Source organism: Nitrospira sp. BLG_1, from assembly GCF_047338595.1.
Lineage (GTDB): Bacteria > Nitrospirota > Nitrospiria > Nitrospirales > Nitrospiraceae > Nitrospira_D.
The window spans coordinates 171,248-383,076 of the sequence record NZ_JBLFBO010000002.1; the positions used below are offsets into that span (position 1 = coordinate 171,248).

General features: G+C 54.8%; 192 protein-coding genes, 1 tRNA gene and 4 pseudogenes (1 of these 197 cut by a window edge). 87 read left to right on the top strand and 110 right to left on the bottom strand.

Annotation, left to right across the window (positions count from 1 at the left end):
• From ftsA to rsmH, 14 genes are all read right to left on the bottom strand, one after another.
• Nucleotides 1-1,121, bottom strand: partial view of a cell division protein FtsA gene (ftsA, locus tag ACMTNU_RS03010; RefSeq protein WP_413933903.1) — the 5' portion only. The gene continues 121 nt to the left of window position 1, outside the view; only the first 1,121 of its 1,242 coding nucleotides appear in the window; it begins with the start codon at nt 1,119-1,121; its stop codon lies off the left edge, out of view.
• Nucleotides 1,121-1,978 (bottom strand): cell division protein FtsQ/DivIB, encoded by an 858-nt coding sequence (locus tag ACMTNU_RS03015; RefSeq protein WP_413933713.1) that lies wholly within the window; start codon nt 1,976-1,978, stop codon nt 1,121-1,123. The genes ftsA and ACMTNU_RS03015 overlap by 1 nt, the downstream gene beginning before the upstream one ends.
• The gene (locus ACMTNU_RS03020) at nt 1,975-2,961 is read right to left on the bottom strand and encodes a D-alanine--D-alanine ligase (protein ID WP_413933714.1); all 987 of its coding nucleotides are present in this window, start codon (nt 2,959-2,961) and stop codon (nt 1,975-1,977) included. The genes ACMTNU_RS03015 and ACMTNU_RS03020 overlap by 4 nt, the downstream gene beginning before the upstream one ends.
• Before the next feature lie 21 nt (nt 2,962-2,982).
• Complete coding sequence (murB, locus tag ACMTNU_RS03025; protein ID WP_413933715.1) at nt 2,983-3,927, bottom strand: UDP-N-acetylmuramate dehydrogenase; 945 nt, start codon at nt 3,925-3,927, stop codon at nt 2,983-2,985.
• A gap of 6 nt (nt 3,928-3,933) precedes the next feature.
• A complete protein-coding gene (murC, locus tag ACMTNU_RS03030) occupies nt 3,934-5,319 on the bottom strand; it encodes a UDP-N-acetylmuramate--L-alanine ligase (protein WP_413933904.1) in 1,386 nt (461 codons plus the stop codon).
• Between the two features lie 67 nt (nt 5,320-5,386).
• Nucleotides 5,387-6,511, bottom strand: a complete 1,125-nt coding sequence (murG, locus tag ACMTNU_RS03035) for an undecaprenyldiphospho-muramoylpentapeptide beta-N-acetylglucosaminyltransferase (protein WP_413933716.1) — start codon at nt 6,509-6,511, stop codon at nt 5,387-5,389.
• Nucleotides 6,508-7,713: a putative lipid II flippase FtsW gene (gene ftsW, locus ACMTNU_RS03040; RefSeq protein ID WP_413933717.1), complete on the bottom strand. Its 1,206-nt coding sequence runs from the start codon at nt 7,711-7,713 to the stop codon at nt 6,508-6,510. The genes murG and ftsW overlap by 4 nt, the downstream gene beginning before the upstream one ends.
• A 35-nt stretch (nt 7,714-7,748) precedes the next feature.
• Nucleotides 7,749-9,158, bottom strand: coding sequence for a UDP-N-acetylmuramoyl-L-alanine--D-glutamate ligase (gene murD, locus ACMTNU_RS03045; protein WP_413933718.1), 1,410 nt, complete (start codon nt 9,156-9,158; stop codon nt 7,749-7,751).
• Nucleotides 9,159-9,164: 6 nt separating this feature from the next.
• Nucleotides 9,165-10,241 (bottom strand): phospho-N-acetylmuramoyl-pentapeptide-transferase, encoded by a 1,077-nt coding sequence (gene mraY, locus ACMTNU_RS03050; RefSeq protein ID WP_413933719.1) that lies wholly within the window; start codon nt 10,239-10,241, stop codon nt 9,165-9,167.
• 14 nt (nt 10,242-10,255) lie between these two features.
• On the bottom strand, nt 10,256-11,704 hold the full coding sequence (locus ACMTNU_RS03055; RefSeq protein ID WP_413933720.1) for a UDP-N-acetylmuramoyl-tripeptide--D-alanyl-D-alanine ligase: 1,449 nt from the start codon (nt 11,702-11,704) through the stop codon (nt 10,256-10,258).
• Nucleotides 11,705-11,745: 41 nt separating this feature from the next.
• Entirely contained in the window at nt 11,746-13,248 is a 1,503-nt protein-coding gene (locus tag ACMTNU_RS03060) for a UDP-N-acetylmuramoyl-L-alanyl-D-glutamate--2,6-diaminopimelate ligase (RefSeq protein ID WP_413933721.1), read from the bottom strand.
• A 27-nt stretch (nt 13,249-13,275) separates the two neighbouring features.
• A complete protein-coding gene (locus tag ACMTNU_RS03065; protein WP_413933722.1) occupies nt 13,276-14,985 on the bottom strand; it encodes a peptidoglycan D,D-transpeptidase FtsI family protein in 1,710 nt (569 codons plus the stop codon).
• Nucleotides 14,985-15,326: a cell division protein FtsL gene (gene ftsL / locus ACMTNU_RS03070; protein ID WP_413933723.1), complete on the bottom strand. Its 342-nt coding sequence runs from the start codon at nt 15,324-15,326 to the stop codon at nt 14,985-14,987. Before ftsL ends, ACMTNU_RS03065 begins: the two co-directional genes overlap by 1 nt.
• The gene (gene rsmH / locus ACMTNU_RS03075; RefSeq protein ID WP_413933905.1) at nt 15,323-16,243 is read right to left on the bottom strand and encodes a 16S rRNA (cytosine(1402)-N(4))-methyltransferase RsmH; all 921 of its coding nucleotides are present in this window, start codon (nt 16,241-16,243) and stop codon (nt 15,323-15,325) included. The genes ftsL and rsmH overlap by 4 nt, the downstream gene beginning before the upstream one ends.
• A gap of 267 nt (nt 16,244-16,510) precedes the next feature.
• Here rsmH and ACMTNU_RS03080 point away from each other — a divergent pair, with 267 nt between their 5' ends.
• Nucleotides 16,511-17,614, top strand: coding sequence for a hypothetical protein (locus ACMTNU_RS03080; protein WP_413933724.1), 1,104 nt, complete (start codon nt 16,511-16,513; stop codon nt 17,612-17,614).
• 11 nt (nt 17,615-17,625) lie between these two features.
• Here the strand turns inward: ACMTNU_RS03080 and ACMTNU_RS03085 are convergent, their stop codons facing one another.
• The 3 genes from ACMTNU_RS03085 to ACMTNU_RS03095 all read right to left on the bottom strand — a co-directional run bounded on the left by ACMTNU_RS03085 (nt 17,626) and on the right by ACMTNU_RS03095 (nt 21,316).
• Entirely contained in the window at nt 17,626-18,636 is a 1,011-nt protein-coding gene (locus tag ACMTNU_RS03085; RefSeq protein ID WP_413933725.1) for a WD40/YVTN/BNR-like repeat-containing protein, read from the bottom strand.
• Between the two features lie 25 nt (nt 18,637-18,661).
• Nucleotides 18,662-19,159: a YajQ family cyclic di-GMP-binding protein gene (locus ACMTNU_RS03090; protein ID WP_413933726.1), complete on the bottom strand. Its 498-nt coding sequence runs from the start codon at nt 19,157-19,159 to the stop codon at nt 18,662-18,664.
• Nucleotides 19,160-19,303: 144 nt separating this feature from the next.
• Entirely contained in the window at nt 19,304-21,316 is a 2,013-nt protein-coding gene (locus ACMTNU_RS03095) for a carbon starvation protein A (RefSeq protein ID WP_413933727.1), read from the bottom strand.
• 482 nt (nt 21,317-21,798) lie between these two features.
• On the opposite strand from ACMTNU_RS03095, the gene ACMTNU_RS03100 reads away from it, so the two are divergent.
• A complete protein-coding gene (locus tag ACMTNU_RS03100; RefSeq protein ID WP_413933728.1) occupies nt 21,799-22,197 on the top strand; it encodes a flagellar brake protein in 399 nt (132 codons plus the stop codon).
• A gap of 114 nt (nt 22,198-22,311) precedes the next feature.
• Complete coding sequence (locus ACMTNU_RS03105) at nt 22,312-22,683, top strand: PilZ domain-containing protein (RefSeq protein ID WP_413933729.1); 372 nt, start codon at nt 22,312-22,314, stop codon at nt 22,681-22,683.
• Here the strand turns inward: ACMTNU_RS03105 and ACMTNU_RS03110 are convergent.
• The 6 genes from ACMTNU_RS03110 to ACMTNU_RS03135 are packed head-to-tail and all read right to left on the bottom strand — an operon-like array spanning nt 22,659 to nt 28,111.
• The gene (locus ACMTNU_RS03110; RefSeq protein WP_413933730.1) at nt 22,659-23,666 is read right to left on the bottom strand and encodes a lysylphosphatidylglycerol synthase transmembrane domain-containing protein; all 1,008 of its coding nucleotides are present in this window, start codon (nt 23,664-23,666) and stop codon (nt 22,659-22,661) included. The two genes, ACMTNU_RS03105 and ACMTNU_RS03110, sit on opposite strands and share 25 nt — an antisense overlap.
• 25 nt (nt 23,667-23,691) lie before the next feature.
• A complete protein-coding gene (locus tag ACMTNU_RS03115) occupies nt 23,692-25,128 on the bottom strand; it encodes a CDP-alcohol phosphatidyltransferase family protein (protein WP_413933731.1) in 1,437 nt (478 codons plus the stop codon).
• Nucleotides 25,129-25,178: 50 nt separating this feature from the next.
• On the bottom strand, nt 25,179-25,898 hold the full coding sequence (locus ACMTNU_RS03120) for an NTP transferase domain-containing protein (protein ID WP_413933732.1): 720 nt from the start codon (nt 25,896-25,898) through the stop codon (nt 25,179-25,181).
• Entirely contained in the window at nt 25,895-26,977 is a 1,083-nt protein-coding gene (locus tag ACMTNU_RS03125; RefSeq protein ID WP_413933733.1) for a pyridoxal-phosphate-dependent aminotransferase family protein, read from the bottom strand. The genes ACMTNU_RS03120 and ACMTNU_RS03125 overlap by 4 nt, the downstream gene beginning before the upstream one ends.
• Before the next feature lie 58 nt (nt 26,978-27,035).
• Nucleotides 27,036-27,617 (bottom strand): thiamine pyrophosphate-dependent enzyme, encoded by a 582-nt coding sequence (locus ACMTNU_RS03130; RefSeq protein WP_413933734.1) that lies wholly within the window; start codon nt 27,615-27,617, stop codon nt 27,036-27,038.
• Nucleotides 27,614-28,111, bottom strand: a complete 498-nt coding sequence (locus ACMTNU_RS03135; RefSeq protein WP_413933735.1) for a thiamine pyrophosphate-binding protein — start codon at nt 28,109-28,111, stop codon at nt 27,614-27,616. The genes ACMTNU_RS03130 and ACMTNU_RS03135 overlap by 4 nt, the downstream gene beginning before the upstream one ends.
• Nucleotides 28,112-28,246: 135 nt before the next feature.
• Here ACMTNU_RS03135 and ACMTNU_RS03140 point away from each other — a divergent pair, with 135 nt between their 5' ends.
• From ACMTNU_RS03140 to ACMTNU_RS03175, 8 genes are all read left to right on the top strand, one after another.
• On the top strand, nt 28,247-28,801 hold the full coding sequence (locus ACMTNU_RS03140) for a hypothetical protein (protein ID WP_413933736.1): 555 nt from the start codon (nt 28,247-28,249) through the stop codon (nt 28,799-28,801).
• Between the two features lie 3 nt (nt 28,802-28,804).
• Nucleotides 28,805-29,338: a hypothetical protein gene (locus ACMTNU_RS03145; RefSeq protein ID WP_413933737.1), complete on the top strand. Its 534-nt coding sequence runs from the start codon at nt 28,805-28,807 to the stop codon at nt 29,336-29,338.
• Between the two features lie 245 nt (nt 29,339-29,583).
• On the top strand, nt 29,584-29,973 hold the full coding sequence (locus ACMTNU_RS03150; RefSeq protein WP_413933738.1) for a PilZ domain-containing protein: 390 nt from the start codon (nt 29,584-29,586) through the stop codon (nt 29,971-29,973).
• Between the two features lie 514 nt (nt 29,974-30,487).
• Nucleotides 30,488-30,772: a PilZ domain-containing protein gene (locus ACMTNU_RS03155; protein ID WP_413933906.1), complete on the top strand. Its 285-nt coding sequence runs from the start codon at nt 30,488-30,490 to the stop codon at nt 30,770-30,772.
• A 472-nt stretch (nt 30,773-31,244) separates the two neighbouring features.
• Complete coding sequence (locus tag ACMTNU_RS03160; RefSeq protein WP_413933739.1) at nt 31,245-31,613, top strand: TetR/AcrR family transcriptional regulator; 369 nt, start codon at nt 31,245-31,247, stop codon at nt 31,611-31,613.
• Nucleotides 31,538-31,873, top strand: a complete 336-nt coding sequence (locus tag ACMTNU_RS03165) for a TetR/AcrR family transcriptional regulator C-terminal domain-containing protein (protein ID WP_413933740.1) — start codon at nt 31,538-31,540, stop codon at nt 31,871-31,873. Before ACMTNU_RS03160 ends, ACMTNU_RS03165 begins: the two co-directional genes overlap by 76 nt.
• A gap of 27 nt (nt 31,874-31,900) precedes the next feature.
• Nucleotides 31,901-33,088 carry an efflux RND transporter periplasmic adaptor subunit gene (locus ACMTNU_RS03170; RefSeq protein WP_413933741.1) on the top strand — a complete coding sequence of 396 codons (1,188 nt, stop codon included), beginning with the start codon at nt 31,901-31,903 and terminating at the stop codon, nt 33,086-33,088.
• Nucleotides 33,089-33,192: 104 nt separating this feature from the next.
• Nucleotides 33,193-36,378, top strand: a complete 3,186-nt coding sequence (locus ACMTNU_RS03175) for an efflux RND transporter permease subunit (protein WP_413933742.1) — start codon at nt 33,193-33,195, stop codon at nt 36,376-36,378.
• Between the two features lie 5 nt (nt 36,379-36,383).
• Here ACMTNU_RS03175 and ACMTNU_RS03180 read toward each other — a convergent pair whose 3' ends face one another.
• The 11 genes from ACMTNU_RS03180 to ACMTNU_RS03230 form a co-directional block, all read right to left on the bottom strand.
• Nucleotides 36,384-36,722: an SCP2 sterol-binding domain-containing protein gene (locus ACMTNU_RS03180; protein ID WP_413933743.1), complete on the bottom strand. Its 339-nt coding sequence runs from the start codon at nt 36,720-36,722 to the stop codon at nt 36,384-36,386.
• A 93-nt stretch (nt 36,723-36,815) separates the two neighbouring features.
• Nucleotides 36,816-37,178 (bottom strand): S-adenosylmethionine decarboxylase, encoded by a 363-nt coding sequence (gene speD / locus ACMTNU_RS03185; RefSeq protein ID WP_413933907.1) that lies wholly within the window; start codon nt 37,176-37,178, stop codon nt 36,816-36,818.
• A gap of 1,053 nt (nt 37,179-38,231) precedes the next feature.
• Nucleotides 38,232-38,594 (bottom strand): DUF1499 domain-containing protein, encoded by a 363-nt coding sequence (locus tag ACMTNU_RS03190; RefSeq protein WP_413933744.1) that lies wholly within the window; start codon nt 38,592-38,594, stop codon nt 38,232-38,234.
• Nucleotides 38,591-38,998 (bottom strand): FKBP-type peptidyl-prolyl cis-trans isomerase, encoded by a 408-nt coding sequence (locus tag ACMTNU_RS03195; protein WP_413933745.1) that lies wholly within the window; start codon nt 38,996-38,998, stop codon nt 38,591-38,593. The genes ACMTNU_RS03190 and ACMTNU_RS03195 overlap by 4 nt, the downstream gene beginning before the upstream one ends.
• Before the next feature lie 9 nt (nt 38,999-39,007).
• A complete protein-coding gene (locus tag ACMTNU_RS03200; RefSeq protein ID WP_413933746.1) occupies nt 39,008-40,117 on the bottom strand; it encodes a DUF2914 domain-containing protein in 1,110 nt (369 codons plus the stop codon).
• 336 nt (nt 40,118-40,453) lie between these two features.
• Complete coding sequence (locus ACMTNU_RS03205) at nt 40,454-41,515, bottom strand: hypothetical protein (protein WP_413933747.1); 1,062 nt, start codon at nt 41,513-41,515, stop codon at nt 40,454-40,456.
• 98 nt (nt 41,516-41,613) lie between these two features.
• Complete coding sequence (locus ACMTNU_RS03210; RefSeq protein WP_413933748.1) at nt 41,614-42,261, bottom strand: YajG family lipoprotein; 648 nt, start codon at nt 42,259-42,261, stop codon at nt 41,614-41,616.
• Nucleotides 42,262-42,344: 83 nt separating this feature from the next.
• The gene (locus tag ACMTNU_RS03215) at nt 42,345-42,965 is read right to left on the bottom strand and encodes a hypothetical protein (protein ID WP_413933749.1); all 621 of its coding nucleotides are present in this window, start codon (nt 42,963-42,965) and stop codon (nt 42,345-42,347) included.
• A gap of 54 nt (nt 42,966-43,019) precedes the next feature.
• Nucleotides 43,020-43,391 carry a hypothetical protein gene (locus tag ACMTNU_RS03220; protein WP_413933750.1) on the bottom strand — a complete coding sequence of 124 codons (372 nt, stop codon included), beginning with the start codon at nt 43,389-43,391 and terminating at the stop codon, nt 43,020-43,022.
• A 99-nt stretch (nt 43,392-43,490) separates the two neighbouring features.
• Complete coding sequence (locus tag ACMTNU_RS03225; RefSeq protein WP_413933751.1) at nt 43,491-43,745, bottom strand: hypothetical protein; 255 nt, start codon at nt 43,743-43,745, stop codon at nt 43,491-43,493.
• A 167-nt stretch (nt 43,746-43,912) separates the two neighbouring features.
• Complete coding sequence (locus ACMTNU_RS03230) at nt 43,913-45,517, bottom strand: hypothetical protein (protein WP_413933752.1); 1,605 nt, start codon at nt 45,515-45,517, stop codon at nt 43,913-43,915.
• Nucleotides 45,518-46,062: 545 nt separating this feature from the next.
• On the opposite strand from ACMTNU_RS03230, the gene ACMTNU_RS03235 reads away from it, so the two are divergent.
• From ACMTNU_RS03235 to ACMTNU_RS03255, 5 genes are all read left to right on the top strand, one after another.
• The gene (locus tag ACMTNU_RS03235; RefSeq protein ID WP_413933753.1) at nt 46,063-46,953 is read left to right on the top strand and encodes a polyprenyl synthetase family protein; all 891 of its coding nucleotides are present in this window, start codon (nt 46,063-46,065) and stop codon (nt 46,951-46,953) included.
• A gap of 105 nt (nt 46,954-47,058) precedes the next feature.
• Nucleotides 47,059-48,042 carry a hopanoid-associated sugar epimerase gene (gene hpnA, locus ACMTNU_RS03240; protein ID WP_413933754.1) on the top strand — a complete coding sequence of 328 codons (984 nt, stop codon included), beginning with the start codon at nt 47,059-47,061 and terminating at the stop codon, nt 48,040-48,042.
• Nucleotides 48,043-48,065: 23 nt separating this feature from the next.
• Nucleotides 48,066-48,857 carry a carotenoid biosynthesis protein gene (locus tag ACMTNU_RS03245; protein WP_413933755.1) on the top strand — a complete coding sequence of 264 codons (792 nt, stop codon included), beginning with the start codon at nt 48,066-48,068 and terminating at the stop codon, nt 48,855-48,857.
• A gap of 86 nt (nt 48,858-48,943) precedes the next feature.
• Nucleotides 48,944-49,366, top strand: coding sequence for a hypothetical protein (locus tag ACMTNU_RS03250; protein WP_413933756.1), 423 nt, complete (start codon nt 48,944-48,946; stop codon nt 49,364-49,366).
• 3 nt (nt 49,367-49,369) lie between these two features.
• Nucleotides 49,370-49,828 (top strand): phage holin family protein, encoded by a 459-nt coding sequence (locus ACMTNU_RS03255; RefSeq protein ID WP_413933757.1) that lies wholly within the window; start codon nt 49,370-49,372, stop codon nt 49,826-49,828.
• A gap of 284 nt (nt 49,829-50,112) precedes the next feature.
• On the opposite strand, the gene ACMTNU_RS03260 is transcribed toward ACMTNU_RS03255, so the two are convergent.
• On the bottom strand, nt 50,113-50,259 hold the full coding sequence (locus ACMTNU_RS03260; RefSeq protein WP_413933758.1) for a hypothetical protein: 147 nt from the start codon (nt 50,257-50,259) through the stop codon (nt 50,113-50,115).
• Between the two features lie 945 nt (nt 50,260-51,204).
• Here ACMTNU_RS03260 and ACMTNU_RS03265 point away from each other — a divergent pair.
• The 4 genes from ACMTNU_RS03265 to ACMTNU_RS03280 all read left to right on the top strand — a co-directional run bounded on the left by ACMTNU_RS03265 (nt 51,205) and on the right by ACMTNU_RS03280 (nt 55,920).
• On the top strand, nt 51,205-52,776 hold the full coding sequence (locus ACMTNU_RS03265) for a zinc-dependent metalloprotease (protein ID WP_413933759.1): 1,572 nt from the start codon (nt 51,205-51,207) through the stop codon (nt 52,774-52,776).
• 87 nt (nt 52,777-52,863) lie between these two features.
• On the top strand, nt 52,864-53,379 hold the full coding sequence (locus ACMTNU_RS03270) for a hypothetical protein (RefSeq protein WP_413933760.1): 516 nt from the start codon (nt 52,864-52,866) through the stop codon (nt 53,377-53,379).
• Between the two features lie 181 nt (nt 53,380-53,560).
• Nucleotides 53,561-55,387, top strand: a complete 1,827-nt coding sequence (locus tag ACMTNU_RS03275; protein WP_413933761.1) for an ATP-binding protein — start codon at nt 53,561-53,563, stop codon at nt 55,385-55,387.
• Nucleotides 55,388-55,554: 167 nt separating this feature from the next.
• Nucleotides 55,555-55,920 (top strand): hypothetical protein, encoded by a 366-nt coding sequence (locus ACMTNU_RS03280; RefSeq protein ID WP_413933762.1) that lies wholly within the window; start codon nt 55,555-55,557, stop codon nt 55,918-55,920.
• A gap of 38 nt (nt 55,921-55,958) precedes the next feature.
• Here ACMTNU_RS03280 and ACMTNU_RS03285 read toward each other — a convergent pair whose 3' ends face one another.
• From ACMTNU_RS03285 to ACMTNU_RS03305, 5 genes are all read right to left on the bottom strand, one after another.
• Nucleotides 55,959-56,546, bottom strand: a complete 588-nt coding sequence (locus ACMTNU_RS03285) for a DNA-3-methyladenine glycosylase (RefSeq protein ID WP_413933763.1) — start codon at nt 56,544-56,546, stop codon at nt 55,959-55,961.
• A gap of 106 nt (nt 56,547-56,652) precedes the next feature.
• Nucleotides 56,653-58,719: a TonB-dependent receptor gene (locus ACMTNU_RS03290; protein ID WP_413933764.1), complete on the bottom strand. Its 2,067-nt coding sequence runs from the start codon at nt 58,717-58,719 to the stop codon at nt 56,653-56,655.
• 11 nt (nt 58,720-58,730) lie between these two features.
• Nucleotides 58,731-59,147 (bottom strand): nickel-responsive transcriptional regulator NikR, encoded by a 417-nt coding sequence (gene nikR / locus ACMTNU_RS03295; RefSeq protein WP_413933765.1) that lies wholly within the window; start codon nt 59,145-59,147, stop codon nt 58,731-58,733.
• A gap of 152 nt (nt 59,148-59,299) precedes the next feature.
• A complete protein-coding gene (locus ACMTNU_RS03300) occupies nt 59,300-60,187 on the bottom strand; it encodes a cupin domain-containing protein (RefSeq protein ID WP_413933766.1) in 888 nt (295 codons plus the stop codon).
• Nucleotides 60,184-60,786 carry a sigma-70 family RNA polymerase sigma factor gene (locus tag ACMTNU_RS03305; RefSeq protein ID WP_413933767.1) on the bottom strand — a complete coding sequence of 201 codons (603 nt, stop codon included), beginning with the start codon at nt 60,784-60,786 and terminating at the stop codon, nt 60,184-60,186. Before ACMTNU_RS03305 ends, ACMTNU_RS03300 begins: the two co-directional genes overlap by 4 nt.
• A 235-nt stretch (nt 60,787-61,021) precedes the next feature.
• Between ACMTNU_RS03305 and ACMTNU_RS03310 the strand changes: the two genes are divergently transcribed.
• The 7 genes from ACMTNU_RS03310 to ACMTNU_RS03340 all read left to right on the top strand — a co-directional run bounded on the left by ACMTNU_RS03310 (nt 61,022) and on the right by ACMTNU_RS03340 (nt 67,516).
• Complete coding sequence (locus tag ACMTNU_RS03310; RefSeq protein ID WP_413933768.1) at nt 61,022-61,243, top strand: hypothetical protein; 222 nt, start codon at nt 61,022-61,024, stop codon at nt 61,241-61,243.
• 42 nt (nt 61,244-61,285) lie between these two features.
• Complete coding sequence (locus tag ACMTNU_RS03315; protein WP_413933769.1) at nt 61,286-62,776, top strand: DUF4331 domain-containing protein; 1,491 nt, start codon at nt 61,286-61,288, stop codon at nt 62,774-62,776.
• Nucleotides 62,777-62,837: 61 nt separating this feature from the next.
• Nucleotides 62,838-63,728, top strand: coding sequence for a TonB family protein (locus ACMTNU_RS03320; RefSeq protein ID WP_413933770.1), 891 nt, complete (start codon nt 62,838-62,840; stop codon nt 63,726-63,728).
• A 4-nt stretch (nt 63,729-63,732) separates the two neighbouring features.
• A complete protein-coding gene (locus ACMTNU_RS03325) occupies nt 63,733-64,926 on the top strand; it encodes a tetratricopeptide repeat protein (protein WP_413933771.1) in 1,194 nt (397 codons plus the stop codon).
• A complete protein-coding gene (locus ACMTNU_RS03330) occupies nt 64,920-66,047 on the top strand; it encodes a HupE/UreJ family protein (RefSeq protein ID WP_413933772.1) in 1,128 nt (375 codons plus the stop codon). Before ACMTNU_RS03325 ends, ACMTNU_RS03330 begins: the two co-directional genes overlap by 7 nt.
• Nucleotides 66,048-66,227: 180 nt before the next feature.
• Nucleotides 66,228-66,815, top strand: a complete 588-nt coding sequence (locus ACMTNU_RS03335) for a sigma-70 family RNA polymerase sigma factor (RefSeq protein ID WP_413933773.1) — start codon at nt 66,228-66,230, stop codon at nt 66,813-66,815.
• Nucleotides 66,812-67,516 (top strand): cupin domain-containing protein, encoded by a 705-nt coding sequence (locus ACMTNU_RS03340; protein ID WP_413933774.1) that lies wholly within the window; start codon nt 66,812-66,814, stop codon nt 67,514-67,516. The genes ACMTNU_RS03335 and ACMTNU_RS03340 overlap by 4 nt, the downstream gene beginning before the upstream one ends.
• Before the next feature lie 111 nt (nt 67,517-67,627).
• Here ACMTNU_RS03340 and ACMTNU_RS03345 read toward each other — a convergent pair whose 3' ends face one another.
• The 8 genes from ACMTNU_RS03345 to ACMTNU_RS03380 form a co-directional block, all read right to left on the bottom strand.
• Nucleotides 67,628-68,245, bottom strand: a complete 618-nt coding sequence (locus ACMTNU_RS03345) for a mobile mystery protein B (protein WP_413933775.1) — start codon at nt 68,243-68,245, stop codon at nt 67,628-67,630.
• On the bottom strand, nt 68,238-68,705 hold the full coding sequence (locus tag ACMTNU_RS03350; protein ID WP_413933776.1) for a helix-turn-helix domain-containing protein: 468 nt from the start codon (nt 68,703-68,705) through the stop codon (nt 68,238-68,240). The genes ACMTNU_RS03345 and ACMTNU_RS03350 overlap by 8 nt, the downstream gene beginning before the upstream one ends.
• Nucleotides 68,706-69,547: 842 nt before the next feature.
• The gene (locus ACMTNU_RS03355; RefSeq protein ID WP_413933777.1) at nt 69,548-69,946 is read right to left on the bottom strand and encodes a hypothetical protein; all 399 of its coding nucleotides are present in this window, start codon (nt 69,944-69,946) and stop codon (nt 69,548-69,550) included.
• Nucleotides 69,916-70,275, bottom strand: a complete 360-nt coding sequence (locus ACMTNU_RS03360) for an AbiV family abortive infection protein (RefSeq protein ID WP_413933778.1) — start codon at nt 70,273-70,275, stop codon at nt 69,916-69,918. The genes ACMTNU_RS03355 and ACMTNU_RS03360 overlap by 31 nt, the downstream gene beginning before the upstream one ends.
• Before the next feature lie 240 nt (nt 70,276-70,515).
• On the bottom strand, nt 70,516-71,907 hold the full coding sequence (locus ACMTNU_RS03365; RefSeq protein WP_413933779.1) for a Do family serine endopeptidase: 1,392 nt from the start codon (nt 71,905-71,907) through the stop codon (nt 70,516-70,518).
• 158 nt (nt 71,908-72,065) lie between these two features.
• The gene (locus ACMTNU_RS03370) at nt 72,066-75,176 is read right to left on the bottom strand and encodes an efflux RND transporter permease subunit (protein ID WP_413933780.1); all 3,111 of its coding nucleotides are present in this window, start codon (nt 75,174-75,176) and stop codon (nt 72,066-72,068) included.
• Nucleotides 75,173-76,390: an efflux RND transporter periplasmic adaptor subunit gene (locus ACMTNU_RS03375; protein WP_413933781.1), complete on the bottom strand. Its 1,218-nt coding sequence runs from the start codon at nt 76,388-76,390 to the stop codon at nt 75,173-75,175. The genes ACMTNU_RS03370 and ACMTNU_RS03375 overlap by 4 nt, the downstream gene beginning before the upstream one ends.
• A gap of 81 nt (nt 76,391-76,471) precedes the next feature.
• A complete protein-coding gene (locus tag ACMTNU_RS03380; protein ID WP_413933782.1) occupies nt 76,472-76,915 on the bottom strand; it encodes a hypothetical protein in 444 nt (147 codons plus the stop codon).
• A 124-nt stretch (nt 76,916-77,039) separates the two neighbouring features.
• Here ACMTNU_RS03380 and ACMTNU_RS03385 point away from each other — a divergent pair, with 124 nt between their 5' ends.
• Nucleotides 77,040-78,251, top strand: a complete 1,212-nt coding sequence (locus ACMTNU_RS03385) for an MFS transporter (RefSeq protein WP_413933783.1) — start codon at nt 77,040-77,042, stop codon at nt 78,249-78,251.
• 33 nt (nt 78,252-78,284) lie between these two features.
• On the opposite strand, the gene ACMTNU_RS03390 is transcribed toward ACMTNU_RS03385, so the two are convergent.
• The 5 genes from ACMTNU_RS03390 to ACMTNU_RS03410 all read right to left on the bottom strand — a co-directional run bounded on the left by ACMTNU_RS03390 (nt 78,285) and on the right by ACMTNU_RS03410 (nt 85,066).
• Nucleotides 78,285-79,148, bottom strand: a complete 864-nt coding sequence (locus ACMTNU_RS03390) for a copper resistance protein B (protein WP_413933784.1) — start codon at nt 79,146-79,148, stop codon at nt 78,285-78,287.
• A 19-nt stretch (nt 79,149-79,167) separates the two neighbouring features.
• Nucleotides 79,168-81,003, bottom strand: a complete 1,836-nt coding sequence (locus ACMTNU_RS03395; protein ID WP_413933785.1) for a copper resistance system multicopper oxidase — start codon at nt 81,001-81,003, stop codon at nt 79,168-79,170.
• Nucleotides 81,004-81,027: 24 nt separating this feature from the next.
• A complete protein-coding gene (locus ACMTNU_RS03400; protein ID WP_413933786.1) occupies nt 81,028-83,598 on the bottom strand; it encodes a heavy metal translocating P-type ATPase in 2,571 nt (856 codons plus the stop codon).
• A gap of 237 nt (nt 83,599-83,835) precedes the next feature.
• Nucleotides 83,836-84,393 carry a sigma-70 family RNA polymerase sigma factor gene (locus ACMTNU_RS03405; RefSeq protein ID WP_413933787.1) on the bottom strand — a complete coding sequence of 186 codons (558 nt, stop codon included), beginning with the start codon at nt 84,391-84,393 and terminating at the stop codon, nt 83,836-83,838.
• 16 nt (nt 84,394-84,409) lie between these two features.
• Nucleotides 84,410-85,066, bottom strand: a complete 657-nt coding sequence (locus ACMTNU_RS03410) for a DsbA family protein (RefSeq protein WP_413933788.1) — start codon at nt 85,064-85,066, stop codon at nt 84,410-84,412.
• Nucleotides 85,067-85,125: 59 nt separating this feature from the next.
• Between ACMTNU_RS03410 and ACMTNU_RS03415 the strand changes: the two genes are divergently transcribed.
• The gene (locus ACMTNU_RS03415; RefSeq protein WP_413933789.1) at nt 85,126-85,692 is read left to right on the top strand and encodes a Slp family lipoprotein; all 567 of its coding nucleotides are present in this window, start codon (nt 85,126-85,128) and stop codon (nt 85,690-85,692) included.
• A gap of 104 nt (nt 85,693-85,796) precedes the next feature.
• Nucleotides 85,797-86,516: a GntR family transcriptional regulator gene (locus tag ACMTNU_RS03420; protein ID WP_413933790.1), complete on the top strand. Its 720-nt coding sequence runs from the start codon at nt 85,797-85,799 to the stop codon at nt 86,514-86,516.
• Between the two features lie 284 nt (nt 86,517-86,800).
• Here ACMTNU_RS03420 and ACMTNU_RS03425 read toward each other — a convergent pair whose 3' ends face one another.
• The 9 genes from ACMTNU_RS03425 to ACMTNU_RS03465 all read right to left on the bottom strand — a co-directional run bounded on the left by ACMTNU_RS03425 (nt 86,801) and on the right by ACMTNU_RS03465 (nt 94,528).
• Entirely contained in the window at nt 86,801-86,995 is a 195-nt protein-coding gene (locus ACMTNU_RS03425) for a hypothetical protein (RefSeq protein ID WP_413933791.1), read from the bottom strand.
• 529 nt (nt 86,996-87,524) lie between these two features.
• Nucleotides 87,525-87,776, bottom strand: coding sequence for a helix-turn-helix domain-containing protein (locus ACMTNU_RS03430; RefSeq protein ID WP_413933792.1), 252 nt, complete (start codon nt 87,774-87,776; stop codon nt 87,525-87,527).
• 163 nt (nt 87,777-87,939) lie between these two features.
• Nucleotides 87,940-88,248: a hypothetical protein gene (locus tag ACMTNU_RS03435; protein ID WP_413933793.1), complete on the bottom strand. Its 309-nt coding sequence runs from the start codon at nt 88,246-88,248 to the stop codon at nt 87,940-87,942.
• A 97-nt stretch (nt 88,249-88,345) separates the two neighbouring features.
• A complete protein-coding gene (locus tag ACMTNU_RS03440; protein ID WP_413933794.1) occupies nt 88,346-89,218 on the bottom strand; it encodes an energy transducer TonB in 873 nt (290 codons plus the stop codon).
• A 223-nt stretch (nt 89,219-89,441) separates the two neighbouring features.
• Nucleotides 89,442-90,908, bottom strand: coding sequence for a YncE family protein (locus tag ACMTNU_RS03445; RefSeq protein WP_413933795.1), 1,467 nt, complete (start codon nt 90,906-90,908; stop codon nt 89,442-89,444).
• A gap of 459 nt (nt 90,909-91,367) precedes the next feature.
• A complete protein-coding gene (locus ACMTNU_RS03450) occupies nt 91,368-92,438 on the bottom strand; it encodes a transporter (protein WP_413933796.1) in 1,071 nt (356 codons plus the stop codon).
• Nucleotides 92,439-92,536: 98 nt separating this feature from the next.
• A complete protein-coding gene (locus tag ACMTNU_RS03455; protein WP_413933797.1) occupies nt 92,537-92,845 on the bottom strand; it encodes a hypothetical protein in 309 nt (102 codons plus the stop codon).
• Between the two features lie 10 nt (nt 92,846-92,855).
• Nucleotides 92,856-93,413, bottom strand: coding sequence for a peroxiredoxin family protein (locus tag ACMTNU_RS03460; protein ID WP_413933798.1), 558 nt, complete (start codon nt 93,411-93,413; stop codon nt 92,856-92,858).
• Between the two features lie 29 nt (nt 93,414-93,442).
• Nucleotides 93,443-94,528 (bottom strand): transporter, encoded by a 1,086-nt coding sequence (locus ACMTNU_RS03465; protein ID WP_413933799.1) that lies wholly within the window; start codon nt 94,526-94,528, stop codon nt 93,443-93,445.
• 675 nt (nt 94,529-95,203) lie between these two features.
• On the opposite strand from ACMTNU_RS03465, the gene secA reads away from it, so the two are divergent.
• The 16 genes from secA to ACMTNU_RS03545 all read left to right on the top strand — a co-directional run bounded on the left by secA (nt 95,204) and on the right by ACMTNU_RS03545 (nt 115,692).
• Complete coding sequence (gene secA, locus ACMTNU_RS03470; protein WP_413933800.1) at nt 95,204-97,927, top strand: preprotein translocase subunit SecA; 2,724 nt, start codon at nt 95,204-95,206, stop codon at nt 97,925-97,927.
• 290 nt (nt 97,928-98,217) lie between these two features.
• Entirely contained in the window at nt 98,218-99,393 is a 1,176-nt protein-coding gene (locus ACMTNU_RS03475; protein ID WP_413933801.1) for a class I SAM-dependent methyltransferase, read from the top strand.
• A 10-nt stretch (nt 99,394-99,403) separates the two neighbouring features.
• Nucleotides 99,404-99,826 (top strand): NADH-quinone oxidoreductase subunit A, encoded by a 423-nt coding sequence (locus ACMTNU_RS03480; protein WP_413933802.1) that lies wholly within the window; start codon nt 99,404-99,406, stop codon nt 99,824-99,826.
• Nucleotides 99,827-99,923: 97 nt separating this feature from the next.
• Entirely contained in the window at nt 99,924-100,403 is a 480-nt protein-coding gene (locus ACMTNU_RS03485; RefSeq protein ID WP_090746045.1) for an NADH-quinone oxidoreductase subunit B, read from the top strand.
• A gap of 67 nt (nt 100,404-100,470) precedes the next feature.
• Nucleotides 100,471-102,225, top strand: coding sequence for an NADH dehydrogenase (quinone) subunit D (nuoD, locus tag ACMTNU_RS03490; protein ID WP_413933803.1), 1,755 nt, complete (start codon nt 100,471-100,473; stop codon nt 102,223-102,225).
• A 120-nt stretch (nt 102,226-102,345) separates the two neighbouring features.
• A complete protein-coding gene (locus ACMTNU_RS03495) occupies nt 102,346-102,888 on the top strand; it encodes a complex I 24 kDa subunit family protein (protein WP_413933804.1) in 543 nt (180 codons plus the stop codon).
• 81 nt (nt 102,889-102,969) lie between these two features.
• A complete protein-coding gene (gene nuoF / locus ACMTNU_RS03500; protein ID WP_413933805.1) occupies nt 102,970-104,274 on the top strand; it encodes an NADH-quinone oxidoreductase subunit NuoF in 1,305 nt (434 codons plus the stop codon).
• 117 nt (nt 104,275-104,391) lie between these two features.
• The gene (gene nuoG / locus ACMTNU_RS03505; protein ID WP_413933806.1) at nt 104,392-107,037 is read left to right on the top strand and encodes an NADH-quinone oxidoreductase subunit NuoG; all 2,646 of its coding nucleotides are present in this window, start codon (nt 104,392-104,394) and stop codon (nt 107,035-107,037) included.
• A 41-nt stretch (nt 107,038-107,078) separates the two neighbouring features.
• A complete protein-coding gene (gene nuoH, locus ACMTNU_RS03510) occupies nt 107,079-108,155 on the top strand; it encodes an NADH-quinone oxidoreductase subunit NuoH (protein WP_413933807.1) in 1,077 nt (358 codons plus the stop codon).
• A gap of 17 nt (nt 108,156-108,172) precedes the next feature.
• A complete protein-coding gene (gene nuoI, locus ACMTNU_RS03515; protein WP_413933808.1) occupies nt 108,173-108,739 on the top strand; it encodes an NADH-quinone oxidoreductase subunit NuoI in 567 nt (188 codons plus the stop codon).
• Nucleotides 108,740-108,826: 87 nt separating this feature from the next.
• A complete protein-coding gene (locus ACMTNU_RS03520) occupies nt 108,827-109,342 on the top strand; it encodes an NADH-quinone oxidoreductase subunit J (protein ID WP_413933809.1) in 516 nt (171 codons plus the stop codon).
• Between the two features lie 38 nt (nt 109,343-109,380).
• Complete coding sequence (gene nuoK, locus ACMTNU_RS03525; protein ID WP_413933810.1) at nt 109,381-109,686, top strand: NADH-quinone oxidoreductase subunit NuoK; 306 nt, start codon at nt 109,381-109,383, stop codon at nt 109,684-109,686.
• An 18-nt stretch (nt 109,687-109,704) separates the two neighbouring features.
• Complete coding sequence (gene nuoL, locus ACMTNU_RS03530) at nt 109,705-111,675, top strand: NADH-quinone oxidoreductase subunit L (protein WP_413933811.1); 1,971 nt, start codon at nt 109,705-109,707, stop codon at nt 111,673-111,675.
• Between the two features lie 63 nt (nt 111,676-111,738).
• Complete coding sequence (locus tag ACMTNU_RS03535; protein ID WP_413933812.1) at nt 111,739-113,352, top strand: NADH-quinone oxidoreductase subunit M; 1,614 nt, start codon at nt 111,739-111,741, stop codon at nt 113,350-113,352.
• Nucleotides 113,349-114,815 carry an NADH-quinone oxidoreductase subunit N gene (locus tag ACMTNU_RS03540; protein WP_413933813.1) on the top strand — a complete coding sequence of 489 codons (1,467 nt, stop codon included), beginning with the start codon at nt 113,349-113,351 and terminating at the stop codon, nt 114,813-114,815. Before ACMTNU_RS03535 ends, ACMTNU_RS03540 begins: the two co-directional genes overlap by 4 nt.
• Nucleotides 114,816-114,852: 37 nt before the next feature.
• The gene (locus ACMTNU_RS03545) at nt 114,853-115,692 is read left to right on the top strand and encodes a YihY/virulence factor BrkB family protein (RefSeq protein WP_413933814.1); all 840 of its coding nucleotides are present in this window, start codon (nt 114,853-114,855) and stop codon (nt 115,690-115,692) included.
• 52 nt (nt 115,693-115,744) lie between these two features.
• On the opposite strand, the gene ACMTNU_RS03550 is transcribed toward ACMTNU_RS03545, so the two are convergent.
• On the bottom strand, nt 115,745-116,905 hold the full coding sequence (locus tag ACMTNU_RS03550; RefSeq protein WP_413933815.1) for a site-2 protease family protein: 1,161 nt from the start codon (nt 116,903-116,905) through the stop codon (nt 115,745-115,747).
• Nucleotides 116,906-116,974: 69 nt separating this feature from the next.
• On the opposite strand from ACMTNU_RS03550, the gene ACMTNU_RS03555 reads away from it, so the two are divergent.
• The 6 genes from ACMTNU_RS03555 (at nt 116,975) to uvrC (ending at nt 122,065) form a co-directional block, all read left to right on the top strand.
• Nucleotides 116,975-117,691 (top strand): polysaccharide deacetylase family protein, encoded by a 717-nt coding sequence (locus ACMTNU_RS03555; protein WP_413933816.1) that lies wholly within the window; start codon nt 116,975-116,977, stop codon nt 117,689-117,691.
• Nucleotides 117,688-118,161, top strand: coding sequence for an N-acetyltransferase family protein (locus ACMTNU_RS03560; protein ID WP_413933817.1), 474 nt, complete (start codon nt 117,688-117,690; stop codon nt 118,159-118,161). Before ACMTNU_RS03555 ends, ACMTNU_RS03560 begins: the two co-directional genes overlap by 4 nt.
• Nucleotides 118,162-118,248: 87 nt before the next feature.
• Nucleotides 118,249-118,647 (top strand): VOC family protein, encoded by a 399-nt coding sequence (locus ACMTNU_RS03565; protein WP_413933818.1) that lies wholly within the window; start codon nt 118,249-118,251, stop codon nt 118,645-118,647.
• Nucleotides 118,648-118,819: 172 nt separating this feature from the next.
• Nucleotides 118,820-119,689 (top strand): diaminopimelate epimerase, encoded by an 870-nt coding sequence (dapF, locus tag ACMTNU_RS03570; RefSeq protein WP_413933819.1) that lies wholly within the window; start codon nt 118,820-118,822, stop codon nt 119,687-119,689.
• A 47-nt stretch (nt 119,690-119,736) separates the two neighbouring features.
• The gene (locus ACMTNU_RS03575) at nt 119,737-120,123 is read left to right on the top strand and encodes a four helix bundle protein (RefSeq protein WP_413933820.1); all 387 of its coding nucleotides are present in this window, start codon (nt 119,737-119,739) and stop codon (nt 120,121-120,123) included.
• Between the two features lie 115 nt (nt 120,124-120,238).
• A complete protein-coding gene (uvrC, locus tag ACMTNU_RS03580) occupies nt 120,239-122,065 on the top strand; it encodes an excinuclease ABC subunit UvrC (protein ID WP_413933821.1) in 1,827 nt (608 codons plus the stop codon).
• Between the two features lie 23 nt (nt 122,066-122,088).
• Here uvrC and ACMTNU_RS03585 read toward each other — a convergent pair whose 3' ends face one another.
• Nucleotides 122,089-123,438 carry an OmpP1/FadL family transporter gene (locus tag ACMTNU_RS03585; RefSeq protein ID WP_413933822.1) on the bottom strand — a complete coding sequence of 450 codons (1,350 nt, stop codon included), beginning with the start codon at nt 123,436-123,438 and terminating at the stop codon, nt 122,089-122,091.
• Nucleotides 123,439-123,691: 253 nt separating this feature from the next.
• Here ACMTNU_RS03585 and ACMTNU_RS03590 point away from each other — a divergent pair, with 253 nt between their 5' ends.
• Nucleotides 123,692-124,510, top strand: coding sequence for a LuxR C-terminal-related transcriptional regulator (locus ACMTNU_RS03590; protein WP_413933823.1), 819 nt, complete (start codon nt 123,692-123,694; stop codon nt 124,508-124,510).
• 64 nt (nt 124,511-124,574) lie between these two features.
• On the opposite strand, the gene ACMTNU_RS03595 is transcribed toward ACMTNU_RS03590, so the two are convergent.
• Nucleotides 124,575-125,321 carry an acyl-homoserine-lactone synthase gene (locus ACMTNU_RS03595; RefSeq protein WP_413933824.1) on the bottom strand — a complete coding sequence of 249 codons (747 nt, stop codon included), beginning with the start codon at nt 125,319-125,321 and terminating at the stop codon, nt 124,575-124,577.
• A gap of 214 nt (nt 125,322-125,535) precedes the next feature.
• Here ACMTNU_RS03595 and ACMTNU_RS03600 point away from each other — a divergent pair, with 214 nt between their 5' ends.
• The 6 genes from ACMTNU_RS03600 (at nt 125,536) to ACMTNU_RS03625 (ending at nt 133,591) form a co-directional block, all read left to right on the top strand.
• Nucleotides 125,536-126,339, top strand: a complete 804-nt coding sequence (locus ACMTNU_RS03600) for a sensor histidine kinase (RefSeq protein WP_413933825.1) — start codon at nt 125,536-125,538, stop codon at nt 126,337-126,339.
• Nucleotides 126,336-127,016 (top strand): response regulator, encoded by a 681-nt coding sequence (locus ACMTNU_RS03605; protein ID WP_413933826.1) that lies wholly within the window; start codon nt 126,336-126,338, stop codon nt 127,014-127,016. Before ACMTNU_RS03600 ends, ACMTNU_RS03605 begins: the two co-directional genes overlap by 4 nt.
• Nucleotides 127,017-127,193: 177 nt before the next feature.
• On the top strand, nt 127,194-131,387 hold the full coding sequence (locus ACMTNU_RS03610; RefSeq protein WP_413933827.1) for a PAS domain S-box protein: 4,194 nt from the start codon (nt 127,194-127,196) through the stop codon (nt 131,385-131,387).
• A complete protein-coding gene (locus ACMTNU_RS03615) occupies nt 131,380-132,063 on the top strand; it encodes a response regulator (RefSeq protein ID WP_413933828.1) in 684 nt (227 codons plus the stop codon). The genes ACMTNU_RS03610 and ACMTNU_RS03615 overlap by 8 nt, the downstream gene beginning before the upstream one ends.
• A gap of 153 nt (nt 132,064-132,216) precedes the next feature.
• A complete protein-coding gene (locus ACMTNU_RS03620) occupies nt 132,217-132,867 on the top strand; it encodes a hypothetical protein (RefSeq protein WP_413933829.1) in 651 nt (216 codons plus the stop codon).
• A 148-nt stretch (nt 132,868-133,015) separates the two neighbouring features.
• On the top strand, nt 133,016-133,591 hold the full coding sequence (locus tag ACMTNU_RS03625) for a TIGR00645 family protein (protein WP_413933830.1): 576 nt from the start codon (nt 133,016-133,018) through the stop codon (nt 133,589-133,591).
• A gap of 105 nt (nt 133,592-133,696) precedes the next feature.
• Here the strand turns inward: ACMTNU_RS03625 and ACMTNU_RS03630 are convergent, their stop codons facing one another.
• The 10 genes from ACMTNU_RS03630 to uvrA form a co-directional block, all read right to left on the bottom strand.
• Complete coding sequence (locus tag ACMTNU_RS03630) at nt 133,697-135,256, bottom strand: response regulator (RefSeq protein WP_413933831.1); 1,560 nt, start codon at nt 135,254-135,256, stop codon at nt 133,697-133,699.
• On the bottom strand, nt 135,253-138,549 hold the full coding sequence (locus ACMTNU_RS03635; protein WP_413933832.1) for an ATP-binding protein: 3,297 nt from the start codon (nt 138,547-138,549) through the stop codon (nt 135,253-135,255). Before ACMTNU_RS03635 ends, ACMTNU_RS03630 begins: the two co-directional genes overlap by 4 nt.
• 6 nt (nt 138,550-138,555) lie before the next feature.
• Nucleotides 138,556-139,698, bottom strand: a complete 1,143-nt coding sequence (locus ACMTNU_RS03640; protein WP_413933833.1) for an FIST signal transduction protein — start codon at nt 139,696-139,698, stop codon at nt 138,556-138,558.
• A gap of 26 nt (nt 139,699-139,724) precedes the next feature.
• Entirely contained in the window at nt 139,725-141,092 is a 1,368-nt protein-coding gene (locus tag ACMTNU_RS03645) for an ATP-binding protein (RefSeq protein WP_413933834.1), read from the bottom strand.
• Nucleotides 141,093-141,305: 213 nt separating this feature from the next.
• Nucleotides 141,306-143,840, bottom strand: coding sequence for an ATP-binding protein (locus ACMTNU_RS03650; RefSeq protein WP_413933835.1), 2,535 nt, complete (start codon nt 143,838-143,840; stop codon nt 141,306-141,308).
• 174 nt (nt 143,841-144,014) lie between these two features.
• Nucleotides 144,015-144,344, bottom strand: a complete 330-nt coding sequence (locus ACMTNU_RS03655) for a DMT family protein (RefSeq protein WP_413933836.1) — start codon at nt 144,342-144,344, stop codon at nt 144,015-144,017.
• Between the two features lie 286 nt (nt 144,345-144,630).
• Nucleotides 144,631-145,479, bottom strand: a complete 849-nt coding sequence (locus ACMTNU_RS03660; protein WP_413933837.1) for an AbiJ-NTD4 domain-containing protein — start codon at nt 145,477-145,479, stop codon at nt 144,631-144,633.
• A gap of 150 nt (nt 145,480-145,629) precedes the next feature.
• On the bottom strand, nt 145,630-146,013 hold the full coding sequence (locus tag ACMTNU_RS03665; RefSeq protein WP_413933838.1) for a HEPN domain-containing protein: 384 nt from the start codon (nt 146,011-146,013) through the stop codon (nt 145,630-145,632).
• A complete protein-coding gene (locus ACMTNU_RS03670; RefSeq protein WP_413933839.1) occupies nt 146,000-146,317 on the bottom strand; it encodes a nucleotidyltransferase domain-containing protein in 318 nt (105 codons plus the stop codon). The genes ACMTNU_RS03665 and ACMTNU_RS03670 overlap by 14 nt, the downstream gene beginning before the upstream one ends.
• 232 nt (nt 146,318-146,549) lie before the next feature.
• Nucleotides 146,550-149,057, bottom strand: coding sequence for an excinuclease ABC subunit UvrA (gene uvrA, locus ACMTNU_RS03675; protein ID WP_413933840.1), 2,508 nt, complete (start codon nt 149,055-149,057; stop codon nt 146,550-146,552).
• 42 nt (nt 149,058-149,099) lie between these two features.
• Between uvrA and ACMTNU_RS03680 the strand changes: the two genes are divergently transcribed.
• The 8 genes from ACMTNU_RS03680 to ACMTNU_RS03715 all read left to right on the top strand — a co-directional run bounded on the left by ACMTNU_RS03680 (nt 149,100) and on the right by ACMTNU_RS03715 (nt 158,682).
• The gene (locus ACMTNU_RS03680) at nt 149,100-149,993 is read left to right on the top strand and encodes a hypothetical protein (RefSeq protein WP_413933841.1); all 894 of its coding nucleotides are present in this window, start codon (nt 149,100-149,102) and stop codon (nt 149,991-149,993) included.
• Complete coding sequence (locus ACMTNU_RS03685; protein WP_413933842.1) at nt 149,983-150,762, top strand: MBL fold metallo-hydrolase; 780 nt, start codon at nt 149,983-149,985, stop codon at nt 150,760-150,762. The genes ACMTNU_RS03680 and ACMTNU_RS03685 overlap by 11 nt, the downstream gene beginning before the upstream one ends.
• A 168-nt stretch (nt 150,763-150,930) precedes the next feature.
• Nucleotides 150,931-151,683 (top strand): class I SAM-dependent methyltransferase, encoded by a 753-nt coding sequence (locus tag ACMTNU_RS03690; protein WP_413933843.1) that lies wholly within the window; start codon nt 150,931-150,933, stop codon nt 151,681-151,683.
• Between the two features lie 91 nt (nt 151,684-151,774).
• Entirely contained in the window at nt 151,775-153,400 is a 1,626-nt protein-coding gene (locus ACMTNU_RS03695; protein WP_413933844.1) for a B12-binding domain-containing radical SAM protein, read from the top strand.
• Nucleotides 153,401-153,626: 226 nt separating this feature from the next.
• Entirely contained in the window at nt 153,627-155,693 is a 2,067-nt protein-coding gene (locus ACMTNU_RS03700) for a universal stress protein (protein WP_413933845.1), read from the top strand.
• Nucleotides 155,694-155,784: 91 nt separating this feature from the next.
• Nucleotides 155,785-157,182 (top strand): radical SAM protein, encoded by a 1,398-nt coding sequence (locus tag ACMTNU_RS03705; protein ID WP_413933846.1) that lies wholly within the window; start codon nt 155,785-155,787, stop codon nt 157,180-157,182.
• A gap of 89 nt (nt 157,183-157,271) precedes the next feature.
• The gene (locus tag ACMTNU_RS03710; protein WP_413933847.1) at nt 157,272-157,781 is read left to right on the top strand and encodes a DUF4149 domain-containing protein; all 510 of its coding nucleotides are present in this window, start codon (nt 157,272-157,274) and stop codon (nt 157,779-157,781) included.
• A 247-nt stretch (nt 157,782-158,028) separates the two neighbouring features.
• Entirely contained in the window at nt 158,029-158,682 is a 654-nt protein-coding gene (locus ACMTNU_RS03715) for a response regulator (protein WP_413933848.1), read from the top strand.
• A gap of 39 nt (nt 158,683-158,721) precedes the next feature.
• Here the strand turns inward: ACMTNU_RS03715 and ACMTNU_RS03720 are convergent, their stop codons facing one another.
• The 5 genes from ACMTNU_RS03720 to ACMTNU_RS03740 all read right to left on the bottom strand — a co-directional run bounded on the left by ACMTNU_RS03720 (nt 158,722) and on the right by ACMTNU_RS03740 (nt 163,596).
• Nucleotides 158,722-159,480, bottom strand: coding sequence for a 2OG-Fe(II) oxygenase (locus tag ACMTNU_RS03720; RefSeq protein WP_413933849.1), 759 nt, complete (start codon nt 159,478-159,480; stop codon nt 158,722-158,724).
• 94 nt (nt 159,481-159,574) lie between these two features.
• Nucleotides 159,575-160,282 carry a LolA family protein gene (locus ACMTNU_RS03725; RefSeq protein ID WP_413933850.1) on the bottom strand — a complete coding sequence of 236 codons (708 nt, stop codon included), beginning with the start codon at nt 160,280-160,282 and terminating at the stop codon, nt 159,575-159,577.
• The gene (locus tag ACMTNU_RS03730) at nt 160,279-162,699 is read right to left on the bottom strand and encodes a DNA translocase FtsK 4TM domain-containing protein (RefSeq protein WP_413933851.1); all 2,421 of its coding nucleotides are present in this window, start codon (nt 162,697-162,699) and stop codon (nt 160,279-160,281) included. The genes ACMTNU_RS03725 and ACMTNU_RS03730 overlap by 4 nt, the downstream gene beginning before the upstream one ends.
• Nucleotides 162,700-162,885: 186 nt before the next feature.
• Complete coding sequence (locus ACMTNU_RS03735; RefSeq protein WP_413933852.1) at nt 162,886-163,080, bottom strand: hypothetical protein; 195 nt, start codon at nt 163,078-163,080, stop codon at nt 162,886-162,888.
• A gap of 18 nt (nt 163,081-163,098) precedes the next feature.
• Complete coding sequence (locus ACMTNU_RS03740) at nt 163,099-163,596, bottom strand: phosphate-starvation-inducible PsiE family protein (RefSeq protein ID WP_413933853.1); 498 nt, start codon at nt 163,594-163,596, stop codon at nt 163,099-163,101.
• Nucleotides 163,597-163,742: 146 nt separating this feature from the next.
• On the opposite strand from ACMTNU_RS03740, the gene ACMTNU_RS03745 reads away from it, so the two are divergent.
• Entirely contained in the window at nt 163,743-164,273 is a 531-nt protein-coding gene (locus ACMTNU_RS03745) for a SixA phosphatase family protein (RefSeq protein WP_413933854.1), read from the top strand.
• Nucleotides 164,274-164,351: 78 nt separating this feature from the next.
• On the opposite strand, the gene ACMTNU_RS03750 is transcribed toward ACMTNU_RS03745, so the two are convergent.
• Both ACMTNU_RS03750 and ACMTNU_RS03755 read right to left on the bottom strand, forming a co-directional pair.
• Nucleotides 164,352-165,836 (bottom strand): CHAD domain-containing protein, encoded by a 1,485-nt coding sequence (locus tag ACMTNU_RS03750; RefSeq protein ID WP_413933855.1) that lies wholly within the window; start codon nt 165,834-165,836, stop codon nt 164,352-164,354.
• Nucleotides 165,837-166,193: 357 nt separating this feature from the next.
• On the bottom strand, nt 166,194-166,586 hold the full coding sequence (locus ACMTNU_RS03755; protein ID WP_413933856.1) for a cyclic nucleotide-binding/CBS domain-containing protein: 393 nt from the start codon (nt 166,584-166,586) through the stop codon (nt 166,194-166,196).
• A 1,532-nt stretch (nt 166,587-168,118) separates the two neighbouring features.
• Here ACMTNU_RS03755 and ppk1 point away from each other — a divergent pair.
• From ppk1 to ACMTNU_RS03790, 7 genes and pseudogenes are all read left to right on the top strand, one after another.
• On the top strand, nt 168,119-170,257 hold the full coding sequence (gene ppk1 / locus ACMTNU_RS03760; RefSeq protein ID WP_413933857.1) for a polyphosphate kinase 1: 2,139 nt from the start codon (nt 168,119-168,121) through the stop codon (nt 170,255-170,257).
• 428 nt (nt 170,258-170,685) lie between these two features.
• Nucleotides 170,686-172,701: a PhoX family protein gene (locus ACMTNU_RS03765; RefSeq protein WP_413933858.1), complete on the top strand. Its 2,016-nt coding sequence runs from the start codon at nt 170,686-170,688 to the stop codon at nt 172,699-172,701.
• Nucleotides 172,702-172,772: 71 nt separating this feature from the next.
• Complete coding sequence (locus ACMTNU_RS03770; protein ID WP_413933859.1) at nt 172,773-173,135, top strand: hypothetical protein; 363 nt, start codon at nt 172,773-172,775, stop codon at nt 173,133-173,135.
• A gap of 163 nt (nt 173,136-173,298) precedes the next feature.
• Nucleotides 173,299-173,676 (top strand): ArsR/SmtB family transcription factor, encoded by a 378-nt coding sequence (locus ACMTNU_RS03775; RefSeq protein ID WP_413933860.1) that lies wholly within the window; start codon nt 173,299-173,301, stop codon nt 173,674-173,676.
• Nucleotides 173,673-174,146 (top strand): ArsI/CadI family heavy metal resistance metalloenzyme, encoded by a 474-nt coding sequence (locus ACMTNU_RS03780; protein ID WP_413933861.1) that lies wholly within the window; start codon nt 173,673-173,675, stop codon nt 174,144-174,146. The genes ACMTNU_RS03775 and ACMTNU_RS03780 overlap by 4 nt, the downstream gene beginning before the upstream one ends.
• Before the next feature lie 15 nt (nt 174,147-174,161).
• Nucleotides 174,162-175,241: an ACR3 family arsenite efflux transporter gene (arsB, locus tag ACMTNU_RS03785; protein ID WP_413933862.1), complete on the top strand. Its 1,080-nt coding sequence runs from the start codon at nt 174,162-174,164 to the stop codon at nt 175,239-175,241.
• Nucleotides 175,238-175,698 (top strand): annotated as a pseudogene (locus tag ACMTNU_RS03790) (arsenate reductase ArsC). Before arsB ends, ACMTNU_RS03790 begins: the two are co-directional and overlap by 4 nt.
• A 74-nt stretch (nt 175,699-175,772) precedes the next feature.
• Here the strand turns inward: ACMTNU_RS03790 and ACMTNU_RS03795 are convergent.
• The 7 genes from ACMTNU_RS03795 to ACMTNU_RS03825 form a co-directional block, all read right to left on the bottom strand.
• Nucleotides 175,773-176,483 carry a response regulator transcription factor gene (locus ACMTNU_RS03795; protein ID WP_413933863.1) on the bottom strand — a complete coding sequence of 237 codons (711 nt, stop codon included), beginning with the start codon at nt 176,481-176,483 and terminating at the stop codon, nt 175,773-175,775.
• A 144-nt stretch (nt 176,484-176,627) separates the two neighbouring features.
• Entirely contained in the window at nt 176,628-177,305 is a 678-nt protein-coding gene (gene phoU / locus ACMTNU_RS03800; RefSeq protein ID WP_413933864.1) for a phosphate signaling complex protein PhoU, read from the bottom strand.
• Nucleotides 177,306-177,309: 4 nt separating this feature from the next.
• Nucleotides 177,310-178,110, bottom strand: coding sequence for a phosphate ABC transporter ATP-binding protein PstB (pstB, locus tag ACMTNU_RS03805; RefSeq protein ID WP_413933908.1), 801 nt, complete (start codon nt 178,108-178,110; stop codon nt 177,310-177,312).
• A 58-nt stretch (nt 178,111-178,168) separates the two neighbouring features.
• The gene (gene pstA, locus ACMTNU_RS03810) at nt 178,169-179,584 is read right to left on the bottom strand and encodes a phosphate ABC transporter permease PstA (RefSeq protein ID WP_413933865.1); all 1,416 of its coding nucleotides are present in this window, start codon (nt 179,582-179,584) and stop codon (nt 178,169-178,171) included.
• Between the two features lie 93 nt (nt 179,585-179,677).
• Entirely contained in the window at nt 179,678-181,999 is a 2,322-nt protein-coding gene (locus ACMTNU_RS03815) for an ABC transporter permease subunit (protein WP_413933866.1), read from the bottom strand.
• 76 nt (nt 182,000-182,075) lie between these two features.
• A complete protein-coding gene (locus tag ACMTNU_RS03820; RefSeq protein WP_413933867.1) occupies nt 182,076-183,068 on the bottom strand; it encodes a PstS family phosphate ABC transporter substrate-binding protein in 993 nt (330 codons plus the stop codon).
• A gap of 157 nt (nt 183,069-183,225) precedes the next feature.
• Nucleotides 183,226-184,572, bottom strand: a complete 1,347-nt coding sequence (locus tag ACMTNU_RS03825) for a porin (protein WP_413933868.1) — start codon at nt 184,570-184,572, stop codon at nt 183,226-183,228.
• A 117-nt stretch (nt 184,573-184,689) separates the two neighbouring features.
• On the opposite strand from ACMTNU_RS03825, the gene ACMTNU_RS03830 reads away from it, so the two are divergent.
• Nucleotides 184,690-185,127, top strand: coding sequence for a hypothetical protein (locus ACMTNU_RS03830; RefSeq protein ID WP_413933869.1), 438 nt, complete (start codon nt 184,690-184,692; stop codon nt 185,125-185,127).
• Nucleotides 185,128-185,145: 18 nt separating this feature from the next.
• On the opposite strand, the gene msrA is transcribed toward ACMTNU_RS03830, so the two are convergent.
• The 9 genes and pseudogenes from msrA to ACMTNU_RS03875 form a co-directional block, all read right to left on the bottom strand.
• The gene (gene msrA / locus ACMTNU_RS03835) at nt 185,146-185,709 is read right to left on the bottom strand and encodes a peptide-methionine (S)-S-oxide reductase MsrA (RefSeq protein WP_413933870.1); all 564 of its coding nucleotides are present in this window, start codon (nt 185,707-185,709) and stop codon (nt 185,146-185,148) included.
• A 52-nt stretch (nt 185,710-185,761) separates the two neighbouring features.
• Nucleotides 185,762-185,923 carry a hypothetical protein gene (locus ACMTNU_RS03840; protein WP_413933871.1) on the bottom strand — a complete coding sequence of 54 codons (162 nt, stop codon included), beginning with the start codon at nt 185,921-185,923 and terminating at the stop codon, nt 185,762-185,764.
• Nucleotides 185,924-186,092: 169 nt separating this feature from the next.
• Entirely contained in the window at nt 186,093-186,473 is a 381-nt protein-coding gene (locus ACMTNU_RS03845; protein WP_413933872.1) for a PilZ domain-containing protein, read from the bottom strand.
• 77 nt (nt 186,474-186,550) lie between these two features.
• The gene (locus ACMTNU_RS03850) at nt 186,551-187,192 is read right to left on the bottom strand and encodes an OmpA family protein (RefSeq protein ID WP_413933873.1); all 642 of its coding nucleotides are present in this window, start codon (nt 187,190-187,192) and stop codon (nt 186,551-186,553) included.
• Between the two features lie 343 nt (nt 187,193-187,535).
• A complete protein-coding gene (locus tag ACMTNU_RS03855; protein ID WP_413933874.1) occupies nt 187,536-187,676 on the bottom strand; it encodes a hypothetical protein in 141 nt (46 codons plus the stop codon).
• 612 nt (nt 187,677-188,288) lie between these two features.
• Nucleotides 188,289-188,651, bottom strand: a complete 363-nt coding sequence (locus ACMTNU_RS03860) for a response regulator (RefSeq protein WP_413933875.1) — start codon at nt 188,649-188,651, stop codon at nt 188,289-188,291.
• Nucleotides 188,652-188,701: 50 nt separating this feature from the next.
• A complete protein-coding gene (locus ACMTNU_RS03865) occupies nt 188,702-188,938 on the bottom strand; it encodes a hypothetical protein (RefSeq protein ID WP_413933876.1) in 237 nt (78 codons plus the stop codon).
• Nucleotides 188,939-189,406: 468 nt separating this feature from the next.
• Nucleotides 189,407-189,571 (bottom strand): hypothetical protein, encoded by a 165-nt coding sequence (locus ACMTNU_RS03870; RefSeq protein ID WP_413933877.1) that lies wholly within the window; start codon nt 189,569-189,571, stop codon nt 189,407-189,409.
• Nucleotides 189,572-189,809: 238 nt separating this feature from the next.
• A pseudogene (locus tag ACMTNU_RS03875) lies at nt 189,810-190,640 on the bottom strand (IS5 family transposase).
• A gap of 282 nt (nt 190,641-190,922) precedes the next feature.
• On the opposite strand from ACMTNU_RS03875, the gene ACMTNU_RS03880 reads away from it, so the two are divergent.
• Nucleotides 190,923-191,318, top strand: coding sequence for a hypothetical protein (locus ACMTNU_RS03880; RefSeq protein ID WP_413933878.1), 396 nt, complete (start codon nt 190,923-190,925; stop codon nt 191,316-191,318).
• Between the two features lie 485 nt (nt 191,319-191,803).
• Nucleotides 191,804-192,160 (top strand): PilZ domain-containing protein, encoded by a 357-nt coding sequence (locus ACMTNU_RS03885; protein WP_413933879.1) that lies wholly within the window; start codon nt 191,804-191,806, stop codon nt 192,158-192,160.
• Between the two features lie 1,165 nt (nt 192,161-193,325).
• On the opposite strand, the gene ACMTNU_RS03890 is transcribed toward ACMTNU_RS03885, so the two are convergent.
• The 5 genes and pseudogenes from ACMTNU_RS03890 to ACMTNU_RS03910 all read right to left on the bottom strand — a co-directional run bounded on the left by ACMTNU_RS03890 (nt 193,326) and on the right by ACMTNU_RS03910 (nt 196,815).
• Nucleotides 193,326-193,544, bottom strand: coding sequence for a hypothetical protein (locus ACMTNU_RS03890; protein ID WP_413933880.1), 219 nt, complete (start codon nt 193,542-193,544; stop codon nt 193,326-193,328).
• Nucleotides 193,545-194,002: 458 nt separating this feature from the next.
• A pseudogene (locus ACMTNU_RS03895) lies at nt 194,003-195,013 on the bottom strand (IS30 family transposase).
• 736 nt (nt 195,014-195,749) lie between these two features.
• Nucleotides 195,750-196,061 carry a hypothetical protein gene (locus ACMTNU_RS03900; protein WP_413933881.1) on the bottom strand — a complete coding sequence of 104 codons (312 nt, stop codon included), beginning with the start codon at nt 196,059-196,061 and terminating at the stop codon, nt 195,750-195,752.
• Nucleotides 196,054-196,515 (bottom strand): response regulator, encoded by a 462-nt coding sequence (locus ACMTNU_RS03905; RefSeq protein ID WP_413933882.1) that lies wholly within the window; start codon nt 196,513-196,515, stop codon nt 196,054-196,056. Before ACMTNU_RS03905 ends, ACMTNU_RS03900 begins: the two co-directional genes overlap by 8 nt.
• 51 nt (nt 196,516-196,566) lie before the next feature.
• Nucleotides 196,567-196,815 carry a hypothetical protein gene (locus ACMTNU_RS03910; RefSeq protein ID WP_413933883.1) on the bottom strand — a complete coding sequence of 83 codons (249 nt, stop codon included), beginning with the start codon at nt 196,813-196,815 and terminating at the stop codon, nt 196,567-196,569.
• A gap of 1,280 nt (nt 196,816-198,095) precedes the next feature.
• Between ACMTNU_RS03910 and ACMTNU_RS03915 the strand changes: the two are divergent.
• Nucleotides 198,096-198,437, top strand: a pseudogene (locus ACMTNU_RS03915) (tyrosine-type recombinase/integrase); the annotation flags it as partial.
• Between the two features lie 150 nt (nt 198,438-198,587).
• Here the strand turns inward: ACMTNU_RS03915 and ACMTNU_RS03920 are convergent.
• The 5 genes from ACMTNU_RS03920 to ACMTNU_RS03940 form a co-directional block, all read right to left on the bottom strand.
• Nucleotides 198,588-198,664: transfer RNA gene (locus tag ACMTNU_RS03920), tRNA-Arg, on the bottom strand.
• A 65-nt stretch (nt 198,665-198,729) separates the two neighbouring features.
• Nucleotides 198,730-199,230: a shikimate kinase gene (locus ACMTNU_RS03925; RefSeq protein ID WP_413933884.1), complete on the bottom strand. Its 501-nt coding sequence runs from the start codon at nt 199,228-199,230 to the stop codon at nt 198,730-198,732.
• Nucleotides 199,227-200,081: a shikimate dehydrogenase gene (locus tag ACMTNU_RS03930; protein WP_413933885.1), complete on the bottom strand. Its 855-nt coding sequence runs from the start codon at nt 200,079-200,081 to the stop codon at nt 199,227-199,229. The genes ACMTNU_RS03925 and ACMTNU_RS03930 overlap by 4 nt, the downstream gene beginning before the upstream one ends.
• A 23-nt stretch (nt 200,082-200,104) precedes the next feature.
• The gene (locus tag ACMTNU_RS03935; protein WP_413933886.1) at nt 200,105-200,866 is read right to left on the bottom strand and encodes an SDR family NAD(P)-dependent oxidoreductase; all 762 of its coding nucleotides are present in this window, start codon (nt 200,864-200,866) and stop codon (nt 200,105-200,107) included.
• Nucleotides 200,863-201,747, bottom strand: coding sequence for a tRNA (adenine-N1)-methyltransferase (locus ACMTNU_RS03940; protein WP_413933887.1), 885 nt, complete (start codon nt 201,745-201,747; stop codon nt 200,863-200,865). The genes ACMTNU_RS03935 and ACMTNU_RS03940 overlap by 4 nt, the downstream gene beginning before the upstream one ends.
• A 98-nt stretch (nt 201,748-201,845) precedes the next feature.
• Here ACMTNU_RS03940 and ACMTNU_RS03945 point away from each other — a divergent pair, with 98 nt between their 5' ends.
• The 8 genes from ACMTNU_RS03945 (at nt 201,846) to ACMTNU_RS03980 (ending at nt 208,812) form a co-directional block, all read left to right on the top strand.
• Entirely contained in the window at nt 201,846-202,244 is a 399-nt protein-coding gene (locus ACMTNU_RS03945; protein ID WP_413933888.1) for a hypothetical protein, read from the top strand.
• Nucleotides 202,228-203,175 (top strand): NfeD family protein, encoded by a 948-nt coding sequence (locus tag ACMTNU_RS03950; protein WP_413933889.1) that lies wholly within the window; start codon nt 202,228-202,230, stop codon nt 203,173-203,175. Before ACMTNU_RS03945 ends, ACMTNU_RS03950 begins: the two co-directional genes overlap by 17 nt.
• 24 nt (nt 203,176-203,199) lie before the next feature.
• Complete coding sequence (locus ACMTNU_RS03955; RefSeq protein ID WP_413933890.1) at nt 203,200-203,946, top strand: slipin family protein; 747 nt, start codon at nt 203,200-203,202, stop codon at nt 203,944-203,946.
• Nucleotides 203,947-204,213: 267 nt separating this feature from the next.
• Nucleotides 204,214-205,470 (top strand): RNA polymerase sigma factor RpoD/SigA, encoded by a 1,257-nt coding sequence (locus ACMTNU_RS03960; protein ID WP_413933891.1) that lies wholly within the window; start codon nt 204,214-204,216, stop codon nt 205,468-205,470.
• A gap of 210 nt (nt 205,471-205,680) precedes the next feature.
• Nucleotides 205,681-206,394: a lipoyl(octanoyl) transferase LipB gene (gene lipB, locus ACMTNU_RS03965; protein ID WP_413933892.1), complete on the top strand. Its 714-nt coding sequence runs from the start codon at nt 205,681-205,683 to the stop codon at nt 206,392-206,394.
• Nucleotides 206,395-206,438: 44 nt separating this feature from the next.
• Nucleotides 206,439-207,689, top strand: a complete 1,251-nt coding sequence (locus ACMTNU_RS03970) for a Glu/Leu/Phe/Val family dehydrogenase (protein WP_413933893.1) — start codon at nt 206,439-206,441, stop codon at nt 207,687-207,689.
• A 114-nt stretch (nt 207,690-207,803) separates the two neighbouring features.
• The gene (locus ACMTNU_RS03975) at nt 207,804-208,097 is read left to right on the top strand and encodes a hypothetical protein (RefSeq protein ID WP_413933894.1); all 294 of its coding nucleotides are present in this window, start codon (nt 207,804-207,806) and stop codon (nt 208,095-208,097) included.
• 178 nt (nt 208,098-208,275) lie between these two features.
• A complete protein-coding gene (locus ACMTNU_RS03980; protein ID WP_413933895.1) occupies nt 208,276-208,812 on the top strand; it encodes a hypothetical protein in 537 nt (178 codons plus the stop codon).
• A 557-nt stretch (nt 208,813-209,369) separates the two neighbouring features.
• Here the strand turns inward: ACMTNU_RS03980 and ACMTNU_RS03985 are convergent.
• Nucleotides 209,370-209,690: a hypothetical protein gene (locus ACMTNU_RS03985; protein WP_413933896.1), complete on the bottom strand. Its 321-nt coding sequence runs from the start codon at nt 209,688-209,690 to the stop codon at nt 209,370-209,372.
• A gap of 44 nt (nt 209,691-209,734) precedes the next feature.
• Nucleotides 209,735-211,829: RHS repeat domain-containing protein (locus ACMTNU_RS03990; protein WP_413933897.1), on the bottom strand; the 2,095-nt coding region annotated here is incomplete at its 5' end.

Below are 211,829 nucleotides of genomic sequence, written 5' to 3' on the forward strand. Positions count from 1 at the left end.
ACCCCGGTCGAGTGGCTGGGATGACCAACGATATCTCGGAGTCCTCCTACCCCTGATGGCAACCCCCGACGTGCCGGCAGATTCAAGACTTTCTCTGCAGCATCCGGCATCCCTTCCAGCAACGACGTACCCCCGGTAATCACGACACCGGCCCCCAACATGCCTTCGTATCCGGCACGCGTAATTTCTCTCCGAACAAGTTCAAACATCTCGTCAACACGTGGCTCCAAGATCTCCGCAATATCCCGTCGTGAAAACGTCCGAGGTGGACGGTCTCCTACCGAAGGCACCTGGACGACTTGATGACCACTCACCAATTCGGTTCTCGAGATGCCATGTTGGGTTTTGATCCTCTCAGCCTCGGTTTGCGACGTCAAGAGACCAATGGCTAGGTCCTTGGTCAAATTCTGGCCACCAATTGGGAGCACCGCCGAATGACGGATACTCCCATCTAAAAAAATGGCGAGGTCCGTCGTTCCACCTCCCAAATCCACCATCACCACACCGAGTTCACGTTCCTCCTGGCTCAGCACCGCTTCACTGGATGCAAGCGGCTGAAGGATGATGTCGACTACGTCCAACCCAGCCCGATTTACACTCTTCACGATATTCTGCGCGGACGTCACCGCTCCGGTGATGACGTGCACATTGACTTCCAGCCGATTTCCAGAGAGGCCCAACGGTTCCCGCACCCCTTCCTGACCATCGACCATGAATTCTCGAGGTAGCACGTGGAGGATCCTTCGCTCTTGCGGGATCACCGCGAGCGTACGGGCGCTTTCTATGGCTCGGTGGATATCTTCTCGAGTCACCTCCGCGCGTTTCAGCGCGACGACCCCTTTGCAGTTTTCTGCCGCGATATGGCTGCCGGCGATGCCGGTGTACACGGAGTTGATCTGAACCGCCGCCATCAACTCTGCTTCTTCGACTGCCTTCTTGATGGATTCAACGGTGCTTTCAATGTCAACCACGACTCCTTTGCGCAAACCACGTGAGGGGCTCATACCGACGCCGATAATGCTGAGACCTCCCGCATCGGTCATCTCTGCGACGATCGCGCAGATCTTCGTCGTCCCGATATCGAGTCCGACTAGGATTTGATCTCGCTTCGGCACCGCAATCACCCTCCTTCCCGTACGATAATTCGATTGTCGTACCGGAGATCCACTTCACTGATACCGCGCCCCGCTCCGTCAAAATTTAGTGATTTCAACGTTGGTTTGACGCGTTGGAACCGTTCCCACTGCTCCTCGACCGATTCTTCCCCAAATCGAAATCGAACGCCCTGGACGAGCGCTACGAGGTTTGTTTGGCTTTCAGCCTGCACCCGCAATCTCCCATCGAAGGTGTGCCCGATGACTCTTGCGAGTTCGATGCCAGACATGATCGAGCGTCGCACCATATCGGTCCCTTTCAGCAACCCCTCGAGATCAACTCCTGTTACCAGCGGAAACTTATCATCATCAGCTTGCCCCAGCTTGGTCAGGATATGGCCCTCTTCATCACTCAGAAAGTTCTGCGACGCCGCCCGGACGATGGCGGCAGGCTTTCGCTCGATCACTGCGATCTTCAACTCATGGAACGGAACCCGCGAAACTTGAACTTCCTTGATCCAGGGGTGAGCTTTGATCTGCTCCTCGACGATGGCAGGCACAACCTGATGGAGCGGCGTCCCTTGTTGAATCTGAGCCAGCTCAATCACCTTCTGTTTATCAAGATGATGCACCCCTTCAACGGTGATCGTGTGGATCTCAAGCAACTCACGGACTATACGACTGGAGTACGTCACGGCCATCGTGATAAGCCACCCCAGTATCACTACACCCGTCACAAGAACCCCGATCCGCACTGCGACCTGTCGCCTGGCCGTCCTCATCCGCCCGATTTTCATCACCGCCTTTTCCCCGGATGGATCCTTCCATTGATTCAGGCGCGGAGCGGCAGGCGCGGCTCGACGTTTTCTAAAAGAGACTCTCATAACACAGATTCCAGTTCGGTACGCTGAGCACATCGAGCAGCACGATCCAGCGCCGACCCTAAGATCCGCTCGACCAAGTCGTCGTACCCGATGCCAGCCTGTGCGGCAGCCATCGGTAGCAGACTCGTTGCGGTCATGCCAGGAACTGTATTGATTTCTAATACATAGGGCTGGCCTCGCGGCGTAATACGAAAGTCCACGCGTGCAGCCCCTTCGCAGCCGAGTATTTCGTAACTTCGGGAGGCCAACTCCTCTATTTTCTGCAACACTTTTGGCGAAAGAGGAGCGGGGCAGAGATACTGGGTCTTACCCTTTTGGTATTTGGCCGAGAAATCATAAAAGCCTTCTGGAGCCACAATTTCTATGGCCGGCAGTACCTGTGCCTTGTTCATGGCCGTCCCAAGGATCGACACAGTCGCCTCGTGTCCAGGGATGTAGCCCTCCACCATCGCTTCAGAATCATAGCGATGAGCCACAGCAAGTGCTTCCTTCCACTGAGTGGCGCGACGCACGATGGTGACGCCGATCGTGGACCCCTGCGACACCGGCTTGACGACAATCGGCAACTGAAGCCTGGCCGTCTTCAGAACCTTTGCCAGCGAAGGCCTCTCCCCTTCATAGATGACCGTTCCAGAAGGAACTGGGATGCCATGTGCGGCCAACAATGTCTTCGTCATCACTTTGTGCATCCCCACAGCACTAGCGCGAACACCTGACCCCGTGTATGGAATCCCGATGGTCTCAAGAAACCCCTGGACCAAGCCGTCTTCGCCCCCCAGCCCGTGAAGCGAGAGAAAGGCAATGGCAATTTCCTGTTCTTTCAAGTCTTGATACAGTCGATCGCCGACGTCGATGGCTACCACATCATATCTTTGACGGAGCAGCGCCTGATGAACGGCTTGGCCCGTCTTCAGGGAAATCTCCCGTTCTGAAGATCGACCTCCCATCAGGACCGCAATGCGTTTTTCCGTCATTCTGCCCATGGATATCAGTATGTCCCTAGGTTACGCCTGGCCCACCAATTTCAGTTCCAGCTCCAACTTCACCCCGGTCTTCCGAGCGACCTGGGCACGAATCTTCTTGATAAGAGCGAGCACATCGGTGGCGCTCGCTCGCCCCTGGTTCACGATAAAGTTGGCATGTTTAGTCGAGACATAGGCATCTCCGACTGAGATACCTTTGAGCCCTGCCGCCTCAACAACCCGTCCCGCTGAATCATTATCGGGATTCTTGAATACACACCCAGCGCTGGGAAGCGTCAGTGGCTGAGTCTCTCGCCGATAGCGTAAATAACCCTTCACGACCTTCTCAATGTCGTCCCGCACTCCCGGCCTCAGTTGGAGCCATACTCCGACCACGATTCCCACCGGCAATGATGCCCGCCGATACTCGAATGAGATCGATTCCGCCGGACAATCCAGCACCTCACCGTTTGTGAGTACAATGCGAACAGCTTTGACAGAATCCTTCATCTCGCCGAGTCTCGTCCCGGCATTCATCACGACGCACCCCGCCACCGTCCCAGGAATCCCCGCAGCCCATTCCAATCCAGCCAACGAGCGACGGATGGCATGGCCAATCAATGTCGGCATCCCGACACCGCCCTCGGCATAGAGCACCGACCCGGATTCCTCCTTGATCGCACGTAGCTTGGCCAAACTGACCACCACACCTCGAATCCCCTTGTCTCGAACCAGGAGATTGGTACCTCCCAACACAAAGAGTGGAAGCTTCTGTTCATGCGTTTGCCTAACCAGCCGAATGACATCCTCGACGTCCACCGGTTCCACCAACACATCGGCTGGGCCGCCTATCCGAAAGGAAGTGTACTCGCTCAGCGGTGCATTGAAGCGAACCCCCCCCCGAAGACCAGCCACAGCGGACCGGATCTTTCGCTGTAATCTCGTATATTGCGCCGTTGTCCCATGCCTGTGAGATGTACGTTTCATGAATCATCACGTAGACTCAAGCCGTGCCAGAATTCCAGTACCAGCTTTCCAAATGTCCCCCGCGCCTAAGGTCAAGACGAGATCTCCTTCACGAAGATGCGGCAAGACTTGATCCGGAAGGGTCTCCTTGCGTTCGATGAATGTCACTGCAGGATGGCCTGCCGCCTTCACCGTCTCAGCAAGCGCAGCTCCGGTCACCCCCGGTAGAGGTTGTTCTCCGGCCGCGTAGATGTCCGTCATGAACAAGACATCGGCATGGTCAAACGCCTGGGCGAAATCCCCAAGACAATCCCTCGTCCTGCTATATCGATGGGGTTGAAACAGAACGACCAATCGACGATCCCAGCCCTGCTTAGCCGCAGCCAGCGTCGCTTTGACCTCCGTAGGATGATGCCCATAGTCATCGACCACCATGATCCCACCAGCTTCGCCTCGCAAATGAAATCGGCGCTCAACACCCGTAAAAGCCGCTAATCCTTTACGAATCAAATCGACCGGGACATCCATCTCCATCCCAATCGCAATGGCAACGAGTGCGTTCGAGACATTGTGAATCCCCGGCACCGTCAACCGGAACGGACCAAGGTTCTTCCCTCGAAAATGTGCACGGAAGTCGGCGCCCCACTGCTTGAGCACAATGTCCGTCGCGAGAAAATCCGGCGCCACTCCATCCCGCTCACGAAGTCCATACGTATAGTAGCGCTTAACAACGTGAGGGAAGAGCGACGCGAGGCGGTCGTCGTCGGCACACAACACCGCAACCCCGTAGAACGGAATTTTATTGATAAACTCGAGGAAACTTTCGTTGATTCGTTCCATCGACCCATAATGATCCAGGTGCTCACGGTCCAAATTCGTCACGGCGACAATGGTGGGAGGAAGACGTAGAAACGACCCGTCACTTTCATCTGCCTCGGCCACCAGGAGGTCGCCCCGACCAAGCCGTGCATGGCTTCCCAGTGCGTTCACCTTGCCACCGATCACCATCGTTGGATCAAGGTCGCCCTGCGCAAGCACGGTGGCCACCATCGACGTCGTAGTCGTTTTACCGTGGGCTCCGGCAATGGCGACTCCGAATTTCAGTCGCATAAGCTCTGCCAGCATTTCTGCCCGCGGGATCACAGGAATTTGCATCGCCTTAGCTTTCACCACCTCAGGGTTGCTTCCGGCTACAGCCGATGAAATGACCACGACCTGCGCCGAACCCACATTCGACTCCTGATGGCCGATGAAGATTCTCCCCCCAAGCTCTTCCAGGCGCCTGGTGGTCTCCGAGGCGTGCAGATCTGACCCCGTCACGGTATACCCCATCGTGAGCAGCACTTCGGCGATGCCGCTCATACCGGCTCCGCCGATTCCAACAAGATGAATTTGTTCGACCTTGCGAAACATTCCCATACGACTTACCCGTTGCCGGCCAGTAGAAGCGCGTGCCCCAAGCGTTGATCCGCCAATCGTCCTACCCTCCGGCCTTTCTAAAAGATTGGTTGATGTCATGATTTACTCCCATGATCGCATAACACTCATCGACGATACGCTCACCGGCGTCAATTCGTCGCATCGCCAAACTTCCACGATGCATACTGTCCCACCGCTTCGAGTCCGTAACGATCGTGTCCACTATCTCGCTCAATCTCGCCCCTGTCAGGTCTGACTGCGGTAGCACGACGGCACCACCAGCTGCTTCCATGGCTCGAGCGTTTTTCATTTGATGATCATAAATGGCCGTGGGTAGCGGAATCAGGATCGCGGGTTTCCCACAAGCCGTCAGCTCAGCGATCGTCATAGCTCCTGCCCGAGCCACCACCACATCCGCAGTCCGCAACACAGTCGGCATGTCATAGAGAAACGAGACCACGTTAGCCGAAATCCCCAGCGCCCTGTACCCTTCTCTGACCCGCTCATAGTCTCCCTCACCGGTTTGGTGTGTGATCGTCAGAGTAGGCACGCGCGCCATAAGTAAAGGCAGCGCTTCCAGAACCGCACTATTGATCGCCTGAGCTCCCTGACTTCCACCAAAGATCAGCAGGTGTCGTCCGTTCCCCTTGACCGTCCCCTGGCTTTCGGATTCCTGCCCGAGGAATTCCCGCCTGATGGGTGTGCCGACAACTTGGGCGTTCCGTCGATCAAAGAACGTAGCCGCCGATTCGAACGCCAAAAAAACCCGTTGTGCGAATGGACCCACCACTTTATTGGCCAAGCCAGGGTATGCATTTGGCTCTAAAATCACTCTGGGAATTCCCATCAGCGCAGCCGCCATCAGCACGGTCGGGCTCGTGTACCCACCGACACCAATCACCAGATCAGCCCGCCGCCGTCTCAGGACTTGCCATGATTGCCAGATTCCGACTGGAAGCGACAGCATAGCCTGAACAACATCGAGTAATCCCTTCCCCATCACCGGTTTGGCCGTAATCAAAGCCAGCTCAAATCCTTCATGTGCGAGCACCCGAGACTCAACACCTCGACTCGTACCAATAAAGAGAATTTTCGTTGAAGAGTCCCGTCGCAGAAATTCTCTCGCCAGGGCAATGGCCGGATAAAGATGGCCCCCTGTGCCTCCTGCGGCAATAATGATTGTCATCGGTCACGTGCCCACCCATGCCCACTCCGATGTTCCATCTCCCCTCGGCCCGCATGGCGATCCCTGGAGATGCTCAACAGCATTCCCACGCCAGCCAAGCTGACAACAAGAGAGGACCCTCCATAACTGACGAATGGCAACGTAAGTCCTTTTGTCGGTACGAGCCCGGTCACCACGCAGGCGTTGATTAACGCCTGAACCCCGATCAATGTCGTGATGCCGATTCCCAAATACCGCCCAAATGGAACCCGCGCGCGCGTCGAAATCTGAAACCCTCTGACCATGAAGAGCACAAATAACAGGATAATGACGCCGGTACCGACGAACCCCAGCTCTTCGCCGATGAGCGCCAAGACGAAATCCGTGTGTGCTTCCGGAAGAAAATACAGTTTCTGTTTCCCTTCGCCCAATCCTACGCCAAAGAGGCCGCCACTGCCGAACGCCAGAAATGATTGAGTGATCTGAAACCCTGTATCGGATGCATCGTTCCATGGCTGCAAGAACGCCATGAGTCGTTGGCGGCGATACTCGGTGGACAAGACAAGCGCCAGCCCAATCGGCACCGCACAGAGCACCATGGTCGACAGATGTGACAGACTTGCGCCACCCACGAAGAGGAGGCTGCCCGTGACCAACCCCAGCACCACGACCGTCCCCAAATCCGGCTCCATCAGAACTAATCCGCTGAGGAATCCGACCACAAGCAGTGCCGGGAGCAGCCCGGCCTGAAAGTCTTGAATGCGGCGTTCTTTTTTTGTCAGATACGCGGCAAGATAGATCACCAGCCCCAGCTTCAACATTTCGGCAGGTTGAATTGATATCGGCCCAACCCCTAACCACCGCCTGGCTCCATTGGCTGCTATCCCCAACGAGGGAATCAGGACCATGGCTAGGAGTGTCGTCATGCCCCCAAGCAGCGGAAGGGACACCCGTTTCCACCAAACATAGTCGATACGAGACAGTACATGGAGAAGACTCAACCCCACCATCAACCAGACGCACTGCCGTTTGAGGTAGTACCAGGAATCGTGATACCGATTTCCTGCCAGCACCGCGCTCGCACTGAACACCATAATGAGGCCGACGATCGTCAGCATCACCGTTACACATAACAAGACCTGATCCATGCCGACCCGCGGAGCATCCCGCGAGCCCTTCGTATCCCAAGGTAGAGCCAAGCTCCCAGCCGCTTTCTGTGGCATCACCCAGTGTCAATGCTCCTCTGCGTTGTCGGCCGTCAGGCCGGCAAGGATTGCACCGCACCCTTAAATTGCCTCCCACGATCTTGATAGTCGGCAAACATATCGAAGCTCGCGCAGGCCGGTGACATCAATACAACATCACCCGCGCTTGCGCTTGAAGCCGCTAGCTCGACTGCCTCTTGGAGGCTCTTCGGTCGATCAATGGCTTGATAACCTTGCATTGCATCAGCAATTAACGACGCAGCTTCTCCGATTAATAGGAGGCGTTTGACTCGCTGCTTGATTGCAGGAGCCAACCGAGAAAAATCTCCACCCTTATCGCGTCCACCTGCAATCAGCCAAATTGGCTGATTAATACTGTGCAGTGCCTTCAACGTGGCATCGACATTGGTTCCTTTCGAATCGTTGATAAAGCGAACACCTTGCCGGTCACGAACCACCTCCAAGGCATGCTCCAAGCCTGGAAATTCCCGGAAGACGTGACGCACTGCGTCAAGAGGACACCCACTCAGCAGTGCATAAGTGGCCGCCGCCATGGCATTCTCGACATTGTGATCACCAATGATCATGAGTTCGCGACGAGGACAGATCTCCTGTGTCTGACCATCAATGGCCGTCATGATGCGACCATGTTCGAGATAGGTTCCTCCTGCCAAGTCCGGGGGCAATGGTGGGCACCTCGTAAATCCGAACGTTCGAGCCTTCACACCATGCCGTAGTGCACCGACTCGTGGATCATCGATATTAAAGAGAGCAACATCTGATGATGTTTGATTCTCAAAAATTCTATTTTTTGCAGCGATATACTCTGCGATGGACTCATACCGATCCTGATGATCCACCGTCACATTAAGGATTGCGGCAATCCAGGGATGAAACTGCTCGACCGTCTCAAGCTGAAAACTGGAAACTTCCACGACGGCAGCGTCGTACGGGCAAGCTCGTCTCTCCTGCATCGCTTGTAACGACTGGATAGCGGCTTCACTAAAGGCGGTTCCAAGATTGCCTCCAACAAATACCCGCTTCCCGCTAGCCTGTAACATTTTCCCAATCATCGTGACCGTGGTGCTTTTCCCATTGGTGCCGGTCAGTGCCAGAATCGGAACGGGCATGAATCTGGACGCAAGGTCAAGCTCGCTGATCACCTTCACGCCTCGACGACGGACGCGCTCCAGCGCTTCCATCCGATAGGGCACGCCCGGACTAATAACCACCAACTCTGCCGTCGTCAGAGCCGTTTCATAACCGCTTCCCAGCACCACCTCAATCTCCAACTTCTCGATGGTATTGACGACGCCAAGCAATTCTGTTCGATCTTTCCGATCGGCAACGGTCACGACCGCACCGGCTGCCTGCAGGAGATGAGCGGCAGCCACTCCGCTCCGTGCTAGGCCGACGACAGCCACCCGCTTCCCTTCAAGCTGTTTCGTGTCTACTCCCACCATATAGAACTACCTTAACTTGAGCGTGCTCAGACTTAATAGCGCCAGTAAAATCGCGATGATCCAGAGACGGACGACCACCTTTGGCTCTTCCCAGCCTTTCATCTCAAAGTGATGGTGTATCGGCGCCATGAGAAAGATCCGCTTGCCCCGAGACTTGAATGAAACGACTTGAAAAATCACCGACACGGCCTCGATGACAAAGACCCCGCCGACCATCAGCAGGAGCAACTCATGCTTACTGATCACCGCCACCGTCCCCAGTGCCGCCCCAAGCGGGAGAGACCCGACGTCTCCCATAAATACTGAGGCGGGATAGGTATTGAACCACAGAAAGCCGAGACTAGATCCCAAGATCGCGGCAGTAAAAACAGCCAACTCTCCGGCTCCTTCGATATGGGGAATCAGCAGATACTCGGACATCAACCGGTGCCCGGTCACATAGGCGACGACGGTGTAAGCTAGCGCCGTGATCATAATCGGCCCAATGGCCAACCCATCGAGACCATCCGTAAGATTCACGGCATTGGAACTACCGACGATGACAATGATGGCAAACACAACGTAAAACCAGCCCAAGTCCGGCGTAAAACTTTTAAAGAACGGCACGCTGAGCTTCGTGTTGTACTCCGGCAAACAATAGAGTACCACTGCGACAATGAGCGCCACCGCAATCTGGGCGGAAAATTTTTGCGACGCAGAGAGTCCCTTCGATCGAGCCTTGATAAACTTGAGATAATCGTCGACAAACCCGATCGCACAAAACCCAAGCGTCGCGCCGAGTACCAGCCAGATATGAGGGCGTGAGATATCCGCCCACAGCAACGTAGACATCGTCACCGCAAAGATAATCAGGATGCCGCCCATCGTCGGGGTTCCGCTTTTGGCAAGATGCCGCTTCGGTCCGTCATCCCGTACCTGCTGACCCAACTTGATTTCTTGAAGCTTTCTGATTACCCACGGGGCCAGCACAAACGCGATCAGAAAGGCAGTGACCGCCGCATAGATAATACGAAAGCTCTGGTACCGAAAAACGTTCAGGAAAGAGAATTGTGTATGAAATGGATAGAGCCAGATATACAGCATGGTGTCCGTGAGCCCTACGAAGCTTTCTTTGGCACACTCCCGTGCCCCTGAAGTGCGTCTGCCACAAGTTCTAATTTCATACCGCGTGATGCTTTGATCAACACCACATCTCCAGGCTTGGCAATACCCTTTATCGCGTTAGCAGCACCATGGGCATCCGAGACTTTCATAATGCAGGATGGATCTTGCCCTGCAGCCCTTGCACCCTTAGCAAGGTGTTGCGCCAAGGGTCCACAGGCGACAAGCTGATCGATCTGGTGCCGTGCGACGAATTCACCAACGTCCTCATGCATCCGAGCGGCATTCGGACCAAGCTCGAGCATATCCCCCAATACGGCAATCTTCTTTCCCTTGGCCTTGACCTGGGCTAAGAGCTGGACAGCTGCAGTCATGGATGCCGGGTTGGCGTTATAGCAGTCAATGATCAGCTTGACGCCACGATATACAGAGACCTGAGACCTCATGGCAGCCGGTCGAAATTTCGAGAGCCCTTGAGCGATTGCTGATCCTGATAACCCCAGGACTGTGCCCACCGCTGCCGCTGCCAGCGCATTAGCGACATTATGTTCTCCTTGGACCCGGATATGAACAGCAGTACGACGTACATGTCCTGGAAGCAGGAGATAAAAGATCGTTCCATTGCGTTTATCCGTTGTGACATCCATTGCACGAACATCGGCCTTCGCTGACAGCCCAAAGGACACCACGCGGCATCGGGCTCGTGCTGCAAGATAGTCATAGTAGGAGTCATCGGCATTCAGGATTGCGGTTCCATTTTTTGGAAGACAATCAAGCAACTCCGCTTTCGCTTGAGCAGAAACGTCCATGGACCCAAAAAACTCAAGATGATCCGGTCCGATGTTCGTAATGATGCCAATTGTCGGGTCAGCTATCTCACACAACCTGGTCGTCTGCCCGACATTGTCCACTCCCATCTCGATGACCGCTCCTTGATGCTGTGCATTGAGGCGGAACATCGTTTGAGGAACCCCCAACCGATTGTTGAGATTGCCCTCTGTCTTGAGGATCTTCCAACGATACGCCATGACACTCGCCACCATTTCCTTGGTCGTCGTCTTGCCGTTACTGCCCGTAACGGCGACGACCGGAATGTGGAAACGACGTCGAACATACGCGGCCAACTGCTGGTAGGCATACAGTGGGTCAGGAACACCAAGAATCACCGGCCCTATTCGCCTGGAGAGAGGGTTTCCAACACAGAGTGAGACGTCATATGAGTCGCACACGATCGCCCCAACTGCGCCTCGCGCGAGCGCCGTTTTAATAAAATCATGTCCGTCGAATCGCTCGCCTCGTATCGCGACGAAGAGATCTCCTAGACGAAGGGATCGAGTATCAAGACAGATACGCCGGACACGTTGTTTTCCCCAGTCGGCTCCGTCTCCGCGTAAGACTCGCCCTCCGATCACCTCCCGCACCTCTTCGCCGGAAAAGAGTGTCATGGCTGCACTTCCCCGCAGCGACCAATTTCTTCTGGCCTGTGTTAAGCGTGAAATTTGAGTCTTTCAATCGCATCGCGCGCCACTTCGCGATCGTCGAAGTGATGCTTCGTTGTGCCGATGATCTGATAATCCTCATGTCCCTTTCCGGCAATCAGGACGATATCCGCTGCTTGCGCTTCTCGTACGGCCGTCTCAATTGCTTCCCGCCGATCAGCGATCTTGCGATACTGCACGTGAGGCCGTTGTTGCAAGGCCTTTACCACCCCTTGCTCCACTTGCTCTAGAATCGCGTACGGATCTTCCGTTCTTGGATTGTCCGAGGTAAGAATCACGACATCACTGGAACGCACAGCTGCTTCCCCCATCTTTGGCCGCTTCCCCCGATCACGATCCCCGCCACAGCCAAATACCGTGATGATTCGTCCTGCCTTCACGACTTCGGCCGCCAGCAGCAGTCGATTCAATGCATCCTCAGTGTGAGCATAATCGACCACAACCGTGAACGGTTGGCCCATCATCACTCGCTCGAACCGTCCAGGCACATTCGTGACTCGAGTGACGGCGTGATGAATTTGATCAGGCGTTGCCCCTTCATGAAGGGCAACCCCAATGGCCGCCAGCAGATTGTAAACGTTGTGTTCGCCCACAAGGTGACTCTCGATTCGAAAATTCCCCAATGGAGTCACTGCGGTAAACTCCGTCCCTTGAAGGGAAAGCCGTACATCTTCCGCACGTAGGTCCGCTTTGGCCTTGAGGGCATAGGTCCACACTGGCACGGAACAACTCTCAACGATACGTGGGCCATAGGAATCATCAATATTGACGATCGCCCGTTTATTCGCTTTATGGCCATTAGCCAGTCCGGTAAACAGTCCCAACTTTGCCTGAAAGTAGGCTTCCATCGTCCCGTGAAAATCGAGATGGTCCTGTGTCAGATTGGAAAAAACCGCTACATCATATTCACACCCACTCGTACGATCCTGAGCCAAGGCATGTGAGGAAACTTCCATCACAGCCGCCGTGCATCCGTAAGTCACCATACGTGCGAGCAACCTCTGGAGCTCAAGCGCTCCCGGAGTCGTATGTGCCGCAGGAGTAACGGTGTCCCCAATTTGATAGGCAACCGTACCGATCACCCCCACCCGAGCACTGATCGCTTCCAAGAATGCTTTGCAGACATATGTTGTCGTGGTCTTCCCGTTCGTTCCCGTCACGCCAACCATCCGCAACCGCGACGATGGATCTCCATAGAACCGGCTCCCCAGAAAGCCCAACGCCCTTCGCGAGTCCTCAACGCAGACAAAAGGGATCGTTCCTGTCTCCATTGAGTGTTGTGCAACCACACCCCCGGCACCTCTGCTCAGCGCCATCGGCACAAATTGATGCCCATCCACCCGCTCACCTTTCACCGCCACAAACAAACTCCCATTTGAAACCGTACGGGAGTCGTCCGTGATCTCCTTCACAGCCATACCGAGATCGCCTCGACGTTCAAGAATTGGCACGCGCCCCTCAAGTGCTTGGAGCATGGTGGCAAAGGTCATCGAGGTTTCCTAGTATAATCAGGTTTACTACCGTGCCATGGCCAGCGTAACTGGCTCGTGCGATCCCACGCCTAAGTAGTTCAGCACCTGCTCACCGACGCGGCTAAAGACAGGAGCGGCCACCGTCCCGCCCCACGCATCGCCCTGAGGTTCATCGATCACCACGATCATCGCCAGCCGCGGATTGTCCGCAGGGACATACCCTGCGAACGATGTCACAAACCGAGAAACCGAGTAGCTACCCGTTCGAGGGTCAATCTTTTGGGCTGTGCCCGTCTTCCCGGCCACGCGAAATCCCGGGATGGCCGCCTTTCCCCCTGTTCCATCTGTGACGACTCCCTCTAAAATCTTTGTGACCGTATGGGCGGTTTCTAGCGACACCACTCGTCGTCTCACCTGAGGAGATACTCGTTTAAGAAGATGCCCCTCGGGACCTCGAATCTCAGAAACCACGTAGGGCTTCATCAGTACCCCTTCGTTTGCCAAAGCTGCTATTGCAGAGACCATCTGAAGTGGCGTAACGCCTATTTCCTGTCCCATTGAAATCGAGGCAACAGAACGCCGCCCCCAGTCCTTCGGACGCTTGACCAGCCCTGCGCCTTCCCCGGGAAGATCGATCTCAGTCTTTTGCCCAAACCCGAACGTCTGAAGATACCGATAAAGCCGCTGCTCTCCCAAGGCCATGCCGGTCTTCGCCGCACCAATATTGCTGGACTTCTGTATGACCTGTGAAAAGGAGACCCAGCCCAGTTTTTCATGATCATGAATGACCGTGTTGGCGATAGTCATACGACCATGCTCTCCAAAAACCATCGTGTTCGGCTTCACCACATGCTCTTCAATGGCCGCAGCCGCCACCACAGCCTTCAGTGTTGACCCCGGCTCGTACGCATCTGCGAGAGCCTTGTTTCGCCATCGATCAGGGCTCAGATTAGAAACGACATTTGGATCAAATCGGGGGCTCACCGCCATGGCCAACACAGCCCCGGTCTGGGGGTCTAAAACAATCATCGTACCTGACTTTGCCTGAGCGCGCATTACGGCATCCTCAAGCTCTCTCTCCGTAATGTACTGAATAACCTCATCGATCGTGAGCGCGAGATTATGCCCCGGCGTGGGATTGCGTTCCGTCAGATCGGTTGGAAACACCGAACGCCCCAACGCGTCACGTTGGAGAACCATCATTCGCTTTTCACCGCGCAAGTATGATTCATACCGATGCTCAACGCCTTCCAGCCCCTCCCCATCCATGCCAGCAAAACCCAGCACATGCGACAGAAATGGCCCCTTGGGGTAGAACCGGCGTCCCTCCATTACAACCCCGACCCCATCGAGGGATAGCCGCTCCAAACGTCGCCCTTGCTCAGGATCTAACTTTCGAGCCAACCACACAAAACTCCGCGCCTGTCGAAGCTTGCGCTCCAACTCATCGCTCCGAACTTGCAAGACAGGAGCAAGCACCCGAGCAGTTTTCGTCGGACTGTCCAATGTAGTCGGAACCCCAAACGCGGACGGCACTTCAACATTCATCGCCAAGACCTTACCGTGCCTATCGACAATCGTACCGCGCGCTCCCTCCAGAGATACCGTCTTTCGATGTTGTCGATCCGCCTTGACCGACAGTTCAGCAGCTTGCCAGACCTGCAACGTCACCAGGCGGAACAGAACCACCCCAAATCCACTCAGTAGCAGCAACAGCAAGATATAGTGACGACCGCTAGGAACAAAACCCGCCACTAGTACCTCCTAGCCAGAAGATCATTCTTCGCGACTCGAACTTCTACCGGCGACACATCAGCGACCGCCACCGGCTGCATACTGCCCGGCCTGAACTGAACCAATATGACCTGTCCCTGCTGCGGCAGACTCATTCCAAGCTCTTTGGTCGCCACCCGTGCGATCCGACCGGACGCACTCAAGGTGGAAAACTGCACCTTTAATTCATCACGTTGTCGCTCCAGCGTAGTTTTATCGCGCTTCAGCCGTTCGATCTGATACCCAACCCGAACCATATCGACGCGTTCCCACACGAACACGAACACCAGACACAGCCCAAGAAGAACAGCCAAGATTTTCATGACAGCTCCTGCTTCGGTTGACGTTCAGCAACTCGCAATTTGGCACTTCGTGATCGTGGATTCCGCTCACACTCTTCCCTGGACGGAATGAGTGGCTTCTTCGTGCACAGGGAGAGTTGTGCGTGATGTCCCTGTGCGAGTGACCGGAACGTGTGCTTGACCATACGGTCTTCAAGAGAATGAAAAGAAATCGCGCAGATCCTCCCCCCCTCCGACAGAACGTCGGTCGCATCTCGAAGTGACGGCTCAATGCTATCAAGCTCTTGGTTCACGGCAATGCGAATCGCCTGAAATGTGCGCGTCGCGCAATGAATCCGGCCGTGTCGATACGACGCCGGCACCGAACGCACGACGATTGCAGCCAACGCCCCTGTCGTCTCAATCCGACAACGCTGTCGTTCCTGCACAATGGCCCGAGCAATCCGCCGCGCATACCGCTCCTCTCCAAACTGGTAGATAATATCCGCAAGCACGGATTCGGAGCTGGCGTTCACCACCTCGGTGGCAGTGAGACCGATCGACTGGTCCATACGCATATCGAGGGGGCCATCCTGCTGAAAACTAAATCCTCTTGCAGCATCGTCGATCTGCGGAGAGGAAACCCCAAAATCAAAAATCACCCCTCCAACGGTGGAAACTCCCGCATCTGCCAGATGCTGCTTTAAATCTCGATGGTTCCCCTGGCGCAACACGACATGATCTCCAAACCGACTCAACCGCTGTCGACTAAACTCAATCGCGTCCAGATCGCGATCCAACCCTATGACTTTCGTTCCAGGTTGACCAGACTCCAAGAGCAATTCGGCATGTCCACCGTATCCCACCGTACAATCCAAAATGGTGATTGGCCGATTTGGAATGAGCCACTCACAGACCTCATTCCCAAACACTGATATGTGCGGAATTTCACAGTTAATCTTTTCCACCCACTATCCACCACTTTTACCCATTACTTGGGGAAGTATACTCTCGCATTTCTAGTTGTCAACTGCATTTCAACGACTTACAGCTCGTTGGACCTGTAGATAACGTGCAGGATGGCACATGTCATGAGGGCTAATTCTTCTGTTCTATAGGTCTAAGTGGCTAGATCATTTGCTTTTTTTAATTAGTCTCCCTACTTCACCTTGTCCAACTCTTTAAGTTTCATTGACTTCCCCAACCATGAATTAGAGAATGATGTCATGTGGAAAACTACCCCCACTTATTTCCTTACAGGTCTTTCCCTCCTAGTTGCCGCCGTCTTTTTGATCGGGGAGCAACCCCTGGCAAAAGACTTTAATCCTGACAATCCACTCAATCCACCGGCGCCGGTTTTTTGGTGTCCCGACAAGACACCCGACCAGCAGATTACGACTGGCAAGAACTCCGGCTGCAAACCCCTCTATGACCAGCAGGCCATGGAATCGTTCCAAGAGTCCGCACGGAATCGAGGATTTGACCTTCCGGAGCGTGATCCGATCAAAATCGTTGATTTACAAAATGCTGCTTCGAAGTTTTCTGATCGCTATCGGACGTTTGTATCCTGCTGCCTCACGGACAGTGACGCACCTGGGGATATCGTGGACCTTATCGATGAAGCAAACCATATCCTCAAAGCAGTCCAGCAAAAAGGCATCTATAATTCGTCCGGGTTTGGGAAGGGACAGGGAGCCACCACCGCAGGTCCAGGGAATGGCACGGGAAATGGCGGCCTAGGCGGTGGGCCTGGAGTTGCTCCAAAACTTGGGACGTTTGCACGGCAATTCACGCTCAGTGAAATCGTGGGAACCGTTGCGCGTGCCCGTGAGGATCTGCTTCGCCTAAACGACCGCCTGGACATGTTGAATAAAGCTCAGGAGAACCTCAAAGAGGTTGACTATGAAAGCAGCGGGCGTGCCCGATTACAGATTCAGGAGGAGGAGGAAGCGATCAAGAGGGAGTTCCAGACAAAAAAGCCACCCTCCGCCGCACCAACAGGCATGGCTATTCAGGACACCACCTTGCGATCACGAATCGGTGGAGACATTGAAGACACCAGACTGAACGCCAACTTCGGTGCAGACATCGGCGCCTCGGTTTCTCCTTACAGCAATGTGAATGAATCACTTCGCCCTCGTCGAGGGGAGACTATTCACGACAGCCAAATCCCTCATCGACCGGGTACAGATATTCAAGACTCCACCATGTCGAGCAGCACAGGCTTCGAGGTGGATCGCTCACAAAATCGCGAAGGATCCTCCTCAGTTCCTCGGCGGGGAGTCGGAGCCGCAATAGGGGATTCTGATTTAAACAACCAGCGTCGATAGAGTTTCTCCCACTATCCTCTGACCGGTAACATGGGCTCCCACGTCTCACCTGCATCCCGACTCCGATAGAGGCCACTCCCGTTGGTGCCGGCATAGAACACTCGAGGATCGATGTCGCTCTGCGCAATCGTTCTGACATTGGTGGTCGCCAATCCCTTATTGATCAATTTCCACGACGCCCCTCCATCGTCACTTCGATGGACTCCATCACGCCCCGTGATATAGAGCACACCCCGCCGGGTTCGATCCAGCACCATTCCCACGATCATTTGATCCGTGAGCGATTCCCCTATTCTCTTCCAAGACTTGGCTCCATCAGTCGTTTTGTACATTCCAGCCAACGTGGCCGCATACACAACATCAGGCTCATAGGGATCGACCAGTATCGCCGTCACGTTCAAGGCTCTTGACGTCTTCACCATATCTGGCGGAATGAGTCCATTGTTCACCTTTTCCCAATGGCCGGCCTGATCAGTAGACTTATATACGCCACCGCTCGTTCCCGCGTACAGAATCGACGGACGCGTGGGGTCCATCCCAAGCGTCACGACCATGAGCACTTCTTTCATCCCCTCCATCTTTTTTGTCCACTGTTCGCCACCGTTCTTCGTTTCAAACACACCCATCGTCGTGGCGATAAAGATATGCTGGGCATCGGCAGGATCAAAGAGAAACTGATTCACCACAGAGCTGATGGTTGCATCATCAAGCCCTGAACGCATCGAAGCCCAACGCTGCCCCCCATCATGGCTCTTGTAGACAGCGTCACCCTTCGTCCCAGCGTAAACCGTTGCAGGATACGCCGGGTCAATCGCCATGGCGATGACGCGGGAATGACTCATCCCTTGCGAGAGATTCGTCCAGACCTGGCCACCGTCGCGGGTCTTATAGATATAATCATTAGTCGCAACGTAGATGATGTCGGGGTTCTTCGGATGGAGCTGAATGAGAACGATGGGATCGCTACGATTGCAACCAGCGAGAGAGGTTGCAATAAAGAGAAGTGCGAGCAGAATCTTCATGAGATTGCCACAAGCGCCACACCGCTCACCTATAGTTTGTAAACTGCAGATCGATTCCGAAGTCTCTGCCTTTCAAGAAGGCAATCGCCGATTGGAGGTCATCCTTGCTCTTCCCCAGCACCCGGACCTGTTCGCCTTGAATCTGAGCTTGGACTTTCAATTTTGAATCTTTCACCGCTTTAGTAATTTCCTTCGCTTTATCCGAGGCCAGTCCACTCTGGATCTTCGCAACTTGCCGCACCGTCCCGCTGAGCGCCGGCTCAACTTCACCGTAATCAAAGGCCTTCAACGACACTCCTCGCTTCACGCACTTCGCCTTGATGATCTCGTGTACTGCCTTGAGCTTGTACTCATCATCGGACACCATCACCAACTCCTTTTCCTTCTCATTCAAGGTGATCTCCGTCTTGGAGTCCTTAAAGTCAAAGCGCTGCTTGATCTCCTTCGTCGCCTGGTCCAGTGCGTTCTTCAGCTCCTGCATATTCACTTCTGATACAACATCGAATGAAAACTGATCAGCCACGATCTCCTCCTTCTTTTCCTTCCTCAAGTGGGGCAGGATGGTCGATCCCCCCTTACGCGCATGCACCAAGCACCGCCTATAATTTCACAACCTGATTGATCACGTGTGCGCGGGGCACGAGCACAAGAGATTGACCAAGGCGCCCTAGCAGCACCCCATTCCGTGCGGCAACTTAAATCTGCACCCCTCGTCATTATGTTGACAGATCGCCGTCTGCATTCGTCCCGCCGACCCTCCACCAGCCACCACCACGACCTCGCTCGATGTAAACGGCTTCTTCAAGACGACATAGCCATACCACTGCCGTAGGCTATCACTCAAGACAATCAATCCCAAGACCGCCACCGCCGCGACCAGCACTGCATCAAGATAGAGCGAGAACGCCTGGCCTGCCGCCAATGCCGCCGCCTTCCTCAGAAACATCCAGAACATTTGGTAGGACCCGGTCAGCGTAATCACACCGACGAAGAGCATCGGCAACGCCGTCACCCAGAGATAGGAGGACTTCCACATCTTGATCAACACCGTCGTCCCGATGCAGAGCGCCAGCATACCCAGTAGTTGGTTCGCGGCCCCAAACATCGGCCAAATGGTTGAAATACTTCCCGTCCCAATCAGATAGGCCCATGCCCCCACCACTAAGCCACTGCTCACGACGACACCAGGAATCCAGTTGATGCGCCGAAACGGCGCATAGACTTTTCCCGCCATCTCTTGAACGAGGTAACGACCCACACGAGTCCCTGTATCAATTGTCGTCAGAATGAACAGCGCCTCGAATACCAGCGCGAATTGATACCAATAGGCCATCAGACCCGACATTCCTGGCAAGGCAGAAAAGATCGACGCCATCCCTACAGCCAAGGACACAGCCCCTCCTGGGCGCCCCGCCACATCCACCTCAACCATTTGTGACAGTTCAGCAATTCGCGACGGAGGAAAACCCATCGCTGACAACGCATCCGCACCCAATGTCGTGTTGATCGCCAGGTAGTCGCCTGGAATCAACACCGAGGCGGCGATCAACGCCATCACGCCTACAAAACTTTCTAATAGCATCGCCGCATAACCCACCACCGCCTGCGACTCCTGCTCGATCATCTTCGGAGTGGTGCCTGATGAGACCAGAGAATGAAAGCCCGAGATCGCTCCACAGGCAATCGTGATGAAGAGAAAGGGGAAGAGGGTACCAGGAATGATCGGTCCGCCGCCATTGGCAAACTGCGTCACGCGTGGCATCTCGATCGTGGGCGCCATGAGGATCACACCAACCCCAAGCAAAAATACCACGCCTAGTTTCATGAACGTCGAGAGATAGCCACGCGGCACCAGCAACATCCAGCCAGGCAATACCGAGGCGAGAAACCCATAGCCAGCCAAGAGCCAGACCAGCGACGGCTTGTCGAACTCAAACAACCAAGCATAAGGCGACTGTGCGACGACTCGACCAAACAGCACCGCAGCAAGCAATAGGACGACGCCAAGAATTGACACTTCAGCCACTGCACTAGGGCGAAACTTCTGGAGATAGAAACCCATGAGCAGGCCGATCGGGATCGTCATGGCGATCGTAAAGGTACCCCAGGCATTGTGATAGAGCGCATTGACCACCGCAAAACCCAGCCCAGCCAGCGCCACCATCACAATAAAGAGCACCGCTACCGCTGTTGCTATGCCGGTGACAGAACCCAGCTCATCATGCGCGATCTCAGGGAGCGAACGCCCATTGCGTCGCATCGACGCCACAAGGATGATGAAGTCCTGTACCGCCCCGGCAAGCACGGCCCCAATCACTAGCCAGAGAAACCCCGGCACAAATCCAAATTGTGCCGCCAACACCGGGCCAAGCAAGGGTCCCGCCCCTGCAATCGCGGCGAAGTGATGGCCAAAGAGCACGACCTTATTGGTAGGGTGAAAATTGACACCATCGTTCAACCGCACCGCCGGCGTCACATGTTGATTGTTCAGTCCAACGACATGTCTGGCCAGCCATCGGCCATAGAATCGATAGGCCAGCACATAGATACAGGCCGCCGCCACGACCAGCCAAAGACCGTTTACTTTTTCATTGGGATTGATGACCCCGACCACATGGGCCAGAGCCAATGCGCCAAGAAGGGAAAGCAATACCCAGAGCAGATTCACGGCCACTTTCATGCGCGGCATCCTAACAACCCGCCAGCCGCTTGTAAATCCAGAGCACCGATTGCACAGGATTTGACAGAGGCGACCGACATCGAGAATAACTCACCCGCAACCATCTCTAACTGTGCCCATCCACTAATGTCTGAAAGAGTTTAGAGATGGCGGGTGTGCCTCTCTTAGATATTGCTTCAATGACTTGCCGATGCAATCCATCTCGCGGGAGGGAGAGCGTATTGAGGAGCGAGTCTTAACGATCTGACGGAGCGCAAGCCATGAGCTGGGTCTTCCGGATACCACGGCACATATACCCGTTGAGCGTGAAATCGAGGCCCCTGAGCAGGCATTTCGCTTACACCCCTTTGCGTCGTTTCAAACACCGTTCGCCTCGCTCAGCCCATCGCTCGTTTAGCTGAAACCGTAGCCTCCACGCGACGCTCTCTCCGACAACCGATCAATGGATCGGCGCCTCGGTTTTGGATATACTCTCGCTTACCATGGCATCGGATTCGTTCCCCTCGCAATCTTCCCCGAGAGACCGCCGCGAATTTTACCGTATCACCAGTACCCTTGCCATTCGCCTTCAACATGAGACCGACACGTCCGAAGGCCCTTTTTCAAAGGCACCTGTCAATCTCAGTGCAGGAGGGATCGGGGTGACGACCAACACGGCCTTTCAGACGAATGAGATTCTCCTCTGCACCTTGCTACTGACCGATCAGGAACCCTTCAGAGTCTACGTGGAAGTCTTACGAGTTGATCCCGTTCACAACCCGCCTCACACCTTTCGTCTTCATGGTCGTTTCATCCGAATGAGTACACCAGAACGTGAATTCTTGGTCAGAACGATTCTCCATCTGCAACGTGAACATCTCGCCAAGCACTATTCTGCATAATATGGGGGGCAAGCGATCTGCCTGTCGCATTCAAGATTCCTTTGAATCTCCACGCCTTGTCCCCACCAATGAGGGATTTCCTTTAGCTAATACGGTCGACTAGACTGCCTTACCGTGGAATTCACACGAACTTATTCACGCCAACACTATCGCGTTCCCCTTACCGTGCAGTACCCCGTGCTGTTTTCCGCGATTGACAGGATTGCAGAGGGGAAAGTCATGAACCTCACGGTGTTCGGCTGCACCATTGAATGCACTGATGCCCTGCAGCAGGGAACCCCGCTGCGAATGCGATTGATTCTTCCAGACCAGGTTCAGTCGTTAGCGGTAGAGGAAGCAGAAGTTCGATGGGTCCAAGGGAATCGCATGGGGGTTCAATTCCACAAGGTTGAGCGTGCCGCAGATTTTCGGCTCCACGGATTTGTGTGGGATCGCATGATCGAGCGATTTCAGACAATTGTTCAGGATGGGCTCTCTGCGCGGTGATCTTTGCTCAGTTGCCGCTTTCCCACCAAAACGAGACAGACCAACCCAATACCGATCCAGACGACTTCTCGGAACCGTCGCAACAGCGCAAAGGTAATACCCGTCACATCGCTGTAGCCAAAGGCCTGTAATAAGAGGAGATTCCCAGCATCCTGCGCCCCAAGGCTACCCGGAATAAAACAGGTCCCGCCTTTAATCAGGGCAGCCAAGGCGCCGATCGAGATGACCAACCACGGGCTGGCGGTGTCACCGAGGCAAGAGAGAATGACAAACACCTCGAGCGATTCAGCCAACCAGCCAAACAGGCAAACTCCGGTTGAAAGTGCGAACGCCTCACGGTGGTGTCGGTAGAAACTCAGAATCGTTTGGTCGATGGAGCGCAAGTGCTCTTCTTGCGTCTCAAGCACCCGAATCCGCAATCCCAGTTTCTTGACCATCGACAGCATCGAGGCAAAGAGCCCGCGTTGCTGGACAAAGACAAAGCCACCAATCGAACAAACCAACACCGCTACACTGACAATTGCCGCCGTAATGGTCTGTCCCGCCGAACCGCCAGTACCCACAATGAAAAGCCCAATGACAATCCCGACAAGGATATAGAAGACTTCGGCAATCGTCAGAGTTGTCTTGGCAATCACCACGGACGCAGCGCCCTCCGTAATCGGAACATGGTGCTGCTTCAACAGATACACCTTGAGTGGTTCGCCACCCAAATAGGCCGTGGGAGTGGTCATATTCACCACTTCGCCGGCCGTTCGGATTGTCAGTAGGCGCCAGAACGGCACGGCGTTCGCGGATGGTCCCAGCACCAGCTTCCACCCATAGGCCTCGATCACATACATGATGACAGAGGGAATCAACACAGCAAGCAGCGCGGCAGGCCCGAGCCTCGACCCCGCCTCATAAATGTTGCTGGGTCCGATATTCCAGACAAGTAGACACAGAACGATGAGGCCAACAGCAAGTAGGATATAGCGCAACACGTGAGTCGGATGGGGAACGTAGTGGTTATAGCCGAGGTAACGCGACTGCAGACGGACGGATCACCCAGACCATGGCACCGGCGAACAGGAGCGAACCGATCGCCGCAAACAGAAGAAACCAAAAGAGCTGATCGAACAACGCGAACCCGATCAAGGACACTGAGAAATCACGACTGGCGACGTTTTTCAACATCACATCGGCCCAGGCCGCATGGGCCGGAGTCCTCCATCCGACGGCACGTTTGATCTTCTGCGCCTTTTCGACGAGCAGGAACGAGAGACCATTGCCCAGCACGGCTGCCCCACCCAGTGCGAGCGGTACCCAGTCATCTTCTTGCCCGATTTGTGCCGTATAGAGCCCGAGGGCAATCCCCGCGAATATCGCCATATGCACGAAATTATCCAGAGCAATATCGAGCCAGGCCCCGAATGGCGATTCCGTGAAGGTCAATCGGGCGACTTCTCCGTCGCAGCAATCAATCACCGCTGCCAGTTGAAACAACAGGGCGGCCAAAATGCCGGCACTGTAGGTTCCCAAGCCAAACCCTGCAGCAGCTACCAGCCCAATAAGCCCCGCTAAGACCGTGATGGAATTGGGAGACAAGCCGAGCTCGAGGAACAGACGTGTGAATCCACGAGAGACCTTCCGATTGAAATATCGATCAACGAATCCTTCAAAGTCTCCCTTGAGGGAGCTGAACAGCTTCCTTTCAGCTCTCTCCACATCCTCCGAGGTCCGCACCGGCTGATACCATGTGCCTCGCTTCTCCTCGGCCGTCACCACATGCAGTCGCCCATCCGCTGCAACCTGCTCGATCCACTGACGGATCGGCGTGCTGCCTTTTTCATACGCACCCACGTTAGCCGCGTTCATGAGGCTCGCCGGAACAACAAGAAGCTCGGCGATCAACAGGGTTGACTCGTCCGGACGAACAGAGGCCATGGTCGTCGGGACGGGAAACTGAATTTTCACGCGCATACCGGAATTCGTCGGCAGCTCGTCCGCCTGCGGTCTCGGCTGGGCCACCACGATGGCATGACCATCCCGTACATCCTGGCGTAATTGCTCAATTAACCCGTGTGAAAACACGCCATTGACGGTCGCGATAAGCGCAAATCCACGGACTTCAGCTGCCAAGGCTTCCCATGTCCGAGGATCATCAATGGGAAATTCTCGCATTGGCATCCACCGGACAGGAATGGTGACCCGTGGCCCCTTCGCCAGGGAACGCTTGAGCTGCTCCTCATCGGGACCGGAGAGGACAATCAATTGGCGAATCCCGGCCCGCTGCAATGCAAGCACGGTTCGTTGAAACAGGCCGATCCCCACAACACTAGTGAGGGGTCCTAGTTCACCAACTTCCGATCCGATTGGCCCGCCAAATACTCCAACTGACGGAAGCAGAATCGCCGTCGCCAATCCTTGGATCTCGACTCGCTTCTGAAGAATGCCTTTACTCATGGTTCCAGGGCACCAATTTCCAGCTATCGTCGCTCGCACCCATCACTTTCTCACAATCTTGGCAAAACTTCCAACTCAGCTTTTTTTATATCATTGATAAAATCGATCTCGGTCCAGGGCAATCCTCCGATCTTCTCATGCCCCACCCGTACATCGCGGAAATATTCCAACAACGCGTCCTCGTACTCCATCTGCCACATATTTTTCTCAATGTATCCACGGAGGGACGAAACGAGCCGAGGTGTGTCGGCATACTTCACACGGAGAAACCCCACTCCTTCACCGGCATAATCAAAGCGGTCCGGCATCTTCTTCGTAAGGGCGATCACCCTCCCCCCGGCCACAACCACCATGCACTCTTCACCGGTTTGGGTGACGGTCTCATCCATCAGCAACGCATTCTCACAGGCCGACGAAACAAGGCGCCGCAAAATGTCTCTGTGGAACAGCACATCGGCATCCATGACAATGGTGTCGTCATCGAGCGCAGACCGTGCGATCCACAAAGAGGAAATACTGCCCCGATGAAACTCCTCATTGACCAAGAATGTGACACCGACTCCACAGGAATCGGCCGCCACAGCCTCACGAATCATCTCCTGCTTATATCCGACCACGATGTCCGCTCGCCGAACCCCAATCGCAGCCAGTGACTCTAAATAGCGGTGCAAGAGGGATCGCCCCCCGAGCTCAATCAAGCACTTGGGGCGATGTTGCGTCACCTCCCAGAGCCGTTTGCCGACTCCCGCCGCAAGAATGATCGCCTTCATTTCTGACGACACGCCTGTTCAAATGCGTTGAGAAATCCGCCGAACTGTTCTTCCGTCAGCGCTCCCATATTGGCAACACGGAAAATTTTGTTCTCCAAGTTGCCTTGCCCGGCATAAATCACGTAGCCCTGCTGTTTCAGACGATCATGCAAGACGTGGTATGACAGGCCTTCCGGCAGGTGGTACGCCGTAATGGTATTCGATTGTCGCTCAACCGGAAGAAGAGGCTTCACCCCGAGCTTGGCCATTCCCTCACGGATCACCGTTGCCATCTTCTTGTAGCGTTGGATACGATTCGATACGCCTTCTTCGAGCAGCTCATTCAACGCCTCGTCGAATGCGTAGTAGACCTGCACGGCCGGTGTGAACGGAATCATTCCCCGCCCTTCGTTGTCGATGTAATGGGTTAGATGGAGATACCACGAACGTTTTGGGTACTTGCGCATTTTTTCGACGAACCCCTTCCGGACAAGCACGAAGGACACACCCGGGAATCCCTGGATGCATTTTCCTGCCGTGCCTACCACCATGTAGATGTGCGACTTGGCGATATCGAGCGTCTCTCCAGCCAAGGCGCTGACGGCATCCAGTACGAACACGCGATTCTGATTGTCGACAATTTCGGCGACCTCGTGGACGGGATTAAGGAGTCCGGTCGTCGTCTCATGGTGCACCATTCCGACGACATGCACTTCTGGATGCTGACGAAGAGCAAGCAGCAGCCGTTCAGGATCAGGACGAACCGTCCACTCATACTTCAACTCACTGACTCCTAAGCGATGGAGCCCGATGATCTGGGACATCCGCTCGCCATAGACCCCGTTGTTGAGGATGAGCATGCGTTTGCCATGAGGAAGCGACGACATCAACGCGGCCTCAACAGCAGCAGTCCCTGACCCCGTCATAAGGACGGCAACGTATTCCGATTCAGCTCCTGGAACAAAGGCCGAACGTAGTTTGGTTTGGATACGATGAAGCAGCTCAGAGAACTCTTCTTCCCGGTGACAGATGTCGGGTTTCACGAGCGCTTGACGGACACGCTCCGAAACATTGACCGGACCTGGATTCAGGAGAACCATCTTTTTCTCCTTCGGGCTACAAACAGACAATCCCACACGTCGGTGGACTTCCTCTCAGCTATCCCTCAATCGCTTTCATGAACCGCCGGGTAATGACGGAAGGTTCGTGCATCACACGCCCTGCATCTTCTACAAACTCATTCACCTTGATGAGCAAGAAACTCGGACCATCCTTCTTCAGCATGTCCTTGAATTCGTAGACCAGATCGGCACGATCAAGCACCCGTTCCACATTGACGTAGCCGGCTGATTTGGCCACCTTGTCCAAAGGCACCACGTTGGAAATCGTAGGCTGATTCCCCGTCGTCCCATACACTTCGTTATCGAACACGACGTGGATAAAATTCTTTGGTCGCAACGCACCGACCGTCGCAAGCGTGCCCATTCCCATAAGCACATTCCCGTCCCCATCGAACGTCACCACCTGCTTGTTCGGCTTTACCAAGGCGACGCCGAGTGCAATCGCAGCGGCATTCCCCATAGATCCGACCATATAGAAGTGTGTGGGGCGATCGGCAATCTTGTGTACCTCACGAGAAGGAAACCCATTACAGATCACGACGGGTTGATCAGCTAACAACTCCAACAACGTCACAATCGCCTGGGCCCGGCTGATGAGCGTGCCTTCTTCCGGTCTCATGGATGCAGTCCCCTCACCACACCCTTCGCGAGGAGAAGCACGACGGGAATCTGCATCTTTGTCGAGGTATCGATAACCCATCGAACATCTTCGACGACCGTTTTTTCGGTCAATGTCCGATGAGGGATCCTCACCGTGTCGAGCAGTTGCAGCATGGCCTCGCCCATCACCCGATGTTCGGGCGCATCGTTTCTATCTTGGCCCCGCCAGGACACGAGCAACAGACAGGGTTGGCGATAGATTAGATTGAGTGAAATGAGGGTATTCAAGCAAGTCCCGAGTCCGGAATTCTGCATCAAAACAGCTGGGACCCTCCCTGCCATGTATGCGCCTGCCGCTATGCCGACCGCTTCATCCTCCCGGACAGCCGGGATATAGACCCCTCGAATCATGAGTTCCGCAATAATTCCACCAAGGATGGAATCCGGAACCCCGGTGAAAAAATTCACCCCCACATCCTGCATGCTCTGTACAAATACGTCGCTGTCAATCACAAGAGGTGTCCCGCACACTTGCTCGATAGATACAGGCTGAAACCGGCGCATTATAAGATAGCCCTCGGCGGATTCTCAAGAAAGATTGTGTGGTTGTGTTCATACCAGGCACATGGTAGCGTGAGGAAATTCGCGATGGACCCGACTCAACTACGAACAGTGACTCGCATCCCTCATCTGACATATCATCCCAGGATTGCTGCGCTGCTACTCCTCTTGATACTCGGCATGGACTCGGCATGGGCGGTATCCATGACGGACGATCCGAAGGGCTTTCGAGATATTCTCTGGGGGACAATCTTGTCCTCGCGCCAGGATGTGGAGCCATTTCGCTCCAGCACCCACGTCATTGAATATTTACCCAAGACAGATTCGCTCTCGTTTGCCGACACTCAGATGACCAGCATTCTCTACCTCTCAGTCGATAATCAGTTCGCACGAGTGACGATCCGCTACCAGGGCAGTAACGTCCATAAAGAAGTACTCGCGTACCTAGAAACTCGTTTCGGTCGATTGGATCGCATACCAGGGCAAATGACACGAGGCCTGACACAGCAATATAACTGGCGTGGATCCGATACGGAGATCAACCTGACCTATCAAGCCGGAACAGAGCGAGGTTATATTTTCTTTGATAGTCGAACCCTTGCCCCGCGGTTCAATGACTACATCACTGACTCTGCAGAGTAGGTTATGGCGAGGCACTCTTTAGGACGATTGGCCTTCCTCGTATCAGTATTGGCACCTCTGGCCTTTCTAGGGTCGAGCCAGTTCTCATCTGCGGTCCCTATCGCACATGATCCCAATGGGTTTGAGACGATTCCGTGGGGATCGATTCTTGAAGAAATGAAGGCGTTCACAAAAATCGACGATGCAGGTCGCATGCAGGCCTACGAGTTGAGCGGACAAATTCCCATGCTCGGAGGAGCCCCCGTGGACTCCCTGCGCTTTACCACGTTTGAGAAAAAATTAGGTCGTGTAACTGCGCGGTATACCGGTCAAACGAGCCACGCTAAGATCCTGAGCTATTTGGAATCGAAGTATGGTCCCCTTGATCGTACACCAGGCCAAATTGCTGCTGGTTCGACCAAGGTCTACGCCTGGCAAGGAATGTACACAGAGATTACGTTGCGCTTTGAAAGCGGGCTTGAACGCGGGATCGTATTTTTTGAAAGTCGAACCTTACCTGAAAAATTGACTGATGAGACCTCAACCACGGCTTTTTGATCATTTCTCACCGTAGGGAATTCTCGGAAGGTCCTCGCTATGTTCCAGCCGTATCAGTTCACGCCGGATGTGAATCTTTCCGTCTCGATCGTTCAGGCTTTCCTGCCAATCTTGATATCCATCCACCAGCTTCCCCCGGGCTATTTCTTAACCGCAACTCCAGCGAGTCGCATGTCGAGAAGCTCCACTATTCTTGAATTCATTTTGCAAACAATCCCACTGACGTTATGATCGTCAAGTCAATCATGATTGGCCGAAAGCAGTACAGCCCGCTCGACAAACGATGTGCCGAACGTGTCGCCATTACCTGTCGCGTACACTATACCGGTGAAGTCCCGACTCAACCCCATCAAGGAGAGGGGCTCACAAAAAACATCTCGGTTTCCGGATGCCACGTCATTAGTGACCAGCATGTCACTCGGGGAACACTCCTGACGCTTACCATCGCTCTTCCAGACGGATTGCCTCAGTTATCTTTAGAATCAGCGCTGGTCGTTTGGGTATCTGGCAACCAATTTTCAGTTAGATTTCTGGATCTGAGCCGCGACCATCGAAAACGGATTCAAAACTTCATTTGGAAAAGTATTTCCCACCATACTGTGAGCGACCATCGGACGCGATTCCGGCTTGTCTAGCCTCTCTCAATTGCTGCAATCACCTATTTTCTTTGTATCGTATTTCTTCTATCTTGCGCTCTGATCTGTTTTTTTTCATTCGGTCCTCAGCTCAGCAAGGTCGTTTCAACCTCATCTAATCCTGTAACCGGCACCTCGCGACTTCTCATCTCTCTGATGCCCCAACCTCTAGATGGGGCATTCCCCCCGCATAAGAGGGAGGGCAAAAGCGTCATGGCGCGCTAGCCTTCACACAGGCGACATCCAGAGGACAAGGTGCTTATCAACAAACTACAGCGGGGAGCCAGGAGGTTGATTTTAAGGAAACGTGGATCGCAGTTTCAGGAGATTAGGAGGGCGAGGATCAAGGAGAAGCCTGGCATGAAACATCGCATTTTGTGTACTCAGGTTAATAAAACAATCGGGAGGGACATCCATGAGGCAGGCACGGGAAACATCCAAAATTGAACCACATCAATCCTATCGTTCAATCGAACGCCGGAGCCTATTAAGAAAGAATGTCTCTTTGGGGCTCATGTACTCGGGAGTATCTGGTGAGGATGTTCTGATTGGGGATGGGACCATTGTGAATCTCTCCGAAAGTGGATTATGTCTTCGTGGCGATATTCCTGTCCCGGTGGGCATGGAGCTGACATTGTTCTTATATCTTTCAGACGGGGATGAGCCCTTATTCATCCTAGAATCGACGGTCGTCTGGAGTGTCGGTTCACTATTTGGCGTCGTATTCAATGACCTCAGCCTCTCTGATAGAGAGACACTGCGGTCATTTCTTCACACTCAGACAGTCGGCCAGGCGTAGTTGATCTCTTACCTTTAAATGGCCTGCAGCCCCTTCGTGATAACCATCCCGGGAACGGGATGGTTATCACAGGGCGATCCCCTCTCTACCAATTTCACAGAGCCTTCGTAGTGCACAGGCACCCATAGCCTCGAGGAACAGCACCCCTCGATCAAAGCCTTTTCTTCAACAGATTGTCGCCTGTTGTCCTCCCGCGTCCGAAGAGGCTCATCCTGTCGTCTTCACGTTGCACCTTGGAACTTGGTCACATCCCCCCATGAACGATCCAGATCCATGGTTTCGTGTATCCCGAACATTGCTAATGCGGTGTTATCGTTTCGCGTCTCTCACAAACTAGAGCTGACTTCATATCGCGAGGTCCTCGATCTCATCGACATCGTTGCTCATCACATACCAGCAAGGCCAAGCTCTGATGCAATCTTGTCTTTCAATCAAACGACGTGCTACCGTGATAAGTGCTTACTCATCTGCCATGAACAACGTTGTCAGACCGGCTCGCCAGCAGCTAGGCAGGACCTCGATTCATCAACGGCAGGCAAGCCTGATCAGTGCAGCCGTATCGCTTTTTGCGGCAATAGGTTTTAGAGGGACCACAACAAAACCAATCACGCTGGCAGCAGGTGTCAGCGAGACACTGCTTTTCAAACACTTCCCTACCAAGCACGCTCTGTACTCGGTCCTTCTATCTGAGAAGACCCATTACTCTGTGGACTACAGGAATCGCTGGAAGAGGCCGCAGCGAAACGAGAAGATAAGCGACTCTTCATGTTGCTTGCCAACTATCGAATCAGAAAGGGAGCAGACCCAATATTGTTTCGTCTACTCCTGTCCAGTGCGTTAGAAAGCCATGCGATGTCGGATATGTTTTTTCAGCAACAGTATCGAATATTTCATGATCGCCTTTCCGGCTATATCCGACAACGCATCGATGAGGGTGCCTACCGCTTAGTGGATCCGGTACTGGCGGCGAGAGCTTTTTTCGGCATCATTGTCCATCATCGATTGCTCCATGACATTCTGGGTTTACCCATGCATCTGAGTCATGAGACTGCCGTGGAGGAGTATGTCTCCCTGTTCCTCAACGGACTCATTCCGCAATGACTCAATCCGCCGTGATTCAATCCTGATATGCACCAACTCTCTCGCCATCCGTTGATCGCTCTAGGCTTGATCGTTGTTTTGGCGGTCATTGGTCTGGTGGTCTTACGCCTCACTACTGGTGCCAAAACTGACACGGTGCGAACGCGTGTGGTCACGGTAGGGATTGCACCACCGATTCGAGCAGACCTCAACATTCGCTTAGCCTATACGGCTGATATCTCACCCTATCAGGTCGTCAATATTTTCTCCCGGGTTGACGGGTATATCGCCAAGCTCCATGTGGATAAAGGTGATTTCGTGAAGTTCAACCAGTTACTGGTTGAAATTGACCATACGGACTATCACCATGCTGTGAATCAAGCCAAAGCCAATCTTTCGGCCGCTCAGGCAAAAGTCGCACAACAGGATGCCGTCCTTCGTAACGCCAAACTGACATTTGATCGTATGCAGGCGCTCATCAAAGACCAATTCGTGTCTCAGCAGGATTTGGATAATGCTCAGGTCAACCTCGATGCCGCCACCGCCGCACAGAATTCGTTCCAAGCCCAAGTCAATCAAATGAAAGTGGCACTGGCTCAGTCGGAAAGGAACTTGACCTACTCGTATATCCGAGCACCGTTTGCGGGCTATGTTGCGGAACGGAACCTTGATACCGGAGCGTATGTGAGCAGCGCAACCGCGAGCACGTCCACAATGTCGCGGGGTATCATGAGCCTACATGACATCAATACTGTCCGCGTATTGATTGAGGTCGTTGAACGGGATATCCCTCTCGTACAGGTGGGACAACCAGCTGAGCTTCGCGCGGAGGCTTACCCCGACCATGTATTCAAAGGAACTGTGACACGCATCGTCCAAGCCTTGAATCGCGCAACCCGTACCATGACCGTCGAGATCGACTTACCAAATAGTGACCAACGACTCAAAGGAGGCATGTTTGCTCGAGTTGAGGTCCTGGTGGGAACCCACCGCCAGGCTTTACAAGTCCCGATCGATGCTGTCAGCCGACTGGAAGGCACCCAGTACGTCTATGTCGTTCGAGACGGTAGAGCCCGACGTATAGAAGTTGAGGTCGGACCTCGCAGCGGCAACCGCATTGAAATTCTTAAAGGATTAATGGGGGATGAAGCGGTGATCGTATCCGGTAAAGACTTAGTCCACGATGGAAGAGCGGTGCAAACCCAACCCCTCACTACTGGGGAACGTGAGACGTAAGACATGAGATGCAAAGGAACAACAAGATTTCGCCGGCCCCCTGACGACTCTCTCACGAAGGGTTTCCCCTTTCACTTTTCACCTTTCACCTTTCACCGACCTATATGTGGCTGACCCTTCTCGCGTTGCGCAATCGCATCGGGATCCTCATGCTCTCGCTCGCGATGGTCGTGCTGGGGCTCACGGCTCTCCAACGCTTGCCGGTGGATCTCTTCCCTCAAATCCAGGTCCCTGTTGCTTTTGTCGGCGTCATCTATAAAGGGGCACCTCCACTCGATATCGAGCAAAGCGTCGTGTACCCGATTGAGAAAGCGGTGAGCTCTGCCTCCAATGTTGAACATGTCGAATCATTCAGCAAGCAGGGCCTCGGGGCTGTGCAGATCTGGTTCAACTGGGGAGCCGATATCAACGTGGGGCAGATGGAGGTGATGCAGCGCATTACTCAGATTTTGAATAGTCTCCCACCAGGCATCCTGCAACCCTTTATCGTCAAATTTGACGTATCCAATATCCCCGTCTCCATCGTGTCGGTCGCGAGTGACGAACTGGACGAACGAGCCCTCTATGATCTGGCGTACAACACCATCGCCCCCCAAATCGAACAAATCGCGAACGTCGCGGCAGCCACGGTCGAAGGCGGAAGAATCCGCCAAATCAATATCAATCTCGACCCCGCGTTGCTCAGTGCCCGCGGGCTTTCGATTCTCGATGTCGTGAAGTCCGTCAAAGCCTCAAACGTCATTCTCCCTTCCGGTGATGTCAAATCCGGCAATCTCGACTACAACGTCTTCACCAACAATCAATTCCGCACCGTGGAGCCCATCCAGGACGTCATCATCAAGGTGAATCCGCAAGGTAACCCAGTCCGGGTACGCGATGTGGGAACCGTGACCGATTCGTCTGACATTCAAACCAATATCGTGCATGCAGACGGAGCCAGATCCGTGTTCCTTCGTGTGAACAAACAGCCGATCGCCAATACGGTCGAAGTTGTGGATGCCCTCCGTGCAGCCTTACCCAAAATACTTGGAGTTCCCGAGGGAGTAAATCTCAGCATCTCATTTGACCAGTCTCTCTATATACGCCAGTCCATCCGCAATCTCGTTGAACAGGCCCTTCACGGCTCGTTGCTGGCCGCAGCAGTGATCTTCATCTTTCTGCGCAACCTGACGAGCACCGTGATCGTCTCCGTCGCCATTCCGCTCTCCATGCTCGTCACCTTTATCGTGCTCTATTTCACAGGACAAACGTTGAACGTCTTCACGCTCGGAGGACTTGCTCTCGGCATTGGTCGACTCGTTGATGACTCCATAGTGGAACTGGAAAACATCCAACGGCACCTCAATACCAACCCCAGCCGTTGGGACAGTATTCTCACTGCCGCCCGAGAAGTGGCCATGCCGATTTTGGCATCGACGGTGACAACGGTGGTGGTCTTTCTGCCCATGTTTTTCGTTGTTGGTATCGCGCGTCTGTTGTTGATTCCCTTGACGGTCACCATCGCGATCGCGCTCTTTACATCCTTCTTGGTCTCTCGAACAGTCACCCCTGCTCTCTGCTACAAATTCCTCAGACCAGAACAAGAGGCCCATCGGGCAATGCCACATTGGCTAGCCACCCTCATGGAATGGAGCCGTCACCGCTATGACTCGCTCGACAGAGGTTACGAAGACTCCTTGCGGTGGGTACTTGGACATCGCCGCCTCTTTATCTTGACGGTTCTGCTCATCTTTATCGGCTCACTCACATTGATCCCTCGGATTGGAACAGAATTCCTACCTGTGTCCGATGAGAGTCAGTTTCGCCTCGTCCTACGGGCCCCGGTCGGCCAACGAGTCGAAAGGACCGAACAACAAGTCACTGAAGTAGAGCGTGTCCTTCGTACGGTCATCCCTTCGAATGAACTGGAAACCATCGTCTCCAGTACCGGCATTTTATCCCAAGGCCGTGCCTCTCTGTTTAATCCCAACACCGGACCTCATACCTCATCGATTCAAGTGTATTTGGTTTCACCAGAAAAACGGACCAGGAGCCAAGTCGATATCATGAACGATGTCCGTCCGAAGATCGTGAAGCTGTTTCCCGGTGTCTCGATGTATTTCGACCCTGGAGGGATCGTCAAACGTGTCACCAGCTTCGGATCTCAAAAGGCCGTCGATGTGGAAATCTATGGGTATGACTTTGACAAAGCCAGAGAGGTTATCGCGCAAGTGAAGGAGATCATGGAGCAGACTCCCGGCCTGGCCGACATCGAACCGAGTCGTGAAGAAAACTACCCGGAAATCAACGTCACGGTCGATCGAGAGAAAGCCGCACTGCTCGGTATCAGTGAAGCGGATGTCGCCAGTACCGTCCTCTTTTCTTTAAATGGGAATGGCCAAACCGACCCCATCATTTACACAGACCCGCACAACGGTAACGAGTACTTCATTAATGCTTGGTTAGCCGAGGAGCATCGATCCTCTCTCACCGATCTGGAACACATTCTCCTCACGACCAAGACCGGTGAGCCTGTGTTGCTGAAAAATGTGGCGTCGCTCAAACTGAACGCGGGCCCGGTCAAGATCGATCGTAAATATTTCCAGCGTGTGATTCACCTGACGGCCAATCCCACTACGCGCACACTCGGCGAGATTGCAACCGATCTGGAGTCAGCCTTTTCTGAACTGCAGCTACCGGCAGGATTCAGCATCAAACTGGCCGGACAAATTCAACAACAACGTGAAACCTTTCAGGGAATGCAGTTCGCTATCGTACTGTCACTCCTGCTGGTCTATATGGTGATGGCCGCTCAGTTTAAATCACTCATCGATCCGTTCATCATCATGTTTGCAGTGCCGATGGGTCTCCCTGGTGTCATCTTGATCTTGTTCCTCACCGACACGACGCTTTCGACCGCATCGCTGATGGGCATCATCATGATGTTTGGGATTGTTGTCTCGAACGGGGTGTTACTGGTGGATTACACCAACGTCTTGCGGCGCCGAGGCACTCTTCTTCAGAACGCCGTGGTGACCGCCGCACGTACGAGGTTGCGGCCGATTCTCATGACCTCACTCGCAACGATCTTTGGACTCCTGCCCATGGCGATCGGGCTAGGCACCGGCGGGGAAACGAACGCGCCTCTCGCACGAGCCGTGGTTGGAGGCCTGAGTGTCTCCACCCTCCTCACCGTGTTTCTCATCCCGACGTTGTATATGATTTTAGAAGAATGGGTACCGAGAGACCTGGAAAAAGAGCGGCACCATTCCACACAAGCAATCCCAAGTGCGGTTGCAACGACAGAATAGCGGCCTTAACTCTTGGTGATGTTGGGAAACAAAGACTTCAGCTGCATGGCCAGTCCAATATCTCCGGTAACCTGTAACCGTCCTGACATGGCCATCATCATCCCGCTCACTTGTCCGTTCAACACCTTGATGCAGTCTTCACCAGTCATCGACAATGTCACGTGTGGATCAGCATGAGCCCCGTCTTTCATCAGACAGGTCCCATTCTGTACCACCAAATGATACTGCCCACCTTGATCCCCCTGGAGATCGAACTGATAGACCGCATCGAGATTTTCTGCCGCCTCCTTGTCAAACTTGGCCGGCAAAGAACGGAGCACATCTTGGATAGTCGTCACTTTCATAGTTGGGCATCATGCTCAGGATAAGAGAGTTTATAAAACACGTCGGGGGCGCCAACTGTGCGCCCCCGACAAGATCTCAACGCGGATGAAAGTCTAGTAACGAAGCGTGGCCGTCGCAACGCTACGACGAGCACCGAAAAACTCTTTTGAAAACGATTCGACAACTGCCGGATCATACCCCTTGCAGCTGAAAATGTCGAGGTAGGCATGGTTGGTGGCGTTGGCAAAATGGCCGCTGATCAAAGACGTGGAAATCAGCTGCACCATCGAATAGCCTGCTACAGGCCCATCGCCAAAATCGACGACCTGACATTCGCCAAAACGTTTCATGTCGATAAGTTCGCAGAGCTCGACGACATAGCGCTTGATATATTCAGCATCTCGAATTAGCTCAGGATTGCAATCGTGGAGGTCAACAGCGGTGCAGAGTCCCCAGGCTTTGCCGCTTCCCACCATATCCTGGATAGGACGGGCAGCAGCCTCAGGGGCAGTGGATGGTAAGATCGTGGACTCGGAACTAGCCGAGGTACTCATAGAGGGGGGTTCCCTTTCTGTAAGAAGGTTGAAGTGACAGAAGCTGTCATGCGTGAACTATACCATGTTTTTTTCCGATCGTATGGGATGATAAAGAATATTTTGGCTCCGGCAGGAAGACCATCATCGATTAGTTGACAAGGTCTCAACGCTCAGGAAGAATAGGCACTATGGTCTCTACTTCAGACGTACCTCGAATTGAGTTGCCTGATCGTCTCTGCACCTGGTGCAAAGTGATCATGACCAAACGGCTGGTCGGGGGAAAACAGTTTATTCATTACACCTGCCCAAAGTGCATTTTCCAGCACACTCGCCGTCTGACATCACAGTCATAACCATATGACTTTATTTGCCATTTTCATTTCATGGCATTGAAGTTCGCAGGCTCTGCCTAGACGGAATCGGCACCTCCATACACCCGTGAGCCCCCAGCGTACATCGCCTCCCTGGTGACAATATCTCACGCGTACCCCAGTCCCGACAGTCCGAAGCCGCTCGAAGCTTGATTCCGGTCTAACTCCGATTAGAACCGGACGGCCCCCTTACTCAACGAACAGAGAGCTATTCAGCGCGATGCAAATGGACGGGGCTATCGGAAGACCTCTTCTGCCCAGGTCGGCACGGAAACGATTATGCAACCGTTCGACAAGCCATACACGGTTCCATAGCCCCCCCGCGTTGCAATCGCCCCTTCCGACCAACCTCGACACGTGAAGACTTGCGCTTAAATCCCATCGCCATGTCTCCTGGTTCCATCACCATTGCAAGAAGGTAACAGCAGTCTAAAACGTTCCTGAAACGCTAGTCAGCATTACCCATACCAATTCGTGGCCCTTCAACTGGCTCAGGGCCCCGAGCAGAGTCGAAGGGTGAGGTTATGGCGACAGGGGAAACCAGAGCATACTTGACGGAGTATGTCGAGGATACGAAAAACGAGTCGGCCAGGTCAGTAGAAGCGTTCGGAAACAATCCCGGTTAAAGTTTTCCCGATACCAATGTACGCACTTGCTCCATACGCCGACGGTTGACTCCGAGATCGCTATACCCGGTCCGGGATGCTGAGCGAAACTGAATGGTCTTGGTCATCTCATCGAGAATAAACTCGATATCATCGACAAACCGAAGCAGGAGACTGGTGAACTCATAATGGAGGTAGGCCTCATCTTCTTCAATGAGTGTGGCACGGGGCAAACTCGCTATGACCGCCTTCAAAGCCTCCTTTGCTTCGACCCGAGATTTCTTGTACCGAAACGGCGCAATGGCATGCGTCTCATCAGTCGCCTGAGTCGAGACACAATTGGGACTGGATGGACATGCTGACAAGGTTCGTTCGCTCATGGAAGCGTCACTTTACCCTCTCCCACTATGGCACGCAACCAGACTTCGACCACCAGTACCGCATCGGCCGGAATAAACCCCGGGACGCCTTTGTCACGATAAGCCAGATGTGGGCTGATGCGAACCCTCCGATACCCGCCGACTTTCATGCCTAGCAGCGCGTGTTCTACGCCAGCAATCGTCTGACGGCTACCAAGCCGAGTTGTGTGGTCAAGGAGGACGGTATCGTCGACGACTCGAAACACGTCCTTGGGCAGAGACCTGATCTGCTCCTCCTGAATCCTCACCTCTTCGCCTTTGTTCAGAAAGATTCGGGAGTTATAGATAACGTAGTCACCTCGCTGAGCTTCTCGCCCCTCCCCTTCTCGCTCTTCAAGTAGCCGCAGCCCACTGAGTCGTTCCATGATACAGCCTCAGTAGGAAATGGTCGCCAGCGTTGGTTGGGTCTCCCCCTGATCCACCACCGAGACCGACACCCGCCCAAGGATGCGACCGTCTCCCGCTTCGACATCCACCCGCCAATCGCCTGGATCAAGACGTTGCTTGAAGCTATAGGCTCGATAGCCTCCCTCGCGCCCCCCTGATATCTTGAGTGGAATCTTATCTGCATGGGAAAAAGGCCGGCTGCCATGAGCCCGATAGTACCAGTGATGATAAATCGTGGTATTGAGGTCGACCGGGGCGAACACGGCGGTGAAGCAATAGATCGGCGTGTTCGAAGGAAACGTGGTATCCGATCGTTTCCAAAACTCATACCACTGTCTTTCAAAGGCTAATTCGAATTGGTCTCCGGGTCGCTTGACATCGTGATAGATCCCACCGAACTTCAGCGAGAGCGGCACGGGGGGAATCCAATTCAAAAAATAAAACCCGACAAGCACTCCGATCAGCGCCGCAGCAGGAACGGCCACGCCGATACCTTCCTCCCGCGATCGATCTGGATTGTTTCGATAGATCAACTGAGCCACGCGTAAAATCACCGCGACACTCAGCATCGCCCCGACCACAAAAATTGCCACATTCATGTAGCCGGTAATCACGGGCAAGAAAAACGTGAAGAACGCAAAGCAGACCACCGCGTAGAGACTGACAAGCAATCGAAGATTCGAAAGCCGGTCACGCAAGAACTCATTGGCCACTAAGAGCATGATCAGGAGGGTAAAGAACACTGCGGTGCCGGAGAAGGTGGCGCTGCGTGAGTAGAAAATCGTGTAGGCACTGAAGAGGCTGCCTAACAGAAACTGGCTGGCCATGGGATAGTACGGACGGCTCTCCAACACCCAGCGCATGAAGGGAGAGGATGCCGCACGCTGTTCAGGATCCGGCGGAGACTCTATTCCGACCCGACCTGTCAACACAATCAAAGCTCCAAGCATGGCAAGATACAGCAGGAGGATTAAGTTATCTTGAAGCCGGTCTATCCGCGTGAGCGTCAGCGTATCGTACGTCACGCCGGAGAGGAAGAACACAGCCGGCATGAACGGTTTTGTGAGAAGAGACTGAACTTTGGTCAGAGGACTCATGCCGGTACTGTGCGAAATTTCGTTCGATTGTTCGATACAACTACTGAATCGTACGGCAGCCTACACCATGCCAGAGACGGATGCTCAACATGGTCATCCATCTCACCCACCCAACCCCAGCGCGCGGCTCGACTGAGCTCGCCGAAGTCCGAGACGTGACTTTCACCGACCAAGGCCGCACTCTCGTGCCTTGTTGGTCGTATCTCGTATTTCGCAAGCGAACGACGCTTCACCGTTCGACATACTCACGGCCCTGAGTTTTATCGAAGGGCGAGATATGTTTCACGCGCATGAATCGATGCGAACACGCAATTGGAGGCTTTTTTGAGTATTCCGTCATACAAAGGCAGGCAGCGGCGCATACACGACGGGATGCCCGATCACTCGTTCCAACCAGGGTGCCATGTCGTCCTCTGGGAGTGGTGCTTGGTTGAGACGCACTTCAACCTTGAACTGTTCATGCCCCCCAACAATACCGATGATCGCGGAGGCATCGCCACGATCAGGTAAGAGCGTCTGTGTTTGAAACTCACAGAGCGTAGCGTAGAGGACCCCATCAGGCTTGATGGCAGTTAATATCTCAGGAAGTTCATCCAGCGGGCAGTGGACCGAGCATCGATACATCAGCCGCGGGCTTGGCTCAATAGCTTGGAACTCAGCCAACGCCGCTTCGGAAAACCCTGTTAGATAGGCTCGAACCCCGGCCGGCTCAGGATGAAAGGTCTCTGCGAGCTTACTGGACGGGACAAGAAATTCAAACGCATCGGACGTATTATACTCAAATTGGCAGGGCCCAAAGGCATCGGGCCATGAGCAGAAGAACGGAAAAGACACGTCAGCGGGCCGCAGAACGACCGCCTCCTTCTCTACAGAGGTTTCGATCGGAAGATCCAGGAGAGTGATCGCTTCCAGAAATGCCGCTCGCCGCTCGTCCAGCCATCGCATCCGGTCCGTATCACCCCGCGTTTCCCCTGGGGTGATGACGTGGCTCGTTTGGAGCCGGATTCGAATGAACGAATGCGCATGGCGAAATCCAATCCAGCACATCGCGCGCGGCTCGTGAAATCTTAGGCGTTCTCGAATGCGCCAAGGATGACTGATGGAGCAATAAGTCCCGATGTCCTGATGACGCTGGTAAACCGTATGATAGGCACCGGACAGGAGAAAGAAATCCCCGCGCCACCCCTCCCGCATATGGATCAGGGTGACATCTTCCGTCGCCCACGGATCAAGCTGATCGATGGCATCGAGAGACGGAACCGTCCATTCCTCGACGTAACAGATAACATCCTGAGCCGGCGAGACTGGTTTCAATCCCAGAGCCGCCAGCCGTTCCCCGACTGCGAGCGCGTGCTGAAAACTCAATGGCGTCGTCGTTTCCCACCGCCGCTCTCGCACGGATCATTTCCTTTAGTGCGCCCCGAGGTCAGAGGCAGCACGATACGCACACCGACGACCGCATCTCCTCCATCAGATTCGATGGAAGTTCCACCCGCTCATTTCTGCCGGACCGACCTCAACGCCTTACGCTCGATCATCGTGTCGCCCAGCAGTCGCTCAATTCCATCCCGCAAGGTGGCGGAGAGTTGCTCCTGCACATCGTCATTGTTGAACCAAAAGACGGTCCGCGAACGGGCCCCTTCTACTCTGCGAATAGTGGTGCTGTGATCCGACTGATTTTGTGCCTGCACATGAAAGCGACTGCTGGTTTCAATCACCGTCGAAAAGACCCGGCTCTTGGCACTCGCTGAAAAATCTTGCACCTGCCCGGTGATGACGATGTCCGCATCAGGCACCGCGCCGGCCGGAGCGACACGTACGTTCCAGACACGATCGTTCCACCCTCGTGTTTTCAATCGGTCCGCAAGCCGCTGCGTGAGCATCTCAGCGAGTCGATCGCCCGGCACATTGAAATACGTCGTGCCTCCCCACAGATGCGTGCGTGTCCCGACACGGCTCTTGTCCGTCCGTCGATCTTCAAAGGGTTCAATGACGATCTTGACTGGCTCGATGTCGGTCACCTGTACCATTGGCAGCTTTTCACGTAAGTCGAGAGTCCGCACCTCTCCAGTTCCCCGACAACCGGCCAACATAGCCGCCACTATGATGGCACAGCCCAGAACTCGCAACGACGATGGCTTCACAGGCGCCTCCCTGTCAAAGTTGGGACATAGTAGTGGGCACAGTCTACCCAAGTTGGGCCTCGGAGACAATTAGGATTACATGGTTAGCGAGTCACGATAGGGAGCATGGCCTGAAAGGTCTCGCAGGCCACGTGAGGCAGCTGCCCGTTCTGAATGTTCACATCCTCAAAAGAAAAACACCGTAACACCTTGATCAGTGATCGCTCGGCCACGATGGCGGCAATCTGAGCTTTTCGATCGTGCGTGATCGGAAAGGTATAGCCCTCTCCCCGTTTCCACTCCCAGAGCGCCGGGGCCAGCGACAATTCCAGCCCTCTTCCCGCCACTTGGTGATATCGCCCAAGAAGCTGCTGCTTATACTGCCGAAGCTCACCGCCTTCCAACAGCAGGGCACACACCACGTAATGCCCCCACCAGACCAACGTACGAAACGTGAACGTCTGCCCACCCTGGAAGTGTTTGGGATAATCGAGATACTGATAGGGGAAATCCTCCAGATGCTCCCCCTTTACTAGCTGATGGGCCTTTGAGTCAAAACCGGGAGGGGTCATGAGCGTGACAGCGGGAAGGTCCGCTTGCAGCGCCCGGTGCGTCCCTTCGAGCATGCGTCGGATCTTCGCAGTGATCACAGCTTTCCGTCGAAACAACTGTGCATCCGCCAACAACGTTGTCTCATCATCGGTGAACGCAAGTGACTGAGGCATCGCATCACATAGGAATGAGCTGGTCTATTCTGGCTATCACCTGACAGCGGTCAGCTATTTTTGGCGCGTTTCAAAGGCCAAGACCGTGACGTCGTACAGACGCCGACAGTCGGCACAGCGAAGCCGCACCAGATCCTGAAACACATCCATCTCCCGAAGGGTGAGTGAGGCAGCATGGGCAGCAACACAAGCCTTGAGATAGTCTTCCCCGGGCGGTTCGTCTCGGGAAGCCACTTCTACAGCCGCTAGCTGCGCCGACGAGGTAATTGCGGTGACGGTCGCAATACTCAGATGGTGGGCCGACTTGCAGGAACTGCAGAGGAGAACCACCGCGTTCTCCTCTGTCATGCGCTTGACTGTCACACAGAGGGGATGAACCGACCAGCATTGCTGAAGAAAGGCCCCACTCCGGATGACCTGTGTCATATTTCTTCTTGTGAAACGGTGAGGCAACCGCAGACACCCTCACCTAATGTTCAGTTGACCGCTGGTGGACATCGAACAGGAACAGAAGAGAACCAGAATTCAGGGTATGGCTGCCGCAGGCGATCCATCGTTGTTCGGAGAAGGAACGAGACTCCCCTCCTGAACCGCACGACAAGCCTTGCACACCCGCGGTCTGGCTTTCAGAAAGGAGACCTTCCCGCTGGCAAGACAACTGTAATGGACAAATTCGTCACAGACCGTGCAGCGAGACCAGCCTCCGCGAAGCATGGTTTTGTCCCGATAGAGATCTTCTCGGCACACTCGGCATAGGCGCGCTTGAACTGGAAGCGTCATCGGCTCCCACTCACCACCAGCTTTTCGAATACTCATAAGACCGGAGTATAACGAGGCGATCAGCGGAAAAACAAGCAAGTCTCCGCCTCGATCATTCACCGAATCAAAACGCCTCCACCAGCGGCTGTTATCCAACAGTCCGGTAATATCCAGACTGGATGTGAGCTTCAGTCTGTCGACTCGCCAACGATCCGGATATCGACGAAATGCACATCCGACCGCTCTCTGCCAGTATAGGCATATCCGCCCGGAGGTGCGCTGGGGGCTGTATCGACCGTGTTGGTCGTGCGGATCACACCGTACAATCTGCCGGACTTACCTCCCTTTTCAAGCTTGATGACGCCGACACCGGGACAACTACCTTGCGCAGCATGGTTGGCTGTCACCGGTGCAGGTCCACGCAAGGCAACAAACAAATAGTCCCCATTCGGGCTTCGCGAAATCAGATCGGGAGCCGGATCGTTCAACGGCATCGAGGGATCATCTGTCACGCTAGCCGCCAAGCAGGGGCCAATACCTCGCCCTTCACCGTTTTCAGACGTGAGGTCGTAAATCGCCACCGGCTTTGACTGTCCCCTCGTTTTGACCACCTCGACTTTATTCTGAATCCGATCTCCCGTATGCACGTACGTTTCATCCACTGTGGCAACTACGCCGTGGGCATCACGGCGCGTGGTTGTGCCGGGGATCTGTCCCGTATCGTTAGAGGACACGCCGCTATGATCATGATTCCCATTTGTCAGCGTGTTTGTTGGATCCTTGATCACAACGACGGGGAGCGGCTGGTTCTCGGAATTATGTCCAGGCGCAAAGGGAAAGGCCGCGTGAGAAAGTACATATACGGCATACGTGGACTGAGTCAGTCCTACCGCACCAGCCGAAACACCTCCGTCCAGATGAATGAGTCCGTTGGCCTGGGTGCCGGCACACCCGGCACCATTGATCACTTCGTTGCCATATTCAGCAACGATCGCCATTGGTGTAGTACTAGAATCGACCACAAGCAAGCCCCCACCGGCCAATGTCACATACACCAAGGCATTGTTATTGGCTGGAATGGGGCAGAGAATGGCATTATTGGGACGCCCTCCGGAGGATCCATTGGGACCGGTTGTGCATCCGTTCTCTTTACAGAATCCGTTCGGCGTCAGATCACTGAAATCGGAGTTCCCAGCTTCAATGCTGCCGATCAGTGGATGCCCCACCGCATTGCTACCAAGATAGACTCGTGGTGGTTCCACAACGGTCTGACCTTTTCCGACGCCCAAACCGGCCTTCATGTTGTAGGTCAGAGCGATAATACGGCCAGTGGCATCCCGTGTGACATCGATTCGTTCGACGATCCGTCCATCCAGGTTACAGACGAGAATTGCTAATCCATCGTACCGCCCAAAGCTCATGTGATTCGTCCGCCCGGTGCCGGTCTGAGTCGCGCGGAACAAGGCGATGGCTTCCTTGTTCTCGGCATCCATCACGCCGATCATTCCGCCACTGGGCGCAAAGAAACTCAAGAGGGCATACTTCTGTTGCGGATCAATGAAGGCGGAATGGAGCCGACCCGCCAACGGGCGTGCGTTTTCGGTAGCAGTGTTGAATTCGTTGTATTCGGAAAGCCCGGCAGGAAACACCACGTTGGTGTCGCAAGGTGCCGTAGTGCCGGCGCAAGGCATCGGTGCAGCGGAGCGGCCACGATCTACCTGTTTCTCAATCGCCTTATTATTCCAGATCCACAGGAGACTGCCGTCAATGCCGAGCGCAGCTTTACCTGCCACGGTATTGGACTGGTCACTGGCCCACAATTCATACCTGATGTCAACATGGGAGGCACCGCGTCCACCTTTACCCGCCTCTGCCTGAGGAGAGACTAGGAGAACCCAGCCTAACAAGCCCGCCGCGGCTAGTCCTCCAAACAGGCCTACAGGATTTTTAGCATCATGGTTTCCTCCCGTTTGTTCGCCCTAGAGATTAGTCGTCGCGTTCTACCCACTCTCTGAATCCCTGAGAGGGACTAGCACAATGCAGACGCATCAACAAACGTAGGGCAACTCAGAATGAGTCACCTCTTTGGATGCGCCACACCATTTTCTCCACCAGGCCAAGGGCATTCGGACGGATTCGAAGATTCATCATTTCCTTTCCGTCGCGTATGTAGTTGGCCAAACATATTGATCAGAGTTTTTTCATCTTCTAACGATCCAACGTCTCCGTCAAGACTCATTCGGCCCAATGGACGCGTGCATATTGCTCCCGTTTGACTCGTCCCCCATCGTTTGTTACTCTCCGCGCAACTAAACGGATCATCAGGAAAGTCGATCGTATGAACATCGCCGACTATCTCGAACGAAAACGGATTGACGTCGATCAATTTCTCGATCTGGTTGCGCCTCCGTCCATCACCCCGCCGACGACACTGCATGAAAGTCTGCGCTACAGCCTGATGGCTGGCGGGAAGCGGGTCCGTCCGATTTTGACGATCGCGGCGGCAGAGGCGCTGGACCAGACACCTCCTGGCCTCATGGCAGTCGCCTGCTCCCTAGAGCTCATCCATACCTACTCGTTAATCCACGACGATCTGCCCGCAATGGACAACGACGACTTTCGCCGTGGGAAACCGACGAACCATAAAGTCTATGGTGAAGCGATGGCAATTTTGGCCGGCGATGCCTTACTCACCATGGCATTCGATATCGTCAGCCGTCCTGATCTCATGAAGGGCTGCGATCCGGTACGCCAAGTCCGCATCATTCAAGAATTGGCCTTTGGGTCCGGTAATATGGGCATGGTAGGCGGCCAAGTGTTCGACATCCAGGCTGAGAATAAGGACATCGACCTCCCCACCCTCCAGAATATTCACAAGCATAAAACCGGCATGTTGATGCGCGCTGCCGTCCGCATGGGGGCCATTGCCGCCGGAGCCAACGACCGCCAGCTCGACGACATGACCGGCTATGCCGAAGACATCGGCCTGGCGTTTCAAATCGCCGATGACGTGCTGAACGTCACCGGCACACGTGAGGAACTGGGGAAGAATCCCAATACCGATGCCGAACGTGGAAAGAAAACCTATCCGACGTTCTATGGCGTCGAGGGAGCCAAGAAGCTGGCCGACGACTGTGTCACCCGCGCCATCAACCGCCTCTCGTCATTCGGCCCCTCCGCCGACCCGCTGCGCGAGATCGCGCGATACATCACAAACCGTAAGAATTGACGTCGTTCATGAAGCGTATCTCGTGAAATCCACAAATGCACAGACGGGCAGGCCTCCTCATTTCACGCGTTTCACGTTTCACGTTTCACGTTTCACGTCTTCATCATGAAAGCTCTCGTCACAGGGGCAACCGGGTTTGTCGGGGCAGCGGTTGCGCGAGCCCTTCTACGAGCCGGTGTCGACGTTCGTGTTTTGGCGCGGCCTGAAGCCGACCTCACAAACCTAACCGGCCTTCCGGTTGAACGAGTCGCGGGGGATTTGCGCGACCCTGCCTCACTTCGTGTCGCGCTCCGAGACTGCCGCCACCTCTATCATGTCGCGGCACACTATGCCCTCTGGGCCAAGAACCCTTCTATCTTTTATGACGTCAACGTGACCGGCACCAGAAATCTTCTGGAAGCCGCGCGCGAAGTCGGCGTGGAACGGACGGTCTATTGCAGCACCATCGGAGCCATCGGCTTGCCGCCTGGCGGTGGGCTTGGAACGGAAGAAACCCCGGTCTCGCTCGAACAAATGGCCGGCCACTATAAGCGCTCGAAATATCTGGCAGAACAAGAAGTGCACAAACTGGCCAAGGATGGATTGCCGGTCGTCATTGTCAATCCCAGCGCCCCGGTCGGGGAGGGCGATGTGAAACCAACACCGACCGGCCAAGTGATCGTTGATTTCATGAAGGGGAGGATGCCGGCCTATATCGAAACCGGAATGAACATCATCGACGTCGATGATGTCGCGACCGGTCATCTACTCGCAATGGAGAAAGGGCGCCAGGGCGAACGATATATCCTCGGTTCTACCAATCTGTTACTCCGTGAAGTGTTTGAGATCCTTAGCCGATTGACGGGGCTCAAAGCTCCAGCTGTGAAACTCCCACGAGGTGCGGTACTTCCGCTCGCCTACCTCAACCATTGGTTTGCTAATATGACGGGCCTCCCTCCACGCATTCCGCTGGAAGGTGTGAAGATGGCCAAATACAAGATGCACTATGATTGCAGCAAGGCAATCCGAGAACTTGGGCTACCCCAGCATCCTCCCGAAGTTGCGCTGGGCAAGGCCGTCCAGTGGTTCAAATCCCATGGGTACGCATGACGGCCGGCTCGAACTCCCATTGAATGGAACACATCGTCCTCTTTTTCAAGACCATTGTCCTCCGGCCGTACGTCTTTATTTTTCTTGCCGCCTTTCTCTTTTCCGCCGTCAAGCTGATCGGCTGGCCACGAACCTGGCGATTCTGGCTGATCAGCTGGGTCACCGCGTTCATCTGTGAATTCTCGTCGACCAGAACCGGCATTCCCTTCGGCTGGTACTTCTATAATGGTTCGACGATTGGTCAGGAGCTCTACTTCTTTGACGTGCCGTTTATGGACTCCATCTCATTCAGCTTTCTCCTCTTTGCCGCCTACTGTGTAGCACTTGGGCTGCTCCTCCCATTTAATGCCACGTTGAGGAACGACGGATCTATTCACAAACCGTTACGTTTTGAGGTGGCTGCCCGCACAAGTTGGTCAGTCTATGGCTTGACCGCCTTTCTCTTCGCCTTCATCGATATGGTGATCGATCCAGTGGCCTTGCGTGGCGACCGCTGGTTCTTGGGGAAAATCTATTACTACCCAGATCCAGGGTGGCACTTCGGTGTCCCTTTCGCAAACTATGTGGGCTGGGCCGTCGTTGGGCTGATTTCACTGGCGTTGTATTTTCCGTTAGACCGACGTCTCATTCCAATCGCGCCCCCCCCAGTAATCACTCAGCGACTCCTACTCGGGATCGGGTTATATTACGGCGTCTTAGCTTTCAACCTCGGTATGACATTTTGGATCGGTGAAACGTTTATGGGCATCAGTGGCCTGCTGATGCATCTCCCGGTCCTCATAGTCTTGACCACTCGCCTTTCTACCCTCCGATAGATCTCCCTCACCGAATAGTGGGGTGACATTCAGCCCAAAGAATTTGTATAGTCGGATAAGTGTTCCACCAACAGAGAATCAGTCGCATGAATAGTTCCACGGACTCACAGCCAGCTGACCCGGAACAACCACACCTCGATTCTATTGTGCCGTATCGTGCTATGGGATCAAGCTCCGATCGATCTACCACAAGCAGTATCGTGTTCCTCACAGTCTTGTCGCTCTGCCTGATGGCGTTGGCCCCCGTGCCTGAGCTCCTGCACGTCCTGGGTATCGTGACATCCATCGATGAGAAACACATTGACGTAAAAACAGCGAAGGGGCAGGTGGTGTCGGTCCTGCTGACCAAGCAGGTGAAGTACAAGAACAAAAACAATCCCAAATCACTCGACCCGCCCACCGTCGGCGACCGCGTCATCATCGAGGCGTCAAGAGATGAGAAGAACAAGAAGGTCACGGCAACGGTCGTACATTATTCACCGGGTAGCAGTCTTCCACCTCCACGATAAGCCATGCCGACTATTCGCTTTGCACGAGCCGTCCATGAATCGCCCTTTCACGGGGGGGTACGTCAGGCCTTTCTGCGGGTGTTCATCACCGGCATCGCCGTCTTCCTGGCCATCGCCATTGTTCCCGGGTTGGAGGCCAACAGTTTCGGTGCCGGTATGGCAGCCGTACTGGTCCTGACCTTCTTGAACCTCATCCTTCGCCCCATCCTGTTTCTACTCACGTTGCCGCTGATCGTCTTCACGCTTGGACTCTTTCTGGTGGTGCTGAACGCACTGCTGCTCGAACTGACCGCGTTTTTCGTGAAGGGGTTTACGGTCTCAGGGTTCTGGGCTTCCGTCGGTGGTGCGCTAGTCATTAGCCTGGTCACAACTATCCTCAACAGCTGGACCGTTGATCGCCGCCTTCCTCCTGACCTTCAGGAAGAGCCACGTCGGCCACCCAAGATCATCAATCCGGATTGAGTCATCACAACTTCTGATCAGAACAACCGAACGGTTGGACGGCTGTGGACAGCGGTGTTTCAACCAGATTGGGCAGCTCGCCTGACAGGTATCGAGAGGTTATGCACTCGGGGAAGCCTCTCTCTTGAATGAAGGGGCGCCCTCCTGAAACCCGTGCAATGATAAAGAAAGGGTAGTTGTAGCCGGCAGAAAATCGTGACGGCACGCCGAGATACGTCATCGGCGTGCCGTGTCCTTAAAAAACCGGTGATCATTCCGCATCCACACTCTTGACGATTCGTACGTTATTCGTCTCGATGCTCATACGCGACATGCTTTCGGTAATCTCCTACCTGCTCTGATCGACCGATGTAGTACATGAACAGCGCCAGCATCATGATTGCCATATTGATCGAAACAAAAATCGTGATCATCGCAACATCCCCGAACATAGTGCCCCTTTCCTTTCTGTTGTGTAATAAGAATTGTTTATCTGCCTAGAGTCGAAGGCGCCTTCGATCTCATGCCTCTTACTTCTTCATGTACAGCAACATGCATGCCAGCGACTCCCTCCCCGGCTCGTATCGCGTATTCACCCACAAGTGATGAAAAATCATGAATGCCCGCGATCTGAAGCGTACGAGGGGTCTCCGCTACCAAGAGTCGGATGGCACGAGGTGAATCTGATCGATACGGCGGGCCGTATCGGATTTGATACGAATCGACCTGGAGGATCTCACCATGGTGTCTGGAACGTGATCGAGGTCAGCACACCAAACACAACTTTCCACATACCTGACCATGCCCAGTCGAATGGGTCACAGAGGTCAAGACTGTGAAACGGCACAGGGTCGGTACCCACGATGCGACATTCAGAATCACCTCCCTCCATCTTCGCAGCTATCTGACCTTACCCGACCAGATCGCCTTGCTCTTCCCACTCCAGCAGCACCACCCTTGTAGGTCATCTAGCATGAAGTGTGAGGCAGCCTAATTTGGAAACGAGCTCCGCAATAGCAGTTGGAGAGATAAATGAATTTGCCTACTGTACTGACTTGGTCGGCTCACGCCGTCTTGACACGCGCTCGGTTTCACACCTCCTCGCTGGATTCCTGGCTCATTCTTCATCAGCACCATCGGCAAATTCCTGTCTCAAAGTAAAACAGTTCTCCCATGAGGGGCAGATCATCGTGTAGGACACGACCTGCGCTTCTTACACTCTGTACCGTGATGTTCACGGTCACCTCACAACACCATATCTCTGCAATCCCGAGAAATGCCCTTAATACTGAAGACGATCGGCTCCCATGAGTGTTCCTCACGTAGCGTCTCACTAATCGGCACGTGCCTTGCTTTGGAATACGCTCATGGGCTCACTTACACACAGGGGAGGTTACATGAAGTCGATTCTGCCGTTGCACCCATCACCTAGCGATCATCGACCGCCTCGCAGCTCATGGTGGTCTCCACGCATGATGATCCTCTGTCTCTGCGCCGCAGCAATCAGTATTCCCACTGCTGGATTCTGTGCGTCGCCAGGATCGTCGGTCCCGCTCTTTGTTGACACTCCTAGCGATATCCCCGCTGCGATCGACCAGGCGTTTCCGTCACCTCAGATCTCGAAGCGATGGGTGCGTCGACACCGTACGACGGGACTCAACCCCGCGGCGTTGGAAACCATGAAACTCGCCCGCAAGGAGTCGAAACAGGATGTCGCACTGGACCTCTTCGATGCCGGCACACGTATACTCGAACTCGACGAACCGGAAGTTCATGGTAATAAGGCGAAGGTCTGGCGTGGACGGGTGCGAGGTGACCAGGACAGCGATGTCACCTTGGCCGTACGCGGCAAGAAGATGGCTGGGACGATTGTCATGGGCCAACGACTCTACAAAATTGAACCGACCGAGGATAACCGTCATCGTCTCGTCGAAATTGACGACGACGCGATGCGGCCGGATCACCATCCGCTCGTCGTACCGGATGACGGAACCCCTGCGGACCCTCCGGCTCCAGAGCCGGAACTCCAACAGCCCAGTACAGCGGCCGCGACTACGACCGTAACCACCGCAGCGGCGACGACAAACACGATCGTTGATTTATTAGTCGTCTATACCCCAACGGCCCGCGCAAAGCAGGGTGGGCTAGCTGCCATGAACGCATTGATCGCCATGGGCGTCGATTTGGCGAATCAAGCCTACCGAAACAGCCAGATCGCCATGCAACTCCGGCTGGTTCGCGCTGCCGAAGTCGCCTATACGGAAACGGGCGACATCAATACCGATCTGGTACGTCTCCGCAGCAAAAGCGATGGCTTCATGGATCAAGTCCACACATTGCGGAACCAATACAAGGCCGATCTGGTGGCGCTCATCGTCGACAACGGGGGCAGCTACTGCGGTATTGCCTACGTGATGGCAAACGGCCCGAGAGCCAGTTTTGCAGATTGGGCATTCAGCGTAACCGATCGCGACTGCGTGTCGAACAATACCTTGACCCATGAGCTGGGACATAATATGGGCGATGCCCATGATCGTGCGAGCGGCGGCACCGGGGTCTATCCCTATTCGTATGGCTATCGGGACCCGATCGGAAAATTTCGGACGATCATGGCCTATCCCTGCCCGACGGTATCCTGCCCGCGGGTGAAGTATTTTTCAAACCCGAAGATCTTGATCAACGGCCGGCCGGCCGGAATCGATCACAGAGTCAACCCATCGAACTCCGCGGATAATGCCCGCTCCATGAACGAAGTGCGAAATGTCATTGCCGCCTGGCGCACAGGCACCACGACTTCTACTGCCGCCGCGCCGAGTGGATCGAGGGACGCTCGTCTTGATTCTCGAGACGGCCTTGAGGACGATGCAGACGATGACTCGGATGATGACACCGATGAGAATTCTTCGAACAAACTCCGACAGAATGTTCCGGGGAAATCGCGTGGAAAGTCTCCTTCGCCGACTCCTTAACTGGTAGGATGCAGGGAGGACCGGGCTTCGGTCCTCCCTGTCCTGGATCGCATAGCATCACCGGATGACACCAAGGTGAAAAACCCGATGTTTGACTCGAACAAGCAATCAGCAGGTCAACGATTCACACCTCTTCTCCCTGCTCTGCTGTTGGGCAGTGTACTCAGCCAAATGGCGTGGGCCGGCGAGCCGCCTGGCCCACGGAGCCTATGGCACACTCCTCCAAATCCTCCCCCCGTCACGTCGACTCCAACTCCTCGAAAACCCTGGATGCTTCGTGATCGAGAAATTGAACTCGACCTTCCACTCCTTCACATTTTAAAAGATGCAGGAGCCAGACCCCTCCCCCGAATGACCATTGACCTCTTCGACAACATCACCCCTGAACTTGACGTCTCCTCCACGGTCTCCAGAATCAACGACACTGCTGTCATCCGTGGGACCTTCAAGCCGCCCGTCCAAGGCGACTTCACCTTTGTGATCACCGGCAATCTCCTGGTCGGAACCATCCAGATCGGCCCTCGCATTTATAAGACCGACCATGTCGGTAATGGTCGCCTACGGTTGGTTGAGCTTGACCCCGATAAAATGCCGCGGGATTGATGGTCATCATTCCTTTGTAACAAAGAATCTCAACTGTGGTCCCGAACAGTACCTCGCTGACGCAGTCAGCCTATTCCCACATGAAAAGTGTTCGAACGGGTCACATGACGTGATGACTATCCCGAGAGAGTAGCTATTCGCCACCGATCCGGCTACAATGCGCTCTCTTGCACTGGAACGTATGACCACGGCGACTCCTCAAACGAAACCGGCACCGGAAACACTTCTTCAACGGACGTTGAATGCCGCGCTGAATGAGATCGGCACGGATTCAGTGCTGGCGGCAATCTTCCACCAAGAAAACGGGCCTCTCGTCGAGCATGCCTCACGCGGGTTTACACCTCGAGATGTTCAAGCGATTCTGCGCACCCTTTCGACACAAAATGCCGCAGCCCTGACCCCGAACACAGCCGATCCCGACAGTGGACGTACCGTTCGTTTGCGGTTGATTACTCCTGGCGCCAAATCCTTGCTCGTCGTTCCATTACGCCATCTCAATCGTACATACGGCTGTCTGGTGATCGGCAGAAAAGAAGGCGCTGCCTTTTCAAAAAAGGATCGATCGCAACTGGACCAGATGTGCGAGGGAATGACCAAGGCATTGGATCGCGAAGGCTTGTTCAACACCGCTGCGGTACTCAGCCGTCCCTACGTGACACAGGAAGCAGCTCCTCCACAACCGGCTGGGGGCGACTTGTTTCCACCCATGATCAAGCACTTCTCGCCGGAACTGCAGGCGCGGGTTGAGGCGGTTCTCACGGAAGCCAACCAGTCTGTGCCCTACGACCGAGCCTGGGCCTGTTACTACGATCCACTAGCGGGAAATGTGGAGGTATTGGGGGTCGTTGGTGATGTCAAGGCTGATCAACGCGACGCGAAGAAGGATCTGAAACCCGGCCAACGTCTGACACTGGACAGTTCTGCAGCCGGATGGGCGGTGCGCCACCGCAAACCACGCGTGGATCATGACCTGGCCTCCACTCAGGGTCGCTTTCTCGATCACAAACAGCTCTTTAAGGACCGATTTCAGTCATCCCTTGTCATCCCGTTTTTCGTCAAAGGGCAAGTCGGCGGCACACTGACGCTGGGAGCAAAGGACCTGGAGCGCTATCAGACAACTGATGCTCGCACGCTTGAACCCGCTATCGTGAAACTTGCCGATCTCTTACAAGCGCCGACGCCTCAAGCTCCTGCCCCGGCTCCACCCACTGAGCTTGGATCACCAAACCCTCAGGCCGTTTCCTCCATACCGTCCGAACCGAGTATCAGAAAGCAAGAACGCCAATCGGCCATCGGGGAATTCAGCGCATTCTTGGCAACGGAGATCCGCGAACCCTTGGCCTCCATTCGATCGCAATTGGAAGAAGTGACCGGCGAGGGGATTCTTGATTTCGATCCTCAGACACGGGTGGAAAACGCCATGCGCGACTTGATTCGGATCGAGGCGATCCTCAATGAAATCCTCGATTTCGCCAAGCCGCTTGAGTTAAATCGGCATCTCTGCCGAATTCCGGAAGTGCTCGAGAGCGCGTTGGTAGTGGTCGGAACCGATCTTGAAGCGACCCGCATTCAAGTCACGAAGGATTATGCCAATGTCATTGCCCCGGTGCGTGGTGATGAAGCGAAGCTCCAGCAGGCTTTCTTGAGCATTTTCCGGAACGCCTGTGAGGCCATGTCACCTGGTGGTCATCTCACCATCGCCGTCACACAACATCGAGCCGGTCGGGGGTTCGAGGTGCAAATTCTGATCAAGAACAACGGAGTGCCGATCCCCGCTGAAATCGTGGATAAAGTCTTCGAGCCGTTTTTTACAACGAAACGGTCTGGCATCGGGTTAGGCCTACCCAGCGTCAAGAAAATCATCGAGGAACACCACGGAACGATCGCGATCGGAAGTGCGACCGGTGAAGGCACGACTGTGACCATCCGCCTCCCTGGTGTCAGTCGAGGGCCAGCGTTCCGCCACCGTGGACGAGGTCGACGACCTCCCCGCCGTCCTCCAGGTTGACCCGGGTCCATTCACCTCGACTCATCCTCGGAGGGCTCCGGAAGACTTTGCCTGTTTGACAGAAATGACTACCGATCGCTATGATTCGATCGGTGCCTTTGTGTAACAAAGATACTCCGTCGTGTTGTGATCCTCATTCACTCTTCTATCTCAAAGGGAGAACGGGTATGAAACTTTTCACTGCTGTAGTCGCCACAGCCTCCACAGTCCTGTTTGGTCTTTCCATGGCTTCAGCCAACCCAGCACTGCTTCCCAAGCATGAAGGTTATCCGATGAAGAACTCCGGCAGCCCCGTCACGGGCCAACCGACCGCGAACGATCCCGGACAATCGGACGCGCATGGGACCTCTTCATTGTTGAAGTCCGCAGACTCAGTAAAGAGTGCGGAGCAGAAGCTGACCAAAACCGACAATGCGCGGATCACCGAGGGACAGGGAGCCGGTCGACTTCCACATGTGGAGGGGCCGCAGATCACGATTGCTCCACCGGTAACCTCCGCAACCAAGATCACCGGCGATCGCAAAATCGACTAACCAGTTATTTGAAAAACAGAATACTGAGGGGAAGTTCTTTAGAAGGACTTCCCCTCTTTTTTATGTTTCCTGCGTGAACCGCTCGTAGGACCATCTCCCTCAATTAATCGGAACCGCCACGGCTTCCTCGCCCACAGTCCTGCGTACTCCACCCCAATGCGCGGGAAGGTGCCGATCTGGTTTCTAGGAACTCGCTGACCTCGATCTTCAAACCAGATGGATCGTCCCGCCGTCAAATCGACCTGATGCAATGACCGATCGATGCCTAGCTCGCGGCAGAGCTTTCCAGGGCCGTCGATCAATTCTCCATCCACTTCAATGGCTCGGATCAATACAGCAGCAGGAAACTCCGCCCGCTCTGTCACGACATTCAGCATGTAGTACATGCCGTAAATCAAATAGACATACGACATCCCCGGAGGGCCAAAGAGGACTTCTGTCCTTGCCGTCCGACCCTTTGAAGCATGGCACGCCTTGTCTTCCGTCCCGACGTAGGCCTCAACTTCAATGATTCTTCCGGCAAAGGCTCTTGTCCCATTCTCACGAACCAGGTACTTGCCGACCAGTGAACAGGCGACGGTCAACGTGGGGCGATTGAAAAAGGCTCGAGCAAGCGTCTTCGGCATGGCAATACTGGTGAATGGTAAAGGACGAATACCAATGGTTGATGGTAAATGGGCAAGCCGAAACTTTCAATTCCTCATCGCTCATTCACCATGGCACATTCGCCGTTCAGAAGTACCACGCCAGGCCCCCCATCACTGTCCGGGGATTGCCCGGCACAAAGTGAATGTCCGTCACCCCTGTCGGCTCGGTCCTGAGGCGCGACTCAAACGCGAAGATGGCCTGTTCCCACTGCGTATTGAAGAGGTTTTGCACGAAGAGAAACGCCTCGAGCCGCCCATGCGGTAATTTCACGGGAATCCGATAGCGTTCAGAGAGGTCAAACGTGATCCATGAAGGCGACTTGATGCTTCGGTCTTCCACGAGCGGACGAACTCCGAGGTAGGTGGCTTGCAGTTGGGAGGTCACCCCTTCCGGCCATTGTAGAATCGCTGCCCCATACGCGGTATATTCCGGCGCCAACGGAATTGCATCCCCATTGCGAAACTCCGCATGCGTCCAGGTAAAGCTTCCGTTGACATAGAGCGGCCCCCACACCTTGCCTCTGGCGGCAACTTCGACTCCCTGACGCCTGGTGGCACCACGTATCTCCGTTGTTCCTTCGTCGCCGATCAGAACAAGTTCCGACTTGAGGTCCAACCGCCATGCCGTGGCAATCAGTTCGAGACCTTCCGGCCCCCAGGGCTTCGAACGGATCCCCACCTCATAGTTTTGTGATCGGGCAAGCGGGGAAGCTCCCAACGACACAGCTGATCGAGCATCATTGCTGTGAACCCCCTCGCCGTAGTTGACGAAGAACTCCGTCCCGGCCCAGGGACCAAGAATCATGCTCATTTTGGGAAGAACAATCCCGGAACCTTTTCGCCCGTCAGGTTGTTCTGCACAGGTGGCACAACGGTTGCTCACGTCAAAGGTGAAAAACTCTCCCCGCACTCCTCCCGAAAACCTCAGCCATGAGAACGGCTGGATTTCCCCCTTAACAAATGGGGAATAGGACACGCTATGGGCATCGCTGTCGATCGTGGTGCCGGTCGGACTCCGCAGTGTCTGGGTTCCCAATTTTGTATGCACGTCGTCCACTCTCGTTTGAAACCCTACAGTCCCGATCGCCGGCATACCAAATACTTGGACTCGTTGCTTATATCCGATGTCACCACCATAGATAGCCCGGCGATCGTATTGAGCAAATCCATCTCCTCGCGCGGGATCATTCAGAAAAAAGGTGAAATCGGTGAATAGGTCCAGCCGATAATATTGGCCGTAGGCGTTCGCAAAAAACTGCCCTCCGGTCGTCGTGTCGTAATGATAGTTGAGTTGCCCGGTGGTCCTGAGAGTATTTCCCCCTTCATAGGGATTAATGGAACCGAAGCGATCCACCAATCCGGTGCTCACGGCACGGAAGGGTATCTCACCCGAGCCGTCCCATCTTGATTGAAGAAAGGTGGCTTGCAGACTCAGTTCATCCCGCCCAGTCAGGTTCGTGGTCGCCTTCCCGAACAGGTTAGCCCGATGGTAGTTGTTGTCATTGAGATACGGACCATTGGTGTAAAATCCCTCGGCGGCGAATAATGTGCGTACACGATCTTTCGTCGGCGAGAGCATCAGGAGGTATCGCTGGGTGCTATATTCTCCGCCTGCTCCCTGAAGGAGTCCTTCTTTCACCATATCACGCGTTCGAAAATTGACCGCTCCTGCCGTCACGAAATCTCCGTACTCCGGCAGATACGCCCCTTTGTGGACATCAACCCCTTCGATGGTTTCCGGAATAATGAAGTTCAGATCCGTGTAACCTTGCCCATGTGCATGCGTACGGAGATTGATCGGCATGCCATCAAGGAAGAAGCCAACGTCTGTCCCATGATCCGCGTCGAAACCTCGGAGGAAGTACTGGTCAGCCTTTCCCCCTCCACCCGAATGTTCCACGGCCACAAACCCAGGGATCAGGCGCAGGACTTGCGCCGGTCGACCCTGAGGTTGGAGCACGATTTCCTTCTCCGGGATGAACTGCTGAGAGGAGGCCGCCACAGGCCGTTCACCGACAACGGCTATTTCAGGGACTTCCAATTCCGGTTCATCGGGATCATGAGCCAAGACCACGCTGCTCCAACAGAGCGCCACGACAAGCCAGACCCAACAGGTCACAATCCCTGATCGTTTATCTGTACGCCATCTCATGAGACGAGCTTCTAGCGAAGGGCTTTTCCCGTGGTCGTCATGGTCAACTTCCCGTGCTTGACACCCTTCACGCTCACGAGCGCGTCGGCCACCTTTCGAATCTCCGACCCTTTGCCTTTGACGACCAAGACCTCAAGGCAATGGTCATGATCAAGATGCACATGCATCCCTGAGAGGATGTGCCCATGGTAGTCGTGCTGAATGTCCGTCAACTTATTCGTCAGATCACGCACGTGATGGTCATAGACAAACGTAATCGTCCCCACGGTTTCCTTGTTCTCATCCCACTCCTGGCCCACGAGGTTGTTGCGAATCAGGTCGCGCAATGCTTCGGAACGATTAGTGTATTTGCGTCGTTCGATATGCCGATCGAATGCATTTAATAGATCATGATCCAGTGAGACACCGAACCGTACCAATTTCCTCACGACCTACCTCCTTCATATCGGTAGCACGATTTGTAATTTCATAGCACTGACGCAACGTAGAATCAACCTGCGTGTCTCACTACTGAATACAGTACGTAAACTTATTGTGATTGGATTTCTGACTCAGCGAGGATCTTCCCCTCGGCCACGAACTATTTCAACAGCTCGTTCTGAGGAGAGGAAATGACAAGTAACAAACACCCGTCGTCGGTCGAGGTATCGTGGTGGACTGTCCCGGCTTCGGCTCGGTGATAATCACCGACCGCCATCTCACGACCGGCGATGGAACACCCGCCTTCAAGGACATAGAGCTCCTCCACTGCAGCATGCCGATGCGGGGCATAGCTGGTGCCGGGAAGAAAACGAAGGAGTGTCGTGGTCCTGCGGGAAACCGGGTCGAACGCGAGTATTTTGGCCGTCACCCCGTGGGCAATTTCTCGCCAAGTTCCCTCCGATGCCTTCACGAACGTGAGCCCATCTGAAGACGGGCGAGGAATTATGGAACGAATCACGAGCGTCCGCAGAAAGTTTGAAACAGCGGTCCAGCCAGAAGACCACCAAGTGGGCAAGGGGGCTGCATCTTGTGGAACACCAATCCGCCCTTCACTGACCCGTTCGTCGCCCTTCCGGTCCGCGATATCGCCCAAAACCGGTAACGAGTCTTTGACCGCAAGCCGGACAGCCGAATGGGCTTGGATTCGAGAAAGGAGTCGTTCTCGAACAGCATCCCGAGGCCTGACCGGAATTGCCCCTAACGCCACGGTGTTGGCAGCCAGCTCGAATTGTTCGACTTCTCGGTCGACTTCATTCGCAACCTGCTGAACCAGCCGCTCGCGAAGGGAAGATGGAGGTGTGACAGGAGCTACAACCGTACCAAGAACATAAACGGTTGCTTCATAGGCTGCTGCCGTCTGCCGCAGGAGATCCGATCCTTCTTGGAGCCTCACCTCAAATACCCGACGCTCCTCTGGATCTAAGACTCCAAGGGCATACAGCATGGCCTGTTCTTCCAGATCTTCCGGCAACGTCGTCTCCGTCATGGCTGTAAACCCGCTTCATACGGTGCCAAAGCCTCCCTCAGTTTGATGAGGCCCAATCTCATCCGTGTTTTCACGGTACCGAGAGGCACCTGTAACTTCTCGGCGATCTCGCTCTGGCTCAGCCCATAAAAATACGCCAGGGCAATAGCTTGCCGCTGCTCAGCGGTCAACCCAGCCAGAGCCTCCTGGACATATCGGCGGCGTTCCTGGCCCTCCACGTTCTGTTCCGGCGTCTCGTCATCACTGGCGAACAACTCAACGGCCTCCAACGATTCGAGTCGCCCAGATTCGGTAGCCCTGGCACGCAACCGATCAATTGCTCTGGTTCGGGCCACCGTCATCAGCCAGGCTCCTGGCGCCCCTCTTGTTGCATCATACGTATGAGCCTGTCGCCACACCTGTGTGTAGACATCCAAGGTGACTTCCTCCGCAGCCTCTCGGTTGTTGAGGATTCTTGAGATAAAGCCAAATACCTGTGGACTTGTACGATCATAAAAGGTGGCGAGCGCAGCCTGATCGCCCTGGGCGGTGAGCGCTATAAGTTGGGCCCACTCGTGGTCTTGATCTAGCTTGGTCGGTTCTATGGTCATGCTCGACATACGGTCTTCCCCATAAAGCTATACGAGACGACAGGGAAGATCGGATTGCCTATTGGATCTATGGTGTGACGATAGGCGGACTATAACACCGCCCCCATACCCCGACAAGCCGACCGGCTCGGGCGCATACATCCAATCTCACAATCCTCTCGTAGTGAAGAACAGACCGCCGGCAGGTGCTCAGGGCAAACGTAGACGATAGTCGCAGTTCACCATGTAGAGAGGGAGCAGAGACATGACACGACCCATGTTGTGGCCACTCGGAGTCGTCTGTGCCGTCGGACTGTTGTCCGGCTGCAGTGGGAACGACAACGTGCCGGTCATCACACCCAGCGGACCCACTGCCGCCGTAGAAGAGCAGCGCATGACCCAATCAGATGCTTTGACCTCTGAGGAGGCCTCACTGATCAGCCAGGCCGACTCTGAACCGGTTCCGGCTTTACTGCCGGACCTGTAATACACAACCAAGAAGCAGATGTCTTTCCAGAAGGAGGATTCCATGTTTGCTCGATTTCGACCACTCGTTGCACTTGTACTCGCCGTACTCATGGCCTCGCCTGTCCTAGCAGCCAGCCATCGCGAAGCTCCATTGATCTCAAACGATCCAGCCGCTGATATCACGGACTTCTATTTTTTTAGAAGCTGGCAGAACCCTGACAATGCTGTGCTCGTGATGAACGTCATTCCCAGTCAGGAACCGGGATCGGGCCCCAACTATTTCAACTTCGCCGACGATGTGCTGTATGAAATCCACATCGACAACAACAAAAACAACATCGCCGCGAACATCGTCTACCAGATCAGATTTAAAACAGAGATCCGCCAACCCGGTAACGTCTTCCCATTGTCGTATGTCGCGTTACCACCAATCATGGCCCTCAGCGGGAACGGTTCTGAAGGACTGTTGCTGCGACAAAGCTATACCGTCACAGAAGTCCGCTATGGCCAACGACCGAGGAATCTTGGAACCGGCATCATGTATGCCGTCCCATCAAATGTCGGTCCAAGCACCATGCCGAGATACGAAGAGCTCGCCGAGAAGGGCATCTATCCCTTGAAAAACGGGGGGAGAGTCTTCGCCGGACAGCGGGATGAGACCTTCTACATCGATCTTGGCGGTACGTTCGACACATTGAACCTCCATATCTCACCGATTCTGTCCAATACCGACGATGCCAATGATGCGACTATTGTTGGAGCACCTGGTCTCGGCACCGCCGATACGTTCAGTGGTTTCAACGTCAACACCATCGCGTTGGAGATTCCCATCAGCGAATTGATCGGGCCAAACGGTAACAAGGTGCTCGGTGCCTATGCAACCACGAGCCGCCCCAAGGTGACGGTGATCAAGAAGAATGGAGATCGCGACAGCAGTACCCGGTTTGTGCAAGTGGCGCGTATGGGTAATCCCCTCGTCAACGAGTTGATCATCGCGACGAATATGAAGGACAAGTGGAATGCCACGGATGCGGAGGACGAAAATGAGTTTGTCCCGTTCTACTGCAACTCGGCACTGGCCACGGCACTCAATGCAGTGTTCAGCACGAGCTTCCCGACGACCAATCGCGAAGATCTCGTGAATGCCCTGCTTCGTTATGCACCGGGACCGGCGGTCTGCGGATCGGGCAAGACCAACGAGGCATTGGCCGACCTCCTGCGGGTTGATTTGGATGTGCCACCAACCCCAGCGGGCGGACAGCGACGATTGGGCCCACTCGCGCATGACGCGAGCGGCAATGCGACGCCGGATAAAGCCGGCTGGCCGAACGGCCGGAGACCGAACGACGATGTCACCGATGTGGCTCTCCGCGTCGTGGCTGGCATCCTGACAAACCCGACCGTCCCGAACTTGGGAGACGGCGTGAATTTCAACGTCGGCGCAGTCGGCAGCAACAAGACAGCCAATGGGATCGCGATGGAATTTCCTTTTCTTCCGACCCCATTCGACGGGCGGGATCGTCGGCATATCGATCCCAAAGAAGCCTTCTAGCCATGACGGAGGGGTGCCGCGTTAACACGCGGCACCCGCATCGCAGACGGATGTTCACCCCATGAAACCAGGACAGACCACGGTAGCAACACCGTCTCACCTTGCGCAGGGATGGCTCACCTCGCTGGCCCTTCACGGATTCTTGCTGTGTGCGGTGATTGTGTTCGCGCGTCAATCTCCGATCACCCTTTCGGCGGAACGGTTTCAATGGGATGTCACACTCGTCCAATCCACACACATACCGGAGTCGTCCACTCCACCCACAAACATTGCAATGCAGCCTAGCGAACAAATGCCGACTCCGCATTCAGCTGCAATACATCGATCACATCGAACCGCCACTCCTTACAGCAAGGCAGTGGGAACCGTTCAGCCTATGGTTGATCCCAAGAGCCTCAGTGAACCGCAACCGGAAACCAGTGCGTCAATGCACCGGGTCTCGACTCAATCGGAATGGACTCACGCAGATTCAGCTCCCACAGTGCCGCCAACAACTGATGAACCTATGGCCGATCAGGCTGCCCCTCAGCCTGAAGATTCACCGCGGACCGACGCAACCACCCCGAGCTCCGGTACGATGCCTGACCCCATTCCATCCTCAGTCGATCCCTCTCCGTCGCAAAGTGCAGCGGTAACACCGGTCGAGACTGTTTCATCGCCACGGCCTGACTACGGCTGGCTTCAACAGGCAATCTTCAGACGATTGGAGGAGCTCAAGCGGTCTTCCAATCCATTCCTTGATCACTCACAGCCGTTCAAGGTCATGGTCAAAGCCGTCGTGTCGAGAGAGGGGAACTTGTTGGACTCCATCATTGTCAAAAGCTCCGGTCTGGAACGTATCGATCAAGAAGCGATGGCCCTTGTGCAACGAGCCTTCCCGATGCAGTTCGACCGGACATTGGACCGGCAGCAGATCGTCATGCGGATTCCCATCACCTATTCGCGAGAGTAACTCCATGATTCGATCTCGGATGTTTCTAGTGCTTCTTGTGCTCGGATGGTCGACGATGAACCATATCGATCCGGCCTATTCTGAACCCTACCGCCCGACAGATGACCGGCAGGTGCTCGAGCGACTCAGTTTCAAGCCATCTGATCCCGTCGCACGCGAACTTCACAATTTGCGCACCGACCTCAGACGCAATCCTCGCAACCTGGACTCTGCCGTACAATTGGCTACTCGTTACATCGAACAAGGCCGATCAGAAGGCGATCCCCGTTTCCTTGGGCAAGCCCAAGCCACGCTGGCCCTCTGGTGGAACGAACCATCCCCTCCACCGGCGGCCCTGCTGCTACGCGCCACGATCAGGCAAAACACCCATGACTTTGACCAGGCCATAGCTGATCTGGACCAGCTGCTGACCCTACAACCGACCAACGCCCAGGCTTGGCTGACCAAGGCCTCGATCCTCCAGGTACAAGCGCGTTACGACGAAGCACGCCGGGCCTGTCAGCGCCTTGGCAGATTGGCGGCCCGCCACGTGCTCGTTGGATGTTTGAGCGATATCGGTGGGATGACCGGGCACTCGGCCAAGAGCAAAGAACTGCTGCGACAAACCCTGTCGGATTCCGCTCTCTCAGGCCACGAACGGATTTGGATTGCAACCATCTTGGCAGAAACAGCGACCCGCACCGGTGCCATAGAAGAGGCTGAGCAAGCCTTTGCCGAAGCTTTCAAGGTCGGCATCAAGGATCAATACTTGCTCGGAGCCTACGCGGATTTCCTCCTTGATCAGAGCCGCTATCGCGATGTGCTCGCTATGCTCCAACATGAAACCAAAGCCGATGGATTACTGTTGCGTCTTGCGCTCGCAGAACAGGCATTGAACATACCCTGGTTCCAGAACCATAAGGCCGAACTGGCGTCCCGATTTTCAGCCAGCCGCGAGCGAGGGGCCGCCACGCATGTCAGAGAGGAAGCGCGGTTCACGCTCACCATATTGCACGATGCTCAACAAGCGTTGCCGTTAGCCCAGGCCAATTGGAACGTGCAGCGAGAACCGGCGGATGCCAGGATCCTCCTTCAGAGTGCCCTTGAGGCAAGAAACTCCGCGGCAGCTCAACCGGTCATTGAGTGGTTAAGAACCAACCATGTGGAAGATATTCAGTTACAACAACTTTCGAAACAGATTCAGGAGGCCACATGGTGAAGCGCCTCATGCTCCTCATTGCTACACTGCTCCTGAGTCTTCCTGCCTGGGCCCACAAGCCCAGCGACAGCTACCTTTCCCTCTCGGTTCAGAACGATCGTGTAGAGGGGCAATGGGACATCGCCCTCCGCGACCTCAATGATGCGATTGGGCTGGATGCGGATGGAAACGGCGAACTCACCTGGGGAGAGGTTCGAGGGAAGCACAATGAGATTTCCGCCTATGCCTTGTCTCGCCTGACACTCACAGCAGATCAGCAAGCCTGTCCGACTCAGGTCTTTGAACACTTGATCGATCGCCATACGGATGGAGCCTACGCAGTCCTTCGCTTCCGTGCTGATTGTGGCAAGGCAGTCGAACCGCTCAGGGTGGAGTATCACCTCTTATTCGATATCGATGCGCAACACAAAGGGCTCTTGCGCCTGACGCAAGGCGGCCAGACCAGTACCGCAATCTTTAGCCAGGAATCCCCTTCTCGGGAATTCTCTGTGGCTGGACGCTCATACTGGCACGAAATCATTCAGTTTGTTCACGAAGGTACCTGGCACATCTGGCTCGGGTTTGACCATGTCCTGTTCCTGCTTGCTCTCTTACTACCGGCAGTCATGGTCCGGAGAGATAATAGGTGGCAGGCGGCCGGCGAATTTTCAGCCGTGTGCTGGAGCGTCTTGAGTATCGTCACAGCCTTTACGGTGGCTCATTCGCTGACATTGAGCCTGGCCGCTCTTGACGTTGTCCGGTTACCCTCCCGGTTAGTGGAATCAACCATCGCCGCTTCAGTGGTGCTGGCAGGCCTTGGGAACCTCTATCCCACGATGATGACTCACCGCTGGATGGTAGCGTTTGGGTTCGGACTGATTCATGGATTTGGATTTGCCGCAGTGCTTACTGATCTAGGACTATCGCAAGACTCGCTGCTAGTGAGCTTGGTCAGCTTTAACGTCGGCGTGGAAATCGGCCAACTCGCCATCGTCGCCGCGTTCCTCCCACTGGCTTATCTGATCCGCCGTTCCTGGTCCTACCAGAGACTGGTCCTTACCGGAGGCTCACTAGCGGTGATCGCCATCGCCCTCGTCTGGTTCACCGAACGGGCCTTCGATCTTCAACTGTTTCCGCTCTAGCAGAGTGTTTACCGGAATGGAACTGTTTATAGCTGCTTGAGTTCAGTTCCTAGGCAGCACAGACTGTCGCTTGTCGACAGTTATCCTCCGATGCTATAGTCCGCCCGTCAGAATCCCGGTTACGTATGATTCTCCCTCGTGTTCCTCAGACCATGGGGGAATATCTATACTGAGGCTCTAATGCTCAACACAAGCTACGCACACGAGGCGGAATGGGGGTCCCTCATCACCCAGACTGCCCAAGGTGATCAATCAGCTCTCGCCACGCTTTATGACCGCACAAGCCCACGGGTGTACGGCCTCATCTTTAAGATTCTTGGCAATCGGGAAGCGGCGGAAGAAGTGACGTTGGACGTCTACACCCAGGTCTGGCGGCAAGCCCATACCTTCGACGAGACGAGAGGTACACCAGGCGGATGGCTGATGATGTTGGCCCGCACGAGAGCGATTGATCGTTTCCGCGCTGGTTTCGCCGAGCGCGGCAGATTTGATGACCTGGAAGTGGCCTCGTTCTTCTCCAGCGACGGCCCCATGCCCGATCAGGAGATCGAAGGACAGCAGCGCCAACAGGCTGTTCGTCAGGCGATGGGCATGTTGTCATCGGATCAACGAGAAGCCATCGCCTTAGGGTATTTCTACGGCTTGAGTCAAAGTGAGATCGCCGACAAACTCGGACTGCCCTTAGGGACCGTCAAGACCAGAATGCGACTCGGGATGATCAAGTTACGTGAACTCTTGGCTCCACAGAAAGAAGAGTTGGTCTCATGACCGATTCCCACCTCCCACAAGAGATTGAGGAACAGGCAGCCGCCTATGCGCTGGGTATCCTGCCTGCCGAGGACCAGACAGTCTTTGAAAAACGAGTAGCCTTGTCCAAGAACGGACTTGGAGCTGCCGCGAGAGCCTTTCAAGCCGTTGTCGAGCAGTTAGGATTTGGAGTGCCAACGATTGAGCCCCCTGCTGCCTTGCGCGAGCGGGTACTCGCCCATGTCGCACGCGAAGCAGATCGAGAAGAGCTCACATTTCAGTCGATGGCAGATCACCTGTCCTTTGCAACACCTCCAGTGACTCCACCGACTTCGTTGCGAAACCGCCTGCTTGACCGAGTACGAAACGAGACGCATCTGCCACGGCGTTCGCTTCCGCCCCTCACATTCGTCAGAGCATCAGAAGGCACATGGCAGGAGATGGCTCCTGGCGTGACAGCTAAAATCTTACACTTTGACCCTGTTTCTCGCCGAGCCACGGCGCTCGTACGGATGGCCCCCGGCTCAGTCTATGCTCCCCATCGACATGCCGAGCCGGAAGAGTTTTATGTTTTGGAAGGGGGATGTTTCTGCGGCGGTCAGGAGTTGGCCGCCGGAGACTATCATCGTGCCGAGGCCGGCACCGAACATCATGACACATCATCGGACGACGGCTGCCTGCTACTCATCATCTCCTCGCCACAAAACGAGATGCTGCGCTGACAGCTGTTCGATCCGAAATTTCCACCTGTCGAAGTCAGTTGGTTACATCAGGCAGGCTGATGGCTCCTCCAATAGAGAGCGTCTCCCATGTTGTGACAATACACACAATTTTCAGGATAGTTTAGGCAGACAATCTTCAAAGAATTTTGCTAAAGGAGAAAAGTCTCCTTCATCAGCATTCCGCATGGCAGCGATGTACTGCGCTCGGATTTGGTGACCTTCAGACATCAGGTAGGTTTGGGGCCATTCCGGCAAAGGATGTCGACGGGAATGAAAGAAGATATCGGTGATCAGTCGTGCATGCCTTCCATTCCCATTTCTGAAGGGATGGATCTTGGTCAGTCTATTCTGGAGACGTGCCGCTACTTCTAGAGTTGGCATTGCCGACCCTGATGAATCCCAATGGAGAAAGTCATCGCATAGCAAACGAACTTGTTCTGGAATGAGGTGCCAGGCCATCCCGATATTGAGATTGTCTCTTCGGTATTTTCCTGCCCAATCCCAAATGAGCCCAAACATATCACGATGAATATTCATAAGAAATTCTTCTGTGAGCCACTGAGAAGCTCTCTTTTTTCTTCGTGCTCGAAATATATGTTTATCGTAGGCGCGGCTAATACTTTCGGTTTCGACTGCGTGACGAGCCGCTCTTGTGGCCAACTTGGCCATGAGCAAGCCTGAGATGTCATCCCCAGGTGTTGCTCCGACCGGCTGAGTTTCGTCATCCATCTTTCTTGTTCCATAACCGCTCACGTGGATCATTCAGAACATCATCGGTTCGTTTTTCAAGAAGCCTCTTGAATAGCTCTTTTTCTGGGGCTTGGTTTTCTAAAGCCATGGTCCCCATAGTTTGCTTGAGCCTCTTCGATGCAACGCTGCGCGCACGTCCTCGCAATACCTCGGATAGCGGCTTGCGAGGGAGAGGCTGTATTACCAGATCACAAGAGAGGCCTTCGAATATTCTCTTCAATGTCCCTACCTGCAGATCGATTTTCCCGGCTTCAATCTGAGCAAGATGAGACTGGGGAAGATGTGCCCGTTCAGCCAGCTCCGCCTGTGTCATTCGCAGGTAATTCCGCAAGGCTTTGATCCAATCTGTATAAGAAAGGTCGACAGACCGATCCTTTGACTCTGCATGGAGACCAGCAATGGCGATATCATCTGCAATGGTCCATGATCTTTTTTTCATAGACATACATTATATGTAGTAACATATTAATTCAACTCTAAATAATATGTTTAAATATATTACACTATATTTAAATAAGTCATTTAAACAGATACATTATGGTATTGTCTATCTGTAACTATTTGTATTATTTAAAATTACAAACAATTTATTTTCAAGATGTCTCTTGTAGAGACAGCTCTAGGAATGAGCCTTGTGGAGTTGATGTAAAGATGGCTGAAACAAGTCTGGTGTACATGCCACAGTTGGCCTCTGCCTGCTCGCTTACAACCGGAACAACCTGCACGAAGAAGCCTTATCCATGAGGTCGTAGTTCCAACCAAAAGGCCTTGACCAGGCAGAAGCTGGGGACCAACGCCTAATCGGTCTCGGCCATGGCCACCGAATTCGGCATCGGTTCACTGGTTCTATCGGTGAGTCATACGACGCACGACTAGATATCTCTTCAGTGTGCAGCAGTGCTACCGCACTTTACATTTGGTAGACCATAATGCAAGTGGGACCCATCGGCGTTTGTTATATCCGCCTTGCAAGTCTTTCGAACGTTCTATCCCAAGGAACGGAACTATATCGTCACCCCTTCCGGCGATCCGGCATATGCGCGGCGATTCGGTGACATAGAGGTCCAGGTGTGCACCCCGCCTTCATTGAGCCTCAACCTCGCTGAATCGTGACGTGCCACGCTGGTGATAATCGCGCTCACACTCCTCGGACTCATGGCAGGTCTATGATCTTCAACCACTTCTAGGGGGAGTATGTATAGGCAGTTGAGTAGCAATTCACCGTTATTGCCAATTATAACTTTTGGGACTCTTTGTCTTAGGTGAACGGTAGTTCGAACGTTAGTCCCCGAGTGCCTCCTCCCAGAGGCTCTCGATCTCTTTACCTGAAAGTGCAGGTGGCAGTTCTGGACATTCGTTCCATGCCTCTAAAGCACAATGGAAGGCAGAAGCTTCTTCTTCGAAGGGTTGCATACAATTGAATTTACGCACCGTATTGGAATAGGCATCGTTTGCACCAAAGAGGCTATCAAAGGCAACTTTCTTAGGCAGATTGCGAGGCCGGTTCCACTTGCTCCCTGATTCATCGGGTTCAACGTATAAAGATTTCTGGCGCCACTCATGTCGTAACTTTGGCAACTTCCGCTGTAATCGCTTGGCTACTTCATGCAGTTCGGCGCTAGCTCTCCAGGACTCTGAGGTCGCGCGTTCTACGAGCGTGGCTTCAAACAACTCGTACATTTTTTATTTTTCTTCTCAATGTAAAGCATAGGAGTAGTAAGCCCCTTAAATTGCTTGAAAATATGATTGTCGCACTTCCTGCGGATAGCTTGAGCTGTTACCTGTCCTTCATTTTTAGCAGCTATTTCCTCCCAGAGTTGATGAAGAAAGCGGCTTCGACCTATTTCCTCAATTGCAAACAGTGCTAAGGCGCAGGCACTAGAAAATTTTTCACTCCGATACAGGAATACACTATCGTGGAGAAGCAAGCCGCCTTGCTCCAGTGCGAATATTGATCCTTCCATGAGTGATCTAAGACTAATTTCATGAGAGGCAGAATTTCGTTTCATTGGTTTGCCCTTATATTCCTTGGAGTTATTGTATTATCAATGGCATTCCAAACTCGGCTGGGGCTAAACTGCGGCGAAACTATCCTGTGCGATCAGGATTCATCGGTTTCTGCCCTACCTCTGACCCCTATGCAAGTGATTGAGATTGATACGATGAGGAACTATCTGTCCCTGTAGACTCTGACTCTATGGGGACTTCAATTCTCGCGGCCTCTTTCTTCCTGCCAGGCAGCCGTTTCTTTACTCCCCCTGAATTGGAACATACATCACGTTGCCCTGGCGGTTGACGAGTAGGAGGGCGAGATCGGTTGGTTTCAAGGGTTCAGCGAATCGTTGAAGCGCGGAGAACGTAGCCACATGTTGTCGGTTCAGCTCTAAGACCACATCACCCGGTTGCAGACCGGAGGCTTCGGCGAGACTGCCTTCTTCGATATCCGTAACCACTACGCCATTGTTCACCGGCAAATCCATCTGACGTGCGAGGGGTGCCGTCACGTCATCGAACACTACCCCCGCCAAGGGGTGTACGGTCGAGGCGCTTGAGGACGCCGCCTGGCTTTTCTTCGGCCGTTCACGCGGCGCTTCTTGAATGACCAGATCCGCCTGATACTGCTTGCCTTCCCGGATAAGATCCAACCGATGTTTGCTCCCGATCGACGCTTGCGCCACCAGGTTCCGTAACTGGCCGCTATCCATAATCTCCCGCCCGTCGAAGCGCACCACGACATCGCCGCGTTTCAAGCCGGCTCGTTCCGCAGATCCCTTGGCATGCACATCCGTCACAATCGCGCCTTTGACGTCCGGGAGGCGAAAGATCTTCCCCAAGGAGGGGCTGACATCCTGCGTCGAGGCACCCAGAAAGCCTCGCACCACGCGGCCCGTTTTGATGAGACTCTGCATGGCAGCCCGGGCCATATTGCTGGGAATGGCAAACCCAACCCCAACACTGCCGCCGGTGGGACTTGCAATTGCTGTGTTGATCCCGACCAGCTCACCATTCGTATTCACCAGGGCTCCGCCGGAATTGCCCGGATTGATCGGCGCATCCGTCTGGATGAAATCTTCGAAATCCGCCACACCGACATCGGCCCGCCCGACCGCACTCACAATGCCGAACGTGACAGTCCGACTCAATCCCAAGGGATTCCCGATCGCGAGCACGAAGTCACCGACGGCTAGTTGGCTTGAATCCCCCCAGGCCGCAGTCGGGAGATTCGACGCATGAATCTTCACCACTGCCACATCGGTCTTTGGATCCGTCGCAACTACTTTCCCTTTGTATTGGCGACGATCCGCCAAAATCACTTCGACATCGACGGCATCGGCCACCACATGGTTGTTCGTCACGATATAGCCATCTGAGGTCACAATCACGCCAGACCCTTGTCCGTACTGCCGGCGGGCTGGCGGTTCTTTAAACAAACCAAATGGTAGTGCCTCGTCGCTGAACGACTGATCACGCACCATCACGGTGGAGGCAATACTGACAACTGCGGGAATCACTTTATTGGCGGTCGCCTTGACCTGGCCCTGCAAGTCGTGGCCGGTGGCGATAGGAGTCTGTTGCGTCACAGCCAGTCCGACCCCCGGAAAGGCTAGACCAACAAGGAGTCCGCAGACAAACCGTTGCATCCTACTTCGTGGGTTTCTTTTCACCAATATGCCTTCTTTCCTGCCTAAATAGTGAGCGCCAGCTTATCACGCAGGATGACCACAAGCATGCACAATTCGATATGACGGCGACCACGCCTTATCAGTTACCCCATCGCATGAACGAATCCTATCAGGCCTCATGAACGGGCGATGCTACAGCCCTTCTTCTCCACACGTTCCTCGATCCACCGATACAACACCGGCATGACAATCAAGGTCAACAGGGTCGATGAAACCAATCCGCCGATCACGACGGTCGCCAGCGGCCGTTGAATTTCCGAACCAGGCCCGCTTGCCAACAACAGCGGCGTCAGTCCCAACGCGGCCACCATTGCCGTCATCAAGATCGGACGAAGCCGACGGACCATGCCGGTCATCACCGCCTCATCCAAGGGCAGCCCCTGTTGTCGCAACTGATTGATATAGGCGATCTTTACCACTCCGTTGAGGACCGCCACACCGAACAGTGCAATGAACCCAACGGACGCTGGAACCGATAGATAGAGTCCCCCGATCAACAGCGCGACAAAACCACCGACCATCGCAAAAGGGATCGCGAGGAGGATCAGCACCGCCTGCCTGACATTCCTGAAGGTCAGGTACAACAGCAGAAAAATCAGGCCAATGACCACCGGAACCACGATTGCTAGACGAGCCATCGCCCGCTGCTGATTTTCGAATTGCCCTCCCCAGGTCACATAGTACCCAGGCGGCAATTGCACTAGACCGGCCACAGCCCCCTGAGCCTCCTCCACGGCCCCGACCAGATCTCTCCCCACCACGTTCGCCTCAATGACCACTCTGCGGCTGGCCTGTTCACGGCTGATCTGGGCCGGACCTTCCACGATTTGGATATCGGCCAACTCCCGCAGAGGGATCCGAGCACCGTCCTGTGCCGTCACCCAAAGCGCCTTGATCGACTCGACATCGTTCCGTCTGTCATCGGGAAACCGCACCACGATGGGAAATCGCCGTTGCCCTTCAAAGACATCTCCGGCACGGATCCCGGCACCGACAGCTTCAATCACCTCCGTGAGGTTGGCCACATTGATGCCATGACGCGCCACCTTGGATCGATCGACGTCGAGCTTCAAGTAATACAGTCCCGAAACCTGCTCAACACGGAGATCGGAGATACCCTTCACTTGCCGCAGCACACGAGCGATCTCCTCGGCCTTCACCCGTAGGACATCGAGGTCGTCTCCGAAAAGCTTGACTGCGACTTGAGAGCGAACACCAGACACCAGCTCATCCACACGCATCGCAATGGGCTGAGATAACCCAAACACAATGCCAGGGACCTGCCCCAGTCGCTGACGTATCAGTTGTTCAATCTCACGTTTGCTGCGTGCCTTCCATTCCGATTCAGGCTTGAGCAAGACGTACATGTCGCTCAGCTCCATCCCCATCGGATCCGTCCCTAACTCATTGGCACCGGTGCGAGTCACCACCGAACGTACATCCGGAAGCTCCAGCAACACCCGCTCGACCTGTCCAGAGATCTTAAGTGATTCAGTGAGACCGATGCTCGGTAGCCGCACCAAATTCACCACGATCGATCCTTCGTCCATGATCGGCACGAACTCCCGTCCAATTAAAGGAATGAGTGCGATGCCCCCGACCAACACCATTGCTGCTGCCGTCACAACCACGGGGGTCCGACGAATGGCCGTCTCCAAGAGCTGCCGATACAGTCTCCGTCCCGTGACTAAGGCGTGCCCTTCCCTTTCCATGGATCGAGGCCGCATGAGAAGAACCGCCAGCACCGGGATGACCGTCATTGAGAGCGCCAGTGAACTCAGGAGAACAATCACCACCGTCAGGGCCAACGGGATAAACATCTTGCCTTCAATCCCTTGGAGCGCGAGCAAGGGAACGAAGGTCAGCGCGATAATCAATTCCCCGAAGAGGCTTGGGCGGCGCACCTCCAGCACGGCACGAAGCACCAGGGGAAGCCGATCCGATACCGCGTCGAACGAGGCATGCTCCTTGGAGTCTTCGCTCAAATGTCGCTCAATATTCTCCACCTGCACGATCGCGGCATCGACAATCATCCCGAGGGAAATGGCTAGTCCTCCCAAGGACATCAGATTGGCTGAGAGCCCGACCCGTTGCATGATCAAGAACGTAGTCAGCGTGGCAAGCGGTAAGGTCAGGGCGACGACCAGCGCACCGCGCAGATTTCTCAGGAACAGATAGAGGACGAGGACCACAACAACGGCGCCCTCCAATAAGGCCCGCTCGACCGTGTCGAGCGCCCGGGTCACCAGTTCAATCCGGTCATAGAACGACGTGATCGTGACACCATCCGGCAACAGCCGATTGATCACTCCGACCTTCTCCTTCACCGCTGAAACAACTTGTCGGCTGTTTCCCCCTCGTAGCATCACGGCGATGCCTTGCATCACTTCGCCGGTTCCGTCCCGTGTGACGCCGCCCAAGCGAACAGCATGTCCCAGGCGAACCTCCGCAACGTCCCGCAGGTAGATCGGCGTCCCCTGGCGGGCCGTTACGACAATGCGTTCCAAATCTTCAGCCGAACGAGCTAGACCCTGGCCATAGATCACCAACTTGTCGCCGCCCCGCTCGATGTAACTGCCGCCGGCATTTTGGTTATTCTCGGTCACTGCTGCCTGAACCTGCCGCAGGGTGAGGCCCAGGCTGGTCAAGCGATTGGGGTCCACGAGCACGTCGTATTGTTTTGATAATCCACCCAGAGTGTCGACATCCGCCAGCCCTGGTACGGCACGCAGCATTGGACGAATCACCCAATCATGGAGCGTCCGTAATTCCTGAAGACTCTGGGATGGCCCCTCCACAAGGTACATGAAGACTTCGCTGAGGCCGGTACTCACGGGCCCCAGGGTAGGATCGGCTCCTGGCGGTAATTGAGAACGGACGCGGACCAGCCGTTCCAAAACCAACTGCCGGGCAAAATAGTTATCGACGGCATCCTCAAACACCACCGTAATGACTGAGATCCCGAACCGCGAGACCGATCGAAGTTCCGTTTTCCCAGGCAAGTTGATCAACTCAATTTCAAGGGGAAACGTGACAAGGCGCTCGATTTCCGGAGGCGCTAAAGACGGAGCACGGGTAATGACTTGGACTTGGACCGGTGTCACATCAGGAAAGGCATCGATCGGCAGAGAGCGAAATGCGACCGCTCCGCCGATACTCACGCCAAACGCCGCCAGCAGCACGATGACCCGCTGCTCAAGCGATGTGCGGATCAGCTGTTCAATCACAGCGGGCCTCCCATAGACATCTGCCCGCGAAGCGCTTCGGATTTGAGCGCGTAACTGCCTTCCGTCACGACCTCATCACCGTCCTTCAGTCCGGCCTTGATCGAGACATACTCGTTCGATGACTCCCCGATTGTGACTTCGAGCCATTCAAACTGTCGTAAGCCTCGTGTGACAAAGACCATAGTGCGGTTGCCGACCTGCTGCAGTGCAGCGCGCGGTATGGCCAAGACCGATTGCTCCTGCGTGCGTACCGTCACCTCGGCGAACATTTCAGGACGTAGCCGCCGGTCTGAGTTGGGAATCTGCAAACGTGCCGTCACCGTCCTCGTGGCCGGATCAATCATGGCGCCGATATAGGTAATAGCGCCCTGAAACACCGTATCCGGATAGGCTGCAACTCGAACCTCCACCGCAAGACCGGCTTTCAGCATCCCGATCTGCTGCTCGGGAAAATCAGCCCTGACCCACACAGTGGAGAGATCCGCCACGGTGAAAAGCGTCTTACTCGAATCGACCACTTCACCGACCGTTGCATTCCGCTCGATGATTTCACCGGAGAAGGGAGCCCGCAGAAACACCTGCGCCACTTCGGCATGGGGCAATTGTTCGGCGGACAACCGCTCAATTTCTCGTTCCGCCATACCCAATAAGTGAAGTTTTTCCTCTGCTTCGTAGAGCTCGGCTTTCGCATTTTCATGCTCGGCCTCACGCCGCTGATATTCGCTGATCCCGATCGCACCCTCGGCCGAGAGCGCTTTGGCCCGTTCAAAGGCCTTTTCCGCCACCCTCATGGCCGTCCGCCGCTTGCGATATTGCAGCTGAGCCTCACCAAACGCCGGACTATCGAGTAACAGCAGTCGCGCTCCGGATTGTACGCGATCGCCAAGATTGGCGTAGACAGCAACAATGCGTCCCGGCACTCGTGGACCGAGATGGGCCAACCGGTTCTCATTGGGCAAAATCTTTCCTCCCTGCGCCTTCAGCGACATTCGCATGGCGCGGCGGCCCACTTGCTCAGTACGGATCTGTGAGAGCAGTAAACTCCCGTCCGGCAGCTCAATCACACCGGCTTGAGCCGCAAGCGGTATCGCTTGCGAGGGTCTCTTCTGCGTCTCATCCTGTGCCGGCTGGCACGAGGCGGATACGGCAGCAATCGTGATGGCGACAGCAAACCGCACAATACATTCCGGCGAGATCGCCTTCCTGGAAGCCATCTTGGCACCTTTCCTCTCGCCATGGCTCTTCGTCCAAGGCGTGTCTCTAACTATGGGAGATATGGCAAGCGAACCAGAAGGCTATGCGGAAAGACTGGGCGGACCACGGGAGGAAAGATCGTGAATCAACCCTGGAGGGAAAAACAGAGCACTGGCCTCAGGCTCTTGTGAAACACGAGGCTCAGGATTCAAAGACACAGCAGACCCGAGCGCATGGGCCTGGCTCAAGAACAAATTGTAAGATTTCCGATCTGAATCAGTCAGCAGTGAAAACTCGATCTCAAGATGCCGATGCCCCAGTCCGACCAGAGAGGTGCTGACATCGTGTGAATCGGCTGTGAGTGACGAATGGCTCTCCACCTCACATTCGAGATCGGGCGACATGACCGTATGGACGGTCCCACCATGGAGATGCCCTGCTCGTCCATGCAGATGATCCGCGTCTGGATGCACATGGAACAAGGGAACTGCCAGCATCCACAAGGACGTCCAGACCAGGACCATCAGGCGCGACCATGAAAGCATAGTACAGCCTAATCGTTTCACTGTATGAGGCTAGCACAATTACCCCTGTCCATCAATTGAGGAGCTTTTGCTTGTCCGCCACATTCGAGATAATGTCTGCAGCAACTCCTTCATGAGAAACCGTATGCCTCCTCCTCTACCGTCAGGCCAAACCAACCAGCGCCTCCCAACCGGGATCTGGGCACTCGGGTTCGTCAGTCTCATGATGGACGTCTCATCAGAGATGATCCATAGCCTGCTCCCTCTGTTCATGGTCACAACCCTCGGGACAAGTGCCACTGCCGTGGGCATGGTCGAAGGCTTGGCCGAATCTCTCGCGCTAATGGTGAAAGTCTTTTCCGGCATGCTCAGCGACTATCTGGGAAAGAGAAAGGCGCTCGCTGTTTTTGGCTATGCCTTGGGAGCCATGACAAAGCCATTGTTTGCCTTGGCCTCCAGCCTTGACATGGTCCTTACCGCCCGTCTCATGGATCGGATCGGCAAGGGCATCCGTGGCGCACCTCGAGATGCACTTGTTGCTGATATCGCCCCACCCCAGCTTCGTGGCGCAGCCTTTGGTCTGCGGCAGACGCTGGATACGGTCGGGGCCTTCCTTGGCCCGCTTGCGGCAACCAGTCTGATGGTGCTCTGGGCCGACGACTTCCGCGCCGTCTTTTGGATGGCAGTGATTCCCGGCGTCATGTCGGTCGCACTTTTGTTGTTCGGTGTTCAGGAACCGGCGACTCGACAGAATTACGGCAGGGTTAACCCGATTCGCTGGGAAAACCTTTTCCGTTTAGGTCAGGCCTATTGGTGGGTGGTCGGGATCGGAGCCGTCTTCACCCTTGCCCGATTCAGCGAGGCCTTCCTTGTGCTTCGTGCGCAACTTGGAGGCATTCCCCTCGCACTAACCCCGCTCATCATGGTCGCGATGAATCTGGTCTATGCCGGCTCGGCCTACCCATTTGGTAAACTCTCTGACCGCATGAGCCACACGAAATTGCTTATGCTTGGCCTGATCATCCTGATCGGAGCGGACGTGGTCTTAGCCCTTGGCGGTCATTGGAGCATGATGCTCTTGGGTGTGTGCCTATGGGGCCTGCACATGGGCATCACACAGGGCCTCCTCGCGACAATGGTCGCCGACACGGCGCCGGCTGATTTGCGTGGGACCGCCTACGGCCTGTTCAACCTGGCAAGCGGACTGGCCGTACTCGTCGCCAGTGTTCTCGCAGGTCTTCTGTGGGATCGACTCGGCGCACCAGCAACCTTCTATGCCGGTGCAGTTTTCTGTGGGCTCGCGATATTCGGCTTGGCTCTGCGTCCGGTGTGCGTTCAACCCGTTAGCTCTCGCTGACCAACAATTACGAAGAGTTCTGCCCCCCTCCTCTCAAAACCATATCCTCAGGCCGACTACGAATCGTACTTGGCTCGGGTCTCCCCCCTGCCGGCGTACCAACGTCGCCGTTTCACCGAAACTGCGGTCGAATGACACCCCGATATAAGGAGCGAATTCTCGCCGAATTTCGTAACGCAGGCGAGCCCCAAACTCAAGATTGTTCAGCCCCGAACCGGTCGTAAACTCTTCGACTTTTTGGATAGCCAGATTGGTTTCGAATCGCCCTTGAAGGATCAGTCGTTGCGTGAGCAGAAAGTCTTTTGTATAGGATAATCGAGCTGAAACAGCACCACGCTGATCAATAAACAGAGCAGATTCGAACTCATAATTATAGGGGACAATTCCCTGTAGCCCGATCACCCCCATACCACGCGCCACATTCCCACCACGAAACGACTGGGTTTCCATTCGGCCACCAACCTGAATATCGTAGTGCTTCCAGACAAACCGGCCATAGAGCAGTTGGAAGTCCACATCGTAGTCGGCTTTGAACGCAGTATCCCGCTGCCCTTCACTCTTGAACCAGAGTCGATTGTAGTCTCCCCCGTACCAGCCTTCGATGTCCCATCGGTAATCACTGTTGCTTCCCTCTCGGCCTGTACGAGGTCGATACTCGAGAACGTCGACCAACGTAAACAGCCGGTGTTCCCGATCCATGACTGGACTGGGCCAGTCCGCTCGCAAAAGTCCATGCACCTGTGGTTCGGTTTGCGCCCGGTGCGGCGGGGCCAACACAACGCTCTCTAAACCGGAAGATCCGTGTCCGGATTCCGCCGCAACGGTCCCTACGCCCACGGCTATACTCAGGGCACAACCGACAAACCTCCCCCAGCAGCGTTGGATCGTTATCCCCACTGGTCACATCTCTGACTGGTTATGGATCCACCTGAACAACGCGGAACATCCCTGCTTCCATATGTAGGAGGAGATGACAGTGAAAGGCCCAAGGCCCTGGCGCATCGGCGCTAACGACGACAGACAATCGTTCAGCCGGCTTGACGACGACCGTGTGTTTCCGAGGAAGATACGCACCTGAACCGTTGTCGAGATACATCCACATTCCGTGCAGATGAAGTGGATGTTCCATCATCGTGTCGTTGACAAAGGTCAGCCTCACTCGTTCACCGTAACGGAACCGGATCGGTTCCGGCGCATCAGAGTATGTCTTACCATCGAATGACCACATGTACCGCTGCATATGGCCGGTGAGATGCAGTTCGATCTCCCGGTCCGACGTTCGTTGGTCTGCGTAGGGAACGAGGCTTTTCAGGTCGGTGTAGACCAGCACGCGTCTAGGGCTCTGCTCAAATCCTCTGCCTGGTTCGTGCATCCGACTTCGGGAATATTCCGCGACCGTTTGGTTACCGGTTCCATGGTGGTCGGGACCATGCTTCACCGGTGTGGCACCTGGGATCGGAGAACGACCTTGAGCATGAGTCTCCATGCCCGACCTGTGCCCCAAACCTTGGCCATGCGTCATGTCATGACCCTCTGAATCGCCATGCGACTGTTTCATGCCAGACACATCCTCCCCCATGACATGGCCAGTATGGCCGCCGCCATGATTCGCCATCCCCATGTCTTCCATGGTTCGAAGCGGCCGGGGACGGCGCTCCGGGATGTCCGCACTCATGCCAGGACGAGGGGCAAGGGTCCCACGAGCATACCCGCTCCGATCCATGGTTTCGGCAAAAATCGTGTACGCGCGGTCCTCGGTCGGTTGAATCAGCACATCGTAGGTTTCTGCAGGACCAACACGAAACTCCTCAACTGCAACCGGTTGCACGTTTTGCCCATCAGCCTGGACCACCGTCATGGTCAACCCTGGAATGCGAACGTCATAAAACGTCATCGCTGCAGCATTAATGAAACGCAGCCGCACTCGTTCGCCCTGCCGAAAGAGGCCGGTCCAATTGTCTACCGGAGGCAGGCCGTTCATGAGATAGCTGAAGGTAGCGCCGGTTACGTCGGAAAAGTCGGTTGGATCCATGCGCATCTCATCCCACATCACATAATTCCACATCGCCGACCAGAATCCCCACCGCTTTGCGTCTGAGACAAACTCCTGTGCATCACGCTTCTGGAAGTTGTAATAGCCGGAGGACTTCTTGAGGTGGTCCATCATGGCTTCAGACGACTCGCCGCTCCATTCCGAAAGCATAACGACATACTCCCGGTCATACTGAAACGGGTCCGGTTCAATCGGATCGAGAATCATCGGCCCATACATGCCTTGTAATTCCTGACCACCGGAGTGGCTGTGATACCAGTAGGTCCCGCTTTGCTTGATGGGGAAAGAATAGCTGTAGGTCTCTCCAGGCTGAATGCCCCTGAAGCTCACCCCGGGAACTCCATCCATGTGCGAGGGCAAGAGTATCCCGTGCCAGTGAATCGATGAGTCCTCCATCAACCGATTCGTCACACGGATCGTGACGTCCTGACCTTCTCTTAAACGGATAAGCGGGCCAGGGATGGTCCCGTTGATTGTCGTAGCAGTCCCAGTTTGCCCATCCATCGTGAAGGATCGTTCACTGATCACCAGGTCAATCACCTCGCCTCTGAGTGTCGAGGAGCCTGGATCGGAATGAGCGGCAGGAAGCAACGTATGATTCACACAGGAAGGAAGAAGCGGATACACTGCGGCGAGCAACCCTAACGCTCCTGCCTGCTTAAGCAGGAGACGTCTGGATATAATCTGGTCATTCCTCATCGTTGAGCTGCACGCCCAAGGTGATTAGAGCGCCAGTTTACGCAAACGGAGCGCGTTGGAGATCACGGAGACGGAACTAAACGTCATCGCAGCACTGGCTATCATGGGGCTAAGAAGCACGCCAAAGAGCGGATACAATACTCCAGCCGCCACCGGCACACCCACGAGATTATAGACGAAGGCAAAGAAGAGATTCTGTCGGATATTCCGCATCGTCGCTTTGCTCAACCGTCTGGCCCGAACCAACGCACGAAGATCGCCCTTGACCAGCGTCATCCCTGCACTTTCAATTGCGACGTCGGCACCGGTTCCCATTGCGATACCGACATCGGCGAACGCCAGAGCCGGCGCATCATTGACCCCGTCCCCCGCCATCGCCACGACGCGACCCTCTGCTTTCAATTGGGCGACAACCTCGCCTTTCTGGTTGGGCAACACTCCGGCTCTGACATCGTCAAGGCCTAACCGTCTGCCCACGGCATTGGCTGTCTGCTGATGATCGCCAGTCAACATCACCAGCCGGATCCCGTCCTCTCTCAGCATGCGGACAGCATCTCCGGTCGAGGCCTTGATCGGATCCGCCACGCCCAGCAAACCTCCTGCTTTTTTGTCGATCCCGACAAAGACGACCGTCTGTCCTTCTTGCCTGAGTCGGTCTGCCTCTGCTTCAAGTGTGGTCAGCTCACCGCCCGTCACACCGATTGTCTCCCTCAAAAATGCCGCCGTCCCGATGGCCACAGAATTATTCTCAACAAGACCGGAGACTCCTTTGCCTGTGGTTGATTGAAACTCTCTCGACGCAACCGTGGAAATCCCGCGGCTCCGTGCGCCGGCCACGATAGCCCCTGCCAGCGGATGCTCACTTCCCTGTTCAAGACTCGCAGCCAAACGGAGCACTTCTTGTTGGCTCCAGGCAGGAGTCGTATGGATTGTCATCAAGGCCGGCTTCCCCTCGGTTAAGGTTCCGGTCTTGTCAAACACGATCGTATCCACCTTGCCCAAGACCTCAAGCGCTTCTGCCTTCTTCACGAGCACACCTGCTGTCGCCCCCCGTCCTGTCCCGACCATGATCGACATGGGTGTCGCTAACCCCAAGGCGCACGGGCAGGCAATGATCAGTACCGCCACGGCATTCACAAGCGCATAGGCCAGCTTGGGTTCAGGCCCCCAGAGAACCCAAGCAATCGCTGTCAGAACGGCGACCGACACGACAAGCGGTACAAAGTACCCCGCTGCAACGTCGGCCACCCGTTGAATCGGAGCACGGCTCCGCTGCGCATCACTGACCATCTGAACGATCCTTGCGAGCAACGTCTCGCGACCAACCCGTTGCGCCCGCATGAGTATGCTCCCGGTGCCATTCATCGTCCCGCCGGTCACGGGCACTCCGATCTCCTTCGCGATGGGAATCGATTCCCCCGTGATCATCGACTCATCAACCGAGGTACTCCCTTCCACCACCACCCCGTCGACCGGCACCCGTTCACCCGGGCGCACGCGCAACCGGTCCCCCACATGCACCTGATCCAGTGAAACATCTTCCTCGCTCCCATCCGGACGGACCAATCGTGCTGTCGCCGGAGCCAGTCGCAAGAGACTCTTGATCGCGGAACTCGTCTGACTCCTCGCCCGCAGTTCCAACACCTGTCCGAGCAACACCAGCACTGTAATCATGGCGGCTGCTTCAAAATAGACAGCAACAGTTCCGTCAGGTCGATGAAAGGATGCAGGCAGGAGCGTTGGTAGCAGCGTCGCCAGCACACTGTATCCAAAGGCGGCCCCGGTCCCAATGGCGATCAGTGTGAACATGTTCGGCGCGCTGTTCACGATGGAAGCCCACCCACGTTGAAAGAACGGCGCGCCGCCCCAAAGCACCACCGGGGTAGCCAGCAGCAGCTGCGCCCAGTTCAGCACCACCCCTCCAAACCGATGGTGGAGCGGCATGCCGGGAATCATGTCGGACATGGCGATGAGCATCCCCAACACCGCTGGTCCCAGGCAGATCCAAAATCGGCGACTCATGTCCTCCAATTCAGGGTTGCCAACGTCTTCCGCTGAGACTACTTTGGGCTCAAGCGCCATTCCACAGATCCGGCAGGCTCCCGGTTGAGTCTCGAGCACCTCCGGATCCATTGGACAGACATACTCGACGACGCCACCTGCAGGAATCGCAACAGGTTTGGGGACTCGCTGACCAGGTGGAAGCAGGTAATACTCAGGATCATCACGAAATTTTTCAAGGCACCGCGTGGCACAGAAGTAATACCTTTCTCCCCGATACTCGTATGAACCGGCAGCCGTGGCAGGTTGCACCGTCATCCCGCAGACTGGATCAATCTTGCCCTGCCGGACCGGCTGCATCATGGGAAGCGGCTTGCGGGAAGACGGCATTGCGACAAGATTGACCGGCTTCTTGCTGAGTGCATGCTCGGGATCCATGCGAAACCGTTCCACACACGACACCGCGCAGAAATAGTAGGTCGTACCTTTATAATCATGCTGACCCGCTGCTCGGGTTGGATCGACGCTCATCCCGCAAACGGGGTCGACCTCCGTCTTACCGTGAGCACGCGAAGCATCATGTGTATCTTGCATGTCTTCACTCATGTGAGCATGTCCTGCATGCGGTCTCCCGCAACATCCGTTCGATGATTCATTCATCATGTGTCCGACTCCTTTCATTGTATCCGGTATGGCAACTTATTGTCGCCTTCAGCATTACAGACGGAGCAGGTCTTCAGATATTACAGAAGACTACGGGATAAACGTGATGGAGCGAAACAGGGGGAAAACCACCGAAATCAATGTAAGTTGTATAGACGGGGCAGCCTGTTATCCACAGGCGCAGTTGAGGCACCCGTGTTTACTGCAGATCCCGCATGCGTCTTCGAGAGAAGCCCGCAAGGATTGACGAGCTCGGTACAAGCGAACCGTTAGATTGTTCCGTGATATCTTGAGTTCTTTTGCAACCTGTTCTGGTGATTCGCCACCGAGATCGATGCGCTTGATGAGATCTGCATAGTTTCCTCGGAGGCTCGGAATAAGATCGTGAAGGCAGGCACATGCGGTAGCCTGTATCTCATCAAGAGCTGGTTCCTGGAGGGTGCCGGAAAGAGTCGACTCCTCCAGGAAGGCTTGATTACGGCGAGCCTCAGCTCCCTGTGCACGGTAATAATCGGCTATCGCATGACGAAGGATGCGGTAGAACCAGGCAAGCACACTTTCCTCATTGTGCAATGAGTGAGCGGAGGCGACTGCTCGGGCGAAGCTTTGTTGAAGAACATCGTCCACGATGGCTTCTTCACCGACCCGACGGCGAACAAACTTCCTGAGGGCCGATTCATCCTCCAGAAGGCGTTGAATGATGCCGTGTGCCTTACCCTCCGCCATCACAAATCGTCTTCCGTTACTTTTTTACATCCGCTTCGAGAATGCTTCGAATGATGGTGAGAACGTTCTCCGGCGTCATGTTCACCCCATCGACCTTAATGTTTCCGTCCAAGAGGATTGAGGGCGTCGACGACACCTTGATCCGCTCACCCCACTTCCGCCCCTCTTCAAACAGCTTGGCCGGTTTTCCACTTTCCATCCCAGCCTCAAACGCCGCCACATCCAAACCGACCTCCTTGATCAGCAAGGAGCGAATCGAGCGATCCAACACTCCATCGAGTTTTTCCTTGTGAATGGTGCGAAACAAGACGGCTTTCATCTGATCGCCCTTGCCCATCATCTTGGCCTGCTCATACATATCAAAGGGGGTCGGCAGCTTCCCCGGGATAACTGGAAAACCAACCATTGTAACTTCAACGCGATTCCCGAACTCTTTCAGGAGGAGAGGAACCCCTGTCTCTTCGAAGTGATGACAATGCGGACAATAGAAATCCGCAAACTCGATGACTTTGACTTTCCCCGGTTGATGGGTGGACGTCTCATCCTTGAGAATCTCGAATTTCCCCTTCAGCTCCGGCTTGGTTGCCTGTGCGGCAAGTGGGGCAAGCACCAATCCCGCCACTCCCATCGCCCAGACCACCGCCGTCCACCTCGACCTCGTCCGATTCTTCATGTCCGACTCCTTTCTCAGATTAAGTGGGCGAGGGCTATTATAACGGATGGAGAGCCCATGTGCGCTTTGTTATAATTGCTTCCATGTACGGACTCCTTGTTGCAGGCCTCTGCGCTGCCATCCTCATCTCCGGCTGTGCTTTCACCGGTGATCACACTGAGACGCTCTCGCCCGGCGCGCCTCCGTTGACCTTTGTGCAAGTGAAAGCCGCCCCTGAGTCCTATAACGGACAACCCGTCACATTCGGAGGTAAAGTGCTGGGAGCGCGCCGGCTCAAAGAGGGGACCAGAATCGAAATCCTCCAGTTGCCATTGACCGACTCCCTTCAACCGACCTCGGATCTCAGCACCTCCCAAGGTCGGTTCGTCGCACTGCGGAAGGAGTTTCTTGACCCCGCGACCATCCCCGCAGGCACGTTCATCACCGTGACGGGTGAGATGGCTGGTTCCATCACCCTGCCGCTCGATGAAACGGAGTACACCTACCCGCTCATGCATGCGACCAGTCTGCGTGTGTGGAGCGAGCAGGATGAGGAGGCTCCGCGCATTCGCCGGCCTCTCGGCCCTGGCCCCTATTGGGGACCCTACTGGTCTCCCTATTGGCACCCCTGGCCGTATTATTGGTAAACCCAAGAGAGCAAATCAGACCACGGTGATGGAGTCATCCTGCGTCGTCTACTTACCGTGCTGAACATGAATGTATACGAGGTCAATCCCATGGAGATATACAGATGAAGAAGATGAGCCGCCGGAAAGAGACACAGGAGAAACCTGCCTCTTCAAACCTCAGTTCGTCGGTCGTGGCGACACTGAAAGAAGAGATCGTCCATTGGCACTACCCGCCGGAACATCGGTTGACTGAAGATGGATTGTGCAAACGGTTTGGGATGAGCCGCAGTCCGATTCGCGAGGCACTGCGCGTCTTGACCTCCTATGGCTTCATCAGAAAACTGCCCAATCGAAGCTATGTGGTCAAGCAGTACACGACCGAGGAAATTGAGGAGCTCTACGAAGTGCGCCAGGCGCTGGAACTATATACTGTCGAGCGCTTGGCCAGTCCTGATACCCTCACACAGCATCAAGCTGATCTTGACGACCTTCATCACACGTGGACGGAACTGCTGAAGGAGCCGTCGAAGCAATCGGAAGAATTCGCGATCCTCGACACCCTTTTCCACGACACACTCGCCCGCGCCTTGGGGAACACCTTCCTGCTCCGAAACCTTCGAACCATTAATGAGCGCTTGACGCTCTTTCGAATGCTGGATTTTGAAAGCCCGGAGCGCGCCGAGAGAACATGCCGCCAACATCTGGAGATTCTGAATCGGATCATTGCGAAGGATGCGGTTGGTGCGCGCGAAGCCATGCAGGAGAACATCGAAGCGGGGCGGAATCATATCAGAAGCACGATCAAGGATGCATTGGCTCGATCGTATCTCAAGAAGAGGTAAAAGACGCAGCTGCGTAGTTATTCGACAGCGGGTTGATTGGTATCATCGCGCTAATACACCATCGTCACTCTTGCGAATGGTCAGGTGTGCATCATCTATCAGTGAAAAGAAGCCGATACGCGCCCATCGTCGGCCCTCTGTTCATCCATCTCCGTCGCTGCTTGCTTGTAAAACGCCCGTTGTCCGTTCCAGAGGAGATCAGTTTCCTCTGAGCAGTACGGAATCTGAGTGCTGATTGTGAACTTCGCCGATTAGGAGGCCATCGGCTCCAAGGCTAGGCAGAATCAGTCGAGAGTGCGTTCAAAGAGAAAGAGCGCCGTGTCTTCGAATGACGCGGACAAAGCGGCCTCGGCGGCAGCGCGGACTTGGGAGGCAGTAACGTGGAAACGCTCCGCGATCCAGGCTGCATCGGAAAGATCTTCCTCTGTGCCGCGACGGAGTTTGGAAACGATGAAATCCACTGGGGCTAAGAGGGCCATCCGAAGTCCTGGTTCTACTCAGCAGCACTAATTTGGGATGGATCGGTCAATCCATCCAAGCACAAACACTTACTACTAAGCTTTTCTGTCATCTTTCGACAAGTCATCGCGACTAAATCAATGAGACCCGTGCTGAACAGATCCACCGCCGCCCTCGGGAATGATTCCATCTATCTACAGGTGCAACATCCCATCCGAAGTCATTCGGTAGCATTACCATAGGCCGTTCGCCGCCATCACCTGATGTCTTATCTCTCGAGGCTGATGTACTGCCACACACACCTACTCATCACCAGTTCGATGCGTCTAAAATAAAGGGCGGGGCCAAGGAGGAGGCAGCCAACCTTCGCCCCGCGCTTGGTCCGAGTCGGAGGGTCACCTACTCGGACAATACATAATATCAAGTACAAATAATTCTACTCCGTAGAAGTTATAGCCAGTTTTATACGGCACTCCTGACAACCTGTCTACCAACACGTACTCACCGATGCTACAAAATCGGTGCCCTGAACCGATAGGCTCCATCCCCCTATGAACGCTCGGACATCGAATGTGTACCGGTCATGACTTTCTTGTTACTTTCAACCAAGCCAACGATGGACTCACAAAAGATCCGTAAGCTGCTTCTCCCGATTTTCGTACCGCGTAGCCGTCCCTCCTCCACCCATCGATAGATCGTCCAACGGCTGACTGAGAGTAGTTCCGCCGCTTCTCCAACTCGAAGCAACGTTTTGTTCATGGTGCCTGTTGTCACCCTGTTTGCTTCACTTGTCATATGCATTGAGATCTCCTTTCCGTAATAACGGCGAGGCAGAGACAAGGAGAGAATTCTCCTGCCACGAGCTGCTCTGGCCCAGAGGCAGCCACTCCAGCAAGACACGTCTCTCCTAAACCAAGCCTGAATACCAGTCGCTACAGGGAACGACCTTCAAGTCGCCAATGGTTTATGCAAGAAACGTCGGAGGGCCGCGGAATAAGCGGTGCGAAAAAACGGAGGCAGGAATCGGGTCAACGTGAACGACGATTGTTTGCTCAATGAGATGGAGCGTGGAATTCAGTACAACAGAAACAGATTCGATACCCTGTCCGGCTGCACAGAGCCACGCACAAATGCCGGTCGAGTGGGTGCCGGCCTGGTGATCCGCATGGTGCTCGGCATGGGCCACGCTGGGGGCAACCATGGCCCCGTTCACCAGCATGAGACAGGTCAACAGCAACCAGACGAACCAGGATTGTTTTAATCTTACCAACATACTGCTTCGATTACTTGAGCGATACCGCCTTTATCGGTTTCTCTAATGCGCCCGTAAATCGCTTCAATCTCTTAAGGCCTGTCGCCTTCGCCCGGACTTAGTTCGCCAAGCTATAGACAATCGGCAGACTCACGACAATCAACGGCTTTCCGAGAGCCTGTTTCATGTGGAGTGGGCAGGCGAGCCTGACTGCTTCGATTGCTGCCTCATCAAGTGTGCTATACCCAGAGCTCTTCTGAACAACTACATCAGCCAGCTGTCCATCAGATCGAATGATCGCCCTTAAGATGACTTTTCCCTCTTGACCATTCAAACGAGCTGAGCTCGGGTAGCGCTTCAGTTCCGCGACTCGCCGCCACAAGGATTCGGCCAGCCATCGGTTATCGGTTTTCGCCTCAGAACCTGGCGCCGCAACGGCAGTGGCCGTGCCTTCCCGAGAAATCGGAACATCAGAAGACGAGAGGGGAGCCGACTCAATTGCCCCCGGTTCCTGATGAACTGGTTGAGGGTCAACCGATTCCGGTAAGGCGGCAACCGAGACAGTCTCGTATGCCTTTGTTTCTACAACCGGCTCAATTTTGGAGATATCGGCGTCAACGACCCCTTGCTCGGCTGGCTCTTCACGAACCTGAGGAACCTCCGCCATCTGTTTGATTCCTGGCAGTGGCGTCTCATTATTCTGTTCTATCGACGTGACCGGGCGGGAAGTGTCCGCCACCGGCTTGGGGCGTGATGGGAACAGTTTCTTGACCGGCGGTGATGCCGAAGTGGCAGTCGATTCGACTAGCTCAGATTTGGAGGCAGGACTTACCCGTTGCACTAATGCCACGTCCCATGTGAAGCGATCTTCCTGTACCAGAGGCGTAATCTGTGTAGAAAACGCGAAGGCTAAGCCTATAGCCACTCCATGTAAGGTCAATGAAATGGCCCAGGCCGGAATCATAAATTGTGGTTTATCGATCGATGTCATGCTTCATTTATGACTGGTCGCAGGCCGCTATAGCAACCCCAGCATTGCCGGCAAAAGCAGCGTGCGGGACGGAGGCCAAGGGAGAAATCCTCTCGTCCCGCGCTGATCCGAGCCGGAGGCAGCCGGCTCGAACCACACACCGCTTAGATCGACCGATACGTGACGGCTGATGGAAAACCCATCGGGGCATAAGACTCCGATGAGTTTCCCTATCACGACCGGACTAATTACTCGCCTGGTTGCCGGCTGCGGCCGCACCAGAATCGAACACCATCACCCCTCCAGGATTTGCTCCAACAGGTACCGTCTGTTTTTCTTGATGGTCAGTTGCATTAATAATGGTGAGCGAATTCGCCGGCGCTGCATTCGACACCGCCAGATACTTCGCCTCACCGGCTCCTTCAGCCAAGACATCGAAGCCGTGCCCACCAGTCGATACCAACGGAATCTCCCTCAACAACGTAAGTGCTGGAGGCGCTACAGTGGTCCAATCAAACGCAAACAATCGGTCTTTCTTTGTGGCCGTTGCTCCATTGCCGGCTAGGATGTAGAACCGCCCGGAGTTCGGGGCAAACTTGAACGCCCCAGGAGACGTTCCATCTAGTTCAGGGATGGCCAAGTTAGCAATAGCTGGCGTCGCGGCACTCAGATCAATCACTCCAAGCTTCGTTGCTTGCGGCGCGGTTGTTTCACCACGCAGCAGAAGATACTTCCCGTCTGGTGAAATACCATAGGAGGTATAAGGAGTTCCGGCAAGATCAAAGGTCTTGGTAATAGCCAATGTTGCCGGGTCGATCTCTGCGATCTCACCATACCCTTCTTGGATGCTATAAACCTTCTTGGTCAGCGTAGACCAGCGGATGCCGTGCGGAGCTGAGGCATTGGGCGTAAACGCCGTCGTAATGGGCGTTGCGGATTCGTCATTGCAAGGCGTGGTTTCCTTGGCTGACTTGCAGAGATCGATGCGCGCAATCATCTTCCGATAGTTCGTAGAGGTTTCATCGCCGTCAAGAACGGCAATTTCGCCGCCCGTTTCACTGGAGACGAAGACTCGCTTATTCTCTGCAAAGGCTGCGACTTTATGTCCATCGGCTAAGACGCAGGTCGTTCCCAACACGGTGGGGGGACTTCCTCCTGGGCCGAGGTGCGAGTTGTGCACCACTGTCACCGATCCCCCGCCTGACGCAGCACAATTGATCAAATCGTCGCCGGGCGTCGTGGTCCCTGCGGCATTATCACCGTCGTTCATGATCCAAATCACCTCGCCATCGTTTCGATCCCGATAGAGGTGAACCGGACGCGTGCCTGTCACCAGATTCGCTTCATGAACAGGAGTCGCCGCTGTGAGCGGATCAATCGTCGCGACCTTGTTCGCTGCCGCAAGATTCACAAAAATCCAATCTTCCTTCGAAACCTGCATGTCTCCCAGTGCAGCATTCTCGAATTCCGCCGCGTCGATCGTGTTGACCACCGCATTGCCGGAATCTCCCTTCAGCGCCACGCTGCTCAACGTCTTGTCGCCCGTATTATTCACAAACACTAACGCATTGGCATTGCCAGCGCTGCCGCCAGGGGCCGGCGTTGCCGTGGTGGTTTCTCCTGAATTACATGCCGCAAGGCTAATCAGCGCGAGCCCTAAGGCGCCGGTTGTGACACTCGATAGAACATTATTTCTCTTCCTCGTTTCCATGGAACGTTCCTTCCGCGTGAATAATCATCTTCAACGTTATTATTAATGGGAGCGCAGCCGGCTCCCCGAACCGAATTTGTGCTATGCAGTCTCCGGAACAGGCTGCGGCGGGCCACGAGGTGGGAATTGGCCATCAATAACTGCGTGCTGAACGGGAATAGTGCCAAGACTCCAGACAAGACTCACGTGACCGTCTGCGGAGGTGTCGCCTCGTCCGTCACCACTCTGGATATCGAAGCCACTACAGTGCCAGGAACAATGGCTATGGCCCTGTTGGCTATGCTGCGTCTGCCCGTTGGGACAGTGAGGTACCGTCCATTGTGGTGTCAGGTTCCCCTGTCCGACGGACAGAAATCCTGCCAGCCAGAGCACAACACAGTAACCCTTCAGTGCTCGAGAAACCTCCTGGCGCATCTTCCTTAACATCGTCGATTCGATTCCGTCGTTCCTGGGGATTCTCTACGACGCTCCACCGAACAATTGGAACGACTTCGTCATCCCAAAGATGTAGCTGATCTGTTGTTCCAAATTGCCGTTGAAATCGCGATAAATGGGAATCTGCGCAATGAAATAGACCGAGGCGTAATTCATGACATTGAACATGACGCCCGGTGAATAGGCGACATAGGTCGAGCCGGTTGTCGGGATGGCTCGAAACTTGATCGCCGGATCAAGCAGAATGGGCGCGCCTCCCGGGTTGAACTGGAACAACGACGCATCCATGGCATCGTTCTGCATCCATCGAAAATTGAACTGCTGCGTCAACACCAACCAGGGAGTCTGTTCCAGCGGGATCACATTAACCCCCAACGCCCCACTCACTTCATCGCCGAACTTGTATCCGTCACTGTTCTTAAACGTGTGTCGATAACTGACCGACGCGAACTGATTGACCCGATGCGGGATCAGCTCATACGTCTGATAGAGCATGGGAACGATCCCGAAGTTGCCTCGACCAATTTGCAGTGTCGATTCCGCCAAAGTGTCACCTTGCGCAAACCGGCCATAGCTGCCGGTCGGGAAATCAACTCCCACTCCAACCACAATCATGCTACGCAAGGTAGGAAGCACGTTGTACTTCAGCGACGCCCGAATATCCCCAAGTCCTCCTTCACCGTATGGAACAGGAACGAGCCCGCCGATTTGGGCGTTGGACTCGACATGCTTGTAGGGGATCGCCACTTGGATACCGAGGCGGTCGGTCAAGCCATAATTCAGGTCCAAGGTCGCCGTGCGCGTCGTGGTTTCGATACGGTTGACATTCAAATTAGCCAGGGTGAGAGTCCGGGCACCTTGATTGGCAAATGGAATGCGTCCACCCTCCCCAGGAGGCGCCTCCATCGGAGTCCAGTTATAAATCGCATTCACCGTCAACAAACCCTTCATCGGCACCTGCTGTTGCGACCCGATCACGACGAAGCAACTCACGGAGCCGCAGGATGCCTCAACAGGGGATGGGCTGAGCATCGAGACCATCACTCCGACACAGCTTGTAATAGTGAGGACACAAGACCAGATTGTGCGCACCATGATTCCAAACTCTTTCTGTGTTGTGACACGACGAAGTCCGTCCGTCAGAACTCGTCGCGAGACACGGTTGTTAGAGAAACACCTGCCTACGGCAGGCGCTATGCGAGAAGAGGAGGAGGCCCGCGAAAGAAATAGGAGACCGCAATAGGAAGTCGAATTGGACTACTGTGAACAACGGCCGTTTGCTCGACCAGTTGAAGCGTAGAATTCAACAAGACCGACGTGGATTCAACGTCCTGTCCGGCCGCACAGAGCCAGGCACAGATTCCTGTCGAGTGCGTCCCCGCCTGATGTTCCGCGTGGTGTTGAGCATGGCCCACGCCTGGCGCAGCCATAACCCCGTTTACCAGCACGAGACACACCAGCAGCAGCCAAACAAACCAGGATTGTTTTAGTCTTGCCAACATACTGCGTCGATTACTTGAGCGATGCCGCCTTCATCGGTTCCGGTTTTTGGATTCGTGCCACCGCATCAAGAATCACCTGCTCGGTCAACAACCCGCCCTTGATGTATTCTTGCACGACACCTTTTTCATCAATGAACACACTGACCGGTAAGCCGAAGACGCCGAACTGGTTGGCGACTTTATTGTCGCGGTCCATCAGTACCGGGAACGTATGGCCATGCTGCTTGATGTGGTCCCGCACTTTGGCTTCGTCTTCCAATTCGTTAACCGCCAACACCACAAAGCCCTTGTCGCGCAACTTGTCGTACATCGCTTGCATCGCCGGCATTTCCGTCGTGCAGGGTTTGCACCAAGTGGCCCAGAAGTTCAGCAGGACAACCTTGCCACGATATTGGCCAAGGCTCTGCGCCTTACCTTCCAAATCCACCAAACGAAAATCCTCGGCGGTTGTCCCGACGGCTGGTACCCGAGAGCCCATTCCCCATACCAGGCCACTGCTGATGAGAAACATCACACACAGAGTCACCATTCCGACCATCGTCACGGAATCTGATTTCTTCACGCCCATCGCCTCTCCTCCTCGTGGCTCACGCTGTCCTACAAGGCACTCTTCGTCAACTGAAATGATCTGGTTATCCCAAAGATGTAACTAATTCCTTGAGCCAAGTTATTATTGGAATCCCTCATTATTGGAATCTGTGAATGGAAGTACACGGACGTCCATTTGGTCAATGGCGAATCAATCAAACCATCCAGACTGACCTGAAATCCTGGCGAAAATGCAAAATATGTGGAGCCGGTCGTCGGCACACGGCGGTTGGTGATCGCAGGGTCAAGCACAATCGTCTCACCGGGGAAATCCGGAGCATCGGCCGGCGTAGCCGATCGTTCCAACGACGCGCTGATGTTGTCATGAACCAAATACCGCCAATGGAATTGTCCTGTCAGCACCAGCCAAGGGGCGCGCTCCAACGGCACACCGCTCGCGCCTAGGTTGAGGTTATATTCGTCACCAAACTGATAGCCATCATTGTTCCGAAACGTATGACGATAGCTGCCATAGAAAAACTGATTGAGCCGGTGTGGAATCAGCTCATAGGTTTGGTAGACCGACCCAATGAGCCCGACGTTCCCTCTCCCCAATTGAGTTGGTGATTCCATCACCTCACCGGCGGCATCCCTGGCAGTGGTACTGCCTGTCGGTACCTGCACTCCAAACCCAGCCACGATCATACTTCGCAGCGTGGGAAGCACGTTGTACTTGGCGGTAATGATCATGTCTCCGATCCCGTTATCCCGAAACGGAACCAGCTCTCCCTCACCGTTGACGCCTTCTTCCCCCAAACCATCAATGTGCTTATGCGTCCGCCAGAGATACGGGATCGAGACCTGCACACCCAGCCGATCCGTAATGCCGTAGTTCAAATCAAAGTTGACGGTTTGCGTAATGGTTCGCACCTCTTGATGGTGGTCAAGAATGAGGCGCCGCCCGGCTTGATCGATCGCCGGAATCACCCCGTTCGTTCCATCAAGTAAGCGCATCGGCGTGTAATTGTACATAGTGTTGAACGTCAGGATCCCGGCCTGCGGCACCTGCTGTTGGGAACCGACCACCACAAAACAAGTGACCGACCCACAGGCTGCCTCGGCAGTGTGAACACCGGGCCAGGCCCACACGAGCACACCTAGACTCAATAGACACAAGCGTATGAAACGTTTCACCACCATAGATGAGCTGATATCTTGTTCAGAAGAACCGCTTTGAACCGTCTATAGTCTATATGTGGAACCCGCCAACTAATGACGGGACTGCAACGACCCGACGAAATTACCGGTTATGATAAGGGGAAGGTTGGGGGAGCACGGCTGGAAGAAATAGGGGTTGGCTCGGAAATTGCGTCGACTGAATGAGGAAGCGGCAGAAGCGTAACAGGACTGCGCTCAGCCTGAATTACGACGGCCTCGGTGTCGAGAACTGTACCGGCCGCACACATCCACGAACAAAGCAGTGTCCCGTGCGTGGCCGTTTGATGCTGAGCATGGTGTCCGGCGTGTTCAGCAGCTTGCGCCTGTGCCAAACCACCGATGGCAAGGACGCAGAGCACGAGAGAGATCGAAAGGAATTTTCGGAATGTCTGGCTCATGCTCGAAGACATTTCCCGATAGGGGTCTGGTTGATCACTGATATGCCTACACATACTACAGATCCAACAACTCTTGCATACTAGGCGACCGAAAGAACACCTGTCAAGCCACCAGAGCTGCCGCCGGAGGATCAGGTAGGATTCACCGAAAAGATGCTGTATACTCCACGATCTATTTTTTAACCATCATCGTTATTCACCACACATTCTTTTTATGGTCACACAAGTACTCAATCTGATTTTCGGCAGTAAAAACGATCGTGAAATCAAGGCCATTCGGCCGATCGTGGCGCAGATCAATGGACTGGAGGCCGGGCTCACGCCCCTTTCCGATGAAGCGCTCGCCGACAAGACCCAGGACTTCAAAAAGCGGCTTGCAGCAGGCCAGACCCTCGACGACATTTTGCCTGAGGCGTTTGCCGTATGCCGTGAAATGTCGCGACGCAAGCTCAACATGCGCCATTTCGATGTGCAGTTGATCGGCGGCATGATCCTCCATCGCGGGCGCATCGCCGAGATGAAAACCGGCGAGGGGAAGACCCTGGTGGCGACGTTGCCTGTCTACCTCAATGCCCTGGAAGGCAAAGGCGTCCATCTCGTGACCGTCAACGATTACCTGGCAAAGCGCGACGCCCAGTGGATGGCGCAGCTCTACCATGCGCTGGGACTCTCCACGGGCATCATTCAGCATGATGCTTCATTTATGTACGATCCGACCTACGAGGCCTCTGACAAACGGCTGCAACACCTGCGTCCCTGCACGAGACCCGAAGCCTATCGCGCCGACATTACCTATGGGACGAACAACGAGTATGGGTTCGACTACCTTCGCGATAATCTGGTCGTCACGGCATTGAACCAGTGCGTCCAGCGCGAACTGAACTTCGCGATCGTGGACGAAGTCGACAGCATTTTGATCGACGAAGCCCGGACTCCGTTGATCATATCAGGCCAAACCGATCAGACCACGGACCTGTATTACAAGATCAATGCGATCATCCCCCAGCTGAAGGCCGAAACAGACTACACCATTGAAGAAAAAACCAAGACGGCGGCCTTGACCGAAGACGGCAATGCCCGGGTCGAAAAACTGCTGGGCGTGGACAATCTGTACGATCCGGCCAACATGGACATGGTCCATCACGTGGTCAAGGCCCTGCAGGCCTACACACTCTACAAGCGAGACGTGGACTATGTGGTGAAAGACGGCGAAGTCATCATTGTGGACGAGTTTACAGGTCGGTTGATGCCGGGTCGGCGCTGGAGCGACGGGTTGCATCAAGCTGTCGAGGCCAAAGAAGGGGTCAAGATCGCCAACGAGAACCAGACCCTTGCGTCCGTGACCTTCCAGAACTATTTCCGCATGTACAACAAGCTGAGCGGCATGACCGGGACAGCCGACACGGAAGCCGCCGAGTTCGCCAAGATCTACAACCTCGATGTCAACGTCGTGCCGACCAATCGTCAAATGATCCGACAGGATTATGCCGATGTGGTGTATCGAACCGAGAAAGAGAAATTTCTGGCGATCGTCGAAGAGATCAAAGAATGCCATGAGCGCGGACAACCGGTGCTGGTCGGCACCATTTCCATCGAGAAATCTGAAAAAATTGCAGGCCTGCTGAGCCGTAATGGCGTGAAACACAACGTCCTCAACGCCAAGCAGCATGAGCGGGAAGCCGAAATCGTTGCGCAAGCCGGGCGCAAAGGCGCGGTGACGATCGCCACCAACATGGCAGGCCGCGGAACCGACATCTTATTAGGCGGCAATCCGGACTTCATGTACAAGCAAGTGCTGTATCGCGAGGAGAACATGTCCGAGAGCCGCAAGCTCGAGGTCTATGAGGATATTCGATCCGACTGCGAGAAGAACAAACAGGAAGTCATCGGCGTGGGGGGACTGCATATTCTCGGAACGGAGCGCCATGAGAGCCGCCGCATCGACAACCAGCTTCGTGGACGAGCCGGTCGGCAGGGCGATCCGGGCACATCACGGTTCTATCTCTCGCTCGAAGACGACTTGATGCGGATCTTCGCGTCCGAACGGGTGTCTCAGCTGATGCTCAAGCTCGGCATGGAGGAAGGCGTCCCGATCGAACATGGCATGGTCACGAGGGCGATCGCGAACGCCCAAAAGAAGGTGGAGGCCCATAACTTCGAAATCCGGAAGCAGTTGCTCGAATACGACGACGTGATGAACAAGCAGCGTGAAGTGATCTACCGTCACCGCCGGGCCGTGCTGAGCGGAGACAACCTGACCACTGATCTGCACGATATGATGGCCGGATCGGTGGAGTCTTCCCTGAACGTGTATTGCCCTTCTGATCAATACCCTGAAGATTGGGACGTCAAAGGGTTGACCGAGGTCATGCATGCTCAATTCGGCATGGACGTCACCCAAGGCAAGCACGATGGCGGAGACTCGCTGCGTGATGTGGGGCGTGACGCCTTACTGGAAGATCTCAAAACCCAGGTTCGAGAAGCTTATACGAAAAAAGAAGCGGAGCTGGGACCGGAGTTGATGCGCTTTCTGGAAAAGACATTTATGCTCCAGGTCATCGATCACCACTGGAAAGACCATCTGCTCGCGATGGACCATCTGCGAGACGGCATCGGGCTTCGTGGCTACGGTCAGAAAGACCCCCTCATCGAATATAAACGAGAAGGGTTTGATCTGTTCGCCGGCATGATGGAACGGGTCAAGTCCGACACGTTGGAACGGCTGTTCCATGTCCAGGCCGTCCGCCATGAGGGTGAACAGCCGGCGGCTCCGCCTGAGCCGATTCCCCAACGCCCGCAACCCAAGCTGACCTTGAACCGTGGCGATGAACCGGTCGCGGCGCCTGCTCCGGCCCAACGGACCGAGAACAAGGTCGGTCGCAACGACCCCTGCCCCTGCGGCAGCGGGAAGAAGTATAAGAAATGCCACGGAACCTAAGCCACAGGCGGCAGTCGCCGCACTGATTTCGTTCCATGCCTCTTAGAGCAACCCCGGGAACTCAGGCTGGATACTCCGCGAATCTAAGAGCTCGCCCAGGGTCACCTATTGTATACAAATATGGCTCGATTGCTGGACCGGCAACCGGCAATTCTCCCTGATATCACCTTGACTTAACACAGCTCAAGAGGCTACCCTATCCCCCTTTCAATACCAGGAGATGGGTACATTTGGCCCATACTCTAGGGGTGTCCTTTTTCCCATAGTGACTGCAAATTTTGGAGCTCTTCGTGAGTGCTGGGCATCCAGAACTCGTTGCTGCCATTGCATCGGAGGTGATCGCCTCCGGTCCGATTCCGTTTGCGCGGTTCATGGAGTTAGCCTTGTACCATCCGCAACTCGGTTACTACATGCGCTCATCGGAACCGGTGGCTGAGCGGATCGGCTGGACGGGTGATTTTTACACAAGCTCGGACGTCCACCCGATTCTTGGGCACGCTCTCGCCAAACAAGCCGAGCAAATGGACCGACTGCTCGGGCAACCGACCTCTTTCACTCTTGTGGAGATGGGGCCAGGCAAGGGGCTGTTGGCAGGACATATCTTGTCGACTTGTCAGCGCGACTATCCTTCATTGTTCCACCGCCTCCACTATACTTTGATTGAACGAAGCCCCGCCATGCGCGAGGCACAACGTATCCATCTGGCCCCCTGGCTTCAGCGACCTGATCTCATCACCTGGGTAGACGATCTTGCCTCTATTCCCCCGCACGGCCTGACCGGGTTGTGCCTCAGCAATGAACTCGTAGACTCGTTTCCGGTTCACCGCATTCAGCTGACGGCACATGGCCTTGAAGAACTCTGGGTGGACTATCGGGATGGGCGGTTCGTTGAGTGTCTCAAACCGCTGTCATCGGATCGGCTCGCAGCTCATCTTTGCCACATCGGTTCGGATTGGACCGAAGGGTACCGCACGGAGGTGAATCTCCAGGCAGTCGATTGGATGACTCAGGTGGCCCAACGTCTCGCTCGCGGCTTTGTGCTCACCATCGATTACGGCCACACCGCACAGGACCTATACTCCATCGACCGAAAACGCGGAACCTTCCTCTGTTACCGCCGCCACGCGGTTCATGAGAATCCGTTCCTGCACGTGGGGGAACAGGACATGACCGCCCATGTTGATTTTTCGAGTTTGGCGACTGCCGGTGAAGAACAGGGTCTCCAGACAACCGGCTTCACCAACCAGATGAGTTTCCTCATGGGGCTCGGTATTGAGCAGATACTCGCAGGGCTGAGCCAGGACAGCCCGGAACTCACGGCAGCGATTCAGTTGCTGAAGCCAAACGGGATGGGCACCACATTTAAAGTTCTCGTTCAGCATAAAGCCGTGCCGAATCCGAAACTCGACGGGTTGCAGTATCAACCGTTCTTCCGTTCGGCACTCACCACACAGTCGGCGGCGTAGGGACTGAAGCATGACGACCTCTCCAGTATTCAGCGGCGGTTCACCTGTTACGCTTCAGGATGCTGTCATCGCTCCCGTTCCTGAAAACTATTTACCTATTCTCCTGTTCATTGCCATCGGGATCGTCCTCGGGACATTGACGCTCTATGTCGGAAAGTTTTTTCGCCCCAATCAACCCTACCGCGCCAAGCTGGCGCCGTACGAAAGCGGAAGTCCGCTCTTTCAGGACGCCCGGGTGCAGTTTCCGATTCGATATTACGTGATCGCGATGCTGTTCGTCATTTTCGATATCGAAATCGTCTTTATGTTTCCCTGGGCTGTCGCCTTTACCAGGCTTGGCCTGGTGGGGTTAGTGGAAATGATCGTCTTCATCGCCATTTTGGTCGTGGGGTTTTGGTACGCGTGGAAAAAGGGTGCATTGGAATGGGATTAACAGACGTAACACGTGAAAGGTTAGAGGTGAAAAGTTTACGCCGCCGCCGTTTGCTTCACCTTTCACTCTTCACCTTTCATTATTCACTGGATCGCCCATGAGTCTTCTTGAACGCCAGTTTGACGCCAACATTGTCACGACCAATCTGGATGCAGTCGTCAATTGGGCGAGAAAGTCCGCGCTCTGGCCCATGACGTTCGGGCTGGCCTGCTGTGCCATCGAGATGATCGCCAGCGTCTCCTCTCGCTATGACTTAGATCGATTCGGGGCCGGCGTCTTTCGGGCGTCCCCCAGACAATCGGATCTCATGATCGTCGCGGGAACGGTTTCGCGCAAGATGGCGCCGGTGATTCGCCGGATCTATGATCAAATGCCTGAGCCGCGCTATGTGATTTGTATGGGCTCCTGTGCGACTTCCGGCAATCACTACAACAGCTATGCGGTCGTGCAGGGTGTGGACCAGATCGTACCGGTCGATGTGTATGTGCCCGGATGCCCGCCGAGGCCGGAAGCCTTGCTGGACGGACTCTTGAAGTTACAGGAAAAGATTCAGCGGGAAAGAGTGTTTGTGAAATAACCGGCGTGACGTGCAACACTCGCCATTCACGCATCTCCCGAGAATCACGTGATTTTCGCAATGTGACATGATGCAGACACTGATCGAGACATTACTCAACAAGTTTCCTGAGGCCGTGCTCTCGGCTGACATCGACACTGCGCATGCAGAAACGACCGTGGAGGTCGCCGCACCCCGGATCTTGGAAGTGATGCGTTTCCTTCATGATGCACCGGAGGCCTGCTTTGACCACATCACGGATATCTGCTCAGCCGACTATCCGTCCGACCAACAGCGGTTCGAGGTCATCTACCAGTTACTCTCAATTCCCCACGGGAAACGGATCCGCCTCAAAACCAGGCTCACGGAAGAGAACCCCTCGCTTGATTCGATCACAAGCATCTGGCGTGGCGCGGACTTTCTGGAGCGCGAAGTCTACGACATGATGGGGATCCGATTCGCCGGACATCCGGATCTGCGCCGTATTCTCCTCCCCGAAGACTACACCGAAGGCTATCCCTTGCGAAAAGATTTCCCCGCCGAGGGACGTGGCTGGCGCAGTCAGTTTGACTTTATCCCACGACTTGATGAGCCGCCGGTGGAACAGGTCGACAGCGAGGTCTCCGAAGCCGAAAGGAAGGTGTTCCTGTCGAACCCCAATGCCTCGCCGTCCAATCGCCGGGAAGAGCTCTTGTTGAACATGGGACCGCAACATCCCAGCACGCATGGTGTCGTGCGGGTCGTCCTCGAGCTGGATGGTGAACGGATCGTCAAAGCCACGCCGGATCTCGGCTATCTCCATCGGGGAGTGGAAAAGCTGGCTGAAGGTTTGGCGTACATGCAGATCATCCCGCACACCGACCGGCTGGATTATGTCTGTGCGATGGCGAACAACTACGCCTATGTCCGAGCCGTGGAGAAACTCCTCGGTATCACCGTCCCCGAGCGCGCGGAATACATCCGCACCATCGTTGCGGAAATGCAGCGCATTCTCGGACATCTCTTCTGGCTGGGCGCCCAAGCCTTGGATATCGGCGCGATGACGGTGTTCTTCTGGACGTTTCGCGAGCGCGAAACGTTGCTTGATATGTTCGAGCAACTCTGCGGGGCCAGACTGACCCTGAATTACTATCGGATCGGCGGGGTCGATAGCGACTTCACTCCGGAACTGGTGACTCGCCTGAGAACATTCTTGGAGACCTTCCCGCAGAAGGTCAACGAATACGATTCACTCCTTGCCAGCAACCGAATTTGGCTGGCACGAACCAAACATATCGCGGTGATCTCAGGGAAAGACGCCATCAATTTCGGCATGACCGGTCCGTCCCTGCGAGGATCAGGGGTGGCGTACGATGTCCGCAAGCTTGAACCCTACGGGGTCTACCACAAAGTGGATTGGGAGGTCCCGGTCGGGAAAAACGGCGACACGTATGACCGGTATTGGATACGCGTCGAGGAGATGCGCCAGAGCGCGCGGATCATTGCCCAATGTCTCGACCAGATGCCGCCCGGCCCAATCATCGCTGACATGCCGCAATACATTCCGCCGCCGAAGCAACTGGTGATGCGGGATATGGAGAGCTTGATTCACCATTTCATCATCTTTACCCAGGGGTTCAAACCGCCGAAAGGCGAAACCTATTGCCCGACTGAAGCCCCCAAAGGGGAACTCGGCTTCTTCATCATCAGTGACGGCAGTCCCCGCCCCTATCGTCTGAAGATTCGCTCACCGTCCTTTATTCACATGGGCGCGTTCGACCATATGGCGCGAGGCTATTTGATTTCCGACATCATTACGATTTTTGGAACGTACGATGTGGTCATGGGGGAATGTGATAGATGAGGCATACGGTCAGGATGTTCCAGTGCTCGCTGCCCACGCACGATCAGAATGTGCTCGGTCAATGCGCGCAGTTTGGAACGTCCTGACCGCCGCCTCGATAAAGGGATGTGCGGAGGAACCGTGCTGAAAGACAAATACGGAAAAGAAATCGACGAGATCCTGAGCCGCTATCCGGTCAAGCGTTCTGCGTTGATTCCGTTGCTCTATGTCGCTCAGCGCGATCAGGGCTATGTGAGTGAAGCGGTCATGCAAGAAATTGCGCAGTTACTCGGGTTAACCCCACCGCAAGTCTATGAAACCGTCACGTTTTACACGATGTTCAACCTGAAACCGGTGGGTAAGTTTCACATTCAGGTCTGTAAGTCGCTCATGTGCGCACTGGTCGGCTCAGATACGATGATCGGATGGATCAAAACCAAGCTTGGGATTGCACCTGGTGAATCAACGACGGACGGCCTGTTTACCCTCAGCGCGGTGGAATGTTTGGCGGCCTGCGGGACCGGTCCCATGATGCAGATCAATGAGGACTATTATGAACGTGTGACTGAGGAGAAGCTCGACCGCATTTTGGCTGATTTACGAACGACGGGCAGCAGTGACTTGAAGAGCGGGCCTTTTCTATGGCCGGAACCGACGCCCGCAGAGCGGGCGCGTGAAGCGTGATGCGTATTTCGTCGTTCGCAAGAAAGAACGTCGGGTTGTCTGACGCTTCACGTTTCACGAGTAACGCTTCACGAGATTAAGATGCCGCAACACGAACTGATCTTACTGAAAAACATGATGCAGCCCGGCTATACCGGCTCGCTACGGGACTATGAGAAGACGGGAGGCTATCAGGCTGTTCGCAACACGTTTGGAAAAATCGCGCCGGCGGATGTGACCACGATGGTGCGAAAATCCGGCCTCCGCGGACGCGGTGGTGCCGGCTTCCCGACCGGGGTGAAGTGGGGCTTCCTCCCCAAAGATTACCAAGGTCCCCGATACCTCTGTTGCAATGCCGACGAGAGCGAGCCCGGCACGTTCAAGGACCGACAGCTGATGGAGCGCGATCCTCACCAAGTCTTGGAAGGCATTCTATTGGCCTGCTATGCCATTGGCGCAGAAACGGCTTACATCTATATCCGCGGAGAAATGGTTCTGGGCTCTAGGATTTTGGAGCAGGCCATCACTGAAGCTCGAGCTGCCGGATACATCGGGAAGAATATTCTCGGCACCGGTATTCACGCAGACGTGTGGGTGCATCGTGGAGCAGGCGCCTATATCTGTGGTGAAGAAACGGCTCTCTTGGAATCCCTCGAAGGCAAACGCGGACTCCCACGCATTAAACCGCCGTTTCCTGCCACGCACGGGCTCTACAATAAACCGACGGTCGTCAATAACGTCGAGACCCTGGCCAATCTTCCCCACATCCTGAACCGCGGCCCCGAATGGTTTGCGGCGATCGGGTCCCCGCCGAAAAGCACTGGGACCAGGGTGTTCTGTGTGAGCGGGCATGTCAAACGACCCGGTAATTATGAAGTGCCGATGGGAATCACGATCCGAGAGTTGGTCTACGAACATGCCGGCGGGATGCGATCCGATAAGCCCCTAAAAGCCATCATTCCCGGTGGAGCCTCGGCCCCCTTTCTGACACCGGCGCATCTCGACGTGAAGCTGGATTTTGAGCACGTAGCCACGGCAGGATCGATGCTCGGATCCGGCGGCGTCACTGTCATGGAAGAAGGGACCAGTATGGTCTGGGCGGCGCTCCGGTTGATGGAATTCTTCTACCACGAGTCTTGCGGGAAGTGCAGTCCCTGTCGGGAGGGCAGTTCGTGGCTGGTTCAAACATTGCGCAGGATTTTGGCGAAACGTGGTCGGATGCAGGATCTTGAAACCTTGTTGGATCTATGCAAGAACATCGCAGGTCGAACGGTTTGTGCGTTTGGGGATGCGGAAGTCGCTCCGATCCAGAGCACCCTGAAGCACTGGCGGCAGGAATATGTGGACCTCATCCACGAAGCAGAAGCCGCGAATTTGATCAGACCTGAGCCGGTAGGTAAACCTTGATGGGAATCTGTCAATCTCATGATCTGTTGAGTCGAAGACATCCCTCAAATCCTCAGGTCAACAGATTGACAGATCAACAGATAACAAAGTTCGACTATGCCTGATACGACAGCCCCAATGGTTCGCATGACAATCGATGGAATGACCGTCAAGGTCCCGAAAGGCACCTTGGTGATCGAAGCCGCTCGGCGTGTCGGCGTCATGATTCCGCATTTCTGCTACCACCCGAAGCTCAAGCCGGACGCCAACTGCCGCATGTGCCTGGTCGAAGTCGAAAAGATGCCGAAACTCCAAACCGCCTGCAGTACCCCGGTCGACGAGGGCATGAGCGTGCGCACCGCCACGAGCGTGGTCAACGATGCCCATCGATCAGTGCTCGAGTTTATCCTCGCCAATCATCCGCTCGATTGCCCGGTCTGCGATCAAGGCGGGAAGTGCGACCTTCAAGATTTTTCCCATCAGTACACGGCCACCAGCCGGTTCATTGAAACCAAACGCGTGTTTCCCAAGGAGTATTTCAGTCCGCTGATCGAGACCCAGATGAATCGCTGCGTGCAATGTCTCCGCTGCGTCCGCTACTGCGATGAAGTGATGGACGTCAAGGCATTGGCACCGGCAGGTCGCGGCACCATGACGGAAATCAAGCACTTCGGCCCGCACCCGTTGAACTGCGAGTTCTGCGGAGGCTGCGTGCAGATCTGCCCGGTCGGGGCCATTACCAGCCGGCTGTCCATGTATGAATACCGGCCCTGGATGCTGAAGCGAGCCGACACCATCTGCGGGTACTGCGGAGACGGATGCCAGATGACCGTGCATACGAAGGGGAAGGAGTTGATCGAGGTCAACTCAGCCCATGGAGCGGGGCGTAACAACGGAGACCTTTGTGCTCGCGGTTTTTTTGGGTTCCATGCGTCGAGCCATTCGGAACGCCTGACTCACCCGCTCATTCGTCGCAATGGTGCATTGGTCCAGACCACATGGGAAGAGGCCTTGGAATATGTCGCCGATCGCATCAGCGCGATCAAAACTGCGCACGGAGGACCGAGCTTCGGCGGATTGATCTCAGGCCGGTGTACGAATGAAGAGCTGTACCTCTTCCAAAAATTCCTCCGCGTGGCCGTCGGCACCAACCATATCGACAGCAGCGCCCGCTATGGGCATGTGAACGGCCTCCACGCCATGCAACTTGTCCAGGGTACTCATCGGTGGACCATGACCTTCGATGACATCCTGGATGCCGATGTGTTGCTTCTCGTCGGGACGAACATTACCGAAACCAACCCGGTCACCGGCCTCAAAGTCAAAGAAGCGGTCAAAAAGCGTCGGGCGACCTTGATCACCATTGAGCCCCTGGATCCGGTGATTGGAACGATCAGCAACATTGCGACCCTCTCGCACCATCATTTCCGTACTCTACCGAGCGACATCCCCACCACCGTCCTGGGCTTGCTGAAGGCCATCGTCGAACAGAATCTGATACAGCCGAACCTGACACAAGAGTACCCCGCCTATGTCGGCGCGGTCACGAGTGCAGTGCAGACAATCTCCTGGCAGGATCTCCGTGTGACTACGGGAATCGAACCTGAGGCTTTCGGACAGGCTGCCAAGGTGCTCGCGGCCGGACGGCGAGTGGTCGTGCTCGCCGGGCAACTGCTCCTGCGCAGTGAACGCGGATATCGCGGATCCTTGACTCTCCTCGATCTGCTGCTGCTGACCGGCAAGCTGGATCAACCAGGTTGCGGCTTCGCTCCGCTTGCGGAAGAGAATAACGACCAAGGGGCTGTGGAGATGGGTGCCGTGGCGGAATTTCTTCCGGGCGCTTGCTCGGTGACCAACCGCAGCGACCACGATCGGATCATGAAGCAGTGGAATGCGGACGTGTCCTCCGATGTCGGAGCGTCCCTCGTCGAAATGCTGGATCGGGCCAAAGCGGGATCGCTCAAGGGCATGCTCATCGTCGGAGAGAATCCGGTTGGGAGCCTGTCGGCATCACTGCGCCCCGAGGAAGCCTTGCGTAAGCTCGATCTGCTGGTCTGTCAGGAACTCTTCTTGACTGAAACCGCGGCGCTCGCTCACGTCGTGTTGCCGGCCGCATCATCTCTTGAGAAAAGCGGAACGTTTACGAATACCGAAGGGCATGTCCAAGCCGTTCGTCCCTCAATCGACCCTCTTGGAGAAAGCCGGCCGGACTGGGAAATCTTTTCAGCTCTCTCCATTTTATTGGGCTCACCGATGGAATACGCCGAGAGCAAAGAGATCCTCAAGGAAATTCGGAGCCTTATTCCCGGCTACGGATCTCTTGGACCTACCCCGCTGCCTCCCAAAGTCGATCGCGCGACGATGGAACGGTATCTCACCGATGGCTATCAGCGTGATCTTGCGGCACGATATCAACTCGTGGTACCGAAATCCCGCCCAGATGGAACGTTGCGACTCGACCTCGTCCAGAGCCTGTTTCACTCGGGAAAGTTTTCGACCCGCTCCAAGGGCTTGTTACAAGTAGAAGACAGGGGACGGCTTCGAATCAATCCGGTTGATGCAGCCCGCTTTGCCTTGGTGGACGGCGACCGCGTTCGCCTCTCCAGCACATCCGGAGAAATGACCACAGAAGTGACGCTTGTGGAGCGGGTCCCACAGGGAGCGGCCTGGTTCCCGGATCACTTCGGCCAAGCTGCCGTCCGATTATTTGACTGTGCTATTGATCCCATCACTCACGCGCCATCCCTCAGAACGGCGACCGTGTCCATGATGAGGGTGGCCTGAGGATTTGTTGAGCTCTGCGACTATGCGAATCGAGGAGTCCCATGGTGACTGAATTCGGATTACGTCTTGCTATTTCCCTGACTCAAATCGGTGCGGTCATGTGCATCGTGGTCATTACGGTGCTGATCCTCACCTTGGCGGAACGAAAAGTCTTAGGATGGATGCAGGATCGCATGGGCCCGATGGAAGTCGGTCCCTACGGCATTCTTCAGCCGTTTGCGGATGCCATCAAGCTGTTTTTCAAAGAAGATATCGTACCCGCCGGTGCAAACAAGTTCATCTTTACCATGGCGCCGATCCTCTGCTTGATCCCGACGTTTATCGGATTTGCCGTCATCCCCTGGGGACCCAACTGGACGTTTGAGATCAATGGCATCGTCGTGAAGCCGTTCGTCATCAGCGACATCAATATCGGCATCCTCTACATCCTCGCCTTCGCCTCACTCGCCGCCTACGGCATCATCCTCGGAGGATGGGCTTCCAATAGCAAATATTCCTTGTTGGGAGGCCTTCGGTCAGCCGCACAGGTGATCAGCTACGAGCTCAACGTCGGCCTGGCGATTGTCGGTGTGTTGATTTTGGCCGGTTCGCTCAGTCTCGTAAAAATTACGGATGCCCAGGCCGGCTGGTTTTGGAATTGGCATATCTTCGCCCTGCCGGCGCCCCAAATCTTTGCGTTCGTCGTCTACGTGATTTCGGTCGTCGCTGAAACGAACCGGGTGCCGTTCGATCTGCCTGAGGCGGAGAGCGAACTTGTTGCAGGGTTTTTCACCGAATACAGCGGGCTGCGATTTGCGTTCTTCTTCCTCGCAGAGTACGCCAATATGGTCCTGGTGTCCTGTGTGGCTTCTGCCTTGTTTCTCGGCGGCTGGAACGCACCCTATCCAGGAACCCTGATGGAACTGGTCGGCTTATCATCCTGGTCCTGGATGGAAAGCACTATGTGGTTTGCAATTAAAACCTACTCGTTGCTGTTTCTGTTTTTCTGGCTGAGAGCGACGTTGCCGAGACTGCGCTACGATCAGCTCATGCGATTCGGATGGAAGGTGCTGTTACCCATTGCGCTGGCCAACATCGTTGTGACGGCCATCGCCGTCTTTATCTATCAACGGATCTGACCAGCGTACGGAACCCTATGAGATCCACACCCACGACCAAGCGCCTGAGCCTGTCCGAGTGGTTCAAGACGATTACGTTCTACGAAATCCTCGTCGGCATGAAGGCGACGCTTTCGCACCTGGTCAATTACCGCCCGGTGACATTGCAGTATCCCCACGAGAAGCGCACGCTACCGGACAACTATCGAGGCATGCTCGCCCTGCTCCGTTACGACGACGGAACGGAGAAGTGCGTGGGATGCGATCTCTGTGAAGCGGCTTGTCCGTCCCGTGTCATCCGGGTGGTCAGCGCGGAAGTGCCGGGCGAGCCCACGAAGCGCTATTCAAAAGAATATTACATGGACATGACCAGGTGCTTGTTCTGCGGGATGTGTGTGGATGCCTGTCCCGTCGACGCCTTGGGAATGACCCGAGAATTTGAATGGGCGGTGTACGACAAACGCCAGCTCCATCTGAACAAACAGCAGTTGCTCGCCATCGGAGACCGCTCGTTTCCCGTTCGCGAGAAACGCTTGGAACTTCAGCATCCAAACGTGGCGTTCTTTAACGTAGCGTTCAGCCACGTACCACCAAAGCCGAACTGAACCAAGGGATTACGTATCGGCAGACCAATGGCTGCAGCATCCGTGTGCTAGTCAGGTCCAATCGACCTTGAACACAGGAACCATCAGATGTCGCAACTCATTTTTGCATATTTTGCCGGCATGATTATCGCGGCATCCATTCTCGTCGTCGCGTTGAAAAACCCCGTCTACAGCGCACTGTCTCTCCTCGTCATGTTTTTCCACGTCGCCGGCCTGTTCGTCACCCTTCATGCCGAGTTCTTGGCCGCCGTGCAGATTATCGTCTATGCCGGAGCGATTCTTGTGCTGTATTTGTTCGTCGTCATGATCTTGAACGTCAAGCAAGACGACCGGTACCACAATCAGTGGCGGATCGCGGGGTTCGTCTGCATCCCCTTGATGATGGAAGCCATGGTCCTCCTATCCGGTGGTGCAGGCATACGCACGAGCGGTACCCAAGTCGTCCTCGCCCCGTCAGCGAAGGCCATTGCTCCGGATAATACGTTAGCCATCGGGCAAACACTGTTTTCGACCTATCTCTTCCCGTTCGAGGTTGCCTCCTTGGTGCTTCTAGTCGCCATGATCGGCGCCATCGTCCTTGCGAAGCGAGAAATCGGTGAATAGGACAATTCCAGCCCTATCGTTCACACGAAGGTAGCCGAATGACCATCCCCATCTCCTACTATCTTCTTTTGAGTGGAATCGTGTTTCTGACTGGGATCGTCGGCGTACTCATCCGTCGCAATATCATCGCAATCCTGCTTTCAGTTGAACTGATGCTGAACGCGACGAATATTAACTTCGTCGCATTCTCCGATTATTTTCGGGACATGGGGGGACAAGTGTTTGTCTTCTTTGCCCTCACTGTCGCCGCTGCAGAGGTGGCCGTTGGGTTGGCGATCATCATCGCACTCCATCGCTCCCGGTCGACCATCAATATTGAAGAGTTCGATTTATTGAAATGGTAAGGAACTGGCAGATGGCAAATGGAAAATGGCAAATGGTACGGACTGGAGTCCGGAGCTTGTGCCATCGGCTATCAGCCATCAGCTCTTAAGCCTATGTTCTACGCGCTGATTCCATTCCTTCCGCTCGCCGCATTCCTTGTCCTCGGACTGGCTGGGTCACGGTTCAAGGAAAACGCTCATGTGATTGCGGTTCCGGCGATGCTGTTGTCGCTGATACTGGCGCTGGCCGCCTTTATCGAGGTAGCTTCCGGCTCGGTCATTTCCGTCCCCCTCTATACCTGGTTGACCTCAGGGCACCTTGACATCCATATCGGCCTCTACATCGACAGACTGACCGCCGTCATGTTGCTTCTGGTCACCGGCGTCAGTTCCCTGGTGCACATTTACACAATCGGCTACATGCACGGGGAGCCGGGTTATGCCCGCTTCTTCAGCTATATCGCACTGTTTACCTTTTCCATGCTCATGTTGGTACTGGCAGACAACCTGCTCCAGTTGTTTGTGTTTTGGGAAGCCGTCGGTCTGTGTTCCTACCTGTTGATCGGGCATTGGTACGAACGTGCGTCGGCTTGCGCGGCGGCGACGAAAGCGTTTCTTGTGAATCGCGTCGGAGATTTCGGATTCCTGCTCGGCCTGCTCCTGGTCTGGTATCAGTTCGGTTCACTGAACTACCTTGAAATCTTTCCCGCTCTTCATGAGGCAAGTGGTCTGACGATGAACCTCCTTGGCCCCGTGGGAGGCACATGGGACGTTTCCTTGTTCACGCTGATCGCACTCTTGTTGTTCACGGGAGCAGTGGGCAAGTCAGCCCAAGTGCCTCTTCACGTCTGGCTCCCGGACGCCATGGAAGGCCCGACGCCGATCTCGGCTCTCATTCATGCCGCGACCATGGTTACAGCTGGAGTGTTTATGGTTGCCCGTCTGGCACCAATCTATAACCTCTCTCCCACCGCCATGAGCGTCGTCGCGGTGACCGGAGGGGCCACCATGCTCCTCGGTGCGACCATCGCCTTGACGCAAACAGATATCAAACGTGTCGTCGCCTACTCGACCGTCAGTCAGCTTGGGTACATGGTCATGGCCTGCGGGCTCGGAGCCTACGCCTCCGGCATGTATCACCTCCTCACACATGGAGCGTTCAAGGCATTGCTGTTCCTCGGCTGTGGGTCGGTCATTATCGCACTCCACCACGAGCAGGATATCCGCCACATGGGCGGGCTAAAAAAACAGTTGCCGACTACCTACTGGACGTTCGTGGTCGGGTCACTGGCGCTCGCAGGATTCCCTCTGACGTCCGGGTTTTTCAGCAAGGACGAGATCTTGGCCGCGGCCTGGTCTGCAGGCGATCTTGGTCGGATCCTGACGATCGCAGGCCTGTTCACCGCTCTCCTGACCGCGTTCTACAGCTTCAGACTGGTGTTTGTGACCTTCTGGGGTGAGTCCCATGTCAACCCCCATCACGCAGACCATATCCACGAACCCTCCAAGACAATGACGACCCCGCTGCTGATTCTGGCATTCTTCAGTATCGTCACCGGGTACCTTGGCATTTCATCGTTTCTTGAACCGGTCTTTGCCACCGGCCAGCACCCAGCGGTGCCTCATGGGGAAGCCGGCGTCATCATCATGATTGTCGCTACAGTTCTTGGATTGCTCGGCATTGCCTCGGCCTACTATGCCTATGTGCTCAAGCCGGATCTTCCGAATCGCCTGGCTCGGCAGTGGAGCGGTCTGTACCGGGCTTCGTTGAACAAATGGTATGTCGATGAAGCCTACGACCGCCTGTTCGTACGACCAACGCACATCGCAGCGTCGGCACTCTGGAAACGAGTCGATGTCGCCGTCATCGACGGCGCGGTCAACGGAGTCGGGCGAACGATCAGGTGGGGCGGATGGCTTTTGCGGTTGATTCAGAGCGGACAAACCCAACATTATGCATTGGCCATGGCGATGGGCATCGTGATCATCACGGCCTATCTGCTGCTCTGAAGAGCATGTATGAAGATGTGCAATTGAGTCAGTACACTCACACTGTGATGGATTAAGACCTTGATGACCGGCTTTCCTTGGTTAACCGCATTGATCCTCCTTCCTTTGCTGGGAGCAGCGGCTGTCTTTATCGTGAAAGATACCTCTGTCCGACTTACCGCGCTCTCCGTCACCGTTGCCGACCTACTGCTCTCGCTTCCGCTGTGGTGGCTATTCGACGCCACATCCGGTGAAATGCAATTCCTAGAATCAGCCGCATGGATTCCATCACTGTCGATCAACTACCGTCTCGGCCTGGATGGAATCAGCCTCCCGCTGGTCCTCATGACGACCATTCTCATGCCGCTGTGCGTCCTGATTTCATGGCGTGCCATTGAAACCAGGATACGGAGTTTCATGGCCGTGTTGCTCATCATGGAAGGCGCCATGATCGGCGTGTTTGCAGCACTCGATTTCGTGCTGTTCTATGTGTTTTGGGAGGCGATGCTGATCCCCATGTACCTTCTGATCGGAGTGTGGGGAGGACCGAATCGCCTGTATGCCGCGATCAAATTCTTCCTCTACACGCTCGCCGGGAGCGTGTTGCTGTTGGTTGCGATCTTGGTACTGTATTTTCAGGGCGGCCATACGTTCGACATTCTTGCGCTGAGCCGGCAAACCTACCCCCTCGCTCTTCAGACATGGGTGTTTTTTGCCTTCTTTGCCGCGTTTGCCGTGAAGGTCCCGATGTTCCCATTCCATACCTGGCTGCCCGACGCACACGTGGAGGCCCCCACTGCCGGCAGTGTGATCCTCGCCAGCGTGCTGCTCAAGATGGGCACCTACGGCTTTGTACGATTTAGCCTGCCGATGCTCCCGGATGCCTCCCGTCTCTTTACCCCCCTGATGGTCGTCCTGTCGATTGTGGCGATCCTCTATGGGGCCTACATGGCACTGGCTCAAGTTGATCTCAAAAAGCTGATTGCCTATTCGAGCGTCAGCCACATGGGATTCGTCACTCTCGGACTGTTCATGTTCAACATCCAAGGTATCGAGGGTGCCGTCATGCAGATGGTGAATCACGGCATCACGACCGGGGGACTCTTTCTCTGTGTCGGGATGATTTACGAGCGTACCCACAGCCGGCAGATTTCCGATAACGTCGGGTTGACCAAGCCGATGCCTCGATATGCGACTTTGCTGGTTATTTTCGCACTCTCCTCACTGGGACTTCCCGGGACCAACAGTTTCGTGGGAGAGTTCATGGTCCTCGTCGGCACGTTTCTCTGGAGTAAGGTTGCAACAGCCTTTGCCTCGCTGGGCATCATTCTGGCCGCCGCATATTTATTGTGGATGATCCAACGTGTCGCGTTTGGCACGCCGGCTCCTCACCTACTCCACAATCTTTCGGACCTCACCCGGCGAGAAATGGCGACACTGTTACCGCTGGCCGTCATGATCTTCGCGATCGGCCTATTTCCCAATCCTCTCCTCAGCCGGATGCACGCCAGTGTCGAACACGTCATCGCTCGTGTTGTTCCCTCCTCCCATCAACAGAGTTCCTCTCGGTCTGCTCTGGGCCGACCAACGCCCTTCCCGAAAGACGACCTGCTATCGACGCTGGACGTGGCCCATGCCGTAACGGTGACTCCCACCGGCAGCCGGCCGCTCATGGAAACGCAGGGGAAACGGCCATGACCTTTTCTGCCGCAGATCTCTTCCTCGTTCTACCCGAATTACTGGTCATCACAGCCGCCTGTGTCGTATTCGTGCTCGACCCAGTGCTACGACAGTCCGATAAGGATAGCTTGGTATGGCTCAGCCTGGGAACACTCGCCCTGTGCATGGGCCTGACGGCGTCCCAAATGGGGACGCACACATCAATATTCAGCGGACTTGTCGTCATCGACGCTTATGGAGCCTTCTGGAAACTGCTGTTGTACTTCGTGACCGGACTCACAATCCTCCTGTCCTACTCCTATTTGAAAGAGGAGCAACTGTATTTCGGTGAGTACTATGGCTTCATGTTGCTCTCACTGTGCGGCATGATGGTCATGGTCTCCGCAGCCGACTTGTTGACGATTTATCTGGGCACGGAATTGATGTCGCTCTGCCTGTATATCATGGCAGGTCTCAAGCGGAAGGAACCCCGCTCCCTTGAAGCATCGGCAAAATACTTTGTCTTGGGCGCCTTTTCATCCGGCATTCTCCTCTATGGGATCTCCCTGCTCTACGGAGCGACCGGCAGCACGAGACTGCCGGCGGTTGCCTCGGCTATTGCGACCCAGGGGTTCACCGACCCGTTGCTGTTATTTTCAACGATCCTGTTGGCGGTGGGGTTCGGATTCAAGCTGGCCGTAGTTCCGTTTCACATGTGGACACCGGATGTCTATCAAGGCGCCCCGACTTCCGTCACCGCGTTCATGGCCGTAGGATCCAAAGCCGCCAGCTTCGGCGCATTCCTCCGTGTGTTTGTGGAGGGGTTGGGCGGAGTCAAGGCCGATTGGTCCGCCATCTTCCTCTTACTCTGTCTTGCCACCCTCGTCGTGGGCAACATCGTGGCTCTGGTGCAAACAAACATCAAACGGATGCTGGCCTATTCAAGCATTGCACACGCCGGCTATGCCCTGATCGGTGTCGTCGCCGCCGGACGCACTGAGCACTCGTCCGGCATTGCCAGCGTGCTGCTCTATATCGCCCTGTACACATTCATGACGTTCGGAGCATTCGCCATTGTCGCGATGCTGCGAAAAGGCACGCTTGAAGGTGAAGAGATCGAGGATTTCACGGGCTTGGCCAAACGTCATCCTCTCCCGGCAATGCTGATGCTGGTTTTCATGGTATCTCTGGCGGGTATTCCCCCGACTGCGGGTTTTATCGGGAAATTGTACGTCTTCAGATCCGCCGTGGAAGCCGGCATGGCCTGGCTGGCGGCCATCGCTCTCATTTTTGCGGCGATCTCAGCCTATTATTACCTTCGGGTCGTCATGGTCATGTATATGCGGGATCCTATTGAGGGAACGGACCCTGTCCCGCGGTTGGTGATGTCCCCGACTCTTTCCCTCGTGCTGGCCTGCGCGGTCGCCGGAGTGGTGATCTTCGGGATCTATCCCAACCCACTCGTCAATCTCGCCCTGCAAGCGGTGTCGACGCTGAAGTAAGGCCATCCATACTCTGACTAGTTGCTGGCAGGATCGTATGCATGTCGTTCGCTTCCTGAGTGAGGCCGTCACATCGTTTTTACGCCAGGGATGCCCCAGCCTTGCGGCAGCGTTGGCGTTCTTCTCGCTGCTCTCATTGTTTCCCCTCGTCTTTCTCCTCTTGTATGGCGTCGGGTTCCTCGTGAGCCAGAACGTGATCGGCGAGCAGTTCATGCTCGGTTTCCTCAAAGGATTTCTACCTTCGTTGGGTGAACGATTGGCGGAAGAGCTCCATCGGATCAGTTCATTGGACAGTGTTCGGTGGATTGTGCTGCTGTCATTCTTCTGGTTTGGTGGACTTGTGTTCTATGAGCTCGATTATGCGCTGAACGTCGTGTTTCAGAGCACGCAAAAGCGCCACCCGCTTATTTCCACTGCCATTTCCATTGCGCTGCTGGGATCCACGGGCCTGTTACTCTTCACGTCCTATGTGGCCACTCAAGCCATTGCCTTCTTAACCGCCTATGCTCCTCGGCTCTGGGGATTGGATCTAGTCGCCTTAGCCGCACACGACTTTCATCTGACCTACACACTCCCCTTTGCGCTTGCATTCCTGACGGTCAGCCTGCTGTATCGTCTTGTGCCCCGACGTCGTCCACGGTGGAGAGACGCCATGGCCGGCGCCCTCACGTTCGGTCTGCTGTGGGTTGCAGCCAAGCTCTTATTCATCAATTATGGAGATTTTGCGACGGTCTATGCGCGGCTTTATGGGTCGTTGCTCGAAGTCGTGCTCTTGTTGCTCTGGGTTTATTATTCTGCGGGGCTCCTGCTCTTCGGCGGCATCATTGCGCACAATCTGAAGCGGATTGCCTCGCCAGCACCCCCGAACCCCAATTGATGGCCGACAGCGAACATGCTGCCGCTACCGGAACGAAGGTGACTGTCGCCGTTCAACGGATAGGGTGGCTACGAAGCTGCAGAAAATGCACGAGGGCTGACTGCGTCACGAGTCCGACAATTTCTCCGTCCTGCACGACGATGAGTTGATCCCATCCCTCACGAGCCATACGCCCCATCGCTTGAATCGCCGGAACATCAGGCGAGATGATCATCGATTCTGAAAAGGGACGCATCACCTGATCGACCCGACGCCAGGACCACGTCTCCGCCGGAACCGCCTGAATATCGGGTACGGTCACGAGTCCGATCAAACGTCGATCTTCCACCACGGGGAACCCCCCGTATCCGTAGGCCTGGAAATACCGATTCACAGCCTCATCGAGCATGGTCTGAGCTGGAATCGACACAACCGTCCTCACCATCATATCTTGAATCCTGATCGTTGAGATGGACTGCCGTAATGTCGCTTGTCGTCGGCTCGCCAGCGCCGCGATGTAGAGAAAGATGCCGATCAGCGCCAGCCATCCTCCCGTCCACACCATCGACGCATCCAGCTCACCGGTTGCCGCCTGCCGGATTCGCAGCAGTCCCCACAGCACGAAGATCACACCAAACCCGAGGCCTGCCGCTGCAGCTTGTTTTGTCGCGCGATAATAATCCTTCCCCCAGGCCCACAGGCCCGCGCGCAGGATTCGCCCTCCGTCCAGCGGAAACCCAGGAATGAGATTGAACACTCCGAGCTGGAGGTTTCCAAACCCCAATAAGAGTCCGAGCATGACTACCCCACGGAGCGCCTGTTCCTGTTGAATCGCCTCAGCCAGAGCGACAATCGCCAAGCAGCCCCCGCTGATCACGAAACTGACGATCGGTCCAGCGATCGCAATGAGAAACTCTGCCTTGGGAGACGGGGCCTCCTGGCGCATGTGCGCGACCCCGCCAAAGAGAAACAACGTGATCTGCTCAATCGGAATCCGGTAGGACAGTGCGACGTAGGAATGTCCCAGTTCATGCAGGAGGACGGACAGAAAGAGGAGCGCCGCCGCGACGGCTCCCATCACCCAATAGCGACCAGGACTGAGTCCGGGGAGAGTCTCCGGCAGATAGTCTGTTGAGAGCGTCCACGTGGCGAGGAGAAACACGAGAAACCAGGACGGATGGATTCGAATGGGAATGCCCAACGCTCGGCCGATTTCCCACGAACGCATCTGCATATCACACACCGTAACAGCGGAATGGGGAATGGGTCAATCTTCCCCCTCTGTTCATGTATACTAGCCTTGATGCGACGACTGGTTCCAACACGTGCACTGCTGTACCTGCTCTCCCTCATGGCCCTTGAGCTGACACCCTCGACTCCAAGTTTTGCCCAAGTCATTACTGCTGGCTCACCTCGCTGTCCGGGTGTGGCCCTGACATTCGATCTCTGTCCCGTGCGAAAGGGATCCGGTTATGATCAGCTGTTGATGGACTATCTGATTACCCATCGCATTCCCGCCACATTCTTTATGTCCGGTAAGTGGATGGCCAAACACGAATCAGAGGTGGAACAGCTTCTGGGTCTCGATTTCTTTGAAATTGGCACGCATGGTGACGTGCACGCTCACCTTCCCATGCACGATGCCGACGAACAGCGTACCGAGATCTTAGGCCCCGTCACACTGCTGCAGGAACACTACGGCCACCAAGCCAGACTCTTTCGCCCGCCGTACGGCGAATACAATGATGTGACAGTGGCCGTGGTCAAGCTGCTTGGCCTCCAGTTTATCCAATGGAATATTGAGTCAGGTGATCCGGACCCGACCCTTTCTGCGGAGCAGATTTTCACCAGGGTTTCCAAGCGCGCAAAGCCCGGCAGCATCATCGTGTTTCATGCCAATGGAAAGGGCAAGCAGACTCGACAGGTGATCGAGCGCCTCACGCGTGAGACTCTCCCGGCCAAGAAACTTCGCCCGATGACCGTGAACGACCTATTGGATTGTACATCTCAGACCCCATGACGACGTCGGCCATCAGAACCATGGTGCCGGATGATCGGAAGGCGGTTATCCAGCTATTGAGTGATTCTGAACCATGGAACACGCTTGGTTACGGGGTGGATGATTGGAGCCGTATTTTCTGTCCTCTGCCTCAAGGCCGAGATTGCTATATCGCTGAACGTGACGGACACGTCGCAGGCGTTGCGATCGTGAAGCAAAAGTTTCTCTTGGGTGACTACCTCGAACTCTTAGGTGTCGCCGTCTGGGCTCGTCAGAAGGGAGTCGGCGGTCAACTCTTGACGCACATTGAGAGTCTCGTGTTCCAGAGAACCAAGAACCTGTTTGCCTGCGTGTCGGATTTCAATGAACCAGCTCGGGCGTTCTACAAGAAACAGGGCTACCTGGAAATCGGCCCCATGCCGAATTTCTTGATTCCTGGGCACGCCGAGATACTCCTCCGCAAGACGGCGGGACCCGTGAGAAAGAGCTGATGGCTAATGGTAAATGGCACAGAAAGATACATTCTGTGATTCCAGTCCCTACCATTGGCGATATGCTATCTGCTATAAGCTCTTCTCATGAAAGTCACCAAGCTGCTCCATACCCGCATGCGGGTCAGCGACCTGGATGAAACCATCCAGTTTTATACAACCGTGCTTGGTCTTGAGGTCATTGAACGGAAAACATCTCCTCGTGGATCACACCTTGCTTTCTTAAAGGTGCCCAACAGCGACGAACTGATCGAGCTCACCAGTTTTCCTCCTAGCGGGCCAGTGAAGGTGCAGGAAGATCTGGTCCATCTGGCCTTCCAAGTTGACAATCTCGACGAGACCATCGCCTCGCTCAATGCCAAGGGGGTTAAGATTACCGATGGCCCGACGAAGACTTCTTCCGGGAGCCGGTTTATCTTCATCGATGCGCCGGACTGTTACGAGATTGAGTTGATCGAACGGCTGGCAGGCGTGAAGATTGTCTAGTGATGGTCATCGGTCAACAGTTATTTGTCAGTGGTCATGAGCCGGAGAGTGGAGACGCTCTTACCCTCCTCTAATGACCAGTGATTTCTCCCGACTATTAACCAGTGACTAATGACTCAGTATTGTTGCCCCCGCTTTACATTCCACGAACAACGAGATACGGAGGAGAAGAATGAAAAACGGGTTTTTCCGCGGACACGGGCTGGGAAACGATTATATCGTGATGGACCCCAAGGAACTGACCTTCAAACTCTCGCCCAAGAACATCAAAGCGGTCTGTGACCGCAATTGGGGACTGGGCAGCGACGGGATCCTGGCCCTGGTTCCCTCAAAAAAGGCAGACTTTGGGCTGCGCATCTTTAACCCAGACGGCAGCGAAGCAGAAAAGTCAGGGAATGGACTGCGTATTTTCGCTCGCTACCTCCATGCAACCGGGAGGACCAAGAAGAAACACTTCACGGTCGATACGAAAGGTGGGCAAGTGACAATTGCATTGCACGTAGACCGGCATGGCGATGCGGCAGCTGCAACCGTTGAGATGGGAACCGCCACCTTCAAGCCTGATGCGCTCCCCTGCTCATTGGACGTGCCCGAATTGATTCAACAACCGATTGAAGCGGCCGGAACTCCACTGACTTTTACCGGTGTGAGCGTCGGAAACCCCCATTGCGTTGTCTTCAAGCCGGCGGAAGGATCCTGGTCGCGCGAAGAGCTCTTGACACTTGGGCCGGCCCTTGAAAACCACACGCTGTTTCCCAAACGAACGAACGTTCAACTGGCCGTTCCAACCGGACCAAAAGAAATCTTCATTCTGATTTGGGAACGTGGAGCCGGGGAGACACAGGCCTCCGGTTCATCATCCTGCGCGGCAGCGAGCGTAGCGGTACGTCTCGGACTGGTAAAGAGCCCTGTGACAGTGAAGATGCCGGGAGGTACGTTGAATATCGAGGTGGCCTCTGACTTTAGCCTCACCATGAAGGGTCCAGTGGCGGAAGTGGCTCGAGGAACGTTGAGCCCGTCATTCGTGAGAACGCTGCGATGAACGAGTCAAAGGTCATTGGTCAATAGTCATTGGTCATTCGAAAACAGATGGCGCCTGCAAGAACATTCCAAGATCTCGAGGTATGGAAGCTCGGCAGATCGCTCCGCAGAAAGCTCTATGAGGTCGCCAAAACCTTACCGGCAGAGGAGCACTACAATTTTGCTGGGCAAATAAGAGCGGCGGCCATTTCACTCACGGCAAATCTCGCGGAGGGCTTTGGGCGGTTTCACTACAAAGAAAACGCACAGTTCTGTCGGATTGCTCGTGGTTCTGCCTGCGAGGTCCAGGACCATCTGCTCACCTGCCTCGATGAGGGGTATATTCCCCCTACCCTGCACCAAGAATTGAACCGGGAACTGACAACGTTCTTACGAACACTGAACGCCTATATCAAAGCCATAGGCTCTCCAAAGGCACCCCCCAAGACGCAATAGCCTCATTGCCTCTTGAACTGTACGCTGTAAAATGAGGGCATGTGCTCTTGTCTTTCTGTTAATGACCATTGACCAATGTCTGTACCCATCCCCATTGACTAATGACTCGTGACCGATGACTACTGACTTTCAATCCAAACTCGCGCATCTCCCCGATCAACCCGGCGTCTACCTATTCAAGAACGAACAACGGGACATCATTTATATCGGGAAAGCCGCAGTCCTCGCCGACCGGGTCCGATCGTATTTCCAGAAGAGTGCCGACCATAGCCCCAAGACCAGTCTGCTCGTCAGTCAGGTAGCCGATCTGGAAACGATGGTGACTCGATCAGAGCTCGAAGCGCTGATTCTCGAAAGCAACCTGGTCAAGCGCCACAAGCCCCGCTTCAACGTCGTGTTGCGGGACGACAAACAGTACCCCTATGTGCGGCTACCGATTAAGGATGACTTTCCTCGACTGTCGATCGTGCGCCGTGTGCAAAAAGACGGAGCGCTCTACTATGGACCCTATACTCCGGCGAACGCCCTGCGAGAGACGTTGAAAGTCATCAAGCACGTCTTTCCGCTCGCCACCTGCACGATCGACATCGATGGCACCGCCGACCGCGCCTGTATCGAGTTTGAAATCAAACGATGCATGGCACCTTGCACGGGGAATCAGTCGAAAACCGAGTATCATCAGATCGTCAAGCAAGTCCGTCAGTTTTTGGAAGGCCGAGACCACGAGTTGCTGGACGATCTTCGGGCACGCATGGAGGCCGCAGCGGACCGGGAGGAATTCGAGGAAGCCGCACGGTTACGCGATCGCCTTTTTAAGATCGAACGGATGCTGGAGAAGCAACGGATCACGCAGACCTCAGCCGCTGATCAAGATGTGATCGGCCTCTCCAGGCAAGGCGCAGCCGTCGATCTCCAAATTCTGTTCGTGCGCAGCGGCCTGCTCATCGGTCGGAAAGATTTCTTCTGGCCTCAGTCGGCTGAGGCGTCGGACGAGGAGCTTGTCCGCTCAGCCATTGAACAATTCTATAACAAGGATGGGCAACCCCCGAGAGAGCTGCTCATCCCGACCGACCTCGAAGACGCGGTACTGATTCAGCAATGGCTGTCCGAGAAGCGAGGCGAATCAGTTCGTGTCTGCTCGCCGGAGCGAGGCACCAAACATCAACTTGTCCTCTTGGCCGAGGAGAATGCGGCTTCGGCAGTGGCTAATCATTTACGTGACGAAGAACGTGACCGGCAAGCCGGTGAGGAACTGAAGCGGATGCTGCGGCTGGATCAGCCCCCACGTCGCATTGAAGGATTCGACATCTCTAATACGATGGGGAACCAATCGGTCGCATCGATGGTCGTCTGGGAAGACGGGCAGATGAAGAATGCCGACTATCGGCGGTTCAAGATCCAAACCGTCGTGGGCGCCAACGACTTTGCCAGCATGAAGGAAGTGGTCACACGTCGCTACGGCGGAGCCGATGGTGAGCCTGGTCGAACGATGGAGAACCTGGCCCAACCCGATCTGATTCTCATCGACGGCGGATTGGGTCAGCTGGCGGCGGCGCTCGAGGGACTCAAAGCAGTTGGGCAACAGGGCGTACCGATCCTCGGATTGGCCAAGGCCCGTGGCGATAAGGAAGAGCGTGTGTTTCTGGCTGGGAGGAAAAATCCCATCGCGCTCAAGCCGCAATCTCCCTCCACCCACCTGCTCCAACGCATCCGCGATGAAGCCCATCGCTTCGCAATCACGTTCCATCGGAAGCTGCGCGGCAAAGCGCTCGTCGGCTCCAAACTCGATCAAGTCATCGGAATCGGGGAGCTACGACGCGATCGACTGTTGAAGCGATTCGGCAGTCTTGAACAATTGGCTTCAGCCAGCGATGAGGCTCTGCGGGAGGCTGGGCTAAATATGGAAACCGTTGTGAATCTCCGCAAAGTGCTCGGCAGTTGATCGTATCTGTTCTGTGCTGCTTCCTAGAAGAGATACCGGAAACTGAATGTTCCCAGGTGCACAAACGCGTGGTAGGTCCCGTCCACGGTCGGATTCAAATTACCGACGACGGATTTTGAGTCATAAAACCATTCCTGATACGCCAGATCGAGTCCAATCCCTTTTGGCCACAAGCCGGACTTGCCACTGCACGGGATCAGACCCAGAAATCGTCCATCCCCCTGACAGAGAAATCCAACTCCCAGCGACAGCATGTTGGACGACAATGAAATCCCTGCAGGATTAAACGTCCGATCGGGAACAGGATCCTCAGTGCGCGTATACCCAGACCGAACTGCGACCTCCCAGTTGGGTAACCAGTGTGGATGCAGCCATTTATACTCAGTGCCGATCGCAATCACCGGCACGTTTTTCAACTGTTGAGGCTGAGGGATCGTCACCCCGGTGGACAATCGCGTATCAAGATGCCTCAACAAACTCCAGCCCACATATTCGACATCCAACTCCACTTTCCACTCTCTTTCGCGAGTACGGACCGGCCAGAACGCGACGGCTCCGGTAAAAATCTGAGGCAATACAAGATCGGTAGAGGCATCAGCTACTTTTGCACCGTTCACGAGAAGCGCCCCGTTCAGAGGTACCACGGCCTGGCTACGGTAAACCAATCCGATGGACAAAATCGGTTGCCTGTCCCCATTTCTCAGGGGAGTCACGAGCAGGCTGGCCGTGACACCAGCTCCAGTTCCTTTGCCGTTTAGCTCTATGGAGTCACCGGCTGGAATGCCTAAAGCTCCGGCACTGATTTGCCTCTGTTCTACATGTCCCTCGCCTAGAAAACTCGCGAAGGTGTAGATATCAGCACTCACGCCTACAGACAGGTATTCATTAACTTTGTATGCGATCGTGGGCTTGATATTGATTAACGGAAGTGCCACCGAAGTCACGGCCGTATTAAACGGTCCGTCGACCGGATAGCGAGTGTTCAAACCAAATGGCGAGGTGACCCCGACTCCAACGGTCACCGACGAGAGCATGGAGACGCCCATGGCCCCCAGGTTTGCACTCAGATAAAAGTTGCTCGGTGGAGGCCAGCTCACACTGCCATTTAAATCACCACGGCTCTCAAGACCTGTCGGACTCGTGAACTTGACCGATCCTCCGACCGCATTGAACCCCCATACACTTTGAATCCCTTCAACCTGAGTCAGCCCCGCCGGATTGTAATGCATGGCGGAAGGGTCATCAGCCTGCGCTGCGAATGCATTCCCCTGCCCCGCCGCACGTGCGCCTTGAGGTTGAAAACGAAATGACTGCGCATTGCCATCTGTCGGTACGACAAGCGCCAGTGCGCAGACTGCCAAGATGCTATTCATACACCAGATATGATACGCACGCATATGTGCCGTCAGGATTCGAGGAAGCACCGTTGCAACACATGAAGAATCAGCCATCTCGCCCCTGGTGATGCCTTCCCCCAATGAGGATAGTAAGCCTCGCTTGCCTTACCGAGGTAGGGACAATAGGCCCTATCTCTTTTCCCTCTATGTCGCCCTTGTGCTTCTCTTCACGTTCGGGCTACATTACGCACACCTGCTTATACTCCCTACAGCCCAGGAGACTCACCCTATGGCACATGCACAAGCTCCGTTGTCCTTTCCACGCAGTACATTCGACAGCCTTTCCAATTCTGAATGTCAGAACGTCATCGAGATTCTGCATTATGTTACGCATGCTGAGACCCCTGAGCACGTACGAGATGTCCTTGTTCGATTCCAGAACTATTTCTCGTTCACGAAGGCCTTAGGAGGACTGGTTCGGCTCGGACCCAACCGGACATTTGCGGGGTTCGGGAATGTGGTCAATGCGAGTTATCCAGACGAATGGTTATATATGTACTGGAAAAACGGATTTGCCGATGTCGATCCGGTGTTCCAGTCCGCCTTAAAATCCCCCGGCACTCAGCATTGGCAAACGACCTACCAGAACATGTCTTCTGAGAAAGAACAGGAGTTCATTTCCACGGCCCGCCAATTCGGTCTATGTGACGGGATCACCACCGGCTCGGTTGATCAGGCCTGTGGGGTTGCTACGTTCTGTTCGTTTGCCAGCGAACAATCGCTTGATGCCAAACGATTGGTTCCACTAGTGGAGTACTTGGGCTATTATATTCATTTGGCCCTTCTGAGAACCGCACCAAAATCGATACCCTCAACAGAGCGATGCGTCAAAGAGCTTTCGTCCCGAGAGGTGACGATCCTCAACTGGATGAAAAACGGGAAGACGAATTGGGAGATCGGAAAGATCCTAGGAGTCACTGAGCGAACCGTGCGGTTCCACATCGAGAGTATTTTCTCGAAGCTCCAGGTGACGTCCCGTTCTCAGGCTGTCGCAACTGCAATTGAACATGGTCTTCCAGCGCTTCATGGTCTGCCATCGGCCATGTAGGCATCTCTTTGTGTCCTGGCAGGAAATAGGCTTGCTCAGTGTATCCTGCCAGGCTCTGTTTTGATTAGGCTGCACGCACGAGTTGTCGATCTTCTGCGGATTCACCGTATTCCTCCAAATCATTCTCTGTCCGGGATGGCTTCTGTGCCGTACCCAAGCCTGGTGTGGTCGTCGTGAGCCACTCAAGCATGCCGGGATGAGCCGTTTCCGCTTGAAGACGAAACTCATCCAGATCCAACAAGCCGCCGATGGACAGTGCGTGAGCTGGTGGCAATGCCACTGCTTCTCCAATGGCACGACATGGCCATCCCATTCGCTGCACAACCTTTAACAGCCTTTGTTCCACCACCATATATGTGTACCGAACCTCATGCTGAAGGCACCATTGATACATACCTTTAAAAACCGTTTTGATAAGCCGAGCCGAAAGCCCGCGGTCGGCAATCCCCGGATCAATCGCCAGTCTGGTGATCTCAGCCGTATCGGTTGCTTTGCGAACCTGATGCCGGCCCACTAGACAGGCACTGAATTCGCTCTCCAGCATGAATGGGACCGGCGCATGAGTCATGCGAACTAATCCGAGCAAATCTTTTCTGCTGTTAAAGACCCCGATCGACGTACTCCACGTATCGTAGACATCTGCTTCGAGTCGGTTTGCCTTCTCTGGGACCCACTTCAGCCGTTCGGCAAAAACACGATGTCGCAATTGATACGCTTGGATCATCTCGTCCTTTGTCTCAATTGTTTTCACGAAAAGGTCTCCCTCAGCGAATACGATGTTGTGTACTGCTCGATCGGCTAGAACAGTCATGGATGGCTCCTTTGGGACTAATCTGTTTGCTTTCCGAAGTAGGGCTAATTGCCCACTGAAGGAGGCGGATGGTTTCATCTCTGGAGGCAGACGTCACCTGGCGGACCCGCCAGGTGCTTTCTGCGGTCTGAAGGTGTAAATCTTCACGTCAGTGCGCCATGGGTAACAACGCAAACAACACGGCACTGTCAGTGGTGACTTACAAGGAGGGGTTGTGACCGAACACAGAACTCAGTTCCAACTGTTGAAAGGTGGGCTCCTGACTTCGTCGACGCTCTCACAGGCCAATTCTCTTCGCCCGTCTCGCAGTTCCTTCGGGATGAATGAATTAGAACCCTGCGCGGGAGAATTGACGACCGTGTTCAAGGCAAGAGAGCGACGCTTACACCAGCTCTTGGAAGATCGCTCCCGTCTCGGGCGCGACTTGCACGACTGTATCTTGCAATCACTGTATGCCCTTGGACTCACCATTGAATCCTCTTATAGACTTAGGCATACTAGTGATGTGGAACACTATTCTTCTCATGTGACCATCGTTGAACAAGTCAATCAGCTCATTCATGAGGTCCGCGGTATGATCCGCGAATTGGAGTCAGATACCGTACGGGAATTTGATTTATCCTCGGAACTTACTACGCTCAGGACGACGTATGCACAAACAGGACGCCTGGATGTGAGGTTAGATCTTCAGCGCCACGCCATCGAGGTGCTCACGCATGAAGAAGAACGAGAAATTCTCAATATCGTTCGTGAGGCCCTCAGCAACTGTGCCCGCCATGCCCATGCCACCCAGGCCGCGGTCTCAATTCGCATGAAGGACACACGAGTCCGAGTCAGTATCCAAGACGACGGGATAGGCTTTGCGCCGGCTCCTGGACCGTCACGTGGGTACGGACTGACCAATATGGAGACACGTGCCAAGAAACTCGGGGGGACGTTACATGTTCAGTCGAAGATCGGAAAAGGTACGCAGATCACGGCAGAATTTTCATTGGAACCCTTACTGACATCTATATGAAACAACCACAAACCAGTATCGTACTTATCGACGATCATGAGATGGTCCGCAGGGGACTGCGCGCCCTGCTTCACCTTGAAGCAGATCTCGCCATCGTGGGCGAAGCGGCAACGGTCGCCAGCGGTGTGGGCCTCGTCGAGCGGTTGACGCCTCAGATGGTGTTGCTCGATGTGAAACTTCCTGACGCGACGGTCACTGAGGCCATCCGCCGCTTGCTGACCGTATCACCCAAACTACGAATTCTGATTCTCACAAGTTATGCTGAAGACACGACCGTCATGGCTGCTGTCCAGAACGGCGCCCATGGCTATGTACTGAAAGACGTTCGCATGGATGACCTGATTCGGGCCATTCGCACAGTCGCCTCGGGTCAGGGCTATCTTGATCCACGCGTGACACAGCAGGCGCTGCATTGGATTCGGACCAGCTCGCACTTGGGAGTCACTTCACAAGGCGTCTCTCGGCTTTCTCCACAGGAACGCTTAATCCTGCCGCTTTTGGCGGAAGGCAAGACCAACAAGGAAATTGCCGTCCAACTGCGGCTGAGCGACAAGACCATCAAGAACTACCTGGCGAATATTTTCGACAAGCTCCATGTGAAACGACGTACCGAAGCCGTGGCCTGGTTCATGAAGGAATCGCATATGCCTAATGTGAGCCACAGCCCGAAACTCTGACGTTCCTGCGACCGGCGGCGTTCTCTCGTTCACCTCTCATTGCGGGCACCTCTGCCTCCATCCCCCTCTAGTTTTGTCTGATCACCGGATCCTATACTATCCTCCGCTTTCTGTGGCCTTTGATTGCAACATGACTGACACCAGGACTGCGTCCGGACTACCCAGAGGTTTCTATTCATGAGTTTACCGCCGGAGACCGACAGTTCACCGATCAACGAGGTTGCCCAACTGCGCCATCAGATCCTTGAACTCCAACAGGCACTCGTTCATGCGAAACAAGGCTGTCCTTCAGCGCAAACCACCGCACTCGGAGCTGCCCAAGTGGGGACATGGGAATGGGACGGCAGGACAAATCGGGTGATATGGTCGCAGGAAACTGAGCGGATCTTCGGCCTTTCTCCCGGCACATTCGATGGTTCATACGAAGGGTTCTTTGCTCTCGTTCATCCGGATGATCGCCATTATCTCAGTGCGGCCATTACGAAGGCCGTTCATGACCATTCTCCCTGCGGAGTCGAACATCGCATCATCACTCCTTCCGGAGCCACGCGATGGGTGGCCTGCCGTGGTCGTGCCACAGGCAGTGAGAGTGAACCGGTCTCGGGCATGATGGGCACGGTTGAAGATATCACTGCCCGTAAAGACTTCGAGCTCAGTCAGCAAGCGATCCGAGACACCCTGGAAACACGTGTCCGGGAACGAACAGCCGGATTGGAACAGGCTGTCCATGAGCTGAAGACTGAAATTGCGCGAAGACAACAGGCCGAGTCGGCCCTCAAGGCAAGTGAGCAACGCTACCAATCCCTCTACGAACACAACCCCTTCATGTATTTCACGCTCTCCCCTGATGGCACCATCTTATCCGCCAATAATTTTGGAGCGGATCAACTCGGATACCAGAAAGAAGATCTCATCGGCCGGTCCATCTTGCAGCTCTTTTCCCCCAAAGACCACCAGACGGTGCTGGGACAGTTGGTCGCGTGCGCCGCCAGTCCTTATACCGTGTTTCAGTGGGACATTCAAAAACTCCGGAAAGACGGGGTCAGGATCTGGGTCAAAGAGCGCGCGCAGGCGATCCACGATCACACAAATCAGATCCTCATCCTTGTAGTCTGTGAGGATGTGACAGAACGCAAGCGGACAGAAAAGCAGCTCCAGGAAACGTCCCGTCTGCTCCAGACCCTCGTTGAAGAATCCGCATTGCCGATCGTCAGTCTTGATCGAGAAGCGCGGGTGGTCAGTTGGAACCAAGCCGCGACCCATCTGTTCGGATGGTCGAAAGAAGAAGTGCTCGGGCGTGAACTTCCATATACCCAGCCTGAGGAAGAAGTCGAGGCAAATGCCCTCTGGCAAGCAGGCACGCGTGGGGAATTAATCGGCCCGATTGAGCTCAGGCGCCGGCGCAAAGATGGAAAGGTGTTGGACCTTCTCCTCTGGCCCGTGTTCGTCCATGACGAATTCGAGCAGCTGTCTCTGGCTGTCGGTCTCTATGTCGATCAGTCTGAGATCAAACGGGCCGAGGAGGCGACCCTGAGAGCCGAAGCGCGTCTTCGTTCGTTTTTGAACGCGCTGGACGACCTCGCCTTTGAGTTTGACCAAGACGGACGGTACCTCAATGTCTGGACCCACAGCAACGACAAGCTTTTGATGCCAAAACAGGAGCTCATCGGCCGACGCCTCACCGACCTATTCGGAGAAGATGCGGGGTCCCACTATGTCGAAACGATCCGGCAAGTCATGAGGACCGGCAAACCTGCGACCATTAACTACGCCGTTCGATTGCATCAAACCCTACGCTATTTTTCGGGGGTCCTGACCCTGATTCCAGGGAGTCACACGTCCCAGGCGACAGTCGGCTGTCTTGTACGCGACATCACCGAGAGCCGACTCATCGAGGCGCAGATTCGAGAAAATGAGGCTCGCTGGAGAGCGCTCTATGAACATGCGGGAGTCGGCATTGCTCAACTGAACCTCGACGGACGATTTCTTCGAGTCAATCCACACCTCTGCGAACTGCTGGGCTACTCATCTGAAGTCATACTCCAGCGAACATTTCAAGACCTCACGCATCCGGATGACTTGGAAGCGAATCTTGTCTATCTCGACGAACTGCTCACGGGGAAGCGCCATTCCTTCTCGATGCAGAAACGGTATCGCAGAAGCAACGACACATGGGCGTGGGTCGATTTGACCGTCTCACTTGTCCAGAGCGGCTCTTCCGATCAGGACTATTTGATCGCCGTTATCCAAAACATTGATGATCGCAAACGAGCAGAACAGGCCCTCCACGACCAAGAGGCACTGCTGCGGTCCGTCATTGAAACGGCCCCCGACGTCATTTTCATGAAGGGTCAAGACGGCCACTATCGATTCGTCAATTCGGCCTTTGCACAGACGCTCAACAAGCTCCCCGACGACATCATCGGAAAGACCGACGCCGAACTGTTTCCGCCTGAAGTCGCCGATCGCTGTGTGGCCGGAGATCATGATGTTTTTTCCGGGGCGGTCCAACAGGAATTCGAGGAAATTGTTCCCATTAACGGCACCCCCCGCATTTTTCATGTGATCAAGACCCCGCACCGAGCCCAGAACGGATGCGTGATCGGATTGGTCGGGGTCGCCCGCGACGTGACCGACCTGAAGCAAGCCGAACAAGCCCTCCGGCTGACTCAGCTGGCCGTTGACCGCTCCGCAGATTTTGTGTTCTGGGTCGATCAGTCGGCTCGTTTTCTCTATGTCAATGACGCCGCTTGCGTACGACTCGGGTACTCACGTGAAGAGTTACTTCGTCTGTCCGTAAACGACATTGATACCGAATACCGAACGGAACGGTGGCCTGAACATTGGGCGGAATTGAGTCGAGCAGGACGTCTTCGCTTTGAATCGCGTCATCGCACCAAATCCGGCGAAACCTACCCTGTAGAAATTGTCGCTAGTTTTATTGCCGTAGAGGGGAAGGAATACAACTTCGCCTTTGTTCGTGACATCTCTGATCGGAAACGAGCGTACTCGCTCTTGCAAGCCGCCATCAATTCAGTGGCCGACGGTTTGCTGGTCATCGACCGACAAGGGAAGGTCACCAGTGCGAATCAACGGTTCCTGCACCTCTGGAACATCCCCCAGTCGCTCGCGGACAGTGGGGACGACGACGCACTACTCACCTTTGTGATGGACCAGCTTCAGGAACCCGAGACATTTCTGCGGAAAGTCCGTGAGCTGTATGCCCAGCCGGAGCAGGAAAGTTTTGATGTGGTCATGTTCAAGGACGGGCGAGTGTTCGAACGGTATTCTCGACCGCAAATTCTTGACAACGAAATCGTTGGCCGGGTCTGGAGTTTCCGAGATATCACGGAACACAAACGTGCCGAGCAGGCATTACGGGAGAGCGAGCTGAGGCTCCAGCGCTTCGTCGCTGAAGCCCCCGTTGGGCTCTGCATTCTCGATGAAAACTGGCGCGTAATCACCGCGAATCTCGCCTTTTGCCAACTGACCGGGTACGAGGTCCACGAAATCATCGGCAGCACGTACGCGTTGTATGCCCACCCGGAGGATCTCTCCGCCAATATTCGATTGACTGAAGAATTCTACCGTGGAATCAGAGCCGGCTACACCTATGAGAAACGGTATATCCGCAAATCAGGTGAGATCATTTGGGTGCTGGTCAAAACCACCAAGATCGACCTGCCTGACCGGCAAGGCCCACTGCTTCTTGCTGCGGTACAGGATATTACCGAACGTAAACTGGCGCTGGAAGAACGAGAGCAACTCAGTCGAGACCTGCATGATAATCTCCTTCAAGCTCTGTATGCAGTCGGGATGCAGCTTGAAGCCAGCAAGCTTGCAATGGAGCGATCACCACGCCGATCAAAAGCGTACATATCCCAGGCCATCCGCCAGTTGAACGGTCTCATGGTCGATGTTCGACGGTTTATCACCTTACTCACAGACCGGACGTCCGTTCAGATGGACTTCGGACAGTCGCTTCAAGAGCTTATCACCTCCACGACCGACACCGAGGGTGTCGCAACTGAGGTTGAGATCAAGAGCCCCGTGCTGTCCTTTATCACCCCTCAGATCGGAGAGCAACTGTTGAACATTACGCGGGAAGCCCTGAGTAACAGCGTGCGCCATGCTCGTGCCTCCCGCCGCTGGCTGCAGCTGAGCGTCGCTCATAACTCGATCCGGTTACTCATCGGAGACAATGGCACCGGCTTTTCCCCTTCACGCAAACGCCGCACCGGCCGAGGACTTGCTAATATGGCCGCTCGTGCACGGCAAATGACTGCCTCCTTCACTCTCGAAAGCGTACCAAGACATGGAACCACGATCACGGTCGATGTGCCATTAAAAAAGGATGCGTTGTATGAGTAAGTCATCAACGATTCGACTCGTGATCGTCGATGACCACGAGGTCGTGCGAATCGGTCTCTGTGCCGTCCTTAATCTGACGCCCGGACTAAAGGTCATTGGGCAGGGAAAGCGAATGGCAGAGGCCAAAAAGCTTTGTGTTCGCCTGAAACCGGACCTCGTCTTACTTGACATCCGCTTACCGGACGGAAGCGGTGTGGATGCAGCCCGTGAGATCCTTGCACGATGTCCGCGTACCCGAATATTGTTCCTCACGAGTTTTGCCGACGACCATACGGTGCTCGAAGCAATTCTCGCCGGTGCTCATGGGTATCTCCTCAAAGACATCGCTTCTCAGGCACTCGTACGCGCTATTCGAACCGTTGCAGCCGGCAAGACGCTGATGGATGCTCGCTTGCCCCAACACACGCTGGATCGACTGAAGAACGTCCCTACCGAGCCAGGACAATCCAAACGTCCCCTCCTCTCGCCCCAAGAGCAGCGTCTCCTTCCTCTCGTTGCGAAGGGTCTCACCAACAAAGAAATCGCACAATTTTTGCAGCTCAGTGAAAAAACGGTCAAGAACTACCTCGCCAATATCTATTCCAAACTTAGTATCGGTCGCCGATCGCAGATCGCTGCCTTCTACGCCGGAAGCTTCAAGGGGTCTGAGCCCCGTCTACCACTGGACCGCGCCTAAATACATTCTGATGGCAGCTGCGTGCCGAACCTCCCCTGGTAAAGAACTCTGTACCGTATTCCGATAAGAACAGAGTCTCTCTCGTCTCAAACACAGGCTTCATATGATACGCCGTCCAGTTTCACTGCAGGGCAGACCATTACCATACTGAATATGTCCACAGAGTTATCATCGTCAGGTGCGGCTCTTTTGATCGAGTCTGATCCTGACCTCGCCCAAGCATTCCGAGAGCTGATAGTCCTTGCCTATCATTCGTCGGTGACGCTGGATGTCGTGTTCTCCCTTGAGGAGGGGCTCGCCTACTTACAGGCCCATCACGTCCCGGTGATTCTCATCGACCTCTCTCTGTCGGACCATGCCGGACGAAACGCGGTAGAGCGGGTACGAGAGACAGCCGCCTGCAGTGCAATCATCGGTTTCCACCGAACGCCCGATCCCACAAGGCTGTCCGACGCCATCCGTGCTGGAGCCCATGAAGTGTTACCCGTGATTCCACCTTCGGCCGAGACACTCCGTTTGTCTATCACCAGCGCCTTGATCAGAGTCACGTGCCCCCAGACAGTTACCAAACCAGTACCTTCGGCTGACGCTCACCAGAGCCTATCATTACCCCTCACGAAAGTTGCACACGACTTGAACAACTGCCTGACATCCATCAATGGATTTGCCGACATTCTCCTTGCACGACTGTCCGCAGAAGATCCGTCACAATATTGCGCTGAACAGATCAAACTGGCCTGCACACGAGCCGAGAGTTTGATTAAGCAGTTACCGCAGATCACCTCTACGCCCCCCACTCCCTAGCTATCAACGCCGACCAACAACGCTCCAGGAACGTAACCTTCTCACTGCTCTCACGAATTGACAGGCTCTGATCCCCTGACTAGGATACGGGCGACTGTCGATTGACCCGACTGAATAGGTCATCGTTTCTTCTGAAAGGAGCATTGTAATGTCCGACTCTGGTTTACCCGATACCCGGGAAACCCACCGTTCACATAAGCCCACTCACTCCGCCAGCAATCAGGTCGAGGCCGTCTTCGAATCGGTTGTCTTTGCCAGTCGATGGATTCAGGCACCCCTCTATGCCGGACTGATCGTGGCAGAACTCCTCTACGCCTACAAATTTCTCGTCGAACTGTGGGAAATGGTGATCCATATCAACAAGATGGACGAAACGGTCTTTATGCTGGGCGTCTTAGGCTTAATTGATGTCACCATGGTTGCCAATCTGCTGACCATGGTGGTGATCGGCGGGTATGCGACGTTTGTGAGCAAACTGGATCTAGAGCACCATCCCGATCGTCCTGATTGGCTGACGCACGTCGATCCTGGGACCATCAAGATCAAACTGGCGGCATCCTTGATCGGCATCTCCAGCATTCATTTGCTGAAAGGATTTGTGGATGTGGCCAATGAAAACCCGGAACACTTGAAATGGAAGATCTTTATCCACATGACCTTCCTCGCTTCCGCAATCTTGCTGGCCTGGACAGACAAGATTATGCAGAAGGACAAGAAACATTGAGCCGTTGATTCGTTCGCAGACCGGAAAAGTGCACATCTGTTGGTTTGAAAGGATTCGGTACGTTATGGAAGCACCGAATCTCGTCGACGCATTTCCGACGAACCACTAGTCCGCCTCGGTTCCCGCTGCGGCCTTGATGGCCTCAACCGTAAGCGGCTTATTGAGATAGCCATCAACCTGGAAGGGAAATTCGCATGGCATCTCACTGCAGGGTGTGTCCTCAGCCAAGCAAAGAATTCGTAGCTGGGGAAACCGTTCTTTCAGCCGTTGTACCTGAATACGCTCTGCCTCCGAGGTCAACAGACTGAACTCCGTCACCAAGACCTCCGGAGCGCGTTCCGGGGCAATCTGATCCAGACCGGCCAGGTTGACAGGGCTCACGATGTAGTAACCGAGCTTTTCCAAGGTTCTGCTGACTATCGCCTGACTGACTGCTTCCCTCACATAGATGAGTGCATTCCGCTGTCTCACGGCCGGTGGAGGGCTCGGGCTTACCGAGGTACACGGAAGGTCAAACCAGAAACGGCTTCCTCTCCCGAGCTCACTCTCGAATTCAATTCTTCCACCCATCACTTCCACAAGCTGCTTCGCAAGGGCCAATCCCAGTCCCATCCCTCCATATTTCCTTCGATAGGATCCATCTGCCTGGACAAAGGGCTGGAACAATCGATCTGCATCGGCCTTACCAATACCAATTCCTGTGTCAGTGACAGTAAACCGTATCCAGCTTGCCCCATCTGGAGATGTGGACTCCATACCCGTAGGTATCTGTGGAGTGAGACCGACCTGTAGTGAAATCTCACCTCGCTCCGTGAACTTGAGCGCGTTGTTGAGGAGCACAGACAGCAGACGACCTAGGCGCACCCGATCACCCCGGAGCCTGGCCGGAACGGTAGACGCGATGGCATGCCGAAGCAGGACGTGTTTCTCCTCAGCGCGTTCTCGGAACGGCGTCAGATAGTCCTGCACCATCCCGTGGATCTCAAACTCTTCGTGGCTCAGCGTCACGCGTCCCGACTCCAACTTGGAGAAATCCAAAATGTCGTTGACGATTTCCAGCAATGCTATGGCAGAGGCCTTGATCGTTTCCGCACAATCTCGCTGCTCCGGTGTCAGCTCTGTGTCGAGCAGCAAGTCATCCATCCCAATGATGCCGTTCATCGGTGTCCGGATCTCATGACTGATGGTGGCCAAGAATTCAGATTTCAATCGGGCTCCTTCCAATGCGGCGTCGCGAGCCTGAACCAGCTTCTCCTGGCTGTCACGCAACTCACGCATGGCGTGGCCGGCCCTCAACATGTACCGGACCCGATGGCTGAGCAACAGCCCATTGATCGGCTTGACGATAAAATCGGTCGCTCCGACATCGTAGGCCTGCGTAATCGATTGATAGTCCTCCAGCCCGGTCATCATGAGCACCGGTGTATGCGTTCCATCGGGCAACCGCCTCACCTCCGCACAGACGGCGAACCCATCCATCTCCGGCATCATGATATCCAGAAGTACCAGATCAGGATGATGGCGGACAAACGCCTCAACTCCGAGACGTCCGTTCTCTGCCTCTTCAACCAACCAGCCGGACTGTTCCAGCGCCTCGCGTGCAAGCATGCGGGCAATGGTATCATCGTCGACAATCAGAACTGTCGGTCGTCGTTCGGTGGTCATGCCGCAGCTTTTCCTTTGCTCACTTCACCTCGAAGCGCATCACAGGCCGCCACATAATGCTGACCCAGCCGTGCTATTACCTCATCGACATGCGTGAGATCTTGGCGCTCCCCCATCTGCTCCAATTCTCGGCAATCAGCGGAAACCGCCATGGCCCCAAGCTGAGCGCTGCTCGACTTCAGGCGATGCGCCGCAGCACGCAGCTCCGCCGCATTCTGTGACCGTGCGGCTGAACGTATTCGCTCCACAATGTCCGGGGATGTATCGAGATACGACGTCACGACACGCACGACAATATCAGGCTGTCCTGAACGTTGAAGTGCACGGATCCCCGCCAGCGCGGTTTGATCAATGATCGATCCGGCGGATGGCCCTCCCGGCTCTGAGACGCGACGATGATCCTCCTGCAAGTCACCTACCGTCTCCTTCCCGACGGAACCGGATGAAATCGCCTGCTGACCGGCATCACTCCCGGGCCAGTTGGGGAGCCAACGAGCCAGCATGTGCTCAAGCTGCACGAGGGTAAATGGTTTGCTAAGGTGGTCGTCCATACCGACAGAGAGACACTGCTCTCTGTCCCCCTGCATCGCATGCGCCGTCAATGCCACGATCGGCACACGACGGGGAATGTCGGGTTTCGCGTGTTGAGTTTCAGGTTGAAGGCTCGGATGCACCGGTCTTGGACTCGAAACATTGAATTCGGAACTCGAAACAGCTTCTGCCGCTTCCCGAGCTCTGATTAGTTTGGTCGCCGTCAATCCATCCATTTCCGGCATCTGACAATCCATAAAGACGAGTGCATAGTCGGTCTTGGCTATTGCCTCAAGAGCTTCTCGGCCATTTTCCGCCGTGTCGATGCGACAATTGAGTACTTCCAGCATGCCGCACGCCACTTCACGGTTCACGGGATTATCCTCCACCAGGAGAATACGAATCTCACCCGTCCTTAGAGGACGCTGATCACTGACGGTATCACCGCGCTTGGCAGGCACAGCGAACAATTCGGACGGCCTCTGAGTCGGCATAGCAGCGGGCGTACAGTAGACCGTGAATCGAAAACAGGTCCCTTCCCCCGGGCGACTCTGGAGCTCAATCGTCCCACCCATGAGGGTCACCAGTTGCTTGACAATGGCCAGGCCTAATCCTGTTCCACCGTACTTCCTTGTCGTCGACCCATCTGCCTGGGAGAAGGCATCGAAGATATTTGACTGCGCCTCAAGGGGAATCCCAATACCAGTATCGGCCACGCTGACGGACAATCCAGGTTGCCCTTCTCTTGTCCCAATCCACTCCGCACTGACGGTGACCGTACCCTGCTCAGTGAATTTCACCGCATTGCTGACCAGATTGACGATGATCTGCCTCAGCCTTGTCGGATCACCGATCAGGGCAGACGGGATGTGCGGGTCGATGCGACATGAGAGTCTCAGCCCTTTCTGTTCTGCAGTAGAGGAAGACACCGCAAGGGATTCCTCAAACGTCCGTCGCACCTCAAAAGGGATCGCCTCCAATTGTAATTTCCCCGCCTCGATTTTCGAGAAATCGAGAATGTCATTAATGATGGCAAGGAGCACGGATCCGGATCGATGAATCGATTGAGTCAACTGACGCTCTTTCTCATTGAGCGGATAGCGAAGCAACAGCTCCGCCAGGCCCAGCACGCCGTTCATCGGCGTCCGAATCTCGTGGCTCATGTTGGCAAGAAATTGGCTCTTTGCACGACTCGCCGCTTCAGCCGCATCCTTGGCTTGACGCAGGACCTCTTCAGCGGCTTTCCGGTCAGTTACATCGATGTGGATGCCGACCATGCGAGACGAGAGTGCTCCTTCATTTCTAATGATGGTCCCACGGGCAAGAATCCATCGATATGACCCATCTTTATGGCGAAGGCGATGCTCGTTCTCGAGTGCCCCCACTCGTCCATTGAGATAGGCCTCAATTGCACCGAGAGCACGCTCATGGTCGTCCGGATGAACTCGACATTCCCATTCCTGAAACGAATTGGCGAACTCATGATCCTCATATCCCAGCTGCCGCTTCCATTCAGGGGACAAATACACGTCATTGGAACTAAGATCCCAATCCCAAATCCCGATGTTTGTGCTCTGGACCGTCATCGTCAGGCGTCCTTCGCTCGTCCGTAGGGCCTGCTCAACCTTTTTCCGGTCAGCCGCCTCAAGGGCCAACGTGAGCGTGTTGGCCACCGACACGGCAAAATGTTGCTCCTCCAACGTCCAACATCGTATGGGACCAATGTGCTCGTAACAGATCACCCCCACCATCTGACCGCCGGAACGGATCGGCACATCAAGCATCGAGGTAATCCCCAGAGGCGCTAAATAGCTTGCGGTGAACTCCGCCGTCTTTAGATCGTGCTGCGCATCGTCCGCCACCACAGACTGTTCCGTCTCCAGCTCCCTGAAGTATCGTGGATAGGTCGTTGCGGCCAGGACAGTGCCTTGCGAGTATTCCTGGGTGGTGAATTGATAGAGCTTGGCACATTGAATCGTGGAACGATTCTCCGTAAAAAACCAAATGCTGACCCGCTCGACACACAGAAAGACGGCCGCCACTCGAGTGATGGTTTGAAAGGCCTGCTCAAGATTCCCATTATAAATTTCAGGACTTTCTGCCAATTCAGACAAACCGGTCTTAATGCGCCGAAGTAGGCCCTCAGTCTGTTGACGTTCCTGTTCAACCCGCTTCTGATGCGAAATGTCTCTGAGCACCAGAACCGCACCGATTGCCTTGCCCGTCAGCAGCAGAGGGCTCACGACCAGGGCAATAGGTACCAGTTCACCGTTCCTGGTCAACAGGACCCCATCATCCGTTCGATAGGGTTCACCGGACGCCAGTGAAGGAAAGGTCGAGTCGGTAATGAGACATTCGGATCGGTATTCTTCGGGGCCTGGTGAAATCATCCGATACACGGAACGACCCATGAGCGTGTGACTGGTTTCCCCGAACAAGAGTTCAGCCTGAGGATTGACCATCTGAATCTTCCACTCCGCATCCACGACGCAGAGTCCATCACCCAGTGATTGCAGGACCGTCCGGAGTGTGTTCCGCTCCTGTTCCAGTTGCGTTTCGCTGTTCTGCTTGAGCTGAGCATACAGCTCCTGCATTTCTGAGGAGGAAAGAGCCAGCGACCGCTCCAAGAGCGCATGGCCTTGGTCGGCTTCAAGATAACTCCGATCGATCCTCTTCAGCAGCTCCTCCCATACCACCGGAGATGGAGGATGCCCCTCATCAAGCCCCAAGCGTTTCAGTTGTCGGGCCAGTAAGGGATGCATAAGTATTCAGGCAGCCTCGCTCAACGTCGTCAAGGTCATCGTCTGGTTATGCAGATCACAGGTTCCTGTGGCATAGGGGGAAATCTCGCCGTAGGAATAAAATCCGATCTGCTGTGTCCCGGGAGGAAGCACATCCAACGTGGCCTCCGTTTCCTCCTCGGTCCGCTCCCCGAGAACCAGTCGCCTTCCGACACAGCTAATCGCAACCGCGAGGGTACTGGAACATCCGTTGGCCGACAGTTTCGTTGATGTGGCGGCCTCCGAAGCGCCTTGAACCAATCGGTCGAAATTTGCCTTCATGAGCTGAGCCAGCGTTCCTTCTTGAATGTCGCCCGCGAAGGTGAGCGACTGGTCCCGTTCATTCACGGCCAAAATGGTCCTAACCAGACTCTTGGGGTCCGATACGTTGGCGCGCAACGCCAACGGAAACAACAGACCGGTTGCAGGTAGCCCAGCGGCCCGCTCACCAAGATATCCCTTGTACAGTTCGAGTGCGGGCCGTCCATCAAGCTCATAGAGTACGTTGCCTTTTGATTTGGTCACCCGGCGCTCCGGCCCAAATCGATCCCAGCCTCCTTTTGATCCATGCCCAATTCGGATGTGGTCACCGTAGAACCCAACCGCTGTGACAAAACCGGCCTGAGGACGCCTGCCGTGCAACACCCACGTCCGACGAAAGCGATCTCCATCCCCAGCCAACCCTCCCGTGACAACCACCGATGATGAGACTTGAGAGTTGAGCCCCCGCACCAGCTCGCTCCCGTTCACCTGAAGCCCATCGGACAGGACAAAGATGCCCCTGAGTCGTGCATCGTTCAGCTGCCGCGCGATCTGCTGTCCGGCGGCAAACGAATCATCCGCTGACTGTACGGGAGCACTGGCCATCCGAATATCAGTGTGATTAAGTCTGACGAGCGCCGCACTCACACTCTCGTCGTAAATTTGTGTGCCCAGAATTTCCCCTGCCGTTGAGCAGCCAATGGCAAGCGAGTCAGGATAGTCGTGGAGCAATTCTTCGATTGGACCGGCATCATCGAGAAGGCTTGAGGATCCAAATAGCACTATGAGTGTGCGAGACGAATCAATCTTTGGTCGATGGCTGACTGACCAGCGCGTTTTCTGATCGAACCCAAGCGTATGGACTTCCATTTCATGGCCTCCTTTTGCGTCCTTCGCTACGCGGCAATTTGACCTACACCAGAATCGCGACCCGTCACCGAGTCGTCTAGTTCCTCTTCAGCAAACTGCACCGTAAACCAAAATTGCGACCCGGCTCCCGGTGCCGACTCCACCCCGATCGATCCCTGCATCATCTCGACGAGTCGTTTGGAGATCGCCAGACCGAGCCCCGTACCTCCGTGTTTCCTCGTCGAAGACCCATCGACTTGAGAGAACTCCTGAAAAAGCGCCGCTTGAGCCTCCGGCGAAATACCGATCCCACTATCCTGAACCGCTATCCGGAACGATCCTGCCGAGCCGTTGCTGCGCTGCAGCGTCACGGATATCGTGCCGGCATCAGTGAATTTGATGGCATTCCCGATCAAGTTCGTCAGGACCTGGCGGAATCGATAGACATCCCCCACGACGTGGGTCTGGAGTCCCTCCTCCGCTCTATAGGAAAGCGTGAGCCCTTTGGCGACAGCCCGCTCCAGAAATGATTCCACCATCTCCCTCATGACCGCAGCCAGGTCGAACGGATTACGCTCCAGCACGATCTTGCCGGCCTCAATCTTCGAAAAATCGAGGATGTCATTGATGATGTACAGGAGATCGCCACCTGAGCTGCGAATCTGGTCCACATAGCGCCGTTGCTTCTCGGTCAGTGGGGTATGCGAGAGTAGCTCCGCCATGCCCAGCACTCCATTCATCGGAGTCCTGATCTCATGACTCATGTTCGCTAGGAACTGAGATTTTGCTTTGCTTGCTGCCTCCGCTCGTTCTTTTTCCTGGTAGAGGTCACTCTGCACCGTTTCATTCACTCGCCAATAGACCAGGAGAGCTGCACATTCGGCTAAGATGAACCCACCGTGGATAAGGGCCCAGATCCAAGGATGGTGTTGAGCTTCAGAATGGTTGTACACCAGAGTCGGTGCGAGGGTTCCGATGAGCCCATGATCAACCACAACGGAGATGAGGGCCAGGAGAAAGGGCACCCAATCCTGGTACAAGACGATCACCGCCATCATCACAAAGAAGTGAAAATGGGATTCGATATACCCACCGGACAAATGGACCAACAGCGTCGAAGCCAATATCAACCCACCTGTCGCTAAGGCAGCACGGAACCGTGCACGCAGTGATGGAGTGAGGGCCAGAATGGCACAGACCGCCAACAGCCCCCCACCAGCGAGACCAAGCCAGACGTGTAAGCCGGTCATGAAGCTAAACAGCGGGACTCCCACAGCGTGACACCCTAAGAGCCAGACGATACCTCGGTGGCGTCTGCTCCACTCAACGGTCTCCAACGATTCGCCCCGTGGGAGGGCAGCCCAAAGTCGCTTGGTGTAACTCTCTGGAGTGCATGGTGTCACAGCCTGTCCCATCTCCCAACTTCCTGATACTGCAGACATTTCGACAAACCAATACGGTACTTTTTCGGTCTAAAGAACAGAAAACTTGATGGGATCTAGGAAGAGGACGTCTGGAGCAACACTCGGCTTGGCTACCTAGCGAGTGCTCTGAGGCCTAGCCCGTCAGCTTGAGCTGAGATCAAGGAGAGGCCAGCAGTTATATATAACTCGGAAGAAACGGAGGCGCTAAACCCAAGCTGGATTGAGACTCCCATTTGCATCTCGCCAATGTGGAGTCCACGCCAGGGCCACCAGCTTCACCGCAATGTTGGCCTTGGTCGGTTTCACGGAAATCGTGTCGAGCTTTTCATTCAGTGGGTCTGTGGCGGCAGCTAGAGCCTCGCTTTCTGACTTGAATTGTGTTTCAAGATCGGCTAGCTGCTGCTGGAGTGCCGCCACGTTTTCTTCGGCTGCTCCGACATCTTTTGACTCTTTCATGACTCGGCCGGCACTGCGAATGGCTGTCGTCGCCCGGCCAATGTTGGTGGCGCTGATGGTTTTGCGTCCCATAAAGGCCCCAAGGATCGAGGCCCCAACAGAGATCGCAGCCTGCATTTGACTGGAACGGGACTCGGCCTGTTGCTTTTCTTTCTGCAATTCAGCCCGTCTGATGCGATCCTGCAAGGTTGCAATCTTTGGGGCATACTTTTGGCGTAACGCGTCAGCGCTCTTATCGCGAGATTCACGCCCAGACTGCTGCAACCGCACGCGGAAATCCCGTTCGGACTCGCCGGGCTTTGAGACGTCTTTCGTACTGGGGCTTTTGTACAACTCGACCTTTTGCGTTCGAAAAAGCCAGCCGCCGAAGTCCTTGTTCCAATCCGTATAACTCTTGGCTTTCCCGGCACTGGCCGGAAGCACAAGAAACTGTGCGCCTTCCGCAGGCGCCTGTTCGAGATCAGCTATAGCCAGATCAGCCGCCGTCGCCTTATCCCAATCGACGGCGACAGGCCCATCCGCGATAGGTGCCAAGACGGTCATGTCTTGCGTGGCATCGATCCCACTTTTCGAATCCGAAAAGCGAATCTGGGAAGAGCCGAGCAACATCGGTACATACACTAATTCACTCCCATCTGGCTTGCTTCCACGCAACGGCACAAAATGCTGCGGCACATCCGGCGGGAGCATGGGACGTGATGCCAGTGCTGAGGACTGAGTGCTGCGTGCTGAGTGCGCGGCGACCCCGGACATTTCATGTTTCACGTTTAACGTTTCACGTCTTACTGGGTCCATCAGTTGTTTAATCTGCGTCCTCGTCAACGGACCCCGGAGGTAGGAGAGACACCAGCGCGTCTCGAACACGACCGGCTCGTCCTCATGCACATTGTTCATCAGGAAGATCCGATTCCCAAGCCCCGCCAATGTTTGCTCCATACGGCCTCGATCAAACTTCTTTCCCGCACTACTCGAAGCCCCTTCCAATCCTTCCAAGACGCGGGCCTTATCTCGTTCTGTCTGCAAGCGTCCGATGAACCAGGTTCCCGTGTTGGCCAAGCCCTTATAGTCGAGATCGACGGGATTCTGCGTAGCCAGGACCACTCCGAGCCCGAATGCCCGTGCCTGCTTGAGCAACGTCATCAATGGCAACTTGGAGGGGGGATTTGATACCGGCGGGAAATAGCCGAAGATCTCATCCATATAGAGCAGGGCGCGCAGGCTGGTTGTGCCCGACTGCGCTCGCATCCATCCGACCATTTGGCTCAGCAACAACGTGACGAAAAACATCCGCTCGGCGTCGTTCAGATGGGCGATGGAGAAAATAGCCAAGCGAGGCTTACCGGCTGGGGTATACATCATCGATTGAATATCAAGCGCCTCGCCTTCGAGCCAGGCCTGGAAGCCAGGCGCGGCCAGCAGATTATTCAGCTTCATGGCCAGGGCAAAGCGATCCTTGGACGGAAAAAAGGAGTCGACATCCATCACGCCGATCTTCGACAGCGGCGGTGCTTGAATGGCTTGGATCAAGGCCGCGAGATCGAGATCCTGTCCTTTCCTCCATGTCTGATCGAGGATCGTGGAGAGAAGAATGTGCTCACGGCTCTGGATAGGATCGGCTTCGATTCCGAGTAAGCCGAGCAGACTAGTCACAGTGGTACTGACCCGCTCGCGCAAGAGCTCCGCATCGTCAAGTACATCGGCAGAGGGTGCGGAGAAGGATTTTAGGATGGAGACCGGCAATCCCGCGGTACTGCCTGGTGTGTACATCACCACATCCGCTGCGTCTCGTAAACGTTGAATCCTGGCGCCATCCTGTTGCCAACTTGCAAGACCTTTGGCCCATAACTCCGCTTGCGCCTGGGCATACTCGGCAGGAGCCAATCCCTTCTTGCGCGCATCATCTTCGTTGATCCATGGCTGGAAGTCTTCGCCTTTTAGGCTGGGAAACGTCAGCATCAGGTTCCCCAAGTCACCCTTCGGGTCGATGATGATGGCCGGAATATTGTCGATCGCCGCCTCTTCGAGGAGAGCCAGACAAAGGCCGGTCTTTCCGCTGCCGGTCATGCCGACGCAAACCGCGTGTGTCACCAGATCTTTCGAGTCGTACAGGAGCCATCCTGGTTTGGCCTGCTTCGTGGCGAGATCGTACGGCCGTCCCATATAAAAGACACCGAGCTTTTCGAAGTCTTCTGACGTCGGCGTGGTTGTCCCTGCAGGGGTTATGGATTTCTTGGTTTCTTTTTCAGTCTTGGCTCCAACCTCTGTTTTCTTTGCCTTCGGCATACCACTGTCTCCCTTCGCTCGACAGTCACGATAAAAGTGGACCGTATTTTAGTGAGCTCGCAGATGCGCTGCAAGCAGAAGTGAGGCATGCGACTGGGAAAAGGATTGTGATTGGGCTTGGCTTGCGACGGGCGACTGTACCTTACGCAGACCTATCGCAGTACGAATCCACCTTCACCATTCCTTGAAAATGACAAACACCGCACCGACCATCATGCCGAAACCAACCAGATAGTTCCATTTCAGTGGCTCTTTGAGATAGAGCACCGAGAAGACACAAAACACGACAAGGGTAATAACCTCCTGAATCGTTTTCAGCTGCGCCGCTGTGAATTCATAGTGACCGATCCGATTGGCCGGCACTTGCAGACAGTACTCAAAAAACGCAATCCCCCAGCTCACCACGATCGCCATCCACAAGGGCGAGTCCTTATATTTCAAATGCCCATACCAGGCAAAGGTCATAAAGATATTGGAGATCGTCAGCAAGAGAATGGTCTGCATGGAAGATGTCCCTTATGCGGTAGTTAGTTGAGAACGTGAGACCTCTGGACCAAACATCCTGATAATCGACACCTCCATTGGCAATTATCATGATAATCGCCAACAATCCCGTCAGATTTCATGCCGAGCCTAATCTCCTTCGGCAACAAGAAGTTGTGAAGACGCCAAGTCCTTGCATTCAAAATGCCCATGCCGGGCATACGTCATGAAGGTGCTAGAGATGGTCAAGAGAGTAATGGTGTGCATGGGCCTTCTTGCTATTGATCAATCGAGGGAAATCACGTGTTCAGGCCTTCTTGAGCAATCCAGCTGACTCCGCTTTCGGAATGAGGAAGTTTACGAATGCAGAGCAGGAAACCAGCATGAACTTGGCTTCGTCGAATCCAACTTTGGCTTCTTCAAGGATCGCATGCCGAATTCCATCTTCGTCACTCGAATAGCCATACAGTTTCAAAAAGCCATCTTTCAGTGCCGGATGAAGTTCGGAAACACTGCCCAGCTTCTTGAGGGCTGCATCAAGTCCGCCACTCTCAACCCCAGAGATGCGTTTGGCAGCAGACTCTACAGCGCTTATGGCCTCCTTAGTCGAGTTGCGGTAATCAGCTTCCGGTCGCTTCCCAAGCAACTGAACAGAAGTCTGAAGATGTTCGACAACGCCACCAAGCCCAGCACGCTTGGCTGCCGCAACCGCATCTTCAATAGACTTCATTTCTATTTCGTTTGTAATCGGAGCCAATTGACCGTTAATGAATCTATAGCCAGATCGTTCGCGCGCGAGGACGTCGTTGGCAAGCTTCAGGATCTTGCTGGAAGTATCATATGTGTCAGAAATAAATTTGGCGTTTTGCGTGATAAATTCTAAGAGATTGTACACCTCATACCATTGAAGTGCTTGATACCGGTTCCGGAGCCACTCCTTCCCCCTCAAGGAAATACCTTTTGGCACACCATCAGTTGGAAACTTAAAGAAATACTCTGCAAGGTGCTTTAGAGAGTACTGCCAAGCGCCATCTGAGCCCTCAATATTGATAATGGTAAGAAGCAAGTTCCAAATACTTACCCGAAGTGCCTCATTCATCGAATCAATCTGAAGTGGTATTACGCTTGTAATGCCAAGTCTTTCAGAGAATTTCATTGTCTCAGCTCCTCGATCCAAGCACAGCAACAATACCAGCTGCGGCTATTGGCACCATCAGTCACCACTCCCCCTTGTCCCTTTCCTCTCAGCGGGAGTGAGGGAGATGGATCGTTCGAGGGTGATCATTAATGCTTTTCGAATAGATTCTTATGAGACTTGCTGCTCTGCCCAGCTACGAACAGCTGCGACAACTGTGCTCGCTTGCTCGCGATCCAACGGTTCAGTCGAAATAAAATCGTATCGCAGCTCGACTGCGAAGGGACCTAGCGTATCAATCCCGTCACGTAGTGGGGGACTCGGGAGATTGTTCTCGGTGAGCAGGTCTATGAGACGTTGCAGATCATGAGTTTTGCGCTGTTCGATGCAGTGCTTGATCAGCACAGCCTTGAGACACTTTTCGACGGCTTGCTGGGCGTGAAAGCCAACGACTTCGTCGTCTATTTCTGGATCGTCAGACAGCTTGCGGAACGCTCTGATGTCGCGATCAGCCAGCGCAAGAAAGCGGCGTGCAAGATCCTCAGGCCGCTTCATAGAGGACCTTGCCGTTTTTCAGAGCCCAGTACATAGCTGTTCCGGGGAGATGTCCCCAGTCAGAAATTTCTCCTTCTGAAACGACAAGCACGTCAACGGGAAACCCAATGGATCCGATTGCCTTTCGCAAACGGACCATCTCCGCACGCTTGGAGCCAACCTCATGTTCGATCACGAGCAAGTCCACATCGGATTCCGTAGTGGCCGTCCCATCTGCGAAGGAACCGAAGAGAATGACCTTCCTGGGACTGGCGGCACTCACGAGCCGTCGAACCGCTGTATCAATAGCCTCTTGAGCAGTCATCGTGGCTTGTTCCAAGCGAGCGGGGGTACTGACCAGTCAATTGGACACTCGTGTAACACCTGTCCGATGGTAGCACTCATCGCCAGCAAAGTCATGCCGGGTAAGGCAATCCGGTTTCACGGGTACGGACGCAGTTCGCCCCTTCGAGTGCCTCGGGGTCCCGAGCTGACATCGGGACAAGCTTGTGGGGCCTGTTCCCTTCATCACACGGTTGACGAATGGCGATTGACGCCTACAGCCCGGCCTCTTTCAACACCTGTCCTGTATAGGACCGCTTGGCCTTGGCAATCTCTTTTGGCGGGCCTTCAGCGACAATTTCGCCACCGCGGTCTCCGCCTTCTGGTCCAAGATCGATAATCCAATCGGCGTTTCTGATCATGTCCAGATTATGCTCGATCACCAGCACCGTGTTGCCTGCTTCAACCAATCGATCCAGCACATCAAGCAATCGTTGTACATCGGCGAAATGGAGGCCTGTGGTCGGCTCATCCAGGATGTACATCGTTCGGCCGGTCGCACGCTTCGAAAGTTCGCGTGAGAGCTTTACCCGCTGCGCTTCACCACCGGAAAGCGTCGTTGCGGACTGGCCGAGTTTCACATAGTGCAGACCGACATCATGAAGGGTCTGCAGCTTCGTTTTGATCAACGGAATGTGCTCAAAGAATTCCAACGCATCGTCCACCGTCATATTGAGGACATCGGCTATGCTCTTCCCCTTGTGATGAATCTCCAACGTCTCGCGGTTGTACCGTTGCCCCTTGCAGACCTCGCAGGTCACATAGACATCCGGCAGGAAGTGCATCTCGATCTTGATGAGCCCGTCTCCCTGACAGGCCTCACAGCGTCCACCCTTCACATTGAAACTGTAGCGTCCTGGCTTGTAGCCACGGACTCGTGACTCCGGAAGGTTGGAATAGAGATCGCGGATGTACCCGAACAGGCCTGTATAGGTTGCGGGATTAGACCGCGGTGTGCGGCCGATCGGCGATTGATCGATGTCGATCACTTTATCGAGGGCATCGACTCCTCGCAGGTCCTTGCACCCATCGATCTTTGGCTTTTTGTGGTAGAGGAGTTGCGAGAGGGAATGAAACAGCACCTCCAGCACGAGTGTACTCTTGCCTGATCCAGAGACTCCGGTCACACAGGTGAAGAGCCCCAGAGGGATCTTTGCCGTCACATTTTTGAGGTTATGCTTCTGTGCCCCTATGACCGATAACATCCCCTTGGGCTTCCGCTGCCGTTGAGGCACAGACACCATCTGCGTCCCGCGCAGGTATTGACCCGTCAATGAATTGGAATCGCTCATAATTTGCTGGGGCGTTCCCTGCGCGATCACATGGCCCCCATGCGAGCCGGCGCCAGGCCCCATATCGAGGACATGATCAGCAGCCATCATCGTTTCGGTGTCATGCTCCACGACCACAACGGTATTCCCGAGGTCGCGCAACCTGAGTAACGTCTGCAGCAACCGGCGGTTGTCTCGCTGGTGCAACCCGATGGATGGTTCATCCAGGATATACAACACGCCGACCAGACCGGACCCTATCTGCGTCGCCAACCGGATGCGCTGCCCCTCACCACCGGACAGGGTCGCTGCTGCTCGGTCCAACGTCAGATAGTCCAATCCCACGTTCACCAAGAATCCTAACCGTTCCCGAATCTCCTTCAGAATTCGATGCGCGATGACTAGCTCCCGATCAGTAAACTTGAGCGACAAGAAAAAATCAGCCGCCGCACGAACGGATAGCCTGGTCACCTCGGCAATCGACTTCTTGGCGAGCTGGATGGACAAGCTTTCCGGTCTCAGCCTCGCACCATCGCAGGTCTCGCACGGCTCAAGCAGCGTGAAATCTTCCTCCTCTTCGTTTCCCGGGGAAACGGCATAACCGATCCCGTCACAGGCAGGGCATGCGCCATGCGGGCTATTGAAGGAAAAGACGCGTGGCGTGACCTCCGGATAACTCACCCCGCACTTGATGCAAGCCAACCGGTCGCTGTAGAGCCTGGTTTGACCATTCTCGGTCAATACACCGACCAGCCCACCGGTCAGTTTGACCGATGTTTCAACAGAATCCGCCAAGCGGCGCATCAACGCATCCCCCGGCTTCATCACCAATCGATCGACTATGATTTCAATCGTGTGTTTTTTCTGCTTGTCGAGCGAGATGTCCTCGCCGAGATCCACGATCTTTTCGTCGATCCTGGCGCGCACGTACCCGGCCTTGCGCATCTCCAACAATTCTTTCCGATACTCACCCTTCCGCCCTCGAACAATCGGCGCCAGGATCTGGAATTTCATGCCTTCCGGCTGCGCGGCAATGGCATCGACCATTTGCTGGACGGTTTGCGCCGTGATTTCCTCACCACATTGAAAGCAGTAGGGTCGCCCCACACGGGCGAAAAGGAGACGGAGATAATCATAGATCTCTGTAACAGTCCCGACGGTGGAACGGGGATTGTGGCTCGTGCTTTTCTGCTCGATGGAAATTGCGGGAGACAGGCCTTCGATCGAATCGACGTCCGGCTTGCCCATCTGTTCCAGAAACTGCCTGGCATAGGCGGAAAGCGATTCGACATAACGCCGCTGGCCTTCGGCATAAATCGTATCGAAGGCAAGCGACGACTTACCCGATCCGCTCAAGCCGGTGATGACCACCAGCTTGTCCCGTGGAATCTCGACGTCGATGTTCTTGAGATTGTGTTCCCGCGCACCCTTGATGATGATGGAATTGCCCATAAGGGCAGGGATTATAGCACCTCTGTTTTGCCAGGTGACACTTTGCCTGACCCGGCGGGCACGGCCCACTTCAGTTTTGTGGATTTTCACCGATACATGAAGGCCGGTCCAATCTCCCCCACGCACCAGTACCCTCTGGACACCATGCTTGATGCGTTAGGTCTCTTCAAACGGAATATCAATCAGCTGTTTGGAATATGCGTCGACATCATGAATACCGGACGCTCGCTCCAGTTGCTGTCGTCATCCATGCAGATTCTGGCCATTAATGGCGTCGCCCAAGCCGCGAAAGTCGGAGGCGGCAAAGGCCGCCCCATCTTGGCGCTCGTTGAGATTCTCAATCACACGCCTAGGGAGATTAAGCCCGAGGTGGAAGCCATCGAACAGGTCTGCGCTGAACTCGCTCGACTCACCGCCCACAGCTCGAATATCGTATGGCGATACTACCAGCTGATCGCCAGTGTGCTGGCGGCGATGCCTCAGGACGGCCAGTCGTCTTGTCTTGCGGACCGGCACCTGTCTTCTCATCTGCGCTTCACAACCCCAGAAGACATCACCCGGTTGATGACGGATCCATCGTTCCAGTTGGGTGAACCGCTGGAACGGGACAACCGAGGTTCCATCGCGGCGATTTGCCAGACGAACCTGACTGAACTGCATACACGATTGAGCGAAGCCTTGCGCTGTCTCAATGAAACACGCCGTGCGTTGCACGGCCTGAAGATGATCGGCCTCACCGCCCGCTATCTGGCCTTCTGCATCGCCTCCGAAGCCGCTGCACTGGGAGAGGCCGGCATGAACTTCAAGACACTCGCGGCAGAGATCGGTCATGTGGTGGACGAACTGGACGCCAGAATGCGTGCCATGAAGAGCTCGATCGACAGTGGGCAGAGCTTGGTGGAGTTGCTGCTGAAAGGGAATAGTGATGCAAAGTAAAACGCTCTTCAATGAACACGGTCATCAATGGATCGTGATCGGTCGCGACCCTCACAAGGACGCTCACGTCATCGATACAAATGAGTACGTCATCATCAGTCGCGGGCAAGCCATGTTACTGGATCCCGGTGGCATCCAAATATTTCCCCAAGTCCTCGCCGAACTGGCCAAATATGTGCGCGTCCAGGATATCCGCGTCATCTTTGCCAGCCATCAAGACCCGGATATTTCGTCGTCGCTTGCCATGTGGCTCGATCTCAACCCGGACATCAAGACCTACTGTTCGTGGCTCTGGACCGGCTTTATCAGTCATTTCAGCACCGGCACCGCCATTGAACTCACCGCGATTCCCGACGAGGGTATGCGCATCAAAATCGGTGATCTTGGCGTGGAAGTCGAAGCCGTCCCCGCGCATTACTGCCACTCCTCAGGAAACTTTTCGCTCTACGACCCTCTCGCCGGCATCTTATTTTCCGGCGACATCGGATCCGCCTTGGTCCCCAGCCATGAAGCCAGCTTAATCGTGACGGACTTCGATCACCATATCCAATATATGAGAGGGTTCCATCTCAGATGGATGCCTTCGACCACCGCCTTACGGAGCTGGACTCAGCGGATTCGCGCACTAAAGCCCAGGATGATCTGCCCACAACACGGCTCCGTCTTTCAGGGCGAGATGGTCACCAGATTGCTCGACTGGCTCGACAGTCTTGAAGTGGGGCAATGGACAGGCTCGACCCCGACCCACGATATTCCGAAGGCAGCGTAAAACCTACTCGGCTCACACAACTTCTCCCGGTACCCCAGGGACAGTCAGGAACCAACATGTTTGACTCGACACGATGAGTGTTTGGATCCCCCTTGCTGCCATCTCACCTTGACAAAGCTTAAAACCGGGTGCTACCACCGTGATATGGTGGGAGCCGAGCGTCATTCTATGACTCAAGACCCGCAAACTCCGGCGAAGGTGGTATCAACCTGGTCGGGCCAGGCCCGAGAGGATGCCGTTCAGAGGATGTTCACATCCATTGCCGGAGCCTACGACCTGAACAACACGCTGTTGAGTTTCGGGCTCCATTATTATTGGAAGAAGATCACCGCCTCCTTCATTACGCCGGTCGGCCGGGGAACCGCCCTTGATGTCGGATCAGGCACGGCTGACCTCGCACTCCTGATTGAGTCCCGCATGGGACCGAAGGGTCGAGTGATCGCCTCAGACCTGAACCATGCCATGCTCGCTGAAGGCCTCAAGAAGATCAGCGACAAAGGCCTCAGCGACAAAATCACCTGCCTGCAAGCCAGCGCGGAACATCTTGGATTCGGTGACAATACCTTCGATGCGGTCACCACAGGGTTCTGCATGCGAAACGTCGGGGATCTACCGCAAGCCGTTCGGGAAATTCGCCGGGTGATGAAGCCCGGCGGCCGGTTTGTGTGCCTGGAGTTCTCCCGCCCGGTCTTCGGCTGGTTGAGAACGCTGTACGACTGGTATTCTTTCAAGCTCTTGCCTTTCATCGGCACGATCGTCGCCCGCGACCGTACCGGCGTCTATGAATACCTTCCTGCCTCGATCCGGACGTTTCCCGATCAAGAACGGTTGTGCCAGATCCTCCGTGATGCAGGATTTCGTCAGGTGTCGTACAAGAACCTCAGCGGCGGTATCGTCGCTATTCATATCGCCACCAAGTGAAGAGCAGATGGCGTATGGCCGATGGTACCAACCAGAAACGTTCCATCGTTTTCCTGCCATACGCCACTAGCCATTAGCTATCGGCTCTACTATGAACTCTGTTTTATATATCTTCCTTCCCTGCAAGAAGGTCTATCCGATCGGAATCACCTACCTGGCGGACTTCATTCATCGACGAAAACCGGAGGTTCGCCAGCGCATCCTCGATCTGTCGCTGTTTCCGGTCAACCGGCGCAGCCAGGCCATTCGTGACGCCGCGACGGAGTTCAAACCGGACCTGGTCTGCTTTTCATGGCGCGATATCCAAATTTTCTCGCCACACGAAGGGGATTCCTCGCTGGAACATGCGTTCAACTTCTATTTCGCGAGCAACCCGCTCAAGCGGATCGCCGCCTCATTTGCGGGGGTGAAGCAACTCTATCGGTACTATAGTCATATCTATACGATCCTGTCCTATCCGGCATTGATCCGAAAAGAATTCCCTAAAGCTCAGATCATGATCGGAGGCGGAGCGTTCACCGCGTTCGCTGATCAACTCATCGAAAAGCTTCCGGAAGGTACGATCGGCATCCTGGGCGAAGGGGAGGACGCAATCCTCAAGCTGCTCGAAGGCCGTTCGATCGACGACGAGCGCTACATCATCAAAGAAGGGGGCCGGGTCCGAAAAGGTTCCCATGGTTCGCCTCCGCTGCTCGATGCCCCGGCCGTTGACCTCCCCTATTTGACCTCTATTTTTCCTCAGTGGCAGGAGTACCAGGGCGAATCGATCGGGGTCCAGTCGAAACGAGGCTGTCCCTATGACTGTGCTTTCTGCCTGTATCCCTACATTGAGGGCAAGCGCGTGCGGTATCGGCCACCGGACATGGTCGTGAAAGATATCTCCCAGCATTATCATCAGTGGGGAACCCGCCGTTTTTGGTTTACTGATGCCCAATTTATTACGGGGAAGGAAGCCTATCCGCAGTGTACGGAAATCATGGAGCGCATCATCAGCGAGAAGCTGGAGATCGAGTGGTCCGGCTATATCCGCACCTCCTTGATCACACCGGACTTCGCCAAGCTGATGGTTCGCTCTGGCGTCGGCGACTTGGAAGTTGCTATCACCTCCGGCTCGCAGGAAGTACTCAACAATCTCCACATGGGGTTTAAGCTGGAGCGACTCTATGACGGGTGTCGCTACCTGGCGGAGGCTGGCTTCAAGGGTAAGGTGATCCTCAACTATTCATTGAATAGCCCCAAAGAAACGGAGGAAACCCTCCTTCAAAGCGTCGAGTCGTACAAAGTGGTGGCATCGATCCTCGGCGAAGAACGAGTCTTCCCTTTGATGTTTTTCTTGGGCATCCAGCCCAATACCGATCTTGAACAACGTCTGTTGGAAGAGGGCTATCTGTCAGCCGGCTACAACCCCTTGATGCTGACGCCGACCAGTATCCGGAAACTCCTCTATAACCCTGCACCATTGAATTCATTTATTGCCAAAGCATGCCTTCGTGCCTGGGAACGAAAACAGGGGAGCCGAGACCCACGCAAATGGACAGGCTCCCTCTCCCAGACGACCGACCAATCGAATGTGTATGCCGACAAAAACTTGAGCAAAGGGATTGAAGGGAACTCCGGACGAGATGCCCTTCTCTCCCTTGAAGAGATCCTTCGCTCCCGCCGACCTGTTTCAGCTCCCTCCCAGACAACTGATCCGCGAGCAAGTTCCATCGGTTAGCTTCGTCATTGGTCATGAGTCAATGATCACTAAGCAGGCTGACCGCCTTGCTTGCCGATGACTAATGACAAGTGACTATTGACTACTCCGCGTCTTGCAATCCAGTTTAAGCCGATGCTATCATTCCGCTTCTCTGGAGGCTGGGACAGCGCTTCAAGCATCTGTTTTTTCAGACCATTACGTCCCTAGAACCTCTGTACAACTTGCGCCTTAAGGAGGCGCCTCAATGTATAAGACGATCTATATTCCGGTCGATAACTCCGACCATTCAAATACAGCAGTGGATGTCGGTGTCCATCTGGCAAAAACCTTCGGCTCCAAGATTGTGGGAAGCCATGTTTATGCCGCGAAGATGCACGACAAGCGTTTCAAACAGATGGAAGCCGGCTTGCCGGAAGAATACCACGATGAAACGGAGCTCGACCGCCAGCGCCAGATTCATGACTCGCTGATCACGCGGGGTCTCCAAATCATCACCGATTCCTATCTCGACTACGTCGACAAGAAGTGTAATGAAGCCAATCTGCCGATTGAGCGGCGATCGCTCGAGGGACGGAACTGGAAGGTCTTGTCAGAAGATATCAATACCAACGGCTACGACCTCGTCATCATGGGTGCCTTAGGCGTCGGAGCCGTCAAGGACAGCGTCATCGGGAGTAACACCGAACGCGTCGTTCGTCGTGTCCGTAACTCCGATATGCTGATCATCAAGAACACCCAGCCGATCACGGGCGGCAAGATTGTCGTGGCGGTTGACGGGAGTCCCTATTCGTTCGGGGGATTGATGACCGGTCTCGCGATCGGAAAAGCCCTCAACATCCCGGTTGAGGCGATTTCGGCCTTCGATCCTTACTTCCACTATGCCGCCTTCCATAGCATTTCCGGTGTGCTCAACGAAGAAGCCGGTAAGGTCTTCCGATTCAAGGAGCAAGAAAAGCTACACGAGGAGATTATCGACAGCGGCTTGGCAAAGATCTACCAATCACATCTGGACATCTCCCGCGAAATTGCGCAGGCCGAACAGACCGACCTCAAGACCACGCTTCTCGACGGCAAAGCATTTGAAAAAATTATTCAGTACGTCCGCAAGGACGTCCCGGCCTTGCTGATCGTCGGGCGTATCGGTGTCCATAGCGACGAAGATATGGACGTCGGCAGCAACACCGAGAACCTGTTGCGGAGTGCACCCTGTAACGTGCTCATTTCCAATCGTAAATATGTTCCCCCGATCGATACGCAAGCCGAATACACCATCGCCTGGACGGAAGAAGCGTTGCGACGGATGGAAAAGATTCCTATCTTTGCGCGTGGCGTGGCAAAAACAGCCATTCATCGGTATGCCATTGAAAAGGGACACACGATTATCAGCAACACGGTAGTCGATGCTGCGGTGGGACACATTCTTCCAAAAGGCGCCATGGACGCCATGCGGGCGCTTGGCGGAAGCTTGGATGCGGCAGGGGTTGATCGCGACAGGATGCAGGCCGACCAAGCCGTAACTCAAGATCTCATGGGACCGACTTTAAGCGGGATCATGACGCAGATCGTGGAAGAGAAGCCCAAGGAAATCAGCGCATCGACGCAGGCTTACCTTGACCGAATGGCACAGACCTATTTCGTGTGTGACGGATGCGGGTACATCGGGAAAGGTGATACGCCCGTTAAGTGCCCCGTGTGCAGTGCCGATGGGACCAAATTCAAGCAGGTTGATAAGAAGATTTTTGAAGTGGCTGCGACTGCGGAAGGTGAGTTGGAAACCGACGTGGCCTACGACGATGTGCCGATGCAGTGGACCAAGGATGCGAAAGAGGCCATCCGTGCCGTCCCAGCCGGCTTCCAGCGGAGACGGGCCAAGGCAAGAATTGAAAAAACGGCTCGAAAATTGGGGATGACGACCATCACACTCGAATACGCGGCTCCGATGATCAAAGAAGCCGCATCTGAAGACTACACACCGATTTTCTCCAATAAAGGCACCGGTACTGCCCCGGCAGCGGAAGGGATGCTGACCGCAGCCAATGGGAATGGGACGAACGGTCATGCTGAAAGCACATCCCCTTATACCTGGACGAGCGACGCACAGGCCCGATTAGATCGAGCTCCGGAAGGCTTCATGCGCGATTGTACCAAGGCCCTGATTCTCAAACATGCCGAGAAAATCGGTGCGACCGTGATCACGCTCGAGGTTGCGAACGAAGGCATTGAACAAGCAAAAGGCTATATGGCAGAAGCAATGAAGACCGGCAACCTCAAAGACATGATCGCCGACCTGACCGGCAAGGGAAGTGCCTAGTGCTGGGTGCTGAGTCCTGAGCGTAGCGGACGTCGGCCAAGCCCCTTTCCGTTACTCAGTCCTCAGTCCTCAGTCCTCATCACTAACACGCATGGGCAAATCTCTCCCAATCTTCAACGGTCCTTCAGGCACTCTAGGCCATCTGGAGCAACAGATTGCCCAGTTCTTCACTCCCTCAGCCAAGGGGGATGGACCGTTCGATGGCCGGACTGTTGACGACTTCAAGCCCTACCTCGTTGCACTTAATCTGACTAAGCGCTGTAATCTCAAATGCGATCACTGTTATCTGGATGCCACAACTAAAGCCGCAGGTGGTGACGACGAACTCACCACCGAAGAATGCTACCGGTTGATCGATCAGATTGCCCAGGTTAACAAGGGCTGTCTCTTGGTCATTACCGGCGGAGAGCCGCTGGTTCGCCCCGACATTCTTGATATCGCCCGTCATGCCGTGAAGCTCGGCTTCATGGTGGTCTTTGGGACCAACGGCATGCTGATTGACGATCAGATGGCCAAGACCCTCGTGGAAATCGGCGTCATGGGCGTTGGAATCAGTATCGATTCACTGGATGCCGCCAAGCATAATACTTTTCGCGGGGTCCCGGGCGCCTGGGAAGCCGCGGTGGCCGGTATTGAAGCGAGTAAACGAAACGGCCTGCAGTTCCAAGTGCATTTCAGCGCACAGCCGATGAATTACAAAGAACTGCCGGAGGTCATCACCTGGGCCCATGAACTCGGAGCTCGGGTGCTCAATGTCTTCTTCATGGTATGCACCGGCCGAGGTGAGGAGCTCACAGATATCACTCCGGCTCAGTATGAAGAGGTACTTGGCTACCTGATCGACTGTCAGGACAATTACAAAGGCATGCTGATCCGGGCTCGCTGTGCTCCACACTTTAAACGGCTGGCCTACGAGAAAGATCCCAACTCTCCGATCACCAAAGCAACCGGGTACATGGGCGGCGGTTGTCTGGCTGGAACAAATTATGCCCGAGTGACTCCGAATGGCGAGCTCACGCCTTGCCCTTATATGCCATTATCGGCGGGGAATCTCCGGGAGCATAGCTTTGTTGATCTTTGGGAGCAATCGAATATCTTCAACTCCTTCCGATACCCTCAACTGAAGGGGAAATGCGGAGACTGTGAATACAGCGACATCTGCGGTGGGTGCCGCGCCCGCCCCTATGTCGATCATGGCGACTGGCTCGATGAGGATCAGTGGTGCTTATACGAACCGAAGGGCGGTGAAAAGATCAAGGTAGCGTTCAACGTCGCAGAAGAGACCGACGTGGCATGGGACGAAGCCTCTGCACTCAGACTGAGCCGTATTCCGTATTTTCTCCGCGCCATGGTGAAGAAGGGCGTGGAGAAACATGCGCGTGAAAATCATGTACAAACAATCACCGTCGAACTGATGGAGGAACTGCGAAAAAAGCGGTTCGGCAATGACGCGCCAGTGTTCAAGTTCGAAGCAAAAAATGAGACGTGATCAGCGATAATGTAACACGCTTCATTTCTTGCACATACAGGGAAACCCACCCTTTCACGTTTCACCTTTTACCTTTCACACTGCTGACCATGGATACTCTTGAAAGTATTGCCACCGACCTCAACATCCTGATCCCGATCATCAACCACTGGTTTCATTTGCTCTCCGCGATCATTTGGATCGGCGGTCTCGCATTTCTCGTCATGGCGGTCACCCCAGGACTGGAGAAAGCTGTTCCAAAGGATCAAGTCAAACCCATCACGGATATTTTTTACCGGCACTATAAAAAAGTCGCCGGCATCTTGCTCGTGGTCCTCCTGTTCACCGGCGGTGTCAATCTCCACTACGTCAATCAGGTCATTACTTCACAAACCGGAAACGGGATCCAGCACCACTCCAAGTATCTGATGGTCTTCATGATCAAACTGTTGCTCGTGCTGGGCCTCCTGACGCTGTTTCTCTACACCGTCATTTTCAAGTCAGATGATGAGGCTGAGGAGGGAGAGTCCTATGAGGCCATCCCCTTCCAGCGAGCGGCCCTCTGGATGGGATTCTTTATCATTCTGTGCGCTGCCGCCATGAAACATCTCCATCAGTAGCCTCTCTATAGCAATTCTCAGTGACTTGTGACAGCTCCTCCTGTCTCATCTGAGACAGTCGTTGGCTAGCCTGATACAGTCTCACCCATCGTCTTTCCTCGCTGATCTACCCATTCAACACATAATCAATCGCTTAGAACATTGCTCCTTCTAAAACGTGCTGGAATGAACGTTGCTATGTATGCTGGTAACGACCCGAAGCAGCGTCAAGAGGGCTTTGAACCTCTTGTCAGAAATGGAGCACGGTATGGAGATGATAGTCACTCACTTGGTCAGGAGACCTCCCTTTTCCTCACCTACTGGGGCCTCCTTTGGATCTTGCCCGTCCAGAGCCGCACTGTCCCCTTCTGCCGGTGTGCTCTCTCCTCATGGAGGAGGTACAGCCAGGCCGATTGATGCAGCTTCAACAAAAGAGGTCTCGCCCCTTCGATCATCACACCGGTATGTTGATTCTGAGTCGAATCGCCCCCAGGTCTCCTCACCACCCGGTTACGGGCCAGCCCAAGCTACGAATGTCCAACGTGAACAGAGAGCGGAGTATTCCGTCTTAGTGGTGGAAGACGATCCCGATATCTCGATGAGCCTTCAAGACCTGCTCGAATTTGAAGGCTTTCACGTGACCTCCGTTCCGACTTGCGACCAAGCCTTCGTATCGATCGAACAGCATGTCTATGATGCAGTCCTCCTTGACCTTGGACTCCCTGACGGAGATGGTCTCTCCGTCTTGGAAAAGGTCCAAACGTCCCATCCTTCCCTTGCTGTCATCATCTTAACGGCTTCAAAGCGAGACCTGGGGCCTACACCTGCCTATGCGCGCTTGACGAAGCCATGGGACCGAAAAGAGTTGTGCACACTTCTCCGCCGGGCCACCGGCCAAACATCATCGTCGATCATGATCTGAGGACGACAGGCTACTGCACAAGGAGTAGGAGATACATGATCACTTGGATCGATTGAGACCCAGAGCCCGCTTGAAGACAGTGGCGAGGCCGAAATAGCCAAATGAATCTTTGAGGTTCGAATAGAGCCGCTTGACGGCCCCCATCTCAGGGTTGGTGACATACTCCATCGTCAGCGCGATCCGCTCTTCGCCTTCTCCAAGAGGCGTCACGGCATGCCAGAGCTTATCTCCGTTGAAAATCACCATATCCCCAGGTTCGGTGATCAGCTCAAGATGACGCGGCTGTTGAGTCGGATGATCCTTGAAGAGCTCACAGACGAGCTTGCACTGGGTTGATCGATCCACCAACCCCATGAGAATGGTATAGCGCGCACCATTGTAATAAGACGTATCGTAATGGAAACCGATGTGGTCACCTGGCTCAGTATAGTAGTAGAGGGCACAGGAGTGAGGGTCGTTGTCCGGGCAGAACATCAGCTTCGCCTGCACAAGACGATCTAAGAATCCTCTGAACGAGTCAGCACGATATAATTCGAGAAAGCGCGGAGCCTTTTCCTGTACCGTATAGTAACTGACACTCCCGCCCTTCTTATGACCGGGGATGTAATTACGATTCAGCTCCGATTTGACGGCCTGAGCTTGGGGAACGAAGACCTCTTCGACAAAAGCACGGGGCAGGAATTGCTTGATGACCAAAAACTCGTTTTGCTCCCAATACTCCTGGTGGAGACGGTCGAAATCCAACCGCGCCACCGCTTGATCGACCGCTTCTTCTATGCTGTTCACGAGATTTGGCACCTATCTCAATTCCTTGAGTCATCAGTCAATGGTCAGTAGTCAGTGAAATTGCGCCCTCATAACCAATGACTATTGACGAGTGACCAATGACTGTTTAGGGCCCATTCAACACCGGAGCCTTCATCACTTCGGCATCCGGAGGTGTTCTGAAATCAAACACCTCATTCCCCAACCCAAGATTAGGCTTCAAGTTCGAAAACTCAAAGACAGCGACATTTCCACTGATTTCATAGAGAGATACGGTTCGAATATAATACGTTTTGGGGAACACCTCGACGACGATCTTCTGGAGATTCTGCGTCGATTCATGTTCCTTGCCTTTGGGAATCAAGGTCAGAAGCGGTAAGCCGGCAGCCCCTCGCTCCCGCCCCTTTGTCGGCTCAATCTCAAACGACTCATCCAATTTGGCCGCGCCTTGCAACAGTTCCAGCGGTGCTTTAGAAGCAGCCATGTGCGTGAGTTTTCCGACCAGCACCTGCTTATGCTCAGGCACATACACTTTCACATCATCCTGATTCACATAGATCTGCTCGGTTGCAGGATCAAGATACTCCCATCTCAATCGACCGGGCTTTTTGATGTAAACCTTGCCGGATGATGTGACCGGTCGTTCAAATCCTTCGATCTTCGTCTTTTGTGAAAAATCGGCTTGGAGATCCGTCGTCTTCTCGTATCGCATCTGCAATTGCTTGACTACATCGCGAACCTCTAGGGCTGCTTTCTCGTCCTTCGATCCATCAGCGGCCCAAACCGGAAGGACCAAAATCACCGAGATCGTTGCTGTTACCCACCAACGTTTCATGCTTCCGCCGCACCGACGGGGCCTCGTCGTCCAAGCACTTCCCGTCGCCCATCACGCCCTGCCGCCCCCACAATTCCCTCCGACTCCATTTGCTCGATCATGCGTGCGGCCCGAGGATAGCCGACTCGTAGCCGCCGTTGGATCAACGATGCCGACGCCTGACCACTCGACAGGACAAGTTCTTTCGCCTGCTCGTAAACTTCGTCCTTGGATTCCTCTTCTGCCGCTTCATCGAGTTTAAGAGACTGTAGCTCAGGATTATAGACCGGCATCGCCTGTTTTTTCACAAACTCAACCACCGAACGAACATCATCATCAGAGACAAACGAGCCGTGCAGGCGGGCAAGCCTTCCGGTTCCGGAGGCCAGATAGAGCATGTCACCTCGGCCCAACAGCGCCTCAGCCCCATTGGCATCCAAAATAGTGCGTGAATCAGTCTTGGACGATACTTGAAACGCAATCCGTGCCGGAAAGTTCGCTTTGATCAGTCCGGTCAGCACATCAACTGATGGACGCTGGGTCGCGAGAACGAGATGAATTCCGGAGGCCCGCGCCATCTGAGCGAGACGGGCGATCTTATCTTCCACGTCTTTGGGAGCGACCATCATCAGATCTGCCAACTCGTCGATCATGACTACAATAAAAGGGAGAGGTTCCGGTGGTGTCGGCTTCGGCTGCATGCATCCAGGCTCTCCTTCAGCTATCGACGTCTCCCCGGCTGAAAGACGCTCCTCTTCCGAAAGAAACGCCATGGGACGTTCAGCCTGGTCGCGGACAGATGAATCCTGCTCGGCAAACGTCTCATGCAGGTCTGCGACCTTCCGATTATAGGCATCAATGTTTCGTACTCCGGCTTCTGCCAAGAGCTTATACCGCCGTTCCATCTCAGCCACCACCCACCCCAATCCTCTCGCAGCGGATTTCGGATCCGTAATGACCGGTCTCAGGAGATGGGGAATGCCATCGTACGACTGAAACTCCAGCATCTTCGGGTCGATCAGCAGCAGCTTCACCTCACTGGGCTTGGCCGAAAAAAGAATGCTAAGCAGCATCGTATTCAAGCTAACGCTCTTGCCGGCCCCTGTAGCCCCAGCCACCAGGAGATGAGGCATCGTCTTGAGATCCGCCGTAACCGGTGCACCGAAGATATCCTTCCCCAAAGCCATCGTCAATCTGGATCGGGCTCGACGAAACGCGTCGCTCATGATGACTTCGCGCAGCGAGACCGTTTCGCGCGAACGATTCGGCACTTCGATCCCCACCACCGATTTGCCCGGCAACGGTGCAACAATTCGCAGGCTGATTGCTTTCAGCGCCAATGCGAGGTCATCGGCCAAATTCACGATACGGGCTACTTTCGTTCCAGGCGCCGGCTCAAACTCATACATCGTCACAACCGGGCCCGGCCTCACCTCCGTCACGGTGCCATCGACCCCAAAGCTTCTCAATGCACGAGACAAGACCTCGGATTGCGCCTTCAACTCCTCATCAGACATTCGCTCCAGGGGTCCCGAGGGATCGCTTAACATCTCCGGATCCGGAAGGCGGTAGTCTTCGGATTCTCTTGCCGGAACCACCACCTCCGAGTCGGTGGCCTCGACGTCTCTGGACGAATTCACGACACGAAAAGGCTGAATGATCGGAACGGGGAGCGTGGAGATCACTTCCGGTTCCTGATCCCTTCCCGCAGTTGATTCGTCTTCATCACTGAGAGTTGCGGATCGTGCGGACTTGCCTCGGACCCGTCGATTACTGACCGTCTTTTCAACCTCTATGGAACGTTCTGGTATCAGGGCGACCGCCCCTTCACGGACTGTGGCCCATGATTGCGGAATGCGACGCACCGCCTCTCCCAAGGAGAGGGGTGCCGACAAGAGGAGCGATACCAAAAATCCTGCGATAATCACAATGTGTGCGCCGGTCCCGGCAAAGACAGTCCGGAGCCCTTCGGCAATCGTCCCGCCAACGACACCCCCGGCGATCCCTTGAGCGATGATTCCACTGGTCATGGTTGGAATGCCGTTCGCTTCAAGATGCAAAAATGCACTAAAAAATGCCACGGAAGCCAATGAACTTCCGGCAGTGCGCAGTTCAAGACTCATCGGTACCTGGGAGAAGCAGCGGAGCCCCCATCGCCCCAGCAACAGCGGACAGAGATATGCTGCGCCACCGATCCCATAAAAGAAGCCGCCGGCCAATAAAGCCCCAAAGGACCCGATGAGGTTTCGTGGTGGGTGCGCGACGGGATCTCCACTGGCCACTACCGTCGCCTCTCCCGGCACAAAAGACAGGAGGCTCAGGAGCATGAGCAAGCTCAGCGCGATCAGAATCACGCCGAAGACTTCCCGCTGAATATGAGAAGTGGAAGAAGCGGCCCGGCGGGCTTCGCCTCGCTTACCCGAGGTGGTCGCACCCATAAGAAATGAATGCTAGCACAGGGGGGAGGTCATTTCAAACGAACACGCATCTGGACCATCATTTGACGCAGAATCTGTACGGACGTCCGAGCCAGATTCTGACGCTCGACCTGCGCACCCCAATGTGCTCGTCCCATGTTTACCGATCGGAGATACGCTCAACAAGCGAGCAGGCCGCTTGGTGAACTACGAAAGCGCTCGCAATTCATAGTCGGCACCACGCCGATGCAAGCCGATCAATGCGTGACGACTGAGGTCATCCACGAGCGAGAAGACCTGATTCCAGCTGAGCTCCGGACAGCAGGCCAGCAGTTCTTCAAGCGGAATACGTTGCCGCTCGTGAACGATGGCCAGTAGTTTTATCGCCGGTGATTGAGTCATTGTGCATCTCCTTTTACGTTAAAGATCAACCGGTCCCGTATCGTGAGACCGTGTTCCTATTGTTGGGCTCCACCGCACAGCCATGACGCGAACGACGCTAAGAATCACCAAAATTCCCAAGAGAGCCGTCAATGGGCGCCAGTCTCCTCCTTTGAACCATTGGGAGATCACTTCAGTCAGCATGACAACGAGGATCGTATCCACGATGAACGTCACCTTGACACGCCCCTCCCGGAAGTAGGTGACGGTGGTTTTGAAGACTTCGACAAGTGCCAATAACATGAGTGTATTGACGATGACTTGGCGCAAAATAACTTCGGCGGAGTGATCGATGAACAGCCGAACCTCCCACAAGGTCTTCATCGCGCCGCCGGTCAGGGCGATCAGGAGCGTCAGCATCACCAAACTAAGCACTCCTTGCATGCCCTTGCCCCACAGCTCCACAAGATCGAGATGCGAGAGACGTCGCCACAGGAGTTCAGCGTCAAATTGACGAACTGTTTCGAGTGCTGACATGGCGTCCTTCCTTTCTTCCGGTTCGTTCTTCTTGAGGAGGAGGATATCGGCTGCGCATTCCAGGGAAGTCACGACGAGGTAAAACTTCTGTTAACTGGATGGCCCCCTTGTGGTAGGGTTGTGTCTCAGAGAGTGGAGTTGTCACGATGAACTGTATGTTGGTTCGCCACGGAATCGCCGTGGAGCCTGATGAATGGAAAGGGACGGAGGAGGGCCGCCCTCTCACGGAGAAGGGGAAGCGACGTGTCCGACAGGCTGCGGAAGGATTGGCGACACTGGACTATACACTGACCCACCTCTTCACGAGTTCCTTCGTACGGGCCTATGAGACTGCGAGACAGCTACGGACCGTCATCTGTCCAACGCTCACGGTCGAGACCAGGGATGAACTGGCTGCCGGAACGAAGCCGGAACGACTGGTGGCGTTTCTCCGCACGCTCCCGTCTGATGCGGTGGTGATCTGTGTGGGACATGAACCGCAGCTTGGCGAGGTTGCGAGTCTGTTGCTCTGCGGGAAAACCCTTCCCAACTTCCCACTCAAGAAAGCCGGGGCGGTGTGTATTGAGTCAGAGGGACTCATGGATCCTGGCCAGGGGCTGTTGCGCTGGTGGCTGCAACCCATACAACTACGGGCTTTGGGAAGACGAGCCCACGCCAAAAGACGTGAGGACACGTAAGACAAGGGCAGCTGGATCTTGATGGCAAGCCCGTGCCGGGCCCTTTACCGATCCCTATGGGCTAGACCGTGATTTGGTTCACCCCCATGCCTTCTTTCCTCGTTTCAACAGCGTGTTGAAGAGCGGCGTCATCTCCCGGCGAACCATGTCCCGCCGGTATCGTTGCCGTTCGGCTATGACTCCGGCTAGAAATCCGGCCCGGACACTTGTGGAGTACTTCACAAACTGTCGAAGATAGCGTTCCGCCTGAATGGCATCCTGATGCTGGCCCAATAGATCTTGAACGGCCCGAGCTGCCTTCATGAAACGGATCGCGGGCTTACCCACCGAGATCCGGGCGAGCTCTGCCGCATAACGTGCGCGTTTGGTTTTGATCCGGATTTTGTGCAAATCGACATCCAATGATGAAGGCCGAAGCCGCCGGACTGCTTTACGCAATTTTCTGAACTCGCCCTCAGCCAACTCGCGTATACCTATGGGAGATTCAACAACCGAGGGAGCTTGTGCCGCTTGTTGCAGTCGATGGATGAGTTCGAGGTAACGGGCACTCGTGAGTTCACTGAGCATCACCTGCTGAACCGCTACTCGTTGCGTGCGCAAGTGGGCTAAGAATTCGGCCAACAGCGGGCGATCTCGGTGAGGCAATCGGCCCGATTCGTCTATGAAATAGCCGATCTGCACATCGAGGTCGCGAGCAGGACCCAGCACCTCGCCGAGCCACCTGAGCTCTTGTTCCAAAGACGTCACCCATGCAAGCAATAAAATAGGTCGGCACGTGCGAAGAACTGCACGGAGGCGTCTCGTGGCCACTCGTATTTGATGGAGGCTTTCAATCTCAGTACTGAGCCTGGTTCCAGGATCATGGGCCATGAGCCATCCGACATGCTGGGCGAGCACGAACTTCAGGTGATCGCCTGCGGGTGCCTCTGCCTCAGGCTGCACCGGTGAGGTAGGGGTTGAGAGGGAGATGGCGCGAAAGAACTTCGGGCGACCATCGTGATCGGAAGCACCTGCTTCACGCATCCGCCGTTCAAGGGCGCGAAGGGAAGCCGCATCGCCCTGCCGCTGTTCAATTTCCAACTCACGAAAGTGCAGGACGATTGTGCCATGGTTTACGGCTGCCACGTAGTCAAGCGTGATCTCGGCGACGGGCACTCGGCCCCGGCAGACCAGGACGCCGCTTCGCCACACACGCAGGGTGACAACCGATACCAGTTTCCGATGTGCAAGGTGGATGATGAGTACATCGCGGAGTGCGACTGGCGGATCGTTCTGTGTCCCAGCTACTTCTACTTCCTGCCGATCTTCCCCCAGCGGAATCTTGAGCTGCCAGAACTGTTTCCCCCGTTCGATTCGATGGCGCAGGGTGATTCCTGCACGGGCTAAGTCATGAGCGACCGTGTCGTAATAAGTCGACGTCAGCAGCCGTCGAGGAAGCGGCGTGCCGGAGAGTCGTGGCAAGCGGAAGTCGTCGTCGATCGTCAGTTTGATCTCACGTTCAGCATGGGATGAGATCGAGGAAATGCTGACACTTGAGCTCTGCTGTTTGGGGGAACGAGCCATTCGCACACCACTCAGGGCAAAGAGGGCACACCTCAGTGTGGACGGGTGAGAAAGAGAAAGCAATCCAGCTAAGACCTTGTAGCTGATACGAATCCACGACTCGCGGAAAGGATGAGATGTCGCTTATTTACTGACACTGCGGCCCCGCAAAATAACATGCCCTTACAGTGATGTGGGCTCAAAAAAGGTGGACACCTATGCATATCTCATATCTCGAGGTATGGGATGGAACGGTTACCGCAACGGAAGTACAGGCTGGTCACCATACGATGACTGCCTCAAAGACATGCCGGTGTCGCTCTCTTTAACAAAATGATATCCGAGCATCAGCTTTCGAAACGGCTCCTATCATTTCCTTCAATAATCCCAGAGGTCGTCGATGGAGACGGGACGGGGAGCGTTCTGCACGGGCACCAGCCCGATGAGCGCCATTCCTTCAGTCGCACCGAGATGGAGGATCCGATCGTTGTCCATCAGATCAGCAGCTTCCGGCAATGGCCGCCGCTCTTCAATGCCAGGAATTGGACTCCTCATGATGTCTTCTACCGGCATAAAGTAGGGCAGGTTCTCTGCGCCAACCAGTTTCTTGACGAGGTCCGACTCCGTCACGATTCCGATGATCTGAGCTTGGCGAGTCACCAGCACACTTTCGACGCTGGAGGTCCTCATGAGCTTGGCTGCCTCCACGACTGATGTCCCGACCTCCACCGTCACTGGCTTTGCCTCCATCAAGTTACCGACCGTCATCATGCTCACCCTCCTTTTTATTGTTGTATTGGCTTGAGCCTACCAACAGGCTGTTGCGCCTGAGTTACGGAGAGATCTCCGATCGGTAACATGTACAAAGATGGCGAGTGGTGCGTTGCCGCAATTTCAAGACCTGCCATATTACTGATCCGGTCATGAACAAATGCATGGTACAAGATGAGAAAAGGCTCTATTCATGAGCCTTTCAAGAGACAGAACACGCACTATTTGGTGACCGGCTCAATAACTCTTCCTGGAGAATGGAGAAATGTCACACCGTGTTAACGATTCGGCAATAGGGCGGTGACGCGCAGCGGATAGATTCATTAGTAATGCTTGGGAAGCCCTACGTCTTAGAGCATGACAAACACATCCGGCTGTGTCGATACGGCAGGAACATGTTGGTGTCTCTCAATATAAATTGAGGAGGGAAGGCAAATGAATATTCGGCTGCGAGCAGCGCTCTCGTTCCTAAAGTCTCTCATGACTTGTTTCGCCATCATTGTGTTGAGTATTTGTGGCCTATTCATTCGACTCAGACCCGCTCCATGAAATGAGCCATTGCCCGGCGATAGTCCCCCGCATGAGACTAGGCTGCTGCAGGGACATCATTGATGTCACGAGGGACCGCACTTTAATCCGGTTCCGCACTGATGGTCAGAATGAATTTCTTCGGCTGATTCCCACCCACCCAAGCCTCTCGTTGCCTTGAGCAACAACGATGCGGCTGCATACAAGCTTTCGATTGCTATCGTGGCAATGTCACCTCCTCAGCAATCAGCCGCCAGGCATCACCCAAAGGTACCCGGGCCGGGGGGAGTCGCTGAGCGAGAATCCACGACGATGGGGTTCCAGGACACATCAGGAAGCAACCGGCTGAGGCGATGGCACCGATGTTCATTCGATAACCGGAGAACACTCCTACTTCCAGACGAGAGTCGGCACGGCGGGTATGCCCGTCCCGACCCTCGTCTGACTATTTCTATTCACTGGTGAATCTCCTCTTCCGATCACACACCTGACCTACTCGCGACCGACGGAAAACACGGCATACGTGAGGCCCAAGATCGCACTCAACAGAAATGCCTCGATAATCCATGTGATCATTAATCTTCACCTCCTTCCGGGTTGTGCACGACACGGCTACCAGGGAGTGTCGTCGCGTTCCCACTATCAGACATGAAGTACATCTACTGTGAAGTTGTTTCAGTTACGTTACGAATGTGCCAATTGTGCGTGAAGTGATAACGTGATTTCTGGAGCGAGTGCATGTTTGGGCAGTTCGGCACACGTAGCCCCCTGAGCATTGGCATTCACATATGGGAGTTGTTCGGCCGGAGAAAGAAAGCTAGATCTCCTAATATTACAGATCTGTAACGTCCTCGTAATGGTTTCGTGATCGATGTAGAGTAGTATCAGCGGGTTTACTTGTCGGGCGGGATCATCGGTGCTTCGAAGCATGAACCGAGTAAAACGCATTTCTTCATTATCATGCGAGGGAACCGGTACGATGAGTTGTTCGTGAAGGAGTTGCCATGACCGATCATTCTGCTGATCCAGGAGAACCAACCACCGAGCGTTCGGAGACCAGCGAGAAAACGAGTCTGTTTTTGAACCGAGAGATCAGCTGGTTGCGATTCAATTTACGGGTTCTCGAGGAAGCGGAAAACAAGCGGCATCCTCTCCTTGAACGCGTCAAGTTTCTGACCATTTTCGCGACGAATCTGGACGAGTTCTTCATGATTCGCGTGTCAGGCCTGCGCCGCCAAGTCGTGTCTGCTGCGGGAGGGGCCGCACCGGACGGCATGACACCATCTGAACAAATTCTTGTGATCAATCGCGAACTGGACGCTCACTCTAGCCGATATAACACCTGCTGGAAGGAAGACATTCTACCGGCTTTACGGGACGCGGGTATTCGTGTCCTACATTACACTGAATTGGCGAAGGAGGAGAAAGAGGCGATCCAACAATACTTTCAACGGGAGATCTCTCCCGTGCTGACTCCTCTGGCATTCGATCCGACTCATCCGTTCCCGCATATCTCAAACCTGAGTTTCAATCTTGCGGTATTGGTCAAACACCCGGAACGTGGTGATTGCTTCGCCCGCGTCAAAGTGCCGGATATCTTCCCTCGACTCGTGCCTATCCCCACGCAGGAAGATGTCGCCCTGCAACAGATGGGGTTGGGTAAGACGGGGAAGACGCAACGATTCGTGTGGCTGGATGAAGTCATCGGAAATAACCTGGACGATTTATTTCCCGGTTTGGAAGTGATTGCATCCTACCCGTTCCGTGTGACGAGAGATGCAGATGTCGCGATTGAGGAAGATGAGGCCTCGGATCTCATTGAGGCCATGGAAGAACAGCTCGATCAACGGGATTTTACATCGGCGGTTCGATTGGAATTGGACGCCTCGACGCCGGATCATATCCGAGATATCTTGACCCGCAACCTTCAGCTGCCACCGTACCTGGTCTATACCTTTAATAGTCCGATCGGTATGGCCGGCATTCGTGAGCTGTACGCACTTGAGCGGCCAGACTTGAAGGATCCTCCGTTTGTGCCGTCTGTTCCATCCTGTGTGAGCAAGTCGACCAGTCTCTTGGCTGCGATTCGTGAAAAAGATATCCTCCTGTATCATCCCTACGACAGTTTTATGCCGGTCGTGGAGTTTCTGCGGGAAGCGGCCCATGATCCGGATGTCCTGGCCATCAAACAGACACTCTATCGCGTCAACCCGAGATCACCCATTATTGACGCGCTGCTGGAAGCCCGTGTCAACGGCAAGCAAGTCGCGGTGCTGGTGGAGCTTAAAGCTCGATTCGACGAGGAAAATAATATCGAATGGGCCCGTAAACTTGAAGATGAAGGGGTCCACGTTGTGTATGGCGTGCGAGGGCTCAAGACGCATGCCAAGGTATGTCTCATCGTACGTCGTGAACAGGACGGGATCCGACGCTACGTCCATCTGGGCACGGGAAACTATAACGTAATCACCAGTCGCATCTATACCGATGCGAGCTATTTCACATGTGATGCAGCAATCTGCAGCGACGTATCGGATCTCTTCAACTCCTTGACCGGATACTCCCGCAATAACTCCTATTCCAAACTACTCGTGGCACCGACGATGTTACGGCAACAGATATTGGATCGGATCGAGCGTGAGATCTGCCGTCACCGCCGACACGGCGACGGGTATATCTCGTTCAAGATGAATGCGTTGGTCGACACGCAATGTATCCAAGCGCTCTACGACGCGTCGCAAGCCGGGGTCAGGATTGATCTTCAAGTGCGAGGTATTTGTTGCCTGAGACCCGGTCTCCCGGGAATCAGTGAGACCATTACCGTGACCTCGGTGGTTGGACGGTTCCTGGAACACGCACGAATCTATTATTTTCACCACGGTGGTCAGAAGGAAGTGTGGATGGGGAGCGCGGATCTGATGCCTCGCAACCTTGACCACAGAGTGGAAGTCATTTTCCCTGTCGAGGATCCTCAGTGGCGTGAGCTCATCATCAATGACATTCTCGCTGTCGGGCTACGGGACAATGTGCAGGCCAGACGGTTGCTTCCTGACGGGACATATAACCGTACGCAACCAGCAGAAGGTGAAACAGTTGTGAATTCTCAGGATTGGCTGCTGACTCACTGGAAATCCCGGTCGTAATAGCCGTCGTCATGAATGTTTGTGGAGTTTCCGCCTCTCTTCCTGCCAGCCTGCAACCGCAACAGCCTTGGTGGTCTAAGGAACGCCGCAGCGCGTGACACCTCCGTAATCAGCCGCTTTGCACAGCCTCGCCTTCTCTCTCCATAAATTGCCTTTGTCCAATATCGAGCCAACGCAGCGCTGTCGACCTGTTCCGGAAGCGTCATGGCTTACAATCTGCCCACTATAACCGGGGCAGGACATGCTCACCGATATGCATGCCTCACTGTGAGAGGCAAATGCACCCTTCGTTTACTTCACTCAGCGACTTTTAACGAGATCGTTACCATCAGTTGATCACTTTGTAACGGAGTGGTGTGACAGTGGTCACGCTTTCTTAGTGAGACAGAGATTCGTTGAGCTTTCGGTAGAACAGGAGGAGGGTTTCCATGACGATCATCGACGACGAGGGGGTCAGCAATGAGTCGGAGAACGAACACTTTCAAGACGTCCTGGACGCACGGTTGTCTCGGCGCGGCTTCTTGACCGGGAGTATCGCCACCGCGGCAGCTGCGTCCCTCGGCGGCGTGGAAGCGCTGTTAAAGGCCGTCCCCGCCTCGGCACAGGAGACGGAGGAGGCCGACGATACAGAAACAAGAATCGAAGGACGCGGAGGGCAGCGGTCTGCGCTCGGATTCGAAGGTGTGCCGGTCTCTTCTGCCGATGAAGTGGTGGTTCCTAAAGGCTATACGGCTGAAGTCCTGATTGCATGGGGCGATCCGGTGTCAAGCGGCCCCGCCTTCAAGCAGGATGCAAGCAATACCGCAGCCGATCAGGCACGCCAGTGGGGCATGCACAATGATGGGTTGGTGTATTTCCCCATCATCGGGTCGCAACGTGGTCTCATCGTACAGAACAATGAATATACCGATGATGGTCTCCTGTTCCCTGACGGGGTAAATAACTGGACTCAAGAGAAAACCAACAAATCGCTCAATGCGCACGGTGTCTCCATCATTGAAGTCACAAAGCGGACCGGGTTCCCCTGGGACTGGAAGCGTCGGCGCGGTAAATGGGATGTCGTTCGGCCTTCTCCTTTTGCCCGTCGCATTACCGGTATGACACCGATCGAGATCGGCGGCCCGGCTGCTGGCGATGCTCGGTTGGTCACGAGTGAAGACCCGACCGGACGTCGGGTGCTGGGCACGCTCAATAACTGCGCGATGGGCTTCACGCCCTGGGGCACCTATCTCGCCTGCGAGGAAAATTTTAACGGATACTTCAGAAAGAACGGAACTCAGACCAATCTTGAGAAACGCTACGGCATTACAGCGGCGGGCTTCGGCTACCTCTGGCACACAACCGATAAGCGGTTCCGTGTTGACGAGGAACCCAATGAGCCGAACCGATTCGGCTGGGTGGTGGAAATCGACCCGTTCCGCCCGCACTCCACTCCTGTGAAACGCACGGCGCTCGGCCGCTTAAAGCACGAGGGAGCGTGGGTCCAGGAAGCACGGAACGGTAAGATCGTCGTATATATGGGAGACGATGAACGGAATGAATATATCTACCGCTATGTGTCAAACCTACCTTGGAGACAGGCTCGGGCCCAGGGGATCAATCCGCTCGACGATGGGATTCTCTACGTCGCGAAATTCCATGAAGAAGGCACAGGCGAATGGTTGCCCCTGACGCCGGATAATCCCCGGTTGGCTGGTTGGTCGCTCAATGACATCCTCATCAATACACGCGGCGCGGCGGATGCGGCCGGTGCGACCATGATGGATCGGCCGGAATGGATCGATACGTTCCCCCGAGACCTCACCGCGATCGCTACCTTGACCAACAACAGCCGGCGCGGAACAACTCCGCCGTCGGTTAATAGTCCAGACGGGAGCACCAGCGCCGGCTCAGCGCGACCTCCGGTGGATGCAACGAATCCTCGCACCGCAAATAATTACGGACACATCATCCGTTGGTATTACCGTCAGGACTGGACGGAACCCACGTTCGGCTGGGATATCTTTGCTCTCGGCGGTGATCCGGCGAACCCGGCGCACGGTTCAACGATCTTCGGCGACAAGTACGGCTCGCCTGACGGCATTTACGTGGATCGAAGCGGTCTGATCTGGATTCAGACCGATGTCTCGACCTCGACGATCAATGCTGGTGCCTACGCGGGATTCGGCAATAATCAGATGTTAGCGGCACATCCGGACACAAGAGAGACTCGCCGGTTTCTTGTGGGGCCGAAACAGTGTGAAATCACTGGGGTCTTCATGACACCGGATCGTCGAACGATGTTCGTCGGGATACAACATCCTGGTGAGCGACCTGACGATCAGCCGGGGGACCCGCTTAATCCTAAGCAGTTCAGCTCCTGGCCTGACGGTCCAGATGGCGGTCGGCCTCGGTCCGCCCTGATTGTCGTGACGAAGGATGATGGTGGGAGGATCGGGAGTTAATGGGTGAGCCATCCGCTCCAGTTCAAATGCGGGTGCGGGGTCGTCGGAATATGAGACGACCCCGCACTCACATGACTCACTATATCGGCACTCGCGGGCTGGTGTCGCCCCCTCGTGATCCGGCTTTACCCTTGCACCGAAGCATGCTGGTCAACAGTCTCTTCAAGTACGCAGGGGACATTCGAAGTCTGGCTGACGGGTTCGCCCTTCGGTTTCTCTGCTCACAACATCAGGATGAGCGAGAAGAACTGATCGGAACCATTGCCGACTACATCATCTTTGAAAGTCGGAATGCTCCGCAACTGATGTTTGAAGTTGTTGAGGAACCTCCAGAGAGGGCCTTTTGGCTACAAGTACGAGGCATCCGACCTGATCAGCAGGAAAGCACATCGCCGTCAATCCTTCCCAATTCTGTGCTCCCATACTTCGCATAGTGCCTTGCGCACAGTAGCCGTCCGACAGGTACCTGCCAGACTGGATCAGCCCAGGTGGCTCCCACGTGAGCGGTACAGACTCGTAATTATTTATGGTCGTCCAGCCGGCAGGCATTATCGTCGAGGCCTTGACTAACTCCTATAAGTCCATTAGTCTGGACATATGGATACACAAGATGCTGTCGTTGCTTTTGGTGCGCTGTCGCAGGAAACCCGTCTGCGGGTGTTCCGTTTGCTGGTGGAATACGGGCAGGACGGGACCGCAGCGGGAACATTGAGTGAGACGCTCGGCATTCCCCATAACACCCTGTCCTTTCATTTATCGCAGATGAGCCATGCCGGGCTTGTCCTGTCGCAGCGCGAGGGCCGCTTCATTATCTACCGCGCGAATTTTGAATTCTTCACCGACCTCATCCGCTATATGGTGAAGGATTGTTGCCGCATGGAGTTCGCCAGCATCCGCGAGGATACAAAACGGGGCTGTTCCGTGATTGAAATGCCAACCTGTTGCACGCCTAAAGGAAAGGAGAAACCATCATGAAACGTCTGCATATCCATATCGGTGTCGAAAATATCGAGCAAGCTATCCCCTTCTATACTGCCCTCTTTGGTGCTGATCCGGTGAAGACCAAGACCGACTATGCGAAGTGGCTGCTTGATGACCCACGCGTGAATTTTGCCATTTCCACCCGCCCCAGCAAGAAGGGTGTTGACCATCTTGGGATTCAGGTTGACGACAATGGCGAGCTGGATGAAGTGCGCGGACGGATCAAAAGCGCCGGCCTACCTGCTTTTGATGAAGGTGAAACAGTCTGCTGCTATGCCAAGTCCGATAAAACATGGGTGCAAGACCCGGCTGGGCTGGCCTGGGAAACCTACCGGACAATGGAAGATGCCGAGATTTACGGGAAGAATCCGGTCATGAGCGACAGTGCCTGCTGCACCCCGGAGGCAATGGGAACGCCTAATTGCTGCGAACCTTCAGAACAATCCGCTGGGTGCTGCGGTTGATAAGGAGATTGATGTATGGATGCTGCTCTTGCTCCAATTCTTCCAAAACGACTGAATCTGTTTGAACGCTACCTGACGGTGTGGGTGGGGCTGTGCATGGTGGCCGGGATTCTCCTCGGCCAGTCGGCTCCGGCTGCTGTTCAGCTGCTGCGGAGCATGGAGTTTGGTCAGGGCAGCCACGTCAATTTCCCTATCGCCGTGCTGATTTGGTTGATGATCATCCCGATGATGACGAAGGTCGATTTTGCAGCCGTGCGCGATGTCGGCAAGCGACCGCGCGGTTTGTTGACTACGCTGTTTGTGAACTGGATCGTCAAACCGTTTTCGATGGCCTTCCTGGCGTGGCTGTTCTTTCGCTTCCTGTTCTCCACGTGGATCACACCAGCGGACGCGGACCAATATATAGCCGGAGCCATCATCCTTGCGGCGGCTCCCTGTACGGCCATGGTGTTTGTGTGGAGCTACCTCACCGACGGAGACCCCGCGTATACGCTGGTACAAGTGTCGGTGAACGACCTCATCATGCTGGTGCTGTTTGCACCGCTGGTGGCGTTTCTGGTGAATGGCGCGTCATCGCTGCACGTGCCCTATGAAGTGCTGCTCTATTCGGTGCTGGCCTTCATCGTGATTCCATTAACTCTCGGCCTGTTGCTCCGGCAGTGGTTTATCCGCAACCACGGCAAGGAATGGTTTGAACAGACCCTGCTCCCCCGCTTTGCCCCTGTCACCATTGTCGCCCTGCTCGCGACGCTGGTGCTGATCTTTGCCTTTCAGGCCGACAATATCAGCGGCAAGGGGTGGCATGTGGCATTGATTGCCGTCCCGCTTCTCTTACAAGTATATTTCAACGCCTCGCTGACCTACGGACTCATGAAATGGCTCAAGGTACCTTACGCCGTAGCCGCACCAGGCGCCCTCATCGGAGCCAGCAACTTCTTTGAACTCGCGGTCGCCACCGCCATTGCACTCTTCGGTGCGGAATCCGGTGCAGCCCTTGTCACTGTGGTCGGGGTGTTGGTGGAAGTACCGGTGATGCTATCAGTCTGCGCGGCCTGTAACCGGACACGAGATTGGTTTCCAGCGGAGGCGGCATGATGAAACGCAGGGTACTTTTTCTCTGCACGGGCAATTCCTGCCGCAGCCAAATGGCAGAAGGCTGGCTGCGCCACTTAGCAGGCGATAGGTTTGAGGCTCTGAGTGCTGGGACCAATCCGGTCGGGGTAAACCCGCAAGCCGTTGAGGTGATGCAGGAGGTGGGAATCGATATTTCTCACCAGTACTCAAAGCATGTTGCAGAATTTCAGGGACGACGGCTTCACTATGTCATTACGGTGTGTGATCACGCCCAGGAATCCTGTCCAACCGAGCCAAGAGGAGACGTCGGCTACATTGAAGTTTTGATGATCCTGCCCATGCGCAAGGTGCCATTCTTGAACGCCTGCGGGTTTTCAGGCGAGTACGCGATGAGATCGGCAAGCAAATCCAAGGGTGGTTGCGAGAGGCTGATCAATTGTCTGAGCCCAGCTCAACATCCACGCCACAGGTGACTTGAACACAGGAACGGGAACCAGGATCAGGGAAGGCGGCCAATGGCTGCTGGGTTGTCATTCAAAACGACAGAACATTTCACCGTGTCGGAGGATGGTCCAAGAGTTTGTACCCAAGTGTCTTGACCGAAACGATCGCCTCATTGAGCAGCGGTACCTTCACTTTCAATCGACGGATATGGACATCGACGGTTCGCGTCGTTCCATAGTAATCGTATCCCCACACTTCATTGAGCAGCACCTCACGGGTCAGTACGCGCCCGGGATGGCGCAATAGATGTTCCAGCAGCCCGAACTCTTTAGCGGTAAGCAGTACTTCCGCCCCGTGTACTCTTACTTCGTGTCGGGTTAGATCGATCGCGAGTGGGCCATAGGTTCCGGATGTTGGTTTTTGATCGCTGGCCCGTTCCATTCGGCGAAAGAGTGATTTGATCCGTGCGACGAGGGTCTTCGGGCTGAACGGCTTCGTCACATAATCATCGGCACCCAGCTCGAGTCCAACGATCGTGTCCGACTCTTCGGCTTTGGCCGTCAGCATGATGATCGGCAGCATCGCGGTATCGGGAGTCGAACGCAGCCGTTTGCACACCTCAAGACCATCGAGCTCCGGGAGCATAAGATCGAGAACCAGCAGATCAGGTTTGTCCTCTTTGACCTTCTTAATTGCCTCGAACCCGTTCAGTGCCGTGGCCGTTCGAAATCCCTCTTTCTCCAAGTAGTGTGTGACGAGCTGTGCAATCTCCGGCTCGTCTTCGACAACCAGAATTTTCTTGTTCGTGCTGTTACCCATCGGATCAGTCTGTGGGTAATGGAATGAAGAGAAGGCCAAACCGGGAGAGTGCCTCGCTCCCTATTTTGTATTCGCCTGAAGAACGCCATAGACCTGTAGCTTCACGAGACGTCTCGCACCGCCACAGGCACGACATTGATACCATCAGCGTTCCGACACTGCCGTCGGTGATGTATGCCGAATGATCTTGCCCTCCACCAGATACACGACCAGCTCAGCGATGTTCGTGGCATGATCTCCCACTCGCTCAAGAGACTTGGCGATAAAGCTCAATCGAATGGCACGCGAAATCGTATGAGGATTCTCGACCATGAAGGAAAGCAGCTCACGAAACAACTGCTCCATGAGATCATCGACGAAATCATCATCCATGATCACTTTCCTGGCCAGTTTGGCATCTTCCTTCACGAAGGCATCAATGCTTTCCTTCACCATCACCCGGGCCAGGTTTCCCATCCGTGGGATGTCGATGTAAGGTTTGAGTTGCGGTTCCTCATTCAGCTCGATCGCTCGCTCACAGATGCTCTCCGCCAGGTCACTGATTCGTTCGAGCTCGGTGGACAGTTTCATGGCCGTCGTGACCAACCGTAGATCACGGGCCGCAGGTTGATGGAGCGCCAACAGCTCGATACAGGCTTCGTCGATCTCCACATCCAAGGCGTTCACCTTGTGGTCTCGTTCGATCACGCGACAGGCCAAAGCCGAATCTCGGCTGACCAGCGCGGCCAGCGCCTTGTCGATCTGGTCCTCAGCCAACCCGGCCATCCGTGCCAGTTTCGTCTTTAACTCAGCAAGCTCCTCGTCGAAATGTCGTTGAATCATCGTCTCACCCAAATCGCCCGGTGATATAGTCTTCGGTCTGTTTGTTCGAGGGATTCGTGAATAGCTGCTTGGTCCGGCCGAACTCGATCAGGCGGCCAAGATACATGAATGCCGTGCAATCGGACACTCGCGCCGCCTGTTGCATATTGTGCGTGACAATGACGACGGTCAACTCCTTCTTCAGGGAAAACAGCAATTCTTCGATGATCCCCGTCGCGATCGGATCGAGCGCCGAGCAGGGTTCGTCCATCAGGAGCACGTCGGGTTTCACGGCGAGCGCCCGCGCGATGCAGAGTCGCTGCTGCTGCCCTCCGGACAGCCCAAGTGCACTCTTGTTGAGACGATCCTTCACTTCTTCCCAGAGGCCTGCTCCTCGGAGGCTGCGCTCGACGATCTCATCCAACACCGCCCGGTTCTTCAAACCTTGCAACCGCGGACCGTACGCGACATTTTCATGGATCGATTTGGGGAAGGGGTTGGATTTTTGAAAGACCATTCCCACCCGTTTTCGAAGGTCAGTAATATCGATGAGCGGGTTAAAAATATCCATGTTATCGAGCAGGATATTCCCTTCATGCCGCGCCCCTTCGATGAGGTCATTAAGGCGATTCATGCAGCGGAGCAAGGTGGACTTCCCGCATCCGGACGGCCCAATAAACGCCGTCACTTGGTGTTCAGGAATAGTCATGTCGACTTTAAACAAGGCTTGGACGGGACCATAATAAAAGTTGAAGCCCTCTACCCGGAGCTTCGGTTTGCCCGAAACGCCGGGCTGAGACTGTAGGGTAGAATCAGGATAGTCCATACTCTCGATCTCCAATGAGGAAACAGCCGCGGGAATGGTCCGGACACTGGACCTCACGTCATACTGCTGATCCAGCATATTTCCTCCTCATCCGATTGCGCAAGACGATTCCGGTCAAATTCAGCAGCACCACAACGAGAATCAACACCAACGTCGTGACATAGACCATGGGTTTGGCCGCTTCGACGTTCGGCGATTGAAACCCCACGTCATAAATATGAAACCCCAAGTGCATGAACTTCCGGTCCAAATGCAAAAACGGCCAGGTCCAGTCGATCGGCATGGCCGGCGCCAGTTTCACCACACCGGTCAACATCAAGGGAGCGACCTCTCCTGCCGCACGGGCCATCGCAAGGATCAACCCGGTAAGAATTCCAGGAAGTGCGGTGGGAAGCACAACTTTCCATATGGTTTCCCATTTGGTTGCGCCCAAGCCGATCGACCCCTCGCGGTACTCCCGTGGTACAGCCGCCAGCCCCTCCTCCGTCGCGACAATCACGACGGGAACGGTTAACAGCGCCAATGTGAGAGAGGCCCAGAGAATACCTCCTGTGCCGAAGGTCGGAGTCGGCAGCCGGTCGGAGAACCACAGGGCGTCGATCGTCCCACCGACACCGTACACGAAAAATCCTAATCCGAACACCCCGAAGACGATGGAAGGAACTCCGGCGAGATTATTGACGGCGATACGGACGGTCCTCACGATGATACCCTGACGGGCATATTCTCTGAGGTACAAGGCGCCGATCACACCGAACGGGGTCACGATGAGGCTCATGATCAGCACCATCATCACGGTGCCGAAAATGGCCGGGAAGATTCCGCCCTCCGTGTTGGCCTCTCGTGGTTCCGTAGTCAAGACCATCCAAACGTTGCCGCCGTAGACCCACAGCTTTTCCCACGTTGAGAGATTGTTGGGGCGTAAGACCCGCACAACTTGGCTGAGTCCGATGGATTTTTCTCTACCATTGGCATCGGCCACGAGCACTGTGTAGAGACTCTCTTCTTCACTTCCTCCCGCCTGCCGAATCAGAGCCGGAAGGGACTGCCACACCGCTTCCGCCCCTTCAGCTACGGACTGGTCTTCCTTGGTAATCGTCAGGAGACGTCCATAGAAATTCCCCCACTCCCGCCGCTCCACCATGACAAGATCAGATGGCTGAGCCCGCTCGGTGATCTGATCGGTATTGATCCATCGATAGTCTAATCCATACAGATCACGATTCCCGATCTTCACTCTGATACGGGGAATCCCCTTGGGACCGATCTCCTCTCCAGCCAACTGACCGATCACATGTTTGCCGTCCTTCAAAGTCAATTCAACGAGATCCGCCGGCCAGAAATACCCGAACCCGTTCATCAGGATAAGAGCAAGGAGTCCTCCGATCATCAGAAGCGACAAAGACAGCCCTGCCCCACAGCCCCAAATAAAGAGCTCCCCGCTTGCCATGAATTGCCTGACCCACTGTTTCATGAAATCACTCGCTCATCGTCACGCCCAAGTCTCGCACGAGACCTGGTTTCTTTCGCCCCATCTCGACTTCTGGTCTTTTGGCCGCTGCTGTCTCTAGAATTGGCTATACTTCTCCCTAAGCCGCTGTCGAACAAGCTCCGCGACCGTGTTAAGTAGAAAGGTTGCGATAAAGAGAAGTAACCCTGCCAGAAAGAGCGTGCGGTAGAGGGTCCCTCCGTGCGGCGCTTCCGGAATCTCCACGGCGATATTGGCGGACAGCGTCCGAAAGCCGTTGAACAAGCTCCAGTCCATAATAGGCGTGTTCCCCGTTGCCATCAGGACAATCATGGTCTCTCCAACCGCTCGGCCGAGTCCAATCATAAGGGCTGAAAAAATTCCCGGACTGGCTGAGATGAGAACGAGGTAGATCAATGTCTGCCAGCGCGTCGCCCCAAGCGCCAAAGAACCGGCGATGAGATTTTTGGGGACATTAGTCAGCGCCTCTTCCGAAATACTGTAGATGATGGGAATGATCGCAAACCCCATGGCGACGCCCACGACAATGGCATTGCGCTGGTCGTAATTTAGACCCAGATGGGTCTGAAGCCAGGGCTTATAATGGCCATCGAACAGGAAGGACTCCCACCAGCCATTCGCCGCCAAGCATCCCCCGACCACGGCGATGATGACCGGCATCATGAGAAATGCTTCGACGCCAGGCCGGATTCGATGCCGAAGGGACGCGGGCAGAAGGAGAAACAGTCCGGCGGAAATGGCAACAGCAAAGGGGGTCAACAAAACCATACCGGCCATCGCAGGAAAATTTCGCTCCAGCACCGGGGCAAACCAGAGTCCGGCCAGGAATCCCAGGACCACCGTCGGGAGCGCTGCCATGATTTCAATGATCGGCTTGATCTTGGCCCGATAATCCGGATGCATGAACATGGAGGTGTAGATCGCGGCTAATACCGCCAACGGCACGGCGAGAAGGACCGCGTAGAACGTACCCTTTACTGTCCCAAAGATAAGCGGAGTCAAGCTAAACTTGGCCTCGAAGTCGTCTGATCCGCTCGAGGACTGCCACACCAGCTCAGGCCGCTCATAGCCTTCGTACATCACCGGAGAAAACAAGGTTGCCAGAGTAATTTCCGGATAAGGATTGGCAATATGATAATGGAGGAGGTGATTATTGTCGGTCACACTGACCACTCCATCCGCTTTTGGTGAAAAATAGCTGCTGCGGATCCCACCCTGTCGTGGAGTGAGTGTGAGTAACGTCTGTGCAGACGTCGAGTGGTGCAGCCGAATTTCTCCTTCGGCATCGGTCGTGATGAACCCCTTATCGCGCTGTGAAATCGTAATCTCGGTCACCGCACTCTGATGGGGAAGGAACCGATGCACCGCCGTCATATGCGTCTGATTCGTTCCGGCATGCTCCCGTACAGGCATCCACACGACCACCTGCCCGGCCGCATCACCGACCACGAGACTCCGGTCCCCCATCAGATAGGCCAGCGCGGTAATCGCCTGGTCTTGTCCGGATGCCTGTGTCGTCTCAGCAAGAAGAGGCTTGGCCGCATCCCGAAGATCGAAATGATAGACCTTTCCGTTCGCCGTGCCGACGGCAAGAAGCTCTGCCCGGCTTGCAAGCGTGAGCGCGGTCACCCGACCGGAGATGTTGGGCGTCAGATCAACCTGCGTGGTCGACGCAGAGGTTGTTCCATCCGGGCGAGAGACGTTGCGACCGGTCGTCAGCCAGAGATGCTGGTCTTCCAGTAGAGCGGCGACCCGCACCTCGGAATCCGTTGTCTGATATGCCAGCTTGGTAATCGCCTGTGGAGTCGATGCCGCAGCAATGGGAGTCCCCACCTTGACCGCTGGAGCAATCGACCGTTCTTCGTCGTGAAAGTCCTGCGTGAACTCAATTGTCACGGGGATCATACGCCCGTCCCCCGTGCCCATGGCGAGATTGTGTCCCTTCCCCAAGGCTCGTGCTACTACGGTAACCGTTCCATCCGGCAGTAAGCCACGCGATGGCACTTTGGATATGGCAGCAGTGCCTTCTCCTAGGAAGACAAACTCCAAGGAGTCATCCCGTATCACATAGGCAAGCTCTTGATGTTCGTCAATGCCGACGAGAGCTGAGGTCACTGGATGCTTGATTGAAGGAAGAGCAACGGGCTCGTTCAGAGTTGCCTGGGTCGGAAGGAAAAGCGGGATGACTTCCTTCACGAGAAAGACACACATCCCGAGAATGCAGAGGATAATGCTGACCCCGCCCGTCTTGATGATCAAGCGGGTGCCCCCGTCGGTCAGTGATCTGATTTGGCGTCGAGTAAAAAGCCCTTCCAGCAGGGCCTGGGCCGATATCGAGGCCCGGCCTGGAGAGGGGTCTCCTTGAAACACCGGTTCGGGAGTGAGTGGAGGCACGTTCATGCGCTGACCCTAACTTTGCTTTTAGTGGTCATGATCGTCTTTGCGATCACCCCACCCCAAACACCCGACTTCAAGTCTATTCGACTTTTGGCAATTCTTTTTCGATCACCGACTGCGGAAGGGGAAAGAAACCATCCTTGATGACGACGGCTTGCCCTTCCTTGCTATAAATAAACTTGATGAATTCCTTCACGAGCGGATCAAGCGGCTTATTCGGCGCCTTATTGACGTAGATCAACAGATGGCGCCACAGAGGATAGGACCCGTTCATCGCATTGGTCTGTGTGGGAGCCACAAAGGGTGCTCCCTCTTTCTCGGCTAGGGGAAGGACCCGAACACCGGAAGTCAGGTAGCCGATCCCACTATACCCAATGCCAGCTTGATCTTCTGTAATGCCTTGCACAACAGATGCTGACCCTGGCTGTTCCTTGACTTCGTCTTTGTAATCTCCATTTTTCAAGGCAAACTCTTTAAAGAACCCGTAGGTGCCGGATGCTGAATTACGACCATAAATACTGATCGGTGAGGCCGCCACTTCGCCTGTAATCCCTAGTTGCCCCCACCGCTCAATGTTCTGCTGTGCCCCAAACCGACGAGTCTTGGAGAAGATCGCATCCACTTGCGCCATGGTGAGCCCTTGGACCGGATTATCCTTATTGACATACACGGCCAGCGCATCGATGGCCACCGGGAAGGCCGTCGGTTTGTATCTATATTTTCTCTCGAAGGAATCGATCTCCGTGCTTTTCATGGCTCGGGACATTGGTCCAAGCTGGGCCGTGCCTTCGATCAAAGCCGGTGGCGCGGTGCTCGACCCTTTGCCTTCGATTTGAATCTTCACATTTGGATATTGTTTACGAAACCCCTCGGCCCAGAGCGTCATCAGATTGTTGAGCGTATCTGAACCGATACTGTTGACATTGCCGGTTACCCCGGTGACCTTCACATAGCCTTTTAAGGCAGGGTCCAGCACGATCGCGTCATCGGCATAGACAGATGGAACACTCGATACAAGAGCCCCCAAGAGAGCAACGTATGCCAAGCCAGGCTTCACAGCCAATGTTTTCATGGACAGTCCTTTCATAATCCTGAACTTTTTCTACTGACACTCTAACCTTGTCTCATTGCCATCATATTACGCGAATGTTACAGGAGTGTTACATATGCACACGCCGATTTCGCTCACTGGATGTCTAGGGGCAGGCTCTGGCCTGCCCCTTTCATCACTAAAAGTTATACTGGAGCTGGGTCCTGACAATATCGCCTTCGCGGATGTTATATGGTGCGGTCTGTGTATCGGTACGTCTGCTTCGCGCATAGGCAATCGTGAACTCTAACGACTTCGCGATCTGCCACTCCATCCCAACCTCCCACTCCCGAACGACATTGAATGGTGAATTGGTCCGGTGCTTCTTTCCGCCGCTGTATTCCTGGTACCGCACGTAGGGGATCAGGCTCGTCAGCCAGGGTTTATCCACATCCCACTTATACATCCCCTGGACGTAGCCACCCTGAATATCCCCTTCCTCCACACGTGTCCGAGTCGCGTTCAACTGAGGACCATTGCCCCAATTCCACTCCGCTTGAAGACCAATTGGTTGTGGGTACAGGATAAAATGTACACCGACTCGTTCGTCGAGAATATTCCCGTTATTTTCTCGACCAATAGCCGGGCCACCAGTTGTCAGCGGTGCGGTCGCACCGACATTGAAGGCCCCGCGGTAGGCATCCACGCCGAACTGAATGATCTGCCCATAGGGTAATTCCATAGGATAGGTGGCGTGGACGACGACATGCTTGTTGTCATTACGGTCGTTCACATTGATGGTTTGGCCATTGTACACCCCGATGCCTAAGACGCCGTAGTCTCCAGATCCCTTGAGACCCGATTCAACCAGTTTTCTGAATAATTTTCTGGTTTCCGTCGGCGTATAGTAGAGAAACAATCCGAGGTCACGCTCGCCATTCACCGCACTATTGAGCCCATCGCTTCGGTCGAAGGCAATTCGCTGTTGACTGGACTGAAGGGTTTCCCATCCAAAGGGGACTTTCGACTGCCCCACTCTAAGCCGCAGCTCCTTCTCGCCAAAGAATAGAAACGACACAGGCAGAAAGATATCGGCATAGGCATCACGCAGTTGGACAAAGTGGTTGCTCTGATCCCCTGTCGTACCAGGAACAGTGCCGGCAAACTCCGGCTGAATGTAGAACGAGAGCCAGTCCGTGATATCACCTGAAAAGATTAGGCGGGCTCGGCGGAAGGCGAAACCGGTATTATCCCGAATAGTGTTATCGTACTCACTTCGGATGGATTTATCTCCAGGCAGATAAGTATACCGGGCTTGCACATACCCGCGAATGCTGATCTTATCGAACCATTTCTTGATTGTTGCCTTGTCCTGAATAATTGCTTCTTTTTTTTCCTCATCGGCTTTCAACTTGAGCCATTCCTCTTTGGTAATCTGCCCTTTTTCATAGAGGAGATCCTCGACGCTGGCTTGTGCCACAGCGGCCATAAAGATCACTCCCAGACTCAGCACATACAAGACGCTTACCAACCCCCATTTCTTCATTCACCTACCTCCTCAATTAGTCGTGTATGGAACTGAGAGAGGATATAGTTGATGAACGTTAAGTTGATGCTACGGTGTTGTTACACCCTTGTTAAATTCGCTACGATCTAACCCATCATGGCACCAGATTCCCCGAACGCGCAGGATCAGAACCAAACGGAACCACCCTTGTGGTCAATCGGGATTGCGATGCTGATCATTCTGCTCGCACCGCTTATCTTGTACTCGTTTGCTCCGGTTGGCCCTATTCGTGAAGGCGACACCGTTTTTTCAGACGGCCAGCAGCGCGCGACATTCACCACACCAATTGCATCCCAGTCTCTTCACCCTGACGAAACCTGTTTACTCGATCCCAATAGCCCATTGATCGTGCTCGAGAATTCAGCGGGTGAGCCAGACGGTTGGATCAAAGCCGAAGTCCAAGGAAATCCGACTGCAGAATGGCCGTTTTGTCCGGTGCATGCTGAAGTACGGCTCAGCCTTCATCAGGTCTTTCAAAAACCGGCTGTATTGGGAGCGGTGCGGGATACGCTGATGAGGTGGTTGGGGAAGTAGAAAATAGAATTGTCGGAACTAGGACTTGAGCCTCTCAGCAAATTGCTTGCGGAACTTCGCCACTTTCGGCCCGACCACGAATTGGCAGTACCCTTGGAACGGGTTTCGAGCAAAATACTCCTGATGGTAGGCTTCTGCTTCATACCATTGTGTCGCCGCAATAACCTGCGTCACGATAGGAGCATCATACAGTCTGTCATCTGTTACGGTGTTGATAACCTGTTCAGCTGTTTGTTGCTGGGCTGGACTATTATAGAAGATCGCTGAACGGTACTGCGTGCCGATATCGTTGCCCTGTCGATTGAGGGTGGTAGGATCGTGAACCACAAAAAATATTTCGAGAAGCTCTTGGTACGAGATCACTACTGGATTGAACGTGATGCGCACAGCTTCGGCATGGCCGGTCTGCCCCCCACACACCGCTTCATATGTCGGATTATCCATGGCCCCGCCGATGTACCCGGACTCAACTGCTTCCACGCCTTGCACCTGGTCATAGACGGCTTCAAGACACCAAAAACAGCCTCCGGCAAGAATGGCAACATCCTGCCCTGATAGGATCGTTCGTGGTTCATCGGCCATAATGTGGTTGAGTCGAGTGCCGTGTGGGATTTTTTCAGCAGATAGCGACCGGCTAATCCTCTTCTTCTTCCTCGATGTCCTCAATCCCTTCGTAGCTCATTTCCGGGAACGACGCCGACGCTTTCTCACAGGCCGTCTCGACCATTTCCTCAGCGTCTTCCGCTGAATCAGCATCGACCACAAACTTCACCGTGATTGCATACCGCTGTTCCACTCTCAACTCCTTTCTCGAATAACCTGCCCCGTGATCGAGGCACCGCATACCTTCGTACTTTCTGATAGTTGTGGTGGCTGTGTCAACCGTTGGGAAGTAGTGAGGAGACAAACCGGATATGGGAACAGACGTGAATGGAAGATACAAATCAACGAGACGGGGAGGAAGGCTACTCGTCCCGTTCGAGATCGGTGAGAACCGATGTCAGCTTGACCAACTCGTCTGGAGCAACCCGCAAAAATGCGAGTCCGAAGCTATTCGCCCCAACCCACCTCACGATTGCTTCATCTACGCGTAACGGCCAGTCAAGACCCGGGATGTGGAGACGGCATTCAAATTTCGCGCCTTGCTCCACCTGCATATTGCTTTCGATCTTACAGCCGCCGGCAGAAATATCTACCGTTCGTCCCTGTCCTTCCTGTTTATTCCCGGAAAACGTGCTACGAAACTGGGCGGTAAACCGCGGTTGAACTCGGCGCTCATCCGCCCCTGGCTGTTCCAGAGTAGATTCAACAGGTTTGGATTTGAAGAATGAACTCAGCTTTTTCACTGCTGACGATCCCTCAGCGACCCTTCCAACAAGTAACCCCCTGGGACATCTTGCCAATCACATCCAAGAACCGTTGCTTATTTTGTCGAGAGCAACATGTGTCCCCGCCGATTCTGCTGATAGCAGGATTCCTGTCGCTCGCTGCAGAACGGCCGTTCCTTTCCATAGGACACAATCGCGAGCTGATTAGGACTGACTCCTGCTTCCTGCAGATAATTGCGAGCTGCTTTGGCACGCTTGTCGCCGAGGACCATGTTGTAGTCGCTCGTCCCCCGCTCATCACAATGGCCCTCTATTTTGAGCACAGCGCCAGGATGATCTTTCAGATAGTGCGCATCGAGATTGAGCGCCTCTATACCTGTTTCAGATAAAGTCCATTGGTCATACCCGAAAAATACATCTTGCAATCCAGCTTCGACAGCAGCTCGCTCTTCTTTCGTCAACTCCGCTTGCTGCCGCCCCGGAAAGCTTGACGGGTTTAGACTCGTTGGATGTCCACCCTGTCCGCCTGGCGAAAGGCGTTCCTCAGCAGGATTCCGAGAAAACCCCTTGAGTTCCCCACTTGGGCTTCCACCGGAAATGCTCGGAGCCTTTGAGCTGGTGCTTCCGGACCCCCCTTCGCTCTCAGACTGTACCCATTTCTTACTACACCCCTGGTTCGACAAGAAAAGAAGTCCCACGGCCACCACCACTCCCAGCTTCATCACCACTCTGGTCATAGTCTTTCTCCTCTTATGGTCTTCTACACTCACAACTCAGCTCCATCATCTATTCATCGCCACTTGATGCAGTAATGATTTCAGAATGCGCCTTCGCCCTGCCTGCAAATACAATTATCTCCCAATGATGATAAAGTGATGCAGTAACAGGAGTTTAGCCGATTGCCAGCAGGATGCCTAACAATTTTTCATATCCGGCCGGATGACCGGGTCGGTAGGGAATGATCTCTCTAAAGAGGCAGAAATGGGATGGCTCGGAGAGAAGAAATCCTTCGATGAACGGGGCGCACACGGACCAGTCGAGGCAATCTGTTATCCTGACAGACTACCGTGTCCTGGTTGTTCAGCGAGAGCCGCTACGATCAGCCCAGCGGACAGGTCGCAACACAGCTCCCATTCCGGCGAGCGCGCAGATAAACAACAGCATGGCCAGAGCAACCACCAGGAAAAATGCCGCCCTCATATCGTGCAAAACAGGGGTCATACCACGTCCCTCCTCTTGCTCGATGCATCAACTGCGCCATCCACAGACACAAACCCATGGACTCATTGGATCGATTTTCTGAAGAGGTCTCCCGCAACAAGGACATTGCCGAGTCCACACTTGCCTCATAGGGTGGCCAACCCCTCCAGCTGTCCTCGTTTCCTGAGTGCTATATCGGAAAAACCAGCCCACGGGATTACCTTGTCCCCGGTTAAGTGTAGATCACGCTTAGCCCTTGGTCCACGCCGCTTCCCATTGGGACCAACCTCGACATGCCCACAACCTATTGTAAACGCTGGAGAGCCCTGGAACGCTCTTGGTGTGGCAACAGAAATTCACCATCCGACCGACTTATTCGATGATATAGCTGACAGTCTCAATCTAATGAAAAGCACACCCAATCGGACGTTACACAGGCAAACAAGAGAAAATCAAGGCAAGATTTCCGCAACTCTGCTACCTCGTGGCGACAGATACACGCTATAGGCAAACCGTGACGCCCCTATGTAACACTAGATTCGGCTTTATATCTGATCCCGATCTGATCAATATGACGTGAGCCTGAAAGTCTATGCTCGCGACTGAGAACCAGGCTCCAAGCCTACGAAGTAGCTAATGTAGCAATTCATACTGTACGGCGCGGAGTAACGTAGAGAGATCCAATGGTTTTGCAAATGTCTGCCGTGCCCCGAGGAGTCTGGCCGTCTGCAGTTCATCTGGAGAGTGTCCACTCATGGCAATGACCTTCACATCCAGAAACGCACGAGTCAGTTCCAAGATAAGGTCTAACCCATTCATTTCCGGCATCTCCAAATCCGTAATGACCAAATCCATGGGGTTCGCACGGAACTGCTCAAGCCCCTCTCGGCCGTTGGCGGCCTCGTAGGTTTGATACCCGGCATCCTCAAGGATCTGCGCCAGCAAGACTCGCACCGACGCATCATCCTCGATCACCAGAATCGTACGTGGCCTCATCACCGTATCCCTTTCGTGCTCTTCAAGTCGCCCTTCACACACCCGATTTATTAGGCGGCCAACGATTCCATTTCCTCTGAGTCCCAGTCCAGGTTAAGCACCTCGTGAGCTGACATCGTCGCCATCACCGGTTTGGCAGATAACTGCCGGTGGTGCTGAATGACGGCATCATCCCGATGACCACAATTGACACAGCGTGTGCTCACACTCCACATTTCGCCATACCCTCCTTCCATATCGATCATGTGCTCATCCAGCATCAAGCCTTGGCAACGTGTACAGTTCATCGTCGCTCCCTCCTGTTTAGCGCCCACAATCCGGTTAAGAGAACTGTACCAGGGAGGATCATTCCAACTAGATCTGAAGGAGTTACGTCTAAAGGGGGGTAAGGAAGTAGACAACTCGGACTTATGCGATCTTGCAGGAATACAACTCGATAATAGCGGTTCGTATGGGGAGAGCCTCTCCATCTGGGAGGCAACCAGCCGATCAAAGCTTGCCGGACTAGGTCGGGTTCTCGAAAACTGTGGATCGAGCTCAATTCGCGTTGGAATGGAGAAGAGCCTGCAGTCCTGTGCAACCAGGCAGGCATGTTAGCTTGGGAGATTCTGAGAACCCATTGAATCTGTGGTGCGCCCGGCAGGAGTTGAACCTGCGACCTACGGGTTCGAAGTCACAGCCCGACGAGACGGAAACCCAGAAAACCCCACAAAATCAAGAGTCCGACCATGCAGAGGAGTGAAAACCGTGGCAGGCTAGACGCAACTCTGCAACCTCGGCGCAACCAGTTTCGGACCGATGGTTCCAACGTGGCTCGGCAACCACAGGGCATGAGCACACGTCTTGCCCTCTCCTCGCGTCGCAACCACATCACCCAGAAGGTCCGCATTGGCGGACGCACCCTGTATCTCTCGGGCCATGATGATCAGGCTCCTGCTGAGATCTTCCTTCATGTGAAAGGTGACGACTGCACCCCCGGAGGCCATTGCCCTTTACGACGTCATTGCCCGCGTGATGAGCATCGCACTGCAGTACGGCGCTCCCCTCGAAAAGGTCGGAGACCTTCTGATTGGTGCTTCGGACCGAAGGAGCCTCATGATTTCGAAGCTGAACAGACTGACATGTCGCAGTACCGTGTAGACAACCTTGTTAACAAAACTAAGAGCGCGTAACAAAATGATCTCGGAGATTTCGATGGCAGATGAGGCAGGCTGTTAGCTTGACCAGCGCTTCGTAGTTCTCGGCCCGCCTCTCGGTGCGGATCCTAATCTTCCCATAGCGCTTGAACCAGGCCAGGGTTCGCTCGACATACCAGCGTGTCTTGCCGAGCCCAGCGCCATGCTCGGTCCGCCGTTTCGCGAGTTGTGGCTCGATCCCACGGCGTCGAAGCTGATCGCGGAGCGGCTCGGAGTCATAGCCTCGATCCCCTTGCAGCCTGTCCGGTCTTTGTCGTGGCCTGCCTTTTTTTCCCCCGAACCTTCGGCACCCCATCCACCAGCGAGATCACCTGGGTGACATCGTGGGTATTAGCGCCGCTCACCTGGATTGCCAGCGGAATGCCCTTAGCATCGACCAGCACGTGTACCTTCGAGCCCAGCTTGCGGCGATCGGTGGGATTGGGGCCTGTTTGCTCACCGCCGCTCGGTGCCTTCGTGGTCGCACTATCAACCAGCGCGCGAGACCAGTCCAGCTTGTCGGCTCCGTGGAGCTCAGCCAAGAGCACCTCGTAGAGCTTCTGAAACACACCGTTCCGGTGCCACCGCTTGAGCCGACGCAGACAGGTCATTCCGGAGCCGCACCCCAGCTCAGCCGGCATCTCGCGCCACGGATGCCGGTACGCAGCACGAAGATAATGCCGGTGAGAACGGCGCGGTCGTGCAGGGGCTTGCGGCCCGGATACCGGCTTCGCCGCCGGCGCGGCTTAGGGAGCAGGGGGTGGACTCGCTCCCAGAGGTCGTCGGGGAGCCATTTCGAGACGGTTCCTGGCATTCGTTCCTCCATAATTGCCAGTATGCGGCATCACGTCCCGAAACATCATCCGCCCCTCACCAGTCATTTTGTTACGCGCTCTAAGTAAAACTTGGTCTCCTGGGGACATCACCAGTCGAGAATGGGCGCGATTACTGAGGAAGCGAAAAAGACCCGAGTATGACCATGTTGAGGTGCGCACCCGGTGACACACCTGATGATTTCGAGTGCTCGATATCAGTAAAAGCCAAGATATTTGTAGAGGTTTGTAGAGGTCTTATAGGGAGAGGTTAGACGGCCGAGATGAAAGCCCTTGTCACCCAATTTCATGCGCTCAACGTCACCCAACTCAATCGCGGTGGATGGCTCTATCCCAACACGACGTATGAGTGGGTCTGGAGGACGAATAAGGGGTCCAGCATCGAGGCTGTGCAGATTACGGCACTGAAGTCGGCCGTAGAGCTCTCTATACTGGTGGAGTCAACACGAATGCTTCAGCGGGTATCACTGATCTACTCAACTGGCCCTCATGGTGGGAAGCGTCCCTGGTTTACCTGTCCTCAATGCCAACGGCGAGTCGGGATTCTGTATCACGCTCCGTTTCATCCCTTCTTCTGTCGGCGCTACTGCAACCTTGCCTACCCCTCCCAGTACCAGTCTCGAGATCAAAGCTATGATCGTCGACATCGAATGGTTTAGGGAGCAGGAGCACGCTTTACTACGCCGTTTGCCCTTCAAATACAGGGAAACGCTGTGAACGATGCTCTTCATGATTTCGGTTCCCATCACACTAACTACTACCCTGACAATTATCTTATCCGTGATGAAGTGCAATCGACGGTCGCCTATCTCCCACCATCCCAGAAATAGGACTGCCAGGCAAAATTAAGACTCTTCCCCTGTTCACACACTTATTTCTTTTACAGAACGGCGTGCGGAAGAATCCGTTACGTTGCAACCGGCCATCCCTGTTGGTGGTAAAGGCAGGGAACGGTTGGGAAACGCCGCCTTCCATTCCTTGCACAATGCAGCTCGATGCGTACTGGAGAGTGCCCGAACCGAACCGCTGTCCCCTACCTCTTTGGCTTCTACACCCCTCATAGGTGGCATGGCGCATCCGGGCGGTTCTATTAGGCTTGTTCATAGAGGATGTACTGAATCCGATGGCAGGAGGAGGAGAACTCATGAAACCCTACGCACTTCGAAATGAATCACGGACTCCCGTGCAATTTCAGTTCTATTGCGTCACCGAAGACAGCATGATTGAGGGAATGGTGCGCGATCTTTCAGCGACAGGGGTGCGCGTGACCGTGAAGCACCCCATGCCTGTTGGAGTAGAGAAGCCCATTTTTATCACCTTGCAGGAAGGAGATAACTGTCATCACCTCCTTGTTCCTTCTGCCGTGGTGCGCTGGACGTACGGACACGAGGCCGGGTGGGAATTTGGGCAAATGGATGAATTAGACCGGGCGCACTTGACCCATTTCCTCCAACAGCGTGAGCATGAGGCTGTGGATTCAACCGCCTTCGAGGTGGTTTAGGAAGAAGGGTCGCGAACCGTCAGCAGATATTAGATGCTCTAGGACTGGCTCTGGATACAAAAGCACGTTCGAGAACCCATCAGGATAACAAACATGATTTCGACCCGCTTCACCTACTTTCGAATATCGCCTTCGATGCAACGAGCGATCCCCTTTCTCTAGCAAGATCACCACTCGCACGGAGGGCCTCCCCAATGATGAACCGCCAAGAATTCACCAAATTCCTGAATGAGCTACGCGCAGCGTATGACCTCCCACCGAAGTTCGAGGAGGACTCCCTCATGGCCCCAAACGAGGACATGGATACCGATGAAGACGTTCTGACCGAGGAAGATTGTGCGAGCTTGCAGCAACGAGACACTACCCTTCACTAACGTGCCAGGAGAACCGACGACCCAATGCTTGTGTATAAGCATCGCACAATCAAGCTCACTCCGAAGCGGCACAGTGACCACACGTGGAGTTGTGCCTATCGCATGATCGATATCAGCTCAACCGGCTGGAGGTTCCACACAGGACATGCTTACGGCAGTTTTGGATCACGCGAAGAGGCCGCACTGGCCGCTCTGGCGGAGGCGAAGGAGATCGTAGATGCCCTTGCACCCCTGACGCCTCGTCCAGGGCTGACTCTTCGCACAGTGCTTCGACATTACGAGAAGAGGATACGAAGATTCCTTGCGTGGTCATGAGGAGCGCTCGTGATGCCCAGCGGCTCCACTGAACCGGCCGGGCATTCTCTTCGCTTGCCAGCGATCGAATTTTCCTCCGCCGCCAGAACGTCGCTCCATCGGTTTCGCTTCATTACAGTTCCACCCTGGGCCCCTCGCGATCCGGACACTACGCCGCCTCATGCGGTACGCTTTGCAAGGAGGGTGGTCCATGAGGATCGCCCTCTTCAAACCACTGGGCCCCGAGGTTGATTGCTTGGGTACTCTGAGGGGTTTTGTATTTTGCCCGCCACTCCGACAAATCGTGTCTGAGGTGAGCCCCCTGTTGCCCGAGACATCTTCCGTTATGGCACGAACTACTTATTATCCAGCCACCCTTGCAATGTATCATTCACAGGTACTGTGCACGTTCTCTCGATAAGCGGCCTGACGCCAGTGTTCATGGGAGGCAAGTGAGGGAGCGTGAACGATCAGTTAATCGTCTCAAGGGCGTCCTGCTAATAGTAGCCAGGCTGGCTACGGCTATACGGATCACGTTGTGCCGCCGGTGGAGGTTCGTCGTAACGATGCGGTTGGCCCGGCTGCGATGATCCTATATTGACGTTGTCGTAGCCAGGCGCGGGGCGTTGCCGACCCGACAAAGAATCATCGGCGCATCCGGAGACCATCGCACTCGCCAGAAGGGCAAAGGGCAGCGCGTATAGAATACGAATCATACGAAATCTCCTTCGTCATTCTGAATGATTTTGAGAGCGTTCTCATCCGATCAGTCTGCTGTGCATGCACGATACCGTGACGGTTACAATCCTTCTTCAACCTATGAAGAGTCAAGGGATCATTTGACCTCAGGATCGTTTGCCTTGCTTCCGTCACTCCCAGGGCGGTACAGGGCGAGGAGAGATCCGTAACCCACACGTTCCCCTCGCACCTCAACCTTCCTTTTCATACTTCCAGCCTCGTAAGGAGTTCTCATGCCTTTGGAGAAGTACAATTTCTCGGCGTTGCGAGACAAACTTCCTGAGTAAGATGGCAGCTTCGGCAGTCCCCGACGAGAATCTCCGCGTGAAATCCTCTGTATCTGCTCACAGTCTTCAGGAACATATACAGAGACTATTGAAAGAGTCGGGGCCGCCCAGCCCACTGCAGGGGAAACGACATCTAAGCCAGGGCGGTTTCACGTTCCAAGTGCAACGGGTGAATGATGGCGCAGCTGCGCATAGACTTCCAGGGGCGTGGCAAAGTCGAGACATTTTCTCGGGCGCGTATTCAGGCGATGGGCGATGGCATTCAGCTCACGCTGCGTATAGGTGGACAGGTCCGTGCCCTTGGGCAGGTACTGACGCAGCAGGCCATTGGTATTCTCGTTGGTGCCACGTCGCCACGGGGCATGCGGATCGGCAAAGAAGATCTGGATCGAGAGTCGCTGGGCCAGCTGCTCGTGCTTGGCCATCTCGTTGCCCCGATCGTAGGTCAGCGTGTTCCGCAACGGGACGGGCACCTGTCGGAGCTTCTTGGTGAAGCCTCGGTAGGCACTGGCGGCATCCGTGCCGTCCATTCTGGCCAGCAGCACCAACCGCGTGGTCCGTTCCACCAGGGTACCCACAGCCGAGCCAGTGCGAGCGCCTTTCAGCGGGTCGCCTTCCCAGTGGCCGGGTACCGTGCGGGTCGCCACCTCGGCAGGGCGTTCAGCCAGCGGCGTCATGTTGGGAAGCTGGCCCCGGCGATCCGTTCCACGCGCCCGAGGTCGCCGCGTTTTGCGCGCCTGACATAGGGCTGTGAGCAATTCGGTGCGCAACGTCCCTCGCGGGAGCACAGACAGGCCAGCATAGGTGGTTTCAGGCGACAGCTGTTTGCGCATATCATCAGGATACGCGCGTCGCAGGCGTCCGGCAATCTGCTCGGACGAGTGGCCCTCCCGGAGCTGGCGCTGGACGTACGCCTACAGCCAGGGATCACGGAGTTTCCGGAGGCGCCGTGGCTGCCGCGCTCGCGCCGACGCCAGTGTGTGCGCCGTGCAGGCTCGATACGGTCTCTGCCCGGCGTTGCGGGCCATCTCGCGGCTGACGGTGCTGGGATCTCGTCCCAATACCCTTGCCATCTGCCGCAACGAATGGCCGGCGGCGAGGCCTAGGGTCAAGGTTGCACGTTCTTCGGCACTCAGGTGTCTGTAGGAGCTGGTTCGCATAGCAACACCGTAGCCCATCAGGGCTGGTAGTGTTGCACTTGGAGTTAGAACTCAAGCAGCTTGGAATGTCTAAAGACTGCTCAGCTGTCCTGCGGCTAGGGGTCCGTTCCCATTTTGGGACGCGGTGGAAGCCAGGGAACCCGGCTGGTATTGGGGAGTGGTTGTGGAAGCATTTTATTAGACCCACTGACGCGGCCCAGCTGTCTGATGGCCTTACCCGTGCGCTTGGCAACCAGATGGGGCTTTGGGTGCGTCTTTCTAGGCATGCTGCCATTATAGCATGGGACAAGTACCGGGGTGAGAGGGCTAGAGCGACTCAACTCGTGTGGTGAGAGATTTTCGCGCCTCACGCCTGGCCCTTCATGCCAACGGACGCACCCCTCGTTACCCGTATTGCTTGATGGAGAATTTCTTCATCCGGGCTGTGCCATCCTGATCGGCCCTTGTGCGAGCCAGTACCGCCGGTGACGTACTCGTCCTAAAAAACGTTGCTTGGTTTAATCCGAGTGACCCCCGAGACTCCAGTGCGGTTGTTCAGTTTCTTCATCCGGCAGCATTCTCGACGGGCCAACGGTCGTAGACGGAATCGGTAGAGTGCCGAGGGTCGATTCGGCCACGCCGTTGAACGGTCACACACCACGCGTATGCCTGAGAGTTCGCGTGGTCAATGCGGTAGCTGTGTAATATGGCCACGGCCGTCACGCCAGAGATCACATCAAATTCCGATGACAGCACGTTACGAAAGATTCTTTTCTTCGACGGTGATGTCCCAATACTTTGAAACCTGTATCCGCTTACCCGGATTCGCATGGACCTTCTTGATAACCTTCTCTTCGACGAATCCTTGCAGCGCTTCAGGGGACATGCTGCGATCCGCTAAGAACTCGCTGTTCATGACCAGCAGCCAAGATAGCTTGCGCTCGCTATTGTGAAAGGTAAATGTTGGCCTGATCGTCTGACTGAACCTCACGTCGACGAACTGCTGTTCGAGACAGGTCTGTATGATCTGAACTTTTATCGGGTCACTTCCACATTTGTTACTATCCATGGTGTTCTCCATTACGCGACTCAGCAATCATGACCTTATGCTTGTCCCGAGACTCGTCGGGCAGCGTCGAGACTTCCTTTCGTTGAGGGCGCTGTGAGTGTTGTAATTCATACTGCACGGCGTGGAGCAGTATCGCAAGATCGAGCGGTTTCCCAAAGGTTTGTCGAGCACCGAGAGCCCGAGCCTGTTGAAGCTCGTCTCCCGATCGGCCGCTCATGGCGATAACCTTCACGTTCAAGAACGCGTGGGTTAATTCCACGATCAGCTCCAAGCCATTCATCTCGGGCATCTCGAGATCCGTGAGGACCAAGTCCATCGGCTGGGCATGGAACTGTTCGAGCCCCTGCCGCCCATTGGCGGCCTCAAAGACCTGATAGCCCGCATCCTCAAGGACTCGGGCCAGTAGCATGCGCACGGATGCGTCGTCTTCAATGATCAGGATCGTACCTGCCATGATTCACTGGCCCCTCTTGATGTGGAGTCTCCGCCTACTCACCCAACTCGTTTAGGCCGCCAGTGATTCAATGTCCTCGGATTCCCAGGACACCCCGAAAGCCTCTTGGAGCATCCCAGTGGCCGGGCTGACCGCCACCGGATTGGCATACAGCTCGCGGTAGTGCTGCAACACCGCGTCATCCCGATGGCCACAATTAACGCAGCGCCAGCTGAAGCTCCACATCTCGCCATAGTCCCCTTCCAGGTCAATCATATGTTCTTCCAGCATCAAGCCTTGGCACCGTGTACAGGTCGTCATGGCATCCCTCCGTGTGGTGATCGCATCGCGCATGAGACAACCGTATCAGGGATGACGATTTGGACTAGATCTGAACGAGGTACGTCGAAAGAGGGGGAGAAGCAGTTCCATAGGGTTAGGAACAGAGGAAGCTACTTGCCTTACCGGGACCTGGGCGACTACACGCCTCTTACGGATCATGACCCGCGCTTCATGATACTGTCGCTTCTGGAGGCAACAGTCAGCCTCATGAACCGATCGGGGGCGTTACCTGGGCGCCCTGCCTCCTCTCCTCACCAGGACCCGACAGGAGGGGACATGCCTTCTAAGGCAAGAGTCTTGTCTCAATCCAAAGCTTCAGCCTATCTCGCAAATCGACAGACTCGCAGCACCAAGCTATACAACCTTCGTCAGCGGATGCGGTTAGCTGGCCAGAAGCTACCCGTCTTGGGTCAGGTAAATCATGAGTTACGACTCCTTAGATGCGTGAGACTGCATTCGGGAGTTGCAAGGGCGAAAGATCTTTTTAAAGAACTAAGTGGCAAGGCCATTTCTTCACGCGAAATTTTGAGCGTGCTATGAGGCAGCCAACCTCCCTACAGGAACGTGTTTCTTCATCACTGTCGATGGGCTCTTGCGGCAGAACAGTACTACGATGCACGAGAACAAAGAAGGCAGGCTGATTTTGTGAAGGGAGAACTCAAACGACTAAAAAGCCCGATCGCGGACGTTTTGAAGTGCTCCTGCTTCCTCAAGCAATGAGGGATTCACTCAAAAGCGAGAGCACGGAAATTGAATCTGAATTGGATGCATTCAGATCTTATCTCGCTGAGAATCCTTCTACAATTCCTCATCCATTTACAGCCACACCCTGTGATCCCGATGATGAAGATCCTCCCAAACGACGCCACAAAGGTAGTGATTGGTCTCGTCATGGCTTTTGGGCGCCTGTGATTGTTGCCCTCTACTCAATCTGGAAGAAAGCGGGACAGACTGACTACCGAGCATTCAAGGACATCGCTCGCCTTCTCTCCCTGATGTTTCCGCCCTTTCCCGACAAGCAAACGGGAATGAACGTGGTAAAACGACGCTTCTATCATTCACGCCATTCTACCGGTCAATAAGCGCTAACCCGTCGCACTCTGAGAGGTATTTCCTGCCCCTCAATTCAGTGTCATTCAGATGCAGTTGCACCCATCGACGCCTGTCGTGTTTCGCCGTACAACAGCGTGTATGCAACTTCTGACCGCACGAGAAACAGCCGCTTTCTGCTCGTGCAACGAAACTACACCCACGGCAAAGTGACGACTCCCAAGAGCGGGGAAGTGCGGCGCGTCGACATGTCCCGAGAGCTGACTCGAACTCTTGCCGACCTCCGGATCGATCGACAACTTGAAGTCTCGTCGAACAAGTGGCCCAGTATTCCGGAATGGGTGTTCTGTAACGAAGTAGGTGGGTTGTTGGACGGAGACAACCTCCGGCACCGGGCGTTCTATACGCTTCTTCGGGTCTCAGGGCTACGAAAGATTCGATTCCATGATCTGTGCCACACCTTCGCCAGTTTGTTGCTCCAGCAAGGCGAGGGCCCCGTCTACGTGAAGGAACAAATGGGGCACAGCTCCATCGCGATCACGGTGGATCTATATGGACACCTGATCCCAGGGGGGAATCGTCAGGCTGTTGATCGACTGGATGAGCCGGTGCTGCCGCGATGGGATGGAATTGGATCTGCAGCCCCCGCGCAACCAGGAAGCTATGTCGGGGTGGAGGACTCTACTAACTCGTTGAATTCATGGTGCGCCCGGCAGGAATTGAACCTGCGACCTACGGGTTCGAAGCCCGGCGCTCTATCCAACTGAGCTACGGGCGCAACCAGTCTCAACATGAATCATGTTCCGGCAAGACTTGTCAAGGTTGAGGAAGTGATCAAGAGCACTATAGTCGTGCCAGAATCTCATCGGCCACTTGCGAGACGGACTTTCCCTCCGTCTCAATCACATGATCAGCCGCTGCTTGATACTTCGGAGCACGCTCTCGCAACACATCTTGGATTTCATCAATAAAGGACTTGGTGCCGGTAAGAGACGGTCGTTGCGTGTCGGACCCAATTCGCTTGGCAATGGTCTCCACTGACGCCGTCAGCCAGAACAGCTTTCCCGTGCGTTTCAGCATATCGACATTCTGTGGTCGAAGAATGGCACCGCCACCGGTATCGAGCACCAACCCGTCCTTACCGGCGAGCCCCTGGCACATCTTGGTTTCTAGATCGCGAAAGTACTCCCAGCCATATTGTTCAACGATCTGCGGAATGGTTTGCCCTGCCAACTTTACAATCTCGGTATCGGTAGAGAGCAATTCGCAACCGAGACGAACGGCTACAACCTTTCCGACCGTACTCTTCCCCGTACCACGATAGCCAATCAGCACCACGTTCATTGGAAATGCGACTCCAAGACCGCGCGCATGACCGCAACCGGAGCTGTTTGATTGGTCCAAAGCTCAAATTGCGTGACGGCCTGATTGAGAAACATTTCTAGCCCAGGAATCGTCTTGCACCCCGCGCGTTTGGCATCTTTCAGTAACTGCGTTTCCCGCGGGTTATAGACGATATCCATGACAGCGAGCCCCGCGTGGAGAAGCGACGCAGGGACACAAGTCATATCGGCTTTGGGAGACATACCGACCGGAGTGCAATGAATCAGGACGTGCGCGTCAGGAAGAACCCGACGCAGAGCGGCCTCATCGAGATAAGAATCCTCTACTGTGACCGCTGTCGTGGGACGAATGTCCTCGGCTAAGCGCGTCCGCTCCAGCTCTTCAATTCCCAGCAACGTCAACTGTTCCGCGCCGGACTCCTCCGCCAATGCGAAGGCGATTGCTCGTGCCGCTCCCCCTGAGCCAAGCACTACGATGTGTCGGCCCGTCAGCTCGATTCCGCCTTCACGTAGTGCCCGCAATGCACCAGTCGCATCAGTGTTGTGCCCGGTCAACTTGCCCTTTTCCGCCACAATGGTATTGATTGCCCCTATCCGCTTGGCGGTCGGCTCCACATGATCAAGAAACTGCATCGCCGCCACCTTGTGAGGAATTGTCACGCTCGCCCCTCGGAAATTTCCTAGAGCACGAAGTCCCTTGATGGCATCACCGATCGCTTCCACTTGCCAGGCCAGATAGACAAAGTTGAGCCCTAATGCACGAAACGCCGCATTATGGATGGCAGGCGACAAAGAATGGCCGACTGGATTGCCAATCACCCCGCAAAACTGGGTTTGAGCATCAATATCCATTCTTGCCCCTATCATCGCACCGACTACCCTTTGTAGACCGTCATCCCGCCATCAATCGTGAATGTTCCCCCAGTCACCCATACAGCCTCGTCAGACGCCAGGTATAACACCATGCTGGCAACTTCCTCGGGAGTCCCGGCACGGCGAATGGCATATTGCGAAAGTAGCGACTGGAGCATCTCCGGATTCGCCATAAGCGGTGCCGCCATAGGAGTATTGATCAGAGCAGGATTGACCACATTGCACCGGATCCCGTCTTTGGCATAATCGATGGCCAACGCCCTCGTGAGCGCATCAAGTCCTCCTTTGGACGCGGTGTAGGCTGATAACCCAGAGATACCGACCAAACTGGCAACAGATGAAATGTTCACAATGGCGCCACGCCCTTGTTTCAACATCTGGGGAACAATCGCCCGGGTCATTCGAAACACACCAGTCAAATTGATATCCAAGACCATGCTCCATGTCGCATCGTCGGTCTCATGCAACCGCTTGCCAAAATCACCGAGCCCCGCATTGTTCACGAGAATATCAATTCGACCGAAGCTATCGACGGTTTTCCTGACCACATCTTGCACATGCTTCTCGTCCGTGACCGACCCGGCTACAGCCAGGACCTTCCCGTTGCCCTGCTGAAGGATCTTCACCACCCGATCCAACTCCGATTGCCGGCGCCCGGTGACCACCACTGACGCCCCTTCATCGGCAAAACGTTTCGCGATTGCTTCGCCGATCCCGGCGTTCCCTCCGGTCACCACAGCGACCTTGCCGTTTAACCTGTTCATTCGCTCTGCTCCTCTTCTGCGTCCTCGGATGTCCCATCCCGGTCTCCACCGGAAGAATCCGCTCTTCCAGCTATCGAACGGAACAAACCCGGTTCCACTTTCCTTGCCACCGTGAGAAATCCGGAATGCGCCACCATCCGATGATCAGGCCGCACGCTCCTGCCCTGTACCGACCAGGTCCGCAGCAACGTCTCAAAGGTTTCGATCATCCCAAACACAGTTGTCCGCTCAAGTGCCTCAACGGTTTGCATCACTTGCGGAATCGTGGGAACAAAGCTCAGATAGATCCCGCCTGATCGAAGCGCATTGACGGCATGGGGAATGACCTGCCAGGGTTCCGGCAAATCCAGCACTACCCGATCGAAGGGAATCCCATCGTCGAGGAGCCCGATACCCTCATAGGCACTTTTCCGAAACGTACGCAAGTTCACCGGATTCATCACGCGGGCGATATTCGTCTGGGCCGTCCGTGCAAAGTCTTCTCGAAGCTCGTACGTCACCACGAGACCCTCTGGCCCCACCGCACGCAACAAGGCCATGGTCAACGCCCCTGAACCGGTGCCAGCTTCAAAGACCCTCGCTCCCGGATAGACGTCCGCCCACATAGGGATAATGGCAAGATCTTTTGGATAGAGAACCTGTGCCCCGCGCGGCATTTTGAGTACATAGTCGCCAAAGGTCGGTTTGAGCGCCATCATCCTCTTTCCGCCTGAGAGCGTCACGATGGACCCGTCAGGACGACCGATGAGCGCGTCATGGGCGATCTTCTGCCCACTGAATTGATAGGTTTCTCCCGCCTTCAGCGTGAGGGCATACTGACGCTTTTTTTGATCGACGAGGTGGATGCGGTCGCCGTTGGCAAGCTGAGACATGGCGCGCATTCTAGGAGGTTCCCTCCTCGGTTTGCAACCAAGGGCTCTTCCTTGACAGGGTAGTGAGGGGCTCGTAAGATCTTCTTATCCTTAAGATACTTCAAACAATGCCTCTTCGGATTCGGCACAAGAGCTGTTCCCGTTGGCCTCGCCTTACAACAGCGATTGTGAGTCTCTATGTGGCCCTCTGTCCGATTCTTTCCCTAAGTCCCGCGCATAGCTCTGAGATCGTGGTAGCAACCTATGAAGGAGTCATTAACCCCGTCGCGGCGGAGTATCTGCACGATGCGCTCACATTCGCTCAGACCTCGGGTGCCCACGCCCTCATCTTGAAACTGGACACGCCCGGAGGGCTAGACACCTCCATGCGCTTGATGATCAAAGATATGACCGCATCCACCACTCCCGTCATCGTCTACGTCGCTCCTTCAGGAGGCCGCGCCGCCTCTGCCGGTGTCTTTCTCACGATGGCCCGCCCATGTCGCTGCGATGGCCCACGGAACTAACATCGGAGCCGCCCACCCCGTCGCCATGGGTGGCGGTGAGATGGACAGTACGATGAAGGAAAAGGTCGAGAACGACGCCGTGGCCTATATCAAAAGCCTCGCGGACCAGCGTGGACGCAATATCTCATGGGCCGAAGAGGCAGTTCGGAAAAGCGTGTCCGCCACAGAACAAGAAGCCTTCAGGCTTAAGATCATCGACATCGTGGCTGAGAACATTCCCGCGCTGTTGAAACAATTAAATGGCAGAAAAGTCAGTCTTCTCAACAGCTCGATCACGCTTGCGACTGAGACTACCACGCTTCACGATTTTCCCCTGGGGACGCGCCTCGAATTGCTCAAAATCCTGAGTGACCCGAACATCGCCTATCTGCTGATGTCGATCGGGACGATCGGAATCATGGCCGAACTCTATAGTCCCGGAGCGATCCTGCCTGGGATCATCGGCGCTATCAGTTTGATTCTGGCTTTTTATTCGCTCCAGTCGCTTCCCGTGAACTATGCGGGAGCACTCCTGGTCATCCTCGGCGCGGTTTTCTTGTTGCTCGATATCTCAGTCACCAGCTATGGACTCCTTGCGCTGGGTGGTTTGGCCGCGATGACCTTGGGCGGTCTCTTGCTTATCAAGAGTGATGCGCCCTACCTCCAGGTGTCTCTATCTTTCCTATTGCCGACGGTCCTGGCCGCCGGTGGCTTGGTCGGTGTCGTTGCATGGATGGCCGTGAAGAGTGGTCGCGGCAAACCGGTCACCGGCGCAGAGGGCATGATCGGCGTGCTCGCCGTTGCCAAGACAGACTTGAACCCACGTGGCCAAATCACGATCCACGGTGAAATTTGGGACGCGATCAGTCAACGTCCGATTCGACAAGGGGAGACTGCGGAGGTGGTGTCGGTCGAAGGATTGACCGTGACCGTAACCCCACCTCATCAATGACCCGCCCGGAAACAAGGAGCTGTTATGTCATTACTGATCCCGTTTGTCTTACTCGGCCTCTTGCTCTATGCCAGCTTTAAACGCGTCATGGAGTATGAACGGCTCGTCGTGTTTGTTCTCGGTAAGTTCCACACAGTCAAGGGCCCGGGAATCCGGCTGGTGATTCCGGGGCTGCAGCAAATAGTACGGGTCAATCTCCAAACCGTCACCATGGAAGTTCCTTCGCAGGATGTGATCACACGAGACAACATCTCCGTGAAGGTGAATGCCGTCATTTTTCTCAGAGTCGTGGACCCGCAACGCGCCGTCCTGGCCGTTCAAGACTATCTCTACTCTACCTCTCAGGTGGCCCAGACCACCTTGCGCAGCGTGCTCGGGCAGAGCCAATTTGATGACTTGCTGTCGAAACGTGACGACATCAACGCCGAACTGCAACGCATCATCGATCAACAGACCGAACCTTGGGGCGTGAAGGTCACGGCCGTTGAAGTGAAGAATGTCGATATTCCGCAAGACATGCAACGAGCCATCGCTCGACAGGCCGAGGCTGAACGGGAACGTCGTGCCAAAATCATCCATGCGGAAGGAGAGTTTCAGGCCGCACAGAAGCTCGCAGAGGCCGCTAACGTGATCAGCCAAAACCCGGCCGCCCTTCAACTCCGGTATCTCCAAACGCTGGTAGAAATCGCCGCCGAAAAGAATTCCACGACAATCTTTCCGATTCCCATCGATACGCTTGCTCCTTTCATTAAGGGTCTCTTATCGAAATAGTGTGGCGTTTCGGTCAAGAGCTGATGCGAATTCCACATAGATGCCGCATTCATGCGACAGTGCCCTTCAATTGTTCTCATTAACTCACGTTAATCTTCTCGATTTATCGAGCTGATCTCCTTCTTCATTTCTCATCTTCCAGCCAGCATCTCTTTTGCTTCTTTGAACCACTGCATACGGCCTGATCTGGATGAATCTTTTCGGCTGAACCGAGCTCCAACGAGTGAAAGAGAAGAGGATGTTTAACCTCTTAGGAAGGGTGGCGCCATGAAAGAAGAATTGCGGGTCGAAGAAGAGATAGACGTACAACAGAAGTTTTCCTCCGATGTCGATGCCGACGACGCCAGGGCAAGCGGAATGCTAGGCCGAATTGGTCGCAGCACGGGTGAGGCGTCCCGCTCGAAGCGAAAATCCAGACCGGCCACGCGAGCGAGTCAGGCGGCCAGTCCATTTCTCTTGGAATCGTTATACTTCCGTTCATTCGGTGAGCGAGGTCTCCTGTCGCGCGAAGAAGAAATCCTGATTGCCAAGCGGGTGGATCAGGGAACCAGGCGCATTCGAGCTGCTTTACGGCAAGCCACGAGAACGTTACTCAAGGCTCGACGGATTCCTGCTTGTGCAGAGAGTGCAAAGCTGCTCCTATCGGTCCGACGACTAAGCGGTCTCTCTGCCACTGCGTTGGACAGTGCAGAGAAGGCTTTGAATACCGTGCTCCATCCATCTAGTGCCGACCTTCATCCCCCGGCTTCCCTTGCGAAACCATTGGAGATAGTGCTGGGCGAAATACGCACTGCACGAGTGATTTTAGAACAAGGCAAGGACGAGCTTGTTCGGTGTAATCTTCGCTTGGTCGTCGACGTCGCCAAACATTACACCGGTCGAGGGTTGAGCCTGTTGGATCTCGTGCAAGAAGGCAACATCGGGCTGATGAAGGCGGCGGAACGGTATCAATATCGAAAGGGATTCAAGTTCAGCACATACGCGACCTGGTGGATCCGTCAAGGGATCACTCGATCGCTTGCGGACCAATCTCGAACGATCCGCGTTCCGGTTCATCAAACCGAAGCCTCGCACCGTATTCTTCGAGTGATGCGGAGACTGTGCCAGCAATTGGGACGACCGGCCCGGTTGGAAGAGGTCGCTCAAGTGCTCCGCATGCGCCCTGAGCGACTCCGAGAGACGGTACAGGCCTTCCAAGAGCCGGTGGCTCTGGAAACTCCGATCGGTGATGGAGATACCCAGTTTGGCGACGTGATTCCAGATCACCAAGCCGTCCCACCGGACGCCAATGTCCACCGGAGTGAGCTGACGGAACAACTCGATCATATCTTGAGCACGCTCACCCCACGCGAACAGACGGTGATCCGGCTACGATTTGGCATAGGGTATGATGAATCCAGTACCCTCGAGCAGGTGGGGCAAAGCCTGTCCGTCACACGGGAACGCATCCGTCAGATTGAAGCAAAAGCCTTAAAAAAACTGAAGACCCCAGCGATTAAGGAACTGTTCGCGGCGATCAGGTAGATGTTCAAATGTACAAGAGACCTAGAAGGGTTTTAGAGTAGCTCGATTTTCAATACAACCTGCCTTCCCTCCGCATGGTGAGTTATGCCAGAATGACTTCACCATGCGGAGGCCTGGTGTTCTCGCATCTCCCGCCACTGCCCGGCATCGATATCTGTGCGGATCTGACTGTTGTTCAACAGGGCACCGATCTCTAGGGTCTACCACCTTATGATCCACTTCACTCCCGTGACGACCCCACAGGGGAATAGTCGCCAGATGCAGGGAGGTGTCGTTCGTGTTTTCTCCGCACCGGTCCCCTATCTCGCAGGATGGGACTTGCAATGTCGCCTGCACGAGGACCGGTTTCTCGGCCTACAACCAGACACTGTTCTCATCCTGGAACACCAGCCTGTCTACACACTGGGACGACGGACCCGACGATCTGATTGGGGTGGAAATGAAATGGCATTGTGTCAATCAGGCGCAGAGCTGCACCGGGTGAATCGTGGCGGCTCGGTGACGTATCACGGTCCTGGGCAAGTTGTGGCGTATCCTATTCTCAAGGTTGATCGCCATGCTACCGGGCCGAAACAACTCGTCCAACTGTTCGAAGACGTCGTGATTCGATTACTCAGCTCCTGGAATATCACCGGCAGTCGTCTCGAGGGAAAGCCAGGCGTTTGGGTGATGACCCCAGAACCTCGGAAAATTGCCTTTATCGGAGTACGGATCGACCGTGGGGTCACCTTGCATGGCTTGGCCATCAACGTCGATCTCGACCTGACTCCATTTCACCGGATCCACCCCTGTGGACTGACCGATTGTCTCGTCACATCAATGGCCGCTCTACGCCACGCTCCGATCTCGGTGGATGCCGTCAAGCAAATACTGGCTCAAACTTTCACAGAGGTGTTTTCTCTTTCCGAAACCAGTGCGGAATGATAAACCGATCTACAAGCTTGGACGGATCGCCCTCAAGGAGGCCTATGCAGGAGCTTGATACCCCAACCTTCCGTTTAGCGGTGGCCCAGTTCGATCAAGCAGCGGAGGCCATGGGGCTTGATACCAACCTCCGTGAGCGACTGAAACTCCCCCAACGCTCTCTCATGGTCAGTCTCCCAGTGCGAATGGACGACGGACGCGTCGAGGTCTTTACCGGTTACCGTGTTCAACATGATTCCTCCCGAGGGCCTTCGAAGGGAGGCGTGCGCTACCATCCGGATGTGAGTCTCGGCGAAGTAGCCGCCCTCGCCATGTGGATGACATGGAAGTGTGCACTCGCCGGGCTTCCCTACGGCGGTGCGAAAGGCGGGGTGCAGGTGGCTCCCAAAAGCCTTTCACCAGGTGAGCTTCAACGGTTGACCAGGCGGTATGCGGCAGAAATTTTTCCCCTGATCGGGCCGGACAAAGATGTCCCCGCTCCTGATGTCGGCACCGATGCGCAGATCATGGCCTGGATGATGGACACCTATAGCCAGCAAGTCGGCTATGCGGTTCCCGGAGTCGTAACCGGTAAACCGCTTTCTATTGGAGGGAGTCTTGGCCGTGAGGAAGCCACCGGCAGAGGTGTCGTGTATGTCACATTGGAGGCTTTACGCCATCTCAATCTATCGATTGAGACTGCGACCGTAGCCGTGCAGGGATTTGGAAACGTCGGTGCACACACCGCTCGCATCATGCAGCAACAGGGCGCACGCGTGATTGCAGTCAGCGATGTCTCTGGGGGAATCTACAATCCAAAGGGATTGGACATCGCGACTCTGATGCGACGTGACCCCAGTCAACCTCTTCATCAAACCAAGCTGGGAGACGCCATCACGAACGAGGAATTGCTTCAACTGGAGTGTACCGTCCTTGTTCCTGCCGCCTTGTCGGAACAAATCACCGGCAAGAATGCCGATCGCCTGAAGTGCCGTATCCTCTCCGAGGGTGCAAACGGTCCGACGACACTGGAGGCCGACCACATCCTGGCCGACAAGGGTATCTTTGTCATCCCGGATATTCTTGCCAATTCTGGGGGCGTCATTGTCTCCTACTTTGAGTGGGTGCAGGACCTACAGCGCTTTTTCTGGAGTGCCGCCGATATCCAGAATCGCCTGCAAGACATCATTACCTCTGCCTTTCACCGGACCCTTCGATTCTCCAGCGAACGTCGCGTTTCCATGAGAATGGCGGCGCTCATGAGCGGAATTGATCAGGTTGCTCAGGCGCATCTCCAGCGTGGGCTCTATCCCTGAGCACCCATGGGGCGCAGGCGCCCCGTTTCAGCACCTGACGTATGACTTGCCCCTTGGCCTGTCCCTGGGTTAGGGTGCGAGCATCCAGCCGGTCGATCGAACAAGGAACCGCTCGTGGATCGTAACGCGATTATCACTGCCTGGGAGCACCATTGCGCGGATGGCTGGCCACAGTTTTCAAGTCCCCATCAAGGGCCGTTGATGACCATCGATACCGTGATCGGTGGTTGTGTCGTCTACTATCTCGACAGCTCAGATGGCCTCGATGCTCAGCGATGTGCCATTCTGAAGGACTGCTTGGATGACTTGGATGATTTGACCGACGAGCTCGACGCTGAGTGCCGGCCATACTTTTTCCGACTCCGACAACTCGGACGCCTGTTGCTGGACACAAAACCCGCTTCATGATCCACAAGCGCAGTAGAATGACTCTTCTCAATTCGTAGAAAAGCCACGCAGCTCCATACAGCTTTCTTGCGGGGACAGGAGATGATTCGTTACAATTTGTCGGATGTAGTTTTCCAATCCAGTTTCTGACGATAATTTCAAGAGATCACCTGACTCCACGATAGAGAGTGACGACACCATGCAAGAGACTCCACATTACCTCGCAGTCATTGTCTTATCTGGCCTTCTCTCTGTACCCACATTCACTCTGGCTGAGCCCTATGAATTGAGTGAACACGACGTCACAGAGCCAAAGGCCATTTCCAGCAACACCGTGTCCCTCTTTGGGGTCAAACTCGGCGATCCAGAAGCGAAGGCCGTCGAGACCCTTGAGACCCTGGTGAATCGGAAGACTCTTGGAATTAAAGTTGAACAAGAAGCCACGTTCATCTTCCTGCTTGATCAACGCAAACCGACAGGCCCAATGGCTGGTGTCCGGATCCAAGACGGCAAGGTCGATTTGCTATTCATCAATAACCGATTTTCCCATCGAACAAGGGGGATCTTTCGCAATGTCCTCAACAGCGAAAGCCCGGATGACATCCGAAAAATACTCGGGAAGGAAGAATACGGCGATGAAAACGTGATGGGGGCCATCCTGGCCTACGACAAGCAAGGATTTCAAGTGAACTATCTAGGTAAAGACATCAATATAGAGTTTTCCCAACCGCAGTAATTCGTCCGCCTTCCTCACTCGACAGCCTGTTGGGTCTTGATCCACTCTCATTGGAGGCGGACCTCCGACAGCCAGTTCTTTTCTCCCTTCGCTACAAGACTGGGCCGGACACCTGCCGAGGTCTGGGCGGGAATCGATGTCTTCAGGGCGCAGCCGGGCTAGTGGCCAGAGGCAGTGGCGAGCGGTCAGAGGAGCTCTACAGACATTGTCCGTGAGGATAGCGGACAAGTCCATTCGAATGCGGCGGACAGAGGGGAAAAAGGGAGAGCCGACAGCAGAAATTCGCGTAACGAGGCTGAGAAATCAGTTCACGATGCGGTAGTGAGGCGGGATTCGGACGACAAACCGTTCATGAATCTCTCAGAGATGTCCGCCGGACAGCTGGACGGGACAGTGCGAATGGAGCTGGACAATGAGAACAGTCGGCTGGCACGAACAAATGTATTCCGGCTGGAGAATAAGTCGGGTCACGCTGAAAGGTTGCAGGGAGATCTAGGGGCCAATGAGCCCCCGAATCGCTCAAAAATGTCCGCCGAACAGGCGGGCAGGACATACCATTATTTCGCCTCACGAGAAAATACGCACAGACGGTTCGATTCAAAGGCTGGCTTAATTATTTTGTTTCGCCAAGTCTTATCAAAATGGGGCAGGGAGCGTTGAAGTGCTTTTTCTATTTCGGTAAAACCCTTCATTTCTTCATTAATTGTGTATGTCATATGCATTTCATTGCGTATCACCTTCAAATCAAAACATATCAGGTCTTCAGTCAAAAGATCTTTCTTGTACACAGTAATTTCTTGAATGTCATTCCAAGCAATTCGGACTGGGGGTTTACCCACTTCACAAAATGAAAGACCCTCATCGCCTATCTCTTGCATTTCTAGATCCCTTTCCTTTAAAGCGGCGTACAATTTTGAGCTGTCTATTGGCCAACAACATAATTATAGAATGTACTTCCAATCGATCTACCGAATGCACCTCCTGCAGCTGCCCCACCAATCCCCCCAGCAACGGTTCCTACAAAAGGCGTAACAAAACTTCCGCCGACGGCTCCAGCAGAACCTCCAGCTATGCTCCCAAGTACGCCAAAGCTTGCCGACATTAGTGATCTAAAGGGCTTGCAAGACGTTGCTACGTCGTGCACATCAGCTGCTACAGATACCGCGAGCAACCCTCTACCACCCACTTGGAGTGCTCTACCCAGTGCATTGACTGAAGGATTGCTAACATTTGCCGATCCAGTTGAGCCGGTGTTAGGGCCCAAACCTGGTCGCAGAGATTGGAGTGGATAGCGAACCAACGGTGGAGTATTCGCCCGGGCCGCTGCTTTGGCTGCAGAACGTCCTTGGCTATCATTCGGATCAAGACTATTCACCGCAGCTTGGTAATCATTTCTAACTGTGCCCGCATCTCCCAGTTGTTGACCGACAAATACGCCAGTATCAATCAAAGCATTGGTTCCGGCACCTGAATCATTTTCACACTTATCCAATCCCATCGGATCAATCCAGTGATTTGGACTGTTTCCCACGTATGCATAAACGTTAATCCCACCACCAAAGCCTATTGAGTCCCTGGATACGAATCGACTAAAGGTCGGGCTATAGTACCTCGTTCGGTAGTACAACAGCCCCGTCCCGTCATTTTCCCGGCCCGTGTACTGGAACGGATTGGCACTGGTGTCGCTCACCGTCGTCTTCCCGAATGGCTCATAGGTGTAGGTTGTTCCCGAATCACCTTGGGCATTACTCATGACGAGGCTGCTGCCCAACGCATCGGTGTGATAAAACTCATTCCCGGTCCCGGTTTGCCGAACGAACGGTTCATCGATGTTCAACGAGCGGAGATAGTTCGCACCCACCGCTCCTCCACCAATCTCGGCGGCAATATCGTTCCCGTCATACAAGAAGGTTGTGCTGACTGCTGGCAACGGCGTGCTCCGTGTTTTGTGCACTCGCCGCCCAAGCGCATCGTAGTTAAAGCTCGCCGTCGCTCCCCCGCTGATGCTGGCCAACCGGTTCCTTGCATCCCACACATAGGTGTTCGTTCCATCATTCGTGAGATTCCCATTGCTGTCATACGTGAGCGTCGCACCCGCGAACGCGGTCTGTTCATTGGCGACATCATAGGTGGCTGAGGCGACTGCCGCTGGTAGCAACGAAGCGGCGGCATTGTTTCTTGTCAGGCTGGTCCTGTTGCCCGCTGCATCGTACTGATACGTCAGCGCCTCGATGATCCCACTCGGACCCAAGTGGTTGATGTTGGTGAGTCTCGACGCCACATCGTACACATAGCTCGTGCTGGTCCCGTTGGGATACGTCAACGAGGTGCGACGGTTCGCGTTATCGTAACCGAGCCCGACGGTGAGTGAGCCTTGCGCGACTTGCGTCAAGCGTGACGCGGCATCATAGCCATAGGTGACCGGTTGCTGGCCGTTGGCGACCATCTGAGTTCTTCTGCCCAACACATCATACTGATAGCTGACCGTCCCTTGCCCGGTGACTTCCTGGATCAAGCGATCCAACGTGTCATAGGCGAAATCGATGGTCCCCGCTCCAGTGGCCGTGTCGCTCGCCTTTGTGAGCCTTCCCACCGCATCATAGACAAAGGTCGTTTCGGTGCCGTCGCCCTGATACTGTGCCTTGGTCCGACGATTGAGCCCATCGTACTCAAAGGTGGTTTGCTGATTTTTGCGATCCGTGAATTGGCTCAAATTTCCAGCCACGTCATATTGATAACTCTCTGGCCGGTTCAGCGCATCCTTCCGCGTCGCCAACCGATCCATCGCATCATACGTGTACGTGGTCTGCTGGTTCTTCGCATCGGTCACCGTGAGCAGGTTCCCATTTTGATCATAGCTGAATCGCGTCAACCCCTGCCGGGCATCGGCAATCTCGGTCACGCGGTTCGTCCCGTCGTACCGAAACTGCGCCTGCAGGCCTCTCGGATCGGTCAAGCTCGTCTGAGGTAAGCTCGAAAAAGTGGACGTCTTCACCCTATGATCTGAGGTCTGGAGG

Excerpts from the sequence above, each read along its gene's own strand:
- ACMTNU_RS03550 (WP_413933815.1), bottom strand. The coding sequence starts at position 116,905 with ATGCAGATGCGTTCGTGGGAAATCGGCCGAGCGTTGGGCATTCCCATT.
- ACMTNU_RS03955 (WP_413933890.1), top strand. The coding sequence starts at position 203,200 with ATGTCATTACTGATCCCGTTTGTCTTACTCGGCCTCTTGCTCTATGCC.
- ACMTNU_RS03860 (WP_413933875.1), bottom strand. The coding sequence starts at position 188,651 with ATGAGGCCACGTACGATTCTGGTGATCGAGGATGATGCGTCGGTGCGA.
- ACMTNU_RS03330 (WP_413933772.1), top strand. The coding sequence starts at position 64,920 with ATGGTGAAGCGCCTCATGCTCCTCATTGCTACACTGCTCCTGAGTCTT.
- nuoI (WP_413933808.1), top strand. The coding sequence starts at position 108,173 with ATGAGATCCACACCCACGACCAAGCGCCTGAGCCTGTCCGAGTGGTTC.
- ACMTNU_RS03440 (WP_413933794.1), bottom strand. The coding sequence starts at position 89,218 with ATGACATCGATCGATAAACCACAATTTATGATTCCGGCCTGGGCCATT.
- ACMTNU_RS03660 (WP_413933837.1), bottom strand. The coding sequence starts at position 145,479 with ATGAAATTCTCTGAAAGACTTGGCATTACAAGCGTAATACCACTTCAG.
- ACMTNU_RS03665 (WP_413933838.1), bottom strand. The coding sequence starts at position 146,013 with ATGAAGCGGCCTGAGGATCTTGCACGCCGCTTTCTTGCGCTGGCTGAT.
- ACMTNU_RS03480 (WP_413933802.1), top strand. The coding sequence starts at position 99,404 with ATGACGACCTCTCCAGTATTCAGCGGCGGTTCACCTGTTACGCTTCAG.
- ACMTNU_RS03765 (WP_413933858.1), top strand. The coding sequence starts at position 170,686 with ATGACGATCATCGACGACGAGGGGGTCAGCAATGAGTCGGAGAACGAA.
- ACMTNU_RS03280 (WP_413933762.1), top strand. The coding sequence starts at position 55,555 with ATGAAACTTTTCACTGCTGTAGTCGCCACAGCCTCCACAGTCCTGTTT.
- nuoK (WP_413933810.1), top strand. The coding sequence starts at position 109,381 with ATGACCATCCCCATCTCCTACTATCTTCTTTTGAGTGGAATCGTGTTT.
- ACMTNU_RS03605 (WP_413933826.1), top strand. The coding sequence starts at position 126,336 with ATGAAACAACCACAAACCAGTATCGTACTTATCGACGATCATGAGATG.
- ACMTNU_RS03455 (WP_413933797.1), bottom strand. The coding sequence starts at position 92,845 with ATGTTGGCAAGACTAAAACAATCCTGGTTTGTTTGGCTGCTGCTGGTG.
- ACMTNU_RS03290 (WP_413933764.1), bottom strand. The coding sequence starts at position 58,719 with ATGAGATGGCGTACAGATAAACGATCAGGGATTGTGACCTGTTGGGTC.
- ACMTNU_RS03250 (WP_413933756.1), top strand. The coding sequence starts at position 48,944 with ATGAATAGTTCCACGGACTCACAGCCAGCTGACCCGGAACAACCACAC.
- ACMTNU_RS03380 (WP_413933782.1), bottom strand. The coding sequence starts at position 76,915 with ATGCTTTCATGGTCGCGCCTGATGGTCCTGGTCTGGACGTCCTTGTGG.
- ACMTNU_RS03725 (WP_413933850.1), bottom strand. The coding sequence starts at position 160,282 with ATGAAACGTTGGTGGGTAACAGCAACGATCTCGGTGATTTTGGTCCTT.
- ACMTNU_RS03160 (WP_413933739.1), top strand. The coding sequence starts at position 31,245 with ATGAACAACGTTGTCAGACCGGCTCGCCAGCAGCTAGGCAGGACCTCG.
- uvrC (WP_413933821.1), top strand. The coding sequence starts at position 120,239 with ATGACTACTGACTTTCAATCCAAACTCGCGCATCTCCCCGATCAACCC.
- ACMTNU_RS03325 (WP_413933771.1), top strand. The coding sequence starts at position 63,733 with ATGATTCGATCTCGGATGTTTCTAGTGCTTCTTGTGCTCGGATGGTCG.
- ACMTNU_RS03775 (WP_413933860.1), top strand. The coding sequence starts at position 173,299 with ATGGATACACAAGATGCTGTCGTTGCTTTTGGTGCGCTGTCGCAGGAA.
- ACMTNU_RS03450 (WP_413933796.1), bottom strand. The coding sequence starts at position 92,438 with ATGGTGCGCACAATCTGGTCTTGTGTCCTCACTATTACAAGCTGTGTC.
- nuoD (WP_413933803.1), top strand. The coding sequence starts at position 100,471 with ATGATGCAGACACTGATCGAGACATTACTCAACAAGTTTCCTGAGGCC.
- ACMTNU_RS03300 (WP_413933766.1), bottom strand. The coding sequence starts at position 60,187 with ATGACGGAGACGACGTTGCCGGAAGATCTGGAAGAACAGGCCATGCTG.
- ACMTNU_RS03930 (WP_413933885.1), bottom strand. The coding sequence starts at position 200,081 with ATGGATATTGATGCTCAAACCCAGTTTTGCGGGGTGATTGGCAATCCA.
- nuoF (WP_413933805.1), top strand. The coding sequence starts at position 102,970 with ATGCCGCAACACGAACTGATCTTACTGAAAAACATGATGCAGCCCGGC.
- ACMTNU_RS03585 (WP_413933822.1), bottom strand. The coding sequence starts at position 123,438 with ATGAATAGCATCTTGGCAGTCTGCGCACTGGCGCTTGTCGTACCGACA.
- hpnA (WP_413933754.1), top strand. The coding sequence starts at position 47,059 with ATGAAAGCTCTCGTCACAGGGGCAACCGGGTTTGTCGGGGCAGCGGTT.
- ACMTNU_RS03925 (WP_413933884.1), bottom strand. The coding sequence starts at position 199,230 with ATGAACGTGGTGCTGATTGGCTATCGTGGTACGGGGAAGAGTACGGTC.
- ACMTNU_RS03590 (WP_413933823.1), top strand. The coding sequence starts at position 123,692 with ATGGCACATGCACAAGCTCCGTTGTCCTTTCCACGCAGTACATTCGAC.
- ACMTNU_RS03870 (WP_413933877.1), bottom strand. The coding sequence starts at position 189,571 with ATGGCCCGAGAGATACAGGGTGCGTCCGCCAATGCGGACCTTCTGGGT.
- ACMTNU_RS03645 (WP_413933834.1), bottom strand. The coding sequence starts at position 141,092 with ATGGGACAGGCTGTGACACCATGCACTCCAGAGAGTTACACCAAGCGA.
- dapF (WP_413933819.1), top strand. The coding sequence starts at position 118,820 with ATGAAAAACGGGTTTTTCCGCGGACACGGGCTGGGAAACGATTATATC.
- ACMTNU_RS03520 (WP_413933809.1), top strand. The coding sequence starts at position 108,827 with ATGTCGCAACTCATTTTTGCATATTTTGCCGGCATGATTATCGCGGCA.
- ACMTNU_RS03705 (WP_413933846.1), top strand. The coding sequence starts at position 155,785 with ATGGGCAAATCTCTCCCAATCTTCAACGGTCCTTCAGGCACTCTAGGC.
- ACMTNU_RS03900 (WP_413933881.1), bottom strand. The coding sequence starts at position 196,061 with ATGGATAGTAACAAATGTGGAAGTGACCCGATAAAAGTTCAGATCATA.
- ACMTNU_RS03155 (WP_413933906.1), top strand. The coding sequence starts at position 30,488 with ATGTACTCGGGAGTATCTGGTGAGGATGTTCTGATTGGGGATGGGACC.
- ACMTNU_RS03905 (WP_413933882.1), bottom strand. The coding sequence starts at position 196,515 with ATGGCAGGTACGATCCTGATCATTGAAGACGACGCATCCGTGCGCATG.
- ACMTNU_RS03060 (WP_413933721.1), bottom strand. The coding sequence starts at position 13,248 with ATGACCTTTGCCACCATGCTCCAAGCACTTGAGGGGCGCGTGCCAATT.
- ACMTNU_RS03020 (WP_413933714.1), bottom strand. The coding sequence starts at position 2,961 with ATGGGCAGAATGACGGAAAAACGCATTGCGGTCCTGATGGGAGGTCGA.
- ACMTNU_RS03615 (WP_413933828.1), top strand. The coding sequence starts at position 131,380 with ATGAGTAAGTCATCAACGATTCGACTCGTGATCGTCGATGACCACGAG.
- ACMTNU_RS03935 (WP_413933886.1), bottom strand. The coding sequence starts at position 200,866 with ATGAACAGGTTAAACGGCAAGGTCGCTGTGGTGACCGGAGGGAACGCC.
- ACMTNU_RS03535 (WP_413933812.1), top strand. The coding sequence starts at position 111,739 with ATGACCGGCTTTCCTTGGTTAACCGCATTGATCCTCCTTCCTTTGCTG.
- ACMTNU_RS03795 (WP_413933863.1), bottom strand. The coding sequence starts at position 176,483 with ATGGGTAACAGCACGAACAAGAAAATTCTGGTTGTCGAAGACGAGCCG.
- ACMTNU_RS03970 (WP_413933893.1), top strand. The coding sequence starts at position 206,439 with ATGCAGGAGCTTGATACCCCAACCTTCCGTTTAGCGGTGGCCCAGTTC.
- phoU (WP_413933864.1), bottom strand. The coding sequence starts at position 177,305 with ATGATTCAACGACATTTCGACGAGGAGCTTGCTGAGTTAAAGACGAAA.
- ACMTNU_RS03650 (WP_413933835.1), bottom strand. The coding sequence starts at position 143,840 with ATGCCGAAGGCAAAGAAAACAGAGGTTGGAGCCAAGACTGAAAAAGAA.
- ACMTNU_RS03690 (WP_413933843.1), top strand. The coding sequence starts at position 150,931 with ATGACTCAAGACCCGCAAACTCCGGCGAAGGTGGTATCAACCTGGTCG.
- ACMTNU_RS03635 (WP_413933832.1), bottom strand. The coding sequence starts at position 138,549 with ATGCATCCCTTACTGGCCCGACAACTGAAACGCTTGGGGCTTGATGAG.
- murG (WP_413933716.1), bottom strand. The coding sequence starts at position 6,511 with ATGACAATCATTATTGCCGCAGGAGGCACAGGGGGCCATCTTTATCCG.
- ACMTNU_RS03180 (WP_413933743.1), bottom strand. The coding sequence starts at position 36,722 with ATGAAAGTGACGACTATCCAAGATGTGCTCCGTTCTTTGCCGGCCAAG.
- ACMTNU_RS03120 (WP_413933732.1), bottom strand. The coding sequence starts at position 25,898 with ATGAAGGCGATCATTCTTGCGGCGGGAGTCGGCAAACGGCTCTGGGAG.
- ACMTNU_RS03115 (WP_413933731.1), bottom strand. The coding sequence starts at position 25,128 with ATGAGTAAAGGCATTCTTCAGAAGCGAGTCGAGATCCAAGGATTGGCG.
- ACMTNU_RS03235 (WP_413933753.1), top strand. The coding sequence starts at position 46,063 with ATGAACATCGCCGACTATCTCGAACGAAAACGGATTGACGTCGATCAA.
- ACMTNU_RS03710 (WP_413933847.1), top strand. The coding sequence starts at position 157,272 with ATGGATACTCTTGAAAGTATTGCCACCGACCTCAACATCCTGATCCCG.
- ACMTNU_RS03130 (WP_413933734.1), bottom strand. The coding sequence starts at position 27,617 with ATGAGACCGGAAGAAGGCACGCTCATCAGCCGGGCCCAGGCGATTGTG.
- ACMTNU_RS03445 (WP_413933795.1), bottom strand. The coding sequence starts at position 90,908 with ATGGAAACGAGGAAGAGAAATAATGTTCTATCGAGTGTCACAACCGGC.
- ACMTNU_RS03890 (WP_413933880.1), bottom strand. The coding sequence starts at position 193,544 with ATGATTCGTATTCTATACGCGCTGCCCTTTGCCCTTCTGGCGAGTGCG.
- ACMTNU_RS03310 (WP_413933768.1), top strand. The coding sequence starts at position 61,022 with ATGACACGACCCATGTTGTGGCCACTCGGAGTCGTCTGTGCCGTCGGA.
- ACMTNU_RS03780 (WP_413933861.1), top strand. The coding sequence starts at position 173,673 with ATGAAACGTCTGCATATCCATATCGGTGTCGAAAATATCGAGCAAGCT.
- ACMTNU_RS03165 (WP_413933740.1), top strand. The coding sequence starts at position 31,538 with ATGTTGCTTGCCAACTATCGAATCAGAAAGGGAGCAGACCCAATATTG.
- ACMTNU_RS03335 (WP_413933773.1), top strand. The coding sequence starts at position 66,228 with ATGCTCAACACAAGCTACGCACACGAGGCGGAATGGGGGTCCCTCATC.
- ACMTNU_RS03080 (WP_413933724.1), top strand. The coding sequence starts at position 16,511 with ATGTGGAAAACTACCCCCACTTATTTCCTTACAGGTCTTTCCCTCCTA.
- ACMTNU_RS03125 (WP_413933733.1), bottom strand. The coding sequence starts at position 26,977 with ATGGTTCTCCTGAATCCAGGTCCGGTCAATGTTTCGGAGCGTGTCCGT.
- ACMTNU_RS03575 (WP_413933820.1), top strand. The coding sequence starts at position 119,737 with ATGGCGCCTGCAAGAACATTCCAAGATCTCGAGGTATGGAAGCTCGGC.
- ACMTNU_RS03340 (WP_413933774.1), top strand. The coding sequence starts at position 66,812 with ATGACCGATTCCCACCTCCCACAAGAGATTGAGGAACAGGCAGCCGCC.
- ACMTNU_RS03220 (WP_413933750.1), bottom strand. The coding sequence starts at position 43,391 with ATGACACAGGTCATCCGGAGTGGGGCCTTTCTTCAGCAATGCTGGTCG.
- ACMTNU_RS03820 (WP_413933867.1), bottom strand. The coding sequence starts at position 183,068 with ATGAAAACATTGGCTGTGAAGCCTGGCTTGGCATACGTTGCTCTCTTG.
- ACMTNU_RS03055 (WP_413933720.1), bottom strand. The coding sequence starts at position 11,704 with ATGACACTCTTTTCCGGCGAAGAGGTGCGGGAGGTGATCGGAGGGCGA.
- pstB (WP_413933908.1), bottom strand. The coding sequence starts at position 178,110 with ATGGACTATCCTGATTCTACCCTACAGTCTCAGCCCGGCGTTTCGGGC.
- ACMTNU_RS03145 (WP_413933737.1), top strand. The coding sequence starts at position 28,805 with ATGGCGAGGCACTCTTTAGGACGATTGGCCTTCCTCGTATCAGTATTG.
- ACMTNU_RS03865 (WP_413933876.1), bottom strand. The coding sequence starts at position 188,938 with ATGAACTGTACACGTTGCCAAGGCTTGATGCTGGATGAGCACATGATC.
- ACMTNU_RS03140 (WP_413933736.1), top strand. The coding sequence starts at position 28,247 with ATGGACCCGACTCAACTACGAACAGTGACTCGCATCCCTCATCTGACA.
- ppk1 (WP_413933857.1), top strand. The coding sequence starts at position 168,119 with ATGACCGATCATTCTGCTGATCCAGGAGAACCAACCACCGAGCGTTCG.
- ACMTNU_RS03435 (WP_413933793.1), bottom strand. The coding sequence starts at position 88,248 with ATGTTGGTAAGATTAAAACAATCCTGGTTCGTCTGGTTGCTGTTGACC.
- ACMTNU_RS03715 (WP_413933848.1), top strand. The coding sequence starts at position 158,029 with ATGGAGATGATAGTCACTCACTTGGTCAGGAGACCTCCCTTTTCCTCA.
- ACMTNU_RS03610 (WP_413933827.1), top strand. The coding sequence starts at position 127,194 with ATGAGTTTACCGCCGGAGACCGACAGTTCACCGATCAACGAGGTTGCC.
- ACMTNU_RS03320 (WP_413933770.1), top strand. The coding sequence starts at position 62,838 with ATGAAACCAGGACAGACCACGGTAGCAACACCGTCTCACCTTGCGCAG.
- ACMTNU_RS03630 (WP_413933831.1), bottom strand. The coding sequence starts at position 135,256 with ATGACCACCGAACGACGACCGACAGTTCTGATTGTCGACGATGATACC.
- ACMTNU_RS03395 (WP_413933785.1), bottom strand. The coding sequence starts at position 81,003 with ATGAGGAATGACCAGATTATATCCAGACGTCTCCTGCTTAAGCAGGCA.
- ftsL (WP_413933723.1), bottom strand. The coding sequence starts at position 15,326 with ATGAAAATCTTGGCTGTTCTTCTTGGGCTGTGTCTGGTGTTCGTGTTC.
- ACMTNU_RS03855 (WP_413933874.1), bottom strand. The coding sequence starts at position 187,676 with ATGACCCCTGTTTTGCACGATATGAGGGCGGCATTTTTCCTGGTGGTT.
- murB (WP_413933715.1), bottom strand. The coding sequence starts at position 3,927 with ATGAAACGTACATCTCACAGGCATGGGACAACGGCGCAATATACGAGA.
- pstA (WP_413933865.1), bottom strand. The coding sequence starts at position 179,584 with ATGAAACAGTGGGTCAGGCAATTCATGGCAAGCGGGGAGCTCTTTATT.
- ACMTNU_RS03670 (WP_413933839.1), bottom strand. The coding sequence starts at position 146,317 with ATGACTGCTCAAGAGGCTATTGATACAGCGGTTCGACGGCTCGTGAGT.
- ACMTNU_RS03850 (WP_413933873.1), bottom strand. The coding sequence starts at position 187,192 with ATGACCAGAGTGGTGATGAAGCTGGGAGTGGTGGTGGCCGTGGGACTT.
- ACMTNU_RS03745 (WP_413933854.1), top strand. The coding sequence starts at position 163,743 with ATGAACTGTATGTTGGTTCGCCACGGAATCGCCGTGGAGCCTGATGAA.
- ACMTNU_RS03945 (WP_413933888.1), top strand. The coding sequence starts at position 201,846 with ATGCCTCTTCGGATTCGGCACAAGAGCTGTTCCCGTTGGCCTCGCCTT.
- ACMTNU_RS03265 (WP_413933759.1), top strand. The coding sequence starts at position 51,205 with ATGAAGTCGATTCTGCCGTTGCACCCATCACCTAGCGATCATCGACCG.
- ACMTNU_RS03555 (WP_413933816.1), top strand. The coding sequence starts at position 116,975 with ATGCGACGACTGGTTCCAACACGTGCACTGCTGTACCTGCTCTCCCTC.
- ACMTNU_RS03400 (WP_413933786.1), bottom strand. The coding sequence starts at position 83,598 with ATGCAAGATACACATGATGCTTCGCGTGCTCACGGTAAGACGGAGGTC.
- ACMTNU_RS03950 (WP_413933889.1), top strand. The coding sequence starts at position 202,228 with ATGGCCCACGGAACTAACATCGGAGCCGCCCACCCCGTCGCCATGGGT.
- ACMTNU_RS03830 (WP_413933869.1), top strand. The coding sequence starts at position 184,690 with ATGGCACCAGATTCCCCGAACGCGCAGGATCAGAACCAAACGGAACCA.
- nuoG (WP_413933806.1), top strand. The coding sequence starts at position 104,392 with ATGGTTCGCATGACAATCGATGGAATGACCGTCAAGGTCCCGAAAGGC.
- ACMTNU_RS03355 (WP_413933777.1), bottom strand. The coding sequence starts at position 69,946 with ATGTACGAGTTGTTTGAAGCCACGCTCGTAGAACGCGCGACCTCAGAG.
- ACMTNU_RS03410 (WP_413933788.1), bottom strand. The coding sequence starts at position 85,066 with ATGAAGAATCGGACGAGGTCGAGGTGGACGGCGGTGGTCTGGGCGATG.
- ACMTNU_RS03540 (WP_413933813.1), top strand. The coding sequence starts at position 113,349 with ATGACCTTTTCTGCCGCAGATCTCTTCCTCGTTCTACCCGAATTACTG.
- ACMTNU_RS03815 (WP_413933866.1), bottom strand. The coding sequence starts at position 181,999 with ATGAACGTGCCTCCACTCACTCCCGAACCGGTGTTTCAAGGAGACCCC.
- ACMTNU_RS03700 (WP_413933845.1), top strand. The coding sequence starts at position 153,627 with ATGTATAAGACGATCTATATTCCGGTCGATAACTCCGACCATTCAAAT.
- ACMTNU_RS03755 (WP_413933856.1), bottom strand. The coding sequence starts at position 166,586 with ATGATGACGGTCGGTAACTTGATGGAGGCAAAGCCAGTGACGGTGGAG.
- ACMTNU_RS03260 (WP_413933758.1), bottom strand. The coding sequence starts at position 50,259 with ATGTTCGGGGATGTTGCGATGATCACGATTTTTGTTTCGATCAATATG.
- nuoH (WP_413933807.1), top strand. The coding sequence starts at position 107,079 with ATGGTGACTGAATTCGGATTACGTCTTGCTATTTCCCTGACTCAAATC.
- ACMTNU_RS03825 (WP_413933868.1), bottom strand. The coding sequence starts at position 184,572 with ATGAAGAAATGGGGGTTGGTAAGCGTCTTGTATGTGCTGAGTCTGGGA.
- ACMTNU_RS03275 (WP_413933761.1), top strand. The coding sequence starts at position 53,561 with ATGACCACGGCGACTCCTCAAACGAAACCGGCACCGGAAACACTTCTT.
- ACMTNU_RS03170 (WP_413933741.1), top strand. The coding sequence starts at position 31,901 with ATGCACCAACTCTCTCGCCATCCGTTGATCGCTCTAGGCTTGATCGTT.
- mraY (WP_413933719.1), bottom strand. The coding sequence starts at position 10,241 with ATGCTGTATATCTGGCTCTATCCATTTCATACACAATTCTCTTTCCTG.
- ACMTNU_RS03255 (WP_413933757.1), top strand. The coding sequence starts at position 49,370 with ATGCCGACTATTCGCTTTGCACGAGCCGTCCATGAATCGCCCTTTCAC.
- ACMTNU_RS03095 (WP_413933727.1), bottom strand. The coding sequence starts at position 21,316 with ATGAAAGTGGCCGTGAATCTGCTCTGGGTATTGCTTTCCCTTCTTGGC.
- ACMTNU_RS03360 (WP_413933778.1), bottom strand. The coding sequence starts at position 70,275 with ATGAAACGAAATTCTGCCTCTCATGAAATTAGTCTTAGATCACTCATG.
- ACMTNU_RS03565 (WP_413933818.1), top strand. The coding sequence starts at position 118,249 with ATGAAAGTCACCAAGCTGCTCCATACCCGCATGCGGGTCAGCGACCTG.
- ACMTNU_RS03200 (WP_413933746.1), bottom strand. The coding sequence starts at position 40,117 with ATGAGTCCTCTGACCAAAGTTCAGTCTCTTCTCACAAAACCGTTCATG.
- ACMTNU_RS03015 (WP_413933713.1), bottom strand. The coding sequence starts at position 1,978 with ATGAGAGTCTCTTTTAGAAAACGTCGAGCCGCGCCTGCCGCTCCGCGC.
- ACMTNU_RS03100 (WP_413933728.1), top strand. The coding sequence starts at position 21,799 with ATGGCATCGGATTCGTTCCCCTCGCAATCTTCCCCGAGAGACCGCCGC.
- ACMTNU_RS03350 (WP_413933776.1), bottom strand. The coding sequence starts at position 68,705 with ATGAAAAAAAGATCATGGACCATTGCAGATGATATCGCCATTGCTGGT.
- ACMTNU_RS03315 (WP_413933769.1), top strand. The coding sequence starts at position 61,286 with ATGTTTGCTCGATTTCGACCACTCGTTGCACTTGTACTCGCCGTACTC.
- ACMTNU_RS03685 (WP_413933842.1), top strand. The coding sequence starts at position 149,983 with ATGCAAAGTAAAACGCTCTTCAATGAACACGGTCATCAATGGATCGTG.
- ACMTNU_RS03695 (WP_413933844.1), top strand. The coding sequence starts at position 151,775 with ATGAACTCTGTTTTATATATCTTCCTTCCCTGCAAGAAGGTCTATCCG.
- ACMTNU_RS03085 (WP_413933725.1), bottom strand. The coding sequence starts at position 18,636 with ATGAAGATTCTGCTCGCACTTCTCTTTATTGCAACCTCTCTCGCTGGT.
- ACMTNU_RS03940 (WP_413933887.1), bottom strand. The coding sequence starts at position 201,747 with ATGCGCGCCATGTCTCAGCTTGCCAACGGCGACCGCATCCACCTCGTC.
- ACMTNU_RS03460 (WP_413933798.1), bottom strand. The coding sequence starts at position 93,413 with ATGGGCGTGAAGAAATCAGATTCCGTGACGATGGTCGGAATGGTGACT.
- ACMTNU_RS03625 (WP_413933830.1), top strand. The coding sequence starts at position 133,016 with ATGTCCGACTCTGGTTTACCCGATACCCGGGAAACCCACCGTTCACAT.
- ACMTNU_RS03190 (WP_413933744.1), bottom strand. The coding sequence starts at position 38,594 with ATGAGCGAACGAACCTTGTCAGCATGTCCATCCAGTCCCAATTGTGTC.
- ACMTNU_RS03215 (WP_413933749.1), bottom strand. The coding sequence starts at position 42,965 with ATGCCTCAGTCACTTGCGTTCACCGATGATGAGACAACGTTGTTGGCG.
- ACMTNU_RS03730 (WP_413933851.1), bottom strand. The coding sequence starts at position 162,699 with ATGGGTGCGACCACCTCGGGTAAGCGAGGCGAAGCCCGCCGGGCCGCT.
- ACMTNU_RS03345 (WP_413933775.1), bottom strand. The coding sequence starts at position 68,245 with ATGGATGACGAAACTCAGCCGGTCGGAGCAACACCTGGGGATGACATC.
- ftsW (WP_413933717.1), bottom strand. The coding sequence starts at position 7,713 with ATGCCACAGAAAGCGGCTGGGAGCTTGGCTCTACCTTGGGATACGAAG.
- ACMTNU_RS03910 (WP_413933883.1), bottom strand. The coding sequence starts at position 196,815 with ATGACGACCTGTACACGGTGCCAAGGCTTGATGCTGGAAGAACATATG.
- lipB (WP_413933892.1), top strand. The coding sequence starts at position 205,681 with ATGATCCACTTCACTCCCGTGACGACCCCACAGGGGAATAGTCGCCAG.
- ACMTNU_RS03960 (WP_413933891.1), top strand. The coding sequence starts at position 204,214 with ATGAAAGAAGAATTGCGGGTCGAAGAAGAGATAGACGTACAACAGAAG.
- ACMTNU_RS03150 (WP_413933738.1), top strand. The coding sequence starts at position 29,584 with ATGATTGGCCGAAAGCAGTACAGCCCGCTCGACAAACGATGTGCCGAA.
- ACMTNU_RS03595 (WP_413933824.1), bottom strand. The coding sequence starts at position 125,321 with ATGACTGTTCTAGCCGATCGAGCAGTACACAACATCGTATTCGCTGAG.
- ACMTNU_RS03405 (WP_413933787.1), bottom strand. The coding sequence starts at position 84,393 with ATGGCGGAGGGTAAGGCACACGGCATCATTCAACGCCTTCTGGAGGAT.
- ACMTNU_RS03430 (WP_413933792.1), bottom strand. The coding sequence starts at position 87,776 with ATGCATATGACAAGTGAAGCAAACAGGGTGACAACAGGCACCATGAAC.
- ACMTNU_RS03750 (WP_413933855.1), bottom strand. The coding sequence starts at position 165,836 with ATGGCTCGTTCCCCCAAACAGCAGAGCTCAAGTGTCAGCATTTCCTCG.
- murC (WP_413933904.1), bottom strand. The coding sequence starts at position 5,319 with ATGTTTCGCAAGGTCGAACAAATTCATCTTGTTGGAATCGGCGGAGCC.
- ACMTNU_RS03285 (WP_413933763.1), bottom strand. The coding sequence starts at position 56,546 with ATGCCGAAGACGCTTGCTCGAGCCTTTTTCAATCGCCCCACGTTGACC.
- ACMTNU_RS03375 (WP_413933781.1), bottom strand. The coding sequence starts at position 76,390 with ATGGCTTCCAGGAAGGCGATCTCGCCGGAATGTATTGTGCGGTTTGCT.
- ACMTNU_RS03640 (WP_413933833.1), bottom strand. The coding sequence starts at position 139,698 with ATGGAAGTCCATACGCTTGGGTTCGATCAGAAAACGCGCTGGTCAGTC.
- msrA (WP_413933870.1), bottom strand. The coding sequence starts at position 185,709 with ATGGCCGATGAACCACGAACGATCCTATCAGGGCAGGATGTTGCCATT.
- ACMTNU_RS03245 (WP_413933755.1), top strand. The coding sequence starts at position 48,066 with ATGGAACACATCGTCCTCTTTTTCAAGACCATTGTCCTCCGGCCGTAC.
- ACMTNU_RS03885 (WP_413933879.1), top strand. The coding sequence starts at position 191,804 with ATGAAACCCTACGCACTTCGAAATGAATCACGGACTCCCGTGCAATTT.
- ACMTNU_RS03225 (WP_413933751.1), bottom strand. The coding sequence starts at position 43,745 with ATGACGCTTCCAGTTCAAGCGCGCCTATGCCGAGTGTGCCGAGAAGAT.
- ACMTNU_RS03425 (WP_413933791.1), bottom strand. The coding sequence starts at position 86,995 with ATGGCCCTCTTAGCCCCAGTGGATTTCATCGTTTCCAAACTCCGTCGC.
- ACMTNU_RS03880 (WP_413933878.1), top strand. The coding sequence starts at position 190,923 with ATGAAAGCCCTTGTCACCCAATTTCATGCGCTCAACGTCACCCAACTC.
- ACMTNU_RS03740 (WP_413933853.1), bottom strand. The coding sequence starts at position 163,596 with ATGTCAGCACTCGAAACAGTTCGTCAATTTGACGCTGAACTCCTGTGG.
- ACMTNU_RS03545 (WP_413933814.1), top strand. The coding sequence starts at position 114,853 with ATGCATGTCGTTCGCTTCCTGAGTGAGGCCGTCACATCGTTTTTACGC.
- ACMTNU_RS03305 (WP_413933767.1), bottom strand. The coding sequence starts at position 60,786 with ATGTCGAGCATGACCATAGAACCGACCAAGCTAGATCAAGACCACGAG.
- ACMTNU_RS03980 (WP_413933895.1), top strand. The coding sequence starts at position 208,276 with ATGCAAGAGACTCCACATTACCTCGCAGTCATTGTCTTATCTGGCCTT.
- ACMTNU_RS03560 (WP_413933817.1), top strand. The coding sequence starts at position 117,688 with ATGACGACGTCGGCCATCAGAACCATGGTGCCGGATGATCGGAAGGCG.
- speD (WP_413933907.1), bottom strand. The coding sequence starts at position 37,178 with ATGGTGGGAAGCGGCAAAGCCTGGGGACTCTGCACCGCTGTTGACCTC.
- ACMTNU_RS03985 (WP_413933896.1), bottom strand. The coding sequence starts at position 209,690 with ATGCAAGAGATAGGCGATGAGGGTCTTTCATTTTGTGAAGTGGGTAAA.
- nuoL (WP_413933811.1), top strand. The coding sequence starts at position 109,705 with ATGGAAAATGGCAAATGGTACGGACTGGAGTCCGGAGCTTGTGCCATC.
- murD (WP_413933718.1), bottom strand. The coding sequence starts at position 9,158 with ATGGTGGGAGTAGACACGAAACAGCTTGAAGGGAAGCGGGTGGCTGTC.
- ACMTNU_RS03385 (WP_413933783.1), top strand. The coding sequence starts at position 77,040 with ATGCCTCCTCCTCTACCGTCAGGCCAAACCAACCAGCGCCTCCCAACC.
- ACMTNU_RS03655 (WP_413933836.1), bottom strand. The coding sequence starts at position 144,344 with ATGCAGACCATTCTCTTGCTGACGATCTCCAATATCTTTATGACCTTT.
- ACMTNU_RS03175 (WP_413933742.1), top strand. The coding sequence starts at position 33,193 with ATGTGGCTGACCCTTCTCGCGTTGCGCAATCGCATCGGGATCCTCATG.
- secA (WP_413933800.1), top strand. The coding sequence starts at position 95,204 with ATGGTCACACAAGTACTCAATCTGATTTTCGGCAGTAAAAACGATCGT.
- ACMTNU_RS03620 (WP_413933829.1), top strand. The coding sequence starts at position 132,217 with ATGTCCACAGAGTTATCATCGTCAGGTGCGGCTCTTTTGATCGAGTCT.
- ACMTNU_RS03270 (WP_413933760.1), top strand. The coding sequence starts at position 52,864 with ATGTTTGACTCGAACAAGCAATCAGCAGGTCAACGATTCACACCTCTT.
- ACMTNU_RS03735 (WP_413933852.1), bottom strand. The coding sequence starts at position 163,080 with ATGACTCAATCACCGGCGATAAAACTACTGGCCATCGTTCACGAGCGG.
- ACMTNU_RS03770 (WP_413933859.1), top strand. The coding sequence starts at position 172,773 with ATGACTCACTATATCGGCACTCGCGGGCTGGTGTCGCCCCCTCGTGAT.
- uvrA (WP_413933840.1), bottom strand. The coding sequence starts at position 149,057 with ATGGGCAATTCCATCATCATCAAGGGTGCGCGGGAACACAATCTCAAG.
- ACMTNU_RS03485 (WP_090746045.1), top strand. The coding sequence starts at position 99,924 with ATGAGTCTTCTTGAACGCCAGTTTGACGCCAACATTGTCACGACCAAT.
- ACMTNU_RS03365 (WP_413933779.1), bottom strand. The coding sequence starts at position 71,907 with ATGCAACGGTTTGTCTGCGGACTCCTTGTTGGTCTAGCCTTTCCGGGG.
- ACMTNU_RS03195 (WP_413933745.1), bottom strand. The coding sequence starts at position 38,998 with ATGGAACGACTCAGTGGGCTGCGGCTACTTGAAGAGCGAGAAGGGGAG.
- ACMTNU_RS03420 (WP_413933790.1), top strand. The coding sequence starts at position 85,797 with ATGAAGAAGATGAGCCGCCGGAAAGAGACACAGGAGAAACCTGCCTCT.
- arsB (WP_413933862.1), top strand. The coding sequence starts at position 174,162 with ATGGATGCTGCTCTTGCTCCAATTCTTCCAAAACGACTGAATCTGTTT.